The 224654-nt window shown below is 70.7% G+C and carries 215 protein-coding genes and 3 tRNA genes (2 of these 218 cut by a window edge); 89 read left to right on the forward strand and 129 right to left on the reverse strand.

Translation table 11 applies throughout. From position 1 onward, the window contains the following. Positions 1–451: the start of a substrate-binding domain-containing protein gene (locus P5G50_RS02615; protein WP_301211442.1), read on the reverse strand. It extends 629 nt beyond the left edge of the window; 451 of the gene's 1080 nt are visible here — the first part of the coding sequence; the start codon lies at positions 449–451; the stop codon falls past the left edge of the window. Between the two features lie 197 nt (positions 452–648). On the opposite strand from P5G50_RS02615, the gene P5G50_RS02620 reads away from it, so the two are divergent. Next, a complete protein-coding gene (locus P5G50_RS02620; RefSeq protein ID WP_301211444.1) occupies positions 649–1401 on the forward strand; it encodes a GntR family transcriptional regulator in 753 nt (250 codons plus the stop codon). A gap of 185 nt (positions 1402–1586) precedes the next feature. Here the strand turns inward: P5G50_RS02620 and P5G50_RS02625 are convergent, their stop codons facing one another. The 7 genes from P5G50_RS02625 to P5G50_RS02655 all read right to left on the reverse strand — a co-directional run bounded on the left by P5G50_RS02625 (position 1587) and on the right by P5G50_RS02655 (position 10347). Further along, complete coding sequence (locus P5G50_RS02625; protein ID WP_301211446.1) at positions 1587–2081, reverse strand: MarR family winged helix-turn-helix transcriptional regulator; 495 nt, start codon at positions 2079–2081, stop codon at positions 1587–1589. Continuing rightward, positions 2074–2523 (reverse strand): SRPBCC family protein, encoded by a 450-nt coding sequence (locus tag P5G50_RS02630; protein WP_301211447.1) that lies wholly within the window; start codon positions 2521–2523, stop codon positions 2074–2076. The genes P5G50_RS02625 and P5G50_RS02630 overlap by 8 nt, the downstream gene beginning before the upstream one ends. Before the next feature lie 205 nt (positions 2524–2728). Further along, positions 2729–3841: a hypothetical protein gene (locus P5G50_RS02635; protein ID WP_301211449.1), complete on the reverse strand. Its 1113-nt coding sequence runs from the start codon at positions 3839–3841 to the stop codon at positions 2729–2731. 118 nt (positions 3842–3959) lie between these two features. Then, positions 3960–5846 (reverse strand): YyaL domain-containing protein, encoded by a 1887-nt coding sequence (locus tag P5G50_RS02640; RefSeq protein ID WP_301211451.1) that lies wholly within the window; start codon positions 5844–5846, stop codon positions 3960–3962. Then, positions 5843–8665 (reverse strand): alpha-mannosidase, encoded by a 2823-nt coding sequence (locus P5G50_RS02645; protein WP_301211453.1) that lies wholly within the window; start codon positions 8663–8665, stop codon positions 5843–5845. The genes P5G50_RS02640 and P5G50_RS02645 overlap by 4 nt, the downstream gene beginning before the upstream one ends. 4 nt (positions 8666–8669) lie before the next feature. Next, a complete protein-coding gene (locus P5G50_RS02650) occupies positions 8670–9335 on the reverse strand; it encodes a D-sedoheptulose-7-phosphate isomerase (protein WP_301211455.1) in 666 nt (221 codons plus the stop codon). Next, the gene (locus tag P5G50_RS02655; protein ID WP_301230562.1) at positions 9328–10347 is read right to left on the reverse strand and encodes an ROK family protein; all 1020 of its coding nucleotides are present in this window, start codon (positions 10345–10347) and stop codon (positions 9328–9330) included. The genes P5G50_RS02650 and P5G50_RS02655 overlap by 8 nt, the downstream gene beginning before the upstream one ends. A 344-nt stretch (positions 10348–10691) precedes the next feature. On the opposite strand from P5G50_RS02655, the gene P5G50_RS02660 reads away from it, so the two are divergent. Beyond that, positions 10692–11474: an alpha/beta fold hydrolase gene (locus P5G50_RS02660; protein WP_301211460.1), complete on the forward strand. Its 783-nt coding sequence runs from the start codon at positions 10692–10694 to the stop codon at positions 11472–11474. A 23-nt stretch (positions 11475–11497) separates the two neighbouring features. Here the strand turns inward: P5G50_RS02660 and P5G50_RS02665 are convergent, their stop codons facing one another. The 15 genes from P5G50_RS02665 to P5G50_RS02735 form a co-directional block, all read right to left on the reverse strand. Next, positions 11498–11989 carry an SRPBCC family protein gene (locus P5G50_RS02665; RefSeq protein WP_301211462.1) on the reverse strand — a complete coding sequence of 164 codons (492 nt, stop codon included), beginning with the start codon at positions 11987–11989 and terminating at the stop codon, positions 11498–11500. Then, entirely contained in the window at positions 11986–12354 is a 369-nt protein-coding gene (locus P5G50_RS02670) for an ArsR/SmtB family transcription factor (protein WP_301211464.1), read from the reverse strand. Before P5G50_RS02670 ends, P5G50_RS02665 begins: the two co-directional genes overlap by 4 nt. 57 nt (positions 12355–12411) lie before the next feature. Next, the gene (locus P5G50_RS02675; protein ID WP_301211466.1) at positions 12412–13182 is read right to left on the reverse strand and encodes an HAD-IIB family hydrolase; all 771 of its coding nucleotides are present in this window, start codon (positions 13180–13182) and stop codon (positions 12412–12414) included. Continuing rightward, complete coding sequence (locus tag P5G50_RS02680) at positions 13179–17660, reverse strand: polysaccharide lyase family 8 super-sandwich domain-containing protein (protein ID WP_301211469.1); 4482 nt, start codon at positions 17658–17660, stop codon at positions 13179–13181. Before P5G50_RS02680 ends, P5G50_RS02675 begins: the two co-directional genes overlap by 4 nt. Before the next feature lie 85 nt (positions 17661–17745). Further along, positions 17746–18837 (reverse strand): glycoside hydrolase family 130 protein, encoded by a 1092-nt coding sequence (locus P5G50_RS02685; protein ID WP_301211472.1) that lies wholly within the window; start codon positions 18835–18837, stop codon positions 17746–17748. A gap of 55 nt (positions 18838–18892) precedes the next feature. After that, positions 18893–19771 (reverse strand): carbohydrate ABC transporter permease, encoded by an 879-nt coding sequence (locus tag P5G50_RS02690; RefSeq protein ID WP_301211475.1) that lies wholly within the window; start codon positions 19769–19771, stop codon positions 18893–18895. Beyond that, positions 19768–20679 carry a carbohydrate ABC transporter permease gene (locus P5G50_RS02695; RefSeq protein WP_301211478.1) on the reverse strand — a complete coding sequence of 304 codons (912 nt, stop codon included), beginning with the start codon at positions 20677–20679 and terminating at the stop codon, positions 19768–19770. Before P5G50_RS02695 ends, P5G50_RS02690 begins: the two co-directional genes overlap by 4 nt. Position 20680: 1 nt before the next feature. Beyond that, positions 20681–22009 carry an ABC transporter substrate-binding protein gene (locus tag P5G50_RS02700; RefSeq protein WP_301211480.1) on the reverse strand — a complete coding sequence of 443 codons (1329 nt, stop codon included), beginning with the start codon at positions 22007–22009 and terminating at the stop codon, positions 20681–20683. A gap of 146 nt (positions 22010–22155) precedes the next feature. After that, on the reverse strand, positions 22156–23181 hold the full coding sequence (locus tag P5G50_RS02705; protein WP_301211482.1) for a LacI family DNA-binding transcriptional regulator: 1026 nt from the start codon (positions 23179–23181) through the stop codon (positions 22156–22158). 178 nt (positions 23182–23359) lie between these two features. Continuing rightward, positions 23360–25294: an MBL fold metallo-hydrolase gene (locus tag P5G50_RS02710; RefSeq protein WP_301211485.1), complete on the reverse strand. Its 1935-nt coding sequence runs from the start codon at positions 25292–25294 to the stop codon at positions 23360–23362. After that, entirely contained in the window at positions 25291–27210 is a 1920-nt protein-coding gene (locus P5G50_RS02715) for an alpha-amylase family protein (RefSeq protein WP_301211487.1), read from the reverse strand. Before P5G50_RS02715 ends, P5G50_RS02710 begins: the two co-directional genes overlap by 4 nt. A 4-nt stretch (positions 27211–27214) precedes the next feature. Next, positions 27215–28741, reverse strand: coding sequence for an alpha-amylase family glycosyl hydrolase (locus P5G50_RS02720; protein WP_301211489.1), 1527 nt, complete (start codon positions 28739–28741; stop codon positions 27215–27217). Next, positions 28738–29622, reverse strand: coding sequence for an aspartate/glutamate racemase family protein (locus P5G50_RS02725; RefSeq protein ID WP_301211491.1), 885 nt, complete (start codon positions 29620–29622; stop codon positions 28738–28740). Before P5G50_RS02725 ends, P5G50_RS02720 begins: the two co-directional genes overlap by 4 nt. Continuing rightward, positions 29622–30536, reverse strand: coding sequence for a hypothetical protein (locus P5G50_RS02730; protein ID WP_301211493.1), 915 nt, complete (start codon positions 30534–30536; stop codon positions 29622–29624). Before P5G50_RS02730 ends, P5G50_RS02725 begins: the two co-directional genes overlap by 1 nt. Beyond that, positions 30533–32071: an FGGY family carbohydrate kinase gene (locus tag P5G50_RS02735; protein WP_301211496.1), complete on the reverse strand. Its 1539-nt coding sequence runs from the start codon at positions 32069–32071 to the stop codon at positions 30533–30535. The genes P5G50_RS02730 and P5G50_RS02735 overlap by 4 nt, the downstream gene beginning before the upstream one ends. 70 nt (positions 32072–32141) lie before the next feature. Here P5G50_RS02735 and P5G50_RS02740 point away from each other — a divergent pair, with 70 nt between their 5' ends. From P5G50_RS02740 to P5G50_RS02765, 6 genes are read left to right on the forward strand one after another with little or no spacing between them, the layout of a single operon-like run. Further along, complete coding sequence (locus P5G50_RS02740) at positions 32142–32936, forward strand: DeoR/GlpR family DNA-binding transcription regulator (protein ID WP_301211498.1); 795 nt, start codon at positions 32142–32144, stop codon at positions 32934–32936. Continuing rightward, positions 32936–34231, forward strand: coding sequence for a 3-oxo-tetronate kinase (gene otnK, locus P5G50_RS02745; protein WP_301211907.1), 1296 nt, complete (start codon positions 32936–32938; stop codon positions 34229–34231). The genes P5G50_RS02740 and otnK overlap by 1 nt, the downstream gene beginning before the upstream one ends. Continuing rightward, positions 34228–34869 (forward strand): class II aldolase/adducin family protein, encoded by a 642-nt coding sequence (locus tag P5G50_RS02750; RefSeq protein ID WP_301211500.1) that lies wholly within the window; start codon positions 34228–34230, stop codon positions 34867–34869. Before otnK ends, P5G50_RS02750 begins: the two co-directional genes overlap by 4 nt. Positions 34870–34918: 49 nt before the next feature. Further along, positions 34919–36928, forward strand: coding sequence for an ABC transporter ATP-binding protein (locus P5G50_RS02755; protein WP_301211502.1), 2010 nt, complete (start codon positions 34919–34921; stop codon positions 36926–36928). Beyond that, entirely contained in the window at positions 36909–38651 is a 1743-nt protein-coding gene (locus tag P5G50_RS02760) for an ABC transporter ATP-binding protein (protein ID WP_301211504.1), read from the forward strand. The genes P5G50_RS02755 and P5G50_RS02760 overlap by 20 nt, the downstream gene beginning before the upstream one ends. Before the next feature lie 49 nt (positions 38652–38700). Beyond that, positions 38701–40284: a stealth conserved region 3 domain-containing protein gene (locus tag P5G50_RS02765; RefSeq protein WP_301211506.1), complete on the forward strand. Its 1584-nt coding sequence runs from the start codon at positions 38701–38703 to the stop codon at positions 40282–40284. A gap of 102 nt (positions 40285–40386) precedes the next feature. Here the strand turns inward: P5G50_RS02765 and P5G50_RS02770 are convergent, their stop codons facing one another. Both P5G50_RS02770 and P5G50_RS02775 read right to left on the reverse strand, forming a co-directional pair. After that, positions 40387–41328: a phosphodiesterase gene (locus P5G50_RS02770; RefSeq protein ID WP_301211509.1), complete on the reverse strand. Its 942-nt coding sequence runs from the start codon at positions 41326–41328 to the stop codon at positions 40387–40389. 4 nt (positions 41329–41332) lie between these two features. Continuing rightward, the gene (locus P5G50_RS02775; protein ID WP_301211511.1) at positions 41333–44197 is read right to left on the reverse strand and encodes a glycosyl hydrolase 2 galactose-binding domain-containing protein; all 2865 of its coding nucleotides are present in this window, start codon (positions 44195–44197) and stop codon (positions 41333–41335) included. A 128-nt stretch (positions 44198–44325) separates the two neighbouring features. Between P5G50_RS02775 and P5G50_RS02780 the strand changes: the two genes are divergently transcribed. Next, positions 44326–45342, forward strand: coding sequence for a Gfo/Idh/MocA family protein (locus tag P5G50_RS02780; protein WP_301211515.1), 1017 nt, complete (start codon positions 44326–44328; stop codon positions 45340–45342). Positions 45343–45550: 208 nt separating this feature from the next. After that, positions 45551–46585: a Gfo/Idh/MocA family protein gene (locus P5G50_RS02785; RefSeq protein WP_301211517.1), complete on the forward strand. Its 1035-nt coding sequence runs from the start codon at positions 45551–45553 to the stop codon at positions 46583–46585. 314 nt (positions 46586–46899) lie between these two features. Here the strand turns inward: P5G50_RS02785 and P5G50_RS02790 are convergent, their stop codons facing one another. Beyond that, on the reverse strand, positions 46900–47451 hold the full coding sequence (locus tag P5G50_RS02790; protein ID WP_301211519.1) for a GNAT family N-acetyltransferase: 552 nt from the start codon (positions 47449–47451) through the stop codon (positions 46900–46902). Positions 47452–47575: 124 nt separating this feature from the next. Between P5G50_RS02790 and P5G50_RS02795 the strand changes: the two genes are divergently transcribed. Next, positions 47576–47824: a hypothetical protein gene (locus P5G50_RS02795; RefSeq protein WP_301211522.1), complete on the forward strand. Its 249-nt coding sequence runs from the start codon at positions 47576–47578 to the stop codon at positions 47822–47824. Positions 47825–48332: 508 nt separating this feature from the next. Here P5G50_RS02795 and P5G50_RS02800 read toward each other — a convergent pair. Then, entirely contained in the window at positions 48333–49169 is an 837-nt protein-coding gene (locus P5G50_RS02800; RefSeq protein WP_301211525.1) for an SDR family oxidoreductase, read from the reverse strand. Between P5G50_RS02800 and P5G50_RS02805 the strand changes: the two genes are divergently transcribed. The 4 genes from P5G50_RS02805 (at position 49168) to P5G50_RS02820 (ending at position 50894) form a co-directional block, all read left to right on the forward strand. After that, positions 49168–49875 carry an HAD family hydrolase gene (locus P5G50_RS02805; protein ID WP_301211908.1) on the forward strand — a complete coding sequence of 236 codons (708 nt, stop codon included), beginning with the start codon at positions 49168–49170 and terminating at the stop codon, positions 49873–49875. The two genes, P5G50_RS02800 and P5G50_RS02805, sit on opposite strands and share 2 nt — an antisense overlap. Positions 49876–50039: 164 nt before the next feature. After that, positions 50040–50339, forward strand: a complete 300-nt coding sequence (locus P5G50_RS02810; protein ID WP_301211527.1) for a hypothetical protein — start codon at positions 50040–50042, stop codon at positions 50337–50339. Then, positions 50336–50683 carry a type II toxin-antitoxin system CcdA family antitoxin gene (locus P5G50_RS02815; RefSeq protein WP_301211528.1) on the forward strand — a complete coding sequence of 116 codons (348 nt, stop codon included), beginning with the start codon at positions 50336–50338 and terminating at the stop codon, positions 50681–50683. Before P5G50_RS02810 ends, P5G50_RS02815 begins: the two co-directional genes overlap by 4 nt. 19 nt (positions 50684–50702) lie before the next feature. Further along, positions 50703–50894: a hypothetical protein gene (locus P5G50_RS02820; protein WP_301211531.1), complete on the forward strand. Its 192-nt coding sequence runs from the start codon at positions 50703–50705 to the stop codon at positions 50892–50894. A 280-nt stretch (positions 50895–51174) separates the two neighbouring features. On the opposite strand, the gene P5G50_RS02825 is transcribed toward P5G50_RS02820, so the two are convergent. From P5G50_RS02825 to P5G50_RS02835, 3 genes are all read right to left on the reverse strand, one after another. Further along, positions 51175–51606, reverse strand: coding sequence for a hypothetical protein (locus P5G50_RS02825; RefSeq protein WP_301211533.1), 432 nt, complete (start codon positions 51604–51606; stop codon positions 51175–51177). Positions 51607–51629: 23 nt separating this feature from the next. Next, a complete protein-coding gene (locus P5G50_RS02830) occupies positions 51630–51842 on the reverse strand; it encodes a hypothetical protein (RefSeq protein WP_301211535.1) in 213 nt (70 codons plus the stop codon). Positions 51843–51960: 118 nt separating this feature from the next. After that, on the reverse strand, positions 51961–54834 hold the full coding sequence (locus tag P5G50_RS02835) for a hypothetical protein (RefSeq protein WP_301211537.1): 2874 nt from the start codon (positions 54832–54834) through the stop codon (positions 51961–51963). A gap of 121 nt (positions 54835–54955) precedes the next feature. On the opposite strand from P5G50_RS02835, the gene P5G50_RS02840 reads away from it, so the two are divergent. Then, positions 54956–55210, forward strand: a complete 255-nt coding sequence (locus P5G50_RS02840) for a hypothetical protein (protein WP_301230565.1) — start codon at positions 54956–54958, stop codon at positions 55208–55210. Positions 55211–55238: 28 nt separating this feature from the next. Here the strand turns inward: P5G50_RS02840 and P5G50_RS02845 are convergent, their stop codons facing one another. The 5 genes from P5G50_RS02845 to P5G50_RS02865 are packed head-to-tail and all read right to left on the reverse strand — an operon-like array spanning position 55239 to position 59605. Then, complete coding sequence (locus tag P5G50_RS02845) at positions 55239–55421, reverse strand: hypothetical protein (RefSeq protein WP_301211544.1); 183 nt, start codon at positions 55419–55421, stop codon at positions 55239–55241. Between the two features lie 48 nt (positions 55422–55469). Beyond that, positions 55470–56102, reverse strand: coding sequence for a TMEM175 family protein (locus P5G50_RS02850; RefSeq protein ID WP_301211547.1), 633 nt, complete (start codon positions 56100–56102; stop codon positions 55470–55472). Between the two features lie 4 nt (positions 56103–56106). Continuing rightward, entirely contained in the window at positions 56107–56742 is a 636-nt protein-coding gene (locus tag P5G50_RS02855) for a response regulator transcription factor (protein WP_301211548.1), read from the reverse strand. After that, complete coding sequence (locus P5G50_RS02860) at positions 56739–58001, reverse strand: sensor histidine kinase (RefSeq protein WP_301211550.1); 1263 nt, start codon at positions 57999–58001, stop codon at positions 56739–56741. The genes P5G50_RS02855 and P5G50_RS02860 overlap by 4 nt, the downstream gene beginning before the upstream one ends. A 2-nt stretch (positions 58002–58003) precedes the next feature. After that, positions 58004–59605, reverse strand: coding sequence for an MFS transporter (locus P5G50_RS02865; protein ID WP_301211552.1), 1602 nt, complete (start codon positions 59603–59605; stop codon positions 58004–58006). Between the two features lie 154 nt (positions 59606–59759). Here P5G50_RS02865 and gdhA point away from each other — a divergent pair, with 154 nt between their 5' ends. Next, positions 59760–61109 carry an NADP-specific glutamate dehydrogenase gene (gene gdhA, locus P5G50_RS02870; RefSeq protein WP_301211554.1) on the forward strand — a complete coding sequence of 450 codons (1350 nt, stop codon included), beginning with the start codon at positions 59760–59762 and terminating at the stop codon, positions 61107–61109. A gap of 5 nt (positions 61110–61114) precedes the next feature. Next, positions 61115–61969 carry an endo alpha-1,4 polygalactosaminidase gene (locus tag P5G50_RS02875; protein WP_435870818.1) on the forward strand — a complete coding sequence of 285 codons (855 nt, stop codon included), beginning with the start codon at positions 61115–61117 and terminating at the stop codon, positions 61967–61969. A gap of 19 nt (positions 61970–61988) precedes the next feature. Here P5G50_RS02875 and P5G50_RS02880 read toward each other — a convergent pair whose 3' ends face one another. Beyond that, a complete protein-coding gene (locus P5G50_RS02880) occupies positions 61989–62426 on the reverse strand; it encodes a GreA/GreB family elongation factor (protein WP_301211559.1) in 438 nt (145 codons plus the stop codon). 177 nt (positions 62427–62603) lie between these two features. Here P5G50_RS02880 and P5G50_RS02885 point away from each other — a divergent pair, with 177 nt between their 5' ends. Further along, positions 62604–63605 carry a DUF2599 domain-containing protein gene (locus P5G50_RS02885; protein WP_301211561.1) on the forward strand — a complete coding sequence of 334 codons (1002 nt, stop codon included), beginning with the start codon at positions 62604–62606 and terminating at the stop codon, positions 63603–63605. Positions 63606–63648: 43 nt separating this feature from the next. On the opposite strand, the gene P5G50_RS02890 is transcribed toward P5G50_RS02885, so the two are convergent. After that, complete coding sequence (locus P5G50_RS02890; protein WP_301211564.1) at positions 63649–63912, reverse strand: hypothetical protein; 264 nt, start codon at positions 63910–63912, stop codon at positions 63649–63651. Positions 63913–63946: 34 nt separating this feature from the next. Between P5G50_RS02890 and P5G50_RS18575 the strand changes: the two genes are divergently transcribed. Continuing rightward, the gene (locus P5G50_RS18575; protein ID WP_363319490.1) at positions 63947–64291 is read left to right on the forward strand and encodes a response regulator transcription factor; all 345 of its coding nucleotides are present in this window, start codon (positions 63947–63949) and stop codon (positions 64289–64291) included. Here P5G50_RS18575 and P5G50_RS02895 read toward each other — a convergent pair. From P5G50_RS02895 to fliO, 9 genes are all read right to left on the reverse strand, one after another. Beyond that, on the reverse strand, positions 64239–64811 hold the full coding sequence (locus P5G50_RS02895) for a cysteine hydrolase family protein (RefSeq protein ID WP_301211566.1): 573 nt from the start codon (positions 64809–64811) through the stop codon (positions 64239–64241). The genes P5G50_RS18575 and P5G50_RS02895 overlap by 53 nt on opposite strands. 68 nt (positions 64812–64879) lie before the next feature. Further along, positions 64880–65116, reverse strand: coding sequence for a carbon storage regulator CsrA (gene csrA, locus P5G50_RS02900; protein WP_301211568.1), 237 nt, complete (start codon positions 65114–65116; stop codon positions 64880–64882). 4 nt (positions 65117–65120) lie between these two features. Beyond that, entirely contained in the window at positions 65121–65969 is an 849-nt protein-coding gene (locus P5G50_RS02905) for a hypothetical protein (protein WP_301211569.1), read from the reverse strand. Continuing rightward, a complete protein-coding gene (locus P5G50_RS02910) occupies positions 65947–67995 on the reverse strand; it encodes a flagellar biosynthesis protein FlhA (RefSeq protein ID WP_301211571.1) in 2049 nt (682 codons plus the stop codon). Before P5G50_RS02910 ends, P5G50_RS02905 begins: the two co-directional genes overlap by 23 nt. Next, positions 67992–69089, reverse strand: a complete 1098-nt coding sequence (locus P5G50_RS02915) for an EscU/YscU/HrcU family type III secretion system export apparatus switch protein (protein ID WP_301211573.1) — start codon at positions 69087–69089, stop codon at positions 67992–67994. Before P5G50_RS02915 ends, P5G50_RS02910 begins: the two co-directional genes overlap by 4 nt. Then, positions 69086–69847 (reverse strand): flagellar biosynthetic protein FliR, encoded by a 762-nt coding sequence (locus P5G50_RS02920; RefSeq protein ID WP_301211575.1) that lies wholly within the window; start codon positions 69845–69847, stop codon positions 69086–69088. Before P5G50_RS02920 ends, P5G50_RS02915 begins: the two co-directional genes overlap by 4 nt. Next, on the reverse strand, positions 69847–70122 hold the full coding sequence (fliQ, locus tag P5G50_RS02925; RefSeq protein WP_301211577.1) for a flagellar biosynthesis protein FliQ: 276 nt from the start codon (positions 70120–70122) through the stop codon (positions 69847–69849). The genes P5G50_RS02920 and fliQ overlap by 1 nt, the downstream gene beginning before the upstream one ends. Continuing rightward, positions 70119–70970: a flagellar type III secretion system pore protein FliP gene (gene fliP / locus P5G50_RS02930; RefSeq protein WP_435870820.1), complete on the reverse strand. Its 852-nt coding sequence runs from the start codon at positions 70968–70970 to the stop codon at positions 70119–70121. The genes fliQ and fliP overlap by 4 nt, the downstream gene beginning before the upstream one ends. Then, positions 70967–71422 (reverse strand): flagellar biosynthetic protein FliO, encoded by a 456-nt coding sequence (gene fliO, locus P5G50_RS02935; RefSeq protein ID WP_301211579.1) that lies wholly within the window; start codon positions 71420–71422, stop codon positions 70967–70969. The genes fliP and fliO overlap by 4 nt, the downstream gene beginning before the upstream one ends. 133 nt (positions 71423–71555) lie before the next feature. On the opposite strand from fliO, the gene P5G50_RS02940 reads away from it, so the two are divergent. Then, entirely contained in the window at positions 71556–72305 is a 750-nt protein-coding gene (locus P5G50_RS02940; protein ID WP_301211582.1) for a formylglycine-generating enzyme family protein, read from the forward strand. Between the two features lie 67 nt (positions 72306–72372). On the opposite strand, the gene fliN is transcribed toward P5G50_RS02940, so the two are convergent. Then, entirely contained in the window at positions 72373–73095 is a 723-nt protein-coding gene (gene fliN, locus P5G50_RS02945; protein ID WP_301211585.1) for a flagellar motor switch protein FliN, read from the reverse strand. Positions 73096–73109: 14 nt separating this feature from the next. Further along, positions 73110–73985: a flagellar motor switch protein FliM gene (locus P5G50_RS02950; protein WP_301211587.1), complete on the reverse strand. Its 876-nt coding sequence runs from the start codon at positions 73983–73985 to the stop codon at positions 73110–73112. 134 nt (positions 73986–74119) lie between these two features. On the opposite strand from P5G50_RS02950, the gene P5G50_RS02955 reads away from it, so the two are divergent. From P5G50_RS02955 to P5G50_RS02970, 4 genes are all read left to right on the forward strand, one after another. Then, on the forward strand, positions 74120–74407 hold the full coding sequence (locus P5G50_RS02955) for a flagellar FlbD family protein (protein WP_301211589.1): 288 nt from the start codon (positions 74120–74122) through the stop codon (positions 74405–74407). A 33-nt stretch (positions 74408–74440) separates the two neighbouring features. Beyond that, positions 74441–75262: a motility protein A gene (locus tag P5G50_RS02960; RefSeq protein WP_301211591.1), complete on the forward strand. Its 822-nt coding sequence runs from the start codon at positions 74441–74443 to the stop codon at positions 75260–75262. A 1-nt stretch (position 75263) separates the two neighbouring features. Continuing rightward, positions 75264–76085, forward strand: a complete 822-nt coding sequence (locus tag P5G50_RS02965) for an OmpA/MotB family protein (RefSeq protein WP_301211602.1) — start codon at positions 75264–75266, stop codon at positions 76083–76085. 113 nt (positions 76086–76198) lie between these two features. Continuing rightward, entirely contained in the window at positions 76199–77380 is a 1182-nt protein-coding gene (locus tag P5G50_RS02970) for a heparan-alpha-glucosaminide N-acetyltransferase domain-containing protein (protein ID WP_301211605.1), read from the forward strand. A gap of 7 nt (positions 77381–77387) precedes the next feature. Here P5G50_RS02970 and P5G50_RS02975 read toward each other — a convergent pair whose 3' ends face one another. Continuing rightward, entirely contained in the window at positions 77388–77738 is a 351-nt protein-coding gene (locus P5G50_RS02975) for an ArsR/SmtB family transcription factor (RefSeq protein WP_301211607.1), read from the reverse strand. A 243-nt stretch (positions 77739–77981) separates the two neighbouring features. Between P5G50_RS02975 and P5G50_RS02980 the strand changes: the two genes are divergently transcribed. Then, the gene (locus P5G50_RS02980; RefSeq protein ID WP_301211609.1) at positions 77982–78395 is read left to right on the forward strand and encodes an arsenate reductase ArsC; all 414 of its coding nucleotides are present in this window, start codon (positions 77982–77984) and stop codon (positions 78393–78395) included. Between the two features lie 6 nt (positions 78396–78401). Here P5G50_RS02980 and P5G50_RS02985 read toward each other — a convergent pair whose 3' ends face one another. The 20 genes from P5G50_RS02985 to P5G50_RS03080 form a co-directional block, all read right to left on the reverse strand. Continuing rightward, on the reverse strand, positions 78402–78908 hold the full coding sequence (locus P5G50_RS02985; protein WP_301211611.1) for a hypothetical protein: 507 nt from the start codon (positions 78906–78908) through the stop codon (positions 78402–78404). Between the two features lie 26 nt (positions 78909–78934). Further along, positions 78935–79975, reverse strand: a complete 1041-nt coding sequence (locus P5G50_RS02990) for a cation diffusion facilitator family transporter (protein WP_301211613.1) — start codon at positions 79973–79975, stop codon at positions 78935–78937. Beyond that, positions 79972–80367 (reverse strand): ArsR/SmtB family transcription factor, encoded by a 396-nt coding sequence (locus P5G50_RS02995; RefSeq protein ID WP_301211615.1) that lies wholly within the window; start codon positions 80365–80367, stop codon positions 79972–79974. Before P5G50_RS02995 ends, P5G50_RS02990 begins: the two co-directional genes overlap by 4 nt. 36 nt (positions 80368–80403) lie before the next feature. Further along, the gene (locus P5G50_RS03000; protein WP_301211617.1) at positions 80404–81576 is read right to left on the reverse strand and encodes a flagellar hook protein FlgE; all 1173 of its coding nucleotides are present in this window, start codon (positions 81574–81576) and stop codon (positions 80404–80406) included. A 28-nt stretch (positions 81577–81604) separates the two neighbouring features. Next, the gene (locus P5G50_RS03005; RefSeq protein ID WP_301211619.1) at positions 81605–82123 is read right to left on the reverse strand and encodes a flagellar hook capping FlgD N-terminal domain-containing protein; all 519 of its coding nucleotides are present in this window, start codon (positions 82121–82123) and stop codon (positions 81605–81607) included. A gap of 22 nt (positions 82124–82145) precedes the next feature. Then, on the reverse strand, positions 82146–82769 hold the full coding sequence (locus P5G50_RS03010; protein ID WP_301211621.1) for a flagellar hook-length control protein FliK: 624 nt from the start codon (positions 82767–82769) through the stop codon (positions 82146–82148). Positions 82770–83533: 764 nt separating this feature from the next. Beyond that, positions 83534–84256, reverse strand: coding sequence for a C40 family peptidase (locus P5G50_RS03015; RefSeq protein ID WP_301211623.1), 723 nt, complete (start codon positions 84254–84256; stop codon positions 83534–83536). Next, the gene (locus P5G50_RS03020) at positions 84253–84717 is read right to left on the reverse strand and encodes a flagellar FliJ family protein (protein WP_301211625.1); all 465 of its coding nucleotides are present in this window, start codon (positions 84715–84717) and stop codon (positions 84253–84255) included. The genes P5G50_RS03015 and P5G50_RS03020 overlap by 4 nt, the downstream gene beginning before the upstream one ends. Next, on the reverse strand, positions 84717–86054 hold the full coding sequence (locus P5G50_RS03025) for a FliI/YscN family ATPase (RefSeq protein ID WP_301211910.1): 1338 nt from the start codon (positions 86052–86054) through the stop codon (positions 84717–84719). Before P5G50_RS03025 ends, P5G50_RS03020 begins: the two co-directional genes overlap by 1 nt. A gap of 23 nt (positions 86055–86077) precedes the next feature. Then, complete coding sequence (locus P5G50_RS03030) at positions 86078–86680, reverse strand: FliH/SctL family protein (protein ID WP_301211628.1); 603 nt, start codon at positions 86678–86680, stop codon at positions 86078–86080. Then, positions 86670–87695, reverse strand: coding sequence for a flagellar motor switch protein FliG (gene fliG / locus P5G50_RS03035; RefSeq protein WP_301211630.1), 1026 nt, complete (start codon positions 87693–87695; stop codon positions 86670–86672). Before fliG ends, P5G50_RS03030 begins: the two co-directional genes overlap by 11 nt. Further along, entirely contained in the window at positions 87692–89296 is a 1605-nt protein-coding gene (fliF, locus tag P5G50_RS03040; protein ID WP_301211632.1) for a flagellar basal-body MS-ring/collar protein FliF, read from the reverse strand. The genes fliG and fliF overlap by 4 nt, the downstream gene beginning before the upstream one ends. Beyond that, positions 89296–89604, reverse strand: coding sequence for a flagellar hook-basal body complex protein FliE (gene fliE / locus P5G50_RS03045; RefSeq protein WP_301211634.1), 309 nt, complete (start codon positions 89602–89604; stop codon positions 89296–89298). The genes fliF and fliE overlap by 1 nt, the downstream gene beginning before the upstream one ends. Next, positions 89604–89996 carry a flagellar basal body rod protein FlgC gene (locus tag P5G50_RS03050; protein ID WP_301211636.1) on the reverse strand — a complete coding sequence of 131 codons (393 nt, stop codon included), beginning with the start codon at positions 89994–89996 and terminating at the stop codon, positions 89604–89606. The genes fliE and P5G50_RS03050 overlap by 1 nt, the downstream gene beginning before the upstream one ends. Before the next feature lie 12 nt (positions 89997–90008). After that, on the reverse strand, positions 90009–90350 hold the full coding sequence (gene flgB / locus P5G50_RS03055; RefSeq protein WP_301211637.1) for a flagellar basal body rod protein FlgB: 342 nt from the start codon (positions 90348–90350) through the stop codon (positions 90009–90011). A 385-nt stretch (positions 90351–90735) separates the two neighbouring features. Then, positions 90736–91059, reverse strand: coding sequence for a hypothetical protein (locus P5G50_RS03060; protein WP_301211638.1), 324 nt, complete (start codon positions 91057–91059; stop codon positions 90736–90738). A 7-nt stretch (positions 91060–91066) separates the two neighbouring features. Continuing rightward, positions 91067–91528: a flagellar export chaperone FliS gene (fliS, locus tag P5G50_RS03065; protein WP_301211639.1), complete on the reverse strand. Its 462-nt coding sequence runs from the start codon at positions 91526–91528 to the stop codon at positions 91067–91069. Beyond that, positions 91525–92913: a flagellar filament capping protein FliD gene (gene fliD, locus P5G50_RS03070; protein ID WP_301211640.1), complete on the reverse strand. Its 1389-nt coding sequence runs from the start codon at positions 92911–92913 to the stop codon at positions 91525–91527. Before fliD ends, fliS begins: the two co-directional genes overlap by 4 nt. Positions 92914–93063: 150 nt before the next feature. Next, positions 93064–93909, reverse strand: coding sequence for a flagellin N-terminal helical domain-containing protein (locus P5G50_RS03075; RefSeq protein ID WP_301211641.1), 846 nt, complete (start codon positions 93907–93909; stop codon positions 93064–93066). A 94-nt stretch (positions 93910–94003) separates the two neighbouring features. Then, positions 94004–94816: a sigma-70 family RNA polymerase sigma factor gene (locus tag P5G50_RS03080; protein WP_301211642.1), complete on the reverse strand. Its 813-nt coding sequence runs from the start codon at positions 94814–94816 to the stop codon at positions 94004–94006. Between the two features lie 414 nt (positions 94817–95230). Here P5G50_RS03080 and flgN point away from each other — a divergent pair, with 414 nt between their 5' ends. Genes flgN through P5G50_RS03100 form a run of 4 tightly spaced genes read left to right on the forward strand, consistent with a single transcriptional unit; the run spans position 95231 to position 98428 of the window. Next, entirely contained in the window at positions 95231–95725 is a 495-nt protein-coding gene (flgN, locus tag P5G50_RS03085; RefSeq protein ID WP_301211643.1) for a flagellar export chaperone FlgN, read from the forward strand. An 11-nt stretch (positions 95726–95736) separates the two neighbouring features. Next, the gene (flgK, locus tag P5G50_RS03090; protein WP_301211644.1) at positions 95737–97158 is read left to right on the forward strand and encodes a flagellar hook-associated protein FlgK; all 1422 of its coding nucleotides are present in this window, start codon (positions 95737–95739) and stop codon (positions 97156–97158) included. Positions 97159–97160: 2 nt separating this feature from the next. Continuing rightward, positions 97161–98045: a flagellar hook-associated protein FlgL gene (gene flgL / locus P5G50_RS03095; protein WP_301211645.1), complete on the forward strand. Its 885-nt coding sequence runs from the start codon at positions 97161–97163 to the stop codon at positions 98043–98045. Next, positions 98042–98428, forward strand: coding sequence for a flagellar assembly protein FliW (locus P5G50_RS03100; RefSeq protein ID WP_301211646.1), 387 nt, complete (start codon positions 98042–98044; stop codon positions 98426–98428). Before flgL ends, P5G50_RS03100 begins: the two co-directional genes overlap by 4 nt. A 34-nt stretch (positions 98429–98462) precedes the next feature. Here P5G50_RS03100 and P5G50_RS03105 read toward each other — a convergent pair whose 3' ends face one another. Then, positions 98463–99725, reverse strand: coding sequence for a serine hydrolase domain-containing protein (locus P5G50_RS03105; protein WP_301211647.1), 1263 nt, complete (start codon positions 99723–99725; stop codon positions 98463–98465). Between the two features lie 172 nt (positions 99726–99897). On the opposite strand from P5G50_RS03105, the gene P5G50_RS03110 reads away from it, so the two are divergent. The 3 genes from P5G50_RS03110 (at position 99898) to P5G50_RS03120 (ending at position 101617) form a co-directional block, all read left to right on the forward strand. Next, a complete protein-coding gene (locus tag P5G50_RS03110; RefSeq protein ID WP_301211648.1) occupies positions 99898–100308 on the forward strand; it encodes a DUF4383 domain-containing protein in 411 nt (136 codons plus the stop codon). Positions 100309–100331: 23 nt separating this feature from the next. After that, a complete protein-coding gene (locus tag P5G50_RS03115; RefSeq protein WP_301211649.1) occupies positions 100332–100850 on the forward strand; it encodes a hypothetical protein in 519 nt (172 codons plus the stop codon). A gap of 110 nt (positions 100851–100960) precedes the next feature. Continuing rightward, complete coding sequence (locus P5G50_RS03120) at positions 100961–101617, forward strand: biliverdin-producing heme oxygenase (RefSeq protein WP_301211650.1); 657 nt, start codon at positions 100961–100963, stop codon at positions 101615–101617. Positions 101618–101627: 10 nt separating this feature from the next. Here the strand turns inward: P5G50_RS03120 and P5G50_RS03125 are convergent, their stop codons facing one another. Further along, a complete protein-coding gene (locus tag P5G50_RS03125; RefSeq protein ID WP_301211911.1) occupies positions 101628–101972 on the reverse strand; it encodes an FHA domain-containing protein in 345 nt (114 codons plus the stop codon). A gap of 28 nt (positions 101973–102000) precedes the next feature. After that, positions 102001–103299 (reverse strand): ATP-dependent DNA helicase, encoded by a 1299-nt coding sequence (locus P5G50_RS03130; RefSeq protein WP_301211651.1) that lies wholly within the window; start codon positions 103297–103299, stop codon positions 102001–102003. 92 nt (positions 103300–103391) lie between these two features. Between P5G50_RS03130 and P5G50_RS03135 the strand changes: the two genes are divergently transcribed. Continuing rightward, positions 103392–104456: a hypothetical protein gene (locus P5G50_RS03135; protein ID WP_301211652.1), complete on the forward strand. Its 1065-nt coding sequence runs from the start codon at positions 103392–103394 to the stop codon at positions 104454–104456. Between the two features lie 24 nt (positions 104457–104480). On the opposite strand, the gene P5G50_RS03140 is transcribed toward P5G50_RS03135, so the two are convergent. Both P5G50_RS03140 and P5G50_RS03145 read right to left on the reverse strand, forming a co-directional pair. Continuing rightward, entirely contained in the window at positions 104481–106451 is a 1971-nt protein-coding gene (locus P5G50_RS03140; RefSeq protein ID WP_301211653.1) for a bifunctional copper resistance protein CopD/cytochrome c oxidase assembly protein, read from the reverse strand. 9 nt (positions 106452–106460) lie between these two features. After that, on the reverse strand, positions 106461–107285 hold the full coding sequence (locus P5G50_RS03145) for a metalloregulator ArsR/SmtB family transcription factor (RefSeq protein WP_301211654.1): 825 nt from the start codon (positions 107283–107285) through the stop codon (positions 106461–106463). Positions 107286–107376: 91 nt separating this feature from the next. On the opposite strand from P5G50_RS03145, the gene P5G50_RS03150 reads away from it, so the two are divergent. After that, complete coding sequence (locus P5G50_RS03150; RefSeq protein WP_301211655.1) at positions 107377–107841, forward strand: SRPBCC family protein; 465 nt, start codon at positions 107377–107379, stop codon at positions 107839–107841. Positions 107842–107895: 54 nt separating this feature from the next. Here P5G50_RS03150 and P5G50_RS03155 read toward each other — a convergent pair whose 3' ends face one another. From P5G50_RS03155 to P5G50_RS03215, 13 genes are all read right to left on the reverse strand, one after another. Next, positions 107896–108180 carry an HU family DNA-binding protein gene (locus P5G50_RS03155; RefSeq protein ID WP_301211656.1) on the reverse strand — a complete coding sequence of 95 codons (285 nt, stop codon included), beginning with the start codon at positions 108178–108180 and terminating at the stop codon, positions 107896–107898. A 222-nt stretch (positions 108181–108402) separates the two neighbouring features. Continuing rightward, positions 108403–108708 (reverse strand): 30S ribosomal protein S14, encoded by a 306-nt coding sequence (gene rpsN / locus P5G50_RS03160; RefSeq protein WP_301211657.1) that lies wholly within the window; start codon positions 108706–108708, stop codon positions 108403–108405. Positions 108709–108710: 2 nt separating this feature from the next. Then, positions 108711–108878, reverse strand: a complete 168-nt coding sequence (rpmG, locus tag P5G50_RS03165; RefSeq protein WP_085021186.1) for a 50S ribosomal protein L33 — start codon at positions 108876–108878, stop codon at positions 108711–108713. A gap of 2 nt (positions 108879–108880) precedes the next feature. Then, positions 108881–109117, reverse strand: coding sequence for a 50S ribosomal protein L28 (gene rpmB / locus P5G50_RS03170; protein ID WP_301211659.1), 237 nt, complete (start codon positions 109115–109117; stop codon positions 108881–108883). Between the two features lie 272 nt (positions 109118–109389). Next, complete coding sequence (locus P5G50_RS03175) at positions 109390–110124, reverse strand: NYN domain-containing protein (protein ID WP_301211660.1); 735 nt, start codon at positions 110122–110124, stop codon at positions 109390–109392. 22 nt (positions 110125–110146) lie between these two features. Then, a complete protein-coding gene (locus P5G50_RS03180; RefSeq protein WP_301211661.1) occupies positions 110147–110536 on the reverse strand; it encodes a Fur family transcriptional regulator in 390 nt (129 codons plus the stop codon). A gap of 6 nt (positions 110537–110542) precedes the next feature. Continuing rightward, complete coding sequence (locus P5G50_RS03185; RefSeq protein ID WP_301211662.1) at positions 110543–111457, reverse strand: metal ABC transporter permease; 915 nt, start codon at positions 111455–111457, stop codon at positions 110543–110545. After that, the gene (locus P5G50_RS03190) at positions 111454–112308 is read right to left on the reverse strand and encodes a metal ABC transporter ATP-binding protein (protein ID WP_301211663.1); all 855 of its coding nucleotides are present in this window, start codon (positions 112306–112308) and stop codon (positions 111454–111456) included. The genes P5G50_RS03185 and P5G50_RS03190 overlap by 4 nt, the downstream gene beginning before the upstream one ends. Further along, positions 112305–113216 carry a metal ABC transporter solute-binding protein, Zn/Mn family gene (locus tag P5G50_RS03195; RefSeq protein ID WP_301211665.1) on the reverse strand — a complete coding sequence of 304 codons (912 nt, stop codon included), beginning with the start codon at positions 113214–113216 and terminating at the stop codon, positions 112305–112307. The genes P5G50_RS03190 and P5G50_RS03195 overlap by 4 nt, the downstream gene beginning before the upstream one ends. A gap of 124 nt (positions 113217–113340) precedes the next feature. Next, positions 113341–114750: a dihydrolipoamide acetyltransferase family protein gene (locus tag P5G50_RS03200; RefSeq protein WP_301211666.1), complete on the reverse strand. Its 1410-nt coding sequence runs from the start codon at positions 114748–114750 to the stop codon at positions 113341–113343. 25 nt (positions 114751–114775) lie between these two features. Beyond that, the gene (locus tag P5G50_RS03205) at positions 114776–115750 is read right to left on the reverse strand and encodes an alpha-ketoacid dehydrogenase subunit beta (RefSeq protein WP_301211912.1); all 975 of its coding nucleotides are present in this window, start codon (positions 115748–115750) and stop codon (positions 114776–114778) included. 278 nt (positions 115751–116028) lie between these two features. After that, positions 116029–117168 carry a thiamine pyrophosphate-dependent dehydrogenase E1 component subunit alpha gene (locus P5G50_RS03210; protein ID WP_301211667.1) on the reverse strand — a complete coding sequence of 380 codons (1140 nt, stop codon included), beginning with the start codon at positions 117166–117168 and terminating at the stop codon, positions 116029–116031. A 4-nt stretch (positions 117169–117172) separates the two neighbouring features. After that, complete coding sequence (locus P5G50_RS03215) at positions 117173–118282, reverse strand: histidinol-phosphate transaminase (protein ID WP_301211668.1); 1110 nt, start codon at positions 118280–118282, stop codon at positions 117173–117175. Between the two features lie 113 nt (positions 118283–118395). Here P5G50_RS03215 and P5G50_RS03220 point away from each other — a divergent pair, with 113 nt between their 5' ends. Together P5G50_RS03220 and purB are read left to right on the forward strand one after the other, a co-directional pair. Next, positions 118396–118785, forward strand: a complete 390-nt coding sequence (locus P5G50_RS03220) for a phage holin family protein (protein WP_301211669.1) — start codon at positions 118396–118398, stop codon at positions 118783–118785. An 83-nt stretch (positions 118786–118868) separates the two neighbouring features. After that, complete coding sequence (purB, locus tag P5G50_RS03225) at positions 118869–120248, forward strand: adenylosuccinate lyase (RefSeq protein ID WP_301211670.1); 1380 nt, start codon at positions 118869–118871, stop codon at positions 120246–120248. Between the two features lie 46 nt (positions 120249–120294). On the opposite strand, the gene P5G50_RS03230 is transcribed toward purB, so the two are convergent. The 4 genes from P5G50_RS03230 to P5G50_RS03245 all read right to left on the reverse strand — a co-directional run bounded on the left by P5G50_RS03230 (position 120295) and on the right by P5G50_RS03245 (position 122388). After that, on the reverse strand, positions 120295–120579 hold the full coding sequence (locus P5G50_RS03230; RefSeq protein ID WP_301211671.1) for a hypothetical protein: 285 nt from the start codon (positions 120577–120579) through the stop codon (positions 120295–120297). A 26-nt stretch (positions 120580–120605) separates the two neighbouring features. Then, on the reverse strand, positions 120606–121205 hold the full coding sequence (locus P5G50_RS03235) for a DUF308 domain-containing protein (protein ID WP_301211672.1): 600 nt from the start codon (positions 121203–121205) through the stop codon (positions 120606–120608). Between the two features lie 80 nt (positions 121206–121285). Next, positions 121286–121804 carry a hypothetical protein gene (locus tag P5G50_RS03240; protein WP_301211673.1) on the reverse strand — a complete coding sequence of 173 codons (519 nt, stop codon included), beginning with the start codon at positions 121802–121804 and terminating at the stop codon, positions 121286–121288. Between the two features lie 113 nt (positions 121805–121917). Then, complete coding sequence (locus tag P5G50_RS03245; protein ID WP_301211675.1) at positions 121918–122388, reverse strand: VOC family protein; 471 nt, start codon at positions 122386–122388, stop codon at positions 121918–121920. Positions 122389–122503: 115 nt separating this feature from the next. Here P5G50_RS03245 and P5G50_RS03250 point away from each other — a divergent pair, with 115 nt between their 5' ends. Beyond that, entirely contained in the window at positions 122504–123499 is a 996-nt protein-coding gene (locus tag P5G50_RS03250; RefSeq protein ID WP_301211677.1) for a helix-turn-helix transcriptional regulator, read from the forward strand. 5 nt (positions 123500–123504) lie between these two features. Here P5G50_RS03250 and P5G50_RS03255 read toward each other — a convergent pair whose 3' ends face one another. From P5G50_RS03255 to P5G50_RS03300, 10 genes are all read right to left on the reverse strand, one after another. Beyond that, positions 123505–124386, reverse strand: a complete 882-nt coding sequence (locus P5G50_RS03255) for a universal stress protein (protein WP_301211678.1) — start codon at positions 124384–124386, stop codon at positions 123505–123507. A gap of 155 nt (positions 124387–124541) precedes the next feature. Continuing rightward, positions 124542–125915 (reverse strand): replicative DNA helicase, encoded by a 1374-nt coding sequence (dnaB, locus tag P5G50_RS03260; protein ID WP_301211680.1) that lies wholly within the window; start codon positions 125913–125915, stop codon positions 124542–124544. A 458-nt stretch (positions 125916–126373) separates the two neighbouring features. Then, positions 126374–126826 carry a 50S ribosomal protein L9 gene (gene rplI, locus P5G50_RS03265; RefSeq protein ID WP_301211682.1) on the reverse strand — a complete coding sequence of 151 codons (453 nt, stop codon included), beginning with the start codon at positions 126824–126826 and terminating at the stop codon, positions 126374–126376. Between the two features lie 11 nt (positions 126827–126837). Continuing rightward, on the reverse strand, positions 126838–127101 hold the full coding sequence (rpsR, locus tag P5G50_RS03270) for a 30S ribosomal protein S18 (protein ID WP_018189012.1): 264 nt from the start codon (positions 127099–127101) through the stop codon (positions 126838–126840). 62 nt (positions 127102–127163) lie between these two features. Further along, a complete protein-coding gene (locus P5G50_RS03275) occupies positions 127164–127676 on the reverse strand; it encodes a single-stranded DNA-binding protein (protein ID WP_301211683.1) in 513 nt (170 codons plus the stop codon). A gap of 4 nt (positions 127677–127680) precedes the next feature. Then, entirely contained in the window at positions 127681–128052 is a 372-nt protein-coding gene (gene rpsF / locus P5G50_RS03280; protein ID WP_301211684.1) for a 30S ribosomal protein S6, read from the reverse strand. A gap of 282 nt (positions 128053–128334) precedes the next feature. After that, the gene (locus tag P5G50_RS03285) at positions 128335–129669 is read right to left on the reverse strand and encodes an ABC transporter substrate-binding protein (RefSeq protein WP_301211685.1); all 1335 of its coding nucleotides are present in this window, start codon (positions 129667–129669) and stop codon (positions 128335–128337) included. Between the two features lie 29 nt (positions 129670–129698). Next, complete coding sequence (locus P5G50_RS03290; RefSeq protein WP_301211686.1) at positions 129699–130532, reverse strand: carbohydrate ABC transporter permease; 834 nt, start codon at positions 130530–130532, stop codon at positions 129699–129701. Beyond that, positions 130519–131421: a carbohydrate ABC transporter permease gene (locus P5G50_RS03295; protein WP_435870914.1), complete on the reverse strand. Its 903-nt coding sequence runs from the start codon at positions 131419–131421 to the stop codon at positions 130519–130521. The genes P5G50_RS03290 and P5G50_RS03295 overlap by 14 nt, the downstream gene beginning before the upstream one ends. Then, positions 131406–132830 carry a CCA tRNA nucleotidyltransferase gene (locus tag P5G50_RS03300; RefSeq protein WP_301211688.1) on the reverse strand — a complete coding sequence of 475 codons (1425 nt, stop codon included), beginning with the start codon at positions 132828–132830 and terminating at the stop codon, positions 131406–131408. The genes P5G50_RS03295 and P5G50_RS03300 overlap by 16 nt, the downstream gene beginning before the upstream one ends. Positions 132831–132925: 95 nt before the next feature. On the opposite strand from P5G50_RS03300, the gene P5G50_RS03305 reads away from it, so the two are divergent. The 6 genes from P5G50_RS03305 (at position 132926) to P5G50_RS03330 (ending at position 140635) form a co-directional block, all read left to right on the forward strand. Beyond that, positions 132926–135178 carry a DUF6049 family protein gene (locus P5G50_RS03305; RefSeq protein WP_301211689.1) on the forward strand — a complete coding sequence of 751 codons (2253 nt, stop codon included), beginning with the start codon at positions 132926–132928 and terminating at the stop codon, positions 135176–135178. Beyond that, positions 135171–136778, forward strand: a complete 1608-nt coding sequence (murJ, locus tag P5G50_RS03310) for a murein biosynthesis integral membrane protein MurJ (RefSeq protein WP_301211690.1) — start codon at positions 135171–135173, stop codon at positions 136776–136778. Before P5G50_RS03305 ends, murJ begins: the two co-directional genes overlap by 8 nt. An 82-nt stretch (positions 136779–136860) precedes the next feature. Then, positions 136861–137847 carry a thioredoxin-disulfide reductase gene (gene trxB, locus P5G50_RS03315; RefSeq protein WP_301211691.1) on the forward strand — a complete coding sequence of 329 codons (987 nt, stop codon included), beginning with the start codon at positions 136861–136863 and terminating at the stop codon, positions 137845–137847. Between the two features lie 13 nt (positions 137848–137860). Then, on the forward strand, positions 137861–138187 hold the full coding sequence (gene trxA, locus P5G50_RS03320) for a thioredoxin (protein ID WP_301211692.1): 327 nt from the start codon (positions 137861–137863) through the stop codon (positions 138185–138187). Positions 138188–138323: 136 nt separating this feature from the next. Further along, the gene (locus P5G50_RS03325) at positions 138324–139646 is read left to right on the forward strand and encodes an aminotransferase-like domain-containing protein (protein ID WP_301211693.1); all 1323 of its coding nucleotides are present in this window, start codon (positions 138324–138326) and stop codon (positions 139644–139646) included. A 29-nt stretch (positions 139647–139675) separates the two neighbouring features. Then, complete coding sequence (locus P5G50_RS03330; RefSeq protein WP_301211694.1) at positions 139676–140635, forward strand: D-alanine--D-alanine ligase family protein; 960 nt, start codon at positions 139676–139678, stop codon at positions 140633–140635. Positions 140636–140710: 75 nt separating this feature from the next. Here the strand turns inward: P5G50_RS03330 and P5G50_RS03335 are convergent, their stop codons facing one another. The 9 genes from P5G50_RS03335 to rpmH form a co-directional block, all read right to left on the reverse strand. After that, positions 140711–141649: a ParB/RepB/Spo0J family partition protein gene (locus P5G50_RS03335; RefSeq protein ID WP_301211696.1), complete on the reverse strand. Its 939-nt coding sequence runs from the start codon at positions 141647–141649 to the stop codon at positions 140711–140713. Then, positions 141649–142566 (reverse strand): ParA family protein, encoded by a 918-nt coding sequence (locus P5G50_RS03340; RefSeq protein WP_301211697.1) that lies wholly within the window; start codon positions 142564–142566, stop codon positions 141649–141651. Before P5G50_RS03340 ends, P5G50_RS03335 begins: the two co-directional genes overlap by 1 nt. Positions 142567–146608: 4042 nt before the next feature. After that, positions 146609–146767 (reverse strand): hypothetical protein, encoded by a 159-nt coding sequence (locus tag P5G50_RS03345; protein WP_301211699.1) that lies wholly within the window; start codon positions 146765–146767, stop codon positions 146609–146611. Positions 146768–146881: 114 nt separating this feature from the next. After that, positions 146882–147514 (reverse strand): 16S rRNA (guanine(527)-N(7))-methyltransferase RsmG, encoded by a 633-nt coding sequence (rsmG, locus tag P5G50_RS03350; protein ID WP_301211701.1) that lies wholly within the window; start codon positions 147512–147514, stop codon positions 146882–146884. 15 nt (positions 147515–147529) lie between these two features. After that, the gene (locus tag P5G50_RS03355) at positions 147530–148123 is read right to left on the reverse strand and encodes a Jag family protein (protein ID WP_301211702.1); all 594 of its coding nucleotides are present in this window, start codon (positions 148121–148123) and stop codon (positions 147530–147532) included. A gap of 4 nt (positions 148124–148127) precedes the next feature. Next, positions 148128–149093, reverse strand: coding sequence for a membrane protein insertase YidC (yidC, locus tag P5G50_RS03360; RefSeq protein WP_301211703.1), 966 nt, complete (start codon positions 149091–149093; stop codon positions 148128–148130). Between the two features lie 9 nt (positions 149094–149102). Further along, on the reverse strand, positions 149103–149435 hold the full coding sequence (gene yidD / locus P5G50_RS03365; RefSeq protein WP_301211704.1) for a membrane protein insertion efficiency factor YidD: 333 nt from the start codon (positions 149433–149435) through the stop codon (positions 149103–149105). A 29-nt stretch (positions 149436–149464) separates the two neighbouring features. Next, on the reverse strand, positions 149465–149830 hold the full coding sequence (gene rnpA, locus P5G50_RS03370) for a ribonuclease P protein component (RefSeq protein ID WP_301211706.1): 366 nt from the start codon (positions 149828–149830) through the stop codon (positions 149465–149467). Between the two features lie 9 nt (positions 149831–149839). Then, positions 149840–149977, reverse strand: a complete 138-nt coding sequence (gene rpmH, locus P5G50_RS03375; protein WP_055922080.1) for a 50S ribosomal protein L34 — start codon at positions 149975–149977, stop codon at positions 149840–149842. Between the two features lie 449 nt (positions 149978–150426). Between rpmH and dnaA the strand changes: the two genes are divergently transcribed. The 10 genes from dnaA to P5G50_RS03425 all read left to right on the forward strand — a co-directional run bounded on the left by dnaA (position 150427) and on the right by P5G50_RS03425 (position 161411). Beyond that, positions 150427–151869: a chromosomal replication initiator protein DnaA gene (gene dnaA / locus P5G50_RS03380; protein ID WP_301211707.1), complete on the forward strand. Its 1443-nt coding sequence runs from the start codon at positions 150427–150429 to the stop codon at positions 151867–151869. Positions 151870–152302: 433 nt separating this feature from the next. Then, positions 152303–153448 carry a DNA polymerase III subunit beta gene (dnaN, locus tag P5G50_RS03385; protein ID WP_301211913.1) on the forward strand — a complete coding sequence of 382 codons (1146 nt, stop codon included), beginning with the start codon at positions 152303–152305 and terminating at the stop codon, positions 153446–153448. Then, positions 153360–154367, forward strand: a complete 1008-nt coding sequence (gene gnd / locus P5G50_RS03390; protein ID WP_435870915.1) for a phosphogluconate dehydrogenase (NAD(+)-dependent, decarboxylating) — start codon at positions 153360–153362, stop codon at positions 154365–154367. The genes dnaN and gnd overlap by 89 nt, the downstream gene beginning before the upstream one ends. A 6-nt stretch (positions 154368–154373) precedes the next feature. Further along, a complete protein-coding gene (recF, locus tag P5G50_RS03395; RefSeq protein ID WP_301211709.1) occupies positions 154374–155555 on the forward strand; it encodes a DNA replication/repair protein RecF in 1182 nt (393 codons plus the stop codon). Next, entirely contained in the window at positions 155548–156054 is a 507-nt protein-coding gene (locus P5G50_RS03400) for a DciA family protein (RefSeq protein ID WP_301211710.1), read from the forward strand. The genes recF and P5G50_RS03400 overlap by 8 nt, the downstream gene beginning before the upstream one ends. A 124-nt stretch (positions 156055–156178) precedes the next feature. After that, on the forward strand, positions 156179–158185 hold the full coding sequence (gyrB, locus tag P5G50_RS03405; protein ID WP_301211711.1) for a DNA topoisomerase (ATP-hydrolyzing) subunit B: 2007 nt from the start codon (positions 156179–156181) through the stop codon (positions 158183–158185). Between the two features lie 25 nt (positions 158186–158210). Further along, positions 158211–160796 carry a DNA gyrase subunit A gene (gene gyrA / locus P5G50_RS03410; RefSeq protein WP_435870823.1) on the forward strand — a complete coding sequence of 862 codons (2586 nt, stop codon included), beginning with the start codon at positions 158211–158213 and terminating at the stop codon, positions 160794–160796. Further along, positions 160786–161199 carry a DUF3566 domain-containing protein gene (locus P5G50_RS03415; RefSeq protein ID WP_301211713.1) on the forward strand — a complete coding sequence of 138 codons (414 nt, stop codon included), beginning with the start codon at positions 160786–160788 and terminating at the stop codon, positions 161197–161199. The genes gyrA and P5G50_RS03415 overlap by 11 nt, the downstream gene beginning before the upstream one ends. Positions 161200–161249: 50 nt before the next feature. Further along, positions 161250–161326: transfer RNA gene (locus P5G50_RS03420), tRNA-Ile, on the forward strand. Positions 161327–161338: 12 nt separating this feature from the next. Further along, positions 161339–161411, forward strand: a tRNA-Ala gene (locus P5G50_RS03425). A gap of 19 nt (positions 161412–161430) precedes the next feature. Here the strand turns inward: P5G50_RS03425 and P5G50_RS03430 are convergent. Next, positions 161431–161895, reverse strand: coding sequence for an Lrp/AsnC family transcriptional regulator (locus P5G50_RS03430; RefSeq protein WP_301211714.1), 465 nt, complete (start codon positions 161893–161895; stop codon positions 161431–161433). Between the two features lie 93 nt (positions 161896–161988). On the opposite strand from P5G50_RS03430, the gene P5G50_RS03435 reads away from it, so the two are divergent. Next, positions 161989–162429 (forward strand): rhodanese-like domain-containing protein, encoded by a 441-nt coding sequence (locus P5G50_RS03435; RefSeq protein WP_301211715.1) that lies wholly within the window; start codon positions 161989–161991, stop codon positions 162427–162429. Positions 162430–162528: 99 nt separating this feature from the next. On the opposite strand, the gene P5G50_RS03440 is transcribed toward P5G50_RS03435, so the two are convergent. Then, a complete protein-coding gene (locus P5G50_RS03440; protein WP_301211716.1) occupies positions 162529–163236 on the reverse strand; it encodes a DUF3800 domain-containing protein in 708 nt (235 codons plus the stop codon). A 32-nt stretch (positions 163237–163268) separates the two neighbouring features. After that, complete coding sequence (locus tag P5G50_RS03445; RefSeq protein ID WP_301211717.1) at positions 163269–164132, reverse strand: Fpg/Nei family DNA glycosylase; 864 nt, start codon at positions 164130–164132, stop codon at positions 163269–163271. Positions 164133–164180: 48 nt separating this feature from the next. Here P5G50_RS03445 and P5G50_RS03450 point away from each other — a divergent pair, with 48 nt between their 5' ends. Then, complete coding sequence (locus P5G50_RS03450) at positions 164181–164600, forward strand: NUDIX hydrolase (protein ID WP_301211718.1); 420 nt, start codon at positions 164181–164183, stop codon at positions 164598–164600. 18 nt (positions 164601–164618) lie between these two features. Here the strand turns inward: P5G50_RS03450 and P5G50_RS03455 are convergent, their stop codons facing one another. Together P5G50_RS03455 and P5G50_RS03460 are read right to left on the reverse strand one after the other, a co-directional pair. Further along, a complete protein-coding gene (locus P5G50_RS03455; RefSeq protein WP_301211719.1) occupies positions 164619–164831 on the reverse strand; it encodes a PspC domain-containing protein in 213 nt (70 codons plus the stop codon). A gap of 59 nt (positions 164832–164890) precedes the next feature. Then, positions 164891–165505, reverse strand: coding sequence for a hypothetical protein (locus P5G50_RS03460; protein WP_301211720.1), 615 nt, complete (start codon positions 165503–165505; stop codon positions 164891–164893). A gap of 102 nt (positions 165506–165607) precedes the next feature. Here P5G50_RS03460 and P5G50_RS03465 point away from each other — a divergent pair, with 102 nt between their 5' ends. Next, positions 165608–166147 carry a peptidylprolyl isomerase gene (locus tag P5G50_RS03465; protein ID WP_301211722.1) on the forward strand — a complete coding sequence of 180 codons (540 nt, stop codon included), beginning with the start codon at positions 165608–165610 and terminating at the stop codon, positions 166145–166147. 23 nt (positions 166148–166170) lie between these two features. Next, a complete protein-coding gene (locus tag P5G50_RS03470) occupies positions 166171–167007 on the forward strand; it encodes a rhomboid family intramembrane serine protease (RefSeq protein WP_301211723.1) in 837 nt (278 codons plus the stop codon). A gap of 257 nt (positions 167008–167264) precedes the next feature. Here the strand turns inward: P5G50_RS03470 and P5G50_RS03475 are convergent, their stop codons facing one another. Next, positions 167265–167525, reverse strand: a complete 261-nt coding sequence (locus tag P5G50_RS03475) for a cell division protein CrgA (protein WP_301211724.1) — start codon at positions 167523–167525, stop codon at positions 167265–167267. Positions 167526–167624: 99 nt separating this feature from the next. Between P5G50_RS03475 and P5G50_RS03480 the strand changes: the two genes are divergently transcribed. The 3 genes from P5G50_RS03480 to P5G50_RS03490 are packed head-to-tail and all read left to right on the forward strand — an operon-like array spanning position 167625 to position 169245. Further along, positions 167625–168446, forward strand: coding sequence for a class E sortase (locus tag P5G50_RS03480; protein ID WP_301211725.1), 822 nt, complete (start codon positions 167625–167627; stop codon positions 168444–168446). A 5-nt stretch (positions 168447–168451) separates the two neighbouring features. Next, complete coding sequence (locus P5G50_RS03485; protein WP_301211726.1) at positions 168452–168610, forward strand: hypothetical protein; 159 nt, start codon at positions 168452–168454, stop codon at positions 168608–168610. Beyond that, the gene (locus tag P5G50_RS03490) at positions 168607–169245 is read left to right on the forward strand and encodes an anthranilate synthase component II (RefSeq protein WP_301211727.1); all 639 of its coding nucleotides are present in this window, start codon (positions 168607–168609) and stop codon (positions 169243–169245) included. The genes P5G50_RS03485 and P5G50_RS03490 overlap by 4 nt, the downstream gene beginning before the upstream one ends. Position 169246: 1 nt before the next feature. On the opposite strand, the gene pknB is transcribed toward P5G50_RS03490, so the two are convergent. The 7 genes from pknB to P5G50_RS03525 all read right to left on the reverse strand — a co-directional run bounded on the left by pknB (position 169247) and on the right by P5G50_RS03525 (position 178195). Next, positions 169247–170941, reverse strand: coding sequence for a Stk1 family PASTA domain-containing Ser/Thr kinase (gene pknB, locus P5G50_RS03495; RefSeq protein WP_301211728.1), 1695 nt, complete (start codon positions 170939–170941; stop codon positions 169247–169249). An 83-nt stretch (positions 170942–171024) separates the two neighbouring features. After that, a complete protein-coding gene (locus P5G50_RS03500; protein ID WP_301211729.1) occupies positions 171025–172755 on the reverse strand; it encodes a serine/threonine-protein kinase in 1731 nt (576 codons plus the stop codon). After that, complete coding sequence (locus tag P5G50_RS03505; protein ID WP_301211730.1) at positions 172752–174206, reverse strand: peptidoglycan D,D-transpeptidase FtsI family protein; 1455 nt, start codon at positions 174204–174206, stop codon at positions 172752–172754. Before P5G50_RS03505 ends, P5G50_RS03500 begins: the two co-directional genes overlap by 4 nt. A 3-nt stretch (positions 174207–174209) precedes the next feature. Then, positions 174210–175610 (reverse strand): FtsW/RodA/SpoVE family cell cycle protein, encoded by a 1401-nt coding sequence (locus P5G50_RS03510; RefSeq protein WP_301211731.1) that lies wholly within the window; start codon positions 175608–175610, stop codon positions 174210–174212. Continuing rightward, positions 175594–176844, reverse strand: a complete 1251-nt coding sequence (locus tag P5G50_RS03515; protein ID WP_301211732.1) for a PP2C family protein-serine/threonine phosphatase — start codon at positions 176842–176844, stop codon at positions 175594–175596. Before P5G50_RS03515 ends, P5G50_RS03510 begins: the two co-directional genes overlap by 17 nt. A 5-nt stretch (positions 176845–176849) precedes the next feature. Next, on the reverse strand, positions 176850–177458 hold the full coding sequence (locus P5G50_RS03520; protein WP_301211733.1) for an FHA domain-containing protein FhaB/FipA: 609 nt from the start codon (positions 177456–177458) through the stop codon (positions 176850–176852). Beyond that, positions 177455–178195, reverse strand: a complete 741-nt coding sequence (locus tag P5G50_RS03525) for an FHA domain-containing protein (protein WP_301211734.1) — start codon at positions 178193–178195, stop codon at positions 177455–177457. The genes P5G50_RS03520 and P5G50_RS03525 overlap by 4 nt, the downstream gene beginning before the upstream one ends. Before the next feature lie 139 nt (positions 178196–178334). Here P5G50_RS03525 and P5G50_RS03530 point away from each other — a divergent pair. The 6 genes from P5G50_RS03530 to P5G50_RS03555 all read left to right on the forward strand — a co-directional run bounded on the left by P5G50_RS03530 (position 178335) and on the right by P5G50_RS03555 (position 188937). Further along, positions 178335–178418: transfer RNA gene (locus P5G50_RS03530), tRNA-Leu, on the forward strand. A 154-nt stretch (positions 178419–178572) separates the two neighbouring features. Continuing rightward, positions 178573–179265: a hypothetical protein gene (locus P5G50_RS03535; protein ID WP_301211735.1), complete on the forward strand. Its 693-nt coding sequence runs from the start codon at positions 178573–178575 to the stop codon at positions 179263–179265. Continuing rightward, on the forward strand, positions 179265–185474 hold the full coding sequence (locus P5G50_RS03540; RefSeq protein WP_301211736.1) for an RHS repeat-associated core domain-containing protein: 6210 nt from the start codon (positions 179265–179267) through the stop codon (positions 185472–185474). The genes P5G50_RS03535 and P5G50_RS03540 overlap by 1 nt, the downstream gene beginning before the upstream one ends. Positions 185475–186149: 675 nt before the next feature. Next, the gene (locus P5G50_RS03545; RefSeq protein WP_301211737.1) at positions 186150–186560 is read left to right on the forward strand and encodes a hypothetical protein; all 411 of its coding nucleotides are present in this window, start codon (positions 186150–186152) and stop codon (positions 186558–186560) included. Positions 186561–186735: 175 nt separating this feature from the next. After that, positions 186736–187290, forward strand: coding sequence for a hypothetical protein (locus P5G50_RS03550; RefSeq protein WP_301211738.1), 555 nt, complete (start codon positions 186736–186738; stop codon positions 187288–187290). Positions 187291–187398: 108 nt separating this feature from the next. Beyond that, positions 187399–188937: a CoA-acylating methylmalonate-semialdehyde dehydrogenase gene (locus P5G50_RS03555; RefSeq protein WP_301211739.1), complete on the forward strand. Its 1539-nt coding sequence runs from the start codon at positions 187399–187401 to the stop codon at positions 188935–188937. 51 nt (positions 188938–188988) lie between these two features. On the opposite strand, the gene P5G50_RS03560 is transcribed toward P5G50_RS03555, so the two are convergent. The 5 genes from P5G50_RS03560 to P5G50_RS03580 all read right to left on the reverse strand — a co-directional run bounded on the left by P5G50_RS03560 (position 188989) and on the right by P5G50_RS03580 (position 193154). After that, positions 188989–189873 (reverse strand): alpha/beta fold hydrolase, encoded by an 885-nt coding sequence (locus P5G50_RS03560; RefSeq protein ID WP_301211740.1) that lies wholly within the window; start codon positions 189871–189873, stop codon positions 188989–188991. A 124-nt stretch (positions 189874–189997) separates the two neighbouring features. After that, positions 189998–190678 (reverse strand): TetR/AcrR family transcriptional regulator, encoded by a 681-nt coding sequence (locus tag P5G50_RS03565; RefSeq protein WP_301211741.1) that lies wholly within the window; start codon positions 190676–190678, stop codon positions 189998–190000. A 26-nt stretch (positions 190679–190704) separates the two neighbouring features. Beyond that, complete coding sequence (locus P5G50_RS03570; RefSeq protein WP_301211742.1) at positions 190705–191493, reverse strand: NAD-dependent epimerase/dehydratase family protein; 789 nt, start codon at positions 191491–191493, stop codon at positions 190705–190707. A 57-nt stretch (positions 191494–191550) separates the two neighbouring features. Further along, a complete protein-coding gene (locus P5G50_RS03575; protein ID WP_301211743.1) occupies positions 191551–192321 on the reverse strand; it encodes a FadR/GntR family transcriptional regulator in 771 nt (256 codons plus the stop codon). 38 nt (positions 192322–192359) lie between these two features. Further along, on the reverse strand, positions 192360–193154 hold the full coding sequence (locus P5G50_RS03580; RefSeq protein WP_301211744.1) for an SDR family NAD(P)-dependent oxidoreductase: 795 nt from the start codon (positions 193152–193154) through the stop codon (positions 192360–192362). An 82-nt stretch (positions 193155–193236) separates the two neighbouring features. Here P5G50_RS03580 and P5G50_RS03585 point away from each other — a divergent pair, with 82 nt between their 5' ends. The 6 genes from P5G50_RS03585 (at position 193237) to P5G50_RS03610 (ending at position 208282) form a co-directional block, all read left to right on the forward strand. Next, positions 193237–193962 carry an SDR family oxidoreductase gene (locus P5G50_RS03585; RefSeq protein WP_301211745.1) on the forward strand — a complete coding sequence of 242 codons (726 nt, stop codon included), beginning with the start codon at positions 193237–193239 and terminating at the stop codon, positions 193960–193962. A gap of 181 nt (positions 193963–194143) precedes the next feature. Then, positions 194144–195487 carry an ABC transporter substrate-binding protein gene (locus tag P5G50_RS03590; protein ID WP_301211746.1) on the forward strand — a complete coding sequence of 448 codons (1344 nt, stop codon included), beginning with the start codon at positions 194144–194146 and terminating at the stop codon, positions 195485–195487. Positions 195488–195558: 71 nt separating this feature from the next. Next, positions 195559–196518 carry a carbohydrate ABC transporter permease gene (locus P5G50_RS03595; RefSeq protein ID WP_301211747.1) on the forward strand — a complete coding sequence of 320 codons (960 nt, stop codon included), beginning with the start codon at positions 195559–195561 and terminating at the stop codon, positions 196516–196518. Next, positions 196515–197447, forward strand: a complete 933-nt coding sequence (locus tag P5G50_RS03600) for a carbohydrate ABC transporter permease (protein WP_301211748.1) — start codon at positions 196515–196517, stop codon at positions 197445–197447. Before P5G50_RS03595 ends, P5G50_RS03600 begins: the two co-directional genes overlap by 4 nt. 58 nt (positions 197448–197505) lie before the next feature. Beyond that, positions 197506–200442, forward strand: coding sequence for a glycoside hydrolase family 2 TIM barrel-domain containing protein (locus P5G50_RS03605; protein ID WP_301211749.1), 2937 nt, complete (start codon positions 197506–197508; stop codon positions 200440–200442). Positions 200443–200635: 193 nt separating this feature from the next. Beyond that, positions 200636–208282: a DUF5979 domain-containing protein gene (locus tag P5G50_RS03610; protein ID WP_301211750.1), complete on the forward strand. Its 7647-nt coding sequence runs from the start codon at positions 200636–200638 to the stop codon at positions 208280–208282. A gap of 25 nt (positions 208283–208307) precedes the next feature. Here P5G50_RS03610 and P5G50_RS03615 read toward each other — a convergent pair whose 3' ends face one another. Further along, positions 208308–209081: a DeoR/GlpR family DNA-binding transcription regulator gene (locus tag P5G50_RS03615; RefSeq protein ID WP_301211751.1), complete on the reverse strand. Its 774-nt coding sequence runs from the start codon at positions 209079–209081 to the stop codon at positions 208308–208310. Between the two features lie 138 nt (positions 209082–209219). Here P5G50_RS03615 and solA point away from each other — a divergent pair, with 138 nt between their 5' ends. From solA to P5G50_RS03695, 16 genes are all read left to right on the forward strand, one after another. Further along, positions 209220–210383: an N-methyl-L-tryptophan oxidase gene (solA, locus tag P5G50_RS03620; protein WP_301211752.1), complete on the forward strand. Its 1164-nt coding sequence runs from the start codon at positions 209220–209222 to the stop codon at positions 210381–210383. 28 nt (positions 210384–210411) lie between these two features. Further along, complete coding sequence (locus P5G50_RS03625; RefSeq protein ID WP_301211753.1) at positions 210412–211275, forward strand: substrate-binding periplasmic protein; 864 nt, start codon at positions 210412–210414, stop codon at positions 211273–211275. A 74-nt stretch (positions 211276–211349) separates the two neighbouring features. Next, entirely contained in the window at positions 211350–212174 is an 825-nt protein-coding gene (locus P5G50_RS03630) for an amino acid ABC transporter permease (RefSeq protein ID WP_301211754.1), read from the forward strand. Further along, positions 212171–212932 carry an amino acid ABC transporter ATP-binding protein gene (locus P5G50_RS03635; protein ID WP_301211755.1) on the forward strand — a complete coding sequence of 254 codons (762 nt, stop codon included), beginning with the start codon at positions 212171–212173 and terminating at the stop codon, positions 212930–212932. Before P5G50_RS03630 ends, P5G50_RS03635 begins: the two co-directional genes overlap by 4 nt. Further along, positions 212929–213939, forward strand: a complete 1011-nt coding sequence (locus tag P5G50_RS03640; RefSeq protein ID WP_301211756.1) for a 1-phosphofructokinase family hexose kinase — start codon at positions 212929–212931, stop codon at positions 213937–213939. The genes P5G50_RS03635 and P5G50_RS03640 overlap by 4 nt, the downstream gene beginning before the upstream one ends. Beyond that, positions 213936–215168 (forward strand): FGGY family carbohydrate kinase, encoded by a 1233-nt coding sequence (locus P5G50_RS03645; protein WP_301211758.1) that lies wholly within the window; start codon positions 213936–213938, stop codon positions 215166–215168. Before P5G50_RS03640 ends, P5G50_RS03645 begins: the two co-directional genes overlap by 4 nt. Continuing rightward, on the forward strand, positions 215165–216010 hold the full coding sequence (locus P5G50_RS03650) for a class II fructose-bisphosphate aldolase (protein WP_301211759.1): 846 nt from the start codon (positions 215165–215167) through the stop codon (positions 216008–216010). Before P5G50_RS03645 ends, P5G50_RS03650 begins: the two co-directional genes overlap by 4 nt. After that, the gene (locus P5G50_RS03655) at positions 216007–217026 is read left to right on the forward strand and encodes an aldo/keto reductase (RefSeq protein WP_301211760.1); all 1020 of its coding nucleotides are present in this window, start codon (positions 216007–216009) and stop codon (positions 217024–217026) included. The genes P5G50_RS03650 and P5G50_RS03655 overlap by 4 nt, the downstream gene beginning before the upstream one ends. 92 nt (positions 217027–217118) lie before the next feature. Continuing rightward, complete coding sequence (locus tag P5G50_RS03660; protein ID WP_301211762.1) at positions 217119–217736, forward strand: CGNR zinc finger domain-containing protein; 618 nt, start codon at positions 217119–217121, stop codon at positions 217734–217736. A 116-nt stretch (positions 217737–217852) separates the two neighbouring features. Beyond that, positions 217853–218668 (forward strand): ABC transporter ATP-binding protein, encoded by an 816-nt coding sequence (locus tag P5G50_RS03665; RefSeq protein ID WP_301211763.1) that lies wholly within the window; start codon positions 217853–217855, stop codon positions 218666–218668. After that, entirely contained in the window at positions 218665–219555 is an 891-nt protein-coding gene (locus P5G50_RS03670) for an ABC transporter permease (protein WP_301211764.1), read from the forward strand. The genes P5G50_RS03665 and P5G50_RS03670 overlap by 4 nt, the downstream gene beginning before the upstream one ends. Before the next feature lie 50 nt (positions 219556–219605). After that, positions 219606–220637: an ABC transporter substrate-binding protein gene (locus P5G50_RS03675; RefSeq protein WP_301211765.1), complete on the forward strand. Its 1032-nt coding sequence runs from the start codon at positions 219606–219608 to the stop codon at positions 220635–220637. 36 nt (positions 220638–220673) lie between these two features. Next, positions 220674–221318: a cysteine hydrolase family protein gene (locus P5G50_RS03680; RefSeq protein WP_301211766.1), complete on the forward strand. Its 645-nt coding sequence runs from the start codon at positions 220674–220676 to the stop codon at positions 221316–221318. Between the two features lie 18 nt (positions 221319–221336). After that, the gene (locus P5G50_RS03685; RefSeq protein ID WP_301211767.1) at positions 221337–223088 is read left to right on the forward strand and encodes an asparaginase domain-containing protein; all 1752 of its coding nucleotides are present in this window, start codon (positions 221337–221339) and stop codon (positions 223086–223088) included. Then, entirely contained in the window at positions 223085–224572 is a 1488-nt protein-coding gene (locus tag P5G50_RS03690) for a DHA2 family efflux MFS transporter permease subunit (RefSeq protein WP_301211768.1), read from the forward strand. Before P5G50_RS03685 ends, P5G50_RS03690 begins: the two co-directional genes overlap by 4 nt. A 78-nt stretch (positions 224573–224650) precedes the next feature. Continuing rightward, on the forward strand, positions 224651–224654 hold the 5' end (the start) of the coding sequence (locus P5G50_RS03695) for a choice-of-anchor A family protein (RefSeq protein WP_301211769.1). The gene runs 1424 nt beyond the window's last position; the window shows 4 of its 1428 coding nt (coding positions 1–4); it begins with the start codon at positions 224651–224653; its stop codon lies off the right edge, out of view.

Here is a 224654-nt window from a genome sequence, read left to right on the forward strand (position 1 = left end):
CGTAGTCGTTGCGGACGATGTGGGCGCAGTCGGCCTTCATGTCGGCGTCGAGCACGAGCACGGTGATGCCCGCGTTGCAGGCCTCCTCGACGGCGGGCACGAGAGCGGTGGAGGACGCCGGGATGACGATCAGCATGTCCGGCTTCTGCAGCACCAGGCTGCGGATCTGCGACGCCTGCTCGGTGGCGCTGTTCTCGCCGGGGGCGTTGACGGTCGTGTACTTGGAGACGACGCCGTCCTTCTTGAGCTTGCCGGCCTCCTTCTCGAACTTGTCGATCAGGGTGAGCCGCCAGCCGTTGACGAAGCCGTTGCTCAGCGCGACCGAGATGCCCTCGGTCTTGCCGGAGCCGCCGTCGCCGCTTCCGGCCGCGCCGGCGGAGCAGCCGGTGAGGGTGAGGGCCGCCGCGACGGCGGCGACGACGCCGATGCGGCGCCAGGATCGAAACTTCATTGTTCTGCCTCCAGTGGGGGTTCGCTTCTCTGCGAGTGCTGTTCGGGTCCGGCGGGCCGGTCTGTTGCCTCAGGTCAACTTGTCACATCTAACTCGTCATGACAAGCTTGTAGTGACAAGACTGTAGACAGTAGCCTTGCGGAGTGTCAAGCCAGGCTTCTCCGGCGACGAGGCCGGGCAGGAGGGAGGGGGAAGCGATGCCCGCACAGGCATTGAGCGATGTGCCGCTGGACCGGGACTCCAAGGAGCCCCTCTGGCAGCAGCTCGTCGGGGTGCTGCGCGATGCGATCGAGACCGGCGCCCTCGCGCCCGACCAGGCCCTCCCCTCCGAGAACGACCTCATCGACCGCTACGGCGTCTCGCGCACGGTGGTGCGGGAGGCCCTGGCCGAGCTGGTGCGCCGCGGCCAGATCTACAAGATCCGCGCCAAGGGCTCCTTCGTGTCGCCGCCGCGGCGCGACCTGTCGTTCATCGGCTCCAACGCCGGCTCCTCCGAGGACCTCGCCGGCAGCGGCCGCACGGTCATCACGCGCGTGCTGTCGCTGGACGAGGGGGAGGCGGACGAGCGGGAGGCCGCGGCGCTGCGCCTGCCCGAGGGCGCGCCGGTGATCCGCATGCGCCGCCTGCGCACGGTCGACGGCACCCCCTGGCTGCTGGTGCGCACCACCCTCCCCCGCGACCGCTTCGCCAGCCTGCTGAAGGCGCACCTCGAGAACCGCTCGCTCTACGACCACCTGCGCCGCACGTACGGCATCGCGCCCGCGGGTGCCGACCGCTGGCTGCAAGCGATCATCCCCTCCCCCGAGGAGGCCGCCCTGCTGGAGCTGCCCGCCGGCGCCCCCGCCCTCGACATCGAGTCGGTCGCCTGGGACGAGGACGGCACGCCGTTCGAGTACTACCACGCGCTGCACCGCAGCGATGAGTCGCGGTTCTACGTGGGGGTGCGGTGAGCCCGGCGCCTGCCGGTCGGCGAGACATGCCGTCGCGGAGTGCCTGCGCCCGCCGAGTCGGCACGACATGCCGTCGCGGTGCGCTGACCTCGGCGCCCACCGAGTTGGCACGACACGCCGTCGGGGAGTGCCGGCGCGCGGCGTGTTGCGCCAAACCGTTCGGCTAATCACGGCCGTTTGGCCGATTACGGCGCCGCGCGCTCCGCGAGCCGTGCCAGATCGCTCGTGAACCGCTCGGCATCGACCGCCGCGAAATAGCCGGCGTCGGCGGCCTCGACGTCGGCGGTGGCGCGACGTGCGGCGGCCGCGCCCTCCGGAGTCGCGCGGAGCACCCGCGCGCGGCCGTCGGTCGGGTGGCGCAGCCGCTCCACCAGTCCTACCTTCTCGAGGCCGCGGACCACCTGCGACGTCATCATCGGGTCGGTCGCGGCGAAGCCGGCGAGGTCCACCTGGGTGACCAGCCGCTCGGGCTCGGTGTCGCCCAGCCAGGTCAGGGAGGCCAGCAGCACGTACTGCACGTGGGTCAGCCCGTGCGGTGCGAGCGCGGCGCGCATCACGGCCTGCCAGCGGTTCGTCACCCGCCACAGCAGGAGGCCGGGGCTCTGCCCGGCGGCCGGGAACCGGCTCCCGAGGCCGCCGTCAGGCGCGCCGCCGCCAGGCGCGCCGCGGCCCTCAGACACGCGCGGCCTCTGCGGGCGCACCCGTCGACCGCGCCTCCGCCGCCGCCAGCAGCTCGGCCATCGCCACCGGGAAGTCGCCCGCGATCTGCGGCCCGAGCTCCGGGCCGACCGCGTCGGCCTCCTCGCCCGCGATCTCCACGGTGTGGGTGACCGAGGTGCGGCCCTCCTGCTCCACGAGCGTGTGCCGGAAGGTGAGGGTGAGCCCGCCGAAGGCCGTGCGGTCGGCGTAGACGTGTCCCGGCTCCAGCTCCACGATCTCGGAGGTCATGGCGTCCTGGCCCTGGGGCGTCACCGTCACGCGCGTGCCGACGGCGAAGGGGCCGTGCAGCTCGAAGCGGTCGCTCGCCAGGCCGAGCGGGGTGCCGCTGTGCAGGTCGCGCAGCGCGGCCCAGACGGCGGCGGCGGATGCATCGGTGGTGGCGCTGAAGTCGGTGGTCCACATGGCATGCTCCTTCATCTACTAAGCGCGCTTAGTTTATGGCCCGACGGCACGCCGCGTCAACCGATGGAGGCGGCTCGTCAGTCCGCCACGCGGAGCGCGAAGGTGTCGACCTTGTGGAGGTCCGCGTCCTCGGCGCTGCCGCTCCCCGGAAGGTCAGGGCGTCGATCCTCAGGTCGCGCAGGTCGTCCGGTGTCGCCGTTGGCGGTCAGGAGAGGGGAGGCTGCCACGGCTGCTGGCCCTGGCTCTGCTGCGGCTGCGCGTGCTGCTGCGGCTGCGGTGCAGCCCAGAGCCACTGCTGGGTGCCCTGGTCCCACACGAGCTGGACCCACTGCTGCAGCGCCTGATCCCAGTGGGCCTGCACCCACGCCTGCCGGGCCGCATCCCACTGCGGCTGGGGAGGCTGCGGAGGCTGCGCCTGGGCCCCGGCGACCGGCTGCTGCTGCTGGGGAGGCTGTGGCTGGGCCTCGGCGACCGGCTGTTGCGGCTGCCCGACAGCCGACTGCTGCGCCCACGACTGCTGCGGCTGCGCGACATCCGACTGCTGCGCCCACGACTGCTGCGGCTGCTGCTGCGCCCACTGCCCTTGCGCCCACTGCCCCTGCGGCCCGCCCGCGACGCCCGCGGCCCCCGCAGCGCCCGCCGCCGCGTTCCGCTCGCGCGCCTCGAACGCCGCGACCACGAGCTGCGCCACCGCGGCGACCACCGTGAGCAGCGCGCCGGCGCCGGCGAGCCTCCACCACCAGTCGGGCCACTCGGGCTCGGGGAAGGCGGCCGGCAGCGCGAGCAGGAGCACGGTCAGCCACAGCAGCGCGAGCGTGACGACGGCGAGCCACCGCAGCCGCGGCGAGCGGGCGCGGGTGATGAAACGCAGCACGAAGACCTGCGTCAGCAGCAGCGCGAGGCGCAGCAGCAGGACGAGGCCGAAGAAGCGGAACAGCTGCTCCGTCCAGACCCACGCCGACGCCGTGTCCGCGCCCTGCAGCCAGCCGTTCCACAGCTTCAGGAGGCCCGCCGCCAGCAGCACCGTGTTCACCGAGATCGACGCCGTCAGGTACCAGCGGTTGGGTCCGTTCGCGACATTGGTGTCGAGCAGGACCGCGCCTCCGTAGGCCGCCACGAGCAGCAGCGTGAGCCACGCCCGGCCGGCGACGTTGGACTGGTCGCCCGCGATGATCGAGTACGCGCCGAGCACACCCGCGGCGAGCAGGATGCCGACGACCAGCCACAGCGACGCCTTCGCGCTCCAGTGGCGGCGCGGGCGGTCAGCGGGCGCGGGCGCACCGGGCGCGGTCGGCTGGTTCGGGTCCGAGGTGGTCATCGCAGGCTCCTTGCGGGTCGATCCGGGGCCAGCCTACCGGCGTGCCCCCTCCCGACGTCCAGTTCTCATAACGAGTGGTGAGAAAACGCGGGTTGCGGCGCCGAGAAGCGACATGATGTCACGAGTCGCGAGCGGCGGCCTGGCCGGCGGCCAGCGTCTGCTCGCACGCCAGCAGCGTCACGCCGACGCTCCACGCGTGCGACAGCGTCAGCAGCATCCCCTTCGGCTGGAAGCACGCCGTCTGGTAGTACCGCTCGCTCACCATGCCGCGGTAGGCGTTGAAGTCGCCGTCCTCGCGCGCGATGAACTGCCGGAAGCAGGCCAGCGTCTCCTCCGCCCGCTCGGCGTAGAAGGGGTCGTCGAGCGCCTCCGACAGCTCCCGCAGCTCCGCGGTGCAGACGAGCCCGTACGCGTGGAGGTGCTGGTTCGACGGCGACGCGTTGTCGGCCCCGCGTGTGCGGAACCCGTAGGCGCCGAGGAGCGTGTGCGGCGGGAAGGCGACGTCGTATGTATACCGGAACGTCAGCATCCAATCGGCCGCCCGCCGCGCCACGTCGAGCCAGTGGGCGTCCCCGGTCGCCCGGTGCAGCGCGACGTACGCCATGACCGCGGCGTAGCCGTCTTCGGAGGTCGGAGCCAGGTCGACGTCCTCCGGGGCGCCGTGCACGAACTCCCGGTCGACGAACGACTCGTAGTACCGTCCCGCGGCGAGCGCGGAGGGGAGGTACCGCTCGTCACGATCGGCGGCCTCCACGAGCGCGGCGATCCAGGTGAGGCCGGAGGCGCCGCTCCACGACAGCACCTCGCCCGTCTCGGCGTGGTGCACCGAGCCGAGGTTGCCGTCGTCGCGCTGCCTGCCCACGATGACGGACAGGTTGGAGCGGATGGCGGCCTCCCAAACGTCGTGCCGGTCGAGCGCCTGTGCGCGCAACAGGAACAGCGTCGCCTCGGCCAGGGTGCGCGAGTGGAGGCCGCGCTTCAGCTCGGTCCAGCTCTGCGTCCAGCCGTGGTCGCGATACCAGACGCCCCAGAAGGTGCCGGAGGGCGACAGCGACGAGCAGATGAAGTCGATGACCCGGCGAGCGGCGTCGGCCTCGGCGGGCCGCGACGTGCGGAGGCCGTGGGCGAGCAGCGCGTACGCCCACGGGATGCCGCTGACCCAGCCGACGTGCATCGCCTGCCGGTCGACCGTCTCCCCGTCGCGTCCGCTGACCTCGCGGTCGAAGCCGACGGTCTCGAGCAGCACGCCCGGGTCGGGGTCGTAGTGCCAGGTCAGGAGGCCGTCGGCGGTGAGGTCGGCCGCGGTCGCGACGTCCACCCACGGCGCCAGCGGCGCGGCGGGGGCGGACTCGGCGTGCAGGGCGCGCAGCACCGGGGCGTAGGCGTGGCGGTCGGCGTCGAGCGCGAAGACCCGCACCTCCACCTCCACCGTCTCCCCAGGGATGAAGCGATGCGTGGAGGTGTCGGCCGGCCGCGGCTGCGCGTCGCCGTAGTAGGTGACCGGGTACTCGCGGTAGGGGAAGCGCAACGACAGGGCCGCCTGGCCGCTCGCGTCGTCGTGGGCGAGCCCGACACCGGTCAGGCCGAGCGCGGTCGTCTCGGCGGCGGCGAGCGCGAGGCCGCCGCGCCCGGGACCGGCCCAGACGAAGACCGCGGGCGTCGCTGCCCGGTCGGCCCGGAACTCCCACGTGTCGCTGATCAGCGCGGCGTGCTGCTCGGGGGTGGAGGCTCCGCGCTCGAACCGCGGGAAGGCGCGCGTGTTCTCGATCGGCCGGTTCTCGCCGTAGAAGGCGCCGGGGATGAGCCACCACGGGTCGTCGGCGTGCGGGACCACCGCCTCCACCAGCAGGGAGGCGTCGACGGGCTCGGCGCCCGTGTACGCGACCTCGACGGTCACGGCCCAGCCGGGCTCGGCCTCCGCCCAGGTGGTGCGGAGGCCGAACGCGTCGGCGGGCGCGCCCGCGACGGTGATGCGGAGGTCGGGGCGCGCGGACCGCTCGCTCACGGCAGCGGGCGCTCGACGAGGTCGACCTCGCGGATCGGCTGCGCCGGGTCGGCCGGGACCACGAAGGTGCGCAGCTGCGAGGGGCCGAAGTCCTCCTCGATCGTGCGGCCGAGCAGCGGCAGCTCGATGCGGGAGCGTCCGCCTTCGCCGCGCGTCTCGACGGCGCGCACGACCACGTCGGCGCCGCCGGGCGCCTCCGTCGCGTCCTCCGTGCCCTTGAGCGCCGTCACCATGACCGAGCCGCCGCTGTCGCCCCCGAACGAGTGCACGGGCGGCAGCTCGCCGTCGTGGAACGACTCCTGCTGCGCACGCACCGGGTTGCCGAGCACGAGCGCGCGGCGCACCGGGTCGGCCGCGCGCCAGTCGCCCGCGTGCGGCACCAGCTCGTAGCTGAAGCGCTGGATGCCCTGGTCCTGGAAGCTGTAGATGCCCTCCGGGTCGAGCAGGCGCGGGTCGTGCCACGAATAGACGGGGCTGCGGACCGCTGTCACGCCGATGCTCGGCTGGTCGCCGTTGTCGGGTGCCGCGGGCGAGACGTCGTAGCCATGCTTGTTCGTCGTGATCACGGTGAGACCGGCGGGGGTGCCGTCGACCGTTCCCGTGAGGTCGACCCACGACTGCGCGGGCTCCTCCGCGCCGTCGACCGGGCGGTCCAGGTGGCCGAACGGGATCTCGTAGGTCGCGGTCGGGTCGCCGAGCCGGGTCGGGAAGCGCAGCTTCAGGAGGTGCGCCTCCTCCCGCCAGTCGAGCGTCACGTTCACGCGCAGCACGGCCGAGTCGTGGTCGAGGATCAGCTCCTCCACCAGCGTGGAGGCCCCCCACTCCCGCTCGACCCGCACGCGCGACCGCAGCGGACCGGTCTCGCGCACCACGATGCGCTTCAGCCGCATGGTCGCGCCGGGCCAGGCGTAGGAGATGACGCGGTGACCCCAGGTGTCGGTCGGGTCGTCGTTGATCTGCGTGTGCTGCGTTCCATCGACGCCGGCCATCAGGTCGACGCCGGTCGCCTTGACGAGGTACGACGAGATCCAGCCCGTCTCCTGGTCGATGCGGATGCGGACGAGGTCGTTCTCGAGAATGCTCTCGGTGACGGTCAGGCCGCCCGCCGCGGCGCCGGGGCCCGCGCCCGGGCGGAGGCGGTAGAGCCGGTAGCCGAGCGCCGGCACCTCGGCGCGGAAGACGATGGCACCGCGGGAGACGTCGTCGGTGGTCGCGGTCGACTGCGAGTTCTGGAAGACGACCGGGCGCCCCTCCTCGTCGACCACGTGCACGCCGGCACGCTGGGCGCCGTACTGGAAGTCGACGTCCACCTCCACCGGCCACGGGTGCGGGTTGAAGACGAGGACCGGCTGCGTGCCGTCCTCGCGGTCGACCTGCACCTGCCGGGCGATGACGTTGTGCGCGCGGGTGAGGATGCGCTTGGAGATGCTGACGGCCTCCCCCAGCTGGTCGCGGGCGTCGTCGTACGACGGCTCGATCGCCGAGCCGGGCAGGATGTCGTGGAACTGGTTGAAGAGGATCTGCTTCCACGCCGTCTCGAGCTGCTCGCGCGGGTACGCGACGCCGTCGGTCGCGGCGACGACGGCCGCCCACCGCTCGGCGTTCAGCACGGCGAACTGGGCGCGGCGCTGCCAGGCCTTGATGCCGGAGTGCGCCGAGTAGCAGCCGGGGGCGTGGTGCTGGAGGTCGTCGCGGCGCACGGGCAGCGCCTCCAGGAACGCATCGCCCCGGCCGAGCACCTCGTCGAAGTACGTGCGCGGTGAGGACATCGTCATCCTTCCGAAGGAGCCCATGCGGTCGTAGCGGTGGATCGACTCGATGTTGGCGATGGTCGGGCCGCCGCCGTGGTTGCCGACGCCGTAGAAGACCATCGCGGTCGCGGGCTCGCCGTCGGCGCCGAACCCGACCGTGCGGTCGAGGGCAGCGAGCGACTTCTCGGTCTGGCCGTCGACCGAGCCGGGCGGGCTCCCGTACTCGAACGGGATGCGGTAGGCGAGCACGCGGGAGCCGTCGGGCGCCTCCCACCAGAACAGGCTCGGCGCCAGATCGGACTCGTGCGGGCCCGGGCGGAGGAACGTGTAGGAGTCCATCCCCTGGCCACGGAGGATCTGCGGCAGCATCGCGTTGTGACCGAACGGGTCGACGTTCATGCCGACCGTGCTCGGCTTGCCGAAGCGCGACTGGAGGTAGCGCTGGCCGTACAGCCCCTGCCGCACGAAGCTCTCGCCCATCGGCATGTTGTTGTCCGGCTCGACCCACCAGCCGCCGACGTTGACCCAGCGGCCCTCGGCGACACGGCGCTTGATCTGCTCGAACAGCTCCGGGTCGGACTCCTCCACCCAGCTCAGCAGCACGATCTGGTCGCAGGTGAAGACGAAGTCGGGGTACTCCTCCATGCGGTGGATGGCCGACCAGAAGGTGGCGCGCGCCTCCTGGTAGCCCTCCTGCCACGGCCACAGCCACACCGGGTCGAGGTGGGCGTTGCCGATCATGTGGAGGGTGCGCTGCGGGGTCGCGGTCGGGCGCGGCGCGGGCGCGAGGTCGCGCGGCTGGTAGCCGGCGGGGGCGTTGGCGACGGGGGCGGGCTGGGCAACCGTCGAGTACGCAGATTCTCCGGGCGTGTCCGGCGTTTCGGGGGCACTTTCCGCGTACTCGCCAGTCTCCCGGGCGGAGTCGTCGGTCGGGGGGACCGGGGCGTGCGGGTCGGTCGCGGGAGGGGCGGCGGGCACGCCCTCGGAGGTCGCGCCGTCGACGGCGGGGCCGGTCTCGTGCGTGGTCACGGTGCGGTCAGCGTCGGTGCTGCCGGTGGTGGGGGTCACGTGTCTACTGCTCCTCGGCGTTGACGGGATCGGCGTTGACGGGATCGGAGTCGACGGGATCGGAGTCGACGGGATCGACGTTGACGGGCTCCAGATAGTCCAGGTCGCCGGCGGCCCATGCGTCCACCATCTCAGAGATGGCGTGGAGCATGAAGGTGTGGAACTCCTGGATCCGCGGCGTCGTCGACGACGGGCTCAGGAGCACGTGGTCGGCGTGCTCGCGGGCCGGGCCGCCGTCTCCACCGCCGAAGAGGACCGTCGTCGCGCCAGCCTTCCGCGCCGCGGCGAGGGCGGACACGATGTTGGCACTGCGGCCGCTGGTCGTGAACGCGGCGACGACATCGCCCGGCCGGGCCAGGCCCTCCACCTGCCGCGCGAACACGTCGTCGTAGGAATAGTCGTTGGCGATGCAGGTCATCGTCGTCGGGTCGGTGCTGAGGGTGACCGCGCCGAGCGGGCGGCGGTCGCGCTTGTAGTGGCCGATGATCTCGCCCGTGAAGTGCTGCGCGTCGGCCGCGCTGCCTCCGTTGCCGAACGTGTACAGGATGCGGCCATCGGCGAAGGCGTCGCACAGGACGTGGCCGACCTCCCGGATCGCGGGGAGCAGCTGCTCGCCCGCGCGGGCCGTCTCGATGTGGGCGTCGAGCTGCTCGCGCATCCACTCAGCCATGCTGGACCTCCTTCGCGGTGCGGGATCGGGTGGGGAGGGCGGTGGCCAGGCTCGCCACCTTGTCGAACGCCACCGCGCCCGCGCCGACGACGCAGACCACGTCGCCGAGCTCGGCGAGCACGATCCGGGCGGCAGCGGCGGCGGGCGGCATCGCGGCGGACGCGACCCGCTCGCGCAGGGGCAGCAGCAGCGCGTCGCCGGAGCGCGTCACCCCGCCTCCGAGTACCACCAGGTCGGGCTCGAACACGTTGACCAGGTCGGTGACGGCGACGCCGAGGAGGTCGATCGTCTTGTCCCACACCTCGGTCGCGAGGGCGTCGCCGGCGGCCGCGGCGGCCACCACATCCTCGGCGCGCACGGTCTCGAGCGTTGCGAGGCTGGATCGGGCGCCGCGGTCGGCCAAGGCCTCCCGAGCCCGGGCGGCGATGGAGGTGCCGCTCGCGTACATCTCGAGGCAGCCGTCGCGCCCGCACAGGCAGTGGCGGCCGCCGGTGCGGACCATGAGGTGCCCGAACTCGCCGCCGTTGCCGGCGGCGCCGCGGTGCAGGCGGCCCTCGATGACGGCTCCGCCGCCGATGCCGGTGGAGATCGTGAGGTAAACCATGGTCTCGACCGCGCGCGCGGCGCCGTAGCGGAACTCGCCCAGCGCGCCGGCGGTGGCGTCGTTCTCGAGCGCGGCCGGGACGCCGAACTCGCGCTCGGCGAGCGCGACGATCGGCAGGTCGATCCAGCCGGGAAGGTGCAGGGGGCCGGTGAGGACGCCGGCACGGGCGTCGAGCGGGCCGCCGCACGAGATGCCGACGGCCTCGATGTCGTGCGCGGGGATGCCGGAGGCGGCGATCGCGCGGTGCCCCATGTCGAACAGTCTGGGAACGATCACACCCGGCCCTTCTTCGCGGCGGGTGGGCTCGACGACGAGTCCGTGAGTGCGGCCATCCTCCGTGACGACACCCACGGCGAGCTTCGTGCCGCCGATGTCGAGCGAGAGGACGGCCCGTCGGCCGTTTGCCATCATGTCCTTCCGAGTGCTGCCAGCCCCCGCCACCGGGCAACTCTGCGGGTGGCGATGTGGGATCGTTCCCACAGATACTACGGGGCGGGGTGGAGGCGGGTCAACCGGACGCGTGCGGGCAGAACTCCGGAATCGATGAGGTCCGGTTGGGCAGCAGCCGAGTACGCACGAATTCGCCCAGAAACCGCCGAGTACGCGGAGAATCTGCGTACTCGGCGGTTGGGCGGCGGCGAGCGGGGGCCCCGCCGGCCGCTGAGCACAGGAAAAACGACGTCCACTTCGGCGCGTCGGGGACACTTTTCCTGTGCTCGACGGCCTGCCAGGCGCCAAGTAGGGTGAGCGGCGTGAGCGACGAGCAGGGCAGGGAGCGCGAGCGGCTGCGGCTGCATCACCGGTGGTTCGGCGACGAGGACTCGCCGCGGCCTCCGCTGCTGCTGATCCACGGCGGCGGCTCCACGATCGAGTCGAACTGGGGGATGCTGCTCCCCCACCTCTGCTCCACGCGCACCGTGCTCGCCGTCGAGCTGCAGGGCCACGGTCGCACGGCCTCCGGCGACGGCCCCGCCAGCTTCGAGGGTTCGGCCGACGATGTCGCGGCGCTGCTCGCGGAGCTCGGCGTCGGCCCGGTCGACGTACTCGGGTTCAGCAACGGGGGTCAGGTCGCGCTGCTGCTCGCCGCACGGCACCCCGAGCGGGTGCGCCGGCTGATCGCGGCGTCGGCGCCGTTCCGCCGCGACGGCATGATCGAGGGGTTCTGGGAGGGGCTCGCGGCCGGGACCTTCGACGACCTCCCCGATGTCTATCGCTCGGCCGACCTCGCCGTCAGCCACGACCCCGGCCACGCGCGACGGATGTTCGAGCTCGACCAGGAGCTCATGCTGGGCTTTCAGGGATTCGAGGAGGCCGTGATCGCCTCCATCACCGCCCCGACACTCGTGGTCGGCGGCGACCGCGACGTCGTGCGGGCCGACCACTTCGTGGAGCTGGCCGGCCTGCTGCCCGACGCGCGCCTGCTGATCGTGCCCGGCGGACACGGCGACTACCTGGGCGAGGTGCTCGCGGCGGGCGGGGACCCGCGGGCGATGGAGGCGACGCTCCCGTTCCTCCTGGCATTCCTCGACGCCTGACCGCCCGTCCCGACACCGCCCCGCTAGCTCGGCACCTCCGCGAGGAGGTCGTCGATCTGGCCCATGGCCTGGCGCATGCCCTCCTCCATGCCCATCTCCATCGATTCGGCGTACTCGCCGGCGCTGGGGAACCGGTTGAGCGTGGTCATGCGGGTGACGCCGTCGCGCTCCTCGAACGTGACGATGCCGCGGGCGGGGTCGCCAGGGGCCTTGGTTCCGTCGTCGTTCGAGAAGCCGTACTCGAACTCCAGCCGGCTCGGCGGGTCGATCGCCAGCATCCGCCACCAGCCGCGAGGCTTCTCGCCCTCGGGGGTGGTCATGTAATAGTCGGCCTCGCCCCCCGGCTCGAAGTCGTACTTCTCGAAGGTCGCCGGATAGCCGGGAGGCCCCCACCAGCGCTCGAGCTGCCGCGGGTCGGCCCAGAGCTGCCAGACCCGCTCGCGCGGGGCCTCGAACTCGGCGACGAACGTGAGCGTGAGCGCGTCCGCGTCCTTCTGCGTCTCGATGACCGTCATCGTCCTGTCCTCTCCTGTCGGTCGGGTGGTGCGCCGTCGTCCTCGGCGAGGATGGCGGTCATGGCCTGCACGCGGTGGCGCCACAGCTGCTCGTAGCGGTCGAGGAGGCCGGAGGCGCGGCGGACGGCCTCCACGTCTCCGTGCACCACCCGCTCCCTGCCCCGCACGCTCTTGCCGACCAGGCCGGCGCGCTCGAGCACGGCGACGTGCTTCTGCACGGCCGCGAAGCTCATGTCGTAGTGCCGTGCGAGCTCGCTGACCGTGTGGTCGGCGCGCAGCGCGCGGGCGACGATGTCGCGCCGGGTCGCATCCGCCAGCGCGTGGAAGAGGCGATCGACCTCGTCGTCGCTGAGCGCGGGTTCCATTCGTACAACCATTTGGTTGTACGTTAGCACCGTGCCCCGCCGACCGGAAGACCCGGTTCAGGAGGCCGCGAGCAGCCCCTCCACCACTCTCGCGGTGTCCTCCCACCCGGTGACCGCGCGCGTCGGGATGCCCAGGCGTACGACCGGGAAGTCGTTGCCGTCGGGGTCGAGGCGGTCGCCGACGAACAGCATGTCGGCGTACGGGATGCCGGTGACCGCCGCCAGCCTCGACATCCCGTACGCCTTGTCGACGCCGTGGCGGGTGATGTCGATGCTCGTGGAGCCGCCCGAGCGCACCTCCAGCTCGGGGAGGCGCTCCTGCACGGCGGCGCGGAGGGAGTTGCGGCGCGAGCCGTCGGGGTCCCAGGCGCGCTTGGCGTCGACCGGTGCGTCCTGACCGAGGGCCGAGAAGGTGATCTGCGAGCCGCGGTCCTCGAGCGGAGGGCCCCAGGTGTCCGTGCGCCAGAAGCCCAGGCGCGACGCCTCCTCCTCGACCGCGGCGAGCGCCCGGGAGCGCTCGGTCGCGGTGAGGTCCTCGGCGTACTGCAGTCTCCACTCCCCGTCGATCCAGCGCAGGTAGCGCGTGCCGCAGGTCGGCATCAGGTGCAGCGCCTCGCGGCGGGCCGTCGCGGGCAGCCGCGCGATCAGCTGGTCACGGAACTGCTCGAACCGGCCGCCGGAGATGACGCACACCTGGGTGCGCGCGAGCAGGCGCTCGAAGAGAGCGGCCATGTGCGGGTCGAGCGGCGACTTCGACGGCGCGAGGGTGTCGTCGAGGTCGAAGGCGACCAGCGCGGGCAGCGCGGTGCGGACGTCGGCGCGCGTCATGCTCCCGCCCGTCCGCGCCGTCGGCGCACCGCGAGGAGCACGGCGCCGGCCGCGAGGGCCAGGCCCGCGAGCAGTCCCCCGACGGTCAGGGCCGTCGTGTCGCTGCCCGTCGAGGCGAGGTCGCCGGTGGAGGTGGAGGTCGAGCTCCCCGCCGAGCCGGAGCCGGCGCCCGGGTCCGCGGCAGGGGCACCGCCGCCGGAGCCACCGCTGCTGCCACCGTTCCCACCACCGTTCCCACCACCAGGGTTCCCATTCCCGCCACCAGGGTTCCCGTTGCCCCCGCCAGGGTTCCCATTGCCCCCGCCAGGATTCCCGTTCCCCCCACCCGGCGCCGCCGCGATCCGCACGACCGCCGAGGCGACCTCCACCCCTCCGCTCAGCACCACGACCGTGTGCTGTCCTGCGGGGGTGCCGGCCGGAATGGTGGCGTCGAGCGCGAACGCGCCGTCCGCGTCCGCCGTGGCCGCGCCGAGCGCGACGGGCTTCGAGTGCAGCTCGACCGCGACCTCGGCGCCGGGCTCGAAGCCCGTGCCCTCGACCCGGATGCCCTTGCCGACCACGAGCGCCCCTCCGATGTGGAGGCTCGGCGTCGCCGGTCCGCGGAGGCCGTCGATCGCGCTCTTCAGCGCCGCCGCGCGGGCGTCGATGACGTCCTGCGTGGCGTCGGCGGCCTTCAGCGTCTGCTTCGCCGCCTCCAACGCGGGGATCAGCGGAGCCCAGCTCTTCGGCGTGTACCGGGTGCTGTCGAGCGCGTTCGCCTGGTCGACCAGGGCCTGGAGCGCGCTCTTGTCGACCGCCACGCTGACGGCGCAGCGCACGAACTCGTCGCCGTTGGCGTGCGCCACGACGACGGACGTGGTGCCCGACATGCCCGTCTTCAGGTCGACCGTGATCGTGCCGTCGGCCGCCACGCGAGGTGCCCCGGCGACGGCGGCGACGGCCGGGTCGAGCGTGTCCGCCACGATCGTGTCGCTGGCGTCGACCGGCGAGATGGTCGCCGTGAGCGTCGCGCTGCTGTCGCGGTCGGCTGCGACCGGGCCGGTGCAGGCAAGGCTGTAGCCGCCGTACAGCTCGAACTCCCAGATGTTGAGGCCGTACTTGGTCGCCGGCGAGCCGATGACGCGCACGAAGCGCACCTCCGCGCTCGCGAAGTCGGCGATGTCGCGGCGGTGGTTCGCCGTGCCGGTGTTCTGCACGTGCGAGAGGAGGCCCCAGTCGGTCCCGTTCACCGAGCCCTCGATCCGGTAGTCGGTGGAGTTGCTGGTCTCCCACTCCACGACGGCCTGGGACACCGAGCGCACGGAGCCCAGGTCGACCTGCAGCCAGTTCTGGTTGGTGTACGGCGGCGTCGCGGTCGTCGCCGGACGGGCCGACGACCACTTGGTCGCGGCCGAGCCGTCCGTCGCGGCGGAGGGCTGGATGTTGGCGAGGTTGTTGTAGACGCTGTCCGCGGTCGTGGTTCTGCCTTGCGCGAGGTTCACCCGCCCGCCCGCGGTGGGCGCGGTGGTGATCGCGCTGCTGTCGAACACCTCGAACTCCCAGGCCGAGACCCCGTACGAGGTGTTGGCACGCTTCACGGTCTGCATCCGGACGTACCGGCCGGTGGCGTTCACCGCGATGAGGTCGGTGCCGCCGTCGCTGCCGGCCGTCGGCGTCGTGTACGCGTCACGCCAGGCGCTGCCGTCGTCGGAGACCTGGATCTTGTACTGGCTGGCGTACGACGCCTCCCAGTACAGCCGCACAGCGCCGATCTTCTGCGAGCTGCCGAGGTCGACCTGGAGCCAGGAGGTGTCGGGCGAGCCGGTGCGGTCGGCGATCCAGCGCGTGGTCTGGTTGCCGTCGGTAGCGTTGCCGGGGCCGGTGCCGTCGGAGGCCGTCGTCGTCGCGCCCAGCGCGAGGTTCACGCTCGCCGTCGCCGCGAACTCGGCGACGGAGTAGGTGCCGCCTCCCGGTCCGGCGAGGGGCCGGAGGCGGACGAAGTTCGCCGCCGTCGCCGGGAAGTCGACGTGCTGGTGGCCGCCGGTGGCGTTCTGCACCAGCTTCTGGTCGGTCCAGTTCGTGCCGTCGGTCGAGGTCTGGATCAGGTACCGCGACGCATACTCCGCGCCCCAGTCGATGTCGGCGCCCATCGCGTACGATCCCGGAGCGAGCCGCTGCTGCAGCCACGGACCGCTTCCGGCGGACTGCCACGTGGTCGCCTGGTCCTTGTCGCCGGCGGAGGCGGGGCCGTGCCCGTCGGCGGACGCGGACGCGGTGTACGGCGAGCCGTGCGAGTCGTCGACGGCCAGCGGCGCGGTGACGGTCTTGCCGAGGTTCGCGCCGGTGCCGAGCACGAAGGTGCCGCGTGCGGCCTCCGCTCCCCCGGTGAGCGACACATCGACGAGGAGGCCCGGCTGGCTCGGGTTGGAGACGCTCACGACCGGCACGCCCGTGCTCTCGTCGAGCATGACGATGGCCGGACGGCTGACCGTGAGGGTGCGGCCGTCGCCCAGGTCGAGCGAGCCCGCCTGGTAGAACGTCGCCATCGTGCGCTTCAGGCCGGCATGCCGGACCGCCTGCACCGTGGTGTCGTTGCGGAGGATGCTGACCGCCGGCTTCTTCGCGTACGCCTGGGTCTGCCCGGGCGAGGCGGCGGGCAGCACGATGTACTCGTAGGAGGCGTCCGTCGGCGCCACCCCGTGGTCGACGTACAGCGTGAAGGCGTCGTGGCTCTCGGCCTCCCCGCCGTAGTAGCTGCCGGTCTGCGTCTTGTCCGAGACGGTCACCTTCTGGCCTGCCGGGAAGACGTAGCCGACCTTGTCGTTGTAGGCCCAGGAGGGGTCGCTCACGACCTGCGCGTCGGTGCCGGCGGCGACCTTGGTACCGTCGACGGTCGCGTTGTCCTTGGCGGCCACCTGGTTGATGGTCGTGTGGATGGGCGCGGCCGACGTCGACCGGATGCCGGAGCCGAGCGCCACCATCTCGTCGTCGAAGTAGTAGTAGCTCTTCTGCGCCTGCGTGCCGACGCGGTCGAGGCTCTGGACGCTCGCGCCGTACCGCCCGTCGGAGACGCCGCCGGTGAAGGCGCCGTTGTTGCCCGAGCGGCCGTTGGCGCCGAGGGTGGTCTCCTTCACGTACGGCACGGTCGTGCCCGGGTAGTGGAACCAGTCGAAGGCCGGGCCGAGCGCGGTGTACTCCGTGTTGGTCACCTGGATGGCCGTGGTGCCCGTGCGGTTCCACACGACCTCGTTGCCCACGTCCTTGCGGATGGTGGAGCGGTACTCGCTGCCGACCGTGCGGTTGGAGTTGAGGCCGGTGACGATGCCGTAGCCGGGGCGCTGGTGCGAGCTGAACTCCGAGCGCCAGAAGTAGGTGTCGCCGTCGGCGCCGTTGCCGGCCGTCTTGCCGCGGATGTTGTCGGCCATCGCCCGGTACGCGGTCGCGTACAGCGCGTCGGTGCGCGCCATGCGGTCGAGCGGGTCGAGGAAGACGGCGGCGTAGCTGGTCACGCCGTCGACCGTGGTCGCCGGGCGGTAGAGGAGGTACAGCATCTCGATCTCGCCCCGGATCAGCCAGCGGGTGCCGCCGACGATGTAGAACGCGATCGTGTCGAGCTGGTCGCGGGTGAAGGCGAGGCTGGTCCCACGGGCGGCATCCGCCCACATCGCCACCATCGTGAACAGCGCCATGCCGTAGCCCTCGCTGTAGAGCTGCGCGCCGTGTGCCCAGAAGGTCCCGTCGGGCTGCACCGCCTCCTGCACCGTCCCGGAGTCATCCACGGCGACGGTCTGCACCATCGTCGCGAAACCGGCGCGGATCTGGTCGGCGTCGCGCGTGGCGAGCGCCTTGTACAGGTAGTCGGAGGTGCGCCACGCGCCGTTCGCGCCCGCCGGGTCGAGCTTGCCCTGGTTGTGCTTGATCGCGAGAGCGGCGGCGGCCGGGCTCAGCTTGTCGCCGAGGAAGATCGAGATGCGGCCCATGGCGATGGACTCGCCGATCTCGGTCTCCCACCAGTTGGTGTTGCCGGGGTCCGCCTGGTCCCAGTACGCGAGGGCGCGCTCCTCGGCGGCGATCAGGCGCGGGTCGCCGTACCCCTTCGCCGTCTTGTCGCGGTACGCCTGGGCGATCGCGACCATCCGGTAGAGCGCCTTGTAGGCGTCCCACGTCTTGCCGTTCGCCGAGCTGGTCCGGTCGGTGTAGTCGACGTCCGACCACGACCCGTCCGCCTTCTGCGAGGCGACGTAGTCGAGCGCGGCGGAGGTCTGGGCCAGGTAGATGCCATTGGCGATCTGCACCTCGTCGCCCTGGCTGAGGTAGTAGTCCTGCAGCCGGGAGACGATCGTCGAGACGTCCGTCTCGAGGTCGGCCGCCTGCGCCGGCGCGGGCAGGCCGACGAGCGTCACGGCCAGCGCGACGAGGAACGCCAGCACGGAGGCGAGGCGCGTCCGGCGGGCGAGGGCGGGGCGTGGAGCGGTGTGTTCTTCGGGGTGACGCATCATTGCGCAGAACTCCTTGTTCGCTGGTGCGGTGCTCGGGTGGCGGTGCTCGGGGTGCGGTGCTCGGGAGGCGGTGCTCGGCAGCCGGTCAGGCGGTCCGGACGAGGCGCGCCACGCAGATGCGGGTGTCGGCGGCCCCGTAGAAGACGAAGTGCTCCCCGTCGATCTTCTCGATCGCGGTGGGGAAGAGCACGTTGGCGACGGTGCCCGCGGTCTCGTCCGCGGTCTCCGGCGTCATCAGCGGCTCGCTCGTGCGGGCGAGCACGCGCGAGGGGTCGTCGGCGTCGAGCAGCATGGCGCCGACGACGTAGTTGACGGTGAACGCCTGCGGCACGAAGGCGCCTCCCGGCAGGTCGCCGGTGACGCCGTGGTGCAGCAGCAGCCACCCCTCCGGCACGCGCAGCGGCGCGGGGCCGGCGCCGATCTTCAGCGCCTCCCACTCGAACTCCGGGCCGGCGACGAAGCGGTGGCCCGCCGGACGGGTGAGGGCGGTGACGTCACTCAGCGCCTCCTCGACCGGGATGTACGAGATCCAGATGGAGGCGCGGCTGTCGGTGACGCCCGCGGGCAGCGGCGGCTGCTCGCCCGGGCGCACGAAGCCGAAGTCCCACATCGGGCGGTGCAGCATCGCGAAGCTCGGGCGTCCCTCCGGGCCGGGCACGATCTCGGGGAAGAAGACCACGTCCTTGTTCGGGAACAGGTTGAGGTCGGTGTCGAGCGCGTCGTCGTAGGCGAACTGCAGCGGACCGAGCCGCCGCCACTCGCTCCCGTCGGTGGAGACGGCGAGCGCCGGCTTCGGGCCCAGCGGGCCGAACGCGACATAGCTCATGACGTGGAGGCCCAGGTCGGGCAGCCAGGTGATGCGCGGGTCCTCGACGCCGCCGTGGTCGGTGCCGTGCTCCCAGCCGCGGTCGGCCTCGAGCGCCACCTCCAGCCCGTCGACCCCGGCCGGGATGCCGTCGACGACCACCACGCGCGCCCGTCCGATCCGCGACACGTTGCCCTCGGCGACGAGCCGGGGGAAGAGGTGGATGGTGCCGTCGGGGCCCTGCACGGTCGCGGGGTTGAGCACCCCCTCCACCTGCCGCGGATCGTCGGCGGCGGGCTCCATGACGATCCCGGCGCGCTCGAGGGCGTACGGGATGGCGACGGTGGTGGTGCGTGCGGCGATGGTGGACACGGTGCCTCTCTTGCGGGGTGTGGATGCGGTCGGGCCGGGCGGGGTCAGCGCCCGCTCAGCCCTTGACGGCGCCGACGACGCCGTTGACCAGGTAACGCTGGATGAAGATGTAGCCGACGATCAGCGGGGCCGCGACGATGAAGGTCGCGGCGGCCAGCAGCGGCCACTGGTTGCCGTAGGTGCCCTTGAAGGCGTACAGGCCGACGGTCACCGGGAACTTGGTGGGGTCGGCGAGCAGGACCGTTGCGAGGATGATCTCGTTCCAGATCCAGACCGCCTGGAGGATGAACACGGTGACCAGCGCCGGCCGGGCCAGCGGCAGGATGAAGGTGAACAGGTAGCGCCAGTAGCCGACGCCGTCCATGGCGGCCGCCTCGTCGAGCTCGCGCGGGATCGACTTCACGAATCCGCTCAGCAGCAGCGGGCCGACGCCGACGCCCACCCCGACGAGCAGGATGTAGCCGAGCTGGGTGTCGTACAGCCCGAGCCGCAGGAGCAGCTGGAACTGCGTGATCAGCGCGTTCGGGAGGAACAGCACCAGCACGAACACGATCGACCAGTACTTGGCGCCGCGGACGTAACCGCGGGCGACCGGGAACGCGAGCACGAGCGTGAGCAGCGTCCCGATCGCCGAGCCGACCGCGGTGTAGAGCACGCTGTTGAGGATGTAGGCGCCGAAGTCGCCCTTCTCCCACGCCGTGGCGAAGTTGCCCCACTGCGGGTCGGCGACGATCCCGACCGGGTTCGCCACGAACTCCGCCTGCGACTTCAACGCGGTGTTGAGCAGGTAGAGCAGCGGGAACACGAACACGACCATCAGGATCGCCGCGCACACGTACGCGCCGACCGGGATGCGCCGCCGCCGGCGGGCGAGCGCCGCCTCGCGGGTGCGCGGGGTCGTGACCGGAACGGAGTCGGTCGTGGTGCTGGTCACAGCTTCGCCTCCCGTCGGCGCAGGATGGTCAGGGCGACGACGGCCACGATCGCGACGAGCACGAACTGGACCATCGAGACGGCGGCGGCGTAGCCCTGCGACTGCGAGAGCGTCGTGCCGGAGGCGCCGCCGAAGCCCTGCACGTACACCAGGAGCGACAGCACCTGGGTGGACCGGTTGTTGGGCCCGCTCAGGACGTAGATCAGCTGGTAGCTCTGCAGCGCGTTCACGATGCCGAGCAGCACGTTGGCCGTGATCGACGGCGCGAGCAGCGGGACCGTGACGCTCCGGAAGCGCTGCCAGCCGCTCGCGCCGTCGAGCTCCGCGGCCTCGTACAGCTCCTCGGGCACCGCCTGGAGGCCCGACAGGAAGATGATCACCGAGACGCCGAGGACCATCCACACCTGCACGAGGATCACCAGCGCGAGCGCCAGCGCCGGGTCGCCGAAGAACGCCGAGTGCGCGCCGAACGCCTTCAGCAGGGAGGCCGCAGGGCCTCCGCTCACGTTGAAGATGAGCGACCACACCAGGCCGGTGACCGTCACGCCGAGGATGGTCGGCATGAAGACCACCGCCCGGTAGAAGTCGCGGCCCTTCAGCTTGCGGTTGAGCAGGACGGCGACGGCGAGCGCGATCACGATCTGCAGCACCGTGCTCACGACGGCGAAGATCAGCGTGTTGCGCAGCGCGTTGGCGCTGTCCGCCCACTTGGCGGGCGAGAAGAAGTCGACGTAGTTCTGCAGCCCGACGAAGTCGATCGGCAGGCCGGGGAGGCCGCGCAGGTTCGTGAACGAGGCCACCAGCACGCCGACCGCAGGCACGAAGCCGAAGACGCCGAGCAGCAGCATCCCGAGTCCGAAGGTGATCCGGACCGGGGTGCGCCGCGGGAAGGGGAAGGAGTCTGCCATGTCAGCCTGCTGCGGACCAGGCCTTCTGAGCCGCCTCGGCCGCCTGCTGCGGTGTGGAGGAGCCGAGCGGGGTCAGGGCCGGGTAGTTGAACGGGAACACGGCGTCCTGGCCGGCCTTGTTGTTGGCGAACCAGACCTGGTCCCACGCGGGCTCGTACGACTTCGTGTAGTCGGCGATCGACTGCAGGAACTCGCTGGTGGAGACGCCGGGCTGCGCGGAGGAGAAGCCGGACTTCGACAGGAACAGCTCGTAGTTCTTCTTCTCCGAGAAGAACTTCAGCCAGGCGAGCGCCGCGGTCTTGTTCTTGGCGGAGGCAGGGACCGCGAGCTGCAGCTCGGTCTTGCCGTTCAGGAGCGCGTTGTCCGCCGCGTCGTCGGAGCCGGGGAACGGGAAGTACCCGTAGTCGAAGGCTCCCCCGACCGCGGCGTCGATCGTGGGCTGGTCCCAGGTGCCGTCGACCGTCATGGCGAAGTCGCCCGACGCGAAGCCCGCGGGGATCGAGGTGTAGTCGGCGCCCGATGCGCCCTCCTGGGCGTTCTTGAGCACGTACTCGGTCTGCTCCAGCACCTTCACCTCGGTGGGGTCGGTGAGCTTCGCCTTGTTGGTCCAGAGGTCCTTGGCGAGCTGCTGCTTGTCGGCGGCGGTCGGGTACAGGGAGGCGACGGAGGCGAGCATCGGCAGACCGGCCGGCCAGCTGTCCTTGCCGCCCAGGCCGAACGGGGTGACGCCCTTGGCCTTGAGGGCGTCCACGACAGCGGTGAACTCGCTCCAGGTCGTGGGGACCTTCAGGCCGTTGTCGGCGAAGATCTTCTTGTTGTAGAAGACGCCGGTGTAGTAGCTGACGCCGGTCGGCACCGCGTACTGCTTGCCGTCGATGACCTGGGCGTCGAGGAGGCTCGGCGTGTACTCCTTCAGAAACGCCTGGTCGGTGAGGTCGACGAGACCGCCGGCCTTGGCCAGGCGCACGTCGTCGGTGCCGGCGTCCTTCGCGTACGACGGCGTCTCCATGAAGTTCTTCATCACGAAGAGGTCGAGGTTGGAGGCCGTCAGCCGGGAGGACTTGCTGGCCGGGTAGTTGTCGTTCGACACGGTCGAGAACACGACGTCGACATCCGGGTACTGCTTCTCGAAGGCGTCGTTGACCGCGCGGAAGCCGGCGTCGGTGGCGTCGCTGCTCGACACGAGGAACTGCAGCTTGCCGCTGGGCTCTCCGTCTCCGGAGGTGCCGCCTCCGCTGGAGCAGGCGGCCAGCGCGCCGATCGTGGCGGCGGCGACGACCCCGGCGAGCAGCCGGCGGGTGGTGGTGCCTCGCAACCTCTTCGTTGCCATGTGATGTCTCCTCGTCGAGTGGTTTCGGGAATGCGGTTCGGGACGGTGGTGCGGGTACAAAAACGTTTCGGTGCCGAAACGTTTCGGTACATGCTGACACGACCCTGGCGCATTCCGCAAGCCTTTGTCGGAGGGAGCGCGCCGGTTCAGCCCGCGGCGGGCGCCGGACCGGTGGACTCGCGGACGATCAGCTCCGCGGCGGGGATGCGCACATCCTCCGCGACCCCCTCCTCGATCAGGTCGACCAACAGGCGACCGGCGTGGCGGCCCAGCTCGCGCGGGCTGGTGTGCACGGTCGTCAGCGGCGGTCGCACGTACGTGCCGAGCCGGATGTCGTCGAAGCCGGCGACCGACAGCGTTCCCGGCACATCGACGCCGAGGTGCTGCGCCTGCGCGATCAGGCCGATCGCCGACAGGTCGTTGGCGCAGACCACCGCGGTCGGCGGCTCGGCGAGCCCGAGGAGGGTGGAGGCGGCCGACGCGCCGGCGAGGTAGGTGAAGTCGCCGGGCACGACCGGGCCGGGCTCCAGTCCCAGCTCCTCCAGGCCGGCGCGCCAGGCCCGCTCGCGCTGGACCGAGTGCGTCATGTTCGGTCGGCCGCCGACGTACGCGATGCGCCGGTGCCCGAGGCCGACGAGGTGCTGAAGCAGCGCGCGGATGCCGTCGTCCGGATCCTGCCGCACGGCCGGGAGCGGGAAGTCGGCGCCCGGATTGACCGCGACCGCCGGCAGACCGAGCCGGGTGATCACCGGGATGCGCGGGTCGTCGACCTCCAGGTCGTTCACGAAGACGCCGTCGACGCGGCGGTCGGCAGCGAGCTTCTCGTACCGCTGCAGCACCTCGTCCGGTTCGGCGCTGATCTGCAGCACGAGCGCGTAGCCGCGCGGGTCGATCGCGTCCTCGATGCCGCCGATGAAGCCGCCGAAGAACGGGTCGAGCTCGAGCACGTCCGGATCGCGGTGCAGCACCAGCCCGAGCGTGAACGCGCGCCGCCCGGAGAGGCTCTTGCCGCGCAGCGACGGGACGAAGCCGAGCTCGGCGGCGACCTGGACGATCCGCTCACGCGTCGCCTCCGACACCCCCGGCCGGCCGTTGAGCGCGCTGGAGACCGAGCTGATCGCGACGCCCGCCCGCGTGGCGACGTCGACGATGGTCACCCGCTCCCCGTTCATGCGCCGCCCCCTCTGCTTCGGCGCCCTCACCGAACGCCCGCAGATCAGTATGGCCCGCGCGCCCCTCCCCGTAGCACGCTGGGCACCAGTCGAGTACGCAGAAAGTCCGGCGAAACCTGCCGAGTGCGCAGAGAATCCGCGTACTCGGCGGTTGCCCAGGTGGGGGTCCGGGGGCGGGTCAGACGATGTCGACGACCGCGTCGGCGGCCTGGCCGAGGCGGGTGCCGCCGACGGTCACGTCGGCCGCGAGGCGCTGGCGATTGGCGGGGGTCGCGCCGGCCTCCACCGCGAAGCGCAGGCGCACGGTCTCGCCCGGCCCCGCGGTCGCTCGGGCGGGGCCGGCGACGGAGGCGGCGGAGGCGGTCCAGCCGGCGGGCGTGACGAGCTCGGCCACGACCTCCCGCGGCCCGTCGAAGTCGTTGACCACGACCACCTCGTAGGTCAGCTCCGCGCCAGGCGCCACCCGCTGGTAGAACGGCTCCAGCAGCGCGAGATTGCCGTCCGCGGGAGGCCGCCGGCCGTCGTCGGGGAGCAGACCGTCGTGGATCGCGAGCAGCTCATCGCCCTGCTCCATGAGCAGGCGCAGGTAGTCCTCGTCCACCTCCCTGCCCTGCCAGTGCCCGGTGATCATCAGACCGGGGGCGACGCGGCGGTACAGCTCGGCCGACTTCACGTAGTCGTCGCTGCGGAACCGGTTGCGGTACTGGTAGTTGAGGATTTCGCGCTGCACGCCGTACCGGCCTTCGCCGGTCTGCTGGTCGCCCGTCGCGAGCACCCGCACGCCGTCCACCTCGAACTCGAAGGCCGCCGCATAGAGCGTGTGGCCGGGCAGCTCGTGGGTGGTGATCTCGTACTCCTGCCACTGCACGGTCTCGCCGATGCCGAGCACGCGGTCGGCCGGGATGGGCTCGAACCACTGGCACGGCAGGTCGGTCCGCATCGGGTCGGCCATGATCGGCGCGACGTTCTCGGGCAGCCACACCGCGGTGCCCTCCACGTCGCGCAGCAGGTTCAGGCCCGCGATGTGGTCGTCGTGGTAGTGGGTGCCGAGCACGACCTCCACGCTGGTCACGCCGTAGTCGCGCTTGAGGGCGGGGAGGGAGGCGAGCCACGGCCGCCGCCCGGCGCGGTCGGTGCCGGCGGGCCAGCCGGTCGACATGTCGTAGCCGTAGTCGATGAAGAGCGCGGCACCGGAGTCGCTCAGCAGCACGTAGGTGCAGGAGTTCGCGGTGCGGTTCAGCAGCAGATGGTCGGTGAGGCGCACGAACGGACGCTCCAGCCAGTCCTTGAGGTCCCACGGCCGCGAGCGGCGGGAGTCGACGTAGCCCTGCATCCGGCCGGCCAGCAGCTCCAGCGCGTCGCGCGCATCGGGCATGGGCTCGCCATGCGACGGCAGCAGGACGGTCGGAGCCTCCTCCTGCAGCAGGTAGCAGGAGAGCACGTTCATCGCCGGGCCCTCGCTCTCGGTGTACGACCACTGGGTGGATGCGAGCGACCACACCTTGCCCGGCGCGTAGATCAGGTCGCCCGTGAAGGCGACCCGCTCGCTCCCCGCGTCGCCGCGCGGCCGGTCGATCAGGTAGGTGACCGAGCCCATCGTGTGCCCGGGCGTCGGGAGGGTGCGCACCGCGATGCCCCCGTACTCCGCCGTGCGGTACTCGGGAACCGTGCCGGCGACCGGCACCGGATCGAGCAGCGAGAAGCGGTCCTGCCGGAGGTTGTAGTCGTTGTAGAGCGCGCGTCCCGACCACATCTCGTCGACGCGGGCGAACAAGTCCTGCTCGACCGGGGGAACGTGGATGGGGATGCCGGCCGCGACCGCGCGCGGCAGGCCCTGTCCCTGGTCACGGTGGTGGTGGGTCATCAGGATCGCGTCGAGCGACTCCACCCCCAGCTCCCCGAGATGGTCGAGCACGTCCCCCGACCCGAAGTCGATCGCGATCGCGCCGCCCGCGCCCGGGCGACCACCGAGTACGCCGAAAGTCTGCGTACTCGACGGTTCCTGGTCGAATTCGTGCGCACTCGACTGGTGCCCGGCGGAGAGGATCACGTAGACGTTGCAGGTGTCGGCGAACCGGAAGACGCCGGGGGCGACCTCGGTGAACGCGGTCATGCGGTGACCTGCTCCTCTGCGGCCCGCTCCTGCGCCGCCCGGTCGGCGACGGTGGCGCGGTAGCGGCGCCACAACGCGGCGATCTCGTCGAGGTCGGCGTCGGTGACGGCCTCCCTGCTGTTGTCGATCGACTCCACGTAGTAGAGCGCCGGCACCCCGAGCGCGGGCTGGAGGCGCGCGTACTCGAGCCATTGCTCCCGGTTGGGCATCGGCCACTGGTCGGTGTCGATCGGGTGGCCGGGGAGGGAGTTGGCGGCGATGTCGCGCCGGAAGCGCAGCTGGTCCGACACGGGCACCGGCTCGCCCGCGACCGAGTCCTCCAGCACGTCGTTGAGGCGGACCATGTCGCTCACCGCACCGAAGGACGGGTGGACCGTGTGCGTCACGACGAGCGCGTCGGGCTTGGCGGCCTTCGCGGCGGTGTGGAGGGTGCGGATCAGCGCGTGGAGGGCGGCGATGCCCCAGACGCCGGCGGTCGCCGCCTCCAGCGACACCCCGGAGGGCGCCCGCTGCGTGAAGTCGACCTTGAAGCCGTCGGCGTCGAGACCGTCGGCGGACAGCATCCACGTCACCTGGCGGGTCAGCTCGGCGAGGTAGGCCGGGTTGGAGGGGTCGACGGCGACCGGGCGCCCCTTCGCGTCGCGCACGGTCAGCTCGGCCGGGAGGCCCGACGGGTCCCACGCCTTGAACCACAGCAGCACGCGCTGGCCGGCCTCGTGCCGGGCGTCGATCCAGGCGCGCAGGTCGGGCCACTTCTCGGTGTCGACCGTGTTGGTGCCGTACTCGGCCTGCCAGCGGTCGTCGATGACGACGGTGCCCGGCTGGAGGCCGCGGTCGGCCAGCCGGCTCAGCCACCGGTCGTACAGGGGCTGGCGGGCGAGGTCCGGCGCGAAGGCGGCGCCGGTCGGCAGCACGAAGCCGTCGGCGTTGTCGGTCGCGAGCGCCTCCCCCGCGTGCGACAGCTGCACCGCGAGCGCGCACTGCGCTCCCCAGCCGCAGAAGATCGGCTCCAGCCACCACGGCACGACCCTCGGCGGGGCGCTCGCCCAGCCGCGCTCGACCAGGTCGTCGCGGTAGTGCTTGATCGCCGTGAGCGGCGCGCCCGCCGGGCGGAGGACGAACTCGGGGGAGGTCCAGCCGCCCTGACCTGCGGCGGTTCGGCCCACGCGGGTGTGCCCCTCGTAGGTGAGCCGCAGCAGGAAGCCGCCGTCGAGCGCGTCGTAGCGGTACGTCGTGAAGCCGAGCGCCTCGACGGGCGCCACGACGCTCATCCCGAGCCAGTCGCCGACCGGCATGTCGGTCGGGCCGTGCGCCGCGTCGGCCGCGACCGCCGGCCGGCCCAGGGCGAAGACGAGCGGAGGCGGCGAGAAGATGCCGTGCAGGCGCCCGGGGTCCGCGTCGCCGACCACGCCGAGCTGCGCCTGGCTGGTCGACGGCCGCACGACCTGCACCGGCTCGGTCGGGGTCGGCACGAACACCGACGAGAAGCGGATGCCCGAGCGGAAGACGCCCGCCGCTCCCGACGGCAGCACACCGTGGCCGCCGAACATCGTCACGTCGGCGATGCGCGCATCGTCGCGCTCGGAGGTCACCGCGACCGTGGCGCGCACCTCGCGCGGCGTGCAGCGCAGCACGACCGTGCGCGTCGCCCAGGCGCTGGAGTCGCTGCTCACCGTGACCTGCACGTCGCCGTCGGGCAGCTGCTCCACGTCGACGGCGGTCGGGCCGGACGACTCGTCGGCCATCCCGACCCGGTCGACGCTCGCGAACAGCGACAGGTCGCTCCACAGCTCGCCGTCGGGCCCGGCGATCGTGGCGCGCGGGCGGGTGAGCGCCACGCCGAGCGTGTACGCGGGGGCGGCGATCACGAGCTCGTGATCGCCGCGGGTCAGGGTGATGGCGTCTGTGGTCTGCATCGTCCTACGGGGTGGGGGAGGGGGGAATGTGGGTTCGTTCCCACAATGCCGCAAGGGAGGCCACGGTGTCGAGCGAGAAGGACCCGGCTGGGCCGTCGATGTCGATCCGGAAGGCGGGGGCCGGAGCGAACGAGACCGTGAGGGAGGCGCGCTCGTCGCCGAGCCTCCACTCGAGCTCGACGGCGGCTTCGGCCAGGCTACGGAAGCCGAACCGGCCTCCGAATGCGGGGTTCGTGGAGCGCAGCCGCACGAGCGCGAGCTGCGCGCGGGTGACCTCACTCGTGAGCGCGGCCTCCAGCTCCTCCGGCGTGTAGACGTGCCGGTTGACGTCGCGACCCTGGCCGGTGCGCCGGAACAGCTCGACGTCGTCCAGCCCGCCGAGCAGGCCGACGTAGTAGAGCTGCGGCTGCCCGGGCAGCCAGAGCTGCACCGCGCGGGCGAGCAGGTAGGCGTTCGCGTCGGCGCCGAGCGCGCTGAAGAATGTGGCGTTGATCTGGTGCGGGAGGCTCATCCACGCGGGGACGACGGACGCGATGGTGGAGTGCCCGCCGGTGGCGACGGCGGCGCGTTCGAAGATCGCCGCCATCTCGTCCTGGTCGATCAGCCCGGGCCGGTCGCCGCTCGGGCCCGCGTCGATGATGCCGATGCCGTCGTGCGTGTCGAGCACGGTGACCGCGTTCTGCGGGCGGATGCGGAACCACTCCACCAGACGGTCGGAGGTGCCGGTCCCGAGCGAGTGGAGCAGCAGCGGCGCGAGCGCGAAGTCGTAGACCAGGTCGACAAGGGGTGCGATGGCGAGCTGCTGCGAGTAGTGGGCGTGCACCTCCACGAGCACGCGGAGGCCCGCCTCGCGCGCCATGGCGACGATCTCGCGGACGAAGACCAGCGTCTCCGCGGTCATGAACGAGTCGCTGCCGGGCGTCTTGACGGCGTAGCCGACGGCGTCGAGCCGGACCGTCGTGACGCCCCCGGCGCGGAGGGCGGCGAGGATGCGCCGCAGGTAGTCGCGGGCGCGCTCGTTGCGCACGTCGAGGTCGATCTGCGACGGCATGAAGGTGGTCCAGACCAGGCGGCGCCGCCCGTCGGCCATGCGGTACGCGGTGAAGGGGAGGCCGGGGCGCGGTCGGTAGAACGCGGTGATGTCGTGCTCGTTCGCGCCGTCGGGGAACACGGTGTCGAAAGCGAGGAACATCCCGTCGTGCGCGGACGCGTCGCCGTGGGCCAGCCAGTCGACGAACTCGGCGGACGCGCTGGAGACGTGATTGACGATCAGGTCGGCGGTGACCTCGCGGCCGTTCCCGCTGTCGCCGGCGATGGCGCGGACGTCGTCCCAGGCGCCGAGGCGCGGGTCGACGGCGGCGTGGTCGATCGGGTCGAAGCCGGCGTCGGCCCCATCGAACGGGACGAAGAACGGCAGGATGTGCACCCCCGCGAAGTCGCGGAACGGCCCGTCGAGCAGCGACCGCAGCCGCGGGAGGTCGCCGCCGAGGCGGTCGGCGTACACGAGGAGGTCGACGCCGCGGGCGCTCATGGGTGGTCTCCGTGGGGTGGGAGGTCGGAGACGGCGTGTTGCGCCAAATCGCTGGGGTGGGTGGAGGTGGTGGTGGGCGCCGGGGCCGGGGTGGTGGGGAGGGCGCCGCCGAGGGACGCCGGCGGAGGTCCGCCGGGCCCGGGCGGCGTCGACCGGTTCGCGCGGTCGGCCGGTGCCGCCGGGCCCGGCGGGGTCAGGGACTCCAGGAGGCGGGCGACGCCGCCCTCCGGAGAGGTCAGGACGGGCACGTCGACGCCCGCGCCCTCCGCCGCCGCGGCCATGGAGGCCTGGGCCAGCACGATCACGGAGGCGTCGGCCGCGCGCACGGCATCGGCGATGAGCCGGTCGTGCGTCTGCTGGTCGCCGGCGCCGCGCGCGCTGGCAGCGCCCTCCACCACCGTGGCGGCGACCGTCGCGGACGAGCCCTGCGCCGCCACCTCGCGCTCGAGCAGCCGGGTGGTGGGGCCCAGGGTGGCAGTGTTCGTCGCGAGGACCGCGATGTGAGGAGCGGGCAGCCCGCCCGCCAGCCGCACCGCCTCCGCCGCCATCGCGGCATCGACCCGCACGACCGGGATGTCGAGCCCGAGCGCCGCGGCCTCCGCCGCCTCCCCGATCGACGAGCAGGTCACGAGCACGGCGTCGGCGCCCGACGCGGCCAGGTGGTGGAGGTGGGAGGCGACGCGGGCCTCCACCTCGGGGGTGACGCCCTCGCGGATCGCCGTCTCGAGCATCCACGCGTCCACCACGTGCTCGCGGTCGAGCCGAGACCCGGACAGCCCGGACAGCCCGGACAGCCCGGACGAGCCGGACGCCGCGGCGAGCATCCCGTCGAAGGTCGCGGCGAGCGCCGGGACCGTGTGCAGCAGGCCGACCGTCGGCATCAGGCCTCCCGCCAGGGCCGGGCCTCGCGGTCCACGACCGCGATCAGGCGCTCCAGCCGCGGGACGGACAGCTCGCGCAGGGCGGACGGCACGTCCGGCCGGCCGACCACGTCGCTCCACAGCGCGCGCCCGGCGAGGAAGCCGCTCGCGCCGGCGCGGCACGCCGCCTCCACCGCGGGCAGGAACGCCGGCCGGTCGACGCCCTGCGACAGCACGACCCACGGGCCGGTGATCGCCGCGTTCAGGCGCTCGCTGGCCGCCCGCTGCTCGGCCTCGTCGCCGGTGCCCGACAGCGGGACCTGCACCTTGTAGAGGCTCTGGCCGAGCGGGGAGAGCTCGGCGGCAGCCTCGCGGATGGCGGCATCCAGCTCCCAGCTGCCCTCGTCCAGCTCGCGCGGCGTCGCGCGGACCACCGGCTCGAGCACCGACAGTACACCGCGGGCGCGGCACTCGGCGATGAACCGCTCCACCAGCTCCACGCGCTGCTGCCGCTTCTCGTCCCGGCGCCAGATGACGAGCAGCTTCAGCGCGACCACGCCGTCGAGGTCGACCTGCGAGAGCACCACCTCGTCGAGCGCGGTCTCCTCGACCGGGCCGCCGTCCTCCTGGGTGAGGGCGTCGGCGGCGAGGATCAGCCCGGTGGAGGCGGGGAGGCTGTCGCGCACCGCCTCGAAGCCGTAGTGGCGATCGATCAGGAAGCCGGAGGCGAGCGGGCCCAGCGCCTCCGCCACATCGAGCTTGAAGCGGATGAGCACGTCGTCGGCCGGGCGGCCGGCACCGGCGAGGTCGAACATGTGGCGGAGGCTCTCGCGCTGGTCCATCGCGACCATCGCGAGGGATCCGCTCGGGCGGGCGATGGCGGCGAGGTCGAGGGCGGCGCCGGGAGCGGCGCCGGGGACGGCGGTGTCGGTCATGCGGGTTCCTTCTCGGGCTGCGTCGCCGCGGCGATGAAGGCGCCCAGCAGCGCCGGATCGCCCGCCGCGGCGGCGGGGTGGACGCTGCCCGCGGCGGAGCCGAGGGGCAGCGAGGTCGTGGGGTCGATGGTGTCGGCCGCGCGCAGCGCGAGCAGCGCGGCCCCGGTGGCGACGGGCTCCGCGCAGACGACCGGGCGGAGGCTGCCGGGCATGATCCGCTCCTTCACCCGGCGCCAGGCGGGATTGGCCGCGCCCGGGCCGCCGAGCACGCGCAGCTCGGGGTCGCGGGGGCCGAGGAGGTCGGTCTGCGCGGCGTCCAGCCAGGCGAGCTGGAGGGCGAGGCCCGTGAGCACACCGGCCAGCGTGGGCGGGCCGTCGATGCTGCGCACTGTCGCGTGCGGGTCGGGCGCCGGGGCCTGCCGGCCGCGGAGGTACGGGAGGACGAAGGAGGTGAGCGGGGCAGCCGAGGCGGCCACGGCCTCCGCCTGCCGCTGAAGGTCGTCGCGCCACGCCGCGGACCGCTCGCCGAGTCGTGACTCGTCGCGGGTTTCCGCGCCGAGTTGCGGCACCATGTCACGAGCCGCGCCCGGTGGGAGGAGTTCCTCGAGCGCCCACGCGACGAACGCGCCCGCGGTGGGGTTCGCGGCGAGCAGCGTCTCGTGCGCGCCGTCGACCGTTCGCGCGATGCTCATGCCGTTCAGCCGCGCGCCCTCGCGCGGGACCTCGTCGCCGACCCGCAGCAGCGCCTCCGCCGTGCCGACCGAGTCGGCGGCCTGCCCGGGACTCCGCACGCCCGCCGCCCACGCGCCCACCGCGTGGTCGTGGCCGGCGACGACGACCGGGACTCCGGCGAGCGCATCGATCACGTCGGCGCGCACGACGCCCGCAGCCTCACCGGGTCGTGCGACGCGGGGGAAGCGGTCGGGCGTGAGCCCGATCAGCGCGAGGAGGTCCGCGTCGAAGGTCGCGGCCGGCTCCCCGAGCCGGTACGCCATCGTCCGGGCCGCGAGCGTGTGGTCGGTGACGGCCTCCCCGGTCAGGGCCGTGACGACCAGGTCGGCCGCGCCGGCCCAGTGCGCCCGCTCGGTGCGGGGGTCGCCGAAGACGCGCAGCCGAAGCCAGTGGACGAGCGGCGACTTCGCGGGCACGGGTACGCCCGTCGCCGCGTACAGCTCGGCGGCTCCCGCCTGCGCGACGAGGGAGGCGGCTGCCTCGGCGTGCCCGGGAACGTGCGCGTCGGTCCAGCGCAGCAGCTCCCCCAGCGGGGAGCCGTCGGGGGTCGTCAGGGCGCCGGACTCGGCCATCGAGGCCACGCCGATCGCGGCGATGGGCCGGGGCGCTGCCGCGGTGACGTCCGCGATCGCGGCGACCACGGCCTCCTGAAGCGCAGCGCCGCGCTCGGGAGTGGGGAGGCTGAACACGCGCTCGGTCGTCACCCCGCCGTCGGCCGCGACGGACGCGAGCACGACCTTGGTGTTGGTCGTGCCCACGTCCACGCCGATGGCAGCGGGGGAGGCGGAGGTCACGTCCCTCATTCTGTTCACTTCTGAACAATCGCGTCAAGATTTGTTAGAAGATTGACAAGCGCTTCGAGAAGCCGGTTGGATGGATGCCGTGCGCTACACCGACGCCCCCGCCCGCCGCGACGAACTGCTCCGCCGGCTCGCCGCCGAGGGCTACGTGTCGTCGTCGCGCGTCGCGGAGGAGCTCGGCGTCTCCGAGATGACGATCCGCCGCGACCTGCGCCAGCTGGAGGACGACGGCCTCGCCCGGCGCGTGGTCGGCGGCGCGAGCCTTCCCGGCCTCGGCCACGGCCGCCCCTTCGATGAGCGCGCCGGCACCGGCAGCGCCGAGAAGCGCGCCATCGCCGCCGCCTGCCTCGCCATGCTCGAGGGGGCGGAGACCGTCGCCCTCGATGCCGGGACGACCGTCGCCCCGCTCGCCGGGATGGTGCGGCCGGGGACCACGATCATCAGCCACTCGGCGCCGGTCATCCAGTCGGCCATCGAGCGCACCGACATCGCGCTCATCGGCATCGGCGGCGTGTACCAGCCCGAGACGCGCAGCTTCGCGGGCGCCGCCGCCCGCCGCTCGATCGGCGACTACGCGGTGGATGTGGCGGTGCTGTCGGCGACCGCGGTCGACCGCAGCGGCATCCTGGTCGCGAACGCGCTCGACGCCGAGCTCAAGCAGGAGCTGGCGCGGGTCGCCCGCACGACGATCCTGCTCGTGGACCACTCGAAGCTCGGCGCCCGCGCCCCGATCCGCGTCGGCGGCCTCGACCTGGTCGACACCGTGCTGACCGACGCCGGCGCCGACCCCGACGACGTGCGGACCCTGATCGACGCGGGCGCGGCCATGGTCGTCGCCCCGGCCCTCGCGGAGGAAGGCGTCTCGTGATGCGCCTCGGCGCCATCGCCGACGACGTCACCGGCGCCTGCGACCTCGCCGGCCGGGTCGCCGAGGCGGGCCTCCCGACGACGGTGCTGCTGCCGGCGCCTCCCGCCCCCGGCCATCCGTCCCCAACCACGGAGCACCACGAGGACGTATTCGCGGGAGGCGACGACGCGAGCGCATGCGCGGTCGTCGCGCTGAAAGTGCGCACCGCGCCGGTCGGCCAGGCCGTCGACGAGGCGACGGCGGCCGCGCAGCTGTTGCTGGACGCGGGAGCCTCCCTGCTGTACCAGAAGTACTGTTCGACCTTCGACTCCACACCCGCCGGCAACATCGGGCCGATCGCCGACGCGCTCGTCGCGCTGGCGGGCGCCGACGGCACGGTCGGCACCCCGGCCACGCCCGGCGCGCGGCGCACGCAGTACGAGGGCATCCTCTTCGCCGACGGCGTGCCGCTGGCCGAGTCGCCGATGCGCGACCATCCGCTGACGCCGATGCGCGACTCCTCGGTCGTGCGGCTGCTCGCCGCGCAGACGGCCGCGCCGGTGTCACTGGTGCCATGGGAGGCCGTGCAGCGCGGCGCGGCCGAGGTCGCCTCCGCGATCGGCGCCGGCCACACGCTCGTCGACGCGCTGACCGAGGGCGACCTCGATGTGATCGCGGCCGCGATCCTCAGCGCACCGCGACCGGTCGTGGCGGCGGGAGGCGCGGGAGTCGGTACGGCCCTGGCGCGGGCCGCGGTCGCCGCGTCGGGGCAGCGGGTCGACATCTCCCGGTCGCAGCTGCCCGAGGTGCCGGTGACCGGCCGGCTCCTCCTCGCCGGAAGCGCGTCCGCGGCGACTCGCGCGCAGACCGCCGCCTTCGCGGGCGAGCGGCACACCCTCGACCCTCTCGCGCTGGCCACTGACGACCGCGCGCTCGACCGCCTCCGCGACGCCCTCGCCGCGCGCGCCGACCACCGCGAGCCCGTGCTGATCGGCAGCGCTCCGGAGGTCGCGCGCGCCCAGGCGGAACTCGGCGCCGAGCGCGCAGCGGCCCTGATCGAAGGCGCGCTGGCGGAGCTCGCCGCGTTCGCCGTGCACGAGCTGGGCTACAGCCACCTGCTGGTCGCGGGAGGCGAGACCTCCGGAGCGGTGACCGCGCGGCTGGGCGTGCAACGGCTGCTGGTCGGCCAACAGGTGGCGCCGGGAGTGCCGTGGGCGGTCGCGCGCAGCGGCGAGCGCGAGATCGCCCTCCTGCTCAAGTCCGGCAACTTCGGCGGCCCCGGCCTCTTCACCGATGCGTGGGAGGTCGCGCCATGATCGACGCCGACCGCACGGAACAGGAGGCTCGCGCCGCGATCGTCCGCGCCTGCCGCCACCTCTCCGCCGCCGGCCTGTCACCGGGCAGCTCGGGCAACGTCAGCCTCCGCGTCGGCTCCCGGATCATCGCGACCCCGACCGGCTCCTCGCTGCGAGCGGTGACCGAGGAGCAGCTGGCCGCCACGCCCTCCGACCGCGAGGGGTCACCGCGGCCCACCAAGGAGCTGCCGCTGCACGCCGCCATGTACGCGGCGCACCCGGACGCGTCGGCGGTCGTCCACCTCCACTCCCCGCACGCCACCGCGATCGCCTGCCTGCCGCCGGACGAGCGCGGCAACGCCCAGCTGCCGCCGCTCACCCCGTACCGCGTGATGCGGCTGGGAGACGTACCGCTCGTCCCCTACGCGCCGCCCGGCAGCGCCGACCTGGCGCGCGGCGTCGCCGAGCGCGCGACCGGCCACGCCGCCCTGCTGCTCGCGAACCACGGGCCGATCGTCGCCGCCGCCACCCTGGAGGCCGCGATCGACCTGGTCGAGGAGCTCGAGACCGCGGCGCAGCTGACCCTGCTGCTGCGGCAGGCTCCCGCGCGGCCGCTCGACGCCACCGCCGTCGCCGCGCTCACGCCGCCGGGCCGGTAGGGCCCGGCGCTCCCCTCTCCTGTTCGATCCTCTCCCCCAAGGAGTCACCGTGTCCGGCGTCCGCGCTGCACATCCCCCCGCGCGCCCGAGCGAGAAGCATCTCTCGTCGGTCCCGCGCTTCCTGCTCTGGCAGGCCGCTCGGCAGCCCGCCACGCTCACCGCCGGCGTCCTCTTCGGCGTCGTGTGGATGCTGTGCCAGGCCGTCTGGCCGTACCTGCTCGGCCGCGCGGTCGACGAGGGCGTCGGCGGCGACTCCGCCCGGCTGTGGCTGTGGTGCGGCGCCCTGCTGGTCGTCGCCGTCATCCAGGCGCTGGCCGGGATGCTGCGGCACCGCATGGCCGTGTCGAACTGGCTGCGCTCCTCCCTCGGCATCGCCCGGCTGATCGGCCACCACTCGGCAGAGACCGGGCCGGCGATCACCGCGACCACCTCCTCCGGCGAGATCGTCGCCACGGTGAACACCGACTCGCTGCGGCTCGGCGCCATGTTCGACGTGACCGCGCGGCTGGGCGGCGGCATCGTCGCCTTCGTCGTCGTGTCGATCATCATGCTGAACTCGTCGGTGCCGCTCGGGCTCGCGGTCGTGATCGGGGTGCCGCTGGTCGCGGCCGTTCTCGCGCTGCTCCTCCGCCCGCTGCGCACCAAGCAGGCGGTGTGGCGCGAGGAGTCCGGAAGGCTGACCACCCTCGGCGCCGACACCGTCGTCGGCCTGCGCGTGCTGCGCGGCGTCGGCGGCGAGCACGAGTTCGTCGACCGCTACGCGCGCCAGTCGCAGCGGGTACGCGGCGCGGGGGTCGGCGTCGCGACGACGCAGTCGTGGCTCGACGGGCTGCAGGTGCTGCTGCCGGGCGCGTTCCTCGTGTTCATCGTCTGGTTCGGCGCGCACCTCGCGGTCGACGGCGCGATCACGCCCGGCCAGCTGACCGCCTTCTACGGGTACGCGACCTTCCTCGTCCTGCCGCTGCGGACCGCCGTGGAGGCGGCGCAGACGTTCACCGCCGGCGTCGTCTCGGCGCGACGGGTGCTCTCCGTGCTGCGCACGCGGCCCGCGGCGCGCGACCGCGGCGAGGTCGCGGACGCGCCCCCGCTCGGCTCGGCCATCGAGGACGTGGCGTCGGGCGTCCTCATCCGGCCCGGCGTCTTCACCGCCATCGTCGACGCCGACCCCGACGAGGCTGCTGCGATCGCCACGCGGCTGGGCCGCTTCGACGACGCCGTGCACCGGGAGGCTCCTGTGCTCTGGGGAGGCGTCGACACGACCCGCGTGCCGGTGCGGGAGGTGCGCGAGCGGATCGTCGTGAACGACGCGAACCCGCACCTCTTCGGCGGCCGGCTGCTCGACGGGCTGGATGTGCAGCCGACGCGTTCGGAGGCCGGTGCCCGGGCAAGCGACTGGACGGACACCTCCACCGGCCGCATCCGCCGCGTCTCCGCCGCCCTCGAGGCCGCCGCCGCGACGGAGACGGTCGACGCCCTCCCCTCTGGCGTGCACGAGCGCGTCGCCGAGCGCGGGCGCACCTTCTCGGGCGGGCAGCGCCAGCGCCTCAGCCTCGCGCGGGCGCTGCTCACCGACGCCGAGGTGCTCGTGCTGATCGAGCCGACCAGCGCCGTCGACGCCCACACCGAATCGCAGATCGCCGAGCGGCTGCGGGAGGCGCGCGACGGCCGGACCACGGTCGTCGTCACCGCGAGCCCGCTCCTCCTCGACCGCATGGACACCATCGCCGTCGTGAGACGCGGGCGCGTCCTGGGCACGGGCACGCACCAGGAGCTGCTGCGGCAGGAGGACGACCTCGGCGAGCTGTACCGCGCGATCGTCTCGCGCACGATCAGCGCCGCAGAGCCCGCCGATGGCGAGGACCTCGACGCCGCGTGGACCGGCTCCATCGACGCCCTGTGGACGGCGACGCACCCGGTGCAGGCGCAGAAGGCGGGCACGAAGGCCAACAAGCCGGCCAAGGCCAAGAAGCCCGCCAAGGCCGAGAAGCCCGGCAAGCAGAAGAAGACCACGAAGAACAAGCGCACGAAGGGAGACGGCGATGCTGCTTCCGATCGCTAGCACCGCGACCGTCCGCGCGACGGCCGCCCGCCTCATCCGCCGCCACCGCGGCGCCCTCTCGGTGGTGCTCGCGCTGCACACGCTGGCCGCGGTCGCGGGCCTCGCAGGCCCCGCACTGATCGGCGTGATCATCGACGGCGTCACCGGCGGCACGCTCGTCAGCGCCGGCATCGACACCATCGCGCTCGTGCTGCTCGCGGCGATCGTGGCGCAGGCGCTGCTGACGCGGTTCGCGCAGCGGCAGTCGATGGTGCTCGGCGAGGGGGTGTTCGCGTCGCTGCGGGAGGAGTTCCTCGCGACCGTCGCGCGCCTCCCGCTCTCCACCGTCGAGGCCGCCGGGACGGGCGACCTGCTCGCGCGCACGACCAACGACATCCAGTCGGTCGCACAGACGGTGCGGTTCGGCGTGCCGCGCATCCTGGTCGCCGGTGTGACGGCCGTGCTGACCGTGGTCGCGGCGTTCGTCGTGAACCCGGCCGTGGCGGTCGGGATGTTCGCGGGCGTCCCGATCCTCGTCGTGGCGACGCGTTGGTACCTCAAGCGCTCGGGCCCCGGGTATCAGCGGCAGCTCGCCTCCTACGCGACGCTCGGCGGCGCGATCAGCGAGACCGTCGACGGCGTCCGCACGATCGAGGCGCTGAGCCTCGCGCCGGCGCAGCGGTCGAAGGTCGACGCGGCCCTGCGCGAGCGGCGCGAGTCGGAGTGGTACACGCTGTGGCTGCGGTCGTGGTTCTTCCCGATGACCGACATCTCGTTCCTCCTGCCGGTGATCGTGGTGCTGGCGTGGGGCGCGTTCCTCGTCGGCTCGGGCGCAGCCTCCATCGGCGCCGTGACGGCCGTCGCGCTGTACGCGATGCAGTTGGTGTCGCCGGTGGACGAGCTGATCAGCTGGCTGGACGAGATCCAGGTCGGCACCACCGCGCTCTCGCGCATCATCGGCGTCGCGGACGTGCCGGAGGACCGCCACGCGACGGGCGAGACCCCGGCGGACGAGCACGTGGTCGCCTCCGACGTCCGCTACGCGTACCGGGAGGGCGTGGAGGTGCTGCACGGCGTCTCCCTCGACCTCGCGGTGGGCGAGCGCCTGGCGATCGTCGGCCCGTCGGGCTCGGGCAAGTCGACGCTCGGGAGGCTGATGGCCGGCATCACGGAGCCCACCTCGGGTCGCGTGACCGTGGGCGGCGTGCGGCTTGTCGACCTGCCGCTGGACGACCTGCGCAGCCATGTCGCCCTGGTCACGCAGGAGCACCACGTCTTCGTGGGCACGATCGCCGACAACCTCTCGCTCGCCCGCCCGGGCGCCGGCCGCGACGAGCTCGCCCGCGCCCTGCGCGTGGTCGACGCGCTGCGCTGGGTCGCCGCGATGCCGAAGGGCCTCGACACGGTCGTCGGCTCGGGCGGCGTCGTGCTCACCCCCGCCCAGGCCCAGCAGCTCGCCCTCGCACGCCTGGTACTGCTCGACCCGCACACGCTCATCCTCGACGAGGCCACCTCGCTGCTCGACCCCACCGCCGCCCGCGACCTCGAGCGCGCGATGAACCGGGTGCTCGAAGGCCGCACCGTCGTCGCCATCGCCCACCGCCTCCACACCGCCCACGACGCGGACCGCATCGCGGTCGTCCGCGACGGCTACGTGGACGAGCTGGGCAGCCACGACGAGCTGGTGGCGGCGGGCGGCGCGTACGCGGAGCTGTGGGCGTCGTGGCACGGGGGCGGGCGGTGAGTGCGGACAGCCCTCGGCGCCGCCCGCGCGCGCCTAGAGTAGGGAGCGTATGGCTGAGCATCCACCCGCATCCCTCTCCGTCCAGCCCGAGCCCGTCGTCGTCACCCGCGACTCCGGGTCGGCTGCGCCCCGGTTCGCCCGCGACGACGTCGTGCAGCGGAAGGGGCTGTTCACGCTGGTCTCGGGGCCCTTCACACCGCGGGAGTCGATGATCCAGGATCTGCTCGCCGTGCACGACGCGCTGGAGGGGGCCGGGATCGAGTTCCTGCTGGTTCGCGGCGACGACGGCCGGCTGATCATCGCGCTCGACCGGCGACGCCGCAAGGAGGTCGCCGCCGCGCTCGCGGCCGCGTTCGCCGACGAGCCGTTCTACGCGCGCGACATCGACGTCGACGGCGGGGCGCGCGGTGACGCGCTGCTCATCGCCGACGGGAGGCTGTCGCGGCGCAAGTCCGACGTCCTGCGGCTCTACCGCCCCCGCCTCGAGCCCATCGGGAGGCTGCGTTACGGCTCCGAGACCGCCTTCCAGCTCGAGTTCTGGCGGTTCGGCGACGACGAGATCCGCGCGCCGCTGCCGAACGCGCTCATGCGCACCACCCTCCCCCGCAGCGAGGCGGTCGAGGCCGAGGTGGAGCTGTACGGCCGGCGCTGGCGCACCCTTCAGCACATGTTCGACCCGCTCGCGAGCGACGTCGCCTTCGACATCGACATCGTCTTCTCGTGGGTCGACGGGTCGAGCGCCGAGTACCAGCGGCAGCGCGCCGCCCGCCAGGCCGCCTACGTCGTCGGGGAGGGCGACGACAACGAGGCGCGGTTCCGGCAGATCGACGAGCTCAAGTACGCGCTGCGCAGCGTGCACATGTTCGCGCCGTGGATCCGCAACATCTACATCGCGACCGACTCGCCGGTGCCGCCGTGGCTCGATGCCGAGCATCCGCGCATCAACATCATGCGCAGCGAGGACTTCTTCAGCGACAAGAGCGGCCTCCCTACGCACAACTCCCACGCGGTCGAGAGCCAGCTGCACCACATCCCCGGCCTGTCGAAGCACTTCCTGTACTCGAACGACGACATGTTCATCGGCCGCCCGATCTCGCCCGACGTGTTCTTCTCGCCGGGCGGTGTGACGAAGTTCGTGGAGGCCGGAACCCGCATCGGCCTCGGCGAGTCCGACCCGCGGCGCAGCGGCTTCGAGAACGCGGCCCGCGTCAACCGCCGCCTGCTCTGGGAGCGGTTCGGCGCCGTCACCACGCGCCACCTCGAGCACTGCGCCGCCCCGCTGCGCATCGACGTGCTGCGCGAGATGGAGCAGGAGTTCGCCGAAGACTTCCGTCGCACGGCCACGAGCCCCTTCCGGTCGGCGACCGACATCTCCGTCACGAACTCGCTGTACCACTACTACGCGCTGATGACCGGCCGCGCGGTGACCCAGACGCAGGCGAAGGTGCTCTACATCGAGACGACGCTGAAGCAGGCGCCCGCCACGATGAAGCGCCTGCTGAAGGCCCGCGACCAGGACATGTTCTGCCTCAACGACGGCTCCAAGCCCGAGATCTCGGTGGAGGAGCGGACGCACGCGGTGACGGACTTCCTGGAGCGGTACTTCCCGTTCGCGGCGCCGTGGGAGCGGTGAGGGGCAAGGCGGCGCGGGCGGTCGTGTCACATTTGCGCCGAATCGCGGGATGGTCCGCGTCAGAACCGAGATTCGCGCCGAATCGCGGAAGTGCTGGGGGCGTCAGGCCAGGACGCTGATCGGCTCCGTCGGCGGGGCGATCCGCGAGGCGGCCGGGATGCGGATGCCGTCCGCCTCCAGCCGCCGCGCCGACTCCTCCGCGTCGATGTAGTCGAGCGTGGGGAACGCGCCCAGCGGCACCACCGAGTGCAGCACGGTCGTCGGGTAGACGTGCACGAGGTTGAAGGCGCGGGCGCCGTCGCGGCCGCGCGTCCCTCCGACCGGCACGTTGAGGTCCTGCGTGTAGCAGCTCGCCGACGCCACCGAGACCGGGATGCCGGCGAACGTCGCCGTCGAGGAGTAGTGGAGGTGGCCCGCGATGATGCCGCGCACGTCGCTGCCCTCGAGCACCTCCGCCAGCCGCGCCTGGTCGCGCAGCTCGACCGAGACCGCGAGGTCGAGCACGCTCGGCACCGGCGGGTGGTGCATCGCGAGGATGCTGCCCTCCGGCGCGTCGATCGACAGCTCGGCCGCGAGCCAGTCGAGCTGCGACTCGCTGATGTCGCCGTGGTGGTGGCCGGGGACGGTGGAGTCGAGCACGATGATGCGCAGGCCGCCGAGCCAGTGGACCTCGTCGATCGGCCGCGCCTCGCCGTCGGGCTGCAGCTGCGGCGCCTGGTCGAGCAGCCCGTGCCGGAACGCGTTGCGCTCGTCGTGATTGCCCATCACCCAGATCACCCGGGCGCCCATCCGCTCGGCCGCCGGCTCGACCAGCTCGCGGAGGCGCCGGTACGCGTCCGGCTGCCCGCGGTCGGCGAGGTCTCCGGTGAACACGATGGCCTCGGGCCTGCCGCGAGACGCCTCGACGTCACCCAGGAGGGCGCGGAGGTGGGCTTCGCTGTCGACGGACCCGTAGAGCTGCTCACCGCCGGCGAGCAGATGCGTGTCGCTGATGTGCAGGAGGAAGTGGTCGGGCCGCGGATACTCCGCGATTCGCGTCTTCACGTTCTTATTGCACCACCGCATTCTGAACGGGCCGTGAACCTACGCGGTGCGTTTCCGGAAGGCGGGGGTCGATCGTACGCGGCGCCGTGGCCTGCGGCGCGACGACAAGGGGAGGCGCGTTCCAGGATTCGAGGCGCGCCGGGCCGGGCTGTGCGTGCGACCAACCGACCGTGAGCGTTCGTTCCTCCCCGGGAAGCAGCGGACGCGGATCACCCCCGGCGAGCAGCCAGCCGGGTGCGGCGGCCGGCCGCGCGTCGACCACCCGCACAGTGAGCGCCGCCGCCCCGCCGACGTTGCGGACGCGCACGCTGCCGGCCACAGCCTCCACCTCCAGCGTCGTCTGCGGCACATCGAACAGCGCGCCGAAGTCGGAGGTCGTGGTCGCGATCATCCGCTCCACGTCGATCTCGGCGCCCGACGGGTCACGCCACTCCGCTTCCCAGAGGAACACCTCCGGCAGGTCGGCGACGGGCACCGCGAGGTCGCTCGCGAACACGGGCCGGTCGACGACCTCCACGCGCCCCCTCTCCTCGGCCAACACCTCGCCCCGCAGCCCCCGCACGCGCAGCGTCACCGTGGAGCCCGCCGCCACCGGGTCCTCGGCCCAGAGCCACGCCTCCACCCGTGCCTCCTGCTCGCCGGCCCACACCGCCCGCGTCACGCGCAGCGTCGCCCGACGCCTCTCGAAGGCGCGCGCCACCGCATGGAAGGCGGGCTTGGGCTCTCCGCGGTAGTCCACGGCGGCGGTGCACCACGCGTTCGGGAAGCTCTCGTTCAACTGCCACGGCAGCACCATCGCGTTGCGCGGCCAACGGCGCCGGTCTGCCTCCACTGCGTACTGAAGTCCCGTCGCCTGCAGCAGCTGGGACGCTCGGTTGAGCGTCTCGAGGTCGCGGGGGCGTGCGCCGAACAGCGCGTTCACCTGCGTCGCGTTGTTCCACCACTCGCCGAGGTGCCGGTACACCGGATTGGTGCGGTCGGCAGGCCAGCGGTCGGGCTCGGGGATGAGGGCCTCCAGCGAGCGGAGGTTCGTCATCCCCTCGACGCCGAACTCGGAGTGCGCGAGGTTGGTGCCGGCGTTGTACAGCTCGTACTGCGCCACGAGCCCCTGGTGCTCCCACGGCCCGTGCACATCGTGCTGGCCACCGGGGTTCGCGCGGATGCGGTCGAGCCGGTTGTGGAACTCCGGCCCGGTCGGCGAGGTCGGCAGCCAGGAGCGCCCCGGATCGCGTGCCTCCACGGTCTCATGCAGGGCCGCGAGCACCGGCGACCGGGTGTCGTCGAGCGGCACCCCTCCCTCGTCGAGCTCGTTGCCGCCTCCCCAGACCAGGAGGGAGGGATGGTGCACGCGCGTCGGCACGATCGCCTCCGCCTCCTCGCGCATGAGCGCGACGAAGGCCGGATCCGTGCTCGGCGCGCTCTGCATACCGGAGCTGGACTGCGAGAACTCCTGCCACACCAGCAGCCCGAGCCGGTCGCACGTCTCATAGAAGTGCTCGGACTCGATCAGCCCGCCGCCCCAGACCCGCACCATCCGCGCCCCGGAGGCCGCTGCCAGCCCGAGCAGGTGCTCGACGGTCTCATCCCGGATGGCGCCGAACAGCGTGTCCGCAGGAGTCCAGTTCCAGCCGACCATGGCGACGGGCGTGCCGTTGACGACGGCGGTATACCCGCGGGCGTCGGCGGGAGCGCCCTCGTTGCGGACGAGTTCGGCCGTGCGGAAGCCGGTGAGCCGTGAGGTGCTGTCGAGCACGCGGCCATCGGCGTCGGTGAGGGTGACTGTGACGCGGTAGAGCGGCTGGGAGCCGGCTGTGTTGGGGTGCCAGAGGGCGGGGGAAGGGAGACGGAGGGTGGCGGTGCCGGAGCGGGTCGGTGCGGTCACGGTCGCGCTCGCCATGCCGTTCGCTTCGGTGGCGGTCGCGGTGGCCTCGGTACCGTCGATGTCGGTCGGAGCGACAGCCGCATCGACCGCGCCCGCGCCGGTCGCCGCCACTGCCGTGGCCGGCTCAACGATCGAGTTGGCGGGACGTGCCGTGTCGTCCCTACCACCGGCGGCGTGTTGCGACATATCGTTCGGTTTGGTCTCCGGCATGACCGTGATCGTGACGCGGGAGGCGGGGGTTGCGGAGCCCGAGATCAGCGGCGCCTCCCACCTCGCCTCCACAACGCCTTCGAGACCGGTCGCACCCACTGCCTCGGCCGAGTGCTGCGGCTCCACCCGCGCCCGCACCTCCACCTCGCGCAGCAGCGCATCCCCGAACCGAAGCCGGGCGCTGCGCCAGATGCCCTGGTGGCGGAGGCGGGGGCTGAAGTCCCAGCCGTAGCCGAGGCGCGGGGCGTGCACGCGGACGCGTTCCGTGCGGCCCACCTGCGGCTCCGAGGCCGGCGCCGGGAGCACGTGCAGAGCCAGCTTGTGGCGTCCGGGCGTGGTCTGCGCGGCCGTCAGCTCGAAGCGGCCCCGCCGGTACAAGCCGTCGATGGAGCCGACCAGGTCGCCGTCCCAGTAGACGTCCGCGCCCGGGTCGACGCCGTCGAACTCGAGGAGGGCGACCCGTGCGTCCACGCCGGCCGGCACCTCCACCGCCCGGCGGTACACCCATGACCGCTCCGCCACCCATTCGCTCGCACGGCTGTTGCGGCCGACCCGTGGATCGGGCACCTCCCCGGCGCGGTGGAGGTCGTCGATCACGCTGCCGGGAACGGTCGCCGGCAACCAGCCGGGCGCCGCCGCGATGGCCGCCGACGCCTCCGCCACGTTGTTACCGGCGACGGGCAGGGGCGCGCCGAGATACCACTCGGCCGTGTCGCCGAGTGCCTCGCGCACGGTCCAGCCGTCGCCGTCCACGGTGATCGTCGTCGATGCTCGCACCGCTCGATCCTCCCAAATCTGCAATCGATCCCACAATTTCTGTTCCGACACTTCCGCTCGGCGAGGAGCAGAAGTTAGAGTGACGTGTTCGCGCGCACCGCACCCCAGGCAAGGAGGCCTTCACAGGCATGTCCCATCCACTCGCAGTGGCAGCGATCGGCTTCTGGCATGTGCACGCGGGAGACTACGCGCGCGCCGCCGAGCAGCACCCCGACACGGCGCTCGTCGCCGTCTGGGACGACGACGAGCAGCGCGGCCGGGCCGCCGCCGAGGAATTCGGCGTGGAGTTCGTCGCCGACCTCGACGAGCTGCTCGCCCGGCCCGACCTCGACGGCGTCACCATCACCACGTCCACCGACGTCCACCACGACGTCATCTCCCGTGCCGTCGCGGCCGGCAAGCACGTCTTCACCGAGAAGCTGCTCGCCCCCACGGTGGACGAAGCCGAGGACCTCGTCCACCGCGCCTCCGCCGCGGGTGTCGCGCTCGTCGTGTCGCTCCCCCGGCTCTACGACGACTACACCGTGGCGATCGAGCGCATCCTCGACGAAGGATCCCTCGGCGACCTGACGTACTCGCGCGTCCGCCTCGCACACGACGGCTGGGTCGCCGGTTGGCTGCCGGAGCGTTTCGCCGACCCGGCAGAGGCCACCGGCGGCGCGCTCACCGATCTCGGCTGCCACCCGGCGTACCTCACCCGGCTCTACCACCGGGCCGAGCCGCTGACCGTCACCGCCAGTTACGGAAGCGTCACCGGCCGTCGCGTCGAGGACAACGCCGTGGTCACGGCCGAGTTCCCCGGCGGACGGTTGGGCGTCTTCGAGGCGAGCGTCGTCACGACACCGGGCGCCTTCACCGTCGAGCTGCGCGGCACGCGGGCATCAGTGATGTTCGGCTTCGGCGGCGAGCGCCTCCTGGCCAAGGGCGGCGACTTCGGCGACGAGTGGCAGGAGATCCCGCTGCCGGAAAGCCGGCCGGGCGCCTTCGCACAGTGGGTGCAGCACATCCACGACGGCACGACGGCCGACGACAACCTGGAGCACGCGGTCGCGCTCACGCGGACCGTCGTCGCGGCGAACGCCTCGGCCGAAGCCGGGCGTGCTGTGGCGTGGTCGGCGGCGACCGCGACAGCGCCGGTGCGCTGAGACGGATTCATCGTTCCCCCTTACGTCCGCGGAGCGTTCGCCCCGACGGGTCACACCTTTTGTATCGGTGTCCCACGGCCGTCACCAGAGCGTCCGAACCTCTCCACAGACCGCGCACTCACCCCACTTCTCCACCGATTCGCATCCCCTCTGCCCGGCAGCAGCCCGGCCCGCCGAGGATGATCACACACACGTCAGGAGCATCGACATGACCATCGCCCACAGCACCCCAGCACGCACTGTCCGCATCGGCCTCATCGGCGCCGGCGGCATCGCCGGAGCCCACGTCGCGGGTTACCTCCGCAACCCGGAGACGGTGACGTTCGCCGCCGTCGCCGACCCGGTCCGCGAGAGCGCGGAAGCCCGCGCAGGCGACTCCGGCGCGCAGATCTTCGCCGACTACGCGACGATGCTCGCCGAGGCCGACATCGACGCGGTCGACATCTGCCTGCCGCACCACCTCCACAAGGACGCGATCGTGGCAGCGGCCCGCGCCGGCAAGCACATCCTCTGCGAGAAGCCACTCTGTCTCTCCCCCGAGGAGGCGGCGGAGGTCACCGCGGCGGTCCAGGAGTCCGGCGTCACCCTCATGTGCGCCCACAATCAGCTGTTCCTTCCGGCCGTCGCCAAGGCGAAGGAGCTGATCGAGTCAGGCGTGCTGGGTCGGGTGTACGAGGTGCGCACCACCGACTCGTTCTTCAACGACTTCGACCCGTCGAACATGGGCTGGCGCGCGCACGCGGCGACGAGCGGGGGTGGCGAGCTGATCGACACCGGCTACCACCCGACCTACCTGCTGCTGCACCTGGCGGGCGGCTCCCCGGTCGAGGTCACCGCCATGCTGGCGACGCACCGCCTCTCCTTCATGGAGGGTGAGGACTCCGCCACCGTCCTGGTCCGCTTCGACAACGGCGTGATCGGGACGATCGTCACCAGCTGGGCCTACCAGCCGGCCGACGGCACCGAGCGCTTCTCGGCGGTGGGCGAGCTCGGCAGCCTCACCAGCGACGGCACCACGCTCAGCTACCGCCGCCGCGGCGACGCAGAGCCCACGACGCTCGACCTCGAACCGGTCCACGAGTTCGGCGCCGAGATCGAGCACTTCGCCCGCAGCATCCTCGACGGCACCCGCCCCCTCCACACCGAGAAGGAGGGCATCGAGGTCCTCGGCATCATCCTCGGCGCCTACGAGTCCGCCCGCACGCGCACCATCGCCCCGGTCGGGTCGCTGGTGTCGGCGTAGGAGGGGTCGCCGGGGAGCGGGCGGAGCCGCGTGGTCGTCGGCGGTGGCTGCGGCGACAACGGCAGCGGCAGCGCCAGCGCGAGCGGGAGCGGGAGCGGCAGCGGCAGCGCCAGCGGGAGCGGGAGCGGGAGCGGGAGCAGGAGCGGTCGATGATGCAGAGAACGGAGGTTGAAGCGCTAACCGAGCCGGCACGCGCAGGGAACGGAGGAGTAACGCGGCGGAGGAGATGTCGCATCCTCCCGGCATCAACGGTCGCTCGCAGGCTGAGGCAAGGGCGGCCGCAGGGGCTCGGGTGGTAACCGGCGGCTGGGCGCTCAGGAGGGGGTGTCTGCCTGCGGCTCCGATGCGTGAGGGGGTCGCAGGCTGAGCCGCCAGGCCGTCAGGGGGCGGCCGTCGAGGTGGGTTCCGGAGTGGTCGCGGGTGAAGCCGCAGCGCTCGGCGACTGCTTCGCTGGCGTCGTTGCCGACGAGCGTGCTCAGCCAGAGGACCTTCTCGCCCTGGTCGGCGAGCCAGGACGCGAGCGCACGGACCGCCGCGGTGGCGAGGCCTCGGCCGCGACCCTCGGGCAGGAGGGCGTAGAAGACCTCGAAGCCGACATCGCTGCGGCCCATGCCCGCCGTGCCGAGGGCGGATCCGCGGTCGTCGATCACGTATCGGATGCCGCTGCCGGCCTCCGCCGCCGCCACGTTGCGCTCGGCGCGGAGGCGGGCGCCGGCGTCGTCCAGATCGGCCGGGTACATGGTTCGCGGGGGGACGTCGGGCACGCGCGCGAGCGCCAGCTCGATCGCGCGGTCGTCCCTCTCGAGGCGGCGCAGGGTGGCGCCGGGGTGGCCGGGCAACTCGATCCGTAGCGGGAACGCGTCCATCCCGTCACCCTGCCACTGTGCGCTGTACTGCGCGAGTGCGCGGCTCTGCGAGTGATTCTCATGACACTTGATCTATTTCATTTCAAGTGTTCCGGTTATTCTTCGCGAGAGTTACCATTCGGACATGAGCACTCCAAGGATGGGGCGCCACGGTGGCCGCTCAGAACCGCAAGTCCACGACGACTTCGTCGCCGTGCCGTACCTCCGCCAGGGCCAGCTGATCTCGCTGATCCGATGGAGTCAAGTGGGCGGGGAGTGGAAGTACAAGACCATCCTTGCGGAGTATCTCCACCGCGACGAGGACGCCTGGTACCTGGTCATCGACGGACAGCGCGCCCGCCTCGACAGATCGGAGTGGGCGATCTTCAACTGACCGTCCCGGACGCCCTGCCGGACCCGGCGGTCTCGGGCACCGACGCGGGCGGGCACCGCCACGCCAGCCGGAGGCACCACGCAACCGGGAACCGCGACGCGGACGGCACCGCCACGCCAGCCGGAGCCGCCACACAACCGGGAGCCGCGACACGAACGACACCGCCACGCCAGCCGCAGCCGCCCCCGCACGCTCGCCGTCACCTGTCGCACGCACGTTACGCCCGCATACCTCCCCGAGCAACGGGGCCCGCCCCCTCCGTCCGCCGCGTAGCGTCCCACGCATGCGACCAGCGCCCTGATCGGCGCCCGCGCGGATCACCGCGCGCCGATCACCGCCGTGGAGACCCTGGCGTCGTGCCCCTTCCCCCCGGGCACGACGCCAGCCTCACTCCCGGGCAACCAGCGAGTACGCACGAAAGGGCGCGCGAACTGCCCACTACGCAGACTTTCCGCGTACTCGACGGCTGCCCGTCGAGGCTGACCGGGGCGCGCGACGCGCGACGCGCCTACAGCCGCCGCCAGTCGTCCGAGACCAGGTGCGACCCCGCCTGCGGTCCCATCTGCAGCATCCCACCGTCCACGACCAGCGACGCGCCGGTGATGTACGACGCGGCGGGAGACGCGAGGAATGCGATCACGGCCGCGACCTCGCGGGCGTCCCCCGGGCGGCCCAGCGGGATGCCGGGGCGGTGCTGCTCGTGAGGGTCCACATCCTCCGCATCGTTCATCGGGGTCGAGATCTCGCCCGGGGCGACCGCGTTGCAGGTGATCCCGTACTCGCCGAGCTCCAGGGCGAGCGTCTTGAGCAGGCCGCCGAGGCCGTGCTTCGCCGCGTCGTAGGCGGCCGAGCCGACGCGCGGCTGGTGCTCGTGCACGCTGGTCACGCCGATGATGCGGCCGCCGCGTCCGGCATCGACCATCCGCCGGGCCATGCGCTGGATGCAGACGAACGCGCCGTCGAGGTCGCCGGCGACGGTCGTGCGCCAGGTCTCCCAGTCGGTCTCGAAGAAGGGCGTCCCGCCGTTGAGTCCCGCGTTGTTGACGAAGACGTCGCAGCCGCCGAGCTGCTCGGCCATGCGGTCGACCACGTCGCCGCACGCGGGAGCGTCGGTGGTGTCGAGCTGTGCGATCACGGCGCGGCGGCCCTCCTGCTCGACCAGGCGCGCGGTCTCCTTCGCGCCGTCCTCGTCGGAGTGCCAGGTGATGCCGACGTCCAGGCCGGCCTGCGCCAGCGCGACCGCCGTGGCCCGGCCGATGCCGGAGTCGGACCCGGTCACGATGGCCGTGCGGGGCGCGGTGAGCTGGGGGGCGGTGAACGGGGATGAGGAGGTCGTGTCAGCCATGCCGGGCACGGTCCACCCCATCCCGGCGCGACGCAAGGGGTGGTACCTGTGGAGCATGACCGTCTCCGCAGTGCTCTTCGACATCGACGGCACGCTCGTCGACTCCAACTACCTGCACGTCGACGCGTGGCAGCGCGCGCTCGCCGAGCTGGGCGAGCCGACCGACGCGTGGCGCATCCACCGGGCCATCGGGATGGATTCGGCGCGCCTGCTCGCCGCCGTCGTGGGTCCGCGCGACGACGAGTGGCAGGAGCGGGCCAAGGACCTCCACTCGCAGTATTACAAGGAGCAGTCGGACCGGCTGCGCGCGTTCGACGGTACCGCCGAGCTGCTGCGGGAGATCGCGGGACGCGGGGTGAAGGTGGTGCTCGCGACCTCCGCGCCCCAGGACGAGTTCGAGCTGCTGCGGGCGACCATCGACGCCGACGACGCCATCCACGCCTCCACGAACGCCGACGACGTGGATGCCGCGAAGCCGGACCCCGGCATCCTGGAGGTGGCGCTCGAACGGGCGGGCGTCGGCCCGTCGGAGGCGCTGATGATCGGCGACTCGGTCTGGGACCTCACCGCCGCCTCCCGTGCACACATCCGCGGGGCCGGCGTGCTCTCGGGCGGCGTCGGGCCGTCGGAGCTGATCGACGCCGGAGCGGTGGACGTCTTCGACGACCCCCGCGACCTCCTGAACCGGCTCGACGGCCTGCTCTGACCAACCCGCGAGTACGCGGACAATCCGCGTACTCGAGCGTTTCCGGGCGAATTCGCGCGTACTCGACGGTTGCCCGGCGCCGGTCCGCTCTTGCCAACGCGGCGGCAGCGGCGTTGGATGCGAGCCAGGACCGCCGCACCGGCGGCCGAAGGAAGGGGGAGGCGATGACCGCCAGCGAGCTCGAGATGTCCAGCGTGCGGTATCCGTACCGCGACCGCATCTTCCACGTGGAGAAGAAGGCGCCCGGCCGGTGGGCGGTGCTCGACGAGTCCCACGCCGAGCTCGGCACGCTGGTGCGCGTCTCGGCCGAGGGTGAGGAGCACGAGCCCGTGTTCGGCGCCGTGCTGCCCGGCTACGTCGACACCCTCCATGAGGGCTCCGACTGGAAGTACCTGGTCGCCGCGATCATCAACGAGGCGCTCGACGCCGAGACCGCGCCGACCGGGAACCAGGGCGAGTCGTGAGCGTCCGGCTCAACAAGGAGGCGCTGGAGCACGCGCGCAAGCTGGTCGAGCAGGGCGAGGTCGTGCGCGACGAGCGCGACGACTGGAGCGAGCACGCACCCAGCACCGACGAGCAGAACCGCTTCATCGAGAAGCACGGCTGGGACGAGTACTCGCTCTGGCACCTCGGCGTCGACCCCGACAAGAGCGAGGAGACGAAGGGCCGGTTCAGCTTCCCGTACGGCGACTTCTCGAAGGTGCACCGCTGCGCGGTCATCTCGCTCGAGAGCCGGGCTTCGCAGAACGATCACGACGACATCGCGCGCGAGACCAAGCGCCTGCTGGAGCAGATCGACCGCGACTGAGCGGGCTACGATTGCCCGGATGAACGCGGCGCTGCGCAGGACCCTCGGCTGGATCGCGGCCGTGCTGCTCAACGTCGGCGCCGTGCTCTTCGTGGTCGGCCTGGTCGTGCCGCACGGCCCCGGCGGCGTGCCCCTGTGGCTCGTCGGCGCCGTGCTGTGCGTCGTCGGGCTGGCCTTCGGCGCGGGCTGGATGCTGACGAACCGCCGCTGACCCGCCCGGTGCCGCCGTGCTCGCGTCGCCGCGCTCGCGTCTCCGCGCTCGCGTCTCCGCGCCCGCGTCTCCGGCCCGCGCATCGCCATCGCTCCCGGACCTCTGCCCGCAACACGCCGGCTCCGGGCGTACACAAGCCCGGAACGGATGGTGGCGGCACGCAGCACGCACGAAGACGCCCACGAGAAGACGGCCCCGCCCTGGGATGAGAGGCGGGGCCGTCGGGACCGGATCGAGGCGTGATCCGGTGGCTCGTGGCCCGGTCGTTCCGGGCTCCCGATCAGTCCGGAGGCTCGGTGTTGCCGACCAGATCGGGGTTCGAGGGCTGCTGGGCCGGGTCGAAGTCGGCGGGCGGAGGCTCGGCACTGTCGGAGCCGGTGGTCGCGGCTGTCGTCACATCCTCCGCACCCTCCGGCGCCACTCCGGTCTCACCCGGCGCTGAGACGCGGTCGCCCGCGCCGCCGCCGCCGGCGCCGGTGTCGCCCGACTGACCCGACTCGGTCTCGGCCGGCTCGGCCGCCTGCGCGTCGCGCTCGGCGCCCGCGGCGGTGTCGGAGCCGTCCTCCTCGGCGCCCGCGACGTCCGACTCGGACGTGTCCGGCGCATCGGCCGTCCCGGAGGCCCCTCCTGGACCCTGCTCGAAACGCTCCGGATGCTCCTCCGCGGGGACGCCCTCGGCGTCGGTGTTCGGCAGTCCGCTGGTGTCGCTCATGCGCTGCTCCCTCCTGGGCCGCCTTACGGCTTGCCCTCTTCGCTGTACGAGGTGGTGCCGTCGCCGGTCTCCTCGATCCCCTCGTCGGGGTCGAGATCGGTGATGACGTCCTGGATGGTGTTCTGGTCGGCCGTGGGGTCCACCGCGCCGCCGTCGTCACCCTCGAGGTCGCCGGCGAGCCCGTTGGTCGGGTCGTTGCCGGTGACCGGCTCTTCGTCGTTCCTCGTGTCGCTCATGGAGGTCAGAGAACGCCTGCGCGCCCGCCCGCGCAAGGGGGGTTCAGCAGCGCGAGGCCGCGGAGTACCCTCCCGCGCCTCCCGCCCACCGGGAGCACAGTCGACAGACCCGCGACCCTCACCCCAGCCGCTCGATCAGCTCCCGCAGCGCGGCCGCGTACTGCGGCGACGACGGGTAGTCCGGGTGCGTCGCGACCTTGATCAGATACCGCGGAGGCCCGAACTCGTCCGCGCCGCGGTCGATCGCGTTGGGGGCGTTGCTGTTGACCGGGAAGCCCAGGTAGTCGGTGCGGCGCCACAGGCTGAACCAGGCGACGCCGCGGTTATCCGGCTGGGTGAGCAGCTCGACGAGCGTCGGGTCGGTGGCCCGCGACGGCGGGTACTCCGGCGGCGAGCCGAGCTGGTCGGTCTGCACCTGCGTGTACCAGGGGTCCGGCTGCGCGAGAGAGGGAGGGAGTTGCGGCAGCGTACCGAGCACCTGCGGCCCGAACAGCTCGGGGAAGAACCGCCCGAAGTACACGCGCAGCTGCGTCCCATAGGTGAGCAGCCCGACGTTGGCGATCCGGGAGGCGTCGCCCGGCCGCAGCGTGAACAGGCACGCGACGGCGAGCACCGCGCCGAGGCTGTGCGCGCTGACGACGACCTTGTACGGCCGCTCCTGGCGCAGCGCCTGCTCCTGCACCTCCTCCCGCCAGCGCAGTTGCTCGTCGGGCTCGAGGTGCGCCGGAGGGACGAGGTCGTGGCCGAGCCAGTCGACCACCCGGTCGCGCAGCTCGGGCACCGCGCGCTCGGCGTAGCAGGGCGGCGCGAAGGGGTGGCCTGCCCGCGGGAGGAAGCACATCAGGTCCCACATCACGCTGATCGGCCGCTCCTTGGCGGTGATGGCGTTCTCGATGATGAGGACCAGCACCCCGATCGCGATGATGCCGAGCGCCGGCCCGACGAAGCTGTCGATCCAGCGGTAGACGTCGGTGTACGAGACGGCGAGCGCCGCCACGAACCCGACGGCCAACAGCGCCGCGAGGAGCCCCAGGATCGGCTCGCCGCGGTGGAACAGGGCGGCCTGCCGCCGCGCGCGCAGGATCTTGAGCGCGAGCCGGTCCTGCGTGTCGGCCCGCTGCACGACGCCGTCGGGGTACTGCTTCACCGGGCTGACGATCGGCCGCCGGCCGCCGCGCGTGGGCGGCGTGGTCAGCATGGGCACCCAGCGCGTGCGAAGGAAGAACACGACGCCGGCGACCACCGCGAGCACGATCGCGATCAGCGGCAGCACGTCGCCGAAGTTCTGGTAGACGATGGGAGGTCGCAACGCGGCGGCGGGAGGGGCCACGCATCCGCACGCGGGCGCCCCCGTCCCGAGCCAGGCCTGCGTGCCGAGCACCAGCAGCGTCGAGAGGATCATCGCCGCGCCGAGCGCCCACAGCATGATGACGCCGGGGCCGGTGCCGCCCCATCCCTCCACCCGGTGTGGGATCGGGTCGCGGGTGAGCCGGGGCCAGAGCGCGATCAGCACCAGCTCGATGACGACGGCCGCCGCCGCGATGATGAAGAACGCCGCCCGCGCGGGCCGGGCCGCCTCGTCGAGCCGGGTCGGCCCGAGCGCGACCGCGATCAGGAAGCTCGTGCCCGCCACCGCCATGATCACGATCGACAGGGCGTGCGGCACTCCCCGGCGCCAGCTGAGGGCCGAGATCGCGATGGCGACGAGCACGCCGAGGATCAGGGAGGGCGCGGTCACCAGCCCGAGGAAGGCCGGCGCCGCGCCGCCCCGGCCTGCGCCCTCCCCGTAGTCGCCGTCGATCGCGAGCCCCACGAGCGTGAGCACGTAGACCAGCACGCCGACCCACAGCAGCAGCAGGGAGGAGCGTTCGCGGGTGCGGAGCTTGTCGGCGAGGAAGCGGGCCACCGGGCGGTCGCCGCTGTCCTCGGTGTCCGAGAACACGCCGACGAGCACGATGGTGACCGTCAGCCCGGCCAGGCCGAGGAGGAGTGCGAGCAGGAACAACCAGTGCCCTCCCTCCACCGCCCGCAGCGCGCAGCCGTTGGCGACGAAGGTCTGCAGCTTGGCGCAGTCGGTGCTTCCCCCGTAGACGGCGAAGAGGCGGTCCCACGCGAGCAGCAGCGCGACGAGGAAGAACGTCGCGCCGAGGTGCAGCCACTCGGTCGGCGAGCCGACGCGGGAGGTCTGCCAGAACCCCTCCGAGCTGAGCGGCTTCACCGGCCCCTCCGGGCGGGCGCCGCGCCGCATCTGGTCGGTCGTGTCGAAGATCGCGGCCTCGTAGCGCGTGCGGGCGCGCCGGGCGACGATGTAGAGCAGCAGGATTCCCGCGATCGGGACGACGGAGAGCACCGCGAGCTGCCTCCCGCGCCAGGCGAGCGGGCCGGTGAAGAAGTCGGTCACGGCGTGCGGGAGCGCCGGGCACGGTCCTGCACCGGCCGCGGCACCGGGACCGAGGCACTGTGCGCCGAGGTCGAGGCTGATGGAGCCGAGCGCGCACACGTAGAGCAGGGTCAGGCCGAGCGCGAAGATGCGGAGCGATCCGGCGCCGACCCCGCCCCTCCACTCGCCGCCGGGATGCTGGTCGGGGATCCGCCTCGTCCAGTACGCCGTGTTGGCGAGGCCGAACGGCAGCAGGAGCAGCCAGGCCAGCTGCACGAAGAACTGACCGATGAACAGCAGCGGCCCGGCGCCGTAGCGGGCGAGCAGACCCCAGGAGTACGCCTCCCGGCGCACGTCCGGCGGCGGCACCGCGGGGTCGAGCGTGCCGGGCGGGTCGTCGGGGTCGGGCTCCGGCGAACGCGGCGCCCACCAGAAGCCGCCGTTCTCGTCGCCCTGCGTCTGCCGCAGTTCGCTCTGCGGAACGCCGAGCATCTCGGCGGGCGGCGTGTTCTTGATGCCGTGCACCCGCAGCTCGAGGATGCGATGCGGCCCGGCCGCCGCCGGAGTCGGGGAGCCCGGGGTCGCGGAGCCCGGGGTCTCGGAGTCGGTCATCGCGCCGCCCCTTCGTCGTGGACGCGCGCAGACTACTCCGGCGCTGCGGGCCGCGGCTACGGCGGAGCCGCTGCGCCGAGGGGCATAGCCCTCGCACGCGGCGCGGCGTACGCTCAGCGCTATGAGCACCCCACACGAGGATGACCGGACCGGACGCATCGACGACGAGGCGCGCGACGATCTCGAGGGCAGCTACACCGAGGTCGACGGGGAGGCGCCGCACGAGCGGACCGTCCACGGCCAGTACACCGAGACCGACGGCGTCGGCCCGGAGACGGTGACCGAGGGCAGCTACACCGACACCGACGAGGCGGTCGAGCAGTCGACGGAGACGCCGCAGGGCGAGTACACCGAGGGCGACTACGAGGAGCCGTAAAGGCTACGACGAGCCGTGAAGGCGCGGTCTAGCGGCCGCGGGCCTTCGCGGCCTGCTTGGCCGCCTTCTTGCGGGCCGCCTTGACGTCGGGCGAGTTCCAGAACGACTCGACCGAGCCGACGATCTGCTCGTAGCGCTCGCGTCCGGCGCGGGCGCCCAGGAGGTAGGCCGCCGCGATCGCGACGAGGACGAAGAAGGTCTTGCTGCGCATCGGTGCTCCTTGCCGTTCGGCGTGGCTGTTCGGGGCCGACGGTATCCCTCAGGCGTCCGTTCCGGAAGGTGTGCGCGCGAACACCGCTCGCAGCAGCCGGTGGACGGGCTCGGACAGGAACAGCACGAAGAGCCACCACATCCCGACGCTCGGGACGGTGACGGCGAGCACCAGCGCGAGCGCCATCAGGAGGCTCGTCGACCAGCCGCGCGTCGCGTCCATCGCCGGCAGGGCCTCCTCGAGCGCGACGCCCGGCTTGCGCTGGATGTACATGCCCATCGCCTGCATGGTCACCGTCGCGATCAGCATGTTGCCGATGTACAGCGCGTAGACCGCGGGCTGCTGGCCCTCGCTGGAGGACAGCACGTTCGCCGTGAACGGGATGAAGACGATGGTCGCCAGCCAGAGGAAGTTCAGCCACAGCAGCGGGACGGTGTAGGCCGCGAGCCAGTCGAACACCCGGTGGTGCACCAGCCAGAACCGGGCGATCACGACGAACGACACGACGAACGCGATCACCTCCCAGAAGTGCTCGTCCATGAACTGACCGAGGGTGAGCCTCCCCACGTCCGAACCGGCGTCGACCAGCGGGAGGATCAGCAGCGTGATCGCGATGGCGACGGTCGCGTCGGAGAAGTTGACCAGGCGGTCGATCCCGCGCTCCGTCCTGAACACCGACATGCCGTCATTCTGCCGGGTCGTCGAGCAGCCCCAGCTCCAGGGCGCGCCGCACCGCGGAGGTCCGGTCGGAGACGCCGAGCTTCTCGTACGCGCGGCTCAGGTACGTCTTCACCGTCGCCTCCCCGATGAACAGCACAGCGCCGATCGCCGCGTTGGTGCGGCCGTCGGCGGCGAGACGCAGCACGCGCACCTCCTGCGGCGACAGCTCGGGCGCGGCCTGCCTGCCCTGCACCCGGCCGAGGAGCGCGGTCGCGGCGGAGGTGGCGAGCACGGTCTCCCCGCCGGCCGCGGCCCGCACCGAGCGCGCGAGCTCGGCCGGCGCGATGTCCTTGAGCAGGTAGCCGGCGGCGCCCGCCTCGATGGCGCGCAGGATGTCCTGGTCGGTCTCGTACGTCGTCAGCACGACGACCCTGGTGGAGGGATGCCGCTCGGTGATGACGCGCGTCGCGGCGACCCCGTCTCCGCCGGGCATGCGCAGGTCCATCAGCACGAGGTCGGGTGCGAGGGCGGCGACGAGCGACACCGCCTCCGGTCCGCTGGAGGCCTGGCCCACCACCTCGATGTCGTCGTACGCCTGCAGCATCCCGCGAATGCCCTCGCGCACGACGGGGTGGTCGTCGGCCAGCACGATGCGGATCACGGGAGGGGCTCCTCGGGGCTCGGTGGGGTGGAGGGAGTGGCGGTGGCGGCAGCACCGGTCGCGGCGGCGGTCGGCGCCGGCAGCGTCGCGCTCAAAGTCGTGCCCACGTCGGCCCGCGCGCTCAGCTCGAACCTCCCGCCGGCCTCCCGCACCCGTGCGCTCATGCCGTCGATGCCGTAGCCCTCGCGCGGGGCCGCGGTGTCGAAGCCGCTGCCGTCGTCGGCCACCTGCAGCCGCAGCTCGCCGGGTTCGTAGGCCAGCTCGACCGACACCGAGCGGGCGCCCGCGTGCTTGCGGACGTTGGCCAGCGCCTCCTGCAGCACCCGCAGCGCCACGACCTCGACGGTCGGCGGCGCGGGTCGAGGCTCGCCGGTCACCGTGTACGCCGCCGGCACACCGGTCTCGTCCTCGAAGCGCGCGGTGACGCGGCGCAGCGCGCGGTCGAGCGAGTCCTCGGCGAGCCGTCCGGGCGTGAGGGCCGCGATGATGCGGCGCGACTCCTGCAGGTTCTCCTGGGCGGTCAGCGTCATCAGCTCGATGTGGCGGCGGGCGGCCCCCGGGTCGGTCTCCAGCTCGGCCTGGACCGCGTGCCCGAGGGTGACGATGCTCGTGAAGCCCTGGGCGAGCGTGTCGTGCATCTCGCGGGCGATGCGCTCGCGCTCGGCCGCCGCTCCCTGCTGCTCCGACAGCTGCGCGATCTCGGCCTGCTGGAGGCGGAGGCGGTCGATCAGGAGGCCGCGCTCCTTGCTCTCCTTCGTCACCGCGGTGATGCGGTTGCTGAAGTAGATGGACATCGCGATGACCAGCAGGGTGATCCCCGCCGTCCCGGCCAGGTCGGCGACCGATATCTCGCCCACGCCGAGCCGCACGACCAGCCCGCCCAGATTCAGCACCACGATCACGGTGCAGGCCGGGACGAAGGTCAGCAGGAGGAAGATCTGCGGCGACAGCACGAACAGCGCCACGTTGGCCCAGTCGGTCAGCGCGATCGCGCCCAGGTAGGCGACGACGGCGATCGCGATGTACGTCCACGCCCGCCACGAGTTGGAGCGGAGGCCGGAGCGGCTCGGCCGCGCGAGGAACCAGTACACCGGGTACAGCGCGACGACGATCGCCGCGGCGGCCGCCGACCGGCCGAACCCGTAGAGGGGGTTCGCCAGGATGATGGCCGCCGAGGCGACGGTCGCGACGGCGGAATAGCCGATCCAGTCGCCGAAGGCGCGGTCCTCGACCCGCTGCGCGTCGCCCGAGGTGGTCACGATCAGACTGTAGCCGTCGGCGCCACGGCCGTGCCGCTCGTGCCGGCCACGTCGGAGACCGTCTCCGGCAGCGAGGTGCGCCCGGCCGGGTACAGCACCCCGATGACCGCGACGACCGCCATCGCCGCCGCCATGCCCCAGAACGCCCACTGCACCGCCCCGGCGCAGTCCGTCTGAACCGCCTGGAGGATCTGGTCGCGCACCGCCTGCGGAAGCTGCGCGAGCGAACCGCCCGAGTCTCCCGACGCCCCGCTGATCTGCGCGACCGCGCTCCGGGCGTCCGCCGCCGTGCCGCCGAAGCGGGCGAAGGAGGTGGTCAGCAGGTCGGTGAGCCGCGACGTGACCACGGTGGTGAAGACGGCCATGCCGAGCGCGCCTCCGAAGTTCTTCATCGTCTGCGAGACGGCCGACACCTCCCCGTAGCTCGCGCCGATGGACCGGTTGACCGCGTCGGTCGTGACCGCGCTGAACATGAGGCCGATGCCCGCGCCCGCCACGATGATCGGCCACGCCTGCGCGTTGAGGAAGGCGTGCGCGTCGCCGGTGAGGTCGGTGACCCGCAGCGCGAGCCAGCCGAATCCGATGGCGCCGACGATGCCGCCCGCAAGCACGACGTACTTGGCGCCGTGCCGGTCGAACCGCACCGAGCCGATCCGGCTGGCGACCACGAAGCCGAGGAAGAACTTGAGGAACAGCAGCCCGGTCTCCGCCGCCGACAGCTGCAGCGACACCTGCCCGTACACGCTCAGGAAGAAGAAGGTCGAGATGAAGGCGACGGAGGCGAACAGCGTCGCCAGCGTCGACAGCGTGAACCCGCGGTCGCGGAACGCGGCCAGCCGGACCAGCGGCTGCGCGCTGCGGCGCTGGAGCAGCACGAAGGCGACGAGCAGCAGCAGGCCCGCCGCGAGCGACGCGAGCACGGCCGGGCTGTCCCAGCCCCACGGGCTCGCCTGCTGCAGCCCGAACACCACGAGCCCCATGCCGCACGCGACCACCAGCGCCCCGAGCCAGTCGATCCGCTCGTGCCGGCGCACGGACGGCTTCGCGGCGAGCGCCACGATCAGGAAGGCGACGACGGCGATCGGGATGTTGACCCAGAAGATCGCCCGCCAAGTCCACTGCGTGAGCCACCCGCCCGCGATCGGGCCGATGGCCGTCATCGCGCCCGTGATGGCGAAGAAGATCGCCATCGCCCGGCCGCGGCTCTCGCGCGGGAACCCCTCGACGACGAGCCCGATGGCGGCGGGGAACATGATCGCGCCGCTGACGCCCTGCAGCGCGCGGGCCCCCACGAGCCACGCCTCGGCGAGGTCGCCCGCCGGCGCCAGCCCGCACAGCAGCGAGGTCAGGCCGAACCCGGCGATGCCGACCAGGGCCATCCGCTTGTGTCCGACGACGTCGGCGATGCGCCCGCCGAGCAGGAAGAAGGCGGCGGTCGCGAGCAGGTAGACGTTGACCGCCCACTGCATCCCGTCGTGGCTGAGACCCAGGTTCTGCTGGATGGAGGGGGACGAGAGCGCGACGATCGTGGAGTCGATCGTCGTCATCGACACGGCGAGGATCAGGCCGGCGAGGGCCGGCTTCGACGAGGCTGCGATGTTCATGCCTCCAGCCTCGCGGCGGCGGCCGGTGGACGGCACCGGCTCCGGGTGGTCAGCGGTGTCCGCCGATCGGTGGACACGGCGACGACCTCCACCCGCCCCTAGGCTGGTGCGGTGCCATCCGGGCCCGACCGCCCGGCGAGTGAGGAGTACCGTCATGCCAGCGCTGAACGACCACCTGTCACCGATCTTCGACGAGGTGGTGCGCCGCAATCCGGGCGAGCTCGAGTTCCACCAGGCGGTCGCCGAGGTGCTCGAGAGCCTCGACCCGGTGGTCCGCAAGCACCCCGAGTACGTCGACGCCGAGATCATCCGGCGGCTGTGCGAGCCCGAGCGGCAGATCATCTTCCGCGTGCCGTGGCTGGACGACCACGGGCGCGTGCACCTCAACCGCGGGTTCCGGGTCGAGTTCAACTCGGCGCTCGGGCCGTACAAGGGCGGCCTGCGCTTCCACCCGACCGTCTACGGCGGCATCGTCAAGTTCCTCGGCTTCGAGCAGATCTTCAAGAACTCGCTGACCGGCCTCCCCATCGGCGGAGGCAAGGGAGGCTCCGACTTCGACCCGAAGGGCCGCTCGGCCGCCGAGATCATGCGGTTCTGCCAGTCGTTCATGACCGAGCTGTACCGGCACCTCGGCGAGCACACCGACGTGCCCGCGGGCGACATCGGGGTCGGCGGACGCGAGATCGGCTACCTGTTCGGGCAGTACAAGCGCATCACCAACCGCTACGAGTCCGGCGTGCTCACCGGCAAGGGCCTCACCTGGGGCGGCTCCCAGGTGCGCACCGAGGCGACCGGCTACGGCGTCGTCTTCTTCACGCAGGAGATGCTGCGCACGCGCGGCGAGTCGCTCGACGGCAAGCGCGTCGTCGTCTCCGGCTCGGGCAACGTCGCGATCTACGCGATCGAGAAGGTGCAGCAGCTCGGCGGCACGGTCGTCGCGTGCTCGGACTCCAGCGGCTACGTCGTCGACCCCGCCGGCATCGACCTCGACCTCCTGAAGCACGTCAAGGGCGAGCAGCGCGGACGCGTCAGCGACTACGCGACCGCCCGCGGCGGCAGTGCGCAGTTCGTCGCGGGCGGCAGCGTGTGGGACGTCCCGTGCGAGATCGCCCTGCCCTGCGCCACCCAGAACGAGCTCGACGCCGACGCCGCCACCGCGCTCATCGCCGGGGGCGTGCAGGCCGTCGCCGAGGGCGCCAACATGCCGGTGACGCCGGAGGCCGTGCGCCGGTTCTCGGAGGCGGGCGTGCTCTTCGCGCCGGGCAAGGCGGCGAACGCCGGCGGCGTCGCCACGAGCGCGCTCGAGATGCAGCAGAACGCCTCGCGCGACTCCTGGAGCTTCGAGCACACGGAGGCGCGGCTGCAGGAGATCATGCAGAGCATCCACGACCGCTGCCTGGCGACGGCGGAGGAGTACGACTCCCCCGGCAACTACGTGGCCGGGGCGAACATCGAGGGCTTCAAGCGCGTCGCGGACGCGATGCTCGCGCTCGGCGTGATCTGAGCGGCATGCGGGTGACGGGGGCTCTGGGCGGCGCGCTGCTCGGTGGCGCGCTGGTCCTCGCGCTGGCCGGCTGCTCGGGCGTGCCCGATCCCGCGTCCGCACCCGCGTCTCCGTCCGCCCACGCGACGCCGCGCCTCCCCGACCCGTCCGCCGGCTTCGACTACCAGCTCGGCGGCGCCTATCCGCCTCCCACGGGCGTGCAGACGGTCGCGCGCGACCGCACCGCCGAGCCCGCCGGGGCCGGGTACGACATCTGCTACGTCAACGGGTTCCAGACCCAGCCCGATGCGTCGGAGCGGTTCGCGCAGCAGCATCCCGACCTCCTGCTGCAGACCGGCGACGGCCCGCTGGTCGACCCCGGCTGGCCCGACGAGTACCTCTACGACACGTCGACGGAGGCCCGGCGCGACGCCCTCGCCGCGCTCGTAGGCCCGTGGATCGAGGGCTGCGCGCGCGCCGGCTTCGACGCGGTCGAGATCGACAACTTCGACTCCTACACGCGCTCCAAGGGCGCCCTCACGGCCGACGACAACGTGGCCCTCGCCGCGGCGTACGCCGCCATCGCGCACCGGCACGGCCTCGCCATCGCCCAGAAGAACACGGCCGACCAGTCGGAGCGGTTGCGCGGGCTCGGTTACGACTTCGCCGTGGCGGAGTCGTGCGTGGTGTACGACGAGTGCGCGGCGTACACGAGCGTGTACCCGGTGCTGCTCGACGTCGAGTACACCGACGAGCTGGGCGAGGGCGGCTTCAGCGCCGCGTGCGCGGAGCGGGACGAGCGGACGGCGATGATCCTGCGCGACCACGACCTCCGCACGCCCGGCGACACGGGGTACGCCTACCGGGCGTGCGCGGGCTGACGAGTCGGAGCGTCGCGGCTCAGACGCCGGTGAACGGCACCGCCGCGAGGATCGCGACCTGCACGGTCCGCCCCGACGGCGAGACGAACTCGGCCGTGTCGCCCGCGTACTTGCCGTTGATCGCGGCGCCCAGCGGCGAGCTCGGCGAGTAGACGTCGAGCTCGATCCCGGAGTCGGCGAGCAGCTCGCGCGAGCCGAGCAGGAACGCCTGCACGGTCTGCTCGCCGTCGAACCGCACGGTGACCTTCATGCCCGGCTCGACCAGCCCGTCGTCGGGCTTGGAGCCGACCTCGGCCGTCCGCAGGATGCGCACGAGCTCCAGGATGCGGGAGGCGTGCGTCACGCCGGCGTCACCGGTCGGCGCGGGCGCGGCCTTCAACCCGTCCAGCTCCTTCTGGAGCCGCTCGCGCGACTCGGCGGTCATCCAGACGGGGGTCGCGTGTGCCGCGGTATCCATGACGCGTCTCCTTGGTTCGACGACGGCGAACGACAATCATAGCCCGGTCAGCGGGGAAAAATCAGCGGGTGGGGAATTTGCGGGCGTCACCGGTCGCAGAACTACACGAATGCGCGATGCCATCGATATCTGAAATGCAGAATCCTGATTCTATAGATTCTCACGTCGGAGGCACCCATGAAATTTCCGAACCCCGCGCAGGTCGTAACACTCGTCTCGGCAGCAGCGATGGCATCCGCCCTGCTTTCTCCGGCGGCCGCTTACGCCGACGAATCCGGGACAGCGACCGTCGCAGCGCTGGAGGCGCTGCCCGAAGTGTTGGATGACGCAGTCGCGGTTCGGGAGACCCGGTCGGGGACGGCCTCCTTCACGTCCGCGCAGACGCGATCGTCGGTTCAGCTCCCCGCCGACTCTTCTGAACCGATCGTGATGAGCAACCCGGACGCCGGGAGCCTGGAAATCGGGCTCCCCTTCGCCGACTCGGCCGCAACCCGCGACGAAGAGAATGACGTCGTCAGCGGCTACGACAACGGCAACGACTCGCGCACGGCTCCCATCACGAAGACCGACGGATCGGTCCAGATCATCACGATCCTGGAGTCCGGCGATGCACCCAGTCGATACACCTATGACTTCTCCGCGAAGGACGGAGCCCACCTCGACCCCAGTGGCCCCCTTCTCGCCGTGCGCGACGACAGCGGCTCACGAGTGGCGACGATCGCACCGGCATGGGCGGTCGACGCCGACGGACGATCGGTGCCGACGCATTACGAGGTGAGCGGGAACTCGCTGACACAAGTCGTCGATCACCGGAGCGGCACCTTCTCGTACCCCATCGTCGCCGATCCGTACCTCGGCCAGGCACTTATCGCACGGGTGGACCTCGGAAGCGAAGGCGGCAAGCCGCGGTACAGCGTCGTCAAGACCGCTTACGGAGACAATGTCGCCATGGGCATGCTCCGGCCCGGCAACTACGACGCCCTTCTCGGCGCGACCGTCATGAGGACGGAGGGATGGAAGGACGCCGTCGCAAAACGACCCGCGATGAACATCGCGACGATCAAGCAGCAATACGACTGCCACACGGTCTACGCGCCATCTAAGAACCCCTGGAACCTCGAAGCCTTCCGTGGCCAGAACGCCAACTGGGGAGTCAACCCCAAGCAGTGCAACTGGTAGCTACAGGCTGCTGGGAACGCGAGCCAACGCCCGGCTCCGCCCCCTAATCCGGCTCGCTTTCCCCTCGGCCATCCACGAGCCTGCGATAGCCGTTGACGAACCAGATGACGATCGGCGCCGCGATCAGAGCGATCGCTACACCGAGAAGGACGTAGTCGGTGACCAGCGAGTAGCCCTCCGCTCCGGCCTCGTCGACGTCATACCCCCGCTTCACCAGCACCTCTGCCCAGACGAGAAGCACGATCACTCCCAGTGCGACCGAGGCGCTTCCTGCGATCACCCGGCGGACGACTCGACTGCTAGACATGATGGCGAAGGTACCAGACAACATCACATTTCACATGCATAGACCGCCCACAACGCCCGCTGAGCTCTCTCGGAGGCAACTCGACGTTCTCTGCGAGATCGCGAATGGGGCGACCGTGGACGAAGTGGCGCACCGCATGCACCTGTCCCCGCATACGGTCCGGCACCATCTCCGCGTCGCTCGGCAGCGCCTTTGCGCGCCCAACACTCTGGCCGCAGTGGTCCATGCGATCGCCGGAGGCCTCCTCGACGCATCAGAGCTGCCTGTGCGCCCCTCGCCTGCTTCGATCGACCGCGCGCGGCAACATCACGGCGCCAGCGACGTGATCAGGGCCGCAGCCCCACCGCCTCCACGAACCCGTCGATCGTCGTCACCGTGACGCCCGCCCGGGGGAAGACCTTGCCGGTGAGCACGGCGTGCACCTGCTGGTCGGCGTCCCAGCAGCCGTCCTCCAGCACGAGGAGGCGGTAGTCGCGGTCGGTCGCGTCGCGCACGGTCGAGAGCACGACGCCGCTGGTGGAGACGCCCGCGAGCACCAGGGTGTCGATGCCCCGGGCCGCGAGCTGCTCGGCGAGGTCGGTCGTGCTGAAGGCGCCGAAGCGCTTCTTGCGTACCACGACCTCCCCCTCCGCCGGGTGCAGCGCCGGGTGGAACTGCGTGGCCGGGCCGTCCGCGTCGAGCTGCTCGGAGGCGAAGCGGGAGCCGGCGGGAGCAGCGGACCGCTCCTCCGCGGTGAGCGCGACGCGCACGTAGCCGACGGTCAGGCCGGCGTCGCGGGCGGCGGCGCGGGCCCTCCCCAGCCCGGCGACGAAGCCGGCGACGTCGGGGTGGCGGCCGACGATGCCGTTCTGCACGTCCATGAGCAGGAGGGCGGTGCGGGCGGGGTCGAGATCGTTCATGTTTGTAAACTATCTCGTCGGAGCCGAGTGCCGACTGTGTGCGCCCGCGGCGGGGCGGCGGGCCGCCGCTACAGCCCGAGCGACTTCTTGATCAGCGCCTCGGCGTCGTCGGCCGCGGCGGCCTGCGCCTGCGCCTCCCGGTTGGCCTCGGTGACGGCCTTGACCACCTCGTCGCGCTGGATGCGGATGCCGCGCGGCGCGTCGATCCCGATGCGGATGCCGTCGCCGCGCGCGTCGAGGATCGTGACGACGATGTCGTCGCCGATGAGCACCCGCTCGCCGACCTTGCGCGTCAATACCAGCATTCGTTCAGCCTATCCGGCGGTCGACGGGCGCGGCAGGCGGCGCGTCGAGCCACAGCACCGGATGCCCGAGCCGATCGATCGCGAGCGGGGTCGCGGTGAGGGCCGCGTTGGAGGCGGCGATGGCGTCGACGGCGAGCACCGCGTCGACGGCGGCGACCCAGGCGGCGGTGTCCTCGTCCTTGCGGGAGGCGTCCACGGCGGCCCAGACCTGGTCGGGCTCGATGCCGGCGAGGTCGACGGCGAACTCGGCCACGGCCAGCGGACCGGGGAGCGTGACGACACCGACGACCGGGCGGTCGGTGCGGACGCCGTCGGCGCGAGCGGCGAGGGCGGCGCGCCGGTCGGGGACGGGCAGCACCGGCACCTCCGCTCCGGCGCTGGCGGCGAGGAGGCGCGCGGCCGCGTCGGCGTCGCCGCCGAGCCCGACGACGAGCGTGAGGTCGCCGCGCCCGCGCAGCCGCTCGGGCACGCGTCGTGCGGCCCGCGCGTCCCGCTCGTGCGGCGCAGCGTCGTCATGCCCCGTCTCCCACCCCTCGAGTCGCGACATGATGTCACTCCTCGCGTCGAGTGGTGACGTCATGTCACCACTCGACGGGGGTTCGGGTGCCTGCTCGCCTGCGGAGGGAGACGCGGGAGCGGCGGGCGCGACAAGCGCGGCGGCGGTGGGCTCAGGAGTCGCCCCGGCCGCAGGCGAAGCGGCCGCCGCCGGCGCATCCACCGCCCGCACCAGGTCGTCGAGGATCGCCTGGAACGCGAGCGACGACGTCGAGACCGCCGGCAGCACCTCGTCGTCGCCGTAGACGTCGCCGAGGGCGTCGGCGCCGAGCCACTCAGGCCGCGATCGGCTCGGCAACCCGGACCACCCCCACGGTCTCGATCTGCGCCTGGACCGCGGTGACCTCCTGGTAGGACAGCACCGGCAGGCCGCTCACCTGCCCGGCGACCAGGCGACGGATCGCGGGCCGCAGCGCGGGCGCGCACACCAGCACGGCCGAGAGGCCGGCGTCGTCGAGGGCGGCGGCGGTCTGCTTGACCGAGCCGAGCACCGCCTCCAGCCGGCTCGGGTCGAGGACGATCTGCGTGCCGTTCTCGCCCGGCCGCAGGCCTTCGAGCATGGTCTGCTCCAGGCCGGGGTCGATCATGATGACGCGCAGCAGCCCGCCGTCGAGGTGCGGGGCGACGACCGCTGGGCCGAGGGAGGCGCGCGCGGCCTCCACGAGCCCCTCCGGGTCGTTCGACACCTTGGCGCGCAGGGCCAGCGCCTCGAGGATGCGCGGGAGGTCGTTGATCGGCACCTGCTCGACCAGCAGCCCCTGCAGCACCCGCTGCACCTCGGCGAGGCTGAGCAGGGCCGGGATGAGCTCCTCCACCGCCGGCGGGTTCACCTGTTTGACGCCTTCGGTGAGCTGCCGCACGTCCTCGCGGGTGAGCAGTCGCGCCGCGTTGGCCGTGATGACCGACGACAGGTGCGTGATCAGCACGGAGACGCGGTCGATCACGGTGGCGCCGCCGAGCTCGGCGCTGTGCCGCATCTCGCTCGGCACCCACTTCGCGGGGAGCCCGAACACGGGCTCGATGGTCGGGGTGCCCGGCAGCCCGTCGAGGGCGTCACCGAGTGCGAGCACGCGGCCGCCGGGCGCCTGGCCGCGTCCGGCCTCCACCCCGGCGATCTTGACGACGTACGTCGAGGGCGGCAGGTCGGCGCTGTCGCGCGTGCGGACCGGGGGCACGATGATCCCGAGCTCCAGCGCGATCTTGCGGCGCAGCGCGCGGATGCGCGAGAGGAGGTCGTCGGAGGCGCCGCTCACGATGTCGACGAGATCGGGCGCGAGCGTGATCTCGAGCGCGTGGACGCGCATCTGCTCGATGAGGTCCTCCGTGGTCTCGGGCTTGGTCGCTCCCGCGACCGCGGCCTGGGCGGCCTTCGCCTTCTTCGCCGCCGCCTGCGCGGTCTTGATGCGCTGGGCGGCGAGGATCAGCGCGGCGCCGATCAGCACGAACGGGATCGGCGGCATGCCGGGGATCAACGCCATGACGATCGCCGCGCAGCCCGCGATGGTCAGCGCCTGCCGCGACTGGCTCAGCTGGCCGCTCGCGGTCGTGCCCATCTCGTTCTCGGCGTTCGAGCGCGTGACGATCATGCCGGTGGAGACCGCCATAAGCAGCGCCGGGATCTGCGTCACGAGGCCGTCGCCGATGGTCAGGAGGGTGTACGCGTTGACCGCGTCGCCCAGCTCCATGCCGCGCTGCAGCATGCCGATCGCGATGCCGCCGACGACGTTGATGATGATGATCAGGATGCCCGCGATCGCGTCGCCCTTGACGAACTTGGAGGCGCCGTCCATCGCGCCGTAGAAGTCCGCCTCCGCCGACACCTCCGCCCGCCGCTCCCGCGCCTGCTCCTCGGTGATCAGGCCCGCGTTGAGGTCGGCGTCGATCGCCATCTGCTTGCCGGGCATCGCGTCGAGGGTGAACCTCGCGCCGACCTCCGCCACCCGCTCGGCGCCCTTGGTGACGACGATGAACTGGATCACGATCAGGATCAGGAACACGACGGCGCCGATGATGATGGAGCCGCCGACCGCCACGTGCCCGAACGCCTGGATGACCTGCCCGGCGTACCCCTCCCCCAGCACCAGGCGGGTGGAGGCGACGTTGAGGCCCAGCCGGAACAGCGTCGCCACGAGCAGCAGCGACGGGAACACCGAGAAGTCGAGCGGCTTCTTCACGAACATCGTGGTGAGGAGGATCACCAGCGCGAGCATGATGTTCACGATGATCAGCGTGTCGAGCAGCCAGGCCGGCACCGGCACGACCAGCAGCATGATGATGCCGACGACGCCGATCGGCACGGCCACCTTGGCAGCGGTCGATCTCATGTGAGCCCTCCAGAGAGTGCGGGGGTGGTCATGGTGTGGAAGCCGGAGGCCGAGCCGCGCGCCTTCAGCGACATCACGAAGGCCAGCACGCGGGCGACGGCGTTGTAGAGCTCGACCGGGATCTCGTCGCCGAGCTGGCAGCTGGCGTGGAGCGCCCGGGCGAGCGGGATGTCCTTGACGATCGGCACCCGCTCCTCCTCGGCCTTCTCGCGGATGCGCAGCGCGATCGCGCCGGCGCCCTTCGCAACCACGCGAGGAGCCGACTTGCCCGGCTCGTACTTGATGGCGATGGCGATGTGGGTGGGGTTCACGAGCACCACGTCGGAGCCGCCGATCGCCGCGATCATGCGGTTGCGGCTCATGGCGAGCTGCCGGGAGCGGCGCTGCGACTTCACCAGGGGGTCGCCGTCGCTGTTCTTCTGCTCGTCGCGCACCTCGCGCTTGGTCATGCGGGTCTGCTTGCGGTTGCGGCGCATCACGACGAGCACGTCCAGGCCCGCCAGCACCAGGCCCGCGCCGACCGCTGCCTGCAGGAGGCCGGCCGAGCCTCCCTGCGCCGCCGACAGCAGCGAGGTCAGCGACATGCTGCCCGACGTCAGCAGCACCGGCATGAGCCCCTGCACGACGAGGTAGAGGCCGATGCCGACGACGGCCGACTTGAGGAGGGTCTTCGCGCCCTCCCACAGCGCCCGCATGCCGAAGATGCGGCCGAGGCCCGCGACGACGTTGAACTGCTCGTACTTGCCCTCGAGCTTCTTGAGGTGCACGCCGCCCTGCACGGCCGCCGCTCCGATGACCGCGATGGCGCCGACCGCCAGCAGCGGGCCGATCGTGGCCATGATGCTGCCGAGCCCGTCGCCGAGCGCGGCGAGCGCCTTGCCGGGGTCGGGACTCTCGATAACCGAGCGCACCGAGAAGAGCTGGTCAACGGCCGCGTCGGTGCCGAGCTGCAGGGTGAACGGCAGCATGATCGCGGCGGCGCCGACCCCGACCCAGGCGGTGAGGTCGTTCGACTTGCCGAGGCGGCCCTTCTCGCGGGCCTCCTTCATCCGTTTGTCGGTCGCCTGCTCGGTGCGTTCCTGCGCGTCGCTCACGGCGTCACCCCCAGCATGGTCTTCACGGCGGTGCCGGTGATGCCCGAGACCACCCCGGGCAGCGCGACGAACACGATCGCGGCGAGCACGACCGTGAGCATGATCTTGAGCGGGAAGCCGAGGGAGAAGGCGTTGAGCGCCGGGGCCACGCGGGTCAGGAGGCCGAGGCCCACGTCGGCGAGGAACAGCACGACGAGCAGCGGCCCGGCGATCTGCAGCGCCGCGAGGAACATCTGGGTGAGACCGTCGACCATCGCCTTGACGGGGTCGGCCATCCCGAGCCCCGACGCCAGCGGCACGGCGCTGAACGTGCGGACCAGGCCGCCGATGATGAGCTGGTAGCCGCCGCTCGCGAAGAGCAGCGCGAGCGCGGTCAGCTGGAACAAGCGGGTGAACTGCGCGCCGTTGATCATCGACTGCGGGTCGAAGGCCTGCGCGAGCTGGAAGCCGCCGAACAGGTCGATCAGGCTTCCGGCCGACTGGATGGCCGCGAAGACCAGGAAGACGAGGAACCCGAGCGTCGCTCCGACGGCGAGCTCCTTCACCATGTCGAGCAGGAAGGCGCCCGTGTCGCCCGGCTGGTACCCCACGCCCACGCGCGGCGCGACCGCGATGGCGAGGCCGATCGCGAGCATCCCCTTCACCTGGGCCGGGAACCCGTTGTACGAGAACGGCGGCGCGATCACGAGGAACGCGACCATGCGCAGCGACGCCAGCGCGACGGTCTCGATCGCGGCGAGGTCGATCGGGATGTTCATCAGCCGCCGCCGAGGAGTTGCGGGAGCTTCTCGAAGAGCACGTGGGTGAACGACACCAGCTCGCTGATCATCCACTGGCCGCACACGATCAGCGCCACGGCGACGGCCGCCGCCTTCGGCACGAACGAGAGTGTGACCTCCTGGATCTGGGTGATCGACTGCACGAGCGAGATGGCGAAGCCGACCACGAGCGCGGTCACGACGATCGGCGCGGCCAGCTTCGCGGTCACCATGAGCGCCTGCATGGCGATGTCGAGCACGGCGTGCGCGTTCATCCGCCGCCTCCGTAGCTCTGGATCAGACTCGTTACGATGAGCCCCCAGCCGTCGACCAGCACGAACAGCAGGATCTTGAACGGCAACGAGATCATCACCGGCGGCAGCATCATCATGCCCATCGACATCAGCGCAGCGGAGACCACCATGTCGATGACGAGGAACGGCACGAAGATGACGAAGCCGATGATGAAGGCTGCGCGCAGCTCCGAGATCATGAACGCCGGGATCAGCGTCAGCAGCGGCACGGCGCTCATGTTGTCGGGATTCGCCCGGCCGGCGGCGCGCGTCATCAGCGCGATGTCCTCCTCACGGGTGTGGGAGGCCATGAAGGCGCGCAGCGGACCCTCGGCCGCGTGCATCGCGCCCGTGAAGTCCAGATGGCCGGCGAGGTACGGCTGCACCGCCGAGTTGTTGATGTCGACGAGCACCGGGCTCATGATGAACAGGCTCAGGAACAGCGACAGGCCCGCGAGCACCTGGTTCGGCGGGATCGAGGGCAGGGCCAGCGCGTTCCGGGTGATCGCCAGCACGACGAAGATCTTGGTGAACGACGACATCATCAGCAGCAGCGCGGGCGCGACCGACAGCACGGTGATGCCGACGAGCGTGACGATGGCGGCGCTCGGGGTGCCGTTGGGGCCGTTGATGTCGAGGGTGATGCCTCCGCCACCGGTCGCGCCGGTCGGCCCTGCGGGCCCGGACGGTGTCGGGACGGGCGTGGCGTGCGCGCCGGTCGCGCCGAGCAGCACGAACGCGAGCGCGATCAGGGCGACGAGGAGGACGGCGGCGGCGAGACGGGGCAGTCGGCCGGTGCGCGCGAGGCGCCCGGCGACGCGGCCCGTCACCGGCGCTGCCGCACCGCCGAACTCGCCTGCCGCCAGGTCGCGGGTGACAGGATCGAGCCTTTGAGTGCCTCGTCGAAGACCGAGGCGCGTCCCTGCGCCGTGAGGAAGTCGGCATCCTGCCTGTCTGATGTGTCCGGTGCCGCGCTTGCTTCCGCTGCCGCGAGCACAGGCGCGAGCTGGGTGACCTCCGCCTCCTGCGGACGCTCACCCGTGTGGAGCACGCTCACCTGGCGCTCGGTCACGCCGAGCACGAACCGGTTGCCGTCGACGTCGACCACCACGACCGACGCCTTCGGGCCGACGCCCTGCCGGCCGACCACGGTGACCGCGTTGCCCCGCCGCCCGCGTGCGCCCGAGCGGCCCTTGGTGATGCGGCGCTGCACGAACCACAGCAGCGCGACCATCACCCCGAGCACGACGATCACGCGCAACGCGACGAACAGGGTCTCCACGGCACCCTCTATCGGCCGGGCGTCCTCCGCCGTTAGCAACCGTCGAGTACGCAGATTGTCCGCGTACTCGACGGTTTTCGGGCGAATTCGTGAGTACTCGGCGGTTTGCTGCGCGAGATGGGAGGCTGGGAGGGTGTGGGAGAGCGAGATTCAGCTGGCGCGCGTGCCGGGCGGCACGGTGCAGCTGCACGACGCGCGCAACAAGCGGCGCTGGAGCGTCGATCTGGAGCCGTTCGAGCTGGGCGTCTACGCCGTGACCGAGGAGCAGGTGGCCGAGTTGCTGGGCGAGCCCGCCTCCCATCCCCGCCGCCCCGCCACCGGCGTCAGCTGGCTGCGCGCGGTCCGCTTCTGCAACGCCGCCTCGGAGTGGGAGGGACTCGACCCGGCGTACGCGGTCGACGGCGACCAGGTCACCTGGCACGTCGACGCCGACGGCTACCGGCTCCCGACCGAGGCCGAGTGGGAGCACGCCTGCCGCGCCGGCTCCACAGGCCCGCACTACGGCCCGCTGGCCGAGGTGGCGTGGACGAGCGCCGACGGCCTCACCGCGCCGGCCGAGGTCGGCGGCCGTCTCCCCAACCTGTACGGCCTGTTCGACACCCTCGGCAACGTGTGGGAGTGGTGCTGGGACCACCTCGATCCGGCGCGTTACGACGACTACCGGGTGTTCCGCGGCGGCGGGTTCGCCGACGACGCGTGGAGCGTGCGCGCCTCCACCCGCCGGGGTGGTCCGCCGCAGTCCCGGCACGAGGACGTCGGCTTCCGGGTCGCCCGCGGCGGCTTCGACGCCGACGCAGAGGCGCAGGGCTGGTCGGCGCGCGCCGACGCCGAGCGCGCGGCGATCGACGGGCCGCTCCCGCCCGGCTGGACGCCGCGGCGCTGACGGCACAGAGGGGTCCGGACACGCCGTCGACGCGCGAGCCGGACGGCGTGTCGGGCCCCCTCTGCGGTCAGTCCAGCTCCTCCGCCGCGTCCAGGATCTTCGTGATCCGCACCGCGTAGTCCTGGTCGACGACCACGATCTCGCCGTGCGCGATCAGGCGGCCGTTGAGCAGCACGTCCGCCGGCGATCCCGCCGAGCGGTCCAGCTCGATGACGGCGCCCGGCTCCATGGCGAGCACGTCGCGCACCGCCATGCGGGTACGGCCGATCTCGACCGTGAGTGCCATCTCCACGTTGCTGATGCGGGCCAGCTTGCCGGCGATCGCACCCGCGGTGGGCCGCGACGGGAGGGTGGAGGCGCGGCCGCGCAGCGCGAACCAGCCCGCGACGCCCCCGGCGCCGTTCAGAGCGAAGACCGTGGTGCCCGGGTCCGCGAAGAGCTCGGCCGCCTCCTCGATCCTGGCGTCGTCGAGCACCCCGGCGCCGAGCGTGGCCGCGGCGGCCTCGAGCGCCGGCTGCAGCACGTCCTGCAGGGCGACGACCGGCGAGCCCTCCGCGCCGTCGTCGACGAGAGTGGGCGCCTCCAGCAGCACCACGGCGAGGTCCGCGGAGACCGCGCCGACGAAGCTGGCGACCACCGCGGAGGCGGTGCGCCCCTCGAACGAGCGGCCCGACTCCAGCAGCGCCGAGAGCGGCACGCCCGTCGGCAGCACCGCGGCGAGCGCCTCGGCGGCCGACTGGGCCTGGGCGAGCGAGAGGGTGTCGCCGGGGGCGATGGTGAGGTTGTTCATCGGTTCAGCCTTCTTCAGTCCTCGGTCGACACGATCACGCACGCCAGCCGCGAGCCGCTGGAGCCCAGGGCGGCGGCGGCGACGGGGAGGCCCCCGACGGCGAGATCGAACGGCCGGTGGTTCGGATGCGGGAGGGGCAGGAGGTCGCCGACCGCGAGCCCGAGCACCACGCTGGGCTTGACGGTCGCCGGCGCGAGTCGCAGCGACACCTCCACGGGGACACGCGCCACCTGGGCGTCGATCAGCTCGCGGGCGTCCTCGGTGCTGCTGGTCGGGTTGGCCTCGCCGAGCTGAGGCAGGAGCGCGATGGCCGGCAGCGCCACCGTCGCCGAGGCGACGCTGTCGCCGACGCGCAGCTGGAAGGCGGCGACGATCATCAGCTCGGTCGTCGCGGCCGCCTGGGCGAACTGCGAGTTGTACTGGATGGCGGCCACGCCGATGGAGGCGGTCAGGAGGGATCCCAGGGAGTAGCGGAGGTCCTCCAGCGCGTCGTCCATCAGCCGGCGGACGAGCGCGTGCTCGATCTGCGTGAAGGTGCGCTCGGCCACGGCCGGGACGCCGGAGCCGCCGAGCATCGCGTTCACCCACGAGAGGGCGGCGACGGTCGGGAACTGGATCACGCCCTTCGGTGCGATGCCGTCGAGCTCGCAGAGCACCATCGCCGTCGTCGCCGGCAGCGAGGCCGCGTACTCGTCGTAGGTCTGCATCTGCACGGAGTCGCAGGTCACCTGGCTGAGCACGCGCACCTTGGCGGTGAGCTGGGTCGCCCACTGCCGGGCGAAGGTCTCGAACGCCAGCTCGAGCACACGGGAGTGCTCGCGCGCGAGCGTCGTCGGACGCCGGAAGTCGTACACCGGCGCGTCCGTCGCGGGAGCGTGCAGGAGGGTCACGTGCCTCTCTATCGGCAGCCAGCGGCCGTCCGTTAGCGCCGCTCCGCCTCCCCCGGTCCCCCTAACGGCCGACCCGTACCCGACCGATAGGTACGGTGACGGCTCACCCGGAGCCGAGACCAGGATTCGCGCCCATGATCGTCGTCACCCGACTGAACGACACCCAGTTCGCGGTCAACCCCGACCTGATCGAGCGCATCCACGCCAGTCCCGATACGACGCTGGTGATGGTGGACGGAGCCAAGTTCATCGTCACCGAGTCCATGGCCGAGGTGATCGAGAAGATCGCGACCTACCGGGCGCGCGTCATCGCGCTCGCCCACGACCTGCCTGCGGCAGGGCCGCGTCCGGTGCCCGCACCGGCGCTCGACCAGGCGGAGGGCGGCGTGCGCGCCGTCCCCCTGCGCGCGACCAAGAAGTAGCGCGACCGAGAAAGCATCGAGAAGAGGCACAGCATGGATCCGGCGACCATCATCGGTATCGTCCTGGCGTTCGGCGCCGTCGTGGCGATGGTGACGATGGAGGGCGCGCACCTGAGCGCGCTGCTCCTCCCGGCCCCGATGGTGCTCGTCTTCGGCGCCACCATCGCCGTCGGCATCGCCAGCGGGACGATCAAGGACTTCCTGACCGCGGTGAAGTCGCTGCCGCGCGCCCTGCGCGGCAAGGTGGAACCACCGGCCAAGGTCATCGACGAGGTCGTGCGCCTCGCCGAGAAGGCGCGGTCGAGCGGCCTCCTGGCGATGGAGCAGGAGGCGGACGCTGTCGACGACCCGTTCCTCAAGCGCGCCCTGCAGAACATCGCCGACGGCACCGACGGCGACGAGCTGCGCGTGCTGCTGGAGGACGAGATCGCGACCCGCTCGCGAAAGGACCGCGTCGCCGCCAAGTTCTTCTCGGCGATGGGAGGCTACGCGCCGACCATCGGCATCATCGGCACGGTCGTCTCCCTGACGCACGTGCTGGAGAACCTGGCGGAGCCCGGCGAGCTGGGCCCGATGATCGCGAGCGCGTTCGTCGCGACGCTGTGGGGCCTCCTGTCGGCGAACTTCCTGTGGCTGCCGCTCGGCGCGCGCCTGCGCCGGCTCTCCGAGCTCGACGTCGAGCGCATGAACCTGCTGATGGAGGGGGTGCTCGCGGTCCAGGCCGGGAGCCAGCCGCGCCTCCTCGGCGAGCGCCTGCGCGCGATGGTGCCGGACGGCGACGGCAAGCCCGCGAAGGCCAAGGCGGCCACCGGTTCGAGCGCCGACCTCGGCCTCGGCGCCGAGGAAGCGGCCTGACATGTCCGCGCGTCGCCGCCGCAAGCACGAGGAGCCGGAGGAGCACGAGAACGAGGAGCGCTGGATGGCCTCCTACATGGACATGGTCACCGTCCTCATGTGCATGTTCATCGTGCTGTTCGCCATGTCGACGGTCGACGCGAAGAAGTTCGAGGCGCTGAAGAACTCGCTGGCCACCGGCTTCGGCCAGGTGAAGACCGAGAAGGTGGACACCGCCTCCGGTGTCGTCGTCCCTCCGGCACACGTCGACCAGAAGGGCGACACGACCGATTTCGCCCTGGCGCAGCGCGAGGCGCAGAACCTCGAGCGGCTGAAGGACAAGATCCAGGCCGCCCTGACCCACGAGGGGCTGCAGGACGCCGTGCAGCTCAAGATCGACGAGCGCGGACTGACGATCGGCCTGGTCGGCGGGTCGACGTTCTTCGCCTCCAACCGCGCCGAGCTGAGCCCGCAGGCGGTCGGCGTGCTCGACGCGATCGGCCCGATCCTGGGACCGGAGGCGTATCAGGTGTCCGTGGAGGGTCACGCCGACTCCCGCGCGCCAGGCGCCCCCTACCCGACCAACTGGGAGCTGGCCGCCGGCCGGTCGACCAGTGTGCTGCGCCACCTCGTGGAGCAGGACGGCTTCCCGCAGGAGCGCATCGCCGCCATCAGCTACGGCTCGGCCCGCCCGCTCGACACCGCCCGCGGGGCCAGCGACCAGGAGCTCGCCCTGAACCGCCGCGTCGACATCGTCGTGCTGTCGAACCAGCCGGAGCGCATCCGTCAGCTCATCCCGCAGGCGCTGCAGAGCACGGCTCCGGCGGGCACCACCACGGGCTGAGCCGCTCCTCCCAGCTGCGGGTTCGCTCCTCCCGGCTGCGGCTTCGCTCCTCCCGGCTGCGGCTTCGCTGGGATCGCGCGCACGAGGGGCCCGGGATGCGGGAGGCTGTCGCTGTGCAACTGACGGCATCCGGCGCCCGGCTCGCGGGCCTCGACCTGGCGCGGTTCCTCGCGATCGCCGGGATGATCGTCGCCCACACGGTTCCCTACGACCAGCAGGGACCGGTGGCCGGCTGGCTCGTGACCGGCAACGCGTCGACCCTGTTCGCCGTGGTGAGCGGGTTCAGCGTGGCTCTTGCCTCCCGGCGGTACCTGGAGGCCGGGGAGGCGTGGGCGGCCCGCGCGGCCCTCCTCGCGCGGGGCGGCTGCGTCGTCGCCGTCGGTCTCGTGCTCGCGGTGCTGCAGCAGCAGGCCGTGATCGTGCTCGTCTACCTGGGTGTCGCGATGTGGCTGGCCGTGCCGCTGCTGACCGCCCGGCGCTGGATCGTCCTCAGCGTGTGCGCGGTGCTCGCGCTCGTCGTGCCGGTGCTGAACTGGTGGCTGCGCGACGACCTGCAGACCATCTCGGAGCTGTGGTCCCCCGGCTTCCTCGACCTCGGCGACCCGCTGAAGCTCGTGCGGGCCGTGCTGCTGACCGGCACGTACCCGGCGCTGACGTGGCTGGTGTACCTCCTCGTCGGGATGCTGCTCGGACGGGCGGCGATCGCCTCCGTCGCCGCGGGCCGCGCGACGCGTTTCGCCGGCACGCTGGCGGGGGCCGGCGCTGTGACCGCTTTCGTCGCCGCCGTCCTCTCGACGGCCGCCCTCACGCTGCTCCCGGCCGCGGCCGACCCGGGTGAGGCCCAGGAGTATGGCGGCCCGACCGGGGACGCGACCGGCATCCTGCTCGGCCTCCCGCACTCCGGCACGGTCCTCGACCTGCTGCGCGGCCTCGGCGTCAGCGCGGCCGTCGTCGGACTATGCCTGCTGCTGCTCGCCCTCCTGCCGCGGGCGGCCTCCCTGCTGCGGCCCTTCATCGCGGCCGGGGCGGCGCCGCTCAGCGCCTATGTGCTGCACATCCTGACCCTCGCCGTGATCGCGGCGCTCGCCTCCACCCTCCCGCTCGGCGATGAGCCCTGGTGGGTGGCGGGATGGGGTGCCGCGCTCCTGAACATCGCCATCGTCAGCGCGCTGGGGGCCCTGCTCGCCGTGTTCCGCGTGCGCGGGCCGTTCGAGATCGCGGTGAGCCGGGCGGCCGCGGCGGCGGGGCGCTCTGCGACGCAGGCGCGCGCGGATCGGGCGCGCTCGGGAGGTTGAGACGGCCTCACACCCCCGCGAGGAACGAGGCGACCGCGTCGAGCGAGCCGGGGACGATGCGGTAGTACGCCCATGTGCCCCGCTTGGACCGGGTCAGGTAGCCGCCCCCGACGAGGATCTTGAGGTGGTGCGACACCGTCGGCTGCGACAGCCCGAGCGGCTCCGTGAGATCGCACACACAGGCCTCGCCGTCGTCGTGTGCGGCAACCATCGACAGCAGCCGCAGGCGCGCGGGATCGGCGAGCGCCTTCATCGCCTTCGCGACCGAGACCGCGTTCTCCTCGCTGATCACCTCGCGCGTGATGGGCGCGCAGCACGCCTGCAGATCGCGCAGCGGCAGCAGCTCGGTGGTCGTCATGGGTCGATTCTCGCCGATACATTGACAAACGTCAATGTATTCGTTCACCCTTGGTTCATCGACAAGCGTCGATGAAGAAGGGAGAATCATCATGGGATGCTGCGACACCGACGAGTGCCAGGTTCTGCCGGACGGCTCCTGCTCGCCCGACTGCTGCTGACACCGCCCGGGCCGCCGCCCGCGCCACCCGGCCCGGCGGCGGCCCCACCCCGACACCCCCGCACCTCGACACGAAGAGAGACAATGACCACCCCCTCCCGCCCCGCCGTCCTGTTCGTCTGCGTGCACAACGCCGGCCGATCGCAGATGGCCGCCGGCTACCTGCGCGAGCTCGCCGGCGACCGCGTCGACGTGCTCTCCGCCGGGTCCGAGCCCGCGGACCGCCTCAACCCCGTCGCGGTGGAGGCGATGGCAGAGGAGGGCATCGACATCACGGCGAACACGCCCGCGATCCTGACGACCGAGGCCGTGCGGGAGTCCGATGTCGTCATCACGATGGGCTGCGGCGACACCTGCCCGATCTTCCCGGGCAAGCGCTACGAGGACTGGGAGCTGACCGACCCGGCCGGACTCCCCCTCGACCAGGTCCGCCCGATCCGCGACGACATCCGCCGCCGGGTGGAGGCGCTGGTCGCGGAGCTGACGCCGGCCGACTGAGCGCGCTCAGCCCGCCGTGCGGAACGCAAACCTGTCCCCCGGCTCGAATCGGTACTCCCCGTCGCACCGGTACCCGCGCAACCACTCGCGACCGTCCACCACCCGGAGGTAGAAGCCCTTCGGGTACTCGTCGTCCTCGCTCAGCGGCGCCGCGGCGACCTTGATCGCGCCCGCCGGCGACCTCCCCGCCGACAGCACGGAGTCGGGAGCCTCGGCCTGCGAGTCCAGCGCCAGCCGGAGGTACGGGCCGGTGTCGGGCGGGCACAGCGCGAGCCCCTGCTTCTGCGCGGCGGCGAACACCTCGGACAGGGTGCCGCCACTCGGACGCAGGTCGGCGACATCCCGCTCGACGATGTGGACCGGCTCGGCCTCGCGCCGATCGAAGACGGAGTGCTCGAGCAGCTGTTCGGCGTAGGCGTTGAGGAGGACGCCGCGGGCCTCCAACGCCTCCCGGAGTTCGGAGCGCGTGAGCCCGCCGACGTCGAGCGTGCCCGGTTCGGTTGCGCTGGTCACGTCTCGACCGTAGCGGGGTCGGGCGGTCAGCGCTGCGCCGCCTGCACCTCCACCGTCAGGTCGTCCAGGTTGCGGAGGTGACCGGAGGCGTGCCGGCGGGCCGCCGCTGAGATGTCCTGCGCCTCGGCCAATCCGGTCGCCGCGACGACGACGGTCGCCGTCCCCTGCAGGCGGTGTCCGATCCAGCGCAACTGGACCCGTGGCACCGCGAGCACGCCCTCCGTGCCTGCGAGCGCGTGCTCCAGCCGGTGCACCAGCTCCGGCTCGATGCCGTCCATCAGGCGACGGCCGATGCTGCGGACGGTGCCCCAGAGCAGGATCAGGATGGCGGCCGAGATCAGCAGGCCGACGACCGGGTCCGCCCACGGCAGCCCTGCCATCACGCCGAGCGCGCCGAGAACCACGGCCAGCGACGTGAAGCCGTCGATCCGGGCGTGCACACCGTCGGCGACGAGCGCGGCGGACCCGATCCGCCGGCCCACCCGGATCCGGTAGATCGCGACCGCCTCGTTGCCCGCGAAGCCGATCACACCCGCCGCGACCACCCACCACAGGTTGTGCAGCGGCTGCGGGTGCACGAAGCGGTCGATCGACTGCCACGCCGCCACGACGGCCGACAGCGCGACGACCGCGATGATGAACAGCCCGGCCAGATCCTCCGCGCGACCGAACCCGAACGTGTACCGGCTGGTCGCGGCGCGGCGCCCCAGCACGAAGGCGACCCAGAGCGGGATGGCGGTCAGCGCGTCCGAGAAGTTGTGGACCGTGTCCGCCAGCAGCGCGACCGAACCGCTGATCAGCACCACACCGAGCTGAAGCAGGGTCGTGCCGAGCAGGATGACCAGGCTGATGACGAGCGCACGCACGCCGACATTGCTCGCCTCCAGGGCATCGTCGATGGAGTCGGCCGCGTCGTGCGAGTGCGGGACGAAGAGCTCGTGGAGGAATCCGCGGATGCCGGAGGGATGGTCGTGGCCGTGCTCGTGGGAGTGCTCGTGGCCGTGCTCATGCGCGTGCGCGTGCCCGTGCTCGTGCGAGTGACCATGCCCGTCAACGCCCGCGCTCACCGTGCCTCCCCGCCGGCGACCGCCTCGTCCTGAAGCGCCGCCTCCGCGTGGTGGTGCCGCGGGGTTCCACCCAGCGAGTGCTCCGCCTGCAGGATGGCGTCGGACACCAGCCGGCTCGCATGCTCGTTCTCGAGCCGGTAGAACACCCGCTGCCCCTGCTGGCGCGTCGCGACGATCCGCGCCAGCCGGAGCTTCGCGAGGTGCTGCGAGACCGCGGCCGACGGCTTGTCGAGGATGTCGGCGAGGTGATTGACCGAGAGCTCGCCGGCGTCGCGCAGGGCGAGGATGATCCGCACTCGCGTGGCATCGGCGAGCATGCCGAACACCTCGACGGCCTGCTCGACGAACTGGCTGTCGGGCAGCCTCCCGCATATCGGCTTATCTGCATCCATACGCAGATACAAACATGCCGACGCGGGAGACGCAAACTACCGCTTCAGGTTCGTCAGCTCCTGCAGCACCTCGTCCGACGTCGTGATGATGCGCGCGTTGGCCTGGAAGCCGCGCTGCGCCACGATCAGGTTGGTGAACTCCTGCGAGAGGTCGACGTTCGACATCTCGAGGGAGCCGCCCTGGAGGTTGCCGAGGCCGTCCTCGCCCGGCCCGCCGATCTGCGCCGCGCCCGAGTTGACGGTCGCCCGGTAGGTCGAGCCGCCGGCCTTCTCGAGGCCGCCCGGGTTCACGAAGGTGGCCAGCGCGATACGGGCGACGGCCTGCTTGTCGCCGTTGGAGTAGAGGCCGATGATCGTGCCGTCCTTCGAGAGGGTGAAGGACTCCAGCGTTCCGGCCGCGCGGCCGTTCTGGGTGCCGAAGGCGACCGTCGTGAGGCCCGAGAAGCCGGAGACCTTCGACAGGTCGACCGTGACGGGGCCGATGGCGAGGGTGCCGCCGCCCGTCAGGACGCCGTTGTTGAAGGTGACCGTTCCGTTCGCGGTGGCGCCGTTCGGGCCCGTGCCGACCACGTTCCACGCGTTACCGGCCTTGGTGAAGGTCAGGGTGAGCTTGCTCTCGGTGCCGTTCGCGTCGAAGACCGAGATGTCGCGCACGAGCTGCGTGCCGTCAGCGGCGTCCGAGGGGAGGTTGCCGGTCACGTTGGCGCCGGTGGTCGCGGACGCCGGGGCGACCGACTTGAGCGGGATGGTGACATCGGTCAGCGCGCCGCCCTGCTGGATGGTGCCGTTGACCGCGTTCCAGCCCTGCAGGATCGCGCCGCCGGGGCCGACCAGGCGGCCGAGCGAGTCCGGGTCGAACGATCCGGCGCGGGTGTAGACGTTCTCGCCGCCGACGTTCGCGACGAAGAAGCCGTCGCCGTTGATCATCATGTCGGTGGGGCGGCCGGTCGCCTGCGCGGCGCCCTGCGTGAAGTTGGTGGAGATGCCGGCCACCAGCACGCCGAGGCCGATCTGGGCCGGGTTCGTGCCTCCCGTCTCCGCCTGCGCGGCGCCGGCGCCCTGCACGAGCTGCGAGAGGGTGTCCTGGAACTGCACGGCCGAGGACTTGAACGCGGTCGTGTTGACGTTGGCGATGTTGTTGCCGGTGACGTCGAGCATGGTCTGGTGCGAGCGGAGTCCGGAGATGCCGGAGTAGAGCGAGCGGAGCATGGCGCTGCCTTTCTGGTCGGTAGGGAGGTCAGGCGGTCGCGGAGGACGCGGCCGGGGTGTCGGAGGTCGACGGCGTGTCCGGCGAAGATGGTGTGTCCGGCGTGTCCGGCGTCGGCGGCGTCTGGGCCGCCGGCACCACGCCGAGGATGGCGTCGAGGTTGATCTTCTTGTCCCCGACGGTGACGATGGGCACCGCGCCCGCGTACGACACGGACGACGCGACGCCGGTCTGCGTGTCCCCGTTGGCGTCGAGGTAGCTGACGGTGTGGCCGATCAGCGCGGCGGCGGCCGAGCGCATCTGCAGCGCGAAGGCCTCCTGGCTGGTGGTGTCCATGTTGGTGAGCTTCTCCATCACGGCCAGCTGGGTGGTCTGCGAGATCATCTGGTTGGTGTCCATCGGCGAGCTCGGGTCCTGGTTGCGCAGCTGGGTCACGAGCAGCTGCATGAACGCCTCGCTGTCGAGGGTCTGCTTGGGCACGCGGGTGGGCTGCGTGGTGTAGATCCCGGTGGCCCCGACCTTGTCGGTCCCGGTGACGGCGTCGACCATGGCGGCTCCCTTCTTGGTGGTGTCAGACGATCAGGTCGATGGAGTGGCCGGCGGCGCCGGGCACGGGGACGAGGGAGGCCGTGGCCGCGCGCTGCTCACGCCCGCGGGGAGCGTCCCCCTGCGGGTCGGTGGGAGCGTCGAAGCCGAAAGCGCGCCGCTCCTGCGCGTCCTGCTGCGGGCCCGGCTGGTTCTGCGACGACAGGTCGAGCGAGCCGCTGAGGCCGCTGCCGCTGAAGTCGCGGCGGAGGTCGGGAAGGATCGCGCGCAGAGCGTCCCGCCCCGCATCCGTGGGCGCGAACAGCTCGACGCGCACACCCTCCGCGCCGACGTGGGCTCGGACGGTCACCGGCCCCAGCGTGTCGGGCGTGACGTGCACGGTCATGACGTGCTCGCCACGACCCGCCGTGGCCAGCGTGAACACCGGTCGCGCGAGCTGCGTGTCGAGCGTCGGGTGGGCCGTCTGCGACGGGGCGGCGGCCGGTGCGGCAGGAAGGGTGGGAGCAACGGGTGCGGTCGCCGCGGGAGGCTGCGGTGCGACCGCCGGGCCGGGCGCTACCGGCGCCGCCGCGGGCTGAGCGACGGTCGGCGACGGCTCGGCGCGAGGGCCGACCGGGGCCGCGTCGTCAGTGGATGCCGAGAGCGGCATATGCGACGGAGGATCCTGGCGTATCGATGAAGAGGCGGCAAGGACGGGCTCGGGCCGCGGGGCCGACAGAAGCTGCAAGCCGTCGTCACCTGCCGACGAAGGGAGGTCCGCCGCGACCTGCGAAGGGGCTCCCGCCTTGTCCTGACCGGCCTTGAGCGGCGGACGTGCGCCGGTAACCGGCACAGCCGGTTCTGCAACTGCGGCCACGACCGGTGGCGTGCTGGACATCTCGACGGGAGCCGCCTGCGCAGCGACGGAGGCCGCCTGCTGCTTAGGAGCGGACGCTGCATTCGGAGCCTGCATTCCGGGAGCGGCATGCGCGGGCGATACAGTCTGCACGACCGGCGCCGCATCCCCGACGACGGCAGTGCTCGCGGCGATCGCAGGCGCTGATGCCGACGCGGGGACGGCCGTCGGAGGAACCGCGGTCGGGTCCACCGGCGTGGGTACCGCGAACGGCATACTCATGGCCGCAGCGGCGCTCGCGTCGGTCCCGGCCGTCGCGGTCGTGTCTCCCTCGCCGCCCTGATCGTCCGGCGCGCTGACCACGCCCTGAGCCTCAGACTCGCCAGCGCCTGCACCGGCCGCACCACTCGCACCCGATCCACTGCCGTCACCCGGGCGCACGGCCTCCGTCGTCGCCCCCTCCAGCAGCGCGGCGAACGCGTCGCCGCCCCCGCTGCCCGAGCCGGGCTTCCCGGCCGCCGAGGCCCCGCCGGCCGGCGCACCGGTCGGAACGGGCGCCGCCGCCACAGCCGCGGGGCTCACAGCGAGACTCCCGAGAACGACCCGCCGGAGAGCATCGACGAGAACAGGCTCCGCAGCGCGTCCGCCTGCGCGGTCGAAACGGACGCGGTGCCCGTCGCGGACGCTGCGGGCGCCGCCGCCTGCGGTACCAGCCGCCGGATGGTCACGATGTCGGAGTCGTCCATCCACGCATCCACCAGGCTCACGTTCCGCCCCTCGCTGGGTGCGTGGATGACCTTGCCGTCGCCCGCGTAGATCACGATGTGCTCGCCGCCGTTCGTCACGATCAGGTCGCCCGGCTGGGCCTGCGCGATCGACGGCACCTCCGTGCCGACGGTCGACTGGCCCGAGACGAGTCGCGGAACGTCGATGCCGAGGTCCTTGTAGACACGCTGCACCAGGCCGGAGCAGTCGATACCGGCGGAGGTCGTGCCGCCGAACACGTACGGCACGCCGAGGTACTTCTTGGCGTCCGCGACGACATCCTCCCCGGTGACGCCGCCCGCCGACGGTGCGGCGCCCGCGCCGGTGACCGACGACGATCCCAGCGCCTGCGTGAGCACGTCTGCGAAGTCCGTCGCCGACGCCGCGGCACTTGCACCCACCGAGGCCGAGCCCGCACTCGCCCCAGAGACCGCGGCCGCGCGCCCCGCAGCGCCCGTCGCCCCGGTCGCACCGTCGAGCTGCGCGATGGTCGCCTGGATCTGCGCGATGCGCCCGATCGCCTCCGTCATCGTCATGAGTCCGCCCCTCCCGAAGCCCGTCCCGAAGCCCGTCCCGCGGTCCGCTCGCGCAGCCATGCGCCTGTCGCGACCTCGTCCACGGCGGCCTGCTCGGCCAGCAGGTCGCCCGCGGCGACCTCTGCCACGTGGCGTGCCTCCAGCTTCTCCAGTCCGACCGCGCGCTTCTTCGCCTCCGTGAAGGCGGCCTGCGCCTCCGCTGTCTGCGCCTCGGCCTGCGCACTGAGCGCCGTCAGGTCCGAGAGCATGCTGCGACTGGCGGCCCGTGCCGCCGCCAGCGCGAACATCGTGCTCGCGTCGGTGGCGTCGGCGGGCACCGCGTGCAGCTCCGCGATGGCGCGCGCCTGCCGGTCGGCAGCGGCGCGGCGGAACGCGTTGGCGGCCGCGAGGTCACTCGCCGCGTGCTCCTTCTCGATCTGCCGCAGCCGCAGCAGCCCCGAGAGTGCGAACGCCCGTGCCATCAGACCCCTCCCGTCGCCCGGCCGACGCCGAGCAGCCCGACCAGGGCGCTCAGCCGCGCCCACGACTCGGCGGCCGGGGCCGGCTCGCCGATGCCCTGCCGCAGGAACCCGTCGATGGCGTCCTCGTGGGCCACCGCCGCGTCCACCTTGGGGTTCGTCCCCGGCTTGTACGCGCCGACGTCGAGCAGGTCCTGCGCGCCGACCTTGGCGGCGAGGATGCTGCGCAGCGCGGTCGCCGCCGCCTTCTGCTCCGGCGTGGTCACCCGCGACGCGAGCCGCGACACCGAGCCGAGCACGTCGACGGACGGGAAGTGCCCGACCACGGAGAGCCGCCGATCGAGCACCACGTGCCCGTCCAGGATGCTGCGCGCGGAGTCGGCGATCGGCTCGTTGTGGTCGTCCCCGTCCACGAGCACCGTGTAGAGACCGGTGATGGAGCCGCGCTCGCCCGTGCCCGCGCGCTCCAGCAGCTGCGCCAGCAGCGAGAACGTCGACGGCGGATAGCCGCGGGTCGCGGGAGGCTCGCCCGCCGAGAGCCCGATCTCGCGCTGCGCCATGGCCACGCGGGTGAGCGAGTCCATCATCAGCACGACGTCCGCGCCCTCGTCGCGGAACGACTCCGCGATCCTCGTCGCCGCGAAGGCCGCACGAAGGCGCATCACGGCGGGCTCGTCCGAGGTGGCCACGACGACGATCGACCGCGCGAGACCGGCAGGCCCGAGGTCGTCCTCGAGGAACTCGCGCACCTCGCGCCCGCGCTCCCCCACCAGCGCGATCACCGAGACGTCGGCCTCGGTGCCGCGGGCGATCATCGACAGCAGCGACGACTTGCCGACGCCCGACCCGGCGAACAGGCCGAGGCGCTGTCCCCGCCCGACGGCCGTCATCGTGTCGAGCACACGCACGCCCAGTCCGAGCGGCTGCAGGATGCGCGCGCGGCGCATGGCATCCGGCGCGCGGTTGTCGAGCGGCACGAACCCGTCCGGCTCGATCGGGCCGCGGCCGTCGACCGGCCGCCCGAGCGCGTCGATCACGCGGCCGAGCAGTCCGCGCCCGGTCGGCACCAGCAGCGGCGAGCGCACGGCACGCACCGGGTCTCCGGCCGCGACGCCGGTCAGTCTGCCGTAGGGCATGACGCGGACGGTGGAGGCCGTGGTCGCCACGACCTCCGCGTGGACCCCCGGCCGCTCCCCGATGACCACGAGGTCGCCGATCGCCGCCGGCACGCCCTCGATCTCGGCGCCGAGCCCGACGACGGCCGTCACGCGGCCGACGCGCTCGACGGCGGCTGCGCGCAGGGCACCGTCCCAGCGGGGGATGCGCGACGCGGCCTCCATGAGATCAGTGCTCAGGGCCGCGGTCACGACAGTGCCTCCTTCGCCCGTTCCAGCGCCGCGCCGATGCGCGCGTCGAGCCAGCCGTCCGGCAGGTCGCCGGTCGCGTCGCCCGGGGCGAGCGCCGGGTCGGGCACCAGGTGCACGCCCAGCTCCTCCCCCGCCAGAGCGGCGACATCCGCGGGGTGCATGCGCACCGTCGCGACGATGCCCGCCCGGCCGTCGGCGGCCGCCGCGTCGAGCACCCGCACGACCGCCGCCCGCGCCGCCGCCACGCGGTCCTCGAGCGCGACGCCGACCACCGCAGTGGCGAGCTCGAAAGCAGCTGCGATCAGCGTCTCCTCCGCGTCCGCCAGCACCGGGACGGTCGCCTCGCCGACCTCCACGGCGGCCGCGCGCAGGGCCCGGAGGAGCTGTGCGACCCGCTGCTCGGCCGCCTCGGCCTCCCGTGCACGCCGCTCCTCCGCCCGCGCCAGCCATGCGGCCTGCTCGTCGGCCGCCACTCGCAGGCCCTCCGCATACCCGGCGGCGAAACCGCGCGCCCGCGCGGCCTCCAGGGCGGCGTGCTCCTGCTCCGTCTCGGCGAGCACCGGGACGGTCAGCGGCGAGAAGACGACGTCATTCGACATACGCGTCCTCGTCCCCGCGCTGCACGGTGATCGCGCCCGTGGCCTCCAGGTCGCGGATCGCGCGCACGATCGCCGCGCGGGCGTCCTCGACCTGCGACATCCGCACCGGGCCGAGGAGGCGGACCTCGTCGGCGAGCACCTCGCGGTTGCGCTCCGACAGGTTGTCCACGATGACCTGCTCGACGGACGACGGCGCGCCCTTCATCGCCACGGCGAGCACGGCCGCGTCGACGCCGCGCAGCACCTGCTGCACGTCGCGCGCCTCCAGCCGGACGATGTCCTCGAAGGTCAGCATGCGCGAGCGCACCTCGTCCGCGAGCTCGGGGTCACGGCGCTCCAGCGCCTCCAGCAGCGCCTTCTCGGTGGCGGCGTCGGCACGGTTGATGATCTCGACGAGCGGCTGCACGCCTCCCACCGAATCCGTGGAGGTGCGCGCCGCGACGACCGCGCCGGCCCGCTGCTTGAGGGTGTCGGCCACGACCCGGACCGCGTCGGGGCTCGGCGACCCCATCGTGGCGATGGCGTGCGCGACCTCGGTCCGCGTCTCCTCGTCCAGCCCGCTCAGGATGCGCGAGGCGTGGTCGGCGCGGAGATGCGCGAGCACGAGCGCGCTGGTCTGCGGCAGCTCGCCCGCGAGGAGCATCTGCACCTGCGACGGCTCGACGGTGTCGAGGAACTCGAACTGCTTGCCCGCCATGCTCGACGCGACGCGGTTCAGCACGCCGGTGGCGCGCTCGGCGCCGAACGACGCCTCCAGCAGGCCGACGGCGATGTCTCGGCCGCCCCGCGCGCCCACGGTCCCGCGGGTCGCCAGGTCGTGGAACTCGCCCAGCGCCTTCTCGGCGACGCTCGGGTCGACACGGCGCAGCCGGAGGATCTCGGCCGTGATCTCGTCGGCCTCCTCGTCCGAGAACTGCTTCATCACCTGGGCCGCGCGCTGCTGGTCCATGTTCATCAGCACGATCGCGACCTTCTGCGGGCCGCTGAGCTGGCTCTGGTTGCGGACGTCGGTCATACGCCGGCCCTGTCATCCATGAGGCTGCGCAGGAACTCGGCGGTGCGCTGCGGGTCGCGCTCTGCAAGCGCCTCGATCTCGGCGCGGCGGCGGTCGGCCTCCACCTCGGGGGCGGTCGGGTCGGGCACCGGGTCGAGCTGCATGGGCACGGTCGGCGGAGCCGGCTGCTCGAGCGCCATCGGGAAGGCTGCGGCGTCGAGCTGGAGGGTCTGCGCCGCCTCCGCCTCGAGCGCGGCCTGCTCGGCGGCGCGGCGACGGCTGCGCCGGTACAGGACGAAGGCGATGATCGCCGCCGCCAGGACGGCCGCCGCGATGACCGAGGTGCGGATGATGCCGGTCAGCTGGTCGGCCGCCGCGGCGTCGCGCGCCTCCTGCAGCGCCTTGGCGGCCTCCTTCGCCCCCGCCGTGCTGAAGGGAACCATGGCGACCGTGACCGCGTCGCCGCGCGCCGTGTCGATGCCGGCGGCGTTGGTCACCAGGTTGCGGATCTCGTTCGCGCTCACGCCGACCGCGTCGGAGTTGAGCGCGACCGAGACGGTCTGCCGGGTGACGGCGCCGGCCGGGATGGTGCGCTGCTCGGTCACCTTGTCGACCGCGTTGTCCTTGGTCGTCGACGACGAGCTGAAGCTGCCGTTGCCGTTCGTGCCGTTCGGCACCGCGATGTTGTCCGGCCCGAGCACGCCCGCGGCGCCACCGCCGCCGGTCCCGGTGTAGGTCTCGGACTGCGTCGACTCGCTCAGCGACGGCGCGTTCTCGGGGGTCGTGAACGACTCCTCGGTGCGCTGCGCCGACTCCGAGCTCACGTCGGCGGCCACGGCGACCGTGGCGTTGCCGGGGCCCACGACCTTGTCGAGCATCTGCTGCACGGCGTTCTTCACGCGCGACTCGTAGTCGGACGCCTGCTTGTCCGCTCCCCCGGTCGCGCCGGAGCCGACCGCGCTGAGCACGGTGCCGTCGGCGTCGACCACGGCGACGTCGGTCGGCTTCATGCCGGTGACGGCCGCGCTGGTGAGGTGCACGATCGCCTGCACCTGGTCGTTGCTGAGCGAGACGCCGTTCTGCGTCTCGACGAAGACGGAAGCGGTCGGGTCCTTCTTCTCCTCCGAGAACACCGTCTCCTCGGGGATCGCGAGGCGGACCGACGCGGTCTTGACGCCCTTCATCGCGCCGATGGTGCTGGCGAGCTCGCCCTCCATCGCCCGCTTGTAGGTGACGGACTGCTGGAACTCCGAGGAGGTGACGCCCATCTTGTCGAGCAGCGAGTACCCGTCGGTGGTGGTGGACGTCGGCAGGCCGGCGGACGCCGCCTTCAGCCGCTCGTCATACACCTTCTGCTGCGGCACGAGGATGGTCGCGCCGCCGTCGGTCAGCTCGTACGGCACGCCGTCGGTGCGCAGCTGGTCCACGATCGCCGACGCGTCGGACGCCTGGAGGCCCGAGAACAGCGGCGTGTACGAGGGCTGGGACGCCCACATGGCGAGCCCGGTCACGCCGAGCGCCACCACGGCCACGCCGATGATCGCGATCACGCGCTGCGCGATCGAGAACCCGCGGATCGTGTCGCCGAGCCGACGGAAGAAGCTCGTCACCTGCTGGGGCATCAGGCCTGCATCCGCATGATCTCGTTGAACGCGTCGACGGCCTTGTTGCGCACGCCGGCGACGAGCTCGAGGGTGACCTGGGCCCGGGTGGAGGCGAGGGTCGCCTGGTGGATGTCATCCAGGTTCCCCGTGACGGCCTGGATCGCCAGCGCATCCTTCTGGCCCTGGAGCTGCTGGAGGTTGTCGATCGCGCCCGTGAGCGCGTCGCCGAAGCCCGCTCCCCCGCTCCCGGACACGCCGGAGGCCCCTGAGAGCGCGGAGGTGGTCGCGTCGATGCCGCCGACGCCGCCGATCGCCGGAATGGGCATCAGTTCCTCCCGATCTCGAGCGCGGCCTGGTAGGTCTCCTTGGCGCGGTCGACCACCGAGGCGTTGGCCTGGTAGCCGCGCTGCGCCATGATCAGGGCGCCCATCTGCTCCGACATGTCGATGTCGGGGTAGCGCACGTAGCCCTTGTCGTCGGCGAGGGGGTTGTCGGGCTCGTAGACCATCCGGCCCTCCGCGCTGCCGTACTCGGCGCCCGCGACGTACGCGCCTGAGACGCCGGCGCCCTCCTGCGCCACGACGTAGCGCGCCTGGAAGGCGGCGCCGTCGGTGGGCTTCGCGGTGTTGATGTTGGCGAGGTTGTCCGAGACGGCGTCCAGCCACTTGCGGTGCAGGGTGAGCCCCGTGCCCGCGATCCCGATCGCATCGAACGTCATGATCGTCTCCTGCTAGTTGGTCTTCAGGGCGGCGCGGATCGCCGAGAACTGGCCGCCGGCCGCCTGGGAGGCGAACTGGAAGCGCAGCACGGTGTCGATGTTCGAGAGGGTCTCGGTGTCGAGGTTCACGTTGTTGCCGTCGAGGCGCGTCGGCTCCAGCGAGCGCTGCGTCGTCGCGGTGGTGCGTCCGTCGCCCTGGGCGACGGACGCGGCGAGCGCGTCCTCGAACGACACCCGTTCGGCGGTGTAGCCGGGGGTGTTGACGTTCGCGATGTTGTTGGCGATCGCACGCTGACGAGCGGCGAGGCCGTCGAGGGCGCTCGCGAGGGCGGCGCCGGTCACGGATTCGAGCACTGCTGCACTCCATCGGTGGTCGTGGGCGGCCCATCCGTGGCCTGGTCGGCGAGCGATCCGTGCTCGAACCGTTCTATCGGCCGCTCCCCCTCCGCCGTTAGCGGTGCCCCTCTCCCCGTGTTCGGGGGACGCGCATGGCGCGCGGATCCCACAGTTTCATCCACAGGCCGGGGCGGCGTGTGAATTACAAGCGTGTGATTTCGAAGACCCGTTCGAAGCATCCAGAAATGCGACAAAAATGCAGGTCAGCGTGTCATTCGATGCTGAGCGCAATCTGAAAGTCCACACATCCCGCGCGTGTCCTCCACACGTCTCACCCGTTCATCCACTGATTCTCCCCAGAGTTATCCACAGGTGGACAACGGTGGGAGGGTGGAGGGAGGCGTCAGCCGACGAGGTCGACGTACACCGGAGCGGGACCGGAGGCGTCGCGGGGCACGGACCGCACCGCCGACAGATGGCGTGCGGTGCTCCGGCGCATGTCCGCCAGGTGCCGGAGGGTGTGCTGCTGGGCGTCGAGCAGCCGCGTGGCGCGCTCGCGCAACTCGACGGGCAGGGGCCCGAGCCCGGCCGGGGGAGTCCACACGCCCGGTTCGAACGCGCCGCCGGCGAGCGCCTCCCGCAGCACCTGCTCGAGCCGCTCCAGCGCGTCGGTCCACGCCGCGAGGGCCGGGTCGACGGCCGGGTCGACAGCCTCCTCAGCGTTCATGCCCTCATCAGGCGACACCGAGGTCGCCTCCCGCAGCACCCGCCGCCGCCGCGTACATGCGGGCGCCACCGTTACGCGCGCCCGCCGCCGGCACCTGCGCGGCGGCCTCATGCCAGGCGTCCCGCAGCGGCTCGATCAGCGTCAGTGCCTCGTGCGCCTTGGCCGCGTCGCGGTTCAGCGAGGCCGACGCGATCAGGTCGGCGACGTAGCGGTAGAGGTCCAGGAGGCCGGCGGCGCCGTCCCACAGGTCCACACGCAGGGTCGAGGCGAGCTCCGCGACGATCCGGTCGGCGTGGCCGAGGTTCTCCCAGGCGGTGGGCTGGTCGCCGGCGGTGAGCGCCGCCTCCGCCCTGGTCAGGTCGAGCACGAGCCGGTCGTACAGCATCGTCAGCAGCCGGGCGGGGCTCGCCGACAGCACGCTGTCGCGGTTGTAGGCCGAAAGCGCGGCCGCGGAGTTCAGCAGGGTCATGATGCGCTCCCGCTCGGAAGGCTGGAGAGCTGGCCCGAGAGCCAGGAGGACTGCGACTGCAGCTGCGAGAGCTGCACCTCGAGGTTGGCGTAGATCCGCTCGAGCGACGACCGGCGGTCCGAGAGGCGGGTGTCCCAGTCCGTGATCTGGTCGTTGAGGCTCTTGACCACGGACTGCTCGCCCTTGATCTTCATCGTGACGATGCCCTCGTAGGGGTCGCTCGCCGTCTTCGCCGCGTCGGCGACGCGCTGGGCCACCGTCGCCACCGCGGCCTTGACCTTCTCGGGGTCTGCGGCCATGGCTGCGGCGAACTTGTCCTTGTCGAAGGTCACGGCGCCGTCACTGGTGATGCTGATGCCGTAGGTGGAGGGGGAGACGCCGTCGATCGGGTCGATCACCGCGCTGACGAGCTGCTGGTTCGTGTCGCGCGCGGTCACCTCGCCGGTGAAGACGCCGCCGGTGACGACCGTGCCGCCGGTGGAGTTCGTGGTGGTGGAGACCGCCTGCTTCTGGGCGATCATCGTCAGGATGTCGTTCACGCTCGTGATCAGCGTGTTCGCCGCGTCGGAGATGGCCTTGTCGTTGCGCGCGACCGTCAGCGTGACCGGGTCGGTGGAGAGAGCGCTGACCGTCACGCTCACGCCGGGCAGCACATCGGTGAACGAGTTGGTGGAGCTGGTGACCTTCTGCGCGGCGGGGGTGCCCGCCCATAGGGTGACCTCGGCGTCCTGCGCCTGCCGCACTTGAGCAGCACCCGGGTCGGAGAGGAGGTTCGTCGCGGTTCCGGCCGTGACATCGGCCGGGGTGCCGCGGTAGACGGTGAAGGAGCCCTCGGTGCCGGTCTTCGCCGAGCTGAGCTGCAGGCGGTACACGGGCTGTCCGGTGGCGGGGTCGAGACCCGCGGCGACGCGGGTGGCGCTGACGCCGACACCGGCCTTGTTGATGGCCGCGGCGACGTCGGCGAGGGAGGAGCTGGTGGCGGTGACCTGCTTCACGGTCCCGTCGGAGGCGACGAAGGTGAGGGTCGGCGGCTGATCGGGCCACTGGGTGAGCGGGCCCGTGACGACCACCTGCGACTGGGCCAGCTTGTCCACGGTGAAGTCGATGCTGCCGTCGACGGCGCCGGGGCCGGCGGTCGCGGTGACCGTGGTGGAGCTGGAGGTGGCGGTGTGGAGGTCCGTGCCCTCGGGCTTCGCGAGCGCCGCGGCGGCGGTCTGGAGGGACGCGAGCTTGGTGTTGAGCGCCTGCAACGCGGTGATGAAGCTCTGGGAGTCCGTGACCTTGTTCTTGAGCAGGGTCTGCGGCACCGCCTCCACCTGCATCAGCGAGTTGATGAGGTCGGTGGTCTTGAGACCGCTGATGAGGCCGTCGATCGCCAAGCCCATGCGATGATCCTCCTGCTCCTGGCCGGTGCTGCTCGGGTGGGGTGGTGCTCTGTCCGGGTGGTGCTCTGGTGCGGTGGTGCTGACGGCCGGGGAGGGCCCTGGTGGAGCCCGCCCCGGCCGTCGTCGCTGCTGATCCGGCTGAGCCGAGGCTTAGCGGAGGAGCTGCAGCACGCCCTGGTTGCCCTGGTTGGCCTGGGCGAGCATGGCGGTGCCGGCCTGCGACAGGATGTTGGAGCGGGTGTACTTCACCATCTCCTCGGCCATGTCGGTGTCGGTGATGCGGCTCGACGCGGCCGACAGGTTCTCCTTCGAGACCGCGAGGCTGCGCGAGGCCGACTCGAGGCGGTTCTGCGAGGCGCCGAGCTCCGCACGAGCGGTCGAGATCCCCGTGATGGCGGTGTCGAGAGCCGTGATGGTCGCCTTGGCAGCGGTGTTGTCCGTCACGTCGAAGACCGTGCCGGCGGCGGTGCCGTCGGCCGAGGCCAGCCCGGTGACGGTGCCCGCCACGTCGGCGAGGTTCACCGTGATCGAGTCGTTGGCGGTGTCGCCGGCGCCCACCTGGAACGTCAGCGTGCCGCCCTTGAGCAGGTCGATGCCGTTGAAGTTGGTGCCGTTGGTGATGCGGTAGAGCTCCTTGCTCAGCTCGTCCGCCTCGGTCTGGATCGCGTCGCGCGACTCGGTGGAGTTCGAGTCGTTACCACCCTGGACCGCCAGGTCGCGCATGCGCTGCAGGATGGAGTGGACCTCGGTGAGCGAGCCTTCAGCGGTCTGCACGACGCTGATGCCGTCCTGAGCGTTGCGGGCGGCGACGGTGAGACCGCCGACCTGCGACTTCAGGCCCTCCGAGATGGCCAGACCCGCCGCGTCGTCCGCCGCACGGTTGATGCGGAGGCCGCTGGACAGCTTCTCGAGCGACTTCGAGAGGTCGCCCTGCGTGTTGTTCAGGTTGCGGTAGGCGTTGTTGGCCGCGATGTTGGTGTTGATCTGCATACCCATGATGTTTCCTCCATGACTGGGTGGGTGGTTCGCGGCCCTTCCGTGGTCCGCATGAGCCCCTATCGGCCGCCGGCGGCGACCCGTTAGGGGACGATCAGGATGCTCGCGCCGAGGTGGGCGACGAGGGGAGCGGTGCGCCGAGGTGCGAGACGGCGTGCTGCGCCAGCCGGGCCAGATAGGCGCTGCGGCGGGCCTGCGACGTCTTGGCCTCGATGATCTCGGGGTCGCCGTCGTCGGCGTAGTGCGTCGCCATGCCCTCGCGCATGAGGCGGATCGCCTCGGAGCGCTGCTGCGAGACGGCCGAGTGCGTGATGCCGAGCTCCTCGGCGATCTCGGTGACCGTGCGGTCGTCGAAGTAGATGGCCTCGACGATGGAGCGCATCCGGTCGGGGAGAGCCGCGACCGCGGCGCGCACGTAGGCCGTCCGCTCGTTCGTCAGCACCGACTCCTCGGGGCCCGGCGTCTCGGAGACGAGCAGCGGCTCGATCGTCTCGTCGAGGGCGGTCACGGTGCGGGAGGCGTCGGCCAGCCCCGCCGCAGCGGTGTCGCGGTCGACGCCCAGCGCGGTCGCGATCTCGTCGACGGTCGGGGTGCGTCCGAGGGCCGCGGTCAGGCTCTCCTGCACCGCGAGGGTGGCCTTGATCCGCTTGCGGGCGGAGCGGGTGGCCCAGTCGCCCGCGCGCAGCTCGTCGGCGAGCGCGCCGACGATGCGGGTGCGCGCGTAGGCGCCGAAGGGCACGCCGGTCGACGCGTCGTAGGCGTCGGCGGCCATGACCAGGGCGACGGACCCGGCGGAGGCCAGGTCGTCACGGGACAGGTGCGTCGCGCGGGCGCACAAGTCGGAGACGAGGTAGCCCACCAGTGGCAGGTTCTCGACCACGAGCGTGTTGCGATCGTTCCGGTTCACGCGTTCGACCCTCTATTCATCGGACGGGCGGGGCCTCGTCCCGGTGGGGCCGGGAGGCTGCCGCGCTCGGGCGGTGCTGGACGCTCGGGCTTACTTCGGGTGCCGAACGGGATGCTAGGAGGTCTATCCGTGATCACGCTAACAACGCGGGAGCGGGGGAGTCGCGCCCGTTCTGCCCCCACTACGGGGCAGCCGTACCCCCAGTTAACGGGCATCCATGAATGCTGATATTCAAACTGGGCGTGTGCTACGAACCGCACACCGCGTCCTCCGTCCTGAGGGCATCCACAGCCGGCCGAGCCTAACGTGGAGGCCAGCCGTGCCGATGGTCCCTGGTGATCGGCGGGTGGACTCCCGCCCCCGACCCGAGGGGACCAGGTGCGCACATCGACTCACGAGGAAGTTGGTAGCGACATGGCCGCGAGCGAGCTCTCCGCGCAGCTCTGGAAGGAGCGCGAGCTCCTCGAGCTGCTGCTGTTCAAGCTGGAGGAGGAGCAGCTGCTGCTCATCGCAGGCAAGTCGCGCTGGATCTCGCACGCGACGCGCGAGGTCGAGCAGGTCATGGAGCGCATGCGCGAGGCCGGGCTCGCCCGCACGGTGGAGGCCGCCGCCCTCGCCGAGCAGTGGGGCCTGGCGCCCGACGCTTCCCTCCGCGAGCTGGCGGCCGCCGCACCCGACGGCATCTGGTCCGACATCTTCGGCTCGCACCTCGCGGCCATGACCGAGCTGACCGGCCAGATCGGCGAGGTCCGCGACACCAACGAGCGCCTCCTCCGCGAAGCCGCACGGTCGACGCAGGAGACCCTCAGCGGCCTCGCCGGCAGCCCGGCCGACGCCGGCGTCTACGGCGCAGGCGGCGAGAGCCGTTCCGGCGACACCGGCGCGCGACTGTTCGACACCGAGGCCTAGCAGGAGCAGGGATGAGCACTTTCAGCGGTCTGAACACCGCCTACACCGGCCTGGTCGCCGCCAAGGCGGGCCTCGACGTCGTCGGGCAGAACCTGGTCAACGCGAACACCGCCGGCTACACCCGGCAGCGCGTCAGCACCTCCGGCGTCTCGCCGCTCAACTCGGCCGGCCTCTTCAGCGGAGGCGTGCGCCCGGGCCAGGGCGTCAGCATCGACGGCATCCAGCGCCTCGACGACGCCGCCCTGAGCGCCCGCGTCCGCAGCACCACCGCGCTGGCCGGCTACTCCGGCACCCGCGCCGACGCCATCGCGACGCTGGAGTCGTCGCTCAACGAGCCGGGGGCCAACGGCCTCTCCACCTCGCTGCAGAAGTTCTGGGCCGCCTGGGGCGATGTCGCCAACCAGGCGGGGGAGGAGGCGCCGGCCGGCGTCCTCCTGGGCCAGGCGGGCAGCCTCGTCACCCAGCTGGCCGAGGGGTACCGCTCGGTCGAGAGTCAGTGGAGCTCGCTGCGCACGCAGGCGGGCGGCATGGCCGACGACCTCAACACCGCCGCGACCGAGGTGGCCGAGCTCAACGGCCGCATCCGCGCCGCACTCGCCTCCGGCACCTCGGCGAACGAGCTGATGGACCGCCGCGACCTCCTGACCACCCAGATCGCGAAGCTCGGTGGAGGCGTCGTGCGCCCGAACGAGGACGGCACCGTCGACGTGCTGCTCGCGGGCAACGCGCTCGTCTCCGGCACCACCGCCAACGCCGTCACCCTCGTCGGCGCGCAGACGCTCGCGAACGCCGGCGGCGACCCCGTCCGCCTGGAGTGGGCGCACCGGCCGGGCGTCGCCATCGCGCTGGAGGGCGGCTCCATCTCGGGCGCGGTCTCGACCCTCGCCCCTGCCGACGCCTCCGGCACCGGGGGAGTGCTGGCGGAGGCCGCTGCCGGCTACAACGCGTTCGCCCAGACGCTCGCTCAGCGCGTGAACGCCGTCCACAGCACCGGCGTGACGCCCACGGGCGCCACGGGACTGGACTTCTTCGCCATCGACCCGACGAAGCCCGCCGCGCTCGGCCTCTCCGTCGTCCCGACCTCCGTCGGTCAGATCGCCACGTCGACGCCGGGGGCCGGGGGAGCGAACGGCAGCGTCGCTCAGGCCATCGCCGACCTCGGTTCCGGCACGAACGCCGTCGACAAGCAGTGGACCGCCTTCGTGGTCCGCATCGGCGTCGCCGGCAAGACCGAGCAGCAGCAGGCCGACCTGACCGCCCTCGCGGCCACCTCGGCCACCAACGCGCAGCTCGCCAACTCCTCCGTCGACCTCGACGAGGAGAACATGAACATGCTCGCGTTCCAGCACGCCTACCAGGCCGCGTCACGCGTCATGTCCGCGATCGACGAGGCGCTCGACGTGCTCATCAACCGCACCGGAGCCGGGAGGTAACCGTGTTCACCCGTGTCACCAACGCCACGCAGACCGCAACGGCGCAGCGCAACCTGCAGCTGAGCCTTCAGCGGCAGGCGCAGCTCTACGACCAGGCCACCAGCCGCAAGCTGCTCAACAGGCCCTCGGACGACCCGACGGCGACGGCGAGCGCCCTCACGGTGCGCTCGGACGCCGCCGCGAACGCGCAGTACAAGCGCAACGTCGACAACGGCGACGCCTGGCTCACCACCGCCGACTCGGCCCTCACCTCGGTGGAGACGCTGATGCGCCGCGTGCGCGACCTGACCGTGCAGGGCGCGAACGACGGCGCCCTCTCGCCCGAGGCGAAGGAGTCGATCGCGACCGAGCTCGACGGGCTGAAGAAGAGCCTCCTCGCGGCCGCCAACACCACGTACCTCGGTCGCACGGTGTTCGCCGGCAACTCGGACGCCGGCGTCGCCTTCCAGCCCGACTACTCCTACACCGGGGTGGCGGGAAGTACAGTGGAGCGCAGGATCGGCCAGGACGCCACCGTGCGGGTGGACGCCGACGGCGCCGCGGTCTTCGGGACGGGCAGCGACTCGGTGTTCGCGCTCATCGACGCCACCGTGAGCGACCTGAAGAACGGGGTGAACATCCGGCCGCGCCTGGGCCAGATCGACGACAGGATGAAGGCGATCGTGGGAGAGCACGCGGAGATCGGCGGTCGGCAGACCCGCATCGACAAGGCGAAGGACGCCCTCGCCGTCGGCGCGAACGCGCTCGAGGCGCAGCGCGCGGGCCTGGAGGACGTCGACCTCGCCAAGGTGCTGCTCGACCTCAAGACCCAGGACGTCAACTACCAGACGGCGATCGCCGTCACCGCCCGCGTGCTCCAGCCGACCCTGATGGACTTCCTCCGATGACCGCGATCCGCTTCGTCGCTCCGCCGCCCGGCCTGGAGCCCCTCGCCGCCTTCGAGCTCGACGCCGTCGCCGGCGCCGACGGCCTGTACACGCTGACGGCCGTCGAACGACCCGAGATCCGGCTGTTCACGCTCGACGCCGAGCGCCACCTGCCCGGCTACTCGCCCGAGCTGCCCGACGACCGCGCGGCCGACCTGGGCATCAGCGCCCCCGAGGAGGCACTCCTCCTGGTGGTCGTGACGCCGTCGGCGGCGGGCAGCACGGTGAACCTCCTGGCCCCGGTCATCGTGAACCGGGCGACGGGAGCCGCGCTGCAGCTCGTCCTCGACGACGACGGCCTGCCCGTGCGTGCGGAGCTGGCGGCACTGGCCGGCGCGGCCTGAGCCCGGCGCGAAACCGGCGTCACCGCCGAGCCGCTCACTTCTTGGCCGGCTCCTCCTTGGCCGGGCACGGCGCGGCCTTCTTCATCGCCGCTGCCATCTGCGCCTCCGACCACGGCAGCGACTCGACCACCTTGGCGCCCTTCGTCTCCGCGGGGACCTTGGAGGCGATGGAGGCGAGCCGCTGCGCCAGCGCCCGGGCGAACGCGGCACCCGGGGTCGAGTTGTTGAGCGCCACGACCACGGTCAGCCCCGACGCCGGGTCGGCGTACATCGCCGAGGTGTAGCCGGGGATCGATCCGCTGCTCCCGTGCAGCGGCCCGAGCTGCTGCACGCCGAGGCCGTACTTCTGCCACGAGGCGCCGTTCGTGATGCCCTTGCGCTGCTCCGCCGTCGACTTCTCGCTCAGGAGGGACCCCGCGGCGAGCGCCTGCGTGAACGTCTTCAGGTCGGCGAGGTTCGACACCACGCCTCCGGCCGTCCATCCCATCGAGGGCGAGAGCCGCGAGACGTCGGTCACGGTCTGGCAGACGGGATTGCCTGCGGCGTCCGGGATGGAGACGTAGCCGTCGGGATGCGCGCCGGGCACGGTCAGGGTGGAGGCCGGCGGCAGCACGGTCGCCTTCATGTCGAGGGGCCCGAACAGCTCAGACTCGAAGAGGTCGGCGGCCGACGATCCTGACGCGTTCTGCAGCGCCATCCCGAGCAGGATCGCGTTGGTCTGCGACGATCCGTACGCCTGGCCCGGCTTGCCGTAGCGCGGGGCCGCGACGCCGTCGCTCGCCAGCTCCAGCGGCGGCCACTGGCGGGTGGGGTTGGTCAGGAACTCGCGGCCGAGCTGGCCCTGGTAGTCGGCGATGCCGGACGTGTTGGCGCACAGCTCACGCAGCGTCACGCCTTCGACGCCGACCATGCCGGGGAGCCACTTGGTCAGCTGGTCGTCGAGCTCGACCTTGCCCTCGTCGACGAGCTTGAGGAGCACCGTGCAGGTCATCGGGATGGTGTTCTGCCCGATGCGGAAGGTCATGCTCTCGGTGGCGGGCTTCGACCCTTCGCGCGTCGTCGTCCCCTCGGCGGCCGTCCAGGTGCCCGCCCACGGCGCCCAGACCCCCGCGAAGCCGGCCGACGCGTCGGCGAGCCGGACCGCCTCCTTCAGCGTCTCCGACATCTTGGTCGACGTCTCGCGCGGCAACGAGGCCTCGTGCTGCGACGGGAGGCCCGCTCCACCCGGTGAGGAGGTGCAGGCGGCCAGCGTCAGCGCGATCGCGCCCGCCACGGCGGAGAGCACGGCTCTGCGCACCCGGCTCCGACCTCGCATCGCGCCCCCTGTCGTGGTGTGGTGTTCCAGGATTCTAACCTCCCGCAGAAAAACCTCCCTGACACAAGGGGCTGTCGCCCCAATCCGAAAACGACGACTCTCCGAATCAACCACGAGGCGCGCGGACGTGCGCCGTCACAGAGGAGAACGAACAATGCGCACATCACCGAACCGCCTCGTCGCCACGATCTTCGGCGCCGTGTACCTGCTCGTCGGCCTGCTCGGCTTCGCCGTCACCGGCGGCGTCGGCTTCGTGGCCACCAAGGGCGGCCTTCTGCTCGGCATCTTCGAGGTCAACCCGCTGCACAACATCGCCCACCTGCTGATCGGCGCCGCCCTGCTGATCGCGGGCCTCACCCGCCTGTCGGCCGCGCGCGCCGTCAACATCACGGTCGGGGCCGTCTACCTGCTCCTCGGCATCGTGGGCTTCTTCCTCGTGGGCACCGGCGCGAACATCCTCGCGCTGAACACCCCCGACCACTTCCTGCACCTGGTCAGCGCCATCGTGCTCCTCGGCGTCGGTCTGGGCGCCGAGCGGACCGTGCGCTCCGCTCGGACCGTCTGACCGGCCCGGCCACGGCGCACCCCATGAGCAGGATGAGCGGAACCGCCCCCGTCGCCCCGGCGACGCGGGCGTTCCTCGCCGTGGCCGCGCTGGGGGCGGGTCTGCTGCACGCAGCCCTCGCCCCCGGCGCACCTCCTGTCCTGCTCGCGGTGCTCCTGGCCATCGCGGCGGCCGAGCTGGGCTGGGCCGCCGCCACCCTCGCCCGCGACCGGCCGCCGCTGCTCCGGCTGCTCCCCGCCCTGGCCCTCGTGCCGCTCGGCGTCTGGGCGGCGCTGGCCGTCGCCGGGGCGGTCGCGAGCTCGGGCAGCGTGCTCGCCTTCCCCTTCCTGCCGATGGCGGTCGCCTCCCTGCTCGACCTCGCGGTGGCCGTCGTGACCGCTGTCGTCCTGCGGCGTGGGAGGGCAGCCCGGCAGGACACCGGAGCCCTCCGGTTCGTCATCGCCCTGGCGCTCAGCGCCGCGGCCGTCTGCGGCCTCACCATCCCGGCCCTCGGCCTCACGGACGCCGGCATCGCGGCCGTGGAGGTCGGGCACCACCACTGACGCTCGACGCGACCGGCGCTCGACGCGGGACCGGCGCTTGACGCGGGACTCCCCGTACGCCAGGCTGGGTTAGGTAAGCCTTACCTAGCAAGCCTGACCCGGGAGACCCGATGACCGAGCCGATCCCCTTCTCGCAGGCGCTCCGCGAGCGCACCCGCTCCGTCCACGAGGAGAGCGAGGGTGCGGTCTTCATGCAAGACCTCATGAGCGGCAAGGGCAGCCGCGAGGACTACATCCAGCTGCTCAGCCAGCACTACTTCATCTATCAGGCGCTCGAGGAGGCCGCGGCCGGCCTGGCCGACGACCCGGTCGCCGCGCTCTTCATCACGCCGAAGCTCACCCGCCTCCCGGCCATCGAGGCCGACCTCGAGTACCTGCTCGGCGACGACTGGCGCGACCGCATCTCGCCGCTGCCGACCACCTTCCGCTATACCGCCCGCATCCGCGAGGTGGGCGCGACCTGGCCGGGCGGCTTCGTCGCCCACCACTACACGCGCTACCTCGGCGACCTCTCGGGCGGCCAGATCATCCGCACCCTCCTGCAGCGCCAGTACGGCTTCGACACCAACGGCGTCGGCTTCTACCTGTTCGACGAGATCGCCAAGCCGAAGGTCTTCAAAGACGTCTACCGCGCCCAGCTCGACGCCGTCGACTGGACCGAGGAGGAGCGCGACCGCGTGATCGCCGAGGTCGGCCTCGCCTTCCGCTTCAACACCGACCTCTTCAACGACCTGGCTGCGGCGAAGGCGGCGACGATCGCGGCCTGAGCCGTCCCTCCTACCGCCGGGTCAGCGCGAACGACGCGTTGCCGAACCGCACGATCGAGCCGGGGTCGACCTCGTGCCGGGTGTTGGGGTCGCACGCGAAGGTGCCGTCGCCCGGGTAGGTGATCGTCGTCCCGTTCGCCGAGCCGAGGTCCATCACCCAGAACACGCCGTCGTACTGGCCGAAGGCCAGGTGCGCGCGCGATACCGACTTGGCGTCGTCGGCGACGGTGATCAGCTCGGCGTGCGCGGGGTCGTCGAACTCGGTCCCCGGCGTGTGCACGGCGGGGTTGCGGCCGATGACGCCCTCCGACATCGTTTCGATGTGCTGGCCGTCGCTGAAGTCCAGCACGAACATCACCGCCACGCGGGTCCTCCTTCATCCATCAGCCGACCGCCACCCTCACCGGCTGGGCGTCGCGCATGAAGCGCTCCACATCCTTGTCGACCATGATGTCGCCCGGGCGCAGCGGCCGGGTGAGGTAGAGCCCCTCCAGCGTGGTGATCCGGCTGAGCGCCACGTAGGTCTGGCCCGGCGTGAAGGCCCGGGTGCCGAGGTCGACGATCGCGGCATCGTAGGTCTTGCCCTGCGACTTGTGGATGGTGACCGCCCACGCCAGCCGCAGCGGGAACTGGGTGAACTCCGCCACCACGTCCTTGGTGAGCTTCTTGGTCTCGGGGGAGTAGCTGTAGCGGTACTTCTCCCAGATCGCCGGCTCGACCTCGTGCACCTCGCCGTCGACGTCGACGTACACCGTGCTGTCGATCCGCGTCACGGTCCCGATGGTCCCGTTCACCCAGCGCGGCCCGTCGCCCTGACTCACGTCGTTGCGCAGGAACATCACCTGCGCGCCCACCTTGAGCTCGAGCGTCTCGTCAGCGGGGTAGTTGCGCCCGCCGAAATCTCCACTCACCTCCGCCTTCGCCGTGAGCGCCCGGCCCGGGAGGCGCTCGAGCGCCTGCGCGTTGATCCGGTTGACGGTGTCGTTGCGGGTCGCCAGCGTGATCGTGCCGTCGGACGGCGCCGGCCGCGCGCCCATCTCGTTGAGGCGGTCGGCGATCTCCTTCGTCACCATCCCGTGCCGCACGGCGTTGAGCATGTACCGGAAGTCGGACTCGTGCTGGCGGTGCACCTGCAGCAGCTCCACGATGCGCAGGTCGACCTCCTGCCACACCTTGGCGTCGAAGAACCACATGGAGCGGTAGGTGTCGGCGAAGTAGGCGCGCTCCTCCGCGTCGCCCGGCACGGGCGCCAGCTGGTACGGGTCGCCGAAGAGCACGATCTGCACGCCGCCGAACGGTTCCTTGGGCTTCTGCCTGGCCTGCCGGAGGCTGCGGTCGACCGCGTCCATCAGGTCGGCGTTGACCATCGAGACCTCGTCGATGACGAGCGTGTCGATGCTGTTCAGCAGCTTCTTCAGCTCGGTCGACTGGTCGATGTCGTGGTCGGCGATCACGCCGATCGGCAGGCGGAACAGCGAGTGGATGGTCTGGCCGCCGACATTGAGCGCCGCGACCCCCGTCGGCGCCGAGATGACCAGCGACTTCTCGGTGTTCCACGACAGGTGGTTCAGGAGGGTCGACTTGCCGGTCCCCGCACGGCCGGTGACGAAGACGTGGTCGCGCGTGTGCTCGATCAGCTCGAACACCGCCTGCTGCTCCGCAGAGAGCGAGAGTCGGCCCATCCGAATCCCTTCCCCTCCGTGCGACCTGCCGCACTACTCTAACGCCCGGCCCTCGACGTCGGCTGTTCTCCACAGCCCTCTAAACTGGCCGCATGTCCGCATCAGGGGAGGGGAGCGGCCGTCCGGAGGGGCTCAGCCGCCGCACGCGCGACCTCCTGCTGTGGTCGGGCGCCGGGGTGCTCCTCGTCCTCGCCTTCGTGGCGGCGCTCGGAGCCGTGCAGCGCACGTATTACAGCGCCACCGGTTTCGTCACCGCCTACGTGCAGGCGCTGGCCGCGCACGACGTCGCCGGCGCGCTCGCGATGCCGGGCGCCGCGCCCTCCACCGAGGCGCTGAACCGCGCTGGGCTGCCGACCGGGGCCTCCCGCGAACTGCTGCGCTCCGACGTGCTGCCGACACTCACCGACATCGAGGTCGTCTCCGACCAGGCGCTCGACGACGGACGCCACCGGGTCCGGGTCAACGCCGTGGCGGACGGGCACACCGTCACGGGCGTCTTCACCGTCGAGCCGGCAGGCTCCGTGCTCGGCGTGCTCCCCACCTGGCGGTTCGCTGCGACGCCCCTGACCGTGGCGCGGATCACCGTCGCACACGCGGATGACTTCACGATCGGCCGGCACACCCTCCAGCCGCGAGCTGCTGCCCCCGATCAGCCGGCCGACGCCTTCAGCGCCGCCGCCGACTACCTGATGTTCGCCCCCGCGCGCTACGAGCTCGGGCACTCCTCCCGGTACCTGAAGGCGGCGCCGACGACCCTCAAGGGCAAGCCGGGAGCCACGGTGGAGGCGACGGTCGACGCCGAGCCCACGCCCGCGTTCATCGAAGCGGTGCAGCAGAAGCTCGACGGCTTCCTCGACGACTGCGCGAAGCAGGACGTCCTCCAGCCCGCCGGCTGCCCGTTCGGTGTCGAGATCGACGACCGCGTGCAGGGAGCACCCGCCTGGGCGATCGCCGAATATCCCGCGGTGACGCTGGAGGCCGGGCCGACCTCCTGGCTGATGGGGAGGACCGATGGCGTCGCCCACCTGACCGCGACGGTGCAGTCACTGTTCGACGGGACGGTGGAGCAGCGCAGCTCCGACGAGGAGTTCACGGTGACGCTCAGCAGCGTCCGCATCCGCCCCGACGGCTCGCTCGACATCGTCGTCGGGCAGTGACCGAGGCCGGCGGGTGAACGGCCGCTACGGCTTGACCTTGTCGCGCTCCGCGAGGCGCGCGAGCCGCTCGTTGTAGGCGCGCAGCTCGGCGTCGTCGGTACGGTCGGCGTTGCGGTCGCGGCGCCGGGTCTCGCGCTCGTCGCTGCGGCTCCACTGGATCGCCACGACGATCGCGAGGATCACGGTCGGGATCTCGCCGATGCTCCACGCGATGCCGCCGCCGACCTGCTGGTCGGCCAGGGGCGTGTCGCCCCACGTGCGCCCCATCGCGCCGAACCAGTCAGCGAGCAGCAGCCCGTTCATCTGCATGATCGACAGCCCGAAGAAGGCGTGGAAGGCCATCGTGCCGAGCAGCAGGAGCAGCCGGAACGGATACGCGAGCCGGTACTTCACCGGATCGATGCCGATCAGCGACTGCACGAACAGGTACCCCGTGATGAGGAAGTGCGCGATCATCCACTCGTGGCCGACGTGGTCGGTCGTCGCCCAGCGCATGATCGGCGTGTAGTAGAAGATCCAGAGCGAGAAGGCGAACAGGCCGGCGGCGACCAGCGGATTCGAGATGATCGCGGCGAAGCGCGAGTGCACCGCGAGCAGGATCCACTCCCGCCCGCCGCGCGACCCGTCGTCGCGCTTGCGGATCGCGCGTGCCGCCAGCGTCACGGGAGCGCCCGGCACGAGCAGCAGCGGCACCGCCATCGTGAGCACCATGTGCGCCGACATGTGCGCCGAGAAGAGGTACTTCTCGTACACGTTCACGCCGCCGTTGGTGATGTAGAAGAGCAGGAGGATGCCGAGCGTCCACAGCACCGTGCGGTAGACGGGCCACTTGTCGCCGCGCTTGCGCAGCCTCCACACGCCCGCCAGGTAGAAGAACAGAGCGAACGCGCAGCCGAGCACCCAGAGCAGGTCGAAGTTCCAGCTCGTGAAGAGGCGGCCGAAGGTGAGTTCGGGCGGCAGCTTCTCGCCGGTGAGGATCTCGGCCGGCGTGGGCGTGGCCGCCCGGGTCTGCGGCACCGGCGTGACGGTGCGGGCGAGCGCTGCCGCGACACCGGACGCGATGCCCATGAAGGCGAGCTCGGCGGTGACGATCCACCAGAACGTGCTGCGCTTGCCGCCTACCTTGAGCCGGTCGATCAGGATGCGACGCTGGGCGACGCCGAACAGGCCGAGCACGACGAGCACCGCGACCTTGACGAGCACGAGGATGCCGTACGGCGTCGCGAGCTCGGCCAGCGTGCCGACGCGCAGCTCCGCGTTCACGTAGCCGGAGGCCGCCACGACGATGAAGGCGACCAGCGCGATCGAGCTGTAGCGCTCGAGCACCGTGACGAGCCTGCTGCTGCCGAGCACCCCGCGCAGCACGATCAGCGTCACCAGCCCGCCCAGCCAGATCGCGGCGAACAGCACGTGGAGGCCGAAGGAGGTGACCGCCGCGTCGTGCCCGGACGCCTCCGCGCTGTGCCCCTGCTGCGCCATCGGGATGACGCTCGCCATCGCCAGCGCGGTGACGAACACGAGAGCGGTGTGGTTGCGGACGGCGAAACAGAGGACGGTGACCGCGGCTGCGATCAGCGTCACCCCGAGCCACGCCTGCCCGAGCGGAACGCTGGTGATGAATGAGCTGAGCCCGTTGCTGAACCCCTCGTCGAACGACCACGGCACGTTCGAGACGCTGACGAAGGTGAAGAGCCCGGTCGCCGCTGCGGAGACCGTCATGACCGCCGCACTGCCGGCCGCGAAGTCGAGCGCCTTGCCGTACTCCTCGCGGTCGGGGCTGAACGCGAAGCAGCTGAGCACGAGCGCGCCAAGGACGCCGGCCAGGCTGAGGTTGACCACCAGCGTCGAGATCGGCAGCCCCCAGCGCACCAGAGCGCCCGGATCGGCGAGCAGTGGCGCATCCGCGCCGCCGCCGAAGGCGAGGCCGGCCAGGACCGCCGCGAGCGCGGCGACCAGCAGGACGGCAGGGCCGATCACACGGACGATTCTGGGCACCGTTCCAGCCTAGGCCTCCCACCCGAGCGGCCGCCGAGTGCGGCGACCGACCGCCAGTAGCTCCGCGAGTCCATCGAGCAGCTGCTCCCAGCCGGGCTGCAGACCCGCGAGCATGGGCGCCGCTTCGGGGCCGGCCCCCTCGGCACGAAGCGTGAGGCGCACCCTCGTGGCGGCCTCGTCCGGTTCGAGCACCACGTCATGCAGTACGCGCACCTGCGGCCGCCCCTCGGCGTCGACCGGCGACAGCTCATACACCAGGCGCCTCTCCGGCTCGACCTCCTGCACCCTGCCGACAGAGGAGTACTCGGCGCCGTCGCCCTCGCGCAGCACCAGCGAGACGGGAGCGCCCGGCGTGGGCGAGACCTCGCAGCGCACGACGTCGAAGTGCCGCGGCGCCCACCACAGGGTCGCGACCCGCGGGTCGGTCCAGGCGTGCCACACGTCAGGCCCCGCAGCCGGGATCACCCGCTCCAGGACGAGGTGCTGCGCGGCGCCCCGCGGGCCGTCTGCTGCGCGCTCCTGCACGGCAGCGATGCCGGCGGCGTACTCGGCGAGCACCGTGTCGTCCGCCTGCGGCGCGGCCAGCCCCGAGAACCATTCGGCGATCGCCCCCATCGCGTCCCGGTCGAGCGTGGCGACACGGCGGCGGCCTAGGCGGTGGATGCGGATCACGCCCGCCGCCTCCAGCGCCTGGAGGTGCTTGCTGGTCTGCGGCTGGAGCGCACCGAGCGCGACGGCGACCTCGCCCACGGTCATCGGCCTCTCCGCGAGGAGCGCGATGATGCGGAACCGCGTGGGCTCGGCCAGCGCGGCCAGAGCTGCGTGCACCTCCACCGCTTCTCCTTCCTCACCACCCTTGACACATTCGTCATGACGAATATATCGTGCTCCTCGTCACGCCACAACCGGACACGAAGGAGTCACCATGCAGACCATCGAGCGCACTGTCGCCGCTTCACCGCAGACTGTCTGGGAGCTGTGGACCACCCCGCAGGGGATCTCGCGCTGGTGGGCGCCCGACGGGTTCCGGACCGACGTCGACCGGCTCGACCTGACCGAGGGCGGGGAACTCGTCTACACGATGACGGCGGAGGCCCCCGAGCAGGTCGCCTTCCTCGAGCAGAACGGGCTGCCGCTCAGCACCGAGTCGCGCAAGGTCTTCACCGAGTTGGCGGAGCCGCACCGGCTCGCGTACCGCTCGCTGATCGATTTCGTGCCCGACCACGAGCCCTACGAGCACCTGACGATCGTCGAGCTGGAGCCCGAGGGTGACGGCACGCGCGTCACCATGCGGGTCGAGCCCCTCCACGACGAGGTCTGGACCGAGCGGCTCATTGCCGGTCGCACCAACGAGCTCGAGAACCTCGAGCGTCTGGTGGCACGCCCCTGAACGCGACGAGGGCGGCGTCGCACATGCGACGCCGCCCTCGGCAAGCGGGGGAGACTACTTGACGGCAGCCTTCAGCTTCGAGCCCGCGGTCAGCTTGACGCGGTGGCCGGCCGGGATCGAGATCTCCTCGCCGGTCTGCGGGTTGCGGCCGGTGCGCGCGGCGGTCTCGGTGCGCTCAGCAGCGAGCCAGCCGGGGATGGTGACCTTGCCGCCCTTGGCGACGGTCTCGGCGACCGTGCTGAAGAAGGCGTCGACGACGCTGGAGACGGCGGCCTGGCTCTGACCCGACGCCGCGGCGACGGCGGCGACGAGCTCGGTCTTGTTCAGGTTGTCAGCCATTGAGTGTCCTCCTCGGACCTTGTGCTGGATCTACAGCTTCTGTGTGGAACGGTTGAGGCCACCTTGGGCCATTACGTTTGGTCGGTCGACCGCCTCGAATGTATCAGAAACCCGCGAAAACACGCGGAATTCCGGCGTTTCGAGGCACCTTTTCCGGTCAGTTCCATGCAGAAGGGGCGCCCGGCCGAAGCCGGACGCCCCTTCACAAGGCTGTCGCCGATGTCACCAGCTGGACTTGGTGATGCCGGGGAGCTCGCCGCGGTGCGCCATGTCGCGGAACCGCACACGCGAGATCCCGAACTTGCTGAGGTTTCCGCGGGGACGGCCGTCGACGGCGTCGCGGTTGCGGACGCGGATCGGCGAGGCGTCGCGGGGGAGCTTCTGCAGACCCACGCGGGCGGCCTCACGGGACTCGTCGGTGCCGTTCGGGTCGACCAGGGCCTTCTTCAGCTCGAGCCGCTTGGCGGCGTTGCGAGCCACGATGACCTTGCGCTGCTCGTTCTTGGCGATCTTTGACTTCTTGGCCATGATTAGCGCTCCTCTCGGAAGTCGACGTGCTTGCGGATGACCGGGTCGTACTTCTTGAGCACGAGGCGGTCGGGGTCGTTGCGACGGTTCTTCTTGGTCACGTAGGTGTAACCGGTGCCCGCCGTCGAACGGAGCTTGATGATCGGACGGATGTCCTGCTGCTTCGCCATCGCTAGATCTTCTCCCCACGGGCCAGGATGTCCTTGACCACGGCCTCGATGCCACGAGCGTCGATGACCTTGATGCCCTTGGCACTCAGGTTCAGGGTGACGTTACGGCGAAGCGACGGAACGTAGTACGTCTTCTTCTGGATGTTCGGGTCGAACCGGCGCTTGGTGCGGCGGTGCGAGTGCGAGATGCTGTGACCGAAGCCGGGAGTGGCTCCAGTCACCTGGCACACTGCTGCCATTACTTTCTTCTCCAATACCGTGGGGCGGACGCCCCACCCAAGGTCACTTGTCGGCGCACGACTTCCCTGTCTTTTCGCAAGGTGGGGGTTTCGTGCACGATCCGAGCGGGAGGAGTCCCACTCAGCCAAACAACCATGCTACGGCATGCGACGACACCCCACCAAATCGGCTGAGCCCGGATTATTGGACCACGGAAACTCGATTTCGTGTATTCTTGATTTCGCCAACCCGTCTTCCACTGGAGGACGGGTCTTTTCTTGCCCCGCCGTCACTAGCCGTCGGGCTTGCGCAGCATGCCGACCCGGTCGGGCAGCTGGCTCGCCCGATAGTCCTCCGCACGGAGCCGCCTCCACCAGTGACCACCGACTCCATCGTCGGGTCGGCCCCTCAGCGCACCCGCGGTAGGGCTGGTCGAGGGATTTACCGTCCCGACCGGCACACGGTCGCGAACCATACGCAGCGGAAGCTCGAAGTCCGAGTCGTTGGAGACGATGACGACGCCGTCGACGGCCTTGGTGAGCACATCGAGGAGCAGATGCGACACGACGTTCACATCCGATCCCTTCTCCTCGCGCTTCTGAACTGTGGCCATGATGCTGTCCGCGCGACCATCAGAGGCGAGCGCCCTGCGCAGGGGGAGGTCTTCGTCCCAATGCTCTCCACCATGCCGGTAGACCGTCGGTCGGTAGGTTCCCGCGGGCTCATTGACGAGCGGCTCCTCCTTCGCCCAGGAGACATACCGGCCTTCGGCGATCACGTCCACCGAGCCGGATGTCGCCAGCGCGTCCAGATAGACGTTCTGGTCAATCGCCCCGGTCTGACTGGCGACGGCGTCGACCCGCGCCGTGCAGTACACAATCCGCGTAATCTCGCCCCCGCGCCACCCGATCAGCGGTTCGACCAGCGCTCGGAGATCGAGCCACCGCCATCCTGGCGTCCCCCGCCCGCAGTGCTTCCTCGCCCCGTAATACAGGTTGAACCCGTCGACATAGACCCCGATGCGCACCTGCACATCCTATGGTCACATTTCAGACGCGCGCCGAGCACTCCGCGCACAGCCCGAACACGTCCACGACGTGCTGCGCCTGCGTGAAGCCGTGCTCCGCCGCCGCCGCGCGCGCCCACTCCTCGACCGGGTCTGCCGAGATCTCGACCGTGAGGCCGCAGTTGCGGCAGATCAGGTGGTGGTGGTGCCCCATCGTGCAGGCGCGGTACAGGCTCTCGCCCTCCGGCGACTGCAGCGAGTCGGCGTCGCCCTCGGCGGCCAAGTCGGCGAGGGCGCGGTACACGGTGGCGAGGCCGATGGGGGAGCCGGACTCGTGGAGGGTGAGGTGCAACCCCTGCGCGCTGATGAAGCCCTCCGTCGAGGTCAGAGCCTCGCGGACGGCCTCCCGCTGCCACGTGTTCCGCTTCACCATCTCAGGCTAGCCCGCCCGGCTCACGAGTGGCCGTGAGTCCGTCGCGCCCGTGGTCCGGCGGGCTCCCGCAGCCCGGCGGCCTCCGACGATGCGGCACACGACGTAGATCACGAAGGAGATGGTGGTCACGTACGGGCTGATCGGCACGGCGCTGCCGAGGGCGAGCAGGATGCCGCCCACCACGGACACCAGGGCGAACCCGACGCTCAGCAGAGGCACGCCCAGCGGCGACGAGGAGATCCGCATCGCGGCGGCGGCGGGAGTCACCAGCAGCGACAGCACGAGCAGCGCGCCCACGATTTGCACCGAGACCGCGACGGCGAGGCCCAGCAGCACCATGAAGGCGAGCGCGACGAAGCGCGACGGCACACCGCGGGAGGCGGCGACGTCGGCATCCAGGCTGTCGAAGGTCAGCGGCCGCCACATCACCAGCAGTCCGAGCAGCACGATCGCGCCGATGGCGATCAGCCAGCCGAGCTGCGGGTCGTCGACCGACACGATCTGGCCGGTCAGCAGGCCGAACTTGTTCGCGCTGCGACCGGGGTAGAGCGCGAGGAAGAGGATGCCGAGGCCGAGGCCGAACGGCATCAGCACCGCGATGATCGAGTTGCGGTCCCTGGCCTTCGCCCCGAGCAGCCCGATCAGCACCGCGGCGATCAGCGAGCCGAACAGCGAGCCGACGACGACGTTCGCACCGAACAGCAGGGCGGCCGCGGCTCCCGCGAACGAGAGCTCGCTGATGCCGTGCACGGCGAATGCCATGTCGCGCTGCATCACGAAGACGCCGATCAGTCCGCCCACGACGCCGAGGACCGCCCCCGCGAAGATCGAGTTGCGCACCAGCAGCAGCAGCTCGCCGTAGTCGGTGAAGTTGAAGAGCTGCGACCACAGGTCGTTGGAGGCTGCGAGGTGCGCGATCATGCGGCGGGCTCCGGGTGCGGGGTGTGGTCGTGGTGCGAGTGCGTCTCGGCGTCCGGGATGCCGACGACGACGATGCGCCCGCGCGTGCGGATGACGTCGACGGGCGTCCCGTACAGATCGGTCAGCACCTCCGACCGCAGCACATCGTCGGGGGTGCCGGTCAGGAACCGGCCGCCGGCCAGGTACAGCACGCGGTCGACCATCCCGAGCACCGGGTTCACGTCGTGCGTCACGAAGACGACCGCGCTGCCGTGCTCTCGGCGCCGCTTGTCGATGAGCTCGCTGACGCCGCGCTGGTGCTGCAGATCGAGCGAGAGCAGCGGCTCGTCGCAGAGCAGCAAGGAGGGGTCTCCCGCGAGTGCCTGCGCCACGCGCAGCCGCTGCTGCTCGCCGCCCGACAGCGAACCGACCGGGGCGTCCGCGTAGCGGCGGGCGCCGACCGCGTCGACCAGCGCCTCCGTCTGCTCCCGGTCGGCCCGGTTCGGCCACGGCAGGCCCCAGCGGTGGCCGTTGACACCGAGGGCGACGAGGTCGCGCGCCCGCATCGGCGTGCCGGGCGGGATGATCTTCTGCTGCGGGATGTAGCCGATCCGCCGGTCGCCGCGGCGCACCGCGTGCCCGTCGAAGCTGATCGTGCCGGAGTCGAGCTGCTGCTGCCCGAGGATCGTGCGAAGGAGGCTCGTCTTGCCCGACCCGTTCGGCCCGAGCACCGCGACGAACTCGCCCGCGTGGATGTCGAGGTCCAGCCCGCTCCACAGGGTGCGGGCGCCGAAACCGAGCGAGGCGTCGCGGAGGCTCAGCACCACGTCGCGCTCGGCCGGGAGCGGCACCCGCGTCAGAGGCTCGGTCATGAGCCCAGCGCCTTCGCGACGGCGTCGATGTTCGCGCCCATCCAGCCGACGTAGTGCTTGCCGGCGGGGAGGGTCTCGGTCACCGGCACCACCGGCACACCGGCGGCCTTCGCCGCGGCGAGCACCCGCTCGGTCTCGGGCCCCGTCGTCTGCTCGTTGTAGACCAGTGCCGCGACGGCGTGCCCGTGGAAGAGGTCGAGCATGTCCTTGAGCACGGCCGGCGAGACGTCGTTGCCCTCCTCGACCGCCTCGCTGAAGGCCTCGGGCGTCTTGTTCGACAAACCCATCGCCTCCAGCAGGTAGAGCGGCACGGGTTCGGTGACAGCGACGCCCTTCCCGTCGTACTGCGTCTTGAGGGAGGCGGTGCGTGCCTCCAGCGCGGAGACGACGTCATCGAACTTCGCCGCGTTGGCGGTGAAGGTGCTCGCCTTGTCCGGGTCCGCTTTGCCGAGCGCGTCTGCGAGCGCGTCGGCCAGCTTCTTCACGGTCGGGAGGTCGTACCAGACGTGCTCGTTGAGCTCGCCGCCCTCCGCCTTCTTGCCGGAGAGCTCGACGGCGTTCAGCACCGTGCGGTCGTCGTTCTTCGCGGCCTTCAGCATGGTGTCCATGAAGTCGTCGTAGCCGCCGCCGTTCTCGATGACGACGTCGGCCTTCGAGACGGCGAGCTGGTTCTGCGCGCTCGCCTCGAACGAGTGCGGGTCCTGCGCGGGGTCGTCCATGATCGAGGTCACGGTCGCGGCGCCGCCCGCGATGGCGGCGGCGATGTCGCCGTACACGTTGGTGCTGGCCACGATGCGCAGCTCGCCGTCGGTGGAGGGGGAGCCGCCGGCCCCCGACGCGCAGCCGGTGAGCGCGACCGCCGCAGCGGTCGCGAGGGCGAGGAGGGACACGAGGGATCGCGTCTGCATGAGGATGCCTGTCTAAGCCGCTCGCGCGGCATCGAAAGAGAGTGCGCCCGCGGTCGCGGGCGCAGTCCTCACCCTACGTACTAATGAGAATGATTGTCAAACTCGCGAAGCGGACCCGAACGACTCAGTCGAGCAGCAGCGCAGGCTCCTCGATGATCGACGCGACATCCGCCAGGAACCGGGAGGCGACATCCCCGTCCACCACGCGGTGGTCGAACGACGCGCCCACGGTCGTGACGAAGCGCGGCCGCACCTCGCCGTCGACCACCCACGGCTTCTGCTTGATCGTGCCGAGCGCGACGATGCCGACCTCGCCCGGGTTCAGGATGGGCGTGCCCGTGTCCATCCCGAAGACGCCGATGTTCGTGATCGTGATGGTGCCACCGGTCATGTCCGACGGCGGGGTCTTGCCGTCGCGGGCGGTGAGGGTCAGCTGCTCCAGCGCCTTGGCGAGCTCGAGCAGGGTCATGCCCTGCGCCTCCTTGATGTTCGGCACGATCAGCCCGCGCGGGGTGGCCGCGGCGATGCCGAGGTTCACGTAGTGGCGGACGATGATCTCCTCGTCCGTCCAGGTCGAGTTCACCATCGGGTTGCGGCGCACGGCCCACATGATCGCCTTGGCGACGATCAGCAGCGGTGACACCTTCACCCCGGCGAAGTCGGCCGAGTTCTTGAGGCGCTTGACGAACTCCATGGTCCGGGTCGCGTCCACGTCGACGAAGAGGCTGACGTGCGGGGCGTTGAAGGCGGAGGTCGTCATCGCGTTCGCGATGGCCTTGCGCACACCCTTGACCGGGATGCGGTCCTCGCGGTCCGAGGGCCACTCGGGCGTCTGGATGTTGCGGAACACGGTCGCCTGGGTCGCCTCACGCAGGACGTCGTCACGGGTCACGTCGCCGATCGGGCCGGTCGCCGTCACCATCGAGATGTCGACGCCGAGGTCCTTCGCCAGCTTGCGGATCGGCGGCTTGGCGACGACAGGGCCGCGGGTGATCGCAGGACCGCCGTGCGACACGGGGGAGGGGGAGGCTGCGGGGGCCGGAGCTGCGGCCGGCGCGGCGGGAGCCGCCGAGCGCGTCTGAGCAGCGGCCGATGCGGCCGGTGCGGCGGGCGCGGCAGGCGTGCCCGGGTGGCTCACGCGACGACGGCGGCTGCTGCCGTGGCCGGCCGAGCCGTACCCCACGAGCACGGCGCCGGCCTTGGGGGCGTCGGCCTCGTGCGAGACGCTGGCCGCCGCATCCGCCTCGGCCTGCTCCACCTCGCCGACCGGCTCGGCCGGAGCCTCCTGGCCGCCCTCGCCGGTCACCGTGATGATCGGCGTGCCGACCTCGACCGTCTGCCCCTCCGAGACCAGCAGCTCACCGACCGTGCCCTCGAAGGGAGACGGCAGCTCCACGAGCGACTTGGCGGTCTCGATCTCGACGATGACCTGGTTGACGGCCACCGGCTCACCGGGGGCGACCTTCCAGGCGACGATCTCCGCCTCGGTCAGACCCTCGCCCACATCGGGCAGCAGGAACTGGGACTCGCTCATGTGCGACTTCTTTCGTTCGGCGCGCTCAGTAGGCGAGCGCGCGGTCGACGGCCTCGAGGATGCGGTCGGCGTCGGGCAGGTAGGTCTCCTCGAGCTTCGCGGGCGGGAACGGGGTGTCGAACCCGGCCACCCGCAGCACGGGAGCCTCCAGCGAGTAGAAGGCGCGCTCCGCGATGGTGGCGGCGACCTCCGACGCGACCGACACCATGCCGGGCGCCTCCTGGGCGATGATCAGGCGGCCGGTCTTCTGCACGGACTGCAGGAGGGGGCCGTAGTCGATGGGGGAGAGGGAGCGCAGGTCGACGACCTCCACGCTCCTGCCCTCCTCCGCGGCGATCTCGGCGGCGCGCAGGGCGACGGAGACCATGCCGGCCCAGGCCACGATCGTCGCGTCCGTGCCGGTGCGGACGACGCGGCTCGCGTGCAGCGGGGTCGGGTTCTGCGTGAGGTCGACCTCGCCCTTGGGCCAGTAGCGGCTCATCGGCTCGAAGAAGATGACCGGGTCGTCGGACTGGATGGCCTCCTGGATCATCCAGTACGCGTCATGCGGCGTCGACGGGGCGACGACGCGCAGACCGGCGGTGTGGGCGAAGTACGCCTCGGGCGACTCCTGGTGGTGCTCGACCGCGCCGATGTGGCCGCCGTGCGGGATGCGGACGACGACCGGCATCTTCACCCGGCCGCCGTGGCGGTTGGTGAGCTTGGCCAGCTGCGTCGTGATCTGGTCGAAGCCGGGGAAGACGAAGCCGTTGAACTGGATCTCGACGACCGGCCGGTAGCCGCGCATCGCGAGGCCGATCGCCGTGCCGATGATGCCCGCCTCGGCGAGGGGGGTGTCGACGACGCGCTGCGCGCCGAACTCCTTCTGCAGGCCCTCGGTCACGCGGAAGACGCCGCCGAGCGGGCCGACGTCCTCACCGAGGATCAGCACGCGGTCGTCGTCGGCGAGCGCGCGCCGCAGGCCGGCGTTCAGCGCCTTCACCAGGGGGAGGTTCTGCACGGGAGGCTCGGGAGCAGCGGGCGCGGCAGGCGCCGCGGCCGGCACATCCTGCTCGACCTCGGCCGTCTGGTCGTCGATCACGAACTCACGCGACCACTCCTGCTCGGCGACGTGCTCCTCGAGCACCTGCGAACCGGGCTCGCTCTCGATGATCTCGACCACGTCGATCGCCTCCGTGTCCGTCGACACCGTGTCGGTGTGCTGCTCGGAGCCCTGCTGGGGCTCCTCGCCCTCGATCAGCTCGGCCTCCACGTAGTCGGTCTCGCTCCTGATGTCGCTCATGCGTCACCTCCGAAGGATGCCTCGTACTCCTCGAGCCACTGTCGCTGCTCCTCCATCAGGGGGTGCGGCTCACTGTAGACGTGCTCGAACATGGATGCGGCCGGAGGCGTCCCCAGCTCGAGCGTGCGGCGACGCACGTCGGCGGCCAGGTCGGCGCCCTCCTCGTCGGCCGCGTCGAAGAACGCCTGGCCGAGCCCCTGCTGCTCCAGGAAGACGCGGAAGCGGAGGATCGGGTCGCGCTCGGCCCAGTAGGCCGTCTCCTCGTCGGTGCGGTACTTGCTGGGGTCGTCACTCGAGGTGTGCGCGCCCATGCGATAGGTCAGCGCCTCGATCATGCTCGGGCCCTCGCCGTTGCGAGCGTCGTCGAGGTGCTTCGCGGTCACCGCGTACGAGGCGAGCACGTCGTTGCCATCGATCTGCACGCCGGGGATGCCGAAACCGCTCGACCGCAGATAGAGCGGCGTGCGCGACTGGGTCGACACGGGCACCGAGATCGCCCAGTGGTTGTTCTGCAGGAAGAAGACCTGCGGAGTCTGGTAGCTCGCGGCGAAGACGAAGGCCTCGCTCACGTCGCCCTGGCTGGTCGCGCCGTCGCCGAAGTACGAGATCACGGCCGCGTCGGTCTCCGGGTCGCCGGTGCCGACGTTGCCGTCGAACTTGATGCCCATGGCGTAGCCCGTGGCGTGCAGCGTGTGCGAGCCGATCACGAGCGTGTAGAGGTGGAAGTTGCCGGTCGCCGGGTCCGTCGGGTCCCATCCCCCGTGCGTGACGCCGCGCAGCAGCTCGATGATCCCGATCGGGTCGATGCCGCGGATCATGCCGACCACGTGCTCGCGGTACGACGGGAAGAGGTGGTCCTGCGGCTTCGCCGCGAAGGCGGAGCCGACCTGGGCGCCCTCCTGGCCGTGGCTCGGCACCCAGAGGCCGAGCTGGCCCTGGCGCTGGAGGTTCGCGGCCTCGTGGTCGAAGGCGCGCACGCGCACCATCTCGCGGTAGAACCGGCGGTAGTCGTCCTCCGAGAGGCGCTCGAGGTAGGGGAGGTACTCGGCGGCCACGTCGCTCGGCTGGAAGCGGCCCTCCGGGGTCAGCAGCTGGACGGTGTTCGCCGGGCGCGGGATGTCGTTCGTCGCAACCATCGTTCTAACCTAACCGCTTGGCCGGGTGTCCCATTGGTAGGTTCCGCACAACATCGGCGGCCACCCGAAGGAGTTCTTCCACAGATTCTTCCTCGCCGACGCTGACGCGGATGCCCTCCGGCGGGAAGGCGCGCACGGTCAGCCCGGCGTCGAAGAAGGCGTCGTTGGCGGCGGCCGTCTGCTCGCCGGTCGCCAGCCAGACGAAGTTGCCCTGCGCCTGCGGCACGTTCCAGCCCTGCTCGATGAGGGCCTCCCGCAGCCGGTCCCGCCGCATGGCGACGCGTGCAACGCGCTCCATCAACTCGTCCTCGGCGTCGATCGCGGCGAGCGCCGCGACGCGGGAGGCGTCGGTCACCGACAGGGGGATCGCCGCCGAACGGGCCGCGTCGAGCACCGCCGCCGGACCGACCGCGTAGCCGATGCGCAGCGCAGCGAGGCCGTAGGCCTTGGAGAAGGTGCGCAGCACGACGAGGTTGGAGTAGCGCGAGAGCAGCGGGATGCCGTCGACGGAGGCGTCGTCGGTCACGAACTCGTAGTACGCCTCGTCGAGCAGCACGAGGAGGTCGCTCGGCACCCGCTCCATGAAGGCCGCGAAGTCGTCGGCGGTGACGATCGTCCCGGTCGGGTTGTTCGGCGTGCAGACGATCACGACGCGCGTGCGGTCGGTGATCGCGTCCGCCATCGCCGCGAGGTCGTGCGAGCCGTCCGCGCGGTTCGGCACCTGCACGCTGGTCGCCCCGGTGGCGGTGACGAGCCCGGGATACGCCTCGAACGAGCGCCACGAGTACACGACCTCGTCGCCGGTGCCCGCCGCGGCCATGATCAGCTGCGCGAGGAGCGCGACCGAGCCGCTGCCCAGGTGCACCTGCTCCAGGGCGACGCCGTGCCGCTCCGCAAGGCGTGCGCGCAGGTCGGCTCCGCCCGCGTTGGGGTAGCGGTTGAGGTCGCGCAGCGTCGCTGCCACGGCCTCCACCACCGAGGGGAGGGGCGGGTACGGATTCTCGTTGCTGGACAGCTTGTAGCCGTCCGCCGGCGCGGGGCGCCCCTGCTTGTACGGGGGGACCGCCACGATCTCGGGCCGAAGCCGCACGCCGATCGGGGTGTCGGAAGTCACAGACCCAACTTAGCCGCGCCGACATACCGGCGGGAGAATCCTTCACACGCTGCAGGCACGCCCGTCCGCCGCAACCCCTTCATCCCGAACCCCGCCCCTGTCATGATGGCGGCATGCGATTCCTGCTCAAGGTGATCATCAACGCGGTCGCGCTCTGGCTGACGACCTACATCGTCCCCGGCGTGACGGTGCACGCGTGGGCCCCCGGCGACACCACGGCCATCGTGCTGACCTACCTGCTCGTCGCGCTGATCTTCGGTGTCGTGAACGCGATCGTCGGCACCGCGATCCGCATCGTGGCGTTCCCGCTGTACATCCTCACTCTCGGGCTCATCTCGCTCGTCGTGAACGCCTTCCTGCTGTTCATCGTCTCGTGGATCAGCGACGCGATGGGCTTCGGCCTCCACGTCGACGGGTTCTGGTCGGGCGTCTTCGGCGCCCTGGTGCTCGGCATCATCGCCTGGCTGCTGGGGCTGGTGCTGCGACCCGTCACGCGCGGCTGACGCGGGCGGCCCGCGCGCTGCGCCGCGCGGATGCGGGAGAATAGGCGCGAACCCCCGTCGCCGACTCCCTCCGGAGGAGACCCATGACCGCCCTGCCTCCCCAGCCGCTGAGCCCCCTGGACGGCCGTTACCGCTCCGCGGTGCTCGGTCTCGGCGACCACCTGTCCGAGGCCGGCCTCAACCGGGCCCGCGTGCAGGTGGAGGTGGAGTGGCTGATCTACCTGACGAGTCACGGGATGTTCGGCTCGTCCCCGCTCACCGACCAGCAGGTGCGGTCGCTGCGCGCGCTCGTCGACGACTTCGGGCAGCCCGAGATCGACCGCCTCGCCGAGCTGGAGAGCACCACCAAGCACGACGTGAAGGCGGTGGAGTACCTGGTCCGGGAGCGCCTCCACGCTCTCGGCCTCGACCACATCGCCGAGCTGACCCACTTCGCGGCGACCAGCGAGGACATCAACAACCTCTCCTACGCCCTCACGGTCAGCGCCGCGATCAACGAGGTCTGGCTCCCCAAGTTCCGCGGGGTCATCGGCGAGCTGCGCGCTCAGGCGCTGCAGTACCGCGACGACGCGATGCTGGCCCGCACGCACGGCCAGCCGGCGACTCCGACCACCATGGGCAAGGAGCTCGCGGTGTTCGTGCACCGCCTCGAGCGCCTCCGCACGCAGATCCAGCGCACCGAGTACCTCGGCAAGTTCAGCGGCGCGACCGGCACCTTCGCCGCCCACGTGGTCGCCGACCCGTCGGCGGACTGGCCGCGCGTGTCGCAGGAGTTCGTCGGCAGCCTCGGCCTCACCTGGAACCCGCTCACCACCCAGATCGAGTCGCACGACTGGCAGGCCGAGCTCTACTCGGCGATCTCGCACGCCAACCGCATCCTGCACAACCTGTGCACCGACATCTGGACCTACATCTCGCTCGGCTACTTCCGGCAGGTGCCGGAGCCGGGAGCCACGGGTTCGTCGACCATGCCGCACAAGGTCAACCCGATCCGCTTCGAGAACGCGGAGGCCAACCTGGAGCTGTCGAGCGCGGTGCTCGACTCCCTCGCGGCGACGCTCGTCACCAGCCGCCTGCAGCGCGACCTCACCGACTCGACCACCCAGCGCAACATCGGCGTCGGGCTCGGCCACTCCCTGCTCGCCCTCGACAACATCGAGCGCGGCCTCGGTCAGATCGCCCTCGATCGCGAGCTGCTCGCCGCCGACCTCGACGCCAACTGGGAGGTGCTGGCCGAGGCGATCCAGACGGTGATCCGCGCCGAGGTCACCGCCGGCCGGTCGACCATCTCCGACCCGTACGCCCTGCTCAAGGAGCTGACCCGCGGCAAGCGCGTCGACCACGCCGGACTGGTGGAGTTCGTGAACGGCCTCGACATCGGCCAGGCGGCCAAGAACCGCCTGCTGGAGCTCACGCCCGCGACCTACGTGGGCCTCGCCTCCCGCCTCGTCGACGAGCTCTGACCTGAGCGGGCAGCGGCCTCGCGTCTCGTAGCGGTTGGGTCGGCGGTCAGTGGCCGCGCGGGCGGTCGCCCCCCTCGGCCTCGTCCTGCTCGTGGATGTCCTCCACCTCGGCGGCCGTCGGCTTGAAGGCGAGCGCGAACAGCGCCATCAGCACGAGCGAGACGATGAAGGCGATGCCGAGCCCGACCGCGGCGAGCACGAACTCGCGCGTCGCGATCAGCACGATCAGCCCGACGAAGACGCCGAGGCCGGCGGAGATGGCGAGCAGCTCGACCGGCAGGAAGCGGTCGCGACGGCTCGGCTGGAGGCTCTGGGACGGGGTGTTGGTCACGCTGGGGTCTTTCTTGTCGCGCCTGGTCACGATCCGCTCCCGGCCCGGCGGGCCTCCTCCGACCGTGCGGAGGTGCGCAGCGAGGCCGCGCCGATGCCCTGGAAGACGCCGACGATGACCGCCCAGGCGCCGAACAGGCCGATGGCGAGCACGGCGTCCGCCGGCACGAACAGAAGCACGAGCGCCAGCACCGCCGTCAGCGCGCCGGTGATCAGCCAGTCGCGCGCCGCGGCCTCCTGGCTGCGGGAGCGGAGGCCGCTGTAGAGCTCGAGGAAGCCGGTGAGGGCCGCCCAGACCGTGACGAGGTAGAGGTAGAGTCCGAGGCCGCTGCCGGAAAGAGCCAGGGCGAGCACGCCCGCGACGACGCCGACGGCGCCCTGGATCACGAACAGCGTCCTGGTCAGCCCGCGGGTGCCGAGCACGGCGCTGAGGGCGCCGGTGGCGAGCCCGTCGAGGAGTGCGAAGACGCCGAAGACGATCAGTCCGAACGTCGCCGTGTGGGCGTCGCGCGTGAACGTGATCACGGCGGCCGCGGCGAGCGCGACGAGCGCGCGCACAGCGGGAACGACCCAGTAACGGCTCGGAGTCTGGATGCCCGGCAGCGGGGCAGGAACGGCGGGTGCCACCTCGGCGACCTCTCTCAGAACGGGATTCCGCTCCAGTCTAGTCGCGGCGTTCCTGCGCGTTCGCCTGACGGCGGCACCCCTCAGGCGCGGCGTGCCTCGCTGCGGTCGCGGCGCGGAGTCTCGCGGCCGGCCCAGAAGACGATGCCGGCGATCGCACCGATGGCGAGCAGGAACCCGCCGGTCGGCGTGATGGTGTCGGCGATCCGGTGCTGCGCCGCGAGCGCCGACAGCAGCCCGGCTCCTGCACCGAAGGCCGCCACGACCGCGTACGACCACGAGACGGCCCGGACTGCACCCTGCGCGATCAGCCCTCGGACCACGAGCGCGCCGGCGGTGATCAGCCACGTGGCGAGCAGCGGAACGGCCATCGGCAGACCGACGGTGTCGCGCAGCAGCAGTCCGGGTGCCAGGTAGATGACGGCGGCGGCGAACAGCATCACGAGACCGAGCGCCCCGTAGGCGCGGAGCCGCGAACCCTCCGTGCGCAGACCCTGGATCTGCATCGTGAGCGAGGACCACGTGAACGCCAGGCTGAAGGCCATGACCGCGAGCGCGACGGCGCCCGCGCTCTGCAGCAGGGGGATCAGGAGGGCGTTCATGGTTTCCATTACATGCTCACGCGTTCGGGCGACGCGTCATCCTGGGGGATGATGTCGGTGGCGACGGGCATACCGAGTGTAACATATCGGTTGGGCCGCCGCCCGGCATCGCATCACGCGGAGGCGGGCTCGGCCTCCACCTCCATCACGTTGATCACCCAGGTGACCCCGAATCGGTCGGCGAGCATCCCGAAGCCGGCGGACCACGGTGAGGCGGCGAGCGGCTCGATGACGGTCGCGCCCTCCGCCAGCGCCTCCCACCAGCCCTGCGCGTCACCGAGATCGGCGGCGCTCAGCGAGAGGAAGAACGGCTGGTCGGTGATCGTCACCCCGTTCTCCCTCGTCGTGAACCCGGTGATGACGGGCCCCGTCGCTCCGGGGATGTCGTAGGCCATCACCGTGAAGCCGTCCTGGCCGACCACCTGGCCGAAGACGACCCTGTCGGCGCCCGGAGCGTCCGCCGGCATGCCGACGTCGGCGTACGTGCGGACCATCGCCCGGCCGTGGAACGCCTCGGCATAGAACTCGAGCGCCTCGCGGGCGACGCCGTGGAAGTTGAGGTGGGGAACGGGGATCGCGGACATGTCGTCTCCTTGTCGTGTGAGCGGCGGGGCCGCCGTGCTCCGAGGTTCCGGGCAGAGTCCACGATCGCCGCGGTTCCGGTCAGTGGACGTCCTGAACCGCCGCGAAAATGGCGGCATGCCGCTGGCCTCCTCCTCGTCGACATCGCAGCGCCTCCTCGCCCTGCTCTCGCTGCTGCAGGCGCGCCGGGATTGGCCGGCGCCCGTGCTCGCCGAGCGCCTCGGGGTGAGCGAGCGGACGATCCGCCGCGACATCGACCGCCTACGAGAGCTCGACTACGCGATCGCATCCACCCGCGGCCCCGACGGCGGCTACCGGCTCGGTGCGGGATCACGAATGCCGCCGCTCCTTCTCGACGACGAGCAGGCCGTCGCCGTCGCCGTCGCGTTGCAGACCGCCGGAGCCCTCGGCGCCGGCCTCGGCGAGGCGGCCGAGCGTGCCCTCGGCACGATCAGCCGCACGATGCCCGCCGCCCTCGCCCACCGGGTCGGCGAGCTGGAGTTGGGGACGTCGCCCGCGCCGGGCACGCAGGCCGCGGAGACCGACCCGGAGGTGCTGCTCCACATCGCGCGGGCCATCCGTGAGTCGACGGAGCTGCGTTTCGACTACGCGTCGGCCGGCGGCGAGCCCGTGCCTCCCCGGCCACCGCTGCGGACGCAGCCCCACCACCTCCTGCTCCACGCCGGCCGGTGGTACCTGATCGGCTACACGGAGGACCGCGGCGACTGGAGGATCTACCGCGTCGACCGCATCGCGCCCCGGATGCACAACGGCCGCCGCTTCACTCCGCGGGGGGTGCCGGGTGGCGACCCCGCCTCCTACCTGTCCGCACGGTTCAAGGGCTCGGAAGGCGCGGACACCTGGCCGTGCTGGGGTGAAGTCGTGCTCCACGCCCCGGTGGATGCGGTCGCGCCCTACATCGGGGACGGCGTGGTCGAGCGGCTCGACGCGGATCGCTGCCGCGTCCGGCTCGGTGCCTGGTCATGGGTGGGTCTCGCGGCGATGATCGGCCGGTTCGACGCCGACGTGGAGGTCGTCGGGCCGCCCGAGCTGGCCGCCGCGTTCTCACTCCTCGCGAGGCGGTTCGACGCCGCGGCGGCACCACCCCGGTAACGGGTCTAGGAGCGCTCCGCCCGGCGCCCGACCACCGCGACCGGCCGCTCGGCGTTGCGCAGCACCTCGCGGCTCACCGAGCCGAGCAGTGCGCGACGGAGGAAGCCCTTGCCGTGCGAGCCGACGACGATGAGCTGCGCGTCCTGGGCGTTGGCGACGATCGCCTCGGCGGGGTGGCCGTCGGCGACCGCCGTCTCCACCCCGTCCGACCCGCTCAGCTCGGGTACGCTCTCCAGCGCGCCGGCGATCACGGCATCGGCGTCCACCTCGGCGGCGGAGCTCATCCGCGCCGCGAGCTCCGGGTCCGAGGCCGAGACCGCGGGCCGCGACTCGGTCACGGACACGACGCGCACGCCGACGCCACGAATCCGCGCCTCGGCGGCCGCGAACGCGAGTGCCGCCTCCCCGAACTCCGAGCCGTCGACGCCGACCACGACGGGCCCCTGGGCCGAGGGCGCCTCCTCGGGCCCGACCACGATGAGCGGGCAGGGCGCCTGGACGCTCAGTCGATCACTGACGGAGCCGAGCAGAGCGCTCATGGCCGACCCGAGCCCGCGCCTGCCGACGACCAACATGTCCGCTCCCTCGGCGGCGTCGATCAGCACCCCTGACGCCGGCCCGATCTCAGCAGACTCGGTGACCGCGAGCCCCGAGTCGACCTCGCGTGCCCGATCGGCCGCCGCGGCGAGGATCTGCATGCTGTACTCGCGCGCCCAGTCGACCGCGTGGGGGTCGGCGACGAAACCGTAGAACTCCATCGCGGGAAGCGTGTAGGCGGTGACGATGTCGAGCGCGCTGCCTCCGGCGTGCGCCCGGGCGATGGCCCACTCCAACGCTGCGCTGCTCTGCGACGAGCCGTCGATCCCGACCACGATACGACCAGCCATGGGCGCTCCCCCGATCCGAAAGGTCACCGACCGTGCCACCCTAGCCACGCCCACGCCGCCGCGGAAGGGTCGGCGTGGGATGGCCGTGGGGCGCCCTGCCGGCGTCGCCCTTAGCGGGGGCCCATTGACGCGTCGATCCCTCCGCCAGGCCCCGACTACATCGGCGCCATGTCCGTGAAGCGCGAGTAGTGGCCCTGGAACGCGACGGTGACCGTCTTCGTCGGGCCGTTGCGGTGCTTGGCGACGATGAGGTCGGCCTCGCCCGCGCGCGGGTTGTCCTTCTCGTAGGCGGACTCGCGGTGGAGCAGGATGACGACGTCGGCGTCCTGCTCGATCGATCCGGACTCGCGGAGGTCGCTCAGGGCGGGGAGCTTGTCGGCGCGCTGCTCCGGGCCTCGGTTCAGCTGCGAGAGGGCGATGACGGGCACCTGGAGCTCCTTCGCCAGCAGCTTGAGCGCACGCGAGAACTCGCTGACCTCCTGCTGGCGGCTCTCGACGCGCTTGCCGCTCGTCATGAGCTGCAGGTAGTCGATGATGACCATCTTGAGGCCTACTCGCTGCTTGAGGCGGCGGCACTTGGCGCGGATCTCGACCAGCGTCATGTTGGGGCTGTCGTCGATGTACAGCGGGGCGTCGTTGATGCGGCCGCGGGTGGAGGCGATCGTCGTCCAGTCGCGGTTCTCGACCATGCCCTTGCGCATGTGCTGCAGCGGCACGGCCGCCTCGGCCGAGAGCAGGCGCATCGCGATCTCGCTGCGGCCCATCTCGAGCGAGAAGAAGATCGTCGCCATGTCGTGCTTGATGGCGGCGGCGCGGGCGAAGTCGAGCGCGAGCGTCGACTTTCCGAGAGCGGGTCGCGCGGCGACGATGACCATCTGGCCGGGGTGGAGGCCGTTGGTCAGCTCGTCCAGCTCCGTGAAGCCGGTGGGCACACCGGTCATCGAGCCGTCCTTGTGCTTGGCCGCCTCGATCTCGTCGATGGCGACCGTCACGGCGTCGGACAGCGGGACGTAGTCCTCCGCCTCCTGCGCGCCGGTGACGGAGTAGATCTCGGCCTGCGCGTTGTTGACGAGGTCGAGCACCTCACCCTCGGCCTTGTAACCCATCTGCGTGATGCGGGTGCCGGCCTCCACGAGCCGGCGCAGCAGCGCCTTCTCGGTGACGATGTTGGCGTAGTAGCCGGCGTTGGCCGCGGTGGGCACGAGGCTGGTCAGCGTGTGGAGGTACTCGGCGCCTCCTGCGCGCGACAGCTCGCCCAGCTTGGTCAGCTCGTCGGTGACAGTGATGACGTCGGTGGGCTCGCCCTGGGCATACAGCGACAGGATGGCGTCGTAGATGATCTCGTGCTTGGGGATGTAGAAGTCCGTACCGCGGACGACCTCGACCACGTCGGCGACCGCGTCCTTGCTGAGCAGCATGCCGCCGAGCGCGCTCTGCTCGGCGAGGAGGTCGTGCGGAGGGGTCCGCTCGGGGTTGCGCGCTTCGCCCGGCTCCCGGTTGTCGGCGAGACCGATATGGGCGATCGACACGTCTTCTCCTTCACGTCCTGCGTACGTTCTCACCGGCACCTCGAGGCCGCCTGCGCTGCCGCGGGCCAGAACTGCGGTCGACTCCGATTCTCCGTCCGACCGCCGACATCGCCGGGATGATCCGGCTGCGTTTCCCGACGACGCTTCACCCTATGGACGCCCGGCGCGGGGTGACAACTCGGCCTGTGGATAACTCTGGGGAGAATCTGCGCGAAACGCCGACGGAGTTGTGCACAAGACCTGTGGAAAACTGTGGACAACCAAGTTTTTTTCAAGCCGATGTCACTGCTGACCTGGCATTTTGTTTTCCCCACCCTGTGTGTAAGAAGTTGTTCGCACACTGTGGCGAACCGCCTCCCACGAAGCCCCCGCCCTGTGCACAAAAGTGGGGAAATCTCCCTTAACGAGGTGTAGCGGCGGGCCTCAGCCCGCCGCTACACTAGCGCTCCTCGCTCGCCTTACTTGGCGGCGACCACCTGCAGGGAGATGACGGCCGAGAGGTCGTCGTGCAGGCGGACGGTGGCCTCGTGGTCACCGGTCACCTTGATCGGGTTCGGGAGCTCGATCTTGCGCTTGTCGAGCTCGCCGATGCCCGCGGCCTTGACCGCGTCGGCGACGTCGGCGGTCTTGACCGAACCGAACAGGCGGCCCTCACGGCCCGCCTTCACGACCAGCTTGACTCGCGTCGCCTGGAGCTTGGCCTTGAGGTCCTGGGCCTGCTCGATGGTGTGGAGCTCGCGAGCGGCACGCGCCGCCTTGATCTGCTCCACCTGCTTCTCGCCACCACGGGTCCACGCGATCGCGAAGCCCTGCGGGACGAGGTAGTTGCGTGCGTATCCGTCCTTGACGTCAACGACGTCGCCGGCGGAACCGAGGCCGGTGACCTCGTGCGTCAGAATGACCTTCGACATGGGTTGCCTCCTTAACGGCCGGAGCCGGCGTAGGGGAGGAGAGCCATCTCGCGCGCGTTCTTGACGGCACGGGCGATGAGGCGCTGCTCCTGGACGGAGACACCGGTGATGCGGCGTGCGCGGATCTTTCCACGCTCCGAGATGAACTTGCGCAGGGTCGCGACGTCCTTGTAGTCAATGACGCCGACGCGAACGGACTTCGCGGGGGCGGCGTTCTTGCCGTCTTTGCCCTTGCGGATCGGCTTGCGGCGGTCGCCGCTCGACTTTCCAGCCATGGTTTTCCTTTACTGTGCGCGCCGCCGGCGGTGCCGGCGGGCTGATGAGTTGTTGAAGCCCTTTAGAAGGGAGTCTCGTCGTTGTAGGAACCCGGGGTGTTCCAGACGTCGGCGCCCGAAGACGGGTCCGCCGGAGCGGAGGCAGCCCACGGCTCCTCGACGGCGGGAGCACCGCCGCCGAATCCGCCGGGACCACCAGGACTGCGCGACGACTGGGTGCGGGTGACCTGTGCGGTGGCGTAGCGCAGCGACGGCCCGATCTCATCGATCTCGAGCTCGATCGAGGTGCGCTTCTCACCTTCCTTCGTCTCGTAGGAGCGCTGCTTCAGACGGCCCTGCGCGATGACGCGCGAGCCCTTCGTCAGCGACCCCGCGACGTGCTCGGCGAACTCGCGCCACACGCTTGCACGGAGGAAGAGGGCCTCACCGTCCTTCCACTCGTTCGCCTGACGGTCGAACGTGCGGGGAGTGGATGCGATGGTGAAGTTGGCGACGGCCAGCCCGTTCTGCGTGTAGCGCAGCTCGGGGTCGGCCGTGAGGTTGCCCACCACGGTGATGACGGTCTCGCCGGCCATCGGACTAGGCGCTTGCCTTCTCGGAGGTGGCAGCCTTGCGGGCGGCCTTCTCGTCGGCACGCTTCTGAGCGGCGGCGACCTGAGCGATCGCCTCCTCAGCGCGGAGCACCTTCGTACGCATGACGGCCTCGCTGAGCTTCAGCTGGCGGTCGAGCTCCTTCGTGGTGTCACCGTTCGCGGTGAGCTGCACGACGGCGTAGATGCCCTCGGACTTCTTGTTGATCTCGTACGCCAGGCGACGACGTCCCCAGATGTCGACGTTGTCGATCGTCCCGCCGTCGTTGCGAACGACGTTGAGGAACTTGTCCAGGCTGGGAGCAACGGTGCGCTCATCGATCTCGGGATCGAGAATCACCATCAGCTCGTACTGATGCATGGCTGACCCACCTCCTCTGGTCTCAGCGGCTGCAGACGGTCTGCAGCAGGAGGGTCTGTTATCCGTCATCCAGGCAGAATGCTGCCCGGACAACCTGTCAAGCGTAACGGATACCGTGTCGCGACGCCATTCGGCGCCAAGAACGGCGGACGGAGCGGCGGCAGGAGCGGGAGCAAGGAGGTTCGTCATGCCCCCAGCCTCCCGGCCGGACACGCCCCGCGGCCGACCCCCCGTGGATCCGTGGACAACTCCCCGAGCCCGTCGGGCTGTGGAGAACCGCCCTCACCCCGTGATCGCGGCGTTCGCCTTCGCCTGCGCCTCCTTCAGCGCCTCCGCCACCGGCACCCGCCCGAGGAACATCGACTCGAAGACCGGCCCGAACGCATCCTGCGCCTTCGCCCAGTTCGCGCCCTGCGGCCCCTGCACGGTGCCGTTGTCGAGGACGTCGTAGAGCGGCGAGACATCGACGCCCTTGCCCTTCCAGTAGTCGAGGAACTGTTGCTGTGCGGGCACCACCGCGGGGGAGGCCGAGCCGCCCTCGCCGATCGCCGCGGAGCCGGAGGCGCTACCGAGCCACTGCAGCACCTTCTTCACCGCGTCGCCGTGCTGCGAGTGCGCGTTCCCCGCCGCGATGACGCCGTTGGTCACGCTGATCGCGCCGGCCGGGCCGGCGGGCAGAGGAGCGACGCCCCAGTCGAAGCCGGCTCCCTGCTCCACGTTGGCGAGGTTGTACGACCCGGTCTGGAACAGCGCCAGCCTCCCCTGGGTGAACTGGTCGCGGCTGAAGTCCCCGTTGGTGTTGGTGTCCGCCGCCGACGGCGCCACGTGGTACTTCGCGATCAGGTCGACGACGTACTGGAACGCCTCCACCCCCTCCGGCGAATCGAAGACGAACCGGTCGCCCTTCTGCAGGGCCGCGCCGTTCGAGCCGAGGTAGTTGATGTAGATCGCGTTGAGGTCGTTCGCGGCGTTGTAGCCGTACTGGACGACGTGCGACGGGTCGAAGCCGGGATCGGCGGCGTTGCGACCGGAGGAGTCGAGCGTCAGCTTCTGCAGCACCGGCAGCAGGGTGTCCTTCGCCGGGTGGGGCGACCACTGCAGGTCGCGAAGCGACTCGGGCGTCAGACCCGCCTTCTGCAGCAGGTCGGCGTTGTAGAACACCCCGATGCCCGGGTCGGCCAGCTGCGGCACGCCCCACAGCGAGCCGTCGCGCGTGTACTGCTTCACGACCGACGGCTGCCACTGGGAGGCGGCCGAGCTGCCGAGGGTCTTGGTCACGTCGACCAGGTCGCCGGCGGCGGCGTAGTCCTCGAAGTTGCCGGCGTTGACCCAGAAGACGTCGTCGGCCGTTCCTGCCGCGATGTCGGTGCGCAGCTTCGTGAAGTAGTCGGCCCACGGCACCAGCGACGTCTTCACGTCGATCTCGGGGTTCTGCTTCTCGAAGGCGGCGAAGGAGGTGTCGTACGCCTTCTGCACCTGCTCGTCCCAGAGCCGCACGGTCACGGTCTGCTTCGCCGGGTGCGACGCCCCGGCGACCCCGACGCCGATGCCGACGGCGGCGACCACCGCCACCAGACCCACCACCGAGACGGCGAGCACCGTCGAACGCTTGGCCATGTGTTCCTCCTCGCGTGTTCCGGTCCGTGTCAGCGGAAGCCGGAGATCGTGATCGACCGCACGAGGTGTTTCGGGAAGACCAGGAAGAGGACGACGAGCGGCACGATCGCCAGCGTCGTCGCTGTCATGACAACTGTCCAGTTGCCGTTGTACTGGGATTGGAGGCTAGCAGTCGCGACCGTGGTCACCCGCCACGTGTCACCGCTCGTGATGACGAGGGGCCACAGGAAGCTGTTCCACTGGCTCACGGCCGTGATGAGCACCAGGGTGGCGATGATCGGCCGCGAGAGCGGCACCACCACCTCCACGAGGATGTCGAGGGTGGAGGCGCCGTCGAGCCGGGCGGCGTCCACCAGGTCCTGCGGGATGCCGCGGAAGTACTCGCGCAGCAGGAAGATCGCGTACGGGCTGCCAAACGAGAAGGGGAGGACGAGGCCCCAGAAGGTGTCGCGCAGCCCGAGCTGCACCATCATCAGGTACAGGGGCACGACCAGCACGACCGCAGGAACCATCAGCGTCGCCAGGTACACCCAGAACAGCGCCTCCCGGCCCGGGAAGTCGACCCGGGCGAAGGCGTACGCGGCCATGATCGAGAAGACGATCTGGAACACCAGGATGAAGGCCGCCATCAGCACGGTCACGCCGAGCGCCCGCCCGAAGCCGGCCGGCCCCGCGAACAGCGTGACGATGTTCTCGACGGTCCACGGGTCGGGTGCCGCCAGCGCGGGCTGCTGCGCGAACTGCTGCGGCGTCTTGAAGGCCGTCATCGCGCTCAGGAGGAACGGCGCCAGTGTGATGACGGCTCCCGCGAGGAGCACAACGTAGATCGCCGCGGTGCGGAGGACGCGGCTAGTCGACCTCATACGTCGTCCTCCGCCGGAAGTAGAGCTGCTGGCCGACCGTGATCGCCACCAGGATGACGAGCAGCACGATCGCCATGACCGCAGCGCGGCCGAAGTCGAACGTCTGGAACGCTTCCGTGTAGATCCGGTTCGCGACGACGTCGGTCCGACGCTCCGGTCCGCCTCCCGTCAGCGCGTAGATCTGATCGAACAGCTGGAACACCGCGATCACGCTCGTCACCAGCACGAAGAACATCGTCGGCCGCAGCAGCGGGAGCTTGATCCGCCAGAACAGGGCGACCGGACCGGCCCCGTCGATGCGCGCCGCCTCCACCACGTGCTGCGGGATGGCGAGCAGCCCGGCCATGAAGAACAGCGTGACGTAGCCGACGTTCGTCCAGATGACCACGGCCGCTGCGGCGGGCAGCGCGAGCACCGGGTCCGTCAGCCACTCGATGCGCACGCCGAGGATCGCGGTGAGGGCGCCGCCGGTCGGGGCGAAGATCCACTTCCACACGATGCCGAGGGCGAGCGGCGCGCAGATCCACGGCAGCACGTAGATGGTGCGCAGCAGCGTCGACCCCGGCAGACCCCTGGTGAGCAGGGAGGCCGCGAAGAGCCCCAGCGCCGTCTGCACCGGGATCACGACCACCACGAACAGCAGCGTGACCAGCAGGGAGTTGCCGAAGACCGGGTCCGTCAGCACCGATGCGTAGTTGGCGAGACCGACGAACCGCGCCGGGCGGATGAGGTCCCAGCTCTGGAAGCTCAGCCAGACCACCACCAGCACCGGGAAGACGAGGAAGCAGGCGATCCCGAACAGGCTGGGCGCCAGCAGCGCATAGCCGGTGACCGCATCCCGGCGGCGCAGCGCGGGGGATCGGGAGGGCCGGCTCAGCGGTTCTCCCACCACGCGAGCAGGCGGCGGGTGGCCTCCTCCTCGCCGAGCGGGCCTTCGTCGAGCCGGAGCTCGAGCAGGAACTTCATGGCCTGCCCCACCTCGCGCCCGGGCTTCAGGCCGAGGATCGCCATGACCTGGGTGCCGTCGAGGTCGGGGCGGACCGCGTCCAGCTCCTCCTGCTCCTGCAGCGCGGCGATCCGCGCCTCCAGGTCGTCGTAGGCGAAGCCCAGCCGATCGGCCTTGCGGCGGTTGCGCGTCGTCACGTCCGCCCTGGTGAGCATGTGGAGGCGCTCGAGCTGATCGCCCGCGTCGCGCACGTAGCGACGCACGGCCGAGTCGGTCCACTGCGCGTCGGCGTAGCCGAAGAACCGCAGGTGCAGCTCGATCAGCCGGGCGACCGCGTCGATCGTCGCCTTGTCGAAGCGCAGCGCGGTGAGCCGCTTCTTGGCGAGCTTCGCCCCGACGAGGTCGTGGTGATAGAAGCTGACCGCTCCGCCCGGCTCGAACCGGCGGGTCGCCGGCTTGCCGATGTCGTGCAGGATGGCCGCCAGCCGCAGGACGAGGTCGGGCGCCTCACCGGGGTGCCGCTCCTTCTCGTAGCCGATCGCCTGGTCGAGCACGGTGAGACTGTGTTGATAGACGTCCTTGTGGTGGTGGTGCTCGTCCACCTCGAGCCGGAGCGCGGGGATCTCGGGCAGCACCTCGTCGGCGAGCCCGGACTCCACGAGCAGCTCGATCCCCGGGTGCGGCTCGTCGGCGAGCAGCAGCTTCGTGAGCTCGTCGCGCACCCGCTCGGCGCTGACGATGCGGATGCGCTCGGCCATGTCGCTCATCGCCGCTCGCGTCTCGTCGTCGACGGTGAAGCCGAGCTGAGCGGCGAAGCGCGCCGCGCGCAGCATCCGGAGCGGGTCGTCGCCGAACGACACCTCCGGGCTCGACGGCGTCGTGATGGTCCGGCTCAGCAGGTGCTCGACGCCGCCCGACGGGTCGACCAGCCGCACCTCGGGGATGCGCAGCGCCAGCGCGTTGACGGTGAAGTCGCGGCGCAGGAGGTCGCCCTCGAGCGTGTCGCCGAACTGCACCTCCGGCTTGCGGGTCTGCCCGTCGTAGCTGTCACTGCGGTACGTCGTGATCTCGACGGTATCGTCGCCGAAGCGGCCGCCGATCGTGCCGAACTGGCGGCCGATGTCCCAGACGGCGTCGGCGATGGGGGAGAGGACGCGGAGGATGTCGTCAGGCCTGGCGTCCGTCGTGAAGTCGAGGTCGTGCACGGGCCGGCCGAGGAGCGCGTCGCGGACGGGGCCGCCGACGAGCGACAGCTCGTACCCCGCGGCCGCGAAGGCGTCGGCGACGCGGGCGACGGTCGGCGCCGCGGCGAGGTCGCCGAGGCGTTCGAGGGATTCGGCGACGCTGTGCATGGTGCCTCAGTTTAACGGGCGCGCTCGCCGGCCTCTCAGGGGTCGGCCTCTAGAATCGTCGACATGGAGGCCGAGTCGGGATCGCGCGTCGACGCATGAGCGCACCCGTCCCCACCCTCCGGCGGGGGTCCTCCCTCCGGCGCGTCGTCGCGGCCCTCGCGGCCGTCGTCGGCCTCACGCTCGTCGCAGGCTCCGGCGTCGCGCCGGCAGCAGCAGCTCCCATCTCGGCGTCAGCGTCCGCGCGACCGTCCGCTGCGCCGGCCGCCACGGAGAGCACGATCTCCGCGACTCTCGGCACCGACAACGCCGGCCTGGTCTCGCCCGGACAGAACCTCACCGCGTCCGTCTCCATCAACAACCCCACCGACATCGCGCACGGCCCGGGCTCCGTCGACCTGTGGTTCGAGCCGGACCCGCAGGGTTCGCGCAACGACCTGACGTCGTGGCTCGGCTCCACCGACCCCGTCAGCGGCGAGACGAAGCTGGGCACCGCCACGGTCCCCGTGCTCGAGCCGGGGACCACCACGGTCGTCCGTGTCCAGGTGCCTGCCGCAGCCCTGCCGTTCGCCACCCGCACGACGACGGCCGTCTTCGGCCTCGGCGCGACCGTGACCGCCGGTTCGGCGACCGCTGAGGCCCGCTCGTCGTTCGTCTGGAGCCCCGGGGGCGCCGCCACACGGTCGGAGGTGACCGTCGCGATGCCGATCGTCAGCCCGTCGACCGCCGACGGCCTCCTCTCCGCCCAGGACCTCAACACCTACACGGCGCCCAACGGCGTACTCACGCGCGACCTCGACGGCCTGGAGGGGCACAGCACCGTCGCGGTGGGCATCGACCCGATGATCATCGCGTCGATCCGTGCCCTCGGGAACGCGGCGCCCGACTCCGCCGTGGAGTGGCTGGACCGCCTCGCAGCGCTGCCGAACGACACCTTCTCACTCGGTTACGGGGATGCGGACGTCGCCGGACAGCTGCAATCCGGCCTCACGGCGCCGCTGACCCCCACCTCGCTGACGTACGCGCTCGACCCGGCCGACTTCTCCCCGACGCCGACCTCGATCGGCGAGCCGGCGACCTCCACGCCCACCCCGACCGCCACCGGCCCCACGCCCAGCCCCACGCCGACGAGCGGGCCGTCGCTGCCGTCGACCGAGAACCTCCTCGCGTGGGACTACTCCTTGCAGGGCATCGCCTGGCCCGGGGACAAGACGCTGCGCACCGCCGACATCCCGCCCCTCGCCTCCGCCGGCCTCCGCACCCTGGTCGTGTCGGGCGACAACAGCAACGCCGCCGAGCTCGACGGCACGCCGAACGCCGCCCTGAGCGCGAGCGGTGCACAGCTCGCGATCGCCGATCAGCGCCTCTCCGACGCCCTCCGCCAGGCGGTGTCCGCTCCCAGCGACGTCGCCTGGAACACCGCGATGGGGCGGCTGAACGCCCAACTGGCCCTGATCAGCCAGGAGGGAGGCGACGCGCGGAGGCTGCTCGTCGCCCTCGACCGCTCATGGCCGTCCAGCGGCACGCAGCTCTCGCGCACCCTCGACGCGCTGTTCTCGTCGCAGTGGGCGACGCCCTCGACGTTCCGCGAGACGGTGTCGGCCGCTCAGACCGGCGGCCTCGCCCTGCAGGACGCCCCCGAGTCGCAGGCGCGGCTCGACAGCATCCGCGGGCTGCTCTCGGACGAGCAGTCCCTCGACCAGTTCGCGACGGTGCTGGACAACCCCGAGACGATGACCGGACGGGTCCGCGCCGAGCTGCTGACGCTGCTCGCCGTCTCGTGGCAGAACCCGCGCTCCGATTGGACGACAACGGTCGCGGACACCCGTGCGAACACGGTGAAGACGCTGCACTCCATCCGCATCCTGCCGACCGAGAACGTCAACCTCGTGAGCGCGCAGGGCTCGATCCCCTTCACCGTCAGCAACGAGCTCGACGGGGAGGCCGCCACCGTCGTCCTCATGGCCAGCCCCTCCAACGGCCGGCTCGAGATCGACGGCGACACGACCAAGCGCATCCTGCCCGACTCGCGCACCAACCTCCTCGTGCCGGTGAAGGCGAAGGTCGGCAACGGCCAGGTGGTGCTCTCGCTGCGGCTCTACAGCCCGACCGGTGTGCCCATCGGCGACCCGAGCTCCGTCACGGTGGATGTGCACGCGGACTGGGAGGGCATCGGCGCGCTGATCCTCGGCGCCCTGCTGGTGCTCCTGTTCGGCTTCGGCATCGTGCGCAACATCGTGCAGCGGCGCCGGCAGCGGCGCCAGAAGGGGCAGGAGGGGCAGGAGGCTGCGGAGCCGGCCGACTCCGCTCCGACCGCCGAGGCCCCCGACGACGGCGGCAAGCGTGGCTAGCGTCGGCCGCGCGAGCGCGATGCTCGCCTCCGGCACCTTCGTCTCGCGCATCCTCGGCTTCGCGAAGGCCTGGCTGCTGGTGCAGGCGATCGGCGCGATCAGCTTCGCGGCCAACGCCTACAGCACGGCGACGATCGTGCCCAACAGCATCTACGCGATCATCGCGCAGGGCATCCTCAACGCGATCCTGGTCCCGCAGATCGTCCGCGCCTCCGTGAACGCGGACGGCGGCCGCGCGTACATCAACAAGCTCGTCACCCTCGGCATGGTGGTGTTCGCGGCCGTCGCCGTCCTCGCCACGCTGCTCGCGCCCGCCCTGATCGCGCTGTTCGGTCTCCGCGGGGCCCAGGCCGAACTGGCCACGGCCTTCGCCTACTGGTCGCTGCCGCAGATCTTCTTCCTCGGCCTTTACACGCTGCTGGGGGAGGTGCTGAACGCCCGCAAGTCGTTCGGGCCGTTCACGTGGGCGCCGGTCGTGAACAACGTCGTCGCCATCGTGCTGCTCGCGGCCTTCATCGTGGCGTTCGGCGGCTACTCGGGCGGCGAGGGCCGCACGCACTGGAGCCCGGGGATGGTGGCGCTGCTCGCCGGCGGAGCGACCCTCGGCATCGCGGTCCAGGCGCTGATCCTCTTCCTGTTCTGGCGGCGGATCGGCCTCCGGTTCCGCTTCGACTTCGGCTGGCGCGGCGTGAACCTCGGCACCGCGGGCAAGGCCGCCGGCTGGACCTTCGCCATGCTGATCGCGACCCAGATCGCCGGACTGGTGGAGACCAACGTCGCGAACTCCGCCGGCCAGCAGTACGCCGGCCCGTTCGTGCTCAGCAACGCGTGGCTCATCTTCATGCTGCCGCACGGCATCATCGCGGTCTCGATCGTCACGGCGTACTACACGCGGATGGCCGAACACGCCCACCGAGGTGCGACCGCCGACTTCCGCCGCGACTTCTCGAGCGCCGCGCGCTCGATCATGTTCTTCATCGTCTTCTCGTCCGCCGCGCTGATCATCGTGGCGTTCCCGGTCGCGCGCGTGTTCACGCCCGACTACCGGGCGATGGGGCTGGTGCTGATCGCCTACCTCGTCGGCCTCGTGCCGTTCTCGCTCGTCTTCATGGCGCAGCGCGCCTTCTACTCGCTCGGCGACACCCGCACGCCGTTCTTCTTCACGCTCGCGCAGGTCGCGGTGGTCGTCGTCGGCGTGCTGGCCTGCTTCGCGGTCGCACCGGAGGTGCGCGCGGCGGCCGTCGCGCTCGTCGTCTCGATCGCGGGCACGGTGCAGGCCGTGCTCGCGTTCCTCCTGCTGCGCCGCCGCACCGGGGGAGTGGATGGCCGGCGCATCCTGAGCGGTCTCTGGCGCTTCGCCGTCGCCGGCGCCGCGGCCATGATCGCGGGCGGCGGCTTCCTCGTGATCCTCGGCGGGGTGGACCAGGGGGCATTCCCGGTCAGCGGATTCATCGGCGCCGTCGTCTCGTCGGCAGTCGTCGGCGTGGTCATGCTGGTGGTCTACGTGGGCTTCCTCGGGATGCTGCGCTCGCCCGAGCTCGCCACCGGTGTGGTGCCCCTTCTCGACCGGCTCGCGAGGCGATCCACGCGCTCCCAGTGACACGGAATAGCATCCGCCTAGGATGTGTTCTACACGCTGGCGCCTCCGAGCGGGGGCACCGCAGACCACAAGGAGTTCCGCCGTGCGGCAGATCATCATCATCGGTTCCGGCCCTGCCGGTTACACCGCGGCCATCTACGCCGCGCGAGCCAACCTCAAGCCGCTGCTGATCGCCTCCTCCGTCGAGGCGGGCGGCGAACTGATGAACACCACCGAGGTCGAGAACTTCCCCGGCTTCCCCGACGCCGTCATGGGCCCCGACCTCATGTTCAAGATGCAGGCGCAGGCCGAGAAGTTCGGCACCGAGATCGTCCTGGACGATGTCGTGTCCGTCGAGCTCACCGGCGACGTCAAGAGGGTCACCCTGGGCTCCGGCGCCGTGCACGAGTCCCTCGCCGTGATCTTCGCGACCGGCTCGGCCTACCGCAAGCTCGGCCTGGAGGACGAGGAGCGGCTGTCCGGCCACGGCGTCTCCTGGTGCGCCACCTGCGACGGCTTCTTCTTCCGCGAGCGCACCATCGCGGTCGTCGGAGGCGGCGACTCGGCGATGGAGGAGGCCACCTTCCTCACGCGCTTCGCCGACAAGGTCTACGTCATCCACCGCCGCGACTCGCTCCGCGCCTCCAAGATCATGCAGGAGCGCGCCTTCGCCAACGACAAGATCGAGTTCATCTGGAACTCCGAGGTCGTGGGCATCGGCGGCAACGAGCAGGTGCAGAACGTCCGCCTCCGCAACCTCGAGACGGGCGAGGAGAGCGAGCTCACCCTCCAGGGCCTGTTCATCGCGATCGGCAACGACCCGCGGGTGCACCTGGTGCACGGACAGCTCGACCTGACCGACGCGGGTACCATCGCCGTCGACGGGCGCAGCTCCAAGACCAACGTGGCGGGCGTGTTCGCCGCCGGCGACGTGATCGACCCCACCTACCGGCAGGCGGTCACCGCCGCCGCGTCGGGGACGGTCGCGGCACTCGACGCCGAGCACTACCTCACCACGCTGCCCCAGAGCCTGTTGGAGCGCGCCTCGGAAGGCGCGTCCGGCGACCTGGAACTCACGACCACCGCATAAGGAGAATCACACAATGTCAGCAGCACGTTCGGTCACGGACGCGACGTTCGAGCAGGACGTCCTCAACAGCGAGAAGACCATCCTCGTGGACTTCTGGGCGGAGTGGTGCGGTCCGTGTCGCGCCGTCGGCCCGATCCTCGACCAGATCGCCTCCGAGCACGCCGACAAGATCGAGATCGTCAAGCTCAACGTCGACGAGAACCCGCAGACCGCGGCGAAGTACCAGATCACCTCCATCCCCGCGATGAAGGTCTACAAGGGTGGCGAGGTCGTCAAGACCGTCATCGGCGCCAAGCCGAAGCCCGCCCTCGAGGCCGACCTGGCCGCCTACCTCGCGTAGCGCGACCCGTCCTCTCACAGACCCGTCCGGCGCTCATCCGCCGGGCGGGTCTTTTTCGTACCCGCGGGCCGTCCTCGATTTCCAGGGGAGCGCGCCCGCTGAATAGCATGGCTGAACGGCAGAGAACGGATGACTCGTGATTGAACAGGGCACCGCGCAGCAGCGCGGCAACAATCTGGACCCGTGGTACGACCACTACGCGACGCGCACCAGCGGCCTGGCCGCAAGCGAGGTCCGAGCCCTGTTCGCCGTCGCCAGCCGCCCCGAGGTGGTCTCGCTGGCCGGCGGCATGCCGTACGTCGCGGCGCTCCCGCAGGATCTCGTCGTCGGAGCCATGGATCGGGTCATGCGCGAGCAGGGTCCTGTCGCGCTGCAGTACGGCTCTGGGCAGGGCGTCCCGGCGCTGCGCGAGCAGATCCTGGATGTCATGGCGCTCGAGGGCATCAGCGGCAGCGCCGACGACGTGGTGGTCACCACGGGCTCTCAGCACGCGCTGGAGCTGTTCAGCAAGCTCTTCATCGACCCGGGCGACGTCGTCCTGGCCGAAGGGCCGTCCTACGTGACCGCCATGGTCATCTTCCGGTCGTACCAGGCGGAGGTCGACCACGTTCCGATGGACGAGCACGGCCTGATCCCGGAGGCGCTGCGCGAGCACATCGCGCGCCTCAAGTCGGCGGGCCGCCGCGTGAAGTTCCTCTACACGGTCCCGACCTTCCACAACCCCGCCGGCGTGACGCTGACGTGGGAGCGGAGGCTCGAGATCCTCGAGATCGCTCGGCAGAACGACATCCTGGTACTCGAGGACAACCCCTACGGCCTCCTCTACTTCAACGAGAAGCCACCGGCCGCCATGCGCTCGGTCGAGAAGGAGGGCGTGGTCTACCTGGGCACGTTCTCGAAGACGCTCGCGCCCGGGTTCCGCGTCGGCTGGGCGCTGGCGCCGCACGCCATCCGCGAGAAGCTCATCCTCGCCAACGAGGCCGCCGTGCTCAGCCCCAGCTCGTTCAGCCAGCTCGTCATCTCGCAGTACCTGCGCGACGCCGACTGGAAGGGCCAGATCGACACGTTCCGCGGCGTGTACCGGGAGCGCAAGGAGGCCATGATCTCCGCGCTCGAGGAGTACCTGCCCGACCTGCACTGGACGAACCCGAACGGCGGGTTCTACGTGTGGCTGACCCTCCCGTCGCATCTCGACTCCAAGGCGATGCTGCCGCGAGCCGTCACGGAACTGGTCGCGTACACGCCGGGGACCGCCTTCTACGGCGACGGCTCCGGCGCGCAGAACATCCGCCTGTCGTTCTGCTATCCGACGCCCGAGAACATCCGCGTGGGCATCCGGCGCCTCGCGAACGTGATCAACGGCGAGCAGGACCTGCTCGACACGTTCGCCGGAACGGGACCGCTCACCGCCAACCGCTCGGACCGGACGAGCGCCAACCCGCCGACCGACCTGCGCTGACGCGCCCCTTGTCTAGAAAAGAGCTGATCATGGCCCAAAACGGTGCCCTCGACATCGTCGTCCTGGCCGGCGGCATCTCGCACGAGCGCGACATCTCGCTGCGCAGCGGCCGTCGTGTCGCCGACGGGCTCAACTCGCTCGGACACCGCGTCACCGTGCGGGAGCCGGACGCCTCGCTGCTCGGCTTCCTGACGGAGCAGCGGCCCGACGTCGTGTGGCCTGCGCTGCACGGCGCGAGCGGGGAGGATGGGGCTCTCCGGGCGCTGCTGGAGCTTGCGCAGGTGCCCTTCGTCGGCTCCCGCACCGACGCCTCACGTCTCGCCTGGTCGAAGCCGACCGCGAAGGCGATCGTCGCCCGAGCCGGGGTCGCGACCCCGGCGGCGGTCACGCTGCCGCGCGAGACCTTCCGTGAGCTGGGCGCGAACAGCGTTCTGGCCACGGTGCTGGATGCGCTGGGCGTCCCGGTCGTCGTGAAGCCCGCGCAGGGCGGCTCGGCCCAGGGTGTGACCATCGTCACGCGGGCGGAGGAGCTGCCTCGGGCCATGGTCGATGCCTACACCTACTCCGAGGTCGCCCTCATCGAGCGGAAGGTGGAGGGGGTGGAGGTGTCGGTCGCCGTGCTCGACACCGGTGACGCTCCCGAAGCCCTGCCGGCTGTCGAGATCGAGCCGCTGGGCGGGGCATACACGTTCGACGCGCGGTACAACGCGGGGGAGACCCGCTTCTACGTCCCCGCCCGCCTCGACGACACGATTGCCGAGGCCGTCGCTGCGGCCGCGACCGCCGCCCACAGCGCACTCGGGCTGCGCCATCTCTCGCGCATCGACCTCATCGTCGACGCCGACGGTGTGCCGTGGTTCTTGGAGGCGAATGTTCTGCCCGGTCTGACCGAGACGTCGATCATGCCCCAGGCGATCGCCGCGTCGGGCCGGGATCTGGGAGACGTGTACGCGGCGCTGGCTGTCGCGGCCATCGCTGACGCGTCATAGGCCTCTTCGGTTCTCCTGAGAAGCCCCGATCCCGCTGGGCCAGCGGGATCGGGGCTTCTTCATCCTGCTCTCGGGTCAGGAGTAGGCCGGCTGTCCGATCTCCTCGAGGATGCGATTGAGGTCCTGGATGGTCGCGAAGTCGACGACGATCTGTCCCTTGCGAGCTCCGAGCGAGATCTTGACGCGGGTGTTGAGGCGGTCGCCCAATTGGCCGGCGATCTCGTCGAGGTGTCCCCGGTGCTTGCCCGGTGTGGCCTTGGTCCGCGCCGGCTTGGGAGCCATGCTGGCCGCGGCCTCCGCCGCTCGCACCGACAGGTCCTCGTTCACGATCTTGTCGGCGAGCCGCAGCATCGCCTCCTCGTCGGGGGCGAGGGAGAGGATCGCGCGGGCGTGGCCAGCCGACAGCACGCCTGCGGCGACGCGCGCCTGCACGGCGGCGGGGAGCTTAAGGAGGCGGATGGTGTTGGTGATCTGCGGGCGGGAGCGGCCGATGCGGGTGGCGAGCTCGTCCTGCGTGATCCCGAAGTCGGCGAGCAGCTGCTGGTAGGCGGATGCCTCTTCCAGCGGGTTGAGCTGCGAGCGGTGGAGGTTCTCCAGCAGCGCGTCGCGCAGCATCGCGTCGTCGGCGGTGTCCTTGACGACGGCAGGGATAGTGGCGAGGCCGAGCTCCTTCGTCGCGCGAAGGCGCCGCTCGCCCATGATCAGCTCGTACTTGTCCTTCTGGCCGGCCAGGGGACGCACGACCACCGGCTGGAGGACGCCGACCTCCCGGATGCTGGCGACGAGTTCGGCCAGGGCGTCCGGGTCGAACTCTGTGCGCGGCTGCACCGGGTTGGGGACGATGTCGAGAGGGGAGAGGTTGGCCAGCCGGGCGCCGGGGACGGCGACGAGGTCCTCACCGGCGGGCTCGATCGGAGCCGCAGGGAAGAACACGTCGACCGGTCGGGTGGCCTGGTCGGAGGTGGGGATCAGGGCGCCGATCCCACGGCCGAGGCCGGTGCGCTTCGCTGCCATTAGCGGGGTACTCCTCTGCGTGCGATTTCAGCGGCCGCCTCCATGTAGGAGAGCGACCCGGACGAGTTGGTGTCGTAGCTGATGACGCTCTGCCCGTAGCTCGGCGCCTCGGAGATGCGCACCGAGCGGGGGATGATCGTGTTCAGCACCTCCTTGGGGAAATGCTCGCGAACATCCGCCGCCACCTGATGGGCCAGGTTGGTGCGGGAGTCGTACATCGTCAGCAGGATCGTGGAGACGCGAAGCTTCGGGTTCAGGTGCCGCTCGATCAGCTGGATGTTCTTGAGCAGCTGGCTCAGCCCCTCCAGCGCGTAATACTCGCACTGGATCGGGATGAGCACCTCCGTCGCCGCGACGAAAGCGTTGATCGTCAGCAGGCCGAGCGACGGGGGACAGTCGATCAGCACGTAGTCGATGTCGTATTCGTCCAAGAACCGGTTGAGCGCCCGACTCAGCCGCTGCTCGCGAGCCACCATCGACACGAGCTCGATCTCCGCTCCCGCGAGGTCGATCGTCGCCGGGATCACGAACAGCCCGTCGAACTCCGGGCTCTTCTGGATGACCTCCTCGAGCTCCCGGTCGTTCACGACCACGTCGTAGACGCTCGGCGTACCCTCCCGGTGCTCGACGCTCAACGCTGTCGAGGCATTCCCCTGCGGATCCAAGTCGATCACCAGCACCCGCGCGCCCGACTTCGCCAGGGCCGCCGAAAGGTTGACGACGGTCGTCGTCTTCCCGACGCCGCCCTTCTGGTTCGAGATGGTGAAGATCCGCGTCCGAGACGGCAACGGCAGCGTCTCCGCCGCAATCGCCTGCCGCCGCCGAGTCAGGTCCGCCAGCTCCCGCGCCAGCGGCGTCGACGCATCAAAAGCCGTCACATCCGCCTCAGCAGGAACGTCCTGATCCGGTTGTTTCACGTGAAACCTCGTCGCTCGTCTGGTGCACGGCACCGGCTTCTGTCGGGGACCGACGCACCTCCGGCGCGCCACTGCTCAACTCTAACCCGCACGACTGACCGCACCCTGTCACGCGCGCGCGATCTGTGGAAAGACCGGGGCGGGGTGGGGGATGGGGAGGGAAGGGGAGGGGAGACGGAGAGGGGAGATGAGAAGGAGCACCGGGCCGGCGACAGTGGCGGCGATGGCGCGGAGGGCGAAGGGCGACTCTGCGAGCAGCCGCGCCGACGCAACGTGTGATCTTTGGAAAGGAGGCCCTCCGGGTACGCGGGGGCCGGCGGTGCACGCGGCGCTTGGGAGTGCGTGACCCCGCGGAGAACAGGTACCAGCGGGGAGCGGGAAGAGGGCCGTCGACGAAGCAGGCGCCAGCGGAAACGAGACACCGCCACCGAACGTCAGAAGCCGCATTGACCGGTGCACGGGACGAGAGAGCGCCCGCCGAAAGTTTGTCGGCGCCGATCGTTGTCGGCGCCGAAAGGTGCCAACGCCGGCAGTCGACCGCGTCGAGAGGGCTCCCGCGCCGACAGGACGCCGCGCCGACAAGTTGCCCGCTCCGACAGGCGCCCGCGCCGACAAGTTGCCCGCTCCGACAGGCACCCGCGCCGACAAGTTGCCCGCTCCGACAGGCACCCGCACCGACAGGCACCCGCACCGACAGGCACCCGCACCGACAGGCACCCGCACCGACAGGCACCCGCACCGACAGGCACCCGCACCGACAGGCACCCGCACCGACAGGCACCCGCACCGACAGGCACCCGCACCGACAGGCACCCGCACCGACAGGCACCCGCACCGACACAGGCACCCGCACCGACAGGCACCCGCACCGACAGGCACCCGCACCGACAGGCACCCGCACCGACAGGCACCCGCACCGACAGGCACCCGCACCGACAGGCACCCGCACCGACAGGCACCCGCACCGACAGGCACCCGCACCGACAGGCACCCGCACCGACAGGCACCCGCACCGACAGGCACCCGCACCGACAGGCACCCGCACCGACAGGCACCCGCACCGACAGGCACCCGCACCGACAGGCACCCGCACCGACAGGCACCCGCACCGACAGGCACCCGCACCGACAGGCACCCGCACCGACAGGCACCCGCACCGACAGGCACCCGCACCGACAGGCGCTTCGGGGCATACCGCTGACCATCGGGCAAGCAAGGGCGCGCCGGCGAACGGCGGCCATGATCGTAACGCGCCGTCCACAAGATCCGGCCGCCGACTATAGAGGCGTCAAGGGAGCGATGCGATGTCGTCGCCACGAGGAGCTGGAGCAGGACGGCGGCGCACGCAAGGCGACGACACCTGCGGCGACAGGACGTCCGGGGCGAGGGCGCCCGCCGCGGACGGGCGCACTCGGGCATACCCCTGACCTTCCAGGAAGCGAGGGTGCGGCGGCGAACGGCGGCCATCCTCGTAAAGCGTCGCCAACGTAGAAGGGCGTCGACGAGGAAAGCGTCAGCGGAACGATACCGGCCGCCGCACACGAGGTGCCTGAGCGAGAAGGCGCCACAGCCACAGGCGCACGCGGCCAGGCGATGTCCGCGGCAGAACGTAGGCGTTTGGCGGGGGAGTGGAGAATCGTCCGCGGTGAAGGCGCACCTACTGAATCCGCAAGCTAGTGTCCAAAGCCTGGAGCAGCGCTGAATAGATTCGTCGCGGGTTCCATCGTCAGCCCTTAGTCAGTACGCAGCAGCCTTACACCGGAGGGGCGGGAGTTACTGCGAGGCACCATTGGCCGACTGCGGGCTCCGCTGCCGGTCCTGCGGTACTGGCGCGGCGAGTACGCAGTAGGAGCGACGGCAGTCAGGGCATCACTTTGGCGTCGTGCGCATGAGTCGGCGAATCCGAGGTCACGGGTACTGTCCATGCGGCGGTGCACTTGCTCGTCCCGCTTTGGCGCGTTTCACGTGAAACATGCGTCGGCATGGAGAGCGTGCTCTGCCCGTCGGGGGTGACCCGGCGCGCCATGGTTGGCTCGACATCAGCCTCCCTCGAACTCGCTCAGCTACACCACTTCGGTTTGTGCGCCCGCGACGGGATCCCTCCTGGCGGTCGGGGTCTTAGGTCTTAGGCACATCGCACAATGCGCTGCGCCCTACCCACGCCGCTCCTCGTAAGCGAGGCTCCCTACACACGCGATCTGAGTTGGCTGAGTGGGCCGCAAGACGGCCGGGGATGACGGCAGACTGGGCGCGCGCCGAGCACGCGCATACGCGCGAGCAGAAGTTGCGCCCGCGTCACCGGACGCCGCGTCGAACTGGGCAGCGCTCTAGCTAAACCAAGGCGAGACATGGCTGGGTGGGATCAACGAGGTCCGATGGACTGGCGGTAATCGCCTCCGCGCTGCAGATGCTGGATGACTGCCGCGACGACGGTTCGATTGTCCAGCTCGTCGAACCGCACGCGGCTGGTCGTCGTTGTCTCGGCGACACTAAGACCACGCGCCCGCGGGAGGCGGACGGTTGGAATGCCTGGTTTCACGTGAAACAACGCACGGACATGCAGTCCTGGCGACGCGGTGTCGTGATCTCGGCGGCGCCGAAATCGCGCTCCCGCGGGAGGTAGACGGTTGGAAGGTCTCGTTTCACGTGAAACAACGCACGGACATGCAGTCCTGGCGACGCGGTGTCGTGATCTCGGCGGCGCCGACATCGCGCTCCCGCGGGGGAGTGGACGGTTGGAGGGGAATCGTTCCGCGTCGAACAACAGTGAGGCTATGCGGCCACACCCGGACTACACCCGCCCAAGAGCACTAGTCCTACGAGGGGTGACGCACCGAGGTCTAGCTCGGAGGATTGGACCGCCATCAGCGTCGAGCTACCGGGGGAGCAGGAGCGCGGCGCTTGTCGCAAAGCTACAGTGGCGCACTCGTGGCACGTATAGACCCAGAAATCGACGACTGCGCTTCCCGAGATCAGCGCAGTTTCACGTGAAACACAGACGATCAGCGCAGACGCGGGTCGCGACAACCGACAGCCGGGGGACACAGCTCACATAGCGAGCTCCGCTCGGCTTCGTCAAACCACCGCACGCGCGCCTGACCAGCGGGCACGCCGATCGGGAGGGAGGTCGCCGGCAGGCGAGACTCAAGCGCCACGAGTTAGGACGGATCCCCGGACGTCACAGCCTTCGTGTCGCTTTGCACCCCTCATGCCAAGGCAAATCCACTCAGGCCGTTGCTGCACCGTTGCTGCACCCGGCAGCGCTCGGACAGCACCAGCACCCGGCGTAACGGATGGCCCGTCCGGCCGCCGCCTGCTTTCTACTGACCGCCAGCTGCCGCCGAAGCGAGCGATAGACGCCCTATCGCAGCCCCGATACGCGACAGACAGGTTACTTTACCGGTGCCAGTAGCAAACCGCCGCACCATCGGTACGACTCCTCGCGGATGTCTTGAGCGGGGAGAACCGTCTGTAGGGTGCCGAAGTTGCCGGTCGAACGCACAGGCGTTCGGCATAGCCAGACGGAGTTGCCCGCCTCCACTCCACTGCATCCAAGATGTCGGACGTCTGAGGCACGGCGCGCGGCGAACACCCTCGGATGACGTCACTGACAGGTTCCCCAGGAGTCACCACGAGTGCCTGGCGAGTACGTACGCCCGCGTGTTCGACGGCGGGAGCACCATGTTCGCGACGAGAAAGGCGGTGCACGTAGCAGCGAACCACCGCAACGCGCCCGGATCTACATACCTGTCAACGTCGAGAACGCATGCGCCGACTTCCGAACATGGGCGCCCTCTCTACGGAAACGGTCAGCCCAGCAGGGGAGAAGACGAACACACATCACTCCAGTCCGATCGTCGACTCGTCGAAGCACGAAATAGAAGGACTGCACCTCCCACCCACGCAGCTGCTTCCAGGTACCAATCGCGGGTTCGCGATTCCGCAACAACCGCCTGCCCTTCGAGCGCGGTCCGAGCATCCGTTCCTCACAGGCACCTCGCCAGGTAGCGAGAATCGAGCAAGCAACCGCCGCCCGGGTGCTTCACCGGGCACCAATCACCGCATCGATCGCCGAGAACGCAGTCGAGCAGGCCCAGATATCCGAAATCAGCCCGATATTGGACGAACTCGGATGACTGAACAGCGCCTTAGGATGGCTCCTGCCGAACCGAAGCAGTGCATTCAGTTCGCTCTGAGCCATCCTGAGCCCTCCATCGGACGCTCCGACCGACCAAGAATCGGCCAGCACAACGCCCTGGAGGCAGCCAAACCGACTCCCGACCGCCTCCGCAGCAAGAACGAGCAGCGAACCCGCCTACCGCACCGTTCCATGAATAACGCGCGTGATCTCGTCCAGGACCCCGTCCCCGAGTTCCACCACTTCGAGGTCATGCGCCTTGTACTTGCGGATCTCCTTCGTCGCAGCATCGAGCTCCGCCTGGGCGCCGGCGCCCTTCATGAGCACCAGCTGGCCGCCGTCGCGGAGCAGCGGAGCAGTCAGGGGGAGGAGTTTACGGAAGGCACTGACCGCGCGGGCCGTGATCTGGTCGAGTGGCTCATCGAGGCGAACTTCCTCGGCGCGGGCTCGGACGACCGTCACATTGTCGAGACCGAGCTCGGCGACCTGCTCCGTCAGCCATGCGACACGACGCTCCATCGGCTCGATCAGCACGAAGGAGACGTCCGGTCGAGCAATGGCGAGGACCAGTCCAGGGAGACCGGCGCCGCTGCCCACATCACCCACCCGGGCACCCGACCAGAGAAGCGGGGCGACGATCGCGGAGTTGAGGATGTGGCGCGACCACAAGCGGGGGAGTTCGAGCGGGCCGATGAGGCCGCGCTCCTCACCCTGCTCCGCAAGGTTGCGTGTGAATGCACGCGCGATCTCCAGGCGGTCGCCGAAGAGGGTCGCCGCGGCTGGAGGTTCGAGTTCGAGGAGGTCGCTCACCGTTTCACGTGAAACTTAGGCGCCGGAGATGACCGTGTAGCGGTCGCGTCCCTCGCCCCGAGAGGTGGAGACGAATCCCCGCTCGGAGACGATGTCGTGGACAAGCTTGCGCTCGTAGGAGGACATCGGCGGAAGCGCGGCCTCCGCGGCGCCACCCTCGAGCTTGCTGATGGCGTGCTCCACCAACGTGCCGAGCTCGGCCTGGCGGGCATCGCGCGAGCCGGCGATGTCGAGGATCAGGCGCGAGAACTCGCCGGTGCTGTTCTGCACGGCGAGGCGCGTCAGCTCCTGGAGAGCGGCCACGGTGTCGGGCTTCGTGAGGAGGTGGAGATTGGTTCCCTGCTCGGCGTTGACGGAGATGTAGGCGCGACCGTTGCGGGTGTCGATGTCGATGTCGCCGTCGATATCGGCGATGTCGAGCAGCTCCTCGATGTAGTCCGCGGCCACGTCGCCCTCACGGTCGAGGTCGGCGACGCTGGGGGAGTCGGACGAAACGCTCTCGGCCGAAGCGGACTCACCATCGGCGAAGTCGGCGACGCCGGCGACGCCGGAAGCGGCCGACTCGTCCGCGGGGGAGGGGGAGGTGAACTCGGTCTGCACGTCCGTCATGGTCCTACTTCTTTCCGGCCTGCTTCTTGGAACGGTTCTTGCTCACGGGCTGGACGCGCTGCGTGGGCTTCTTCGGCGCCTCCTCGACGGTCAGCACGATGCTGCCGTCGTCCTGCACGAGCTTGCCCTTGCGGGCGAGACGGGCCTCGCGGGCCTTCGCGGCGTCCGAGCCGGGCGTCGGCATGTTGCGGATGACGAGGAACTGCTGGCCCATGGTCCACAGGTTCGAGGTGAGCCAGTAGAACATGACGCCGAGGGGGAAGGCGAAACCGGAGAACAGGAACACGAAGGGGAGCAGGTACAGCAGGATGCGCTGCTGCTTGAACTGCGGGCTCGCCTTGGTCTCGGGCGACATGTTCTTCGAGACGATCTGCAGCTGGGTGAGGAACTGCGAACCAGTCATCAGGACCACCATCACAGCGGCGATCACCATGACCGCCACCTGCGGCGGATTGGCGTTCATCGCGCCCTGGAAGCTCTGGTGCAGCGGCGCGACGCCGAACAGTGTCGCACTGCCGAACTGCTTGGCGAGCGTCTCGTTCAGCGGGCCGACACCGGCGTGGCTGCTCTGGGCGCCATTCAGCACCTGGAACAGGGCGAAGAAGACCGGCATCTGCAGCAGCAGCGGGAGGCAGGAGCTCAGCGGGTTCGTACCCGTCTTCTTGTAGAGCTCCATGGTCTCGCGAGACATCGCCTCACGCGAGAACTGGTCCTTCTTGCCGCGGTACTTGTCCTGGATCTTCTTCAACTGCGGCGCGATCTCGAGCATGCGCCGCTGGTTCTTGATCTGGCGGACGAAGATCGGGATCAGCGCCGCGCGCACGACGACCGTCAGGCCGACGATCGACAGCACCCAGGTGAGGCCGGCCGCGGGGTCGAGCCCGACCTGCGTGAACAGCCAGTGGAAGGCGACGAGGATCAGCTCCACGACCCATTTGATGGGCCAGAGGATGGTACCGATGATGTCCATGTGCGGTTGCTACGCCTTTCCAGCGCTGGTGAGGGGGACGCCCGCGCGGCGGGCGACGACGAAGCCGAACGGCGTCACCCGGTAGCGGCGCTTGCGACGGAGGGGGACGTCGTCGACCCCTCCGGCCGCCCAAGGGTGACAGCGGAGGATGCGGCGCACACCGAGGAAGCCGCCGACGATCACGCCGTGCTCCTGGATGGCCTGCAGGGCATACGCCGAGCACGACGGGTAGTACCGGCACACGTCGCCGTACAGCGGCGAGATCACCGCGCGGTACGCCCGCAGAACGAGGACGGCGACGTTCCGCGGAAGGAGGAGCACTGCTGCGATCGCGGTGTTCATCGACGGACGTTGCCTCTGCTGGTGTGCGGCTACTGGTGGGACGGGCGGGGGGAGCGCCGCGCCGCCGAGCGGTCGGCGACGCGGGAGACCTCTTCGTGCAGGCTAGCCCACGACGCTTGGGCGGAGGCTGGCAAAGCTCTGATCACGACGTCGACCCCGCCCTCGCCGAAACGGGGGAGGAGGTCGTAGGCCGCCGCCTTCAACCGGCGACGGACGAGGTTGCGGCGCACCGCCACCCCGACCGCCTTGCTCACGATAAAGCCGAATCGCACCACGTCGGAGTCGGGATTCGGACGGACGTACGCAACGGTGTTCGTCCCGCTGAAGCGGGCACCGCGTCGCACTGTCGCCCGGTAGTCCGCCCCCCGCGTGATGCGATTGGCTTTGGCGAGCACCGGTGACGGTTACGCCGAGAGCTTCTCGCGGCCCTTGGCGCGACGAGCGGACAGGATGGCACGGCCGGCACGCGTGCGCATGCGCAGACGGAAGCCGTGGGTCTTGGCACGCTTGCGGTTGTTCGGCTGGAACGTTCTCTTGCTCATATCTATCTCTCCGTGGTGGTCGCTTCACAGGCCGGTGCTGAGGTGGTTCGGCCAGCACAGGGAGGCCAGGAAAGTTTCAGGGCAGCCTGAACGGCTGAAGTCAACTGATTAAAACTACGGCCTCGGTGGGACGCAGGTCAAACCAGCGGCAGGTAAACCCACTGATTATGCACCGGATTGGCAGGAACCGTCGCTGCACCACGCCGTCGCATGCCGCCGATCGGATTTGATCAGCGTCCGTCCACCACGTTACCGTGAGGTCGAAAGTTATCCCCAGGCCATCCCAAAAACGGCCGGAGATCGCTACGGTATTGGACACACAGCGGTGGATAACCCTGTGAATAGCTCCGGCGGCATCCGAGCCGCCAGCCCGACGCGAGTCGACGGGGGACCGACTCGTCCCTGGAGCGCGGGCGACGGCATCCACTGGAACATGAAGACGGGGAACGATGGCAGGCGGCGAAGAGTCCATTTCTGCGGCATGGCAGAGCGTGCTCGACAAGCTCGAGACGGACGACCGCATCACCCCTCAGCTGTACGGCTTCCTCAGTCTGGTCGAGCCCAAGGGCATCATGGCCGGCACCTTCTACCTCGAGGTCCCGAACGAGTTCACCCGGGGCATGATCGAGCAGCGCAGCCGCGTCCCCCTCCTCAACGCCATCGGCACCCTCGACGACGACCTGGCCGTCAACACGTTCGCGATCGTCGTCAACCCGGAGATCCAGCAGGAGGTCATGGCCGGCCCCGCCGAGCCGGAGCCCGCCTCCGCCGGCTACATCGACGCCGCTCCCGCGACCCTCGCCTCCACCGTCGCCCCGCCGCCGGAGATCACCGCGCCGGCCCGCAGCAGCGACACCCGCCTCAACTCGAAGTACAGCTTCGACAACTTCGTCATCGGCCAGTCCAACCGCTTCGCCCACGCGGCGGCGGTCGCCGTGGCCGAGGCGCCGGCGAAGGCCTACAACCCGCTGTTCATCTACGGCGACTCCGGCCTCGGCAAGACACACCTCCTCCACGCCATCGGCCACTACGCGATGAGCCTCTACCCGGGGATCCGCGTCCGGTACGTGTCGAGCGAGGAGTTCACGAACGACTTCATCAACTCGATCGCGAACAACCGCGGCTCGTCGTTCCAGGCGCGCTATCGCAACATCGACATCCTGCTGATCGACGACATCCAGTTCCTGCAGCGGGCGGTGGAGACGCAGGAGGCGTTCTTCCACACCTTCAACACCCTCCACGACCACAACAAGCAGGTGGTCATCACGAGCGACCTGCCGCCGAAGATGCTGACCGGCTTCGAGGACCGCATGCGCTCGCGGTTCGAGTGGGGCCTGATCACCGACGTGCAGGTGCCCGACCTCGAGACGCGCATCGCCATCCTGCGCAAGAAGGCGCAGAGCGAGAAGATCCAGGTGCCCGACGACATCCTGGAGTTCATGGCCTCGAAGGTCTCCAGCAACATCCGCGAGCTCGAGGGCACGCTCATCCGCGTCACCGCCTTCGCGAGCCTCAACCGCACCCCGGTCGACATGCCCCTGGTGCAGACGGTTCTGAAGGACCTGATCACCCTCGACGACGACAACGTGATCGCGCCGACGGACATCATCACCAACACCGCCGAGTACTTCAAGCTCACGGTCGACGACCTCTACGGCTCCAGCCGCTCCGCCGCCGTCGCCACCGCCCGGCAGATCGCCATGTACCTCTGCCGCGAACTGACCAATCTGTCGCTCCCGAAGATCGGCCAGCTGTTCGGCGGCCGCGACCACACCACGGTCATGTATGCGAACAAGAAGATCAGCGAGCTCATGAAGGAGCGGCGCTCGATCTACAACCAGGTCACCGAACTGACCAGCCGCATCAAGCAGAACCACCGCTACGGCAAGTAGCGCCCTCGTCGCGCGCTCCCTCGACCCGGGTACCGGTCGAGTTATCCACATTTCCATCCCCAGTTTGGGGACAAAGCGTTATTAACACTTGTGGATAACTTGTGGAGAAGCTCCGGATAGCTCCGCGCTTAATGGGGACGAACGCGCTCGACCTGTGAAGACCGGCTCTGCGGGCCTCCCGACGCCCGGGGTTGTGAACAGGCGGTGTCCTCAGGTCATCAACAGGGCGGACCACCCCGGATCCCAGTCGCTGCGCGGTCTCAACAGAGTTATCCACATTTTCCACAGCGGTTAACACCATTAATCATTAACTCTTCTGGTTAAGGGCGGGCGACAACCTCAGGCGGTCGGCGGGATCTCCGGCCCGCCCGTCGGAGGCATGGGGCTAGGATTCTTGACGATCCGTATCCGCGAGCCGACCAGGGGTGACTTCGTGAAGTTCCAAGCCAACCGGGATGTCTTCAGCGAGGCCGTCTCGTTCGCCGTGAAGCTCCTTCCGCAGCGGACGACCCTCCCCATCCTGAGCGGCGTGCTGATCGAGACCACCGACTCCGGCCTCCAGCTCTCGTCCTTCGACTACGAGGTCTCGGCCCAGACGGAGATCGCCGCAGAGGTCGAGGAGCCCGGCCGTGTGCTGGTCTCCGGCCGACTCCTGGCCGAGATCGCGGCGAAGCTGCCGAACGCCCCGGTCCAGTTCTCGACCGAGGAGTCGAAGATCCGCGTGCGCGCCGGATCCGCCAACTTCACGCTGCTCTCCATGCCGGTCGAGGAATACCCGAGCATCCCGCAGGTCAGAGGCGAGGCCGGTCTCGTCCCCGCCGAGGAGTTCGCGGAGGCCGTCGCCCAGGTGGGCGTCGCCGCGTCGCGCGACGACGTCACCCCCGTGATCACCGGCGTCCAGCTCGAGGTCGGCGGCAACCGGATCGGCCTCGTCGCCACCGACCGCTACCGCGTCGCCGTCCGCGAGATCGACTGGGACAACGGCACGACCTCCGGCGAGCCCCAGACCGCGCTGGTCCCTGCCCGCACCCTCACCGAGATCGGCAAGACCTTCGGCCACAGCGGCAACGTCTCCGTCTCGATCACCAACCGCGACGATCGCGAGCTGATCGCCTTCACAGCCGACCGCAAGACCGTCACCTCCCTGCTGATCAAGGGCAACTTCCCGCCGGTGCGCCGGCTCTTCCCCGAGACCGTCGACAACTACGCCGTTCTCAACACCGCCGAGCTCATCGAGGCCACCCGCCGCGTCGCGCTCGTCCTGGAGCGCGAGGCCGCGCTCCGCTACACCTTCACCGCCGACGGACTGACCCTCGAGGCCATCGGTTCGGAGCAGGCGCAAGCATCCGAGAGCATCGACGCTCTCCTCACTGGCCAGGAGACGGTGGTTTCGCTGAAGCCGCAGTTCCTGCTCGATGGTCTCGGTGCCGTGCACTCGGAATTCGTGCGCATCTCCTTCACCAAGACCGAGAACCCCAACAAGCCGGGCCCTGTGCTCATCACGAGCCAGACTTCGAAGGACCAGGCGGGCTCGGACTCGTACAAGTACCTGCTGCAGCCCAACCTGCTCCTCCGCTGAACCGGCGAATCGCAAGAGAAGAAGGATGATCATGCACATCGGCCTCATCGGACTCGGACGCATGGGCAACAACATGCGCGCCCGCCTCGAGAAGAACGGGATCGAGGTCACCGGTTACGACACCAACCCCGACGTCTCGGACGTCGCGACGCTCGCCGACCTCGTCGCCGCCCTCCCCACCCCGCGCACCGTGTGGGTGATGGTCCCCGCCGGCCAGATCACCGACTCGGTCATCACCGAGCTCGAGCCGCTGCTGGAGTCGGGCGACCTCGTCATCGACGGTGGCAACTCCAAGTTCACCGAGGACTTCAAGCACGCCGAGCTGCTCGCGCCCAAGGGCGTCGACTTCATGGACTGCGGCGTCTCGGGCGGCATCTGGGGCCTCGAGAACGGCTATGGCCTCATGGTCGGCGGCTCCAAGGAGCAGGTCGAGCGGGTCATGCCGGTCTTCGACGCGCTGCGCCCCGAGGGTCCGCGCGAGGAGGGCTTCGTCCACGTGGGCGAGGTCGGCGCCGGCCACTACGCGAAGATGGTGCACAACGGCATCGAGTACGCCCTGATGCAGGCATACGCCGAGGGCTACGAGCTGCTCGACACCCGCAAGGACATCATCAAGGACGTCACCGGCACCTTCAAGGCGTGGCAGCGCGGCACGGTCGTGCGCTCCTGGCTGCTCGACCTCCTGGTGCGCGCGCTCGAGCAGGACCCCGAGTTCGAGCACATCGAGGGCTACGTCCAGGACTCGGGCGAGGGCCGCTGGACCGTCGAGGAGGGACTGAACAACGCGGTCCCACTGCCGACGATCAGCGCCTCGATCTTCGCCCGCTTCGTCTCCCGCCAGGAGGACTCGCCGGCCATGAAGGCCGTCGCCGCCCTCCGCAACCAGTTCGGCGGCCACGCTGTGAAGGCCGTGGACTAACCCTCCTTGAGAGTTACGCATCTTTCCCTGACCGACTTCCGCAACTACCGCACTGCGGAGGTGCCGTTCGCGGCCGGCGCGAATCTGTTCGTCGGCCGCAACGGCCAGGGGAAGACCAACCTGGTCGAGTCGCTCGGCTACCTGAGCACCCTCGGGTCGCACCGGGTGTCGAGCGACCAGGCCATGATCCGCAAGGATGCGGAGTCCGCCATCGTGCGGGCCCGCATCCGGCACGAGGAGCGCGAGCTGCTCGTGGAGGTGCAGCTCAACCGCGGCGCACCGAACCGCGCGCAGGTGAATCGGGCGGCGATCAAGCCGCGGGAGCTGCCGCGCTACTTCTCCAGCGTCCTCTTCGCTCCGGAGGACCTCGCGCTCGTGCGCGGGGAGCCGGGCATCCGGAGGCGCTTCCTCGACCAGCTGCTCATCCAGCGCAATCCCCGCTTCTCCGCGGTGATCGCCGACTACGAGCGCGTGCTCAAGCAGCGGAACACCCTGCTGAAGTCGGCACGGGCGTCCCGGGTGAAGCCCGACCAGCTCGGCACCCTCGACATCTGGGACGACCGGCTCGTCGCGCTCGGCACCGAGCTGATCGATGCGCGCCTCGAGCTGGTCGCCCGGCTGAGCGATCCGATCGTCGCGGCCTATCGCTCGGTCGCGGGCGACGACCACCACCCGAGGCTCGTGCCGCAACTCACCATCCGCGGAGCGCACGTGGATGACGACGACGACGCGAGCGACGATGTAACCACCTTCGCCGGTTCGGACACGGCTGAGGTCTTCCGGCAGGCACTGGCGGCCGTACGGGCCAAGGAGCTCGAGCGCGGACTGACGCTCGTGGGGCCGCACCGCGACGACGTGCTGTTCGAACTCAACGGGCTCCCCGCCAAGGGATACGCCAGCCACGGGGAGTCGTGGTCGTTCGCGCTCGCGCTCAAGCTCGCCTCCGCCGAGCTGCTGCGGCACGAGTCGTCCACCGGCGACCCGGTACTGATCCTCGACGACGTGTTCGCCGAGCTCGACCAGGCGCGGCGCCGGATGCTTGCAACCGCCGTAGCCGGTTACGAGCAGGTTCTGATCACGGCAGCGGTCTACGACGACGTGCCGGGGGAGTTGACCGCTCATACCGTCCGCATCGAGGCCGGGCAGGTGGTCGAGGTGTCGCCGGTGGAGGCGTCGTCCGATGCCTGAACGACCCGACAAGGGCGGGATGTCCGAGGCGTCGGCCGTCTACCTCCGGATGAAGGAGCTCTTCGCCGGCACCACCGGCCGCGGTCGTCGCGCCCGGCGGCAGGCCGAGGAGAAGCCTGGCGAGAGCAAGCCGTTCGGCGCCGGACGCGACCCGCGCGGGATCGGCGACGTGATGGACGCGCTGACGGTGCAGCTCGGCTGGACGCCACAGCTGGCGCAGTCCGACCTCCTCGAACAGTGGCGCGAGCTCGCCGGCGAGGAGACCGCCCGGCACGCCGTTCCCGACGCGATCACCGACGGGGTGCTGGTCGTCCGGTGCGAGTCGACGGCGTGGGCGACGCAGCTGAGGATGATGCGTTCGGAGCTGCTCGTGCGCATCGGCGAGCGGTTCCCGGAGGCGGGCATCGAGTCGATCCGCTTTCAGGGGCCGGACGCCCCCTCGTGGAAACGCGGTCCCAGGTCGATTCCAGGGCGCGGCCCGCGCGATACTTACGGCTGAGTGCACAAAAGAGGTCGCCCCTGCGAAGAAAACGCGTCAGAGGGGCGATTTCGGCCATCTCGACCCCCTCCTCTTGGTAGAATGGAGGGTCACTGTCTAGTGCGGTCAGGAGCCGAATTCTCATATGACGATGGAACCGAACAGGGCCGAGGCGGAACACGACTACGGCGCGAATGAGATCCAGATCCTCGAGGGTCTCGAAGCCGTCCGCAAGCGACCCGGGATGTACATCGGTTCCACCGGTCCCCGCGGTCTGCACCATCTGGTCTACGAGATCGTCGACAACTCCGTCGACGAGGCGCTCGCGGGCTTCGCCGACAACATCGAGGTCACCATCCTCCCCGACGGCGCCGTGCGCGTCGACGACAACGGCCGCGGCATCCCGGTGGACGAGCACCCCACCGAGAAGAAGTCGACGGTGGAGGTCGTGCTCACGATCCTGCACGCCGGCGGCAAGTTCGGCGGCGGCGGGTACGCGGTCTCCGGCGGCCTGCACGGCGTCGGCAGCTCCGTGGTGAACGCGCTCTCCTCGCGCCTCGATGTCGAGGTGCACCGTCAGGATTACGTGTGGCGGCAGAGCTACCGCAACGGCGTGCCGCAGGCACCGCTGGAGCAGGGGGAGCGGTCCGACCGCACCGGAACCATCATCACCTTCTGGCCGAGCCCCGACACCTTCGAGACCGTGGTCTTCGACTACGAGACCCTGCGTACGCGGTTCCAGCAGATGGCGTTCCTCAACAAGGGCCTGCGCATCGCGATCACCGACGAGCGCGCCCCCGAGGTCGAGCCCGTCGAGGGTGAGGTCGACGAGACGGAGACGAAGCCCGCTCGTCACGAGGTCTTCCTCTACGAGCGCGGCCTGCAGGACTACGTGCAGTACCTCAACTCCGCCAAGAAGGCCGAGGTCGTGCACGACGAGATCATCTCGTTCGAGTCGGAGGACACCGAGCGCAAGATCGCGCTCGAGGTCGCCATGCAGTGGACGACGAGCTACAACGAAAGCGTCTTCACGTACGCCAACACGATCAACACGCACGAGGGCGGCACCCACGAGGAGGGCTTCCGCGCCGCGCTGACCACGCTGGTCAACCGCTACGCGCGTGAGAAGGGCATCCTCAAGGAGAAGGACGACAACCTCTCGGGCGACGACGTGCGCGAGGGCCTGACCGCGGTCATCTCGGTCAAGCTGTCGGAGCCGCAGTTCGAGGGCCAGACCAAGACCAAGCTGGGCAACACGGAGGCGAAGGCGTTCGTGCAGAAGGTCGTCGGCGATCAGCTCGGCGACTGGTTCGACCGCAACCCGAACCAGGCCAAGGACATCATCCGCAAGGCGCTCCAGGCGGCGACCGCCCGCATCGCCGCCCGCAAGGCGCGCGAGACGGCACGCCGCAAGGGCCTCCTCGAGAGCGGCGGCATGCCGGGCAAGCTCAAGGACTGCCAGTCGAAGGACCCGACGGTCTCCGAGATCTTCATCGTCGAGGGCGACTCGGCCGGCGGCTCCGCCGTGCAGGGCCGCAACCCTGAGACGCAGGCCATCCTGCCCCTCCGTGGCAAGATCCTGAACGTCGAGAAGGCGCGGCTCGACCGGGCGCTCGCCAACAACGAGGTGCAGGCGATGATCACGGCGTTCGGCGCCGGCATCGGCGAGGACTTCAACCCCGAGAAGGCGCGCTACCACAAGATCGTGCTCATGGCCGACGCCGACGTCGACGGCCAGCACATCACCACGCTGCTGCTCACGCTCCTGTTCCGCTACATGCGCCCCATGATCGAGCTCGGCTACGTGTACCTCGCGCAGCCTCCGCTCTATCGGCTCAAGTGGTCGAACGCCGAGCACGAGTACGTCTACTCGGACCGCGAGCGCGACGCGTTCCTCGCCGAGGGCCTGGCGGCCGGCAAGCGCATCCCGAAGGACAACGGCGTGCAGCGCTACAAGGGTCTGGGCGAGATGGACTACCGCGAGCTGTGGGAGACCACGATGAACCCGGAGACCCGCACGCTGCTGCAGGTCACCCTCGACGACGCGGCCGCTGCCGACGAGATCTTCGCCACCCTCATGGGTGAGGACGTCGACTCGCGCCGCACGTTCATCCAGAAGAACGCGAAGGACGTCCGGTTCCTCGACATCTGACGCCCGCTGAGGGCTGACAGGTGGCATGAGGACCGATGGAGAAGAGAGAACTGTGACGGACGAAGAGACCACGGGAGCCGGCTTCGGCATCCACGGCAGGATCGACCAGGTCGACCTGCAGGCCGAGATGCAGCGGTCGTACCTCGACTACGCGATGAGCGTCATCATCGGTCGTGCGCTGCCGGAGGTGCGAGACGGGCTGAAGCCGGTGCACCGCCGCGTGATCTACGCGATGTTCGACGGCGGCTACCGCCCCGACAAGGCGTTCTCGAAGTGCGCGCGCGTCGTCGGCGACGTCATGGGCCAGTTCCACCCGCACGGAGACAGCGCGATCTACGACGCGCTCGTCCGCCTCGTGCAGCCATGGAGCCTCCGCTACCCGCTCGCGCTCGGGCAGGGCAACTTCGGCTCGCCGGGCAACGACGGCGCGGCCGCCCCGCGATACACCGAGACCAAGATGGCGCCGCTCGCGCTGGAGATGGTCAGGGACATCGACGAGGAGACCGTCGACTTCCAGGACAATTACGACGGTCGGACGCAGGAGCCGTCCGTGCTGCCGAGCCGCTTCCCGAACCTCCTGGTCAACGGCTCGGTCGGTATCGCGGTCGGCATGGCGACCAACATCCCGCCGCACAACCTCCGCGAGGTGGCCGACGGTGCGCTCTGGCACCTCGCCCACCCCGAGGCGTCGCGCGAGGAGCTCCTGGAGGAGCTGATCAGGCGCATCAAGGGCCCGGACTTCCCGACGGGAGCCCAGATCCTCGGCACCAAGGGCATCCAGGACGCGTACCGCACCGGCCGCGGCTCGATCACGATGCGCGCCGTCGTGAACATCGAGGAGATCCAGGGCCGGGTCTGCTTGGTGGTCACCGAGCTGCCGTACCAGGTCAACCCCGACAACCTGGCCATCAAGATCGCCGAGCTGGTGAAGGACGGCCGCATCGGCGGCATCGCCGACATCCGCGACGAGACCTCCGGCCGCACCGGCCAGCGCCTCGTGATCGTCCTCAAGCGCGACGCGGTGGCCAAGGTCGTGCTCAACAACCTGTACAAGCACACGCAGCTGCAGGAGAACTTCGGCGCCAACATGCTGGCGATCGTCGACAACGTGCCGCGCACGCTCGCGCTCGACGGCTTCATCACGGCGTGGGTCGACCACCAGATCGACGTGATCGTGCGGCGGTCGCGCTTCCGCCTCCGCAAGAAGGAGGAGCGCGCGCACATCCTCCGCGGCTACCTCAAGGCGCTCGACGCGCTCGACGAGGTCATCGCCCTCATCCGGCGGTCGCCCACGGTGGAGGAGGCCCGCGACGGCCTGAAGGGCCTGCTCGATGTCGACGACATCCAGGCCGAGGCGATCCTGGCGATGCAGCTGCGCCGCCTGGCCGCCCTCGAGCGCCAGAAGATCATCGAGGAGCACGACCAGATCGAGCTCGACATCGCCGAGCTCAAGGGCATCATCGCCTCGCCGGAGCGCCAGCGCTCCATCGTCAGCGAGGAGCTCACCGAGATCGTCGACCGCTTCGGCGACGACCGCCGCACTGAGATCATGCTCGGCTTCGACGGCGACATGAGCATGGAGGACCTCATCCCCGAGGAGGAGATGGTGGTCACGGTCACGCGGGGCGGCTACATCAAGCGCACGCGCAGCGACAACTACCGCCAGCAGCACCGCGGCGGCAAGGGCGTGAAGGGTGCGCAGCTGCGCGGCGAGGACGTGGTCGACCACTTCTTCGTCACGACCACGCACCACTGGCTCCTCTTCTTCACCAACAAGGGACGTGTCTACCGCGCGAAGGCGTACGAGGTGCAGGAGGCCGGCCGCGACGCGAAGGGTCAGCACGTCGCCAACCTGCTCGCGATGCAGCCGGACGAGGAGATCGCCGAGATCCTCGACATCCGCGACTACGAGGTGGCGAAGTACCTGGTGCTCGCCACCCGCGACGGCCTGATCAAGAAGACGGCGCTGAGCGAGTACGACACCAACCGCTCGGGCGGCATCATCGCGATCAAGCTGCGCGAGGAGGACGAGCTCGTCTCCGCGCTGCTGGTCGAGGAGGACTCCGACCTGCTGCTGGTCTCCCGTCAGGGTATGTCGATCCGCTTCACGGCCTCCGACGAGGCGCTGCGGCCGATGGGCCGCTCGACCTCCGGCGTCATCGGGATGCATTTCCGCGGTGACGATCGGCTGCTCGAGGCATCGGTCGTCTCGGACGAGGGCTACGTCTTCGTCGTGACCGAGGGAGGCTACGCCAAGCGCACCTCCGCCGACCAGTACCGCCTGCAGAACCGCGGCGGTCTGGGCATCAAGGTGGCCAAACTCAGCGAGGATCGGGGCGACCTCGTCGGCGCTCTGATCGTCGATGAGGACGACGAGGTCCTTGTGGTTCTTGCCAGCGGCAAGGTGGTACGCTCTGCCGTGGCCGAGGTACCCGCCAAGGGCCGTGACACCATGGGTGTCGTCTTTGCACGTTTCGCCGAGTCGGACAAGATCATCGCCGTGGCGAAGAACACCGAGCGCAACCTCGAATCGCAGAACGCAGTCGACGATCAGGCTGATGCTGCACAATCGGAGGACGCCGGGAAGGAAGAACCCCTCAATGAGCAGTAGCGTCGCCGAGAAGCTCGCCAAGAAGTCGTCGCGCCGGCCCGCATCCTCGAAGCAGGTGCGGCTGAAGCTGGTGTACATCGACTTCTGGTCGACCGTGAAGCTGTCGTTCCTCGCCGGCATCTGCCTGGCGATCATCGCGGTCGTCGGCACCTTCCTCATCTGGACGGTGCTCGACCGCACCGGCATCTTCGACCAGGTGAACAGCCTGGTGAAGGACATCTCCGGCGCCGGCGGCGGCGACCTGCGCGCCGTGCTCGGCCTCGGCCAGGTGATGGGCTTCTCGCTGATCGTTGCCATCCTCGACATCGTCGTGGTGACCGCGCTCGGCGCCGTGTTCGCGCTCCTCTACAACCTGTCCGTGAAGATCACGGGCGGGCTGCTGGTCGGGTTCACGAACAACTGACCGATTTCGCATCGGCCGGGCAGATCAGGTAGGCTCTAATCTGCCCATTCGGGGATATAGCTCAGGCGGTTAGAGCGCTTCGCTGATAACGAAGAGGTCCGAGGTTCAAGTCCTCGTATCCCCACCAGTACTTCCTCCCGGGGCCTTAGCTCAGTTGGTAGAGCGCCTGCTTTGCAAGCAGGATGTCAGGAGTTCGAATCTCCTAGGCTCCACCCTGTTCGGCTCTCTCGCTCACTCGTTCGGCGCGGCGATCGCGCGTGTCGGGAACGGGCTCGAGTACGAGACGCTCGTGGTCACGCTCCCGAGCGTCCCGACCTTGCCGCTCACCTGCTCGAGGTGCCGCATGGAGGTCGCGACGACCTTGAGGATGAAGCAGTCGTCGCCCGTCACGTGGTGCGCCTCCACCACCTCCGGCGTCTCGGCCAGGAGGTCGTGCAGCGGCTTGTACACGCTGCTCGGGTAGCGCAGGCGGAGGAAGGCGAGGATGCCGTAGCCCAGGCGCTCGGGGTCGACGACGGCCCGGTAGCCCTGGATGACGCCGGCCTCCTCCATTCGACGCACGCGTTCGGCGACCGCACTGTTGGACATGTGGACCGTCCGCGCGAGCTCGGTGATCGACTGCCGACCGTCTCGCTGGAGCTCGGCGAGGAGGGCTCGATCCACGGTGTCGGCGACGAATGGGGAAGTGACGGTCATGCGCCGATTCTGGCACGGCATCGACGGCCTGACGGCTTGAACGCCGTGGATCGTCTCTTCAATCGCTCGCTCCGCTTGCCTAGCGTTGAGGTCATGACGATCACCGAGACGACTTCCGCAGCCTGCCGCCATTTCGCCGCCAAGCTGCAGTTCGAGACGGACCCCTCCGACGTGATGGCCGACCGCGAGGCCGGGCGATCCTTCATGCTGATCGACAGCCGTGGCGAGGCCGCCTGGCAGCAGGGCCGGGCGGCAGGGGCCATCCACCTCCCGACCGCGCAGATCGCGGACAGGGCGCGGGAGGTCGTGCCCGACGGAACGCCGGTCGTCGTGTACTGCTGGGGCCCTGGCTGTAACGGCTCGACGCGGGCGGCCCTCGCGTTCAGCCTGCTCGGCTACGACGTCCGCGAGATGATCGGCGGCTTCGAGTATTGGGCGCGCGAGGGACTCCCCGTGGAGGACGACCACGGCCCGGTCGTGCGTGCCGCCGACCCGTTGACGGCGCCGGTGAACGGGGCGAGCTGCGCCTGCTGAGGTGGCAGATACTGGGCGGATCAACTAGTCTCTAGGTACAGCAGGACTCTTCGGACTCCCGCACCTGCCAACGCCCCGCCGACGCGGGGCGTTGTGTTTTCAGGGGTACCAAACGTACTCGCTCACGGTGATCTGGCGGATGTTGCCGACGATCTTGTCGACCGCTCTTTCTGAGCGTGGATCACGCTCGGTCACCGTCCGCGTGCGATTGAGGAAGAACGTCGCAACGTCAGCAGCTTGCAGCAGCCGGCTCTCGTGCGAGGGGCCGAAGTAGATGGTGTCGGCGATGCAGCGGAGCTTGTCGGAGGTGTAGCCGGGGATCGCCGCCGCTTTCAGATCTCGCAGACTGCGGCGAGCGTGGGCGGCGGCATGATGCTCATCAGCGAGTACGAGACCGAGTGCCTCATCATCGAGGCTGCCCAGCTGCCTCTGCACCTCTGCGAGCGTGTGCGCGAGGGTGAGCAGATGAGCGGGATGGGGACGACGGTATCGCGCCTGTTGCGCGGCGACATCCACTCCACGGAAGACGAATGATGCCGTCGATCGGGCGAGGACCTTCGCAACCAGATCGGCTGCCTTGATCCGCCAGGGAATCGGAACGGGTCGCCACGCCTCGCGTCCATGGAACATGCTGGCGGCGTGGAACTCGGAGCTGCCGTCGAACCCTGGGCAATGCCGGGCCACTAGCTCGCCGATCTCGTTCAAGCCGCGCTCAATGGAACGAACGGCCTCATGATCCGCGATCAAAGCGCCGAAGAAGTAGAAACGGCCGTCCCGCGCGGATTCATCGATGTAGACCAGACGCACCCGTCTACTCTACTGAAATATGCAATGCGACCCTACTTGAGCAACCGCGACAGCACCCGGTCGGCGAGCGGCTTGCCGCCGGTCTGGCACGTGGGGCAGTACTGGAATGTCGAGTCGTGGAAGATGACCTGGCGGATGGTGTCGCCGCAGACCGGGCACGGCTCGCCCGTGCGGCCGTGGACGCGAAGGCCGGACTTCTTCTCGCTCTTCAACTCGGAGGCCGCCAGGCCGTCGGCGCGGGCGAGCGCGTCTCGCAGGGTGGATTGGAGGGCGTCGTAGAGGCGCTCCACGTCGTCGGGCGGCATGTTCGCCGGCTTGTACGGCGACATCTTGGCCACGTGGAGGATCTCGTCCGAGTAGGCGTTGCCGATGCCGGCGATCAGCGACTGGTTGCGCAGCACGCCCTTGATCTGCGCGCGGCCCTGGTCGGCGAGGATGCCGGCGAACGCCTCCTCGGTGAAGTCCGGCGACAGCGGGTCGGGGCCGAGCCGCGCGATGCCGGGGACCTCGGCGGGATCGCGCACGACGTAGATCGCGAGCGACTTCTTGGTGCCGGCCTCGGTGATGTCGAGGCCGCTGCCGTCATCGAGGACCAGTCGCGCGGCCAGCGGACCCTTGCCCGGGCGCCCGGTGGGCGGGGGAGGCGGAGCGTCGCGCCACCGGATCCAGCCCGCGCGGGCCAGGTGGATGACGATGTGGAGGTCGCCGGCGGCGATGTCGAGGAACTTGCCGTGCCGGGTGACACCGGAGACGGTGGTGCCGTGCAGAGTGTCAGCGGGTGGGTCGAAGGTCTTGAGTGCGGCGAACGCCACGACGCTGAGCCGGTCGATGACGCGCCCGGTCAGCCGGCCGCCGAGGTCGGCGGCGAGGGCGGTGACTTCCGGGAGTTCGGGCACCACCCCATACTGCCCCGAACCTGCGACAAGCAGCAGTAGGGTGTCCGGATGGATATCAGGGTCGCCGCCTACGGAGTCATCGTCGACGAACGGGAGCGCATCCTCCTCGCCCACTGGAACGAGAGCGGGCGCTCCGGGTGGACGCTCCCAGGCGGAGGGATCGATCCCGGTGAGGACCCGGTGGACGCGGTGGTGCGCGAGATCCGAGAGGAGACGGGTTTCGACGCGGTCGCGGGCGACCTGCTCGGCATCGACTCGAAGGTGGTCCCCGCCGAGCAGCGGTTCGTCCCGGAAGCGGGGCCGCTGCACGCCCTGCGCATCGTGTATCGCGCATCCGTCGTCGGCGGGAGGCTGACGAACGAGCTCGACGGGTCGACCGACGAGGCCGCCTGGTTCCCGCTCACGGCCATCCCGAACCGGCGGGTCGAGCTGGTCGACATCGCCCTCGGGATGGCCGGGCTGCGCTGACGCAGCCGGGACCCGCGGCTAAGCGCGCGGAGACGTGGCGACCGGACGCACCTGCTCCGCGGGCATGATGATCCACAGCGCGGCGTAGACCAGGAACTGCGGCCCCGGCAGCAGGCAGGACAGCACGAAGAGCACGCGCACCGTCGTGGCCGTGAGACCGAAGCGGCGCGCCAATCCGGCGCAGACGCCCGCGAGCACGCGGCCGTCGCGGGGTCGTTCGAGAGTGTTCATACGGACAGCCTCTCGCGTCGGCGAGACGGCCGCCATCGGGGAAACCCCCGAAAGGCCCCCTACTCGGCGGCGGAGCCGGGGGTGGCGCCGGTGCTCGAGGCTGTACCCGTCGCGGCAGCGGAGGCCGTGGTCGACTCCGTCGGCTCCTCGTCGGCGACCCACAGCTCGTCGTCGGCGCGGAAGGTCTGCCAGACCGCGTACAGGAGGCCCGCCGCGGCGACGATCCCGAGACCGACCGCGATCACCGTGCCCGCACCCGGGCCCGACTTCTGCTTCGCGACCTCGATCTTGCGGGTGAACTCCTTGCCCGCCTGCTTGAAGTCACCGCGGAAGGCGGCGGAGCGGGCGGCGCGCGCGTGGTCGACGACCGACAGCGCGGTGCCGACGGCCGTGCCGACCGCGGGGATGACGTCGCCGACGAGACGCTCGCGGGCGACACCCGCGTACTTGCCGGCGGTCGCGGCCGCGGTGTGGGTCACCGGACGCACGTAGGAGTCGTACCCCTCACGGACGCGCGGTGCGACCTCCTCGCGGGCGTAGTAACCGGCTTGCTTGCGGGCCTGCGCAGCCAGGGCGTTGGCATTCGCCAGGACGTCCTGCTGCTGGCTCCACAGCTGCTCGGCGTCGTTGCGCAGTCGCTTGAGCTCCTTCTTGCGCTTCCGTGTCAGGCTCATCTGGACCTCCATCGAGTACGGCTGGCGAACTGACTCCATCTTGCCACCGAAAGGGCTGGGGATGGCCCGAGAGCCGGAACCCCCTATGCAAGAATTGGTGCCATGTCTAAGCACACCGCTGTCGCCACGCTCCACACTAACTACGGAGACATCAAGGTCAACCTCTTCGGCAACCACGCTCCGAAGACGGTCAGGAACTTCGTGGGGCTCGCGACCGGTGAGATCGAGTGGACGAACCCGGCCACGGGTGAGAAGACCAACGCTCCGCTCTACAACGGTGTCGTCTTCCACCGCATCATCCCGGGCTTCATGATCCAGGGCGGCGACCCGCTCGGTCAGGGCATCGGCGGCCCGGGCTACCAGTTCGACGACGAGATCAACCCGGAGCTCGACTTCACCGAGCCGTACATCCTGGCGATGGCCAACGCCGGCATCCAGGGCGGCCGCGGCACCAACGGCTCGCAGTTCTTCATCACTGTCGGCCCGACCACGTGGCTGCAGGGCAAGCACACGATCTTCGGCGAGGTCGCCGACGACGCGTCGCGCAAGGTCGTCGACAAGCTCGCCGATGTGCCGACCGACGCTCGCGACCGGCCGCTGGACGACGTGGTCATCGAGTCCGTCGACATCGAGCAGGTCTGAGAGCGGGCGGGCGAGCCGGAAGGATGTCTCAGCCCGTCGACGCGCGAGCGAGTTACTGCTACCGCCACCCCGGCCGGGAGAGCTATGTCCTCTGCCAGCGCTGCGGCCGCACCATCTGCGGTGAGTGCCAGACGCCGGCCGCGGTCGGCGTCATCTGCCCGGAGTGCATGGCGGAGCAGCGTGCCACCGCGCCGCGCACCAAGCCGGTCTGGTACACGCGGCTGAGCGGAGGGACGACCCCGGTCGTCACCTACACGATCATCGCGCTGTGCGCATTGGTCTTCGTACTCGGGCTCGTGCCCGGGTTCGGTGGTCTGGTCGACAACGCGCTGCTCTATGCGGGCGTGTACTCCGACCCGGCTGCCTTCCAGCCGTGGCGCATGCTCACGTCGCTGTTCGTGCACGCCAACTTCATCCACTTCGCGCTCAACATGTACACGCTGTGGATCTTCGGCTCGGCGTTGGAGCCGATGCTCGGGAGGCTGCGCTTCCTCGCGCTCTTCCTCATCAGCGGGTTCGCCGGCTCGCTGGCCGTGCTGCTGCTGACGAGTCCGCTGCAGCCCGTCGTCGGCGCCTCCGGAGCCATCTTCGGCATGTTCGGCGCCTTCTTCATCATCCAGCGTCGCCTGGGCGGCAATGCGACGCAGATCCTGATCCTGGTGGCCATCAACCTGGCGATCGGCTTCATCCCCGGTTTCGACATCGCCTGGCAGGCGCATGTCGGCGGCTTGCTCGGCGGCCTGCTGGTCGGCCTGATCTACGTGGAGACGCGCAAGCCTTCGCGGCGCTCGCTCCAGCTGCCGCTCGTCATCGCGCTCTGCGTACTGCTGATCCTGGTCAGCCTCGTCCGATTCCTGTAGTTCCCCACACCGCGTGGATAAGTTATCCACAGCGTTGTTAACAGTGGGGATAATTACACCGGTGTAACTCTCCACAGGCTTATTAACACTGGGGAGAACCGCCTTTCCACACTTCTACACACTGTGGACAACCGGCTGTGGATAACTGTGGAGAAACCGGCCGTTCACGGCGCGGCTACCGCTCCGGGAACGAGAAGAGCCCGGGGCGGCGGAAGGCCGGACCCGGGCTCTGGACGCGCAGCGTCAGTGGTGGAGGACTACCGCCACCTGGTGGTCATGAGGAAGCCGATGAAGGCGATGCCGAAGCCGACGAGGATGTTCCAGGCGCCGAGGCTCGGGATCGGGTACTGGTTCTGGCTCACGTAGAAGACGATGATCCAGATCAGCCCGAGGAGCATGAAGCCGAACATCACCGGCTTGAACCATACGGGGTTCGGCGCCTCCTCACCGGAGGCGACGGCGCGCCGGTCGGTGCGTGCGGGGCGCTCGGGCTTGGTCTTCGTCTTGCTGCGTGCCATAGCACCACAGTGTAGCGGGACGTATCTGAGCATTGTCGCCGCATCCGAGCAGGCGAACACGGCGGCGAACGTTCAGATTGTCCCGGTAGTATCCGTAATATGACCGACCCGTACGAGGACACCCCCACGCGCGAGACGCCGGTGCCCACCTCGCGTGCGCAGCGTGCTCGCCGCCGCCGGCGCCCGCGGCGCCGCGTGACGTTCCTCGGCGTGGTGGGGGAGCTCCTCATCACGGCCGGCGTGCTGGTCCTGCTCTTCCTGGGCTGGCAGGTGTGGTGGAACAACCTCGTCACCTCCAACCAGCAGTCCTCCTCCGCGGCCTCCCAGAGCCAGAAGTGGATCGACGACGCGATCAAGGCGCCGCCGGCCACCACGCCGGACGGTCAGCCGGCAACCCCGACAGACCCTCCCGTGCTCGCGAAGCCGGCGGACTACCAGGCCTTCGCGGTCATCTACATCCCGCGCCTCGGCGCCGACTGGAAGCGGACCATCCGCGAGACCGTCGACACCGAGAAGGTGCTCAACAGCTACACCGCCGGCGTCGGGCACTACGCCGACACCCAGCTCCCGGGCCAGGTCGGCAACTTCGCGGTCGCGGGCCACGACAGCGGCTGGGGCAACACCTTCATCGACCTGTCGAAGCTGCACATCGGCGACCGCATCTACGTGCAGACGAAGGACGGCTGGTACACGTACACCTTCCGCAACTTCGAGTTCGTGCAGCCGTCGGCCGTGCAGGTGCTGCTGCCGGTGCCGCGACAGCCGCAGGCCACCCCGGTCGACCGACTCATGACCATCACCACGTGCAACCCGCCGTTCCACGCGGGCGAGCGACTCATCGCCTACAACACGTTCCAGGGCTTCGCGCCCACGCAGGACGTCCCCAGCGAGATCGCGGCCGTGGTCGCCGAAGGGAGCTGACCCGAATGTACGCAGCGCTGTGGCGCATCCTGCCGGGTCCGGTCTGGCTGCGCATCATCATCGTCCTGATTCTTGTGGCGGCCGTGCTCTTCGCGCTCGTGACCTGGGTATTCCCCTGGGTGGATTCGCTCGTCGGTCCCCAGGAAGGTACCGTGGGGCCGTGACCCGCGTACTCGTCATCGACAACTACGACAGCTTCGTCTACACGCTCAACGGCTACCTGCGCGAGCTGGGCGCCGAGACGGAGGTCGTGCGCAACGACGACATCCCCGTCGCCGACCTGCCGACCCGGCTGGCGGAGTACGACGCCGTGCTGGTCTCTCCCGGGCCGGGAAAGCCCGCCGACGCCGGCGTCTCCATCCCGGCCGTCGAGCAGGCGCTCACAACCGGTCAGCCGCTGCTCGGCGTCTGCCTCGGTCATCAGGCGATCGCGGAGGCGTTCGGCGGCGTGGTCACCAACGCCGAGGAGCTGATGCACGGCAAGACCTCGCAGGTCACGCACGACGACAGCCGTCTCTTCGACGACGTGCCGCAGCCGTTCACCGCGACGCGGTACCACTCGCTCGCCGTCGTCGACGGCACGCTGCCCGCCGACCTTGCGGTCACGGCCCGCACCTCCGGCGGCGTGATCATGGCGCTCCAGCACGTGGAGGCGCCGATCTACGGGGTGCAGTTCCACCCGGAGTCCGTGCTCACCGAGGGCGGCTACCGGATGCTCGGCAACTGGCTCGAGGTCGCCGGGCTCGCCGGAGCGGCCGAGGCGTCGCGTGCGCTCAACCCGCTGGTGAAGCTGGGCTGAGTCAGCCCGAGCAGTACGTCAGGTCGACCGTCGTCCCCTGCGGGACGTCGCCCGGCGCCACCGACTGCGTGTGCACGAGCGGAGCGCCCGAGTCCTGCGGGCAGGTGCCGTCCGGCTTCGGGTTCGCCGTCAGCCCGGCCTGCGACAGGATGCCGGTCGCGGCCTGGATCGTCTGCCCGGTGAGGTCGGTCAGCGTCACCTTGCCGCTCGAGACCGTCAGCGAGATCGGGTCGCCCTCGTGGGCGGTTCCGCTCGGCTGCGGGTCGGTGGAGATCACCACGTTGGCGCCGACCGACGGGGAGTTCTCGGTCGTGACCGGGCCCACCGTCAGCCCCGCCGCTTCGATGGCCTGCTTCGCGGCGTCGAGCGTCATGTTGTGCACATCCGGCACGGACACGGTCTTCTTGCCGGACGAGACGTACACGGTGATCGTGTCGCCGGTGGCGACGACGATGCCGGCGTCGGGATCGGTCCGGATGACCTGCCCCTCGCTGTAAGTGGCGCTCGACTCCGTGGTCTGCGTCCACTTCAGCTTCATGTTGTCGAGCTCGGCGGTGGCCTTGTCGAGCGTCTGCCCGGAGAGGTTCGGGACCTCGCGCGAGGTCTCGGGCATGGTGGTGCTCGGCGCCAGGCGGAGCACCCAGGCCAGCACGGCGACGATGACGACAGCCATGACAGCGATACCGGCCCAGATCCAGATGACGGGAGGGCGGCGCTGCGTGCGCGTCATCGTCTGGTCCTCGGCGAGCTGCCGGAAGGCGGCCTCGGGCCCGGAGACCGTGGTGGGGGGCGCGCCGAAGAGCGTCTCGGCGAACTCGTCGTGCTCCTTGTGCTTGGGCACCCGGCCGGCCGCGGCCTCCTCGAGGTCATGGCGGAACTCCGCGACCGTCTGGTAACGCTCGAAGCGGTCCTTGGTGAGGGCGCGGGCGACCACGACATCCATCGCCGGGGACACCTTGTGGTTGATGCTGCTCGGGGCGACCGGCGTCTCGCTGACGTGCTGGTACGCCACGGCGACCGGGGTGTCGCCGCGGAAGGGCGGACGGCCGGTGAGCATCTCGAACAGGACGACGCCCGTCGAGTAGAGGTCGGTGCGGGCATCCACCGATTCGCCCTTCGCCTGCTCGGGCGAGAAGTAGCTGGCGGTGCCGAGCACGGCGGTCGTCTGCGCCACGGTCGCCGAGGAGTCGCTGATCGCGCGGGCGATGCCGAAGTCCATGACCTTGACCTGGCCGTTGCGCGTGATCATCACGTTGCCCGGCTTGATGTCGCGGTGGACGACGCCCGCCCGGTGCGAGTACTCGAGGGCGGTGAGGATGCCCTCGGTGATGCGCACGGCCTCCGGAACCTCCAGCGGACCGCGCTTGATGAGGTCTTTCAGGAGGACGCCGTCGACGTACTCCATGACGATGAAAGGGAGCTGCGCCTCGTGGCCGTTCGGCTCGCGCACGGTCTCCTCGCCGGCGTCGAACACGCGGACGATGGTCGGGTGCGCCATGCGGGCCGCGGCCTGAGCCTCCTGCCGGAAGCGGGTGCGGAACGCCGGGTCGGTCGCGAGCGACGGCTTGAGCAGCTTGATCGCGACGGTGCGGCCCAGCCGGGTGTCGGTGCCCTTGTGCACGTCGGACATGCCGCCGCGCCCGATGAGTTCGCCCACCTGATATCGGCCTGCGAGCAGGCGGCTATCTGGGCTCAATGCATACTCCTATCGGGCGGGTGACCTGGCTAGTGTAGCGGGGCGTTTCTGGATATCTCCCCCGGGCGAGGGGTAGACCGGCGCTACTTGTTGCCGCTGCCGTTGCCGCCCGCTCCAGGGGTCGGCGTCGGCGTTCCCGCGGTCACCTCGTACGCCAGCTGCGGCGACTGGGCGGACTCGACCGACTCCCCGCAGAAGATCGTGTAGGTGAGGTTGTACGTGCCGGCCTGAGCGGGCGCCCACACCGTGGAGTTGGCGTTCACGGGCGTCTGCGGCTGGCCGTTCACGTAGAGCCGGCGGCCGACGAGGTTCTGCCCGGCCGGGCAGGCGGCCGATCCGAACGTGACCGTGACCTGTGTCGCCGGGTTCGTGACGGTGGCCTGGCTAGGGTCGGCGGAGACGGTGTCGGTCGGGGTGGGAACGGGCGCGACGTCGCCGTAGACCTTGAGCGTCACCTCGGAGCCCTTGGGCAGCGGACCGGTCGGGTTCACCGAGTACACCTTGTCGACCTGGTCGGCGGTGGTGGCCGCCGAGCCGGGCTGGATGTTGGCGACCATCTCGAGCGACTGCAGCTTCTCGCGCGCCTGGGCGGAGGTGAGCCCGACGAAGTCGGCCTCACTGATCTGCACGGTGTTGCTGGTCGGCGTGGGCGACGGCGTGGTGGGCTTGGGCGCCGGGGGCTGTGAGGTGGTGGTGGCGGGTGACGTCGGCGCCGCCTTCGGCTGCGCGAACACGGCGATGAGGGTGCCGATGAGCACCAGCGCGAGCAGAGCGATCAGGGCGATCAGCGGCCACGTCCACGGGCTGCGTTTCTTGGTCTCCTTCGGCTCCTCCGGGCCCTCCTCGACGAGCTGGGTGGTCGAGGTGGAGGCCGACGGCAGCAGCGTGGTCGCCTGCGTCGGCGACGACGTGGCCGACGGCATGAGCACCGTCGCGGCGTCGGTCGCGGCGGCAGCGCCGAGGACGGCCGGCACGGAGGCGGCCGCAGCGCGGACGTCGCCGCGACGCAGCGCCTGCGCCGCGCGGGCGAGGTGCGCGGCCGAGGCCGGGCGGTCGGCCGGGTTCTTGGCGATGCACGCGAAGACGAGGTTGCGCACCGGCTCGGCCACCGTGGCAGGAAGCTCCGGCGGCGCCTCGTTGATCTGCGCCATGGCGATCGCGACCTGCGACTCGCCGGTGAACGGGCGGCGGCCGGCGAGGCACTCGTAGGCGACGATGCCGAGCGAGTAGATGTCGGTGGTCGGGGACGCGGGGTGGCCGGACGCCTGCTCGGGCGACAGGTACTGAACCGTTCCCATGACCTGGCCGGTCGCGGTCAGGGGCACCTGGTCGGCGATGCGGGCGATGCCGAAGTCGGTGATCTTGACCCGGCCGTCGGGGGTGATCAGGAGGTTGCCCGGCTTGATGTCGCGATGGACCAGCCCGGCGGCGTGGGCGGCGTGCAGCGCGGCGGCGGTCTGGGCGACGATGTCGAGGGTGCGGTCGGTGCTCAGCACGTGCTCCCGCTCGAGGATGCTGGAGAGCGCCTCGCCGGGGACGAGCTCCATCACGAGGTAGGCGCTGCCCTCCTCCTCGCCGTAGTCGTAGACGTTGGCGATGCCCTCGTGGTTGACCAGCGCGGCGTGACGGGCCTCGGCGCGGAACCGCTCCAGGAACCCGGGGTCGCCGAGGTACTCGTCCTTGAGGATCTTGATCGCGACGGTGCGCCCGATCACGAGGTCGGTGGCCTGCCAGACCTCGCCCATGCCGCCAATCGCGATCCGCGACTGCAGCTCGTAACGTCCTCCGAAGGTGAGCCCTGCTGTGGGTCTCATTTATTCAGCACCGCCTCTAGTACTTGTCTCGCGATCGGAGCGGCGACGGAGTTTCCCGACCCGCTCTGACCGCGTCCACCGCCATTTTCAACGACGACCGCGACCGCGAATTGAGGATCGTTCGCCGGCGCGAACCCCGTGAACCACAGGGTGTACGGCTCGTCGTCCCCGTTCTGCGCCGTACCGGTCTTACCGCCCACCTCGACCCCACCTATTCTTGCATTGGTCGCCACGCCCTCCTGGACGCCGTCGACCATCATCTGCTTGATCGTGTCGGCGTTCTGCTGGCTCATCGGCTGCGAGAACTCCGTGGGCTGGAAGCTCTCGATCGTCTGCAGGTCGGACGTCTTGATGGAGTCGACCAGGTTCGGCGTCATGAGCTTGCCGCCGTTCGCGACCGCCGCCGACACCATCGCCATCTGGAGCGGAGTGGCGCGGTCGTCCTTCTGGCCGAACGAGCCGAGCGCGCGCTCCGCCGGATCCTCGTAGAGCGGGTAGACGCTCTTCTCGACCGGGATGGGGATCTTCAGCTCCTGGTTGAAGCCGAACTTGTCGGCCTGGTCCTTGATGACCTGCGGCTGCAGCTGCATGCCGAGCTCGGCGAACGGGATGTTGCACGAGAGGATCTGCGCGGTCGCGATCGAGACCGTCGCGCCGGGGCCGCAGGTGGTCAGCGAGTCGTTCTTGACGACCGTGGGGGAGTCGGGGAGGGGCAGCGACGCCGGGTTCGGGAGCTGGCTGTCCTTGGTGTACTTGCCGGTGCCGAAGGCGGTGGCGCTCATGACGGGCTTGAAGGTCGAGCCGGGCGGGTTGAGGTTGCCGCCGATGGTCCGGTTGATCAGGGGATCGCCCGGGGCGTCGAGGAGCTGCTGGTACGCGGCGTCGACGGCCTTGCCGTCGTGCGAGGCGAGCACGTTCGGGTCGTAGTTGGGCTTGGAGACCATGGCGAGGATGCGGCCGGTCTTCGGCTCGAGCAGCACGACCGCGCCCTGCTGGTCGCCGAGGGCGTCCCACGCCGCCTGCTGGGCGACCGGGTCGATCGTGGTCTCGACGGTCGCACCCTGGGGGTTCTTGCCGGTCAGGATGGCGTTGATGCGGTCGAAGAACTGCGAGTTGGCGTTGCCGCTCAGCTGCTGGTTGAGCGCACCCTCCAGCCCGGTCGCCTCCCCGTTGACCGGGAAGAAGCCGGTGACGGCCGAGTACAGCGGGCCGTTGCTGTACACCCGCTGCCACTTGTACACGTCGTCGGACGGCACCGACTGGGCGACCGGCTGCCCGGCGACCAGGATCGCGCCGCGCTGGGCGGAATAGCTGTCGTTGAGCGCGCGGGTGTTGCGGGCATCCGACGCCAGGGTGTCCGCCTGGAAGACCTGCAGAATCGACGTCGACACCAGCAGCGCCAGGAACATCGCCAGCACCACCGTGCTGACGCGCTTGATCTCGCGGTTCATGGGCTAGCTCACCACCAGGCGGGGTTGGTTGCGGACGGTGTCGGAGAGGCGCAGGAGGAGCGCGACGATGATCCAGTTCGCCACGAGGGACGAGCCTCCCGCCGCCAGGAACGGTGTGGTCAGACCGGTCAGCGGGATGACCCGGGTGACGCCGCCGATGACGATGAAGCACTGCAGCGCGACGGTGAACGACAGGCCGACCGCGAGGAGTTTGCCGAAGTCGTCCTGACCGGCGAAGCCGATGCGGAGGCCGCGGGCGACGAACACCAGGTACAGGGCGAAGATCGCGAACAGGCCGGCGAGACCGAGCTCCTCGCCCAGGCTCGCGATGATGTAGTCGCTCTGCGACACCGGAGTGACCCACGGCTGGCCCTGACCGAGGCCGGTGCCGATCAGGCCGCCGTGACCGAGGCCGAACAGGCCCTGGACGAGCTGGAAGCTGCCGCCGTCGGCGTCGTAGACCCGCTGCGCGAACGGATCGAGCCAGTTCTCGAACCGGTCGTGGACGTAGACGAGCACCTGGCTGGCGACGATCGCGCCGCCGACGATGAGCAGCACGCCGAGGATCACCCAGCTGATGCGGGAGGTCGCGACGTACAGCATCACGAGGAACAGGCCGAAGATCAGCAGACCGGTGCCGAGGTCGCGCTGGAAGACGATGACGGCCATCGACATCAGCCAGACGATCAGGATCGGGCCGAGGTCGCGGGCACGCGGGAAGCGGATGCCGAGGAACTTCTTGCCGACCATCGACAACGAGTCGCGTGCCTGCACGAGGTAGCCGGCGAAGAAGATCGCCAGGCACAGCTTCGCGATCTCGCCGGGCTGGAAGCTGAACGGGCCGATGCCGATCCAGACGCGGGCGCCGTAGATCGTCTTGCCGATGCCCGGCAGCATCGGCAGGAGCAGCAGGATCAGGGCGGCGAGGCCGAAGAGATAGGTGTACCGCTGCAGCACCCGGTGGTTGCGGATGACGATGATGACGGCCAGCGCGCAGACGATGGCGATGGCGCTCCACACGATCTGCTTGACGCCGGCGCCGTCCCAGCCCTGGTCGCCGTAGTGGATGTCGATGCGGTAGATCTCGGCGATGCCGATCCCGGTCAGCACGGTGGCGATCGGCAGGAGGAACGGGTCGGCCTGCGGTGCCACGAAGCGCAGGGCGATGTGCATGCCGAGCACCAGCGCAGACAGGCCCGCGCCGAGGTAGACGAGGGTGAGGTCGAGGTGCCCGAGCGCCCCGAGCTGCACCAGGATGACAGCCGCCGCGTTGATGGCGCACGCGACCAGGAGCAGGAACAGCTCCAGGTTGCGCTGCTTGGCGGGCAGGCGCAGCCGTTTGACCGGGCCGGTGGCCGTCCCGGTGCGTTGGCGCCGCTCGCGCACTCTACTTTCCGCCGGCATCGCTCAACTGATCCACGATCGCTCGGGCCGACGCGAGGTCGTCGGCGTTGATGGTCTGCTGCACGAGCTGCTTGTCGTACGCGGGAAGGCTGTCCACGCGGACCGTCGACTCCTCGTACACGTGCGAGAGGGGGATCGGGCCGAGGTCCTGCTGCACGCCCTGGAAGACGGCGACCTTGCCCGCCGGCGACTCGCCGACGAAGTAGCGGGACTGCGTCCACTGGTAGCCGATGAAGCCGGCTGCGACGATCGCGATCACCAGCAGAGCCAGGCCGATCATCCAGGTGAGCCGTCGGCGCCGGGCGCGGCGCTCGTCCTCCTCGATCAGCTCGTCGAGGTAGTCCTCCGACTGCGGCTCGAAGTGCGTCGGGCCTGTCGCCGGGCGGATGGGGTGGAGGCGCAGCGTCGGCAGGCGCGAGGCCCGCGTGGCCGGGCGCGGCTCCGAGCCGAACTGGAGGGGCGCCGCCGCCGAGCCGACGGTGACCGGCTCCTTCACGACGTCGCCTGCGGCCACATCGGCGATGTCGAGGATGACAGCCGTCACGTTGTCGGGGGCGCCGGCGTCGAGGCTCTGCTTGAGCAGGCGCTCTGCGACCTGGCGCGGGCCCTCCTTGCTGGCCAGGGCCGCCTTCAGGTCGTCGTGCTTGACGACGCCGCTGAGGCCGTCGGAGCAGATGAGCCAGCGGTCGCCCGGTTTCGTGTCGAGGATCCAGGTGTCGATCTCGGGGGAGGCGTCGACGTCGCCGAGCACCCGCATCAGCACGGAGCGGCGCGGGTGGACCATCGCCTCCTCCTCGGTGATGCGGCCGCTGTCGACGAGTCGCTGGACGAAGGTGTGATCGGTCGAGACCTGCTTCAGCTCGCCGTCGCGGTACAGGTAGATGCGCGAGTCGCCAATGTGGGCGAGGGCGAGCTGGTCGCCGACGCGGATCATCGCGCTGACGGTTGTGCCCATCCCGGTGAGCTCCGGGTGCTCGAACACGGTCTCGGCGAGGAGCGAGTTCGCCGCGATCAGCGCCGACTGGAGGGCGAACTCCGCCTCGCCGGCGCTCTCGTACTCACGGTCGGCCTCGCGGATGCGGTTGACCGCGATCGCAGAGGCGACGTCGCCGCCCGCGTGCCCGCCCATCCCGTCGGCGACGACGAAGAGCCCACGACCCGCATAGCCCGAGTCCTGGTTGTTGGAGCGGATCTTCCCGACATGGGAGACGGCCGCCGCACGGTTCGCCGCCACCGCGCCTACCGCCGCAGCTCGAACGTGGTCGTCCCGATCTTGATCGGGGTGTCGAGCGGGACCTGGGTCGGGACCGTCACACGCCGGCCGTCGAGGAACGTGCCGTTGGTCGAGTCGAGATCCTGGATCATCCACTCGTCGTTCCAGAGGAGCAGGCGGGCGTGGTGGGTCGAGGTGTAGTCGTCGCGGATGACCAGGCCGGACTCGCCGGAGCGGCCGATGGTGATCGGGTCGCGGCCGAGCGCGAGCTCGGTCCCCGCGCGCGGGCCCGACGTGATGACCAGGCGGTGCGCGGTCTGCACGCTCGCGTTGACGCCGCCGGTCGCCGTGTTGGCGCCGGACGGGAGGTTGGAGACGGGCGCGTGCTTCATCACCGGCTCGGTGGGACCGGCAGGGGCGGCAGGGCTGGCAGGGCGCGGGGCGGCTGCGGGTGCCGGGCTCGCGGCGGGAGCGGACGGGAAGGGCGACGCGGAGGCCTGCGCCTCGGGGAGCTTGCGGACCCGCTGCCCGAACAGGTCGGTGCGCAGCGCGTAGACGATGCCGAAGACGAACAGCCACAGGAGCAGCAGGAAGCCGAACCGGAGGACGAGGAGGGTGAGTTCGCTGGGGTTCACGACGCTCCCCAGAAGTTGCCCATGTCATGCCGGCGGGTGGCGTCGTCGCCTCCCGGTCGCCCACCGGCGGGGGCCGCCTGCGGCAGCACGCGGAACACGATGCGGGTCCGGCCGATCGTGATGACCGAGTCCGGCTCGAGGATGGCCTTCTTGACCGGCTCGCCGTTCAGCTTCGACCCGTTGGTCGAGCCGAGGTCCTCGACCTGGGCGTTGCGGCCGTCCCAGGTGATCATGACGTGGCGGCGGGAGGTGCCGGTGTCGTCGACGGTGATGTCGGCGTCGCTGCCGCGGCCGACGACGGTGCGCGGCTTGGTCAGCGGGTAGTGCCGGCCGTCGATGTCGAGCACGGGGGTCCAGGCGACGTCGCCCTTCACGTTCTCCGAATCGACCTGCAGCATGCCGACCGTGATGTCGGGATCCTCCTGGAGATCGATGGAGATGCCGCCGGCGAACGCGTAGTGCTGCGTCGTCGCGTGCTTCTGCACGAAGGCGACCAGCTCGTCGGTGAGCGCAGCGCCCATCGAGCGCATGCGCTTGTAGTCGGACGGCGACATGCGCAGCACGAAGCGGTTGGGCGCGAGCACCCGATCGCGTGCGACGACGGCCGCCTTGGTGTCGAGCTCCTTGCGCAGGGCGCTGGTGAGCTCGACCGGCTGCAGCCCGGAGCGGAAGGTCTTCGCGAACGCGCCATTGACGGCGCGCTCGAGCCCCCGCTCGAAGTTGTCCAGAATGCCCACAGTCTCCGCTCCCGGCTCGTGACTACCTGCATGTTAGTCGGAACGGTTGCGAAGGCACTGGTCATCGGGTGAACGTCCGCCTTCAGGAGGACCCCGGATTCGTGATCGGGAGCGGGCCCGTGTTAGTCTCTGGTGGTTCGCGCGAGTGGCGGAATTGGCAGACGCGCTGGCTTCAGGTGCCAGTGCCCGCAAGGGCGTGGGGGTTCAAGTCCCCCCTCGCGCACGAACGAGAGGCCCCCGGTGATCCGGGGGCCTTTCTTGGTTTCGTGACAGTGCGCACGCACTGGAACGGCTCTTCTACGTAGAACTGCTCGTTCGCGCCCGCAATTGCGGCGGCAGGCGGTCCCCGGGGGTCTCGGCTCGGACAGGCTGACTCCGTGGATCTCGCATTCGATATTTCTCGACGGCTACGGGTGGTCGGCGGGTTCGTCCTGCTCGGGGTGCTGGTGGGCGTCATCGTCGCCGCGCTGGGTGCTTCGGCGAGCCCGGCGTCGGCCGGGGCGGCGACGGCTGTGGCAGTGGCGCCGTGCCCGGCGACCCGTGACGTCTCGGCGTGCGATGCCGATGGGGACAGCATCCCGGACACCGTCGAGCAGGTCGTTGCCGGCTCGGCGACCGCGGCGACGGGTCGCGAGGACGCCGACAAGGACGGGGTGCCGGACTGGGTCGAGGTGATCGCCTGCGGGACGGTCCGGTGCGCATCGGCGACGGCGGACTCGGTCGGTGACGGGATCCCGGACTTCGCCCGGGCGATCGTCTGCGGGGCGCCGACCTGCGGGACGGGCAACACGGACCTGAACGCCCACGGGGTGCCGAAGTGGGCCTCCGTCGTGATCTGCGGCACCAGCGGCTGCGCGACGGGGCATGAGGATTACGACGGGGACGGCGTGTCGGACGCGGTCCAGCTCGCTGCCTGCGTGAAACCGCTGTCGGCTCTCGCCTCGACAGGCCGGACCATCGCGACGGGGCTGGTCCTCGCGCTCGCCGCGGGTCTCGTGATCACGGGTATGGCGCTGTCACGCAAGCGTGCGCTGTTCGCGGCCGCCGTGCGTCCCAACGGGATCGGCTGATGCGGTCCCGTCGCACGGTGGTGACGCACGGCATCGTCGCGGCCTTCGCCGCCGCAGCGCTCCTTCTCGTCGGGACGGTGACGCCGGCAGAGGCGTCCCCGGCGGAGCGGGCCCGCCGCACAGCCGCGGCCACTCTGGCGGAGGTGCGAGCAGCCTCCGCCGTTCAGGATGTACGGATCGCGGCTGAGACGAAGGCGCCGATGCCGGCGGCCGAAGGAACCCTGACCCCCGGCACCGCGTCGACCATCGCCGCTGGTGCTCTCGGAGTCTCGGCGACCTTCTCGGGGCACAAGGTCGAGAAGAAGCTGTCGGTGACCGTCGGAGCTGCCGCGAAGACCGCGCTGCGTGCGGCCCGAGCGGAACGGCCCGGGAACGGGACACCGGTTTCCGATCCCATCGAGATCACCGCGACCGATGCGAACGGCGAGCAGGTCACTCAGTTCCCGGCCGCATCGGTGCGGACGCGCGGAGGCGGCCCGAAGGGTCCGGTCGTCTCCGACGTGGTCCCGGGAGTGGAGCTCGAACTCGAGCCCGACGAGGCGCTCATAGCGGCGAACAGCATCGATCCAGCGACGCTTCGGATCTATACCCGCGAGAGCGACGGCGAGCCGTGGACGGCCCTGCCGTCCTACTTCGACCAGCAGGCCGGTGTGGTGCGGGGCGAGTCGACGCACCTCTCCCAGTTCGTGGTCATCGGTACGCCATTCGTCGTTCCTCCTGGGCCGGTGGTCGTACTCGACCCGGACAACGACGAAGGACACGCGTCGACACCGGCACCACCGGTGACCGAGCTGCCGTACAACCTCCAGCTCGCCCAGTCGGTCGCCGACATGATCACCAGCAGCTGCTCCGGTACGGCGGTGCTCACGCGTCACTCCGAGAATCCGGTGTCGCGTGAAACGCGTGCGGGCATCGCGGCCTCGTACAACCCGGCGCTCACCCTCGGAATCGGCTTCAACACCTGGGAGGGTGAGGCGTGGGGCGGCGAGCATCCGGAGCAAGGCGGTACACAGGTGTACTCGCGCGGCGGTGCCGCGGACAACGCCGTCTCGGACTCGCTGGTCGGGAATCTCCCGCTTTACACCGGGCGCCCCGCGAAGAACATGGGCGACAACGGCAACTTCCCGGGAGCCGAGTTCTCGGCGCTCCCGAACGCCTTCACCCACCTGGAGGCGCTCTACCTCGACAACAACAACGATCGAGCCTTCATCGACGGAGGCGGGATGCCGCATCTCGCGGACGGGGTCTTCACGGCGCTCGGCAAGTATCTCGAGAGCCAGGGCTTCGACTGCACGGACCCGGCGACCGGTGGATGGCCCACGCCGCCGTCTGCCGCTGAACTCGCGCGGTGGCGGATGCTCGGGTTCCAGAACTATCTGACGTACGGCGGAGAGCCCTTCAGCTTCTCGACGGGCAACCTCCTGGAGCAGGAGAAGCTGTTCACCCTGCCGGGAGCGGGCGGCTCCGAGACCGACATCACGCTGTACTACAACTCGCAGGACGGCCGACTGTCGCGGGTGGGGGCGGGATGGTCGTTCGGACTCGGGGCGAGGGCCCAACGATTCGTCGACGGCTCGGTCATGGTCGTCCGGGCCGACGGGGCCAGTTTCGTGTTCGTTTCCGATGGGCATGGCGGGTATCGGACCTCCGACCCGGGCGTGCACCAGACGCTCGCGGAGGCGGGCGGCGGCAGGCTGAAGCTGACCGATGTCTCGGGCGAGAGCTGGGTCTTCGACGCTGCGAACATCGACGGGATCGGAAACCTCGTCGCGTATGCCGATGCGGAAGGGCGTACAACGACGCTGACGTACGGGGCGCCGGCGGACCCGGAGGGGAGCCGATTCGTTCCGCTCAGCTCCATCACCGACTCGTCCGGCCAGACGATCGCGGTGTCCTCCGACGCTGCGGGGCGGGTCACCGGATTCACCCGACCCGGCGGTGATCACTGGGCGCTCGCGTACGACGACACCGGCGATTTGACGACGCTCACCCTCCCGGACGGCCGTACCAAGCGGTTCACCTACGACGGGGATCACCGGCTGCTGACGGCAACGGACGCGACGGGCGTGCAGTACTTGAAGAACGAGTACGACGCCCAGGGCCGGGTCGTCGCGCAGTGGGATGCCGACGGCAACCGGCGTTCACTCGACTACTCGAAGGCCGGTCAGACGACGTACACGGACAATGTGGGCCGCGCCAGCGTGTACTCGTTCGACGCTTCCCAGCGGATCACGAAGGTGCAGCATCCCGACGGGACGACGGCTCGGTTCGCCTACGACGCGGACGACAACGTGACCGCCTCGACGGACGAGAACGGGGCGAAGACGACGTACTCGTACGACTCTGCCGGAAACCTGCTCTCGCGCACAGGTGCGGACGGCGTCGTGGACCGGTACACCTACACTCCGACGGGGCAGCTGGCGACGAAGACGGACGCGGGTGGGCCCGACGGATCCGATCGCACGTGGTCGTACGAATACGACACCGTCGGGCGCCTGACCGTGATCCACCAGCCAGACGGAACCGCGATCACGAACTCGTACGACGCTGGCGGGAGCTTGACGAAGACGACGAAGCCGTCGGGCGCTACGACGGCGTACGGGTACGACGCGATCGGTCGGCTGGCGAACGCGACCGATGCCGTCGGGGGTGTCACGCGGTACGCGTATGACGCGGCTGGGCGGGTGGTGTCGCAGACCGACGCCGGCGGGCACACCACGGCATACGCATGGGATTCGGGCGACCGGGTTCTGACCGTCACGGATGCCGCGGGCGGCGTCTCACGCTACGAGTGGGAGCCGAACAACCACCTCGCGTCCCTGAGCGACCCGATGGGTGCCACCACGACCTTCTCATGGGATGCGATGTTCCATCTCACCAGCTCGACCAGCCCCACCGGCGGCGTGACGAGCTACGGCTATACCGCCGAGGATGCGCTCTCACGACTGACCGATCCGCTCGGCGCGGTGACGACGTACACGACGGACGAACAGGACCGCGTCGTGAAGACGGCCGACCCGAACGGCGGGGCGTGGAGCTACCAGTACGACGGCGTGGGGAACCTGGTGAGCTCGACGACGCCCTCCGGGGCTCGCACGACGTACACCTACGACACCGACGGGAACGTCCTCACCCGGACGGACGCGACCGGCGCCGAGACCAGGTTCGCGTACGACAGCGTCGGGCGGCTCAGCAAGCAGACGGACGCTGACGGGGTCTCGACCGCCTACTCCTACGACGTCATGGATCGCATCACGCGGGTGACGGACGGCATCGGACGGCACAGCGACCTCGGCTACGACGTCGACGGCAACCTCGTGTCGGTGGTCGATCGGAGCGGGAACGTGTGGAAGTACGCGTATGACGCGGCGGGGCGGGCGATCAGCTCGATCAGTCCGATCGGCGAGGCGACGACCTTCGGCTACGACGCTGACGGAAACGTCGTCCGCGTCACCGATCCGCTCGGCCGGACCGCAGCCTCCACCTATGACGCCCTCGAGCGGCTGGTGTCGACGACGGACGCGGCAGGCAACGCGACGGTCTATGCGTACGACGCGGCAGGGCGGACGACGACCATCACGGATGCGAACGGCCACACGACGGCGTTCGCCTACGACGCCGACGGAAACCAGACGTCGATGACGGACCCGCTCGGCGCGGTGACCAGCTATGGGTGGGATCTTGCGGGCAATCAGACGTCGATGACAGACCCCAAGGGTCATCGGACGGTCTACGGGTACGACCCCGCGGGTCAGCTGACGAACGTCATCGAGGGATATCGGAATGGTGCGAAAGCCAGTTCCGATGTGAATGTCACCTCTTCATATGCGTATGACCCCGACGGCAATCTCTCCCACGTGACGGACCCGAACGGTCACGTCACCCGGTACACGGTGGACGCGGCCGGCCGCACACTGTCCGAGGTGGATCCTGTCGGCACCACCACGAAGTGGTCCTACACCGAGGCGGGGCGTCTCGCGTCGATGATCACCGGAACGGGCGCGTCCGTGTCGTATTCGTACGACAAGCGTGGCGACCTCAGCAGGCAGAGTAAGGCAGGCGCCTCCGCACGGTACGAGTACGACGCGAACCAGCAGCTGATCGCGATGACCGACCCGACAGGCGTCTCCGGTTGGACCTATGACAAGGACGGCCGGGTGACGACACAGATCGACCAGTGGGGCGGGCACCTTGCCACGGCCTACGACAAGGCTGGGCAGGCCACCTCGATGACCCTCCCGACGGGCGAGCACCTGGACTACACGTACGACGTCGCGGGAAGGGTGACCTCGCAGTCATCGCAGTGGGGGTCGATCACGTACGGGTGGGACCCTGTGGGAAAGATGACGGAGCTCTCGCGGTCGAGCGGCGTCACATCGACGTATGGGTACGACGCGGACGGGCGGGTGACGTCGGTGCTGCACACGACTCCTCCGTCGTCCTCGCCGGCTCGGCCGGCTCCCACTCCGGCCCCTGTCGCTTACGCCTCCGGGGATGCGTCGGCCGCGAAGTGCACAACAGTCGCCGGTTATCTCGGAGCGCGGTCGACACCCGCGGCCGGGGCGAACAACGTGTGCAAGCACGCGGACCGGTATCTCGGTGGTCGGACGACACCGACTCCTTCGAAGGCGGTGCCGGACGGAGGTTCGCTGGGGTACCAGTACGCCTACGACGCGGACGGGAACCTGGCGAAGGCGACGCGGACTGTCGCGGCGCAGACCTCGGCGGCGGTGCCCGAAGTGACGTCGTCGGCTTATGGGTACGACGCGCTCGACCGTTTGACGTCGTCGGTCACAGGCGCTGGTGAGAAGAACGCGTATGCATACGACCCGTCTGGGAATCGCGTCGGCTGGAAGCGGACGGGTGCAACGGACGGCGACTTCCGGCAGTCGGCGACCTTCGATGACGCCGGGAGGCTGACCGGCACGGTCACGTCAGGGGCGGGACGCGGCGTGGCCGGGGGAGCGGCCACGTATTCGTATGACGGTGCGGGAAATCGGATGAACCAATCGGTAGCCGGCGTCGGGAGCAGTTTCGCGTACAACGCGCTCGGCCAGCCGACGCAGGTGGCGCGAGACGGCCGGTCCACGGAGTATGCCTACGACGGTCTGGGTCGGCGGGCGTCGGTGACCGACACGACGAAGTACGGGTCGGTGGCGATGAGCACGACCTATGACGGGACCACTCCGCTGCAGTTCAAGGATTCGCAAGGCACGACGACGCTGATCAGAGACGCTGTGGGCGCCTTGGCCGCACATGTCTCCGCTTCGGGCGACGCGACATGGGACCTGCTCGACGGCCTCGGTTCGACGATCGCGGGAGCCTCGGGCGGGTCGATCACCGAGCTCGCGTCGTATGAGGACTGGGGTGACCAGAAATTCGAGAGCGGCGGATGGACGGCGCCGGAGGGGTATACGGGCCACGCGCAGGATCCGACACTCGGGACTGTGGAGACGTTCGCGCGTTCGTATGACGCGGCAACGGGGTCGTGGACGAGTCCGGATACGTGGCGCGGGCTGCTGTGGCGGCCGGAGTCGTTGGGGCGGTATCAGTATGTGGAGAACAGCCCAGTCACGTATTTCGATCCCGACGGCCATCGCATCGGCGATCCGTCCGCGTACAACACCAAGAGCAGCAAGCAGCGGAAGGCGATGCGGGATGCCGATAACGCGGTCAGGTACGGGAGTGCGGTGAGTCGGGGGACGACCGGCGGCTATGCGCCGCCGTCTCCGCCGGCTTCGCCGAAGAAGCCCAAGGCGGCGGGGCCGAATGCCGAGAGCGACGTCTCCGATCGTCACTCCTGCCCACCGGGACAGACGATGTATGCCAACAGCTACACGAACTCGAGCTGCGTCTCGAATACGACGATCAAGCAGCAGGCGGAGAACTGGGGCACCTTCTTCGATGTGCTGGGGTGGATCGGCGCTGCCGCCGGTCTGCTGTCGCTGGTCCCGGGGATGCAGTGGCTGGCGCCGATCGCGATGGTGGCCAGTGCGGCGAGCACGATCTACAACTGCGTAAATGGGGGATCCCGGATCGTCGGGTGCGTCATCGGACTTGTCACCGCCATCATCCCTGGTGGCGGACGAGTAATCAGCCGCGCGGTCTCGCGAAAAGTGGAGGAATGGGTGACTGCTTCGATCGACCAGGCGACCAAGGCACTTGGAATCACAGGCGACGCATTCGGTGTCGCTCAAGGGTGGGGATGATGACGACTCAGTGGGAGCGACGAAGGATGCTGCCAGGTCCAAGTGTCGCGCGGTGGAGTACGTATGCGCTCGTGTCCGCTGGCGTCGGCGCGGTAGGGGCAATCGGTTCGCTCGCGTGCGCGCTCGTTCTGGTGTCTCCATCTCAACACCTGGACGTCGTTACCGTCTCCTTCCTTTGTGTTATGGCGGGTGGCTTCCTCGGAGGATGGGTTTGTAATCGTTGCGGTGACGCCAAAGAGAAGTCCGAGTTGGTAGCGGGATACACCACGGTCGCCAGAGGCAATAACCAGGTAGACCGGTTGCACTCGCGGACCGGAGTGATCATGCGGCGCGCAGGCGAACCCAATCTGACCAGGCCTCAATGGGAAGCGGCAATGGCACGCGTTCGGGCCTACGAGGCCAGCATTGTCAACGAGAAGTCCGATGCTGTCGACGAAAGATGATTTGTACCGATGGCGTCGCCGTCCGGCACAGCGCGGGCGCGGGCTGGAAGAGCCGAGCGTTGCGGACGAAACGGCTATGCGGCGAGGCCGGCGGGCGAGAGCGATGCCGCCGATCGTCACTCCTGCCCGCCGGGACAGGCGAAGACGATATCTCAGACGCATTCACTCAGGCCTTCGGTGCTCTCGGGATCGCATCGGACAGTTTCGGTGTTGCCCAGGTGGGATGGGCGAAGTGAGTATCGAACGCAGAGACCTGCTCCCGGGGCCAAGCGCCACCCAGTGGTCTGGAATCGCCCTTTGGGGTGGTGGAGCGTGGATTGTAGGCACGATCGGAGGAGCAATCTGTGCCGCGACGATCGTGCGTCAGAGCGGGAACATCGACCCCGTCACTTTCGCGTTCATGCTTCTCTTTGCTGGTGGACTTGCGGTTCTTACCTTCGGCGTCTGGATGATGAATCGGAAGGCCAAGAGAGAGGTCGACGCTGGGTACACCACTATGGCTCAGGGTTACTACAACGTGGAGAGGCGACATTCCCCCACGGGAGTGATCATGCGCGCGGCCGGAGAACCGGCGCTTACGCGCGAGCAGTGGGAGCGCGCCATGCAGTCGGTTCGCGCCTATAAGGAATCTCAAAAGCATTGATTCGTCTTCATGGCTGTCGCGCGAGCGGCCAGCGACGAAAAAATAGTGGTGACTGATGCCTCATTCGAGACAACCACATGCACTGAGCTGGCGGGCTCTGGTAATACTCGCGGCCGGGAACGCCGCGCTTGTCGGCGGGACCGGGGTGTTCGTGCAGGCTGCGGGAGTCGTCAGGATGGCGCTTCTGGGCGACGTCGAATGGGCCGCCTTGGTGATTGCGGTACCGGCTTCGGTACTCGCGTGGTGTGTAGCCGTCGTGCTGCCCCTCCTCGGCGCGCGGATGCTCGTTGGCGGCCGTCGGGTGGGTGCTGCCATGCTGCTGATTTCCACCACTGCTTATGTCGTCGCGGCATCGGCCGCCTGGGGGCGCGCAGTCGAGATGGTTTCGACGCTGCTCATCGCAGTTCTCCTGGCCGTCGCCGTTGTGTTCGGTTGGCGCGCGTCGACCCAGTCAACGGGGAACGACGTATCGGGCGAGCCGGTCAGTGTTAGATCGAGCCGAAATGCCGTCATTGCGTCGCGACTTCTGCTGATGGGTGGCCTTCTCGGCCTTCACGCCTTCTACTTGCGGATGGCGTGGAAAGGGATGCTGTACCTCGCGTTGGCCGGTCTGGCCTGTGTCAGCTGGGGTTTCGTTCCGGCCTGGATCTTTGCCGGGGTAGCGGTCGCATTGCTCATTGCGGACTTCTTCGAGTTACGTGCCGACGCGGGTGCCTTCAGCAGTTCGTAAAGGGTGGGATCAGCGAGAGCGGAGTACCGCGTCAAGAGGGTGGATGGCGTTCCACGACGCCGTGTCGCAGACTGTTCGGGAGCGCCATCGATCCAACGGAGGACCACTATGACGACCACCTCGCCCGCGACCAACGACACCGCGACCGAGCGCAGCCTCCCCGTCGTCCCGCACTGGATCGACGGCGGCGAGTACCCGTCGCGCAGCGGGCGCACCGCGCCCGTGTTCGACCCGGCGCTCGGGGTCGAGACGAAGCGGGTCGCGCTCGCCGATGGCGACGACATCGCGGCGGCCGTCGCGTCCGCCACGGCTGCGTTCCCGGCGTGGGCCGAGACGTCGCTTGCCAAGCGGCAGGGGATCCTGTTCAAGTTCCGGGAGCTGCTCGACGCGCGCAAGGGGGAGCTCGCGGAGATCATCACGTCCGAGCACGGGAAGGTGCTGTCGGATGCGCTCGGGGAGATCAGCCGGGGGCAGGAGGTCGTGGAGTTCGCCACCGGGATCGCGCACCACCTGAAGGGGGAGTACTCCGAGCAGGTGTCCACCGGGGTCGACGTGTACTCGATCCGGCAGCCGCTCGGGGTGGTGGCGGTCATCTCGCCGTTCAACTTTCCGGCGATGGTGCCCGCGTGGTTCTTCCCGATCGCCATCGCGACCGGCAACACCGTCGTGCTGAAGCCGAGTGAGAAGGATCCGTCGGCGGCGCTGTGGCTGGCGGCGCTGTGGAAGGAGGCCGGCCTCCCGGACGGGGTGTTCACGGTGCTCAACGGCGACAAGGAGGCGGTCGACGGCCTCCTCACCCACCCCGATGTCGCTGCGGTGAGCTTCGTCGGCTCGACGCCGATCGCTCGCTACGTGTACGAGACCGGAACCGCGCACGGCAAGCGGGTGCAGGCGCTCGGCGGGGCGAAGAACCACATGCTCGTCCTGCCCGACGCCGACCTCGACCTGACCGCCGACAGTGCGATCAACGCGGGATTCGGGTCGGCGGGGGAGCGGTGCATGGCGATCTCCGTCGTCGTCGCGGTCGAGCCCGTGGCGGACGAGCTCGTTGCGAAGATCCGGGAGCGGATGGCCGGGCTGCGGGTCGGCGACGGGCGGAGCGCGTGCGACATCGGGCCGCTGGTCACCGGGCAGCACCGCGATCGCGTCGCCTCATACATCGACGTCGCGGCGGAGGACGGGGCGACCGTCGTGGTCGACGGGCGCGACGTGAACCCCGACGGGGATGCGAACGGATTCTGGCTGGGGCCGACGCTGCTCGACCGGGTGCCCACCACCTCCCGCGCCTACACCGAGGAGATCTTCGGGCCGGTGCTGTCGGTCGTGCGCGTCGGGTCGTACGAGGAGGGCGTCGCGCTCATCAACGCCGGCGCGTTCGGCAACGGCACGGCGATCTTCACCAACGACGGCGGGGCGGCGCGGCGGTTCCAGCGGGAGGTGCAGGTCGGGATGATCGGGGTCAATGTGCCGATCCCGGTGCCGGTCGCGACGTTCTCGTTCGGCGGGTGGAAGGACTCGCTGTTCGGTGACACCAAGGCGCACGGTGCCGAGGGCGTGCGGTTCTACACGCAGCTCAAGGCGATCACGAGCCGGTGGCTCGACCCGTCGCACGGCGGGATCGAGCTGGGGTTCCCGCAGAACCGGTGACCGCGCGGCGGCGCGGGCGGGCCGGTGCGGAATGTGCCGGCCTGAGCTGCGTCAGCCCCGCGCCCGCGCGGCCAGGCCGCGGATGAAGTCGGCGACTTCCTCCGGGTTCCGCTCCGCCATGAAGTGGCCCGACGTGCTCGGCTGGTAGGTGAGGTCGTCCGACCAGGCTCCCCAGATCGCGGTCGGGTCGAAGCCGAGCTGCGCGCCCCAGTCCTGCGAGAGGACGCCGAGCGGCATCGCGAGGGCGCGGCCGGCCTCCCGGTCGGCGCGGTCCAGGTCGAGGTCGACGCCGGCGGTGGCGCGGAAGTCGGCCACGATCGAGGGCACGGCGGCGACGGAGCTGTCGATGTAGTGGCTTCGCACGTCCGGCGTGAAGGTGGTCCCGTCGGTGTCCCACGCGTCGAGGAACGAGGCGAAGAAGTCGTCGGCGACCGCGGCGATCATCCGCTCGGGGAGGCCGGCGGGCTGGGCCATGAGGTAGAGGTGCCAGGCGACCTTCGCATCCACGCCGTGGAGCACGCCCCAGGTGTCGAGGGTCGGGAGCACGTCGAGGATGCCGAGGTACGCCACCGCCTCCGGGTGGTCGAGGGCGGCGCGCACTCCGACGAGGGCACCGCGGTCGTGGCCGATCAGGCCGAAGCGCTCGTGGCCGAGGGCGCGGGCGACCTCGACGACGTCGGTGCCCATGGTGCGCTTGGAATAGGTGTCAGGGCCGTCCTCGGCGGGCTTGCCGCTGGCGCCGTAGCCGCGGAGGTCGGGGGCGATCACGGTGTGCTCGGCGGCGAGCTGCGTGGCGACGGCGTGCCACATGTAGTGCGTCTGCGGGAAGCCGTGGAGGAGCACGACAGCGGGGCCGGAGCCGCCGACGGCCACGTTGATCGGGACGCCGTCGGCGCCGGGGAGGGTGCGGTAGTCGAAGCCGGGGATGGTGGGCATGGAGGTCTCCTTCAAGAGGGGAAGCGGGCGTGGGGTGGGTGGGGGTGGAAGTCGGAGCCGGGGCGATGGTGGTGCGGCGATGACCGGTGCAGGTTCGCGGTCGCAGGCGGCAGTGCCGCAGCGCTCAGCCGGCGTCCGCCTCCGGGTGGCCGGAGAAGATGCCCGCGGGGAGGGCGCTGCCGTCGGGTCGGGAGGCGGTGGCGCGGAGGGCGGGGATGAGGACGGTGTCGACCAGGGCCTCCACGTAGTCGTCGGTGGTGGCCAGGCCGTTGAGGCGGCGGAGGAGGAGGACGGTGCCGGTGACCTCCTCGAAGGGGAAGGGGTCGACGCCGTCGGGCAGCTCGCCGCGGCGGACGGCGGCGGCGATGACGGCGGCGGGGAGGCGGGCGCCGGTGGGGCCGACGGACTGCTCGATCGCCTCGCCGAGCTCGGGCTCCTCGAAGCCGGCCTGCAGCAGGGCGAGGGCGGTGTGGCCGTCGGTCGAGCGCATGGTCGTCAGGAGGCGGTGGCAGAGGGCGAGCAGGTCGCCGCGGAGCGAGCCGGTGTCGATGGCGTCGGCGCCGTCGCGGCGGGCCGGGCCCGACTTGAGGGCGGCGACGACCATCTCGCGCTTCGTCTTCCAGCGGCGGTAGAGCGTCGGCTTGGACGCTCCGGCGCGGCGGGCGACCTCCTCGAAGGTCACGCCCTCGTAGCCGCGCTCGGTCAGGAGCTCGTTGACGACCTCCAGGATGCGCGCCTCGCGGGAGTCGTCGCGCGGACGACCGGCGGGACGAGAGGCGGCGGCGGGATCAGATGGATACGACACGTTCCGTATCGTAACACGGAAGCCGACTACGGCATCGGCTCACCCAGCGGAACCGTCGTGAAGGGGCCGCCGATCGGGCCGGTCGGCTCCGGCCGCGAGAACGAGCGGCCGTCGCGGGCGAGCGCCTCCTCCGCGTCGTCCTGCGGGTGGAAGCCGATCGCCGCGCCCTCGCCCAGCGGGAACCACCCGGACCGGTTGGCCGAGACGCCCCACACGATCGAGTGGCCCGGGCGGTCGAGGGCGGCCACCGCCTCCACGAGTCGGGTGGCATCGTCCGCCGAGAACCAGCTGGCGGCGGCGAGGTCGCCGTCGGGCACCATCTCGCCGAACGCGCAGATGCGCGCCGAGACGACCGTCATGCCGAAGCGGTCGGCGTAGAGGCTGCCGAGCGACTCCATCACGGCCTTCGTCACGCCGTAGTAGCCGTCGGGCCGCGGGAGCAGCGGCTCGCCGCGGCCGATCGCCTCCCCGGTCTCGAAGCCGACGGCGTGGATGGAGCTGGCGAGCAGCACCCGCCGCACCCCGGCCGCCTGGGCCGCCTCGAGCACCGCACGGGTGCCATCGATGTTGAGCGAGAGGAGCTCGGCCCACTCCTCCTCGGCCGGATGCCCGGCCAGGTGCACCACGAGGTCCGCTCCCGCGAAGGCCTCCGTCATCGCGGACACGTCGAGAATCGAGCCGCTCAGCTGCTCCCAGTCGGCGCCCTCCACGGGCTCGGTGTCGATCGCGCGGACGGCATGGCCGTCGGCGACCAGCCGGGGAGCGAGGGCGTGTCCGATGCGGCCGCTGCCGCCGGTGATCGCGATGAGGGCCATGAGACTCCTGTCGGTGGGTGCTCCATCAGTACACCCGTGGGAAGGAGCGGCCCACGGCTAGGAGCCGGACGACTCCCCGCCCGACGACTCCCCGCCCGACGACTCCCCGCCCGACGACTCCAGCGCGCTGCGCACGAGCAGGTCGCGCATGACCGCGAACGCCTCGTCGGGGTCGCGCTTCTGGATCGCCGTGGCGACGGCCGTGTGGAGGTTCAGCGCCGAGGGGTGCGGGTGCTCCGGGCCGAGGCCGTGGGCGAGCCAGCCGGTGAGGATCTCGCTGACCAGCGACTCCAGCTGGCGGAACATCGGGTTGCCCGAGCACTTCAGCACGAGCGAGTGGAACTGCACGTCGAGCTCGAGGAAGGCCCCCCGGTCGCCCTCCTCGCTCGCCGCCCACATGCGGCTCGCGATGGAGACGAGATCGGCGGCATCCTGCGCGCCGGCGCGCGTGGCGGCGAGGCGGGCCGCCTCCGGCTCGACCGCGATGCGCAGCTCGGCGAGGGCGTCGATCTGCTCGGCGCGGTCGGGCGACTGCATGCGCCAGCGGATGACCCGCGGGTCGAAGAGGTTCCACTCCTCGGCGGGCAGCACCACGACACCGACGCGGCGGCGGGAGATGACGAGGCGCATGGCCTCCAGCACCCGGATGGTCTCACGGCCGACCGAGCGCGAGACCTCGTAGCGGCGCTCGATCTCCTCGAGGGTGATCACCGAGCCGGCGGCCAGCCTCCCGGCGCAGATGTCCGCTCCGAGCTGGTCGAGCACCTGACCGTGCAGCCCGGGGAGGGACTGCTGGTAGTGCGCGGTGCGCGGCATCGTGCTCGACATGATCGGGAACCTATCACTCGGGGACATCGCCCGGCCGCTCAGCGCAGGCCCGCGCGCTCGTACGCCTTGGCGGGGAGCTGCGTGGCGAGCTTGCCGCCGCTGACGTCGACGAGCGTGCCGGTGATGTACCGCGAGGCGTCGCTCGCCAGGAAGAGGAGGAGGTCGGCGACCTCGGCCGCATCGCCCCAGCGGCGCAGGGTGAGGGTGTCGAGGAGGCGGTCCTGCGCCTCCTGCGGCATCTCGGCGAAGCCGTTCATGCCGGTGGGGATCATGCCGGGCGCGTAGGCGTTGACCGTCACGTCCCACGGGCCGAGCTCGCCGGCGAGGACCCGCGTGAACTGCACGACAGCCGCCTTGGAGGCGGCGTAGGCGGCGCTGCCGACGCTCGGGACGATCGCCGCGAAGGAGGCCGCGTTGATGATGCGGCCGTGCTCGCTGCGCTTGAGATAGGGGATGGAGGCCTGGCAGACGCGGAAGACGCCGGTGACGTTCACGTCGAGGCAGTGCGAGAAGGCGGTGTCGCTGAGCTCCTCCACCGGGCCGTCGACGTTGATGCCCGCGTTGTTGACGACGACGTCGATGCCGCCGAACTGCTCGGCGACCTCGGCGAGGGCGGCTACGACGGTGGCCGAGTCGGTGACATCGACGGCGAACGCGCCGGCCCGGCGGCCCTCGGCGGTGGCGGCGTCGGCGAACTCCCGGACGCCGTCGAGCACCACATCGAGGGCGGCGACGGTCGCGCCCGCCTCGCTGAACCGCTCCGCGATCGTGCGGCCGATGCCGCGTCCGGCTCCCGTGACGACGACCACGCGGTCGCTGAGTCCCCACTCCATTGCTGTTCCTCCTCGGATCTTTATGCATACTATTACAGCGAAGTTCGGCTTTTAACATGCTTTTTTACGAGGAGGCTCAGCGATGAGCGAGACGCCGGTCATCTGGATCACGGGCGGGGGCAGCGGCATGGGCCGCGCGTCCGCCGTCGAAGCGGCGAAGGCCGGCTGGCGCGTCGCCGTCAGCGGCCGCCGGGCGGAGGCGGTGGAGGCGACGTGCGCCGCCGTGCGCGAGGCCGGGGGAGAGGCGCTCGCCGTGCCGGTCGACGTCACCGACGCGGCAGCGCTGCGCGACGCGCACGCCACCATCGTGGAGGAGTGGGCGCCGGTGACGGGCCTCGTGCTCGCGGCCGGTCTCAACGCGCCACGCCGGGCGTGGGCGGATCAGTCGGCGGACGAGTTCGCCGCGATCGTCGACACGAACCTCACCAGCGTCGCTCGCGTGATCGACCTGGTGCTCCCGGGGATGCGGGAGGCACGCGCGGGGAACATCGTCGTCGTCTCGTCCCGATCGGCCTGGCGCTTCTCGCCCGGCGCCGGGGTGGCCTACATGTCGAGCAAGAGCGCGCTGGGGATGCTCGTCGCCTCCCTCAACGATCAGGAGAACCGCAACGGCGTGAAGGCGTGCCACCTGTGCCCGGGGGACGTGGACACCGAGTTCCTCGGCCTGCGCCCGAACGTGCCGGATGCGACCCAGCGCGCGTCGATGCTGAGCGCGAGCGACATCGCCCGCTCGGTACGTTTCGTGCTCGACAGCCCGCACCACGTGCGCATCGACGAGCTGGTGATCACGCCTCTCGGGCAGAACTGATCTGCTGTTTTCGAACATCCACTCATAAAAGGCATACGTAATCACGTTTACGCGTGTTATCGTATCCTCGCGCTCCCGCCCCCGACGATGCGGCCGGAGCGTACGCGACCGGGCGAACGGACTCCCGGCGCGGTTCCTGACGGCGGCTCGCAGGAGAGCCGTCCACAGCGGAAGGAAACCCATGTCCCTCATTCGCCGCTCCGCCGCGCTCGTCGCGGCCGCTGTCGCGGTCTCCCTGGCACTCGCCGGCTGCGCCGGCGGTTCGTCCGCCGGTGGGGGCTCGGCCTCCGGCCCCAGCGAGGACGAGATCGCGAAGGCGATGTCGACCGAGACGACCATCGACTTCTGGTCGTGGGTGCCCGACATCCAGAACGAGATCGACCTGTTCGAGAAGAAGTACCCGAAGATCACGGTCAACCTGCAGAACCAGGGCGGCGCGACCGCGCAGTACCAGAAGCTCCGCGCGGCCATCAAGTCCGGCGACGTGCCCGATGTCGCCCAGATCGAGTACTCGTTCCTGCCGTCGTTCACGATCACCAAGAGCGTGCTCGACCTCGGCCAGTACGGCTACGGCGACCTGAAGGACGACTACTCCGCCAGCGCCTGGGGACAGGTCACCTCCGGCGACTCCGTCTGGGGCCTCCCGCAGGACCTGGGGCCGACCGGCTTCCTCTACCGCACCGACCTGCTCGAGAAGGCGGGCGTGCAGCCGCCGAAGACGTGGGACGAGTTCGCCGCCGCCTCCAAGACGGTCAAGGAGAAGACGGGCGCCTACCTCACCGACCTGCCGGGCAACTCCTTCTCGCCGCTCCTCGCGCTGCTCTGGCAGGCCGGAGCGAAGCCGTTCGGGTACGACGGCGACAAGACGGTGACCATCGACTTCGACAGCCCCGAGGTGAAGAAGGTCGTCGGCTACTGGAACGACCTCATCAAGCAGGACCTCGTCGCCACCGAGCCGCAGCTCGACGACAACTGGTACCAGCGCATGTCGCGCGGCGAGTACGCCAGCTGGAACGCCGCCGCCTGGGGCCCGGTCTTCCTGCAGGGCACGGCCGCCAACACGGCCGGCCAGTGGCGCGCCACCCAGCTCCCGCAGTGGGACGCCGACAAGCCGGCCTCCGGCAACCAGGGCGGCTCCGCCGACGTCGTGCTCGCCAAGAGCAAGCACCCGATCGTGGCCGCCGAGTTCGTCAAGTTCCTGAACCACGACGAGTCGTCGACCACCAAGCTCGCGACCGAGCAGTTCCTCTTCCCGTCGCTCGTCGCGACGCAGCAGGACGCCGCGTTCCGCGACCAGAAGCTCGACTTCTACGGCGGCCAGGCGGTCAACGACGTGTTCGTCGACATCGCCGACACCGTGCCGTCGGACTGGCAGTGGCTGCCGTTCAACGACTTCGCCAGCTCCAGCTTCAAGGAGACGCTGGGCGCGACCATCACCGAGCGCGGCGACCTCTTCGCCGGCCTGGACGAGTGGAAGAGCCAGCTCGTCGACTACGCGAAGCAGCAGGGCTTCACCGTCAAGTAGCACCCGGGGGTGGAGGCGTCGCCCGGCGGCGCGCCTCCACCCTCCCCGGCCCCACCCGGAATGGATCACCGATGACCACGCTCACCGCCCCCCGCACCGCAGCGGACGAACCGACCCGCCCGCGGCGCACGCGCCGCAGCTCGGCGGACACCCGCCGCAAGCATCGCGCCGCCTACATCCTCCTCGCGCCGTTCCTCGTCGTGTTCATCGCGATGCTGGTCGTGCCGCTCTTCTACGCGGGCTATCTCAGCCTGTTCAAGGTGCAGCTGATCGGCGGTGACGCGTTCGTCGGCTTCGAGAACTACGCCAGGGCGCTCGCCGACCCGCGGTTCCTCGAGGGTGTGGGGAGGATGTCGCTCTTCCTCGTCGTGCAGGTGCCGATCATGCTCGGCCTGGCGCTGATCTTCGCGCTGGCGCTGGACAGCGGGCGTGTGCGCGGCGGCAAGTTCGCGCGGCTCGCGATCTTCATCCCGTATGCGGTGCCCGGCGTCGTGACGACGCTGATGTGGGGCTACCTCTACGGCCGCAACTTCGGACCGATCGCGCAGTTCTTCGAGGCCATCGGGATGGGCGCCCCCAACCTCCTGGCGCCCGACACCATCCTCGGCTCGATCATGAACATCGTCACCTGGCAGTACATCGGCTACAACATGGTGATCATGTACTCGGCGCTGCGCGCCATCCCGCAGGAGTTGTACGAGGCGGCGCGCATCGACGGCGCCGGGCAGTTCCGCATCGCCTGGAGCATCAAGATCCCCGCCATCCGCTCGGCGATCATGCTGACCGTCATCTTCTCGATCATCGGCAGCTTCCAGCTGTTCAGCGAGCCGAAGCTGCTGTTCGAGATCGCGCCGAACGCGATCGGCACCTCGTTCTCGCCGAACCTCTACGCGTACAACCTCGCGTTCACCAACCAGGACATGAACTACGCCGCGGCCATCGCCTTCCTGCTCGGCTTCGTGATCATGATCGTCTCGTACGTGGTCCAGCTCAGCACGGCCCGCCGCGAGAAGAAGGGAGCGCGGCGATGACCGCGACCGCCGTCCGTCCCAGTGCGCCGGAGCGCCCGGCCGCCGCCCCGCGCCGCCGCAGCCGTACCCGCGGGCTCCCGCCGGGGGAGCGCCGCAGCAGCCTCCTGACGGTGCTGATCTGGCTGGCCGCCGCCTACTTCGTGCTGCCGCTGATCTGGCTGCTGATCGCCTCCACCAAGGACAACACCGGGCTGTTCACCAGCTTCGGCTTCGGGCTCGCGGGCGAGTTCCACCTGTGGGACAACCTGGTCACGCTGTTCACGCAGCGCGGCGGGGTGTTCGCCCTGTGGGGCTGGAACACCATCCTCTACTCGGTGGTCAGCGGGGTCGGCGCTGCCGCGCTGTCGACCGCGGCCGGGTACGCGTTCGCCAAGTACGACTTCCCGGGCAAGAAGTTCTGGTTCGCCGTCGTGCTCGGCGCGATCATGGTGCCGACGACGGCGCTCGCCATCCCGACGTACCTGCTGTTCTCGGGCGCCGGGCTGACCAACTCGATCTGGGCGATCATCCTGCCCTCGCTGGTGAGCCCGTTCGGCGTCTTCCTGATGCGGGTCTTCGCCGAGGAGGCCATCCCCGACAGCCTGCTGGAGGCCGCGCGCATCGACGGCGCGGGGGAGCTGCGCATCTTCGCCCAGATCGGCGTGCGACTGCTCGGACCGGGCATCGTGACCGTGCTGCTCTTCGCCCTGGTCGCGACCTGGAACAACTACTTCCTGCCGCTGATCATGCTGACCGACCCCTCCCTCTTCCCGCTCACCGTCGGTCTCGCGCAGCTGCAGGCGGCGAGCGAGGCGGGTGGAGGTGCGACCGCGCAGTTCTCGACCGTCATCACGGGGTCGCTGGTCTCGATCGTGCCGCTCGTGATCGCCTTCCTGTACCTCCAGCGCTACTGGCAGTCCGGACTGTCGACGGGGAGCGTCAAGGAGTAGACCACCGCCTCCCGCCCCCGCACGCATCACCAGCCACGACTTCGTTGAGGACGACGCCATGACCTCCCCTGCCTTCACCCCTGCCCTCCCTGCGGTGCTGCCGACCGACTCGGCCGCGCGGTTCGACACCTCTTATCTGACCGACTTCCTGCCGCGCCGCGGCACGCTGGCGCCGCGAGCCTGGGCGCGGTCGGACGCGCCCGAGCTCAGCCTGAACGGCCAGTGGGCCTTCCGCTACGCGGAGCGGGCGGACCTGCCGACCGACTTCGCGGAGGCGGCCTACGACGACGGCGACTGGGGCAGCATCCCGGTGCCGGCGCACTGGCAGCTCAACGGGCACGGCGAGCCGGCGTACACGAACCGGCGGTTCCCCTTCCCCGTCGATCCGCCGCACATCCCGCACGAGAACCCCACCGGCGACTACCGGCGCAGCTTCGAGGTGCCCCCCGACTGGGATGTCGAGCGGATGCTGCTGCGCTTCGACGGCATCGACTCGGTCGGCCGTGTGTGGCTGAACGGGGTCGAGCTGGGGATCACGAGCGGCAGCCGGCTGGCGAGCGAGTTCGACGTCACGGAGATCGTCCGCCGCGACGCTCCGAACGTGATCGCCGTGCGCGTGCACCAGTGGTCCTCCGCCACCTACCTGGAGGACCAGGACATGTGGTGGTTGTCCGGCATCTTCCGCGACGTGACCCTCCTCGGCCGGCCGGCCGGCGCCATCCACGACCACTGGGTGCACGCCGACTACGACCACGTCGAAGGCGCCGGGGTGCTGCGGGTGGAGGCGGACGTACCGGCCCGCATCACCATCCCCGCTCTCGGCATCGACGCCGCGGTCGGCCAGACCGTCCGCATCCCTGGCGTGCGGCCCTGGTCCGCCGAGGACCCGTGGCTGTACGACGGCGAGCTGGCGAGCGCGGGCGAGCGGATCGCGCTGCGCATCGGCTTCCGCACGGTCGCGATCGTCGGCGACGAGTTCCGCGTGAACGGCGTGCGCACGCTCATGCGCGGCGTCAACCGGCACGACATCGACGCCGACACCGGGCGGGTCGTGACGGAGGAGCGGATGCGGCACGACATCCTCCTCATGAAGCAGCACAACATCAACGCCGTGCGCACCAGCCACTACCCGCCGCAGGCGCGCTTCCTCGAGCTGTGCGACGAGCTCGGGCTCTGGGTGATCGACGAGTGCGACCTCGAGACGCACGGCTTCTACCCGGTCGACTGGTTCCACGAGCTGGCCGGGAACCCGGCCAAGGACCCGCGCTGGCGCGACGCCCTGGTCGACCGCATGCAGCGGCTGGTCGAGCGCGACAAGAACCGCCCCTCCGTGATCATGTGGTCGCTCGGCAACGAGTGCGGCGAGGGCGAGAACCTCGGCGCCATGGCGGAGTGGGCGCACGACCGCGACCCCTCCCGCCCGCTGCACTACGAGCGCGACTGGTCGGCGCAGTACGTCGACGTCTACAGCCGGATGTACACGACCCAGGCCGACCTCGAGCTGATCGGGCGCGGCGAGGAGGAGCCGTGGCCGGACGCCGCGCTCGACGCCTCCCGCCGCGGCAAGCCCTTCGTGCTGTGCGAGTACGCGCACTCGATGGGCAACGGACCCGGCGGGCTCGCCGACTACCAGGCGGTCTTCGAGAAGCACCCCCGGCTGGCTGGTGGCTTCGTGTGGGAGCTGTTCGATCACGGTCTGCGCAGCCGCACCGAGGACGGCCGCGAGTTCTTCGCCTATGGCGGTGACTTCGGCGAGGCGGTGCACGACTCCAACTTCATCGCCGACGGGCTGGCCTTCTCGGACGGGACGCCCGGACCCGGACTGCTGGAGCTGAAGGCGGTCTACGCGCCGGTCGTCCTGACCGTCGACGCTCACGAGCTGACCGTCGAGAGCCGGTACGACCACGGCGACACGTCGGGGCTCGCCTTCACGGCCCGTGTCGAGCTGGACGGGGTGGAGCTCGCCCGGGCGTCCGTGGACGTTCCTCCCGTCGCACCGCGATCGCGGATGACCACGACGCTGCCGGAGCTGCCGCTGCCGGAGGGCGCCGTGCTCACGGTGTCGGCGGTGCTGGCGGCCGACACCTCCTGGGCGGACGCCGGGCACGAGGTGGCCTGGGCCCAGCACGAGGCCGCCCGGCCCGCGCCGCGACCGGTCGCCGGCGCTCCCGTGCGGCGCGGCGACCGCATCCTCTCCGTCGGCCCTGCGCGGCTGCGTGAGCGCGACGGCGCCCTGATCGCCCTGGGCGGCCTGGAGGTGACGGCCTTCGGGCCCGACATGTGGCGCGCGGTCATCGACAACGATCGGCCCTTCTCGTGGGCGCCGAAGGAGCCGCGCTGGCGGCAGATCGGCCTGCACCTCCCGCACTTCCGCGTCGACGACGTGGCGGTGGGGGAGGCGGAGGTCGTCACGACCGGGCACCTCGGCTTCCCGGGCAGCGACCTCGGCTACCGCATCGAGCAGCGCTGGACGGGCGCGGACGACGCGGTCACCCTCCGGATCACCGCCGACCCGATCGGGGCCTGGGACATCGAGCTGCCGCGTTTCGGCCTCCGGCTCGCCCTGCCGGGAACGCTGGACCGCGTGGAGTGGGACGGCCTCGGGCCGGGCGAGGCGTACGCGGACTCCCGCTCCGCCGTGCGGCTGGGCCGATGGTCGGCGAGTGTCGCCGAGCTGCAGACGCCGTACGCGTACCCGCAGGAGAACGGCAACCGGACCGGCGTCCGACGGCTCCTGCTCTCCGGCGACGGGGACGCATTGGAGGTGCTGGGCCATTCCGAGGTCGACGCCACCGTGCGGCCGTGGAGCACGGAGGCGCTCGACGCGGCGGCGCACCCGACCGATCTCGTTGCCGACGGGTTGACCTGGCTCAACCTCGACGCCGGTCAGAACGGCCTCGGTTCCGCCTCCTGCGGGCCGCAGGCGCTGCCGTCGAGCCGGCTGCTGGCCGGGCGCTTCGACTACGCGGTGACGTTCCGGGTGACGGCAGGATGACGAGGTAGGGGTTAAGACGGCGTGCCCTTGACTGGGGGCACTATTCATCTCGCTTGTTTGTGCAAACGCATATAAAAATCAAGGGAGAGGAATTCTCGCCGGACCCGAACGGCGAGCCGCCACCCGAACCGCGCCTTCCCGACCTCGGCGCGGAGGCGGACACCGATTCCTCTGCGTTCGCGAGGAACACCCCGTGCTCACCCGACTCCGCGTCGCTTTTTCGCGCGCCCGCGGCCGCCATGTCGCGCGCCGATCCACCCTCCACGCTCCGGCCGGCATCGCCGCCACGCTCGCGCTCGCCCTCGTCGGCGCGCTCGCGATCGGTGCGCCGGCGCAGGGTGCCGACTCGCTCGGCTCCGGCGTGCTGAACCTGTCGAAGTCCGCCTCGCTGAGCCAGGTGCAGCCGGGGCAGCAGGTGCTCTACACGCTCAGCTTCGGCTGCTCGTCGACCACGACGGGCTGCGTGGGCGCGACCATCACCGACCCGGTGCCGGCGCCGCTCACCATCACCGGATCGCCGACCGTCATCGGCGGCGGTTCCACCGTGACGGTCACGGGCAACACGCTGAAGGTCGTCTTCACCGACCCGGTCCCGAACACGACGCCGGCGAGCACGGGACTCGCCGCCGGAGCGACCGGGACCATCCAGGTGGTGGCGCAGCTGCCGTCCGGCACGCCGAAGTCGGCCGACGGGCAGGTGCTCACCAACACGGCGACGTTCACGGCGACCAATGCGACCACCGTGCAGGCGGCCGCGCCGGTGACCGTGAAGGTGCCGGATGTGATCCAGGCGACGGCGGGCAAGACCTGGGCTCCGACCTCCACCCAGTTCAGCCCGGGCGAGGCGTCGACGGTCACGCTCACGGGCGCGAGCGCGGCCAACATCGCGGCGACCTCCCTCACCATCGCCGAGCCGGCCGATCCGGCGGCTGCGGGAGGCCCGTTCGACTTCTACGACTTCTCCTCCTTCGGGTCCGTGTCGCTGCCGCAGGGCGCCGACCAGGTGCAGGTGATCGCCTTCACCGCCGGCGGATCGGTCGATGGTCCGGTCGGCGCGACGCCGACCCTCCCGGCTTCGGTCACGCCGGAGCAGGTCACCGGACTGCGGATCGTGTTCAGCTCCTCGAGCGGTGCGACGATCGCGGCGGGCGCCTCCGGGTCGGTCCAGGTGAAGCTCGCCCAGCGCTCCGCCAACCGCACGACGGGCGCGTCGCTCGCCGCGGGCGGCAAGCGCTCGAACGCGGTCACCGCCGTCATCAGCACGCCGAACGGCGACGCCACGTCGCCGCAGGCCGCCGCCACGCAGGACATCGCGCCGCTGACGATCAGCGTCGCGGCGAGCAAGTCGTTCACCTCGCAGCAGCTGCCGGCGGGGGAGTCCACCACGGCGACGCTGGTCGCGCGCAACACCTCGACGGGCGCGGTCACCTCGCTGACGGTGAAGGAGCCGGGCACCGGAACCTTCTTCACGTCGGAGGTCGGCTTCGGCGGGTTCACGTCGGGCACGGTCTGGCCCGCGGGCGCCACAGGAGCGACCGTCTCGTGGACGGTCAACACGGGTGACGCTCCCGCCGACACCGTGCTCGCGCAGGGCGCCGGCTTCCCGGGGGCCCCCGGGCTCGATCCCGGTCAGTACATCACCGGCTTCCAGGTCGTCTTCACCGGTGCGATCGCGAGCGGCGCCAGCGCCACGCTGCCCTTCACGGTGAGCACCACGACGGCGGCGGGCCCGTCGGGCGCCGGGTTCACCTCCTACCCCAACTCCGTGACGGTGACGGGGACGAACGCGGCCGGCACGGCACAGAACACCGCCACCGCGAACCTCGACGTCTACTTCCCGAAGGTGCTCGTCTCGCTCGCCAAGACGATCAAGCCGACCCAGGTCATCCCCGGCGGCACGACGCTCGTGGAGCTCTCGGCGCAGACGCCGACCGGCACGAGCTCGGTGCGCCCCTCCAGCATCGTCATCACCGAGCCGGAGAACCCGGCCGCGTCGGCGTACTGGAACGCCTTCGACGCGACCGCCATCGCGCCGACGTCGGTCCCGCTGGGCTCGAAGCTCGTCATCCGCTACACGACGAACGGCACCGACTGGTCGGCGCTGACCACGGTGGACGCGACCTCGGCAGCGCAGACGTACTTCAAGAACCTCGACGACCTCCTGCCGGCCGGCGTCACGCACGCCGACGTCGTCGGCCTGCGGTTCGAGTTCACGGACGCCGCCGGCTTCGGCCAGGCGACGAACCTGAAGCCCGCGATCTCGTTCACGGCGCGCTCGACCCTGCGCGACCGCTCCGGCCCGACCAACCCCGGCACGCCGCCGGCGCTCACCAGCTACCGGAACGACGCCGTCGCGACGGCGACCGGATCGATCGCGGGCGGCCCGACGATCACCAGCGACCCGGCCACGGGCACCGCCACCGTCCAGCTGCGCGCGACCGCGAGCGACGGCTCGGGCGGGATCGGCGCCGACGCGATCACCGCGGCGAAGGCCTGGAACGGCAACCCGATCCTGCAGGCGCAGTCGGGCGTCACCACGCCGGTCACGCTCGATTGGGGCGTCCAGGTCGGCGGGGCGAAGACCATGACGATCCAGGACGGCGGCGACGTGCCGCTCTCCGCCAGCGCCTTCCAGGCGTTCGACCTGGCGAGCATCGACCCCATCACCCCGACGCAGACCGGCGGCGCCACCTGGGATCCGCTGATCCGCTGGGATGCGGTGTCGAAGGTCGAGCTCTACGACGGCAGCACCTGGAACGACATCACCAGCAAGGTCTGCACGACGGCCAAGCCGTGCGACGGCGCGTTCCCCGGCTACACCCTCAGCACGGCCGAGCGGGCCTCCACCCAGGGCGTCCGGCTGACCGTGGTGGAGAGCCCGAATCGCGAGAAGAGCATCCAGCAGACCGCCGACCCGATGGCTCCGGCGGTGGGCAGCGGAGTGGCGAGCGCGTCGGCCGGCGCCTACCCGGGCTCCGACCCGAACGGTCGCACCGTGCGCCTCAACCTGACGCTGCGGAACAGCATCCGCGGCGCAGCGACGGACTGGGTGACCGCCGACCGCATCTACAACACCCCCGACAAGGGCGTGGTGTCGAACGCGCTCCGGGTCACGGCGACGCCGTTCACCGGCACGGGAGCCTCGCTCGACGTGAACGCCTCGGTCACGATGATCAACCCGACCTTCCAGACCAAGGTCACGAAGTCGGCGAACCCGACCTCGCTGGTCATCCCGCAGCCGGACATCCCGCAGTCCCAGTACCCGACGACGGTGTACACGACGAGCGTCACCAACACCTCCACCAGCAAGACCTGGCAGCTGCGCCTCGACGACCCGGTGAAGTGCGTCAACGCGACCACCACCGACCCGTGCGTGTTCCCGGCGTACGACCCGGCGACGAACCCGTTCGACGCCGTGACGCTGACGAAGATCGCGATCACCAACGCGGCGGGTGCGGAGACCTCGCAGAGCGCGGTGTCGCTCCTGCACCGGGCGGCGGACGGCACGCTCACCACCGAGACCGTGGCGGTCTCGGTGGCGACCGGCCGGTCCGCGGCGCAGCTCGCCGACGTGGTCGGCGTGAGCCTGCTCGTGCGCGGCACGAACGCGGGAGGCACGACGGGCACGGGAGGCACCATCGCCTCCCAGCAGAAGGCGACCATGACGCTCACCACGCAGCTGCGGCAGCTCAGCCGCGCCGCCGGTGTCGCGCCGACGCCGGGCAGCCTCACGAACACCGCGTACGGCACCCTGCACGACGACGTCTATCCGACGGCCCAGGCGGCCGACCAGCAGGGCGCGACGGTGACGCTGGCGAGCGGCAACCTGACGGTCGCCACGACCAAGGCGTTCAGCCCGGCGAGCACCGTCCAGGCCAACCCGCAGGACCCGATCGCGGTCAACCTCATGGCGCGCGCGACCGGCACCATCGAGCCGAAGACGCTGGTGATCGAGGACTCGACCCCGACCTTCTGGAACGCCTTCACGTTGTCCGGCATCTCACTGCTGGCGATGCCCACCGGCGCCGACCGCATCACGGTGGACGCGCGCACGGGCACCGGCTCCGCCGCCGCCTGGCAGGCAGGCACGCCGGCGACGACAGCGGCCCTGCCCGCCGGGGTGACGGCCGCCGATGTGACCGGCCTGCGCTTCACCTTCACCAAGGCGAACGGCCTCAGCTTCGCCGCGACCGACGCCGCCGACAACGTGCGGATCAACGTCAGCCTGCGCAAGCAGCTGCGCGACGGCTCCGGCCCGGTGCGGTCGACGGAGGCGGGCGTGATGCCGGGTGAGACGGTCGCGGGCACCGTGACGAACACCTCGACGGCCGGCGCCTCGTACAACGACATCGTCGCCGCGCCGGTCTCAGCGACAAGGGCCTTCACCGTGCTGCCCGGTACGGCGACCATGGCGGTCGAGAAGACGAGCCCCGGGATGGCGGCCTCCGGCAAGGAGGTCAACTGGACCCTCCGGTTCAAGAACACCGGGACCGGCGCCCTTCCGAACCCGGTGGTGACGGACGCGCTGCCCGCCGACGGCTCCCTGCTGTTCGTGCCGACCAACGTGCCGATCTACTCGACCTCGACCGGGGGCACCCTGCCGGTCGACGCGGCGAAGATCACCCGGACGTTCGACGCAGCGACGGGCACGATCCGTTTCTCCTGGCCGGCCGGCTCGCAGCTCGCACCGAACGAGACGTACGCGATCACCATCTCGCTGCAGATCAAGCCCGGCCTGGCGCCGTCCACCGTCGCGACCAACCGGTTCGGGGTGACGAACGACCGCACGTTGACCGCGTGCACGGCGCTGAACTCCGGCAACGGGCGCGCGGTGTCCCTTGCGGCCAACGTCTGCTCGACCTCCAACGTCGTGACGACCCTCTCGCAGGGCTCGTTCACGGCCTCGAAGGGCGTGCGCTCCGACAGCGGCACCGCGCAGAACGTCAGCGACGCGAGCGTGCCCTGCACCGCCGACACCGACGGCTTCTACCGCTACCCGTGCGCAGCGGTCAGCACGGTCGGCGGCACGGACCACTGGAAGCTGGAGATGACCAACGGCGGCAACGTCGCGGCCTCCGGCCTCACCGCGGTCGACGTCTTCCCGTACCCGGGTGACGTGGGCGTGGTCGACCCGTCCGCCCGCGGCTCGGTGTTCACGCCGCGCTTCAACGGCGACGTGCAGTTCCAGACGGCCGGCGGCATCACCGGCACGCGGATGGACTGGTACGTCACCACCGACGCCAAGCCCTGCACGAAGGAGCTGACCCCCGGCGCGGGCACCTGCCCGGCGGGCACCTGGCTGCCGTCCTCCGCGCTCGGCACGACTGTCGACGCCGCAGCGGTGACCGGCGTGAAGCTCGTGTTCGACTTCAGCGGCGCGCCCGGCGCGGTCCTGCCCGCGGGAGGCTCGCTCAAGGTCACGTACTCGACCACCAACATCCCGACGACCGCGGCAGGCGACAACCGTGCTCCGGTCAGCGCGCCCGTCACCGGTGTGCGGGCGTGGGACTCCTTCGGCTTCTACCCGAAGTACGTGTCCGGGTCGCAGCCGGCGGGTCCCCAGGAGCCGATCAAGGCCGGCGTCATCTTGACGGGCGGCCCGCTGCAGATCACCAAGACCGTGACGGGCGCAGCGGCGGGATACGCGCCCAAGAGCTTCGCCGCGAACGTGTCGTGCACGATCGACGGGGTCGTGGTCGACCTGGGCGGCGCCTCCACCGTCACGCTGAGCGACGCGAACGGGTACACCGCCCGCGTCGAGGGCATCCCGGTCGGCGCCGCGTGCGCGGTGACCGAGCAGGGGGCGGCCGGCAGCTACGGCGAGTCGAGCCGTGCCGTGAACCCGGCGAGCGTCACGATCGCGTCGGCGGCCGGCGCCGGGCAGCCGGTGCCTGCCGGCCAGAGCGTCGCGATCACCAACGACTACGCGCTCACCTCGCTCACCGTCGCCAAGCACGTCGACACGGCGGCGACGGGAGGCTCGTTCGGGCCGTTCTCGTTCACCCTGGCGTGCACGTCGGCACTCGGCACGAGCATCCCGCTCGCCGCCGGAGACGCGGCCTTCACGCTGGCGGACGGTGAGAACCGCACGATCGCCGACCTGCCGGTGGGCGCCTCCTGCGTCGTCACCGAGACGGACAGCGACGGCGCGGCGACCGCTCCGAACCACGTCGGCATCGCCTTCGACGGCGCTGCGGAGACGGTGGGCGACTCCGCGACCGTGACCCTGACCGCGGCATCCGGCCGCGCGAGCGGCGCGGTGGCCAACGAGGTCCTCGTCACCAATCACTACGCGGCAGGAACCCTGTCGATCGCGAAGACGGTCGACGGCGACGCCGGGTCGACGTACGGCGGCGGCACGTACACCGTGCACGTCGAGTGCGTGTACGCGGGCGACCAGAAGCTGTTCACCGGCGACCTGACCATCGAGGGCGGCGAGACGGTGCCCGTGCCGGGCGTCTTCCCGGCCGGCACCGAGTGCTCGGTCGTCGAGACGGCGACGGGCGGCGCGACGCAGACCACGATCGACACCCCGACGGTGAACATCCCCGGCTCGCTCGACGGATCGGTGCCGAACGTGACGGTCAACGTGACCAACACCTTCTCGTCCGGCTCGGTCGTGGTGGAGAAGAAGCGCGACGGCGACGGCGTGGCGACCTACGGTGACGGTCCCTTCACCGCCCAGCTCACCTGCACCTGGGAGCGCGACGGCGACACGTGGACGATCCCGCTTCCGGATGCCGGACGGGTCGTGCTCGACGCGGCCAACGGTTACACCGCCACGGTGACCGGCCTGATCCAGGGCGCGCACTGCGACACCGCGGAGACGGCGACGGGAGGCGCGACCGCGGTCGTCATCGCCCCGGCCGCAGGCGTCACCGTGCCGGCGGGCACTCCGGCGACCGTGACGGTGACGAACACCTTCGACACCGGCTCGCTGCGGATCGTCAAGAAGCGCGTCGGCGATGGCGTCGCGGACTTCGGCGCAGGGCCTTTCACCATGGCGGTCGTCTGCACGTACGACGTCGACGGCGTGACCACGCCCATCGACCTCGGCGCGGATGCGACGCTCGTCCTGTCGGACCGGAACGGGTACACCGCGACCATCGACGACCTGATCGCCGGGGCGTCGTGCGCGGTGACCGAGACGGACGCCGGGCTCGCGAGCGCGACCTCCATGGACCCCGCCGACGGCGTCATCGCGATCGCCGCGGGCGAGACCGCGACCGTGACGGTGACCAACACCTTCGCGGTGGGCCACCTGAGCATCTCGAAGAGCGCGGACCGGCCGACGGCGTCGGTGGGCGACACCATCGTGTACACGATCGTCGTCACCAACGACGGCGGGCTCGACGCGAAGGACGTCGTCGTGACCGACCACCTGCCGAAGGGCCTGAAGGTCGTCTCGACGTCGCCGAAGGCGAAGGCCGGCACGGGCACGCTCGACTGGACCATCCAGGCCCTCGCGATCGGCGCCACGGCGGTGTTCACGGTGACCACCGTCCTGGAGGCGCCGCTCGACACCGTCAACCGCGCCAGCGTGACGACCCCGCGGGGAGCCTGGAAGACCTCCACGGCCGCCGGCACCTGCGGCGAGGCCGGCTTCAGCTGCGCGCTCGTCACGGACCCGCCGAAGCCGGACAACGGCGGCAACGGCGGCAACGGCGGCGCCGGCAACGGCGGTTCGGGAGGCTCGGCTGCGGGCGGCCCGGCGGGCGGCGGGCTCGCGAGCACCGGCTCCGACGTGCTGAACGGCATCCTCTGGGCGCTCGGCCTGGTGGCCGCGGGCCTGGCGGCGGTCGCCGGCGGCCTGTTGCGACGCCGCTCGCGGAGGGCCTGACCCGGCTCGGGAGCGCGCGCGGGCGTCAGACCAGATCGAGTTCGACGCCCGCGTCGCGCGCGCCGTCGAGCGTGCGCGCGTCGGCGCCTCCGCTCGTGATCAGCACGTCGATGTCCGAGATCGCTCCGTAGCGCCACAGCGCCACCGTGCCGAGCTTGCTGCGGTCGGCCAGCAGCACGGTGGTGCTGGCGACCGAGAGGGTCTCGCGCTTGAAGTCGGCCTCCGCCTGGTCGGGCGTGGTCAGCCCGTGCTCGAGCGAGAGGCCGTTGGTGCCGAGGAAGGCGACGTCGACGTTGATCTCGCGCAGGCTCCGGATCGCGAAGCTGTCGACCTCGCCGAGCGTGAGCGGCCGCACCCGTCCGCCGAGCGTGATCACCGTCAGCTCGGCATGCTGCGCCAGGGTCGTCGCGACCGGCAAGGAGTTGGTGAAGACCGTGAGCGCCGGGTGCGGGGCCAGATGCTCGGCGAGCAGCTGAGCCGTCGATCCCGACTCGATGAAGATCGCGCCCGACTCGGGGATTCGAGCGGCCGCCGAGGTGGCGATCGCCAGCTTCTCGGTGGTGAAGGAGGTGCGCTCCGACACCTGCGTCTCGATCAGCGTGCGGTCGAGCGGCAATGCGCCGCCGTGTACGCGTCGCACATGGCCGGAGGCCTGCAGGGCGTTGAGATCCTGCCGGATGGTCTCGGTGCTCACGCCGAACCGCTCGGCGAGGGCCGTCACATCGGCCCGGCCGTTCTCGCGGGTGAGGCGGACGATCTCGTACCGGCGCTCGTCGGCGTAGATGCGATCGTCCGTCACGGCTTCGCCCCCTTGTGTTTGCTTGCGTTCCCGCTCGAAGCCCAACCCTAGCGGACGTAACGATTGTGTTTCCAGGTCTTGTGTATCTGCGTTTACCTGTGTTTTGCTTTGTTTCACTTCGAATGCAAAGGCGGGGTTATGAACTACGAGGTTGTGGTCGTCGGCCTGGGAGCGGCGGGCAGCGGGGCGCTCTGGGCCCTCGCCCGTCGCGGCGTGCGGGTCGCGGGCATCGAGCAGTACGGCATCGGGCACGGCAACGGCTCGTCGCACGGCCGGTCGCGGCTGTTCCGCGGCGGAGCGTCGGAGGGTGCGGCCTACGTCGACCTGGCCGCCCGCTCTCTCGAGATCTGGCGCGACCTGGAGCAGACGTCGGGTCGCGAGATCGTGACCCTGGTCGGCGGCGTCACCATCGCCGAGCCCGAGTCGGAGCTGTTCCGCGACACGGTCGCGGCCCTCCGCTCACGCGATCTGCCGCACGAGCTCTTCGACGCCGACGGGCTGCGCGCCCGCTACCCGCAGCACCGAGTGCGCGACACGGACGCCGGCGTGCTCGACCCGGCGACCGGCGTCGTGCGCCCCGAGCTGGCGATCACGACCGCGGTCGAGGCAGCGCAGGCCGCCGGCGCCGAGGTCCTGACCGGCCGCCGCGTCGTCGCGATCGAGGAGGAGGGCGACCACCAGCGTGTCGTGCTCGACGACGGCACCAGCGTCGTCGCCGGCCGCGTGATCGTCGCCGCAGGAGCATGGAACACGAGCGTGCTCGCGGAGGCTCCGCGCGAGTTCACCGTGCGCCGCGCAGTGCTCAGCTGGTTCCTGCCGAAGCCGGGCCATGAGGCCGACTTCCTGCCCAACCGGTTCCCGGTCTTCACCCGCGAGGACGAGACCCTCCGCGGCTGGGGCGCGCCGACGATCGACGAGTTCGGCGTGAAGGTCGGCCTCCACGACCAGGACGGCTACACGATCGACGACCCCTACGCCAACCGCCCCGAGGTGGAGGCGTGGGAGGTCGAGCGCGTCCAGCAGTTCGTCGCGCGCCAGTTCCCCGACCTCGTGCCCGTCGCGACCAACACCCGCGGCTGCATGATCACGCTCACCCCCGACGAGGACTTCTCGATCGGGGAGCTCGACTCCCGCCCCGGCGTCGTCCTTCTGGCGGCCTGCTCCGGACACGGCTTCAAGCACTCGGCCGCCGTCGGCGAGCTCGGCGCTCAGCTGGCGCTGGGGGAGGAGGCATCGCTCGATCTGGCGATGTTCGACCCGCACCGATTCCGCACCACCACCGGCACCACCCTCACCCGATGAACCCTCATCCGATCAAGGAGAGCAGCACATGAAAAGAAAGGCACTACTCGCCACCATGCTCGGCGTCGTGCTGACCGTCTCGGTCAGCGCGTGCAGCTCGAGCGCGGCCGGCGGCTCGTCGTCGGCGTCGCCGTACGAGCTCGTCGACGGCAACGACACCCTCCACCTGCTGGTCGCCAGCGATGCGGCCCCGTTCGCCTCCGTCAATGCTGACGGCAAGTTCGAGGGCTTCGACGTGGCGCTGCTGACGGAGATCACCAAGCGCCTCGACCTGAAGCTCGACGTGAAGGGTCAGGACTTCGACACCGTCCTGCCCACTATCGCGATCGGCAAGGCGGACGCCGCCGCATCCTCCATCGCCGACACCGACGAGCGCCGCAAGACCGTCACCTTCTCGCTCCCGACCTACACCGGGGTCATGTCGGTCACCGTCCCGAAGGACTCGAGCATCTCGGATGCGAAGGACCTGAAGGGCAAGAAGGTCGGCGTGAAGTCGGCGAGCCGCAACGCGGAGTACGCCGAGGACAACTGGAAGGGCACCGAGCTCGTCTACTTCTCGGACGAGAACGCGATGTTCAACGCGCTGCAGACCGGCTCGATCGACGGCGCGTTCTTCGACGGCCAGTCCGCCGACAAGTACGTGCAGCAGTACGACGTCAAGATCGCCTTCTCGGCCGTCAACGACGACAACCGCGGCGCGGCGATCGTCCTGCGCCAGAAGGCCCCGAAGCTCCGCGAGGCGGTCAACAAGACGCTGCGCGAGATCCTCGAGGACGGCACCTACAAGAAGATCTTCGAGAAGTGGGTCACCACCGAGCCCTCGCAGCGACAGATCGACTTCCTCACCGAGTACTACGACGCTCACCCGAGCGACGACTACCCGGCCAAGTAGCACCCGAAGCCGGGATGGCCGGGCCGGGCGAAGCGGCCCGGCCATCCCTTCCACGCTAATGAAAGGAGTGCGCCATGGGCGACTTCCTGGGGATGTTCTTCAACCCGGAGTACATCTTCCGCGTGCTGCCGGATCTGATCCTGGTCGGACTGGTCAACACCCTGATCCTCGCGTTCGCGGCCACCGTGATCGCCCTCGTCATCGGCATCCTGATCGCCATGGCGCTCCTGTCGCGGCACCGCTGGCTGCGGTATCCCGCCCAGGTCTACGTCGACCTGCTGCGCGGCCTGCCGACCATCCTCACCATCTTCCTGATCGGGCAGGGCCTGCCCTACGCCGGCATCACCTTCCTCGGCACGAGCGCGTACCCGTACGGGATGCTGTCTCTCGGCCTGATCGCGTCGGCGTACGCGGCCGAGATCTTCCGCTCGGGCATCCAGAGCATCCATCACGGTCAGCTGGAGGCCGCCCGCGCGCTGGGCATGCCGTATCGCACCGCGATGGCGCTGATCGTGGTGCCGCAGGGCATCCGCAACGTGCTTCCCGCGCTGACGAACCAGTTCATCAGCATCGTCAAGGACACCTCGCTGGTGTACGTGCTGGGCCTTGCCGTCGGTGAGCGCGAGCTGTACCGCATCGGCCAGGACATGTCGCAGCGCGTCGGCAACCTGTCGCCGCTGGTGGCCGCCGGCATCATCTACCTGCTGATCACGGTCCCGCTGACCCACTTCGTCAACTGGCTCGACCGCAGGCTGCGCACCGGCAAGGTGCCCGTGGCCGTGGAGGGTCCCGACGAGCCGGGTGCGCCCGGTACGCCGCTGGAGCCCATCGCGGGCGCGAACCCGGCTCCGGCTGTCGAGACTCCCGCCTCCCACGACCCGCAGAGGAGCAACGCATGAGCGCCGTCACCGCGCCCGCCACCACCGGCTCGGCCGTCTCGGTCTCGGGCCTGCGCAAGAGCTACGGGCACAACGAGGTGCTCAAGGGCATCGACCTGAGCATCGAGCCCGGCGAGGTGGTCTGCATCATCGGGCCGTCCGGCTCGGGCAAGTCCACCCTCCTGCGCAGCCTCAACCTGCTGGAGGCGCCCAGCGGCGGCCGCGTGGTCGTCGGCGGCACCGATCTGACCGACCGGCGCACCGACATCAACGCGGTGCGCCGCCGGGTCGGCATGGTCTTCCAGAGCTTCAACCTCTTCCCGCACATGACCGTCGAGCGCAACGTCACCATCGCGCTCGAACGGGTCGGGCGGGTGTCGCGTCAGGAGGCGCGGCGCATCGCGACCGAGCGGCTGACGGAGGTCGGCCTCGCGCACAAGGCGTCGGCCCGCCCGATCAGCCTCTCCGGCGGGCAGCAGCAGCGCGTGGCGATCGCCCGCGCGCTGGCGATGAACCCCGAGGTCATGCTGTTCGACGAGGTCACCAGCGCCCTCGACCCCGAGCTCGTGAAGGGCGTGCTGAACATCATGACGCAGCTGGCGAAGGGCGGCATGACGATGGTCGTGGTCACGCACGAGATGGGCTTCGCGCGGCAGGTCGCCGACCGCGTCATCTTCATGGACGGCGGCGTGATCGTCGAGCAGGGCGAGCCCGATCGCCTGTTCGGTGCGCCGCAGTCCGATCGGTTGAAGGCGTTCCTGGCGGAGGTCCTCGATTGAGCGCGCGCATCCCCGAGCCGCAGCAGTGGCCCTCCGCCGCCACCGGTCGTGTCGTCGTGGTGGGCCCGAACCCGGCGATGGACCGGCTGGAGGTCGTGGACGAGCTGGTCCCCGGTCAGGTGCACCGCGCCTCCAGCGTCACCGTCCGCGCGGGCGGCAAGTCGTTCATCGTCTCGCGCACCATCCGCCGCCGCGGTGTCGGCGTGAGCATGTACGGCTTCCTGGGCGGCCCGGTGGGTACGCTCGTCGCCGACGCCTGCGTCGAGCTGGGCATCGACGACCGGCACACCCCGATCGCCGACTCCACCCGCATCACGCCCGTGATCGTCGAGCGCGCGACCGGGCGGTCGACGGTCATCAACGAGGCCGGACCGCAGATCACGCCGGGCGAGGAGTCGGCGTTCCGCGCGGCCATGCTGGAGGCGGTGGCGCCGGGCGACCTGCTGGTGTGCACCGGCAGCCTCCCGCCCTCCCTCGCCCCCGCGCTGTACGCGGAGCTGGCGGCGCACGCGGCCAGCACCGGCGCGTACTGCGTGGTGGACGCCAGCGGTGAGCCGCTGCGCGCCGCGCTCGAGGTCGCGCCCTGGGCGGTCAAGTGCAATCGCAGCGAGTTCGCGGCCGCGAACGGTCTGGGCACCGCGCCCGCCGACGACGTGATCGCCGAGCGGATGCTCACGCAGCTCGACCGCGGCAGCAGCGTCGTCATCGTGACGATGGGAGGCGCCGCCTTCCTCGTCGCCGTCGCCGGCGCCTGCTGGCGCGTGACGGTCCCGCCGACCGACGTGGTGAACGCCACCGGCTCGGGCGACACCTTCCTGGGTTGCTTCGCCGCGGCGATCGCCGACGGCGAGGGGCTGGAGACCGCCCTGCGCTACGGCACCGCCGGCGGTGTGCTCAACGCGGCCCAGCTCGAGCCGGGTCTGCAGCCCGGCGCCGACCTGGACGGCATCGCCGCGCAGGTCCGCGTCCTGCCCGAGCCGGCGCCCTCGGCGGTGGTCGCGGGATGAGCGGGGGAGTCTTCCTCGGTCTCGACGTCGGCACCACCCGCACCAAGGCCGTCCTCGTCGACGGCGACGGGCGCGCGCTGGCGACCGCGTCGGCGCCGACTCCGGTCATGCGCGACGCCTCGGGCGACGGCCGCGACCGGCGCGATCCCGCCGCGGTGCTCGACGTGCTCGTCGCGCTGATCCGCGAACTGGGCCGGGAGCATGCCATCGACACCGTCCGCGGCGTCTCGCTCGCCTCGGTCGGCGAGGAGCTGGTCTACCTCGACGCGAACGGCCAGGCCACGGGGCCCGTCCCGTGCTGGTACGTCGAGCAGGCCGCCTCCGCCGATCCGCTCGCGCCGCCGCATCGACTGGCCGGCTGGTACGCACTGCGGGCGCTCGCAGCGGCCGGCGACGCCGTGCTCGACCGGGCGGTGTCGTTCACCGACCTCGGCAGCCATCTCCTGCAGCGCCTCACCGACACGGCAGCGCCCGCGATGGACCTCTCGCACGCCTCGCGCACCGGGATGCTCTCACGCGACGCCGTCGAGTGGAGCGCCGCCGCACTGGCGGCCACGGGCGCGGGCCGGCTCGTCCCTCCCGCGCTCGTCCACAGCGGCGAGGAGCTGGGGAGGCTGTCTCCGGCCGCTGCGTCGCTCACCGGCATCCCCGCGGGCATCCCCGTGGTGGCAGGCGGTCACGACCACCTGTGCGCCGCCTTCGCCGCGGGCACCCGCGAGACCGGCGACGTCTTCGTGTCGGTCGGCACCTCCGAGTCGCAGCTGCTGATCACCGCCGAGCCGTGGGAGACCCTCGCCGTGCGCGAGGACGAGGGCGTCGAAGTCGGCTTCTTCGTCGACGGCGTGCACCGCTACGTGCACGCGGCCCAGCCCTCAGGGCGCCGGGTCGCCGAACTGCTGGAGGCCGCAGGCGCGACCTCCGCCGACCTCCCTGCTCTCTACGGGCGGATGGAGGCCGGGGCCGCGGACGACGCGCTCGCCGCCGACCTCCTCACCGAGCTGACACGCCAGGCCGAGTCGGCCGCGGCTCTCACCGAGCGCCTGGCCGCCGTGGCGCGCACCGCACCGGAGCGCCTCCGTGCCGGCGGAGCCCCCGTCGCCTTCGCGCTCTGGCGCCGGCTGCGCGAGGAGCGCGCCCGGGTCCCGCTGCAGTTCGTGCAGACCCCCGAGCTGGCCGGTGTCGGCGCGGCGCTGCTCGCCGCCGGACGCGGAGCGGAGGTGGCCGCATGACGCTCGCCGCTACCGCCGACCTCGTCGGCGCTGCACGCGCGAACGGCACCGGGGTCGCCGCGCTCAACGTCATCCAGCTGGAGCATGCCCAGGGCATCGTCGCGGCGGCCGAACAGGTGGGCCGCCCGGTGATCCTGCAGGTCAGCGAGAACGCGCTGCGCTATCACGGCGGCGACGTGGCGACCATCGCCGCGGCCCTGCGCTCGCTCGCCTCCCGCTCGGCCGCTCCGGTCGCCCTGCACCTCGACCACGCCACCGGGTTCGCGCTGTGTCGGGAGGCGGTGGAGGAGGGCTTCGGGTCCTTCATGATCGACGCCTCCGCCGAGCCGTACGACCGCAACCTCGCGCTGACGGCCGAGGCCGCCGCGTGGGGCCACGAGCACGGCGCCTGGGTGGAGGCGGAGCTCGGCGAGGTGGGCGGCAAGGGCGCGCACGTCAGCGGCGCCCGCACCGACCCCGCCGAGGCGGCCGCCTTCGTGCGCGACACCGGTGTCGACGGGCTCGCCGTCGCCATCGGCTCGTCGCACGCCATGGTCGACCGCACCGCGACGCTCGACCTGCCCCTGCTGGCGGGGATCCGGGAGGCGGTGCCCGTGCCGCTCGTGCTGCACGGCTCCTCCGGGGTCCCCGACGACACCATCGCCGCGGCCGTCGCCGCCGGCATCACCAAGGTGAACGTCTCCACCCAGCTCAACGCGGCGATGACCGGCGCGATCCGGGAGGCGCTCGCCGCCGCTCCCGAACTGGTCGACCCCCGCAAATACCTCGCTCCCGGCCGCGACGCCGTCCGTGAACGGGCCGCGCACTTCCTGACCCTCATCTCGAAAGGACCCCTGACATGACCGCTGCGACGACGCGGCTGACCACCCGCCCGCTCGGCACCACCGGCCGGGACATCACGACCGTCGGCCTCGGCGCCTTCGCCATCGGCGGTCCGGCCTGGTCGTACGGCTGGGGCGCGCAGGACGACGACGACTCGGTGCGCACGATCCTCGCCGCCGTGGAGGCCGGGGTGAACTGGATCGACACCGCCGCCGTCTACGGCCGCGGTCACTCGGAGCTGATCGTCGGCCGCGCGGTCGCCCAGCTGCCGGAGGCCGACCGCCCGCTCGTCTTCACCAAGGGGGGCCTGATCTGGACCGAGGGGCAGGAGCTGGAGGCCGGCGAGCGCAAGGTCGGCGACCCGGCGAGCCTGCGCCGTGAGGTCGAGGACTCGCTGCGGCGGCTCGGCGTGGAGGCGATCGACCTGTACCAGATGCACTGGCCGGCCGAGGACGGCACCCCGCTCGAGGAGTACTGGTCGGCCCTGGTCGACCTCCGCACCGCGGGCAAGGTCCGTGCCATCGGCCTGTCGAACCACGACGTCGACGAGCTGGAGCGCGCGGAGGCGATCGGGCACGTGGACAGCCTGCAGCCTCCCTTCTCCGCCATCTACCGCGACGCGGCGGGCGACGTGATCCCGTGGTGCGACGCGCACGGCACCGGCGTCATCGTCTACAGCCCGATGCAGTCGGGGCTGCTCACCGGGACGATGACGGCCGAGCGTGTGGCGGCCCTGCCCGAGAACGACTGGCGGGCGCGGCACCCCGACTTCCACGAGCACCTCGACCGCAACCTCGCGGTCGCCGACGCGCTCACCGCGGTCGCTGCACGTCACGGCGTCCCGGTCCCGCACGCCGCCATCGCCTGGACGCTCGGCTTCCCGGGCGTGACCGCCGCCATCGTGGGCGCCCGCCGCCCCGATCAGGTGGCCGGCTGGGCCGAGGCGGGAGCCGTCGCGCTGACCGCCGAGGACTACGCCGAGGTCGCCGCGGCCATCGAGCGGACGGGAGCGGGGTCGGGTCCGGCCCGTCCGTAACGGCCGCCCGCGGCGAGGCAGCGGCGCCGGTCCCGTGGGGGGACCGGCGCCGTTTCGCGCGACCCCTCCTCGTAACCGTCTACAGTGCCGGTATGGCGTTACCCGGCATGAGGAGCCGCCCGAGCGGCTCGCACCGCGATCAGGTGGTGCAGGCCGCCGTCGAGCTGGCCAACGAGCTGGGGCCCGGGTACTCGGGAGGGTACACGTACGAGCCGACGCCTGACGCCGCCGAGCGCGCGGCCGTCGGCAACCGCGTCTTCGAGCGGTTCCACGAGAGCTCCGTGCCGTTCGAGCCGGCGGAGAGCGCGCACATCGGGCGGCTCGCCGCGGCGCTGCACGACATCTTCATCCTGTTCGCGGAGGGGGAGGTCGCCGAGAGCGTCCCCCTGATCAACGCGCTGCTGCGCGAGTTCCCGGCGGCTCCGCACATCTCGGCCGAGCCGCCGTGGTCGCTGCACTATCACGACGACTCGCTGGCCGCGGCGCCCGGCTGGCAGATCGGCTGTGCGGCCGCGCTGGGCTCGTTCGTGTCCTCCGGCGCCTGGCGGTACATCGGCCGATGCGAGGCCGAGCGCTGCGATCGGGTCTTCCTCGACGACACGCGCAACCGCTCCAAGCGGTTCTGCTCGACGCGGTGCCAGAACCGCGAGAAGGTGCGCTCGTTCCGCCTCCGGCACGCCGCCGCACGGGCGAACGATGTAACTGTCTAACCGCCTGGGACAAGTTACATCGCCGGAACGTCGGCGCAACTGAGGTGAAACCTCCCCTCGCGAGGATGAGATCCACAACGCGACCACGCGGCCGGACTCGATACCCGAGGGGCACCATGACACTCGCACCAGCACAGCCACGCACCGGGCTCTCCGAGCTCGTGGTGGACGACGTGACCCGCGTCTTCCCGAGCACGACGGGAGGCGCGGAGACGGTGGCGCTCAGCCACGCCTCCTTCACCGCCAAGCCCGGCGAGTTCCTGTCGATCATCGGCCCCAGCGGCTGCGGCAAGAGCACCCTCTTCAACATCATCGCCGGCCTCGACACCCCGTCCAGCGGCCAGGTGGAGATCAACGGCTCCTCGATCGTGGGCCAGCAGGGCCACGTCGGCTACCTGCTGCAGAAGGACCTCCTGCTGCCGTGGCGGAGCGTCCTCAGCAACGTCATCATCGGGCTCGAGATCTCGGGCGTCGGCAAGGCCAAGGCGAAGCAGATCGCCCTGCCGCTGCTGGAGGCGTACGGCCTGCGCGACTTCGCCGACCACAAGCCGGACCAGCTCTCCGGCGGCATGCGGCAGCGCGCCGCCCTGCTGCGGACGGTGCTCTTCAACCGCGACGTCATCCTCCTCGACGAGCCGTTCGGCAAGCTCGACGCCCAGACCCGCTCGACCATGCAGGAGTGGCTGCTCGACCTCTGGGACGACTTCCAGAAGACCGTGGTGTTCGTCACCCACGACATCGACGAGGCGATCTACCTCTCCGACCGGGTCATCGTCATGTCGCCGCGCCCCGGCCGGATCATCGCCGACCTGCCGATCGAGCTCGACCGCCCGCGCAAGCCGAGCGTCGTCACCTCGGCCGCCTTCACGGCGACGAAGGCCGAGATCCTGTCCCTGCTCCACCCCACCCCCCGTACGGAGGCCGCCTCGTGAGCACGACCACCACCTCCCGCCCGCTCCGGCCGACCCCGACGGCGCCGCTCGTCGCGACGTCGATGGCCGAGCTGGCCGCCCTGCCGCGCCGCGGTGTCCGCGCCCGCCGCCGTGCTCTGTTCCCGAGCGAGCCGGCGCAGTGGAAGACGGGGCCCGCCGCCCTCGCGATCGTCGTCGCCGTCTTCGCCGCGTGGCAGCTCCTCGCCGACGCGGGTGCGATCAACACCTTCTTCTGGTCGAAGCCCAGCATGATCTGGCAGTCGGCGGTGACGAACTTCACCAAGGGCTCGATGTGGTCCGACACGGCGTACACGTTCACCGCCACCATCGCCGGCTTCGCGATCGGCGTCGTCGGCGGCAGCCTGATCGGTCTCTCGTTCTGGTGGTCGCGGTTCTACCAGCGCACCGCCGAGCCGCTCATCGTCGCGGTGGAGGCCATGCCCAAGCTGGCGCTCGCCCCGATGATCGTGCTCGCCCTCGGCCTGGGCATCGGCTCCAAGATCGCGATGGCGACGGCGCTGGTGATCATCATCCAGATCCTCAACACGGAGGCGGCGGTCCGCGGCATCGACCGCGACCTCCAGACGCTGCTCTACTCGCTGGGCGCCAGCCGCTGGCAGGTCTTCCGCAAGGTCGTCGTGCCGGCGACCATCCCCTCGATCGTGGCCAGCCTCCGCGTGAGCATCGGCCTCGCCCTCACCGGCGCGATCGTCGGCGAGTACATCGGCTCCCAGCAGGGCCTCGGCAAGATGATCCAGTTCGCCGCCGCGAGCTTCGACATCTCGCTGATCTGGGTCGGCGTCTTCACCCTCGCCCTGCTGTCCTTCCTGCTCTACCTCGTGGTCCTCGTCATCCAGCGAGTGCTGCTCCGGCTCGTCCACGGCTGACCCCGCACCGGTCGCCGCACGCACCCATCGCATTCCCGAAGGAGAACACTGTGCAGAACCACTCCCTGAAGAAGCGCCTCGCCGCCCTCGCCGCGCTCACCGCCGCCGCGCTCACGCTCGCCGGCTGCTCCGGCGGTGCGGCCGCCGAGTCCGCCGGGTCCTCCGGCTCGAAGGAGACGAAGCAGATCGTCATCGCCGAGCCCGTCCACGGCATCGGCTACCTGCCCCTCTACGCCGCGATCGACAACGGCTACTTCGCCGACGAGGGCCTGGAGGTCAAGGTCACCACGCTCACGGGCGGCGCCCACGTGAACGCCGTGCTGAGCAACAACGCCTGGGGCTTCATCGGCGGCGCGGAGTCGGCGGCCATCGCCAACGCGAAGGGCGCCTCCCTGGTCGCCATCGCCGGCGTCGTGTCGAAGGCGAACGTGTACTGGGTCGCCAAGAAGGGCATCACGATCGACCCCGACGACATCGCCGGCTCGATCAAGGGCCTGCGCTTCGCCGTCAACCGGCACGGCGGCTCCGTCGAGATCGACTCGCTCTACCAGCTGGAGCAGCTCGGCCTCGACCCGCAGAAGGACATGAAGCTCATCAACAACGACGTGAGCGGCTCCGAACTCTCGCTCGTGCAGTCCGGTCAGGCCGACATCGCGGCGACCGCGGAGCCCGTGCTCGGCAAGGGCATCACCGAGGGCGTCTGGGGCGAGCCGTTCGTGAGCCTGCCCGACGAGCTCGGCGAGTTCGCCTACTCCGACATCGTCACCGCGAAGGCGACCCTCGAGAAGGACCCGGCGACGGCGAAGGCGTTCAACGCCGCACTCGCCAAGGGCATGGACTTCGTCATGAACGACAAGGAGGGCGCCAAGAAGGTCGCCGTCAAGGAGTTCCCGAGCATGACCGAGGACGTCATCCAGGCCACCCTCGACCGCACATACGCCGACGAGTTCTGGACCGGCGTCGACATCCCCGACAAGGCGCTGGAGCTCGACCTCGAGGTCGCCCGCAAGGCCGGCCTGCTGCAGGACAGCGCGAACCCGGCCACGCCGAAGAACCTGCTCGACCTGTCCTACCTCCCCTGACCCGGCGCCACCGGAACGCGACGAAAGAAGACTGTCATGACCTTCCCGTACCGCTACGACCCCGCCCACACGGCCCTCATCGTCGTCGACGTGCAGAACGACTTCTGCCATCCCGAGGGCGCTCTCGGCTCCATCGGAAACGACACGTCCGCCGCCGTCGAGATGGTGCCGCGCCTCCAGCGCCTGATCGACGACGCCCGTGCCGCGGGAGTCCGGGTGGTGTTCATCCAGACCATCCACGACGAGACGAACGACAGCGTCGCCTGGCTCAGCCGCCACAGCGACGCCCCCGACCCCGCGAAGGCCGGGATCACCTGCCGCACCGGCTCGTGGGGCGCGGAGTTCTACGGGGTGGAGCCGCTGCCCGGCGAGAGCATCGTGCTCAAGTACCGCTACTCCGCCTTCGTCGGCACGAACCTCGACCTGCTGCTCGGCACCCTCGGCGTGAAGTCGCTCCTCTTCACCGGTGTCGCGACCGAGATCTGCGTCGAGTCCAGCCTGCGCGACGGCCTCTTCGCCGAGTATTTCGTGACGCTCGTCGAGGACTGCGCCGCCTCCTACAGCCAGGAGGCGCACGACGCCTCGGTGAGCGTGGTCGGCAAGCAGTTCGGCACCGTCACCACCAGCACCGAGCTGGCCTCGGTGTGGCAGGGCGCCGACATGCTCGCGGTCACCGCCTGAGCAGGGACGCGACCACGCATGACCGCCGCCATCCCATCCGCCGCCATCCCGCCCGCCGCCCCGATGCCGGGCACCCGGCGTGCCCGCATCGCCGTCTTCAGCGGGCCGACCGCCACCATCCAGAACAGCGAGCCCCTGGTCACCAGCAACGCCGCCCGGCGCAAGCACGGCCTGCCGCTGCTGACCAGCTCCGACGGTGAGCCGCTGCGCCGCGACATCGTGCGCATGCAGCGGCTTGCCGCCCCCGTCACGGTCTACGTGGAGGCGTTCAGCGCACACCCGCTGGAGGCCGACGCCGCAGAGCTGTACGCGGCGCCGGACGGCTGGATCGGAACGGACGGCGAGTTCCGCCCCGAGCGGTCCGGCGACGGCGACACACCCGTGTACGAGGTCACGATCGGTCCGGAGGACGGCCTGTTCTCGCTCCCGTACATGGCGCGCACGCGTGACGGCCTGGCTTGGGACGGCGACGGGATGGAGGCGCTCGGCCCGGGGGAGCGGACCCGGCAGACGTTCTACCCCGACGCCTCGCGCATCTTCGAGGAGATCGACCGCTTCGGCCTCGACGCTGACGGCGTCAACAACATGCTGTCGTCCCGGGGCGACTTCACCTTCCACCGGGCGGCGCCCTCCGGCGGCTACCTCTCCGGGCTGCCGGGCGACCGCCGCTCCGATCACGGTGAGGGGGACATCCCGCCGGAGACCCGCGGCGAGCACTTCTTCTCGTACAGCCCGCCGCACCTCGCGCACGGGCCCGCCAAGCAGACCCTGGCCCGGCTCACCAACGTGGTGCAGACGACCCTCGACGGCGGCGGCTACGACGGCGCGATCTGGCTGGAGGGCAGCCCGGCCGTCGAGGAGACCGGCTACTGGCTCGGCCTCCTCATCGACACGACTGTGCCGATCTCGTGCAACTCCGCGCAGCGGCCGCACGGCGCGCTGAGCGCGGACGGCGACCGCAACCTGGTCGACAGCGTCGACTACATCCGTTCGCGCATCTGGGCGGATGCCGATGGCGTCGACCGCGTCGGCTCGGTCCTCGTGATCGACGAACAGATCTTCACCGCGCGCGACGCGCAGAAGGCCGACGCGCGCCCGGGAGGCTACGTGGCGACCGGCGGCCACGGCGGGGTGATCGGGACGATCGGCGCCCCCGGCGATCCGATGCTGACCTTCTGGCCGGCGAAGGCGCACACCCACCTCTCGGAGGTGAACACGCGGAGGCTGCCGGCGGCGGTCACGGGCGTCACCCGCGTCGACGGCGCTGTCACGACGGTGGAGGTACCGGTGAAGGATGCGTCCGGCGCGCTGCTCGAGGACGCGATGCCCACGGTCACCATCGTGAAGTATGCCCGTTACGGCATGGACGACTTCAGCGACGCCGCCGCCCTGCAGGTGGAGGTCACGGCACGCATCGAGCGCAGCCTCCAGGCCTCCCCGCTCTCCGGGTTCGTGCTCGAGGGCAACGCGCCGTTCGGCCGCGGCGACGAGTCGCAGATGGCGGCCCTGCGCAGGGCGGTCGCGCACGGCATCCCCGTCGTGCGCACCTCGCGCGGCAACGCCGAGGGGATGGTGCCTCGCGTCCCCGGCGACGTCTTCGTCGCCGGCAGCACCCTGACCTCCACCAAGGCGCGGCTGCTGCTGATGGCGTGCCTGCTGCGGTTCGGAGCCCTGCCGCCCGCCGCCGACCCTGAGCATCCCACCGCCGAGGAGTGGGACGCCATCCGCGAGCACGTGGCCCGCTACCAGGCCGTGTTCGACACGCATTGAGCGCGGAGCCGGTGCGTCGCCGCTACACGCACAAGTACCTCATCCTGGCGATCTGCTGCTCCAGCCTGTTCATCGTGTCGATGGATGCGACGGTCGTGAACGTCGCCCTGCCGTCGATCGGGCGGGAGCTCGGCTCCTCCATCGCGGGGCTGCAGTGGACCATCGACGGCTACACCCTCGTGCTCGCCAGTCTCCTGCTGCTCTCCGGCTCGACCGCCGACCGGCTGGGGAGGCGGCGCACGTTCCAACTCGGCCTCGCGCTCTTCGGCATCGGCTCGCTGTTGTGCAGCGTCGCGCCCTCGGTCACCTGGCTCGTGGTGTTCCGGATGCTGCAGGCCGTCGGCGGGTCGATGCTCAACCCGGTCGCGATGTCGATCATCACCGCGACCTTCACCGACCGGCGGCAGCGAGCCAGGGCGGTCGGGATGTGGAGCGCCGTCGTCGGCATCGCGATGGGTGTCGGCCCGCTCGCCGGAGGCACGCTCACCACGCTCATCGGCTGGCGGTCGATCTTCTGGATCAACGTGCCGGTCGCGCTCGCCGCGATCGTCCTCACGGCGCTGTTCGTGCCGGAGTCCCGTGCGGCCGTCGCCCGGAGGCTCGACCCGGTGGGGCAGCTGCTGGTCATCGTCGTGCTGGCCACCCTGGTCGGCGGGCTCATCGAGGGGCCGAGGCTCGGCTGGGGCTCGCCCGCTGTGATCGCCCTGATCGCGACGGCCGTCCTGGCGTTGGTGGCGCTGATCCTGTACGAGCCCCGGCGGAGGGACCCCCTGCTCGACGTGCGCTTCTTCCGGAGCGTGCCGTTCTCGTCGGCCGTCCTTAGCGCGATCCTCGCGTTCGCGTCAAACGGCGCGTTCCTGTTCCTGGTGTCGCTGTACCTCCAGGGTGTGCGCGGGCTGACCCCCTTCGAAGCAGGGCTCCATACGCTCCCCGTCGCTGTCGCGCAGCTGGTCTTCGCGCCGCTCTCGGGCAGGATGGTCGCCGCCTGGGGGACGCGCGTCCCCCTGCTCCTCGCCGGACTCGCGCTCGGAACCGGCGGCGGCCTGCTCGCGGTGCTCGGTGACCAGACGCCGATCGCGTATCTGCTGTGCGCCTTCGCCGTGTTCGGGATGGGGATGGGTCTGGTGAATGCGCCCATCACCACCACAGCCGTGGCCGGGATGCCGCCCGGCCAGAGCGGCTCGGCTGCGGCGGTCGCCTCCACCAGCCGCCAGATCGGCACGTCGCTGGGCGTCGCGGTCGCGGGAAGCGTCCTCGCCGTCGGAGGAGAGGACCACGTCGGCGCCGGCTTCGCGGCGGCCACGCACCCGATCTGGTGGGCGACCGCCGGTCTGGGCGCGGCGATCGCGGTGCTCGCCATCGTAGCCGGAACCCCGTGGGCGCGCCGAAGCGTCGACCGGATCGCGCACCTCTTCGCCGACGACCGCGCACCCGCCGAGCGACCGGCGCAGCCCGAGCGCTTGCTACAACCCACAGCGCGTTGACGACAGTCCTTCCCATCCGCCCTCTCCGTGCGATAGGCCGTCTGCATGAGAGCGCGGACGAACGATCGAACGCACCGGATGA

The organism is Leifsonia williamsii, assembly GCF_030433685.1.
Classification (GTDB): Bacteria; Actinomycetota; Actinomycetes; order Actinomycetales; family Microbacteriaceae; genus Leifsonia; species Leifsonia williamsii.

Excerpts from the sequence above, each read along its gene's own strand:
- P5G50_RS02620 (WP_301211444.1), top strand. The coding sequence starts at position 649 with ATGCCCGCACAGGCATTGAGCGATGTGCCGCTGGACCGGGACTCCAAG.
- P5G50_RS02630 (WP_301211447.1), bottom strand. The coding sequence starts at position 2,523 with ATGTGGACCACCGACTTCAGCGCCACCACCGATGCATCCGCCGCCGCC.
- P5G50_RS02635 (WP_301211449.1), bottom strand. The coding sequence starts at position 3,841 with ATGACCACCTCGGACCCGAACCAGCCGACCGCGCCCGGTGCGCCCGCG.
- P5G50_RS02650 (WP_301211455.1), bottom strand. The coding sequence starts at position 9,335 with ATGGCTGAGTGGATGCGCGAGCAGCTCGACGCCCACATCGAGACGGCC.
- P5G50_RS02655 (WP_301230562.1), bottom strand. The coding sequence starts at position 10,347 with ATGGCAAACGGCCGACGGGCCGTCCTCTCGCTCGACATCGGCGGCACG.
- P5G50_RS02665 (WP_301211462.1), bottom strand. The coding sequence starts at position 11,989 with ATGACGGTCATCGAGACGCAGAAGGACGCGGACGCGCTCACGCTCACG.
- P5G50_RS02670 (WP_301211464.1), bottom strand. The coding sequence starts at position 12,354 with ATGGAACCCGCGCTCAGCGACGACGAGGTCGATCGCCTCTTCCACGCG.
- P5G50_RS02675 (WP_301211466.1), bottom strand. The coding sequence starts at position 13,182 with ATGACGCGCGCCGACGTCCGCACCGCGCTGCCCGCGCTGGTCGCCTTC.
- P5G50_RS02680 (WP_301211469.1), bottom strand. The coding sequence starts at position 17,660 with ATGATGCGTCACCCCGAAGAACACACCGCTCCACGCCCCGCCCTCGCC.
- P5G50_RS02695 (WP_301211478.1), bottom strand. The coding sequence starts at position 20,679 with ATGGCAGACTCCTTCCCCTTCCCGCGGCGCACCCCGGTCCGGATCACC.
- P5G50_RS02700 (WP_301211480.1), bottom strand. The coding sequence starts at position 22,009 with ATGGCAACGAAGAGGTTGCGAGGCACCACCACCCGCCGGCTGCTCGCC.
- P5G50_RS02705 (WP_301211482.1), bottom strand. The coding sequence starts at position 23,181 with ATGAACGGGGAGCGGGTGACCATCGTCGACGTCGCCACGCGGGCGGGC.
- P5G50_RS02710 (WP_301211485.1), bottom strand. The coding sequence starts at position 25,294 with ATGACCGCGTTCACCGAGGTCGCCCCCGGCGTCTTCCGGTTCGCCGAC.
- P5G50_RS02715 (WP_301211487.1), bottom strand. The coding sequence starts at position 27,210 with ATGCAGACCACAGACGCCATCACCCTGACCCGCGGCGATCACGAGCTC.
- P5G50_RS02720 (WP_301211489.1), bottom strand. The coding sequence starts at position 28,741 with ATGAGCGCCCGCGGCGTCGACCTCCTCGTGTACGCCGACCGCCTCGGC.
- P5G50_RS02725 (WP_301211491.1), bottom strand. The coding sequence starts at position 29,622 with ATGCCGACGGTCGGCCTGCTGCACACGGTCCCGGCGCTCGCCGCGACC.
- P5G50_RS02730 (WP_301211493.1), bottom strand. The coding sequence starts at position 30,536 with ATGACCGACACCGCCGTCCCCGGCGCCGCTCCCGGCGCCGCCCTCGAC.
- P5G50_RS02735 (WP_301211496.1), bottom strand. The coding sequence starts at position 32,071 with ATGAGGGACGTGACCTCCGCCTCCCCCGCTGCCATCGGCGTGGACGTG.
- P5G50_RS02740 (WP_301211498.1), top strand. The coding sequence starts at position 32,142 with ATGGATGCCGTGCGCTACACCGACGCCCCCGCCCGCCGCGACGAACTG.
- otnK (WP_301211907.1), top strand. The coding sequence starts at position 32,936 with ATGCGCCTCGGCGCCATCGCCGACGACGTCACCGGCGCCTGCGACCTC.
- P5G50_RS02750 (WP_301211500.1), top strand. The coding sequence starts at position 34,228 with ATGATCGACGCCGACCGCACGGAACAGGAGGCTCGCGCCGCGATCGTC.
- P5G50_RS02760 (WP_301211504.1), top strand. The coding sequence starts at position 36,909 with ATGCTGCTTCCGATCGCTAGCACCGCGACCGTCCGCGCGACGGCCGCC.
- P5G50_RS02765 (WP_301211506.1), top strand. The coding sequence starts at position 38,701 with ATGGCTGAGCATCCACCCGCATCCCTCTCCGTCCAGCCCGAGCCCGTC.
- P5G50_RS02780 (WP_301211515.1), top strand. The coding sequence starts at position 44,326 with ATGTCCCATCCACTCGCAGTGGCAGCGATCGGCTTCTGGCATGTGCAC.
- P5G50_RS02785 (WP_301211517.1), top strand. The coding sequence starts at position 45,551 with ATGACCATCGCCCACAGCACCCCAGCACGCACTGTCCGCATCGGCCTC.
- P5G50_RS02790 (WP_301211519.1), bottom strand. The coding sequence starts at position 47,451 with ATGGACGCGTTCCCGCTACGGATCGAGTTGCCCGGCCACCCCGGCGCC.
- P5G50_RS02795 (WP_301211522.1), top strand. The coding sequence starts at position 47,576 with ATGAGCACTCCAAGGATGGGGCGCCACGGTGGCCGCTCAGAACCGCAA.
- P5G50_RS02805 (WP_301211908.1), top strand. The coding sequence starts at position 49,168 with ATGCCGGGCACGGTCCACCCCATCCCGGCGCGACGCAAGGGGTGGTAC.
- P5G50_RS02800 (WP_301211525.1), bottom strand. The coding sequence starts at position 49,169 with ATGGCTGACACGACCTCCTCATCCCCGTTCACCGCCCCCCAGCTCACC.
- P5G50_RS02810 (WP_301211527.1), top strand. The coding sequence starts at position 50,040 with ATGACCGCCAGCGAGCTCGAGATGTCCAGCGTGCGGTATCCGTACCGC.
- P5G50_RS02820 (WP_301211531.1), top strand. The coding sequence starts at position 50,703 with ATGAACGCGGCGCTGCGCAGGACCCTCGGCTGGATCGCGGCCGTGCTG.
- P5G50_RS02825 (WP_301211533.1), bottom strand. The coding sequence starts at position 51,606 with ATGAGCGACACCAGCGGACTGCCGAACACCGACGCCGAGGGCGTCCCC.
- P5G50_RS02830 (WP_301211535.1), bottom strand. The coding sequence starts at position 51,842 with ATGAGCGACACGAGGAACGACGAAGAGCCGGTCACCGGCAACGACCCG.
- P5G50_RS02835 (WP_301211537.1), bottom strand. The coding sequence starts at position 54,834 with ATGACCGACTCCGAGACCCCGGGCTCCGCGACCCCGGGCTCCCCGACT.
- P5G50_RS02840 (WP_301230565.1), top strand. The coding sequence starts at position 54,956 with ATGAGCACCCCACACGAGGATGACCGGACCGGACGCATCGACGACGAG.
- P5G50_RS02845 (WP_301211544.1), bottom strand. The coding sequence starts at position 55,421 with ATGCGCAGCAAGACCTTCTTCGTCCTCGTCGCGATCGCGGCGGCCTAC.
- P5G50_RS02850 (WP_301211547.1), bottom strand. The coding sequence starts at position 56,102 with ATGTCGGTGTTCAGGACGGAGCGCGGGATCGACCGCCTGGTCAACTTC.
- P5G50_RS02865 (WP_301211552.1), bottom strand. The coding sequence starts at position 59,605 with ATGAACATCGCAGCCTCGTCGAAGCCGGCCCTCGCCGGCCTGATCCTC.
- gdhA (WP_301211554.1), top strand. The coding sequence starts at position 59,760 with ATGCCAGCGCTGAACGACCACCTGTCACCGATCTTCGACGAGGTGGTG.
- P5G50_RS02875 (WP_435870818.1), top strand. The coding sequence starts at position 61,115 with ATGCGGGTGACGGGGGCTCTGGGCGGCGCGCTGCTCGGTGGCGCGCTG.
- P5G50_RS02880 (WP_301211559.1), bottom strand. The coding sequence starts at position 62,426 with ATGGATACCGCGGCACACGCGACCCCCGTCTGGATGACCGCCGAGTCG.
- P5G50_RS02885 (WP_301211561.1), top strand. The coding sequence starts at position 62,604 with ATGAAATTTCCGAACCCCGCGCAGGTCGTAACACTCGTCTCGGCAGCA.
- P5G50_RS02890 (WP_301211564.1), bottom strand. The coding sequence starts at position 63,912 with ATGTCTAGCAGTCGAGTCGTCCGCCGGGTGATCGCAGGAAGCGCCTCG.
- P5G50_RS18575 (WP_363319490.1), top strand. The coding sequence starts at position 63,947 with ATGCATAGACCGCCCACAACGCCCGCTGAGCTCTCTCGGAGGCAACTC.
- P5G50_RS02895 (WP_301211566.1), bottom strand. The coding sequence starts at position 64,811 with ATGAACGATCTCGACCCCGCCCGCACCGCCCTCCTGCTCATGGACGTG.
- csrA (WP_301211568.1), bottom strand. The coding sequence starts at position 65,116 with ATGCTGGTATTGACGCGCAAGGTCGGCGAGCGGGTGCTCATCGGCGAC.
- P5G50_RS02910 (WP_301211571.1), bottom strand. The coding sequence starts at position 67,995 with ATGAGATCGACCGCTGCCAAGGTGGCCGTGCCGATCGGCGTCGTCGGC.
- P5G50_RS02920 (WP_301211575.1), bottom strand. The coding sequence starts at position 69,847 with ATGAACATCCCGATCGACCTCGCCGCGATCGAGACCGTCGCGCTGGCG.
- fliQ (WP_301211577.1), bottom strand. The coding sequence starts at position 70,122 with ATGAACGCGCACGCCGTGCTCGACATCGCCATGCAGGCGCTCATGGTG.
- fliN (WP_301211585.1), bottom strand. The coding sequence starts at position 73,095 with ATGAACAACCTCACCATCGCCCCCGGCGACACCCTCTCGCTCGCCCAG.
- P5G50_RS02955 (WP_301211589.1), top strand. The coding sequence starts at position 74,120 with ATGATCGTCGTCACCCGACTGAACGACACCCAGTTCGCGGTCAACCCC.
- P5G50_RS02960 (WP_301211591.1), top strand. The coding sequence starts at position 74,441 with ATGGATCCGGCGACCATCATCGGTATCGTCCTGGCGTTCGGCGCCGTC.
- P5G50_RS02965 (WP_301211602.1), top strand. The coding sequence starts at position 75,264 with ATGTCCGCGCGTCGCCGCCGCAAGCACGAGGAGCCGGAGGAGCACGAG.
- P5G50_RS02975 (WP_301211607.1), bottom strand. The coding sequence starts at position 77,738 with ATGACGACCACCGAGCTGCTGCCGCTGCGCGATCTGCAGGCGTGCTGC.
- P5G50_RS02980 (WP_301211609.1), top strand. The coding sequence starts at position 77,982 with ATGACCACCCCCTCCCGCCCCGCCGTCCTGTTCGTCTGCGTGCACAAC.
- P5G50_RS02995 (WP_301211615.1), bottom strand. The coding sequence starts at position 80,367 with ATGGATGCAGATAAGCCGATATGCGGGAGGCTGCCCGACAGCCAGTTC.
- P5G50_RS03000 (WP_301211617.1), bottom strand. The coding sequence starts at position 81,576 with ATGCTCCGCTCGCTCTACTCCGGCATCTCCGGACTCCGCTCGCACCAG.
- P5G50_RS03005 (WP_301211619.1), bottom strand. The coding sequence starts at position 82,123 with ATGGTCGACGCCGTCACCGGGACCGACAAGGTCGGGGCCACCGGGATC.
- P5G50_RS03010 (WP_301211621.1), bottom strand. The coding sequence starts at position 82,769 with ATGCCGCTCTCGGCATCCACTGACGACGCGGCCCCGGTCGGCCCTCGC.
- P5G50_RS03015 (WP_301211623.1), bottom strand. The coding sequence starts at position 84,256 with ATGACGATGACGGAGGCGATCGGGCGCATCGCGCAGATCCAGGCGACC.
- P5G50_RS03020 (WP_301211625.1), bottom strand. The coding sequence starts at position 84,717 with ATGGCACGGGCGTTCGCACTCTCGGGGCTGCTGCGGCTGCGGCAGATC.
- P5G50_RS03025 (WP_301211910.1), bottom strand. The coding sequence starts at position 86,054 with ATGGAGGCCGCGTCGCGCATCCCCCGCTGGGACGGTGCCCTGCGCGCA.
- P5G50_RS03030 (WP_301211628.1), bottom strand. The coding sequence starts at position 86,680 with ATGTCGAATGACGTCGTCTTCTCGCCGCTGACCGTCCCGGTGCTCGCC.
- fliG (WP_301211630.1), bottom strand. The coding sequence starts at position 87,695 with ATGACCGACGTCCGCAACCAGAGCCAGCTCAGCGGCCCGCAGAAGGTC.
- fliF (WP_301211632.1), bottom strand. The coding sequence starts at position 89,296 with ATGCCCCAGCAGGTGACGAGCTTCTTCCGTCGGCTCGGCGACACGATC.
- fliE (WP_301211634.1), bottom strand. The coding sequence starts at position 89,604 with ATGCCCATTCCGGCGATCGGCGGCGTCGGCGGCATCGACGCGACCACC.
- P5G50_RS03050 (WP_301211636.1), bottom strand. The coding sequence starts at position 89,996 with ATGACGTTCGATGCGATCGGGATCGCGGGCACGGGGCTCACCCTGCAC.
- P5G50_RS03060 (WP_301211638.1), bottom strand. The coding sequence starts at position 91,059 with ATGAACGCTGAGGAGGCTGTCGACCCGGCCGTCGACCCGGCCCTCGCG.
- fliS (WP_301211639.1), bottom strand. The coding sequence starts at position 91,528 with ATGACCCTGCTGAACTCCGCGGCCGCGCTTTCGGCCTACAACCGCGAC.
- fliD (WP_301211640.1), bottom strand. The coding sequence starts at position 92,913 with ATGGGCTTGGCGATCGACGGCCTCATCAGCGGTCTCAAGACCACCGAC.
- P5G50_RS03075 (WP_301211641.1), bottom strand. The coding sequence starts at position 93,909 with ATGGGTATGCAGATCAACACCAACATCGCGGCCAACAACGCCTACCGC.
- flgN (WP_301211643.1), top strand. The coding sequence starts at position 95,231 with ATGGCCGCGAGCGAGCTCTCCGCGCAGCTCTGGAAGGAGCGCGAGCTC.
- flgK (WP_301211644.1), top strand. The coding sequence starts at position 95,737 with ATGAGCACTTTCAGCGGTCTGAACACCGCCTACACCGGCCTGGTCGCC.
- P5G50_RS03100 (WP_301211646.1), top strand. The coding sequence starts at position 98,042 with ATGACCGCGATCCGCTTCGTCGCTCCGCCGCCCGGCCTGGAGCCCCTC.
- P5G50_RS03110 (WP_301211648.1), top strand. The coding sequence starts at position 99,898 with ATGCGCACATCACCGAACCGCCTCGTCGCCACGATCTTCGGCGCCGTG.
- P5G50_RS03115 (WP_301211649.1), top strand. The coding sequence starts at position 100,332 with ATGAGCAGGATGAGCGGAACCGCCCCCGTCGCCCCGGCGACGCGGGCG.
- P5G50_RS03120 (WP_301211650.1), top strand. The coding sequence starts at position 100,961 with ATGACCGAGCCGATCCCCTTCTCGCAGGCGCTCCGCGAGCGCACCCGC.
- P5G50_RS03125 (WP_301211911.1), bottom strand. The coding sequence starts at position 101,972 with ATGTTCGTGCTGGACTTCAGCGACGGCCAGCACATCGAAACGATGTCG.
- P5G50_RS03130 (WP_301211651.1), bottom strand. The coding sequence starts at position 103,299 with ATGGGCCGACTCTCGCTCTCTGCGGAGCAGCAGGCGGTGTTCGAGCTG.
- P5G50_RS03135 (WP_301211652.1), top strand. The coding sequence starts at position 103,392 with ATGTCCGCATCAGGGGAGGGGAGCGGCCGTCCGGAGGGGCTCAGCCGC.
- P5G50_RS03150 (WP_301211655.1), top strand. The coding sequence starts at position 107,377 with ATGCAGACCATCGAGCGCACTGTCGCCGCTTCACCGCAGACTGTCTGG.
- P5G50_RS03155 (WP_301211656.1), bottom strand. The coding sequence starts at position 108,180 with ATGGCTGACAACCTGAACAAGACCGAGCTCGTCGCCGCCGTCGCCGCG.
- rpsN (WP_301211657.1), bottom strand. The coding sequence starts at position 108,708 with ATGGCCAAGAAGTCAAAGATCGCCAAGAACGAGCAGCGCAAGGTCATC.
- rpmG (WP_085021186.1), bottom strand. The coding sequence starts at position 108,878 with ATGGCGAAGCAGCAGGACATCCGTCCGATCATCAAGCTCCGTTCGACG.
- rpmB (WP_301211659.1), bottom strand. The coding sequence starts at position 109,117 with ATGGCAGCAGTGTGCCAGGTGACTGGAGCCACTCCCGGCTTCGGTCAC.
- P5G50_RS03180 (WP_301211661.1), bottom strand. The coding sequence starts at position 110,536 with ATGGTGAAGCGGAACACGTGGCAGCGGGAGGCCGTCCGCGAGGCTCTG.
- P5G50_RS03185 (WP_301211662.1), bottom strand. The coding sequence starts at position 111,457 with ATGATCGCGCACCTCGCAGCCTCCAACGACCTGTGGTCGCAGCTCTTC.
- P5G50_RS03190 (WP_301211663.1), bottom strand. The coding sequence starts at position 112,308 with ATGACCGAGCCTCTGACGCGGGTGCCGCTCCCGGCCGAGCGCGACGTG.
- P5G50_RS03195 (WP_301211665.1), bottom strand. The coding sequence starts at position 113,216 with ATGCAGACGCGATCCCTCGTGTCCCTCCTCGCCCTCGCGACCGCTGCG.
- P5G50_RS03200 (WP_301211666.1), bottom strand. The coding sequence starts at position 114,750 with ATGAGCGAGTCCCAGTTCCTGCTGCCCGATGTGGGCGAGGGTCTGACC.
- P5G50_RS03210 (WP_301211667.1), bottom strand. The coding sequence starts at position 117,168 with ATGGTTGCGACGAACGACATCCCGCGCCCGGCGAACACCGTCCAGCTG.
- P5G50_RS03220 (WP_301211669.1), top strand. The coding sequence starts at position 118,396 with ATGCGATTCCTGCTCAAGGTGATCATCAACGCGGTCGCGCTCTGGCTG.
- purB (WP_301211670.1), top strand. The coding sequence starts at position 118,869 with ATGACCGCCCTGCCTCCCCAGCCGCTGAGCCCCCTGGACGGCCGTTAC.
- P5G50_RS03240 (WP_301211673.1), bottom strand. The coding sequence starts at position 121,804 with ATGAACGCCCTCCTGATCCCCCTGCTGCAGAGCGCGGGCGCCGTCGCG.
- P5G50_RS03245 (WP_301211675.1), bottom strand. The coding sequence starts at position 122,388 with ATGTCCGCGATCCCCGTTCCCCACCTCAACTTCCACGGCGTCGCCCGC.
- P5G50_RS03250 (WP_301211677.1), top strand. The coding sequence starts at position 122,504 with ATGCCGCTGGCCTCCTCCTCGTCGACATCGCAGCGCCTCCTCGCCCTG.
- P5G50_RS03255 (WP_301211678.1), bottom strand. The coding sequence starts at position 124,386 with ATGGCTGGTCGTATCGTGGTCGGGATCGACGGCTCGTCGCAGAGCAGC.
- rplI (WP_301211682.1), bottom strand. The coding sequence starts at position 126,826 with ATGTCGAAGGTCATTCTGACGCACGAGGTCACCGGCCTCGGTTCCGCC.
- rpsR (WP_018189012.1), bottom strand. The coding sequence starts at position 127,101 with ATGGCTGGAAAGTCGAGCGGCGACCGCCGCAAGCCGATCCGCAAGGGC.
- P5G50_RS03275 (WP_301211683.1), bottom strand. The coding sequence starts at position 127,676 with ATGGCCGGCGAGACCGTCATCACCGTGGTGGGCAACCTCACGGCCGAC.
- rpsF (WP_301211684.1), bottom strand. The coding sequence starts at position 128,052 with ATGCATCAGTACGAGCTGATGGTGATTCTCGATCCCGAGATCGATGAG.
- P5G50_RS03285 (WP_301211685.1), bottom strand. The coding sequence starts at position 129,669 with ATGGCCAAGCGTTCGACGGTGCTCGCCGTCTCGGTGGTGGGTCTGGTG.
- P5G50_RS03290 (WP_301211686.1), bottom strand. The coding sequence starts at position 130,532 with ATGAGGTCGACTAGCCGCGTCCTCCGCACCGCGGCGATCTACGTTGTG.
- P5G50_RS03300 (WP_301211688.1), bottom strand. The coding sequence starts at position 132,830 with ATGCACAGCGTCGCCGAATCCCTCGAACGCCTCGGCGACCTCGCCGCG.
- P5G50_RS03305 (WP_301211689.1), top strand. The coding sequence starts at position 132,926 with ATGAGCGCACCCGTCCCCACCCTCCGGCGGGGGTCCTCCCTCCGGCGC.
- trxA (WP_301211692.1), top strand. The coding sequence starts at position 137,861 with ATGTCAGCAGCACGTTCGGTCACGGACGCGACGTTCGAGCAGGACGTC.
- P5G50_RS03330 (WP_301211694.1), top strand. The coding sequence starts at position 139,676 with ATGGCCCAAAACGGTGCCCTCGACATCGTCGTCCTGGCCGGCGGCATC.
- P5G50_RS03335 (WP_301211696.1), bottom strand. The coding sequence starts at position 141,649 with ATGGCAGCGAAGCGCACCGGCCTCGGCCGTGGGATCGGCGCCCTGATC.
- P5G50_RS03345 (WP_301211699.1), bottom strand. The coding sequence starts at position 146,767 with ATGGCTCAGAGCGAACTGAATGCACTGCTTCGGTTCGGCAGGAGCCAT.
- P5G50_RS03355 (WP_301211702.1), bottom strand. The coding sequence starts at position 148,123 with ATGACGGACGTGCAGACCGAGTTCACCTCCCCCTCCCCCGCGGACGAG.
- yidC (WP_301211703.1), bottom strand. The coding sequence starts at position 149,093 with ATGGACATCATCGGTACCATCCTCTGGCCCATCAAATGGGTCGTGGAG.
- yidD (WP_301211704.1), bottom strand. The coding sequence starts at position 149,435 with ATGAACACCGCGATCGCAGCAGTGCTCCTCCTTCCGCGGAACGTCGCC.
- rpmH (WP_055922080.1), bottom strand. The coding sequence starts at position 149,977 with ATGAGCAAGAGAACGTTCCAGCCGAACAACCGCAAGCGTGCCAAGACC.
- dnaA (WP_301211707.1), top strand. The coding sequence starts at position 150,427 with ATGGCAGGCGGCGAAGAGTCCATTTCTGCGGCATGGCAGAGCGTGCTC.
- P5G50_RS03400 (WP_301211710.1), top strand. The coding sequence starts at position 155,548 with ATGCCTGAACGACCCGACAAGGGCGGGATGTCCGAGGCGTCGGCCGTC.
- gyrB (WP_301211711.1), top strand. The coding sequence starts at position 156,179 with ATGACGATGGAACCGAACAGGGCCGAGGCGGAACACGACTACGGCGCG.
- gyrA (WP_435870823.1), top strand. The coding sequence starts at position 158,211 with ATGAGGACCGATGGAGAAGAGAGAACTGTGACGGACGAAGAGACCACG.
- P5G50_RS03415 (WP_301211713.1), top strand. The coding sequence starts at position 160,786 with ATGAGCAGTAGCGTCGCCGAGAAGCTCGCCAAGAAGTCGTCGCGCCGG.
- P5G50_RS03430 (WP_301211714.1), bottom strand. The coding sequence starts at position 161,895 with ATGACCGTCACTTCCCCATTCGTCGCCGACACCGTGGATCGAGCCCTC.
- P5G50_RS03435 (WP_301211715.1), top strand. The coding sequence starts at position 161,989 with ATGACGATCACCGAGACGACTTCCGCAGCCTGCCGCCATTTCGCCGCC.
- P5G50_RS03450 (WP_301211718.1), top strand. The coding sequence starts at position 164,181 with ATGGATATCAGGGTCGCCGCCTACGGAGTCATCGTCGACGAACGGGAG.
- P5G50_RS03455 (WP_301211719.1), bottom strand. The coding sequence starts at position 164,831 with ATGAACACTCTCGAACGACCCCGCGACGGCCGCGTGCTCGCGGGCGTC.
- P5G50_RS03460 (WP_301211720.1), bottom strand. The coding sequence starts at position 165,505 with ATGAGCCTGACACGGAAGCGCAAGAAGGAGCTCAAGCGACTGCGCAAC.
- P5G50_RS03465 (WP_301211722.1), top strand. The coding sequence starts at position 165,608 with ATGTCTAAGCACACCGCTGTCGCCACGCTCCACACTAACTACGGAGAC.
- P5G50_RS03470 (WP_301211723.1), top strand. The coding sequence starts at position 166,171 with ATGTCTCAGCCCGTCGACGCGCGAGCGAGTTACTGCTACCGCCACCCC.
- P5G50_RS03475 (WP_301211724.1), bottom strand. The coding sequence starts at position 167,525 with ATGGCACGCAGCAAGACGAAGACCAAGCCCGAGCGCCCCGCACGCACC.
- P5G50_RS03480 (WP_301211725.1), top strand. The coding sequence starts at position 167,625 with ATGACCGACCCGTACGAGGACACCCCCACGCGCGAGACGCCGGTGCCC.
- P5G50_RS03485 (WP_301211726.1), top strand. The coding sequence starts at position 168,452 with ATGTACGCAGCGCTGTGGCGCATCCTGCCGGGTCCGGTCTGGCTGCGC.
- P5G50_RS03500 (WP_301211729.1), bottom strand. The coding sequence starts at position 172,755 with ATGAGACCCACAGCAGGGCTCACCTTCGGAGGACGTTACGAGCTGCAG.
- P5G50_RS03505 (WP_301211730.1), bottom strand. The coding sequence starts at position 174,206 with ATGAACCGCGAGATCAAGCGCGTCAGCACGGTGGTGCTGGCGATGTTC.
- P5G50_RS03510 (WP_301211731.1), bottom strand. The coding sequence starts at position 175,610 with ATGCCGGCGGAAAGTAGAGTGCGCGAGCGGCGCCAACGCACCGGGACG.
- P5G50_RS03540 (WP_301211736.1), top strand. The coding sequence starts at position 179,265 with ATGCGGTCCCGTCGCACGGTGGTGACGCACGGCATCGTCGCGGCCTTC.
- P5G50_RS03550 (WP_301211738.1), top strand. The coding sequence starts at position 186,736 with ATGGCGCTTCTGGGCGACGTCGAATGGGCCGCCTTGGTGATTGCGGTA.
- P5G50_RS03555 (WP_301211739.1), top strand. The coding sequence starts at position 187,399 with ATGACGACCACCTCGCCCGCGACCAACGACACCGCGACCGAGCGCAGC.
- P5G50_RS03560 (WP_301211740.1), bottom strand. The coding sequence starts at position 189,873 with ATGCCCACCATCCCCGGCTTCGACTACCGCACCCTCCCCGGCGCCGAC.
- P5G50_RS03570 (WP_301211742.1), bottom strand. The coding sequence starts at position 191,493 with ATGGCCCTCATCGCGATCACCGGCGGCAGCGGCCGCATCGGACACGCC.
- P5G50_RS03575 (WP_301211743.1), bottom strand. The coding sequence starts at position 192,321 with ATGTCGAGCACGATGCCGCGCACCGCGCACTACCAGCAGTCCCTCCCC.
- P5G50_RS03580 (WP_301211744.1), bottom strand. The coding sequence starts at position 193,154 with ATGGAGTGGGGACTCAGCGACCGCGTGGTCGTCGTCACGGGAGCCGGA.
- P5G50_RS03585 (WP_301211745.1), top strand. The coding sequence starts at position 193,237 with ATGAGCGAGACGCCGGTCATCTGGATCACGGGCGGGGGCAGCGGCATG.
- P5G50_RS03590 (WP_301211746.1), top strand. The coding sequence starts at position 194,144 with ATGTCCCTCATTCGCCGCTCCGCCGCGCTCGTCGCGGCCGCTGTCGCG.
- P5G50_RS03595 (WP_301211747.1), top strand. The coding sequence starts at position 195,559 with ATGACCACGCTCACCGCCCCCCGCACCGCAGCGGACGAACCGACCCGC.
- P5G50_RS03600 (WP_301211748.1), top strand. The coding sequence starts at position 196,515 with ATGACCGCGACCGCCGTCCGTCCCAGTGCGCCGGAGCGCCCGGCCGCC.
- P5G50_RS03605 (WP_301211749.1), top strand. The coding sequence starts at position 197,506 with ATGACCTCCCCTGCCTTCACCCCTGCCCTCCCTGCGGTGCTGCCGACC.
- solA (WP_301211752.1), top strand. The coding sequence starts at position 209,220 with ATGAACTACGAGGTTGTGGTCGTCGGCCTGGGAGCGGCGGGCAGCGGG.
- P5G50_RS03625 (WP_301211753.1), top strand. The coding sequence starts at position 210,412 with ATGAAAAGAAAGGCACTACTCGCCACCATGCTCGGCGTCGTGCTGACC.
- P5G50_RS03630 (WP_301211754.1), top strand. The coding sequence starts at position 211,350 with ATGGGCGACTTCCTGGGGATGTTCTTCAACCCGGAGTACATCTTCCGC.
- P5G50_RS03635 (WP_301211755.1), top strand. The coding sequence starts at position 212,171 with ATGAGCGCCGTCACCGCGCCCGCCACCACCGGCTCGGCCGTCTCGGTC.
- P5G50_RS03645 (WP_301211758.1), top strand. The coding sequence starts at position 213,936 with ATGAGCGGGGGAGTCTTCCTCGGTCTCGACGTCGGCACCACCCGCACC.
- P5G50_RS03650 (WP_301211759.1), top strand. The coding sequence starts at position 215,165 with ATGACGCTCGCCGCTACCGCCGACCTCGTCGGCGCTGCACGCGCGAAC.
- P5G50_RS03655 (WP_301211760.1), top strand. The coding sequence starts at position 216,007 with ATGACCGCTGCGACGACGCGGCTGACCACCCGCCCGCTCGGCACCACC.
- P5G50_RS03660 (WP_301211762.1), top strand. The coding sequence starts at position 217,119 with ATGGCGTTACCCGGCATGAGGAGCCGCCCGAGCGGCTCGCACCGCGAT.
- P5G50_RS03665 (WP_301211763.1), top strand. The coding sequence starts at position 217,853 with ATGACACTCGCACCAGCACAGCCACGCACCGGGCTCTCCGAGCTCGTG.
- P5G50_RS03680 (WP_301211766.1), top strand. The coding sequence starts at position 220,674 with ATGACCTTCCCGTACCGCTACGACCCCGCCCACACGGCCCTCATCGTC.
- P5G50_RS03685 (WP_301211767.1), top strand. The coding sequence starts at position 221,337 with ATGACCGCCGCCATCCCATCCGCCGCCATCCCGCCCGCCGCCCCGATG.